This is a genomic window from Stieleria sp. JC731 (assembly GCF_020966635.1).
Taxonomy (GTDB): domain Bacteria; phylum Planctomycetota; class Planctomycetia; order Pirellulales; family Pirellulaceae; genus Stieleria.
Genome location: NZ_JAJKFQ010000005.1, coordinates 1,214,537 through 1,445,222 on the forward strand (window position 1 = coordinate 1,214,537; position 230,686 = coordinate 1,445,222).

Here is a 230,686-nt window from a genome sequence, read left to right on the forward strand (position 1 = left end):
ATGATGATGAGTTTGAATAGGATCAGGCAACCTTGCGGTGTATTCAGGCAATTGTCCTGCAAGTGAAGTTGCTAAAGTCTGGGCGGCATTTAATTCCGCGTTGGCGTGTCGAATAGCCGAGATCTTATTGTGTTTCGTAGTGCGGGTTCAATTGCCCGATGGTGATTGAAAACGCTTTTAATCGACGAGGGCGGAGAATTAGGCAATGTCTCAGGAGGATCGTTCTACTGCCTGCGAGGCGTAGATGCCTACAGTGTTGGAAATGAAACGCAAAGTGGGATCTGAAGATGAATGCCGGTGAGAACGTCGAAATGCAGAAGACGATTCAGAAGCAAATCACGCGATTGGGAATACGCAAAACGAATCGAGATGCGGTCCGGTCCAGATTCTTGCTTGGTCGCAGGCAATTCGCCCGCGGTATTGGTGTTGCCATTGCGGCGGCACTGACGGTTCGCCCGATCAGCGCGTTTGAAACAAGAGAAAAACCAAAGGAAAGATCAATGGAGATTAAACGAAACGGGCAGCAGGCTTCCGTGGCAGGACCATCTGATTGGTTCACCGGTAAAACGAGGATTGACCCACTGTTTGATCCGCAAGGTGCCAGACGAGCGGGTGGCGCTTGTGTCACGTTTGAGCCTGGCGCAAGAACAGCATGGCATACCCACCCTCTCGGGCAAACATTGATTGTTACTTCGGGAGTTGGGCGCGTTCAGGTTTGGGGCGAAGCGATTCAAGAGATCGGCCCCGGCGATGTCGTGTGGTTCCCACCCGGAGAAAAACATTGGCACGGTGCGTCACCCAACAATGCGATGACGCACATCGCAATTCAAGAAGCCCAAGACGGAAAAGTCGTCGAATGGCTAGAGCATGTCACGGATGATCAATACGAAGGCTAGTCATCGCATGGCAACCACGATGCCGTGGTGTTTGAAGGCATGTCACATTAGAAAACTGAGAGCAAAAAATGAACACATCTACGAACAGCAACATCAAAGATAAAGTCGTCGTCATCACAGGTGCCAGCAGCGGTTTGGGAGCCACCACCGCGAAGCACTTATCAGCAGCGGGGGCAATCGTTGTACTTGGTGCGCGACGTGAAGACCGAATTGCGAAGCTGGCCCAAGAGTTGACCAAACAAGACGCAAAAGCGTTGGCGATCAAGACGGATGTCACGGACGTCGCACAAGTGAAGCGTCTTGTCGACACCGCGGTGGAACGATTCGGACGAGTCGATGTGATGCTTAACAACGCGGGGCTGATGCAGCAGTCGCCGCTCGAAGCGTTCAAGATTGACGAATGGGACAATATGATTGACGTCAATATCAAAGGCGTCCTTTATGGGATTGCTGGAGCCTTGCCGCATATGAAGCGTCAGGAGTCGGGGCAGATCATCAATGTCTCATCTGTCGCAGGCCACAAGGTGACTCCGTCGGGAGCGGTCTATTGTGCAACCAAGCATGCGGTGCGAGCGATCTCGGAAGGCCTTCGTACGGAGGTGAAGCCATATAACATTCGGACAACGGTGATCTCACCCGGCGCAGTCGCTACCAAATTGCCAACACATATCACCCACGAAGAATCTCACGAGGGGATCAACGACTATTACGCCCAAGTAGCCGTCCCACCGGAGTCATTCGCGCGTGCAGTTGCGTTCGCTATCGAGCAACCTGAAGAGATCGATATCAATGAGATCCTCTATCGTCCGACACGACAAGAGCTCTAGTGGCATTGGTTTAAAGTGCCAATGATCGGTCTCTTGAATGGCCCTCGGACCATTTAGCGGGGATTAGGCGGTCGATTTTTTTCGCACCGTCTTCATCCCATTCGATCAATAGGGTGAATGGGAGATCGCCATCGATATCGTATTCCCAGACTCGGAAGTGGATATAGTCGGGAGTGCCGATCATGGAGACGATCGTGTCGGGAGTTAATCCCTGAGTGATTTCATCGATTTTAGATTCACGAGGGTGTGGCAGTGGATCGGTGGGGCACCAATACTCTTGTCTTTCGAGGAAGACTTTGGTGGATTGGTGGTGTGAGGGAAGTACACCGATTCGTCGTAGTGATAGCTGAGCTCGCTGACGCACGGGAAGGCTTTGATACGCATATGGATTAATCTTCCCGACTTCAGGTTGATAAGAGCCGCTGGAACCTGTTGTGGATCCGATGTATGGACACGACTGCAACTTTTCTAGGTATGGAACCGCACGAGTCAATTTCATTGTGCCTGCCATTTGAATCGCTCGCATGCCCTCGATCAAACTTGGTTGCAATGGCTTTTGGATCAATTTGTAGCTGTCGTCTTCTTGTTCCCACTGCCAGTTTGATGCACGAGCGAGGTTCTGGAGGACCCACTGGGATTCAATCGCGGTGAGATGTTGATCAGCATCCGTTCCGATCTCGACCGATTGACCGTTTTCCAGATTGATGACGAGTCGTACGCCCCACCAGGTTCTCAAGCAGAAGCAGGGGGCGTCATCGAGCGTCGTGAAATAGAAATGGCAGAATGCGGATCCCCATCGAATGCCGGCCGTTGAGATGGAGGTATAGTTGAATTGGTCTTCGCCTTCTTTGAATAGCGTCTCGAAAAGTTCGATTCGAGCTGTTTCTTTACCGTCTCGATCAATCGCAAAGATTTCGATGGGGCCACTGACATCGGCTGTCCGAACGACGGTCCAGCCATCATTGCTGACATGGATTGCGACGGGGGGCCCTTCAGTTGCGGAGAGACGCTGGACGCGACCGTTCCTGATTTTGACTGGCTGCTTTCGTGTCCAACGCTTTAGATTCTCGCTGCGGTCAGTCAATTGATATTTGAAACTCGACTGAAATGATCTCCGCCATGGTCCGTCCGCGTTATCCGGAGAAATTGCTTCGACGACATATCGTCGGTTGGCGGACGTTGCCGTGATGTTGCGAAAGAAGCGTTCTGTTGCGAGACAATCTGGCGTGAGTGAGATCCCAAGGAAGATTGCGATGACCGGAAGTTGTAACGTGGCAACCATATAACGACCATTCATGAACTTTTCCTTCGAAGGGCGGTATGCTCATTGGCTTAACAACTAAGGGTACCATCATCAGGCCTAAAAGTGATGGTCGGTCGAAAATGTTGCGTAGAACTTGAGTGTCGAAAAAATCGCTATGCTTTCATTGCTTCGCTGGAGGATGGCAGGCTCGTGTTCGTCAGATGCGTTGACGCCACTGATTTTGCATGATCGGCTTTCACTCCATTGAAAACGTGTGCTCTGCAGACCATGGTGCGGCCCTAAAGGGGACTGCGGAAGGGAGCAAAGCCGTGAGTCATCACATCTCTAGGCTTGTTGCTTTCAGTCTTAGTGCATTCGCGATGACCGAAACGCTGCTGAAGCTCATTGCCGCGGCCGCAATCATGGGGCTTAGTAGAACGCCAAAGATTGGATAGAGCAGTCCGGCGGCGATCGGGATCCCAAGTGCGTTGTAGATAAACGCAAAGAAGAGGTTCTGCCGAATGTTGCTCATCGTTTTTCGGCTGAGTATCGCGGCTGCAGCAATGCCACGAAGGTCGCCTCCGACGAGTGTAATACCCGCTGATTCGATCGCGACTCCGGTACCCGTTCCCATCGCGATTCCGACGTCGGCCGCGGCAAGTGCCGGGGCGTCGTTGATGCCATCACCAGCCATGGCGACCGATTTGTGTTGTTCTTTTAGGGACTTGACGAAGTCGTGTTTGTCTTGTGGCGATACGCCAGCATGGAACTCATCGAGTCCAAGTTCTTTGGCAACAGCTGCGGCCGTTGCTTTTGCATCACCGGTCAGCATGATGACCTTCAGGCCCAACTCATGAAGCGTGTGAAGTGCCGACGGAGTACTCTTCTTGATTGGGTCAGAAATTCCCATCGCACCAGCGATTTGATGGTTGATCGCAATGAAGATCACAGTTGCTCCATCGGCTTGCTTTTCATTTGCAGCCGCACTGAGGTGTTCGTCAATTTTGATCGAGTGTTCGGACAAAAGTTCGGTGCTTCCGATCAGCACTTCTTCGCCAGTGACGATTGCTGAGACCCCAATTCCGGTCATTGCATCGAATTGCTCAACGGACTGGAATTCAATGTTTTCGGATTGAGCTTTGCGAATAATCGCTCGAGCCAAAGGATGTTCACTTTGGTTTTCGACTGATGCAGCGGTGGTCAGCAGTTCGTTGCGTGCGAAATTTTCTGTCGTTTCGATCCATGTGACTTCAGGGCGGCCTTCTGTGAGCGTTCCGGTCTTGTCGACGACAACGGTATCAATCTTCTCCATCACTTCGAGCACTTCCGCGTTCTTGATAAGAACACCGTCCTTCGCACCGCGTCCAATGCCAACCATGACAGACATCGGAGTCGCCAATCCCAGTGCACAGGGGCAGGCAATGATCAGTACGGCAACTGCGGCGACGAACGCATGGGCAAGCCTTGGTTCAGGACCCCAAATCGACCAACCTATGAAAGCCAATATTGAACAAGCGATTACCGTCGGAACGAAATACGTGGCAACGGTGTCGGCAAGTTTCTGAATTGGAGCTCGACTTCGCTGCGCATCGGCGACCATCTGTACAATTCGGCTAAGCACTGTGCCATCGCCAACGCTTGTCGCTTCGACAACTAGTGAGCCATTTTGATTGATCGTGCCGCCAGTGACTTCATCACCTTCGCTTTTCGAAATCGGGAGAGGTTCCCCTGTTAGCATCGATTCATCAATCGTCGTCTGCCCGCTGATGACTACGGAATCGACCGGCACCTTTTCACCGGGGCGAATTCTTAGATGGTCACCGCGTTTAACATAAGCTAGCTGCACATCTTCTTCGGTACCGCTAGAAGAGATTCGATGAGCCGTTTCCGGGGTAAGCTGCATCAATTCGCGGATTGCACCGCCTGTCTGTTTCCTTGCACGCAGTTCCAAGACCTGTCCGAGTAATACCAAAGTGATGATGACCGCGGACGCTTCAAAGTACAGCGGCGGCGCTCCGTCCTCATAAAAAGCTTGAGGGATCAGTTCAGGAGCGGCGATGACAATCAGGCTGAAGAAATATGCGGCTAAGCTGCCGACTGCAATCAACGAGAACATGTTTAGATTGAAGCTGGCAAACGATTGCGCGCCGCGAACTAATAATGGCCAGCCGCACCAGAACACCACTGGAGTTGCCAATGCAAGTTGTAACCAGCCTTGCAACTGAGAATTCAGATAAGCATTTACCTTCAGTCCGATCATTGGTCCCATCGCGAGTGCCAACAGAGGAACTGCTAAGGCGAGGGCTACCCAGAAACGCACCTTCATATCCGAGTACGCTCCGTGCTCGGATTCGTCGTCGTTCGAAGCGAACTTTGGCTCCAGGTCCATTCCACAGATGGGGCATGAGCCCGGCCCTATCTGTTCAACTTCGGCATGCATGGGGCAGGTGTAAACTGCACCAGGTTTCGAGCCAGATCGGTGATTGGAAGATTTCCCTGCGGTGTGTTCATGATTTGAACAACACTGGCGGTTTTCTGAATCATCCGCTTGTGCAGGTTTACGAACCGGTCGATTGCTAATCGCAGCGGTCGGATCTCGCTCGAACTTGTCAGCGCAGCTTTCACTGCAAAAGTAATATTCCTCTCCTTCGTAGGAACGCTGGATGCTGTCGCCAGGCGAGACTGTCATGCCACAGACGGGATCAACAGTGGTTTCTTCGACGGTGGTCATCGGTCAATCGTTGACGAGGTAGGAAGTGTCCCGAGCAATACATTGCAGGCCGACACCTGCAGCCGATCGAGACTGGTGGTTGATGTCCATCGCAGTTTCCATGCCATTGCGATTGCCATCGTCTGTTCGCAATGGAGGCCGAGCCGTTTGTAAGGCTGACGCAGCGGCTTAGCTTGATGGTATGGACGTAGATGCGACGCAATTGATCATCAACCCATTGCTAGTCAGGGTGGTTTCGGTGACGGTCATGCTGGTTGCAAGGTTGGCGAAGGTCGCACCAGTTCGATTTGCCGGGTTAAGCTGCTGAAGTAATGTTCTAGGGATTAGGGCAATGCTGATTGCCGATTGGTTTGCTAGGGAAAGTCGGCTCGATTCGTTTTCAGCGGATCGAAGCTTTCGAAGACTCGCAATCAATGTGGCAAGGACGCCAAATGAATGCTCGGACAACCTTACCGATTCGGATGCGTGCACTGATTCGGACAAGCACGCTGATCGCGTTTTGCTTTAGCGTGGGATGCAAAGCGCCAATGCCTTGTAGTCAGCGACCGATAGTCTCTGCTGAGTTGCAAACGCGAGTCGGAACATCATTGGGGTCCAACTGCGGTTTATCGAACGGCGCGATCCCGCCGGGACTAGACCTTTCTGACGGGCTGACGGAAGACGAAGCGGTTGCGATCGCACTTTGGAACAACGCAGCGCTCGGCGAGTTGCTCGCACGGCTTGGGATCTCGCGAGCGCAGCTTTATGAGGCCGGTCTGTTTTCGGATCCGCAATTGGTGCTTCTGCTACCCGTCGGTCCTAAACAATTAGAATTTACCGCCTATCAAGCGATCGACGAAATCTGGTTGCGTCCGATCCGACGCCGGGCAGCCGAGTTGGATTTGTGCCAGTTGGCCAAGCAGATGATTCAGAACGGTCTGAACACGGCGCGGGATGTGAGGCTCGCTCACGCGAACCTGGTCTTGGCTCAGCGACAGATGGCGTTATCTGAAGAAAGTCTATCGCTGCGCGATTCAATTCAGGGTCTCGCCAATCAACGGCTAGATGCCGGCGACATCAGTGAACTTGAAGCCAACACCACTCGGATTGATTCGTTGACTGCAAAGGCGATGGCTGCGAGTGCGGTTCATGATGTTGTTTTAGCTCAAGAGCAGCTAAGAACGCTGCTTGGAGTGGACTTGCCAAATGATCAAATACTTGCGGTTGGTGAATCAGACGAATTGATTCAGTCAACGGACAAGGAAGCGATGGTCCAACTGGCATTGTCGATGAGACCTGACCTGCGAGCCGTCGAGATCCGAAAGGCCGCGGCGTGTCGGCGTTTGGAGCTTGCAAAGAAGCAATTCATGCGACTCGAAGGCGGATACGATGCCAACGGATCGGGCAAAAATGGTTTTGAATCAGGTCCAGCGTTTCGTATGACCTTGCCAATTTTCAACCGAAACCGCGGGCAGGTTGCCATTGCAGAGGCGGCGGTTGAACAAGTTGATAGGCAATACGCGGCGTTACGAGATCAAATTGAACTTGAGGTCCGTACGGCGATGACGCAGCTAGATCAGGCGAATGAACAGGTCAAGCTGTTTGATCAAGAGGTCCTTCCCGCGCTTCGTGAAGCTCAGGAGCTATCACGGCGCAACTATGAAAATGGTGGTGTGCCATATTTCTTGGTTTTGCAGACAACAACTCAATTTGTCGATGCACAGCAAAGACGAGCTTTGGCGATGGCGTCATCGAGCCGAGCCGAAGCCGAATTGGAGCGAGCTGTCGGGCAGCGACTACCGCGACTGAATGTCAGGCCTGATGAGGGAGATGGTGAGATCGCCCAGTTTGCTGACTTAATTCATCGTGAAGCCTCTGGATTTTGATCCGCGTAGCCTCGATTGAAACCAATTCCTGTTACTATCATCTTTAGCCGCGGCGATTAGACTGGTCACGGCAAGGTCGATGACAACTCGAATTGTTCACATCGCAGTGGCGTGGATGAAATCATCTTTTACTGCTCAAATTGTTCTGCTGATCGCGATGGCCGGATGTGCTCCGAGTTCATCGGATCACGCTACCAAAGAGAAGCCTGCGAAGGTCGAGCCGCACCCTTCAGAGCAAGACATCTATCGCGTCAAGCTAACCGAAAAGGCTGAGTCGCGTCTTCAGATATCGACCGTAGCCGTTCGCAAGCAGAGTGTTCCACGCAAGCGAACTCTTGGTGGCGATATCTTGATTCCGGATGGCATGCGGATACCAGTAACTGCACCACTTGCGGGAAAGCTATTAGGTATCGACGAAGGGGTGTCGTTGACGGCAGGACGCTCGGTTAGTTCTGGGCAGCCACTTTTGAAAATCTTGCCGATACTGCGTCCCGAATTGGAAGTCCCGGGCGCGGCCGAGCGGGTGCAGATGGCCAATGCACGCGCATCGTTGGTTACCGCTCAAATTCAGGCGGATGGGGACTTCAAGCAGGCAAAGGCGACCGTCGAGGCGGCTCGGATTGCACTCGATCGTGCGCGGAAACTTTTATCAGACGGAGCCGGAAGCCAAAGGTCGTTTGATGATGCGGAAGCCGCGTACAACATCGCTATCGAGTCACTGAACGCCGCAAAGCAACGAAAGGATCTGTTGGACAAACTGACCCTTGAAGCGGAAGCCGGTTCCGCCGAAGCTGTCGTGATCAGCGCGCCAAGTGATGGGATACTGCAAACCATTACAGCGAGTGCTGGGCAGGTCGTCAGCACGGGTGCACCTTTGATGGAAATCGTTGATCTGAAAAAGTTGTGGGTGCGTGTTCCTGTCTATGCGGGCCAGCTCGATGAATTTGACTTTGGCAAACCGGCAACGCTTCGACCACTTTCTAAACGGGATGTCACGGAAACACCGCTGCATCGGATCGAAGCTCCTCCCACAGCCGACCCGCTGACATCGACGGTCGATATTTACTTTGAACTTCAAAACGCCGAAGGCAGTTACATGCCAGGCCAGCGAGTCACGGTCGACTTGCCAATGAAAACCGACGAAGAGTCGCTTGTGATTCCGCGAGCGGCCGTGCTGCGTGACATACACGGGATCGGTTGGGTCTATATCCGTTCTGGCGAACATCAATTTGAACGCGCACGCGTCAGCGTTCAATTCAACACGGACGAGCTGGCAGTCCTGCGCAGTGGACCCGATGAAGGTAAAGAAGTTGTTGTTGATGGTGCAGCGGAACTGTTCGGAACAGAGTTTGGGGCCGGAAAATGAATTGGCTAGTCGCCGGTGCCCTTCGGTTTCGCATCCTGGTCGTTGCCGCCGTCGTTGTATTGATCGTCGTTGGCGTACGCACGGCAAACGATGTTCCGCTGGATGTATTTCCCGAGTTCGCTCCGCCACGGGTTGAAATTCAAACAGAAGTTCCCGGGTTATCAACCGAAGAAGTCGATTCGTTGGTAACCGTCCCGATCGAGAACTCGCTTGGCGGCATCCCGTATATCGATGAGATACGGTCGAAGTCTGTTTTGGGGCTTTCGTCGATTCAGCTCTATTTCGAACGGGGCACCGACTTGATCACAGCAAGGCAGCTAGTGCAGGAGCGGCTGGCGCTAAGCTCGTCGCGATTGCCACAGGTGGTCAATCCGCCGGTCATCTTGCCGCCATTGTCTTCACTGAGTCGGGCGCTAAAGATCGGGCTTTGGTCCGAGACGCATTCCCAAATGGACCTGACGGTTCTATGCAAATGGACCATTCGCCCTCGTTTGATGGCGATCCCAGGCGTTGCCAATGTCGCGATTTGGGGGGACTATGACAAACAGTTTCAGGTGCTAGTCGATCCCGACGAACTGAAAGCGAACAACGTCACACTAAAGACTGTGATGCAGTCGGTTGGGCAGTCCGTCGCGCCCGTATCGGGCGGTTTCATCGATACGCCGAATCAACGACTTGCGCTGCGGCACGAACTGACAGTGAACTCGCCCGAGACATTGTCCGAAACGATTGTTGCGTTTCGGAATAATGCGCCGTTGATGCTTCAAGACGTTGCCAATGTGCGTGTTGGTTCGCCGCCTCCTATCGGTGACGCGATCATCAACGATGTGCCCGGGATTTTGCTGATCGTCGAGAAACAGCCTTGGGCGAATACTCTTGAGGTGACTCGTCGCGTCGAAGCGGCGATGAAAGAATTGTCACCTGCCATGTCTGGTGTCGAAGTTGATACGACGATCTTTCGACCTGCGACCTTCATCGAAAGGGCTTTGGAAAACCTGACGCATTCGTTGTTGATCGGATGTGTATTGGTGATCGTCGTTCTGGCGTTATTTCTTTTCGACTGGAGAGCGGCTGTCATCAGTTCGCTGGCGATTCCGCTTTCGTTAATCGCTGCGATGTTGGTTCTTTATTATCGTGGTGGCACCATCAATACGATGGTGCTAGCAGGATTGGTGATTGCGTTGGGCGAGGTTGTTGATGACGCGATCATTGATGTCGAGAATATTCTGCGCCGGCTGAAGCTGAACGCTCATGCTGAAAAGCCAGAATCAGCCTTCAAAGTCGTGCTAGCGGCGTCACTGGAGGTTCGGAGCGCGGTCGTCTATGCGACGCTGATCGTTGTGATGACATTGGTTCCTGTGTTCTTTTTAGATGGGCTTGCGGGTTCATTCTTTCGCCCGCTAGCGGCTTCGTACATCTTGGCGATCGCCGCGTCGCTGCTTGTCGCACTAACGGTTACGCCGGCACTATCGCTGATCTTGCTTCCACACACTGCGGACCGCGAACGCAGGGATTCGCCAATCACGAGCCTGCTTAAAGGGGGCTATCGATTGGTATTGCCTCCTTTGATTCGTCATCCGTTCGCTGTCGGACTGGCGATCCTATTGGCATTGGTAGGAACAGTCGCTGCCATCCCGCGGTTGGGTGAAGAACTGATGCCGAAGTTCAAAGAGACAGACTTTTTGATGCACTGGGTTGAGAAACCAGGCATCGGCGTCGAAGCAATGAATCGGATCACAATCGCCGCCAGCAAGGAATTGCGATCGATTGATGGGGTGCTGAACTTTGGGTCACATATCGGTCGTGCTGAAGTCGCTGATGAAGTCTACGGGCCGCACTTCACCGAACTTTGGATCAGCATCGATCCGGACGTGGACTATGACAAAACGGTTGCCACCGTGCAGGAGGCGGTCGATGGCTATCCGGGACTCTACCGAGATTTATTGACCTATCTGACCGAGCGTATCAAAGAAGTTTTGACCGGCGCCAGCGGAGCGATCGTGGTCCGAATCTACGGTCCGGATTTGGATGAACTGCAACGGCACGCTCGGGAAGTTTCGGACGTGATGGGGACTGTCGAAGGCGTCACCAATTTAAAGGTCGAGCCACTCACGATGATTCCGCAAATTGTCGTCTCGCTACGACCTGATGCGGCGACCCAGTTTGGACTGACACCGGGAGACGTACGATCAGCGATTACGACACTGGTCCGGGGCACGCAGGTTGGCGAGATCTATGAAGAGCAAAAGATTTTTCGCGTGATGGTGTGGGGAAAGGATTCGGTCCGTCGCGATATCGATGCGGTTCGCCGCCTAATGATCGATACCCCCAGCGGTGCACAAGTGCCCCTGGAAGATGTGGCCGAGGTGGTTATCCAGCCGGCCCCGAATGCGATCAAACGCATCGATGCGTCAAGGAAGATCGATGTGATTTGCAACGTCGAAGGAAGAGATCTCGGGAGCGTCGCCAGGGAAATTGAAGATCGAGTTCTTCAGGAGGTCAAATTTGAACAGGAGTATCGACCTGCATTCCTGGGGGAATACGAGGAAGCGAAAGCTTCACGAAATCGCTTGTTTGGTCTGACAATTCTGTCTGTTGTCGGAATCGTTTTACTGCTTCATGCAGACTTTCAGTCGATCCGGATCGTCACGATGATTGCGTTGACACTTCCATTTGCTCTAGTGGGAGGCGTGATTGGAGCTTTCCTTTGTGGAGGTGTGATCTCGTTGGGCTCGCTAATCGGATTTGTCACCGTGCTTGGCGTTGCGGCGCGGAACGGGATCATGTTGATGGACCACTACCGGCATCTACAGCTTGAAGAAAGAATCCCATTCGGACGCGAACTAGCGATGAAAGGCGCCGAAGAAAGACTCGCCCCGATTTTGATGACCGCCTTAACGACCGGATTGGCGTTGGTGCCGTTGATCGTCACCGGAAACAAACCTGGCCAGGAAATCGAGTACCCGATGGCCTTTGTCATCCTTGGTGGGTTGGTGACCGCAACTTTGCTAAACCTGTTTGTCTTGCCAGCACTTTATGCTCGCTTCGGACAACCATTGAATGAGCCTCAATAGCGAAGACTACTCATTCAGATCGGCGAGTTCGAATCTGGCAACGTGTCCGTCTTTTCCGGCCAGAAAGCCTGTTCCGGATCCTTTGTCGAATCGCAGTGTGTAGTAGCTATCGGTCGAAATCGTCGTCCATGTTTTTCCGAGGTCGTCTGAGTAAGCGATTCCAGTGCGGCCACAGGTCAGCAAGCGGCCTTTGCCAAGCGACTGAACACAAGCTTTATGAGGCATGCTCGCGTTCGCCACGTTGATCCAGGTCTTGCCACCATCGGATGACGTGGCAACATTTGATTGATCAAGATCAGGTTCGGTATAGTTTCCGCCGATGGCGATCGCGTTATCTTGATCGATGATGTCGATCGAGAATATTCCGGATGACTCATTGCCGCTGCGTATCTTTGTTTCGTTCGCCTGCCAAGTTTCACCTTCATCGTCGGAAAGCCAAACCCTTGCGACCGAGCCTCCTGTTGCGATCCAAACGTGGTTGCCGAGAACGGCAATTCCGGTTCCGCTGGCTGCGAATCCATATTCACCTTCGGCTAGTTTCGGGGATCGCTTGGTGGGCAGACGTTTCCAGCTGAGCCCTGCATCCGATGTCTTGTATAGATCCAGTTGTCCGTCGATGGGATCACCATAAAGCCAACCATCACGGCCGTTTTTGTCGAACGACATGCCGTCAAAGAACCCTTTCGGTTCTGCGTTGACGAGTACCGTCGACCAGGTTTCGCCGTTGTCGTCGGAACGGAAAATCTTGGAAGAGTCTCCGTTTCCGATGCTCATCAACAATACTGTTTTGTCGCCGAGTAATTCGACGTCTCGGAAATCAAGTTCACTGGCGTCTGGAACGACTACCCGTTGCCAAGTTTGCCCGGCATCCACCGTACGTATCACGGTTCCGGCGGTTCCGGTTACCCAAGCTTCTTGGCTATTGCGAACCGCCAGGCCACGAAACGAAGCATCGACACCCGTTACCACTGGAGTGATGCTGATCGGAGGACGCGTTGATTGAGCCAATACCGCGTTGCAAATTGTGGCAAGCAGCAAGAACAGGACTGAGTTGGCTAGGAATCGCATCAGGGGTTCATCAATTGACCGAGTCGTGTAGTAGATCGATCGAAGAATCCTAAGGTGCTGGACTGGGAGCAGTCAACTTGGCTCTGGATCGACCATCCGTTGAGCTGAATTCGATCCCCGTTGTCAGCTGTAGAGTCTGAAAAGCAAACAAAAGCGTCAATGAAGCGATGATCGATCTCAAGTCATTGACGATCGCGAGTTCGCTGTCGTCATTCTTATGTCTCTGACGCTGACCATTGCCACCGAAAACGTGTCTCGCGAAATCGAGTCGGCAGCATGACGGGTTTTAGCACGGAAATCCGGTGCCAAGTGTTGAATTGAAAGTGGGCTCATGATGATGCCGTTCAGTCTAGGTGTCGTCGTTTGGAGTTCGCGGCTTTCGAATTGGTGTGGCTAGACGTCTTCTCCATTGGCCTTCTGTAGCGATATCGCTTGTGGCGGTTCAGCCGAATATTCAAATCGTTTTTGTTTACTTTTCAATAAAAGTTGAAAAGCGTACATCACGGTACAAGTCGTGAATTGGACATCGAGTGGGCCTCCACATTTAGGCATGCCTTCCCCACGTTGGATGAAGCCCTCGCACATTCATGCTCGGTCATTCACGCTCGGTCGAGCAGTTTTGATCTGCCCCAGCTGATCTTGCCCCACGAACTAAAAATCAACATGACAAAGCGGCTGCTTTCTGCCCGAACCAAACGACGAAATTCAATCCGACAAACTCGAAAACGACGCAGCAAAGGTTTGCGGCAGCTTCTGTTCGAAGGTCTCGAAAGGCGAAACTTATTGGCCGCAATCACAGTTGACACTTTGATTGATTCTGTTGACGGATCAGACGGCGTGACGAGCCTTCGAGAAGCGATCATTCAGGCGAACAGTAATGGCGAAGACGACACGATTTCTTTGCCATCGGGCACGTTTTCTCTATCGCTTACCGGCTCAGGAGAAGACGCTGCCGAGACGGGTGACCTGGATCTCACCGAAGCCAATTCGCTAACCATTGCCGGAACCGGAACTACGGTGATCGACGCTTCGGGTCTGCAGGACAGGGTCTTTGATATTCAATCTGGAGCCACGGTTAGTTTGTCCGGTCTGACGATTACCGGTGGTGTGGCGTCGGACACTGCAGGAGCCGCGCAAAGTTCGAGTGGCGATGGGGGAGCGATTTACAACGCTGGGGATCTTTCGCTGACGCAAGTTTTGTTGGATGGGAACACCGCCGCCGGTGCGTCTGGAAGCGGTGGTGCCGTGATGAATGTTGGAACGTTCTCTGCATCCGATTCATCGATCATCAACAATGTTGCCAACCGAGCCGGAGGCGGGATCGAAGACGCGTCCAATCTGTCGGTTAGCTTGACGGACGTGATCCTAGAAGGAAACAACGCGGGCGTCGCACCGAGTGCAACCGCAGCACCGGGCAACGGTGGCGGTTTACACGTCACTGGATCGGCAACCGTGACGATCACAGGTGGATCGGTGAGTGACAACGTTGCTGCACGTGAAGGTGGAGGACTGTGGAACGGTAGCGGATTGATGACGATCGACGGTACGACTATCGCCAACAATGTCGCCAGCGGAGATGGTGCGGATGATGGAGGCGGTGGTGTTTTTAATAATGGCGGCAGCGTCCAGATTCAAAACAGCCTGGTGTTTGACAACGTCGCTGATGGTGTCAGCGGGTCAGGTGGCGGTATCTTGAATCTTGGGGGATCTCTAGCGATCACTTCAACGACGATCAGTGGAAACACAGCCAATCGTGCCGGTGGAGGCATCGAGGTTACCGGTGGCAGTGTGACGACACTCGATGGCGTCACTCTGGGAAGCGACGGCGATGGAAACAACGACTCTGAAGAAGGGAATTCCGTTGCCGAAAATGCTAATCCAGGTAACGGCGGTGGCCTGCATATCGGTGGCGATGGTGTCGTCAACATTACCGGCGGATCTGTCGTCGGGAACGTCGCAGGATCAGAAGGCGGCGGTTTGTGGAATTCCAGTACGGGCACACTGGTTGTTGACGGCACTCTGATCGACAGCAATTCGGCTCCGACGGGCGGCGGAGTATTCAACGACGGTGCAAGTCTGACCTCGCGGACCTTCACGACGACATTTGTTCCACTAAATGACTCGGGAGTATCCGGCACCGCTTCGGTCACCGTGGATACGTCCTCACCGATGAACCCGAGCATTTCGGTCAGCATCGATGCAGCGGGACTGGTTCCCGATCAGCCTCACATTCAACACATTCACGGCCGATTTGCATCGGACCTTGATGACAACGGTGACGTGCCGGGACCATTTTTAGGATCGGGTGGGTCGGCAGTCTCGTCGATGGTTCCTTCCGCCAATCAAGATGTGAACGGCGACGGATTTATTACCGTCGGTGAAGGGTTTGCTGCTTACGGCAATGTGCTTTTGAACTTGTCGGATCCGCAAACCGTTGCTCCTCAGGAAGGCGAATCTCCACTCGCTGCTTTCGACATCGATAGTTTTCCAACAGCGGAAGGCGGCGTCATCGATTTCGAGATGACTTACACGTTCGACTTGAATGATCCCGATCAGGCTCGTCAGTACAACAACTTACTGCCGATGTCGCTTCGTGAGATTGTCCTTCACGGTGTGAACACCGACATCGATGTCGACGGTGACGGTTCGCCTGATGGCTATCGCGTGACCGGTCCAGCCGCAGCGGGCACGCTGGCCGCAACTGGTGGGACGGTGACGATTGCGAACGCGACGATTTCAAATAACAGCGCTAGTGGCGATGGCGGCGGAATCGTTAATGAAAGTGGCGTGATGACGATCACCGACACAACGATTACTGGTAACGTCAGTGGTGGTGACGAGCCGGGCGAAGGTGGCGGTGGGATCGCAAACTTCGGCGGCACGTTGCAGATCAGTGATAGCGATATCACGAACAACATGGCTGTCGAAGGTCTTGGAAATGGCGGCGGTATCGTGAACAACGACGGTGGCGTCCTTGTTGTCAGCGGCGGCACGATATCAGGCAACTCCGCCGCGAGGGCTGGCGGGGGCGTCGAAAACGCAGGCACGGCGACATTTGAGTCTGTCGAATTCGCAGGCAACGACACGGGTATCAACGGTGGTGCTTTGCACACATCCGGACCTTGGAGTGCGACGTTCATCGATTCAAATATTTCGTCCAATACCGCAGGTGCAGAAGGCGGCGGCCTTTGGAACAGTGGTACTGGCACGATGGTGATCACCGACTCGATCATCAACAGTAATACGGCTTCTGGGGACGATGCCGATCAGGGCGGTGGTGGTGTGTTCAATGATGGTGGCACGATGATTATCGGTAACAGCACGATCAGCGATAACGTTGCCGATGGCACCAGCGGCTCTGGTGGTGGCGTGTTGAATCTTGGAGGATCTCTTGCGATCACTTCAACGACGATCAGTGGAAACACAGCCAATCGTGCCGGCGGTGGAATTGAAGTCACTGACGGTAGCGAGAACACGTTGTCACAAGTGGACCTTCTAAACAACCTTGCTGGCCCTGTTGGATTCGCCGCGCCAGGAAATGGAGGAGGCCTTCATATCAGTGGCGGAGGAAATCTAACCATCACCGGCGGTGAAGTCAGTGGCAATACGGCTGCGTCCGAAGGCGGCGGCTTATGGAATGGTAGCGGAGCGATGAACGTCAGCGGTGTGACGTTTGAGATGAATACCGCAAGTGGAACAGCAGATGACAATGGCGGCGGCGCTTTGTTTAACAACGGTGGCACATTGACGGTTCAGGACTCGACATTCGTAGGCAACGTCGCTGACGGTCCGCGCGGCGGTGGTGCGGGGATCATGAATGTTGGGTCTGGCAGTTTGACTGTTGTTGACAGCTCTTTTGAAAACAACAGCGCAGCCGGAGCAATGATGGGCGATGGTGGCGGTGCGATATTAAGCACTGTTGGAAATGTTGCTATCACAGGCAGCAGCTATTCAGGAAACACTGCACTGGGAACTTCAGGTAGCGGTGGTGCGATCCTGGTTCGCACAGGTTCGCTAGACATCGAGGAATCGGTCTTCACTGCCAATCAAGCGAACCGGGCCGGTGGAGCCATCGAGATCGGTGCAGTCACATTGCAATTAACCGACGTCACGCTCGGTGGCGGAACGTCTGCTGAAGGGAATTCGGTTGCAGGTAGCGGAGCAAGCCCAGGAAATGGTGGCGGCTTACATGTGACGTTCGATTCAGATGTTTCAATTGTAGGCGGAACGGTTTCGAACAATTCCGCTGTCGAAGGCGGCGGCCTTTGGAACTCCGCAACCGGAACGATGTCCGTCGACGGTACAGAGATTACCAGCAACATTGCGATTGGCGATGATGCGGACACTGGTGGCGGTGGAGTGTTCAACAATGGGGGGGAGTTGTCGATTCTTAATGCGGACATCAGTAACAATTCGGCAACCGGCACCAGTGGTTCTGGCGGCGGACTGTTCAACCTAGGCGGAGAGATGACTGTTGAGTCGACGGTCATTGCAGGGAATACCGCGAATCGAGCCGGTGGTGGTATCGAAGTGACGTCCGACAGTACAACAGTTCTTACAGACGTTTCACTTGGCGATGTAAGTGCCGGTTCCGGGAATTCGGTTAGCGACAATGCGAATCCTGGTAACGGCGGTGGGTTGCACATCAGCGGCAACGGGTTGGTCACCATCATCGGTGGTCAGGTTTCCGGCAACTCCGCGGTCGAAGGTGGCGGTCTTTGGAATTCGCCTGTGGGAACGTTAACAGTCAACGGGACGACGATCGCAGGTAACACCGCCGTTCGCGGTGGAGGTGTTTTCAATGAGGATTCGACTACCGGTACGTTCACTCTCACGAACGTCCTGATCGACGCAAACACGGCGACAGGGGATGAGACCTCTGACGGCGGCGGTGGGATTCACAACTTGGGAACGATGTCAATCGTCGGTTCGACCATCACCGGAAACGTTGCGAGCGGTTCGTCTGGAAGCGGTGGTGGAATTGCCAATGCTGGTGAACTCTCGCTGACATCGACTGTGTTGAATCAAAATATCGCCAATCGTGCAGGCGGGGCCATTGAAGCTCTCGACGGTTCTAAGACGGCGCTAAACAACGTCGACATGGCCGAAAACATTGTGGGCCCCGATGGTAGTGCGTCGCCAGGAAACGGCGGTGCGATTCACGTAAGTGGTGCCGGAAATGTTTCGTTGATCGGCGGAACCGTCAACAACAACACGGCTGCTCGCGAGGGCGGTGGACTGTGGAATGGATCCGGCTCGATGACCATTGATGGCACCACCATCACGTCGAACGTTGCTGCGGGGGATGCCGCCGATGACGGAGGTGGCGGGGTCTTTAACAATGGCGGAACCGTTTCGATCGTCAATTCATCGATCACTGGCAACTCGGCGACCGGTTCGAGTGGATCTGGTGGTGGCCTTTTCAATTTTGGCGGAACCGCATTGATCGAAGGAAGCACCTTCAGTGGCAACATCTCCAACCGTGCTGGTGGTGGCATTGAAGTCACTGCAGACTCAATCACGACTGTGTTGCTTTCCGATTTAGTGTCGAACACTACAGGCCCCGCCGGTTCGGCGGCACCGGGTAACGGTGGCGGGATTCATATCTCTGGCAGCGGCGTCGTCATCTTGGATCGGACGACCGTTAGCGGGAACATCGCTGCTAACGAAGGTGGCGGGCTTTGGAATAGCGGTCAGGGAACGTTGGATGTCCGATCATCGACAGTCGCGGAAAATCAATCGCCCGACGGTGCTGGGATATTCAGCGACGAAGGTTCCGGGACGACTTTGGTGACCAATTCGACGATCGCAAACAATGTCGCCAGTGGAGGCGGTGGCGGTATCGGTGCAGCTGGTGGATCCGTGAATCTGACCAACGCCACGATCGCTGGCAACACTGCCGTTACCGGGGGTGGTATCGAAGTCGATGCGCAAGCAACACTAACGACGATCAATACAATCATCGCGACGAACACCGCGACAACATCTCCAGACGTTTCGGGCAGCCTTGTCAGTCGAGGTGCGAACCTAATAGGAGATTCGTCTGGGGCGACGTGGGTGCCAATGTCTACCGATCTTGTTAATGTTCAGGCCGGCCTTGGAAACCTCGGCGATAACGGTGGTCCGACCGAAACGATCGCGCTGCTTGAAGGAAGCCCGGCGCTTGCTGCCGGACTTTTGGTTGGCTTGACGACCGATCAACGTGGCGTTGCTCGTCCCCAGGGCAACGGACCTGATATCGGTGCTTTTGAATCCGACCTTGATGGCGCCAATCAAAACGTTGCGATGTTATCGATTTCGGTCGCAGCAACGAATGTTTTAGAAGGAAACATTACGAAGCAGTTCACGTTCACCGTAACGCGGACAGGAAACTTGAATGGATCAACCACAGTGGACTATGCGGTCGCGGGCAGCGGCAGCAATCCGGCTGATGCAAATGATTTTGGCGGTGTGTTCCCTACCGGAACCGTCAGTTTCGCAGATCAAGAGAGCACGAAAGAAGTAACGATTTCGATTGCAGGCGATACGGCGATCGAAGCTGACGAGTCGTTCCAAATCACGCTCTCGAACGCATCTGAGAATGCGTCTATCACTACCGGTTCGGTCACTGTGGTCTTGCGTGACAATGACACGCCCGGCGATGGGACAACGCAGATCATCATTCCTGAGCGATTGTTGGGCCCCAAAGTAATTCCCGGAAATAACCAGCCGAACGCGATCTTGTTCCAAGCAAGCTTGGATGCGACTCTGAGCGTCATGCCGATCGGCCGAGTTGATTTGCGAGAGACAATTACGATTCTTGATGGTGACCTTCAGCAGGTAAGCGAATTCACTCGTGGAACGACGTCTGTCGATGTTCAGGCCGGTGAGTTCTACGCAATCATTTTCGAAGCTCAATCGATGGATCGTTTTTACGTCATCCAGTCGAACCGCGGAGTCAATTCAGTCGCCAATGTGATGCCGACCAACATCCTTTCGGCAACGGATACCGACGGAAACGGTTCGACGACTCCGATGGATGCCTTGCGGGTCATCAATCGATTGGCATTGCAAGGTGAAGGTGAACTGGGGCTGAATGACACGTTCTTAGACGTCAATCGCGACGGGCTCATCTCTCCTTCGGATGCGTTGCAAGTGATCAATCGACTTGCGATACAGGAAGCTGGCATTTCTGGGGGCGAAGGCGAGGCGGTTTCAGCAGCGTCAATGACGCTGTTACCCTCTGGCGTTTTCCCATCGCAGAGCAACGATGTCGAAGAAGAGTCGACTTTGCTTGGAACCACCGCAGTTGACCAAGCTATCTTGGACCGATTGGTGGACGATGCTTCTGTGAATGATGAAGGCGATGCGATTACAGGATTCCTCGATGCGGAAGCCGACAGCACCGTCGATTCAATCGACGAAGCGCTGCTGTCTGACGTTCTAAGCTTTGAAGAATTCGAAGCGTTGTTGTTCTAATCGCGTTGCGATGTGAATCCGATTATTCCGAATCGGATGGCGTGATATCGCGAATAGCATCAGTAGATCTCGGCTCGCCGTATGTGAAGAACTGCGGCAAGCGAAGTCAAATTCGAAAGGTGCGGTTCGCCGGGCGCTTTTAAAAGGCGTGGCGGAGTTCAAGGCGAAGGATATCGCTGTACCAGTTGCTCTCGGTCAAGACTGTTCCGTAGCCGACGTAGAGACTGGTGGGTGACGATTGGCAGCAGGAGTTGATCGAAAGTCTGGTGCCGATCTTTAGATTGACAACAGCATCGTTCACCGCCGAGTTCCTTTGCCCGGTCGAATCGCTGCGCAGGCCGCTGAATACGTGCCAACCGACGACTTCTGCAACCGGCGTCACATTTAGCGAACCGTTTTCGAGTGCCTTATAGCTGGCTCCCAATCCGTACCGCAGTACGTTACCGGCGAAGTCTTTTTGCTGGTTAGATCCATTGCCTAGCGGTGCAGTCGATCCATCGATCGGGATCCAGTAACGGAGTTCCGATTCGATTGTCACGTCGTCGGTGGGGCGAATCAAACTTAACAAGCCTGGCTCTAAACTGACGTGATCGGTACTCAGGCTTTTACTTGCGTCGCCAGTCGGAAAGTAGGCTCGCAATTGAGCCGTCAGAAGAGCACTTTCGGATTCCAGTAATGATGCCTTGAAGCCGGCCTGGACGTCATAGAGTCCACCAGCATTCTCGTTGACGATTGGATCAATCCAGCGGAACGGGACTTCTGCGAACAGGGAAAAATTCTCCCATGCATGCCACTCGAGGTAGGTTGCCAGTTCTTGATGATTATCGATTCCGCGTTCCAGCTGAGGTGCACCCGTAACACCATATTGAGCATAGAGAAACTCAGCGCGGTCGGCAAATCGGCTCGAGTAGGCGGCATCGAATCGAAGTCGAATCTGATTTCCCAGCACTGCAGAGTCGATGTAGCCGACTCCGCTATCACCAACAACGATCTGAGCTTGGACGGAATGAGCTGAGAATGCCGCCAAGTAAATGATGGCGACCCCGAGCAGGCCAAGACGTTTGCTGAGCCAGTTGCTCATTTCCCAGACTACTTTTGGCGAGTTAACGGATTGATGTATCGATCAACGAAATTGCGATTTTCGTCTTTATCGGCAAGATCGATTCAATCATTCAACCTTTCCAGAATCGTCTTGTGAAACGCCAAGTGTTGATTGAGAAAGTCTTCGAACTCGGGATTGCTTGGCTGCCGAACAAGAGCGGATCGCTGGGCTTCGATCGCCTGTTCGACAAAACGTTCAGCTGCAAGCCAATCGCCCGTTCGCGAATGAAGAAAGCCAATTCCGCCAAGCAAACGTCCACGCAAGCTATGGAAACGAGCTTCTTTTTCGGCAAACTCGGGGAATTTCACGGCCATCGATTCTAGCTGCTCAATAGCTCGCTCGAACTGCTCCAAAGATTCATCTTCACGACCTAACATTGCCAACGCACCGGCAACACTGTTGGCCGCATTTGCGGATTCATAGAGGTAAATCGGTATACCGGGAAACTCCTCGTGCAGTTGATTGAGACCCTCAAGTGCTTCGCTCGCGTGGCGAAGGGCTGTTTCCTTATTGCCGTCAGAATCTGTGAGAAGCAGGTTTCCCAAGTCCACTTGGGCGACAGCAACCCGAAACTGGTGATCTCGATTGTCCGGTTCCAGTTCCAGCGTTTGTCGCAGGTTGTCGATCGCTTGTTGATAGAATTCGCGAGCACGATCGACCCGATTGGGAACCTTTCGCAACAATACACCCAGGTTTATTTGAGCTCTGGCGAGGTCGGCGAGGATACGCACCTGTTCTGCCGCCAGCAAGGATGCCTTGTCGGATAGTTCTTGCAGCAATGCGATCGCTTCGGTGAGAGATGTTTCCGCGTTGGGAAAATCTCCCGTTTGTGTGAGCAGCAATCCGAGATTGTTTAGTGTTTGGCTGCGTTGTAGTTTCAGATCTGAGTTGCCAGGGGATTGCTGCTGAAGTTCTTTTTGCAGGGCAAGGGCTTGATCAAAATGCACGCGCGCCGATTCAGGTGCGGTGTCTCGCAATGTTTCGGCCAGCATCGCGTGTGACAAAGCCCACTGAGCTTTTAATTCAAAGTCGTCTGGTGATTCACGAAGCAACGAGTCCAGGACCTCAATCGCATCGTGGAACGCCAGTTCGGCTTCTTCTGTTTCACCCAACAAGCTATGCAGAAGTGCGATTCGGTAGCGTGTTCGAGCGTATTGATTCCACAACTGGGGATTGCTGGGGCGTGATTGCGAGAGCCGTTCATAAAGAGACAACGCCCGATTGAGCAACTCACGCCTAGCGGTTTGCATTTGTGGAACGTGTTCTAGTGAGTCACTTGCATAGCTTGTGACCATGTTGTGAATGACGTTTAACGATACCGAGAAGAACTCTTCGGCTTCCTCCCTAGCGTCACGTTCACGCTGAACATGTTTTCGAAGTTGAATGGTTGAAAGAAGCGAGATGGTTGCGACCATGATCAGTAGCATCGCAATACCGCTGGCCATCGCAGCAACCAAGGGATTCCGTCGGCACCAGCGAATCGTTCGTTCGACACGGTTGACCGGCCGCGCCAGAATTGGTTCTCCGTTCAAATAGCGATTTAAGTCATCGGCGAGGTCAGATGCCGAGGCGTATCGTTTGGACGGATCTTTGGCCAAAGCCTTTAGAGTGATGGTTTGCAGATCCGCATCGATCGCACGATTCAATTCTCGTGGTTCGACCGGTTCTTCATCAATCACTTGACGCAGGGTTTCTATCGCATTGGCCGATCGAAACGGTGGGCGACCGGTGAGACAGAAGTAGAGCGTTGCACCCAATCCATAAATGTCACTCTGTTTGGTACAACGAGATGCATCTTGGGCTTGTTCGGGTGACATGAACGAGGGCGAGCCCATCACCTCGCCGGTGTGTGTGCTGCTGGCGATCTCGTCATCGGTCGCTTTTGCCAAACCGAAATCGGCAACGTAGGGACGTTCTCCAAAGTCGTACTTGCGATCGAGGCTTCGTCGGTCGGTGGTCGCAAGTTTTGTCTGTTCAGGTGTCGTTGCTTCGGTTGGCCCAAGAGTAGCCGAGTTCGATCTTCGGTTTACACGCACAAGAATGTTTTGCGGTTTCAGATCACGGTGAAGAATTCCATTCTGATGTGCGTGATCAATCGCAGAGGCAACTTTGGACATTAGCGCGGCGACGCGTCGGTTTTCGATGGGGCTGTCCTGGACGACTTTTGAAAGACTTGGCCCCTCGATGTATTGCATGGAGTAGTAAAGTGTCCCTTCCACTTCACCGACATCGTAGACCGTGACCACGTGATCGTGATCCAGGCGGGCAGCCGCTTGTGCTTCGACACGGAACCGATTCTTCCATATTTCTGCTCGCTCTGGGGCCAACATCGATAGTTGGTCAGGACGAATCAGTTTTAGAGCGACAATGCGGTGAGCACTTTTTTGTCGAGCTTGGTACACCAATCCCATTCCACCGGAACCAATCTGACGCAACAGTTCATAGTCACCAAACTCGCCGACGAAATGGTGTTGGGGTGCACCTTGGACTGCAATTCCCGAGATTGCCCCTGAGTCCAGCACTTGGGTTTGGGGCAAGGTTGTGTCACTGTTGGGATCAGCTTGCGTGGGTGATGTCGGCCTCGCCGGATTCAGATCCGTTTCGACACTGGTCAGATCCGATGGCCACGATAAATCGATTTCACCGAGCAGTGTGTCAATTTGCTCATCGTCTGGTGTCGACGCATCGGCCAATCGTTCAAGTTTTTGTTGACATAATTCACAGTTACCCACATGGTCAAGCAAAGCATCAAGTGCTTCGTCCTGAGTCGCATCAGCACTGTCGATAAGTTTTCGCAGTGACTCTTCGGTGGGGCAGTCTGTCATTGTTGGCGAGGTGGAAGTTGTTCGGCTTGCTCCAAAATCGCGACCTCTTCCTGAAGCATTTTCTTGACCTTGCTTTTTGCAACCCAGATCGCGCCAACTTTCATCTCAAGAAGCTCGGCAACCTGTTCACCGGAGCGACCGTTGCGGGTGAGTTCTTCGAATGCCTGCCAAGTTTTCGGTTGGACGCGATTGCGAACACGGACCATGGCCTTCTCAAGCAACTCCCGTTTCCATTCGGCCTCCAGTTGCTCTGCGAATTGATCGCCATCACTGTGCTGCTGCAACAACTGATGGACGACGGTGTCGCCGGTGACGATTGCTTGGCGTTTTCGTTTTGACAACAGGTCAGCCCATGTACGTCGGGCGATAGTCCTCAGAAAGCCACGGAATTTTAACCGGTCGTCGTATTCAAATGAGGCGACTTGTCGTGAGAAAGCCATGAGGACTTCTTGCACAACGTCATCTGCATCTGAGGCTTGCATACCCCAACGGCGGCACCATGCCGCAACGAGTGGTGCATATCGCGACTCGAACCGAAGCCATGCTGCCGCATCGTTCGGTTGCGATCGAAGTTGCCCAAGCAGGGTTGGGCTGGTCGAAAGGCCAGATTCTTCGCTCACGACATTCGCCAGAAAACAAATTCTCAGAAAAACAGAGAATCGCCATTAGGATTGCGAGATCTCCAGGAAGTACCTGCCAAGAAGACGGCTGGCACCGGACCTCAGTATAGGAAAAGGGCGAGCAAAGTCGAATCGGGCAATTTCGAATCGAGCAACGCAACTGCGTCCAAAAGGAGATACTCATGCTTTCCAAAGCTGAATTCGTCAGCCAGTTTACATATGAGCTTAAACGTGACTACCTTTGCCACAACGCTTGGTATGCGAAGTACGTGCGGGATTGGACGAAAGAAGATATTCTGACTGTGTTGATCAATGCTGCGTACAAGCTGTATTGTGCGACGGCAACGAACGCCTTGGAGTTAACGATCCTTGGCGGGACCGAAATCCGCACGGACTCGGCCCTGGTTAGAGGATTTGGCGTGACGGCAGCCAACGGCATCCAGGATGCGACTACGCGTAAAATCGTTCTGGACGAACTTGTGCGTCGCGATGTCGCGAACAAAAGCCAATTCATCAATGACGCGAATCCAGCGATTCGCCCGCAAAAGTACAATCGCATCACCAAAATCGGCAGCATCCTTAGCGAAAAGCATTGGAGTCCCATTCTGAATGATACGTTGATCATCGGGGCGACCACCGCTGGACAGCAGTTTAAGTTGGCGTTGACGGCCGAGGAACAAGTGGATTGGCATCACACCAACGGGCGAAAAGTCAATCGCGTTGCGGTTCTGCGAGCGAACTTTGACAAAAACGAATGCAAGAACGCTTGGAAGGCGTTTTTCCGTTCCAACATCCAGATGTTCTTCAGAGACGGAACGCCGCGAGTATTTGCACGGGAGTTGATCGGTCTCTGTGCGTTCGGGTATCAGCCTGATTTTTCGTGGCATGAACTAGGGTTTAGACGGACAAAAGCTGGGAAAAAGATCACACCGACGTTCCGCAAATACCTCAGCGCGTTGGTCGATGCCAAGTTTCAAGACAATGACCGGGAAGAAATTTTGAAAACGTTGGGGACGTTCCTGTTCGGTGACAACAAGGCATTGACTATAACTTCGTCAAATAAACCGAAGGTCGTGGTAACCGCTTGAGCGACTCGCTTTGGTCGCGTTTCGCGCGACCCGCAATTCGTTGAAGCAACGACATCGCGTCTTGCCAAGGTTTGGTTCTGTTGCGACCTGTTTTGAAAAGAGAGATTCATTGCGTTTTGGGATCAAGGATCTTCTGGGAATCACTTTGCTGGTCGCACTTGTGCTATTGCTGGTTCGAGGAAACCAGCAAGTTCAACAGACGACGTTGAAAATCGTCGAGGTTGAAACGCGTCGTGAAAATGCAGAGATTGATCTCGAAAGAGCGAAAAACAATCTCACCGATATTGACGCTGAACTTGACTACTTCAAAGAAATAGCAAGGCTTCACGAGGATGCACTTCCGGCCTTTGAGAAGATCAAGAGTAAATACAATGCCATTGATCCCAAGCCGGAATGGATCGGCTATCGAATACAACCCGTCTTGATCGATCAAGTCGGTCAGATGAGGTGGGCGTTTCGGATTTCGGTACCGAAGGAATTTCCCGTCTTTCTAAGGTCTGCGGTGGTTTCGCTCGATTCCCTACCGAGCCAAACACGTACCGGATTGGATAGCCAGTCGTGGATTCAAGATCCGTCTACTTCTGGCTTCGCTCCACATGAGATTCAGATCACGCCGGGGATCCACGAAATCGCAATGACAACGACGAGTGGAAAGACGACGACGGTCGCTCCGACCATCGAGATTTCTCTTGATGGAAACAGGCTAATGCATGCGACTGTTCAGGACCCAGGGTATCAATTTCGTTCGACAATGAGTACCGCACCGAAAGAGCAACGCAACTTTCAGTTGAAGCCGTATGCGACCTCTCGTGCCCCCTCCACATAGTTTTTAGTTCGCATCGATGTAAAAAATGAAACTCAGAAGTCCGACTCTCTGTTCAAGGATTTTGAGTTTTGGCTGTGGCTGTCAAGTACTCCGATGCCAGACGCCTTCGAGGGCTATTCTCATTTAGACTCAAAAGCGAAAGGGGAGGCCGATGAGTCGTCTCAATGAGAGCCAGCCCAAGGCAGAAAAGAGCTGGAGTTCGTACTTGCGATTCGCAGTGTTCGTGATTCTTTGTTTCGGCCTGCTGCTCGCTTACGCGGCGAAGTGGTCCCAGATGAAGAAACTTGATCAGCAATTGGAAACCCTTCAAGCAAAGATAGATGCGCTGGCTTTAGAAAGAAGTGAGCTAGCCGAGCAAGAGGCTGCGGTAGACCAAGCGAGATCAGATGCTGATTTACACAATCGCCATTTAAAAACGATCGCACGGTACTGCGCCGAACCGAGCGATTTTTGGCAGACCGATTCTGATTTGGGAATCTGCATTGTTCAGCAAAGTCAGCAGATGAACGGAGTCGTTCGCCTATTGGTCCCTGAAGGAGAGCATCAATTCAGTTTCTTGATGGAACGTCATTTGGATAAGGCGGAGTCACCAGATCTGACAGTCAAAGAAGAATTCACGCTCCTTGGTCCGGCTGCCTATGAAATCACGTTGGATCTTCCACGCGACGAAGATGGAAAGCACGGCGATTCGAGAGTTTTGTCGCTACTGATTTCTTCTTCGGATCCGCAGTTCACGCCTGTACGCAAAGTCTTGTTGCCTGATCCAATTCCTGTACCAACAAGTTCAAGCTCTTCACATTTTGAAGGCCCTAGTCCGGCCTTCTTTCCCAATCAACTGACGCTGAACCCGATCGACGAAAAACCAGGCTTCGTGCTGAATAAAATTACTTGGTCGTCGTCTCCAAAAGCACAGCCACGTTTCGATCTGAAATTCGAGATGCGTCTAAAAAGCGAAGGCCCAAGGGTCATACCAGCACCAGATCGCTGGAGCTACGTCTACTGGCCAGATAAAAAAGAGATCAAATACATAGGGAAGGGACGCTTTGAAGTCCTTCCCTGAAATGTGGGATTGCGATTTCGGTATTGCGTACGGTCCGTGTACAACCTTTCCCGCTTTTAGCGGACCGGTCCAATGGACAGTTCCCAAAGATGTGCTCGGCAGAGATCGCACCAAAAAAAATGGTTCATTGGCAAACTAAGATCGTGATCGTCCAGGTCATCGGATTTGATCCGGCAAAAAGCGGGTGATCATTGTTGTGGATGTTTTTCTGGTGTCAGTTCTGCAAAATACTGACATGCGGTATTTCGGCAAGCACTGCGACCATCAGACTTCTACCGATCAGGCGGACTCTATAATCGAAGGACGAGGCGGTCAGCCACACTGAATCGGAGACAGGTATGCCATTTCAAGGCAATTACGCGAATCTGGTTTCTCAGCATAGTGAAGCTCATACTCGACTGATTCGTGACTACGACGGTCCCAGTTCAGACTTCGACTATATCGTGGTCGGCTCGGGAATGGGCGGAGGAATCGTTTCTGACGATCTCGCGGATCGAAACAAAGGTAAGCGAATTCTTACGGTTGATTCCGGCTCGTTTATCTATCCGACCCATGTCTACAACATCAGCAGGATTCCCAATAATTCATTGGCGCCCCATTTCGGTGTCGATAATTTCAGGCAGAACGAAACGCCTCAACATTTCATCGGCGGAAAGCCTCAGCTTGCCTTCGGTGGTCGATCGATTTTTTGGTCTGGATTGATACCAGAAGTTCAGGATTGGGAACTTGAATTTTTTCCTGACAACGTGCGCCGTGATCTTTCGGCGGGCTATCTCAAGCTCGCCGGAGAACGAATGAATGAATCGATTTCGCTTGGTGATAAGGCCAATCAGATTGTCGAACACTTTCGACGAAGCTCACTCAATGAAGACTTTCACATCGTTGAAACGCCACGTGCTCTGCATCAGCCTTATCTAAATCAAGATGGAACACCGAAGGACAAGTATTTTGTTGAGCCCACAGGCGTATTCAACACTGCGGAACTGCTGATCAATCAAGTCGGGTTAACTCACCCACAAGTGAATCTCGATGGAGCCGGGCTATTCATCAAGTTGAACAGCTTTGTCGAAGCGATTAACAGCGTCCCGCATGGCTGGTACGAAGTGAAGACGACAAATACGGTGACAGGGGAGCAGCGAAGTTTCTACAGTCCCAAAGTAGTCATCGCCGCCGGATCCACGGAAAGTCCAAAACTAATCAATCGCTCCTCTGTGTACGGTGAGCTACCGTCAAATGTGAGAGGGCTTGTGGGATTTGGTTTGACAGACCATCCGGTTACCGGTGAATCTCAAGCCTATGTAAAGTCATTCGGGACAGATCAGAAACCAATCTCTCGCTATGACCATGCGAAGATCATTTTCTATTCGCGTGGCAAGCTAGATGGAAACGGGCACGTAAAGTATCCGTTCAATATCGAGATGAATGTCAACCATGAGTATTGGCATCTGCGAAATAACGATCCGTCGGCCGATCCTATTCCCGATGACACCAGCCAATCGCGGGTGGATATCAAATTTAGTTTCGCGAACTGTCTTGATGATCAAAACGGGATTCATTCCCATGCCAACGATGGGTATACGCCGCATATCAGTTTCAAAAGATTTTCGCAGCTCGATGACCTTTTGAATTCACGTTTTCCTGCGGTAGCTGGGTGGCAGAAAAATCACGCCGAATTTATGAACCTCCTGAATCACACACGCAACCGTGTATTCTCCGAGTTCAACGATGTGCAATTCATCACAGCACAATACGGAGGATTTTCGGGTGAGCAGTGGCCATTTGGCTGGGGGACCGTTCATCATGCCTGCGGCACACTGCGAATGCCTTGGAAACCCGACCGTCAATCCGATTTTGAGTACCAGTCGGTGGTCGATGAAAACTTGAAGGTCAATGGCACGGCGGGGATGTATGTCTGCGATATGTCGGTTCTGCCATTGAGTACCGCGGCGAATCCAGTGCGCACGTTGGCGGGGCTAGCTCTGCGGCTTTCAAACCATCTTTCGTAGCCACTGAAACCGCTTGGCTTGGATTCGGTCGCCTCCAGATTGAGGCGAAATTCGCAATGTGGTACCGACCATACGCGTTGGAAAGTCCAGCCGACTTTTAGCTGGCTTGGCCCAAGACCAAGCTCAGCACGACGCAGCTAACTTTCGTTTTCGGTTGCCGACAAGCATTCCGGTCAGGGCTGCGAAAATCGCAAATGCGCCCGGCTCTGGCGTGCTCGAAGGAGGGTTATCGGGTGGAGTTGAGACGACCACACCTGCGTAGTGTCCACTCTTACCATCTGCAGTAACTGCGTTCAGATGTACCGCTGCCACGAATGGAGACACCATTGGTTGATTTCCTCCGCTGAAGTTGAAGGATTGGGCGGTTAACCCAACTCCAGCTATCTCATATACCGACTTCGAGTCAGGTAGAAACGGTGGATCACTACCGGGAGGAGGGAAGTCGAAGTAGACATCTGCTCCCGCCAACCCTCCTGAACCAACACTATTCGCACCCCAGAAAATTGATGGATTACCGTTCTTGGTAGCTTTGACGCCTTCGAGATAGCTAATGCTAGTTATGGACTGTGCTGGGTTCAGGTTAAACACGATGTCGTTTAATTTGGTGTCTTGACGTACTCCAAAACCACCATTGAAGTCGATTGTCATGCGGACCGTACCTGGTGTACCCATGTCATCAAACACGACAACAATAGCGTCCGACGCAATGGTACCTGCCATCGAATTAGTAAGTTCCGCCCCGCCAAGTTCGATTGTTAAGATTCCGGCGTGAAGCGAACTAGCGGAGAGAATACAAAAACCGATAACCAGCGATCTTATGCCACTGAACATCAATGCTACTCCAATTACTTTCAAAAGTGCGGCCTGGGTGCCCCTCTGCTGGATTGTCGCGGTGTAGCTCTGGTGTTCAAGTGGTTATTTCGGATATCCGCCAAGATTTAATTTTGTTTTGGCCGTGATGGCTTCACGGCTTTCAAATAAATCGAAAAGCAATGTGCATGAGTTCACTCTTTAGGTGATGGCTCGTCGCTGGTTTGTCATGTGTATCAACACGATCGGTCCTACTAGATCGTCGGAATAGCCGGTCGGGCGTTAGTCCCGGTTGCTTGTGTGATAACCGCCGCTAGCGCGGTGCGGCTCATGGGGTCTGATTACCGTATTAGCCGATGGGCGTTAGCCCCGGTTGTCCAAGCGATAACCGCCGCTAATGCGGTGCGGCTGATGGGGCCAATGCCTGGTTGGAATTTGGAAGGGCGGATTGGGTGTTGGCCTGGGTTGCTCGTGTGATAACCGCCGCTAACGCGGTGCGGCTCATTGGGTCTGATTATCGTATTAGCCGACGGGCGTTAGCCCCGGTTGTCCAAGCGATAACCGCCGCTAACGCGTTGCGGCTGATAGGGGGCCAATGCCTGGTTGGAATTTGGATTGGCGGATTGGGTGTTGGTGCGGGTTGCTTGTGCGATAACCGCCGCTAGCGCGTTGCGGCTCATGGGGGCTGATTGTCGTATTAGCCGACGGGCGTTAGCCCCGGTTGTCAAGCGAGAACCGCCGCTAATGCGGTGCGGCTGATGGGGGCCAAACCTACTTTTCAGTTGATGGAGCCTCTGCGGCGACTTTGATTAGACCGTACTCACTGCGGAAGTAAAGTGCGTTGCCGCTGACTGCTGGGCTGGCCAGTACGGTTTCTCCCAAATTCGATTCGCCGATGACTTCGCCTTCATCACCACGGTCCGCGACCACGACGACGGTTCCGTCCGACGAGACAACGTAAATTCCGGTTTCGGTCAGCACAGGCGTCGCCCAAACATTTTCCAATCGGCCCAGCCGTTCCTGCCACAGAACGGATCCATCGCTGACCGATCCGGCGATCAACACCGATCCGCGCCCCATGTAAAGACGATCTGAAGATGCAACAGGGCTGCAGCGTTGTGGTCGTAGCTTGCTGCTTTCCCATTGGATTTCGGCGTTTACACCCTTGTTGGATTTGTCGTCAAAGTCGGCTGACGCGACGCGGATCGCGGTGGTGGACTGTCCTGGGACAATCAAATACGGCGCTGCGTATGTTGCTGATGCGGTTCCGTCACCGGAGACATCAAAGTGTTCAACGGTTTTGCCTGTTTTCGGATCAATAAAGTCGATTCCTCGGCCGTTGTGCATCGACACCAACCAACGGCGTTCATCGACATGCACCGGTTGTGGCGAGGACCAGTTGGACGAAGCGGATCGTTTGTTGGTCCAAAGTGTCTTTCCGGTTTCGGCATCAATGCCAGCGGCGAACGAGTCCCCTTGGTTTTCCAGCTGTACGATGACCACGCCATCGACCACCGTTGGTGAACTACTCATGCTGATGTCGTTACCCGTTTTAGGATGGTCGACTGCAAGAGCTCGGTACCATTGCAGGTGGCCATCCAGGTCGTAGCAGATCAGGTCGCAGCTACTGAAGAGAGCAAAGATTCTTTGCCCATCGCTTGCTGGCGTTGGCGATGCGTTTGAACTGGTTGGGTGAGTAAAAGGACGCCCGGTGGCTCGCATCGGACGTGACCAGAGCATCGAGCCATCGCTGGTTGAGTATGACTCAACATAGAGGTCGCGTTCGTCTTCTCCGGCACAGCCCGTCACGATGACTTGATCACCGATGACCAGTGGCCCGCCGATCCCACGACCGGTCGTCGAAACTCGCCATGCGATATTTTCACCGGATTCGGCATCAAACTTTGCAGGTGTCGAAGACTCCGGTGCGAAGGAACGTCCGTCTCCTCGGAATCCTAGCCAGTCATTGGCGATCAGGGACGATGTCGAAAGTCCAACCGATACGGCGAAAACGAGCAGGCGAAGTGTTTTTGCGGGGACTTTCATGGCGATGCAAATGCGGTCTTCGGGTGAGCTGGATGGTGAGCGATTATTGTAGCGGATTGGCGAGAATCCGGGATCTCGCTAGTTTGACGCTTACCCAAACGTCTTGTTTGTTTGTCAGTTGCCCAGCGCCCAATCCCAAAGCGGCTGATTGGCCGTCTCGTTTGATGGATTCCATCGATTTGCATCGCCGGTTTGTCTGGTTGGGTGTTCTTTGACTTTTCCGCTACCTTGAATTGACCACTGAGTCTCGATGTCAAACGTTGACCCACAATTGGTTGATGCTGATGTATCGGAAGCAGATGATTCCGATTCGATCCCTGAGTTCATCGACCGTCTTTATCGAGAGTCATCGCGCCGAGTCTTTGCCTCGCTGGCACGTTGCTTGGGGGATTTGGATCTCGCCGAGGACGCTTTGCAAGATGCCTTTACACAGGCAGCGACTCAGTGGACCCAAGACGGTCTTCCGGACAATCCGATTGCCTGGTTGATATCCACGGGCCGATTCAAAGCGATCGACCGAATCCGCAAGGACTCAAAAATTGGACAAAACGCGGCATCGATTTCGGATCGAATCCAGCGAATCGCGGCGATCAATTCTGAGCGGGGCGATCAATCCATTGAGGATGATCGGTTGCGGTTGATCTTTACCTGTTGCCACCCGGCGATTGACCGAAGCGTGCAAATTCCATTGACGTTGCGAGAGGTTTGTGGGCTGACAACCGAGGAGATCGCGAGTGCATTTTTGACAAAGCCTGCGGCGATGGCTCAGCGGATCGTCCGCGGCAAATCCAAGATCCGAGACGCGAACATTCCGATAACGATTCCGGAACTGACTGAACTGCCTGGCCGACTGGATGTCGTGTTGTCGGTGGTCTATCTGATTTTCAATGAAGGCTACTGCGCATCCAGCGGTGATTCACTAACACGTGTCGAACTTTCATCCGAAGCGATTCGGTTGGGACGACTGCTGGTGGAACTGAGTCCTGATCCGGAAGTCAAAGGATTACTGGCGCTGATGTTGCTGCACGAGTCACGCAGGCAATCTCGCACCGATTCCGAAGGAAATATAATCCTGTTGGAAAAGCAAGATCGTAGCCGTTGGGATTCGGAAATGATTGCGGAGGGACGACGTTTGGTTGAGCAGGCGATCGCGTCTCGTCGAGTCGGTGGCTATACGATTCAGGCAGCCATTTCGGCGGTCCACTCAGAAGCGCAGTCGGCGTCCGACACAGACTGGGCTCAAATTGTGGCTCTTTACGATGTCTTGATGTTGCTGGAAGGCTCGCCGGTGGTCGAGCTAAATCGCGCAGTTGCGGTGGCGATGCGTGACCAGCCGAGTGCCGGTGTTGAGCTAATCGAGCGAATTCATCAACGGGGGCAGTTGCTCGAATACGCTCCGGCATTTTCCGCCTTGGCTGAATTGCAAAGGCGATCTGGTCGTTCTGCGGTAGCCGCCGAATTGTTTCGAAAGGCGCTTGAGCTGACAACGCAGCAATCCGAGCGTCGATTCCTTCAGCAACGAATTGATGAGATGGAAAGTTAGAGACGAATCTTTGAAAACTTAGTCGTATTCTGTCGATCGATCGCCTGACGATTCGACTGACTCTTATTCGCAGTGCTCGCCTACCGGATATTTGAAATTCGCTTGCGCGTCTCGTTCGTGAATCCACGACCGTTCGGCATTCTGCGATCCCCAACGGCATCAACGTTTCTGTGCTCAATAATCAAAGGAATCCAAACATGGGTCACACGGCTAACCTGTCGGCGCCACCAACTGTCACGACCTACTTGTTCTTCGCGGGGCGTTGCGAAGAAGCGATCGATTTTTACCAGCAGGCACTAGGTGCCACCGTGGTTTCGAAGCTACGTTGGAGCGACTCACCAGATCCCCATGCCTGCGCGAGTGTTGCTGATGACTGGAAAGATAAAATCATGCATGTCAGCTTTAACGTTGGCGAAACGCTCGTGATGGGGTCCGATGGTTCGGGCAGTCCTGCGGAGAAGTCCGCGGGGTTCGAGGGCTTTCGATTAACTTTAACCCTCGCGAGCAAGTCCGATTGCAGTGCGGTCTTTGATGCGCTTTCGGCTGAAGGAACTGTTGACGTGCCACTTGCCGAAAGCTTCTTTTCGCCGATGTTCGGAATGGTGACCGACAAGTTTGGTGTTGCTTGGATGGTGATGATGCAGGGTGAGGTCAGCTGAAAAAGCCCATTTGGATTTGCCAACAGGTTAGGTTTGCCAATAGGGAGCAATGTGATGAAGTATATGTTGTTGATCTATGGAGCAGAAAGCGATTGGACCGAGTCCGAACGCACGGAATGTATGCTGGAATCGAAACGGATCAGCGATGAATTGAAAGAGCAGGGAATGTTGATCGATAGTGCTCCGCTGCACAGCGTTTCGAGCGCGACTTGCATTCAGGTTCGCGATGGCAGACGGCTAACGACTGACGGCCCATTCGCCGAAACCGCTGAACAGCTTGGAGGGTACTATCTGATCGACGTCGAAGATCTTGATGAGGCGATCAAGATTGCTGAGCGTTTGCCGCCAGCAAGCAAAGGGACTGTTGAAATTCGACCCCTGTTTCCGATCCCGAGCGCGTAAATCGCTATCATGGCGGTCTCCCCAGAAATTGCTCCGGTCACTTTCGGGCGAATTTTTCCGGGATCGTTGGACCGCGCCTTAGACTTGGTTCGATCGGGCCTACCTTTTGTGGGATAATGTATCGTCGGAACGTGACGCTGGAGCGTCCTTCGCTGTATGTTTGCAGCGTGTGGGACGCGCAGGGTAACGCGTTCATGTTCGATGCCAGCACACTACGATCCTGGTACACGATGAGTGGACCGGAAGGTCTGGCTGATATGGGCACCGATTCACCGATAGAGTTAGGCTGTCAGTTGTCCTTCGGCTGTTTCACTTGTGAACTGCGCTAAGGCCATACCGAACGAAGGGATTGAAGATTTTGTGCTGTTGTCGATGCAAAACCATTTCCCCTGTCTTTCGCATTTGAGATAGATAGGAGATCGTTTGATGAGCATTCGCTCCGACACGAAATCGTGGCAACGCTGGTTTGCCGGTCGCAACGAGGCACTGATGTTCTGCCTTGCGCTTGTGTATTTGATCTGCGTCGCGATCTTGATCGTGGTCTGGGTCGACATGCCCGGGTTGAAACAAAGTGCGGTTGAAACGCTGGGCGAGGGTAATTTAGACGAGCCTTCTCTGTTTCGTTATGCGATCGGCCTTGAACACGTTGTCGTGTTCCTGATGGGATTGGTTTGGATCGTGACGATCGCGGAGTCCATCGTTCACTGGTCCACAAGGCCTTGGGATAGCGAGATGCGGAAGCATCACTTGCAAGGCTTGTTGTTTTGTCTTTGCCCTGCCCTTCGGATGGGAGCGAGCAGCCCAGAGATGCATGGTCGCATTTGGTTGCCGGGGTTTGGCTGGCGGCAAGGCGGGCGTAGGCTTCAACGTCAACTGGAACGCAAATTCAGCGTCCCGATGATGATCGTGGCGCTACTGATCATGCCGATCCTGGTGGTCGAATTCTTCATGAAAGACCAAGTCGCGGCCTATGGATTGCTGCGATTGTTTCTGCATATGGGAACCGGGGTTATTTGGTTCGCATTTGCGGCTGAGTTCATTCTGATGGTTTCGATTGCTGAAAAGAAGATTCAGTATTGCAAAGATCATTGGATCGACTTGGCCATCATCTTAATTCCGTTGGTCTCATTCCTACGGTCGCTCAGTTTGGCCCGCACGACAAAGCTGGCAAACCTGGTTCGGTTTCAGCAATTGTCAAACGCCATGCGTGCATACCGTTTGCGTGGAACCGCGATCAAAGCGTTCCGAGTGTTGGTGTTGTTTGACATTTTTGAACGCTTGTTAAGCCCCAATTGCGAACGTCGCATCGAAAAGATGGAAGCGCAGCTCGAGGAGCTTGAAAAGCAATCACGGTTGCTACGTCAGCGAATTGCCAAACTGAAAATTGAAGCGTCGGAACAGTCAAGCGATGGTGACTCGACGGTCGAGTCTACATCTTCGACATAGAAGGCCTGCTAAGATGCCGTTGCCGTTGAAAGGGATTTCTTTTTGCTGAACCTTTTGACCAAAAGGTAAAACGCGATCGCAGCGAATATGCCACAGCCATCTGCGAACAAGTCCCAAACGTCTGGGTGCCGTCCCGGCGAGAAACGTTGGCTCCATTCGTCAACGCAACCGTAGAGCAGCAGCAGTGTCGCGATTCCACCAAAACGGTAAAGGTTCGGGTATCGGTGTTTCCGGTTGGTGTGTGTGACGTAGCACAGCAAGAGGGATAGCACGAAATAGCCGGCGAAATGTTTCGACTTGTCGTGCAATTCTGGAGTGATCAGTGTCGTCGATGGTAGGTGTGTTCCGGCAAAGAGTACAATCCAGTACGACACCAGCAGGATGACGCCGAGACGTAATCCAAGTATCTTGATTCCAGAGACGGGACGCATCGCTTCCGTTCGTTATTTTGCGTTTGTGAGAATGTGAAATGAAGTGCCGATGGTGTCGGCCTTGATCGCTCGTTGGCTGTTTTTTGCACCCAAACCAGAGAACATCAAACCGGCGATCAATGAATCGGCTAACAATGTGCCGCCAAACAGTACTTAGGACTACCAGTCATGGACAGCTTCGATCGATGCGGCAACCACCGCATTGGGGCAGTTAGCATGCACGTCAACCGAAGTGCAATACAATAGGCCGTAGCGGGCGTAAATTTTACCTGACGAACTTTCTTGGACGAGGATTCTGTTTTGAAACGCTGCCAACCTCTCGCGTCACATATCGCAATTTGCGTCGCCGTAGTGGCGTTGACCACTTTCGGTACCAGCAACCTCATGGCGCAAGAAGCCTCAACTGGTGCCAAACCACCCGCATCCAGTCAATCCAAGGATAGTTCTAAAGACGAGGCGGATTCAAACGCCAAAAAAGATTGGATTTCACTGAATGATCACTGGAAAAAATGCGAATTTGGCGGCGATGGTGAAATCACGATCAAAGACGGGCATATTCGTATGGAATTCGGTCAGCCGCTGACTGGCGTTCGCTGGGGAGGCCCCTTCGAAGGCGAAAAGGATGCCAAACCCAGTGAAAGTCAGACCAGTGATGTCAAAGCTCTGCCACGCAACAACTATGAAGTCCGTTGGGAATGCCGCCGAGATCGCGGTGTCGACTTTGTTTGTGCAATGACGTTTCCGGTCGGCAAAGAGGTCGCCAGTTTGGTGATGGGGGGCTGGGGCGGTGGCGTGACCGGAATCAGCAGCATCGACGGTCATGACGCCAGTGACAACGAAACGACGATGTTCAAAGCCTATGATGACGAGCGTTGGTACAAAGCACGGGTGCGTGTCGAAGATGTCCAGATCACCGTCTGGATCGATGACATCAAAATGTTCGATGTGCCTCGCAAAGATCGCAAGTTCGATATTCGCTTTGAAATGGATCCGTGCACGCCTTTGGGGATTGCCAACTTCGAGTGTGATTCGCAGTTTCGTAATATCGCTATTCGACGTCTAAAGCCCAGTGAATTGGCGAAAGAGGATAGCGACGAATAGGGTCAGTGCATCTTCGGATGCTTTGTCGATTTGATACGTGTAGAACCACGCTTCTGATTGTGCAAGCGTCGTATCGATCCGTGAACTAATAACGTCAAGCCTCTACCGAGTGCGGAGGCGAGCCCTCAATTCGACCAGTGAATGCGATCCGTTGTTCGCCCTTGGCAAACACGCCTGACATTCGCATTCTCACTCTCCAAATGACAATCTTGGCAAGATGCCGAAATGGGAAGTTTGAACCAGCAAGATATCGATGAGCACTTCATGGGCCGCGCTCTTGAGTTGGCGCAGCAAGCCGCGTTGGCGGATGAAGTTCCTGTAGGCGCGATCATCATTCGTGAACATCAAACGATCGCCGCGGCGGCCAATGAAAGGGTTGCGCTGAAGGACCCAACGGCACATGCGGAGATGATTGCGATCACACAAGCCGCGGCGGCGTTGGGAGATTGGCGACTGGAGAAATGCACGCTCTATGTCACGCTGGAACCTTGTCCGATGTGTGCCGGAGCGATTTTGCAGAGCCGCATACCTCGTGTCGTCTTTGGGGCAACGGACCCGAAAGGCGGCGCCGTGGTTAGTCTTTTTCAGCTTTTGTCGGACAATCGATTGAATCACCGATCGGAAATCTGTTCTGGGATCATGGCTGATCGATGCGGTCAAATCTTGACCGATTTCTTTGCCAGCAAGCGAGCGTTGGGCAAGAAGTAGTTGGCTGTTTCACGACGGAGTGTGATGTCGTATTGGAACTGTGGCCGTTTTCTGCTTTTGCCGTGAAAGACGCAGCGATATCACGTTTTTGGTAGCCGTTTGATTGGTCAACGGGAATCAAATTCCTGGCATTTCGCAGTCGTTTTGTTTCACAACTGAGTCGCTGGTCAGTGCAAACGGACGACGTTTCAGGCCGGATGTTAAACTGTGACGATTCCCAAGATTCTCGCACTTTTGCTACATCTGGCGATAAACAGGCTAAGCACTGGCGAGTGTCATGTCCGATAAGACCGTCACGACCGGATCTTTGTGCGAGTAACGCACAAGATTTCATTTTGCACCTTGGCGCGTGCCGTGGGGGGAAGCCATGTCGCTTTCCGAGCGGACGCTACGGACGACTTTAATTAGACGGTGGAACAGCGATGTCGGTACGGAAGCTGACGGCTAGAGTTATTGGATCTCTTGTGTTGCTTTGCGGCATGGCTTCGGCCCAGGCTCAACAGCATCTCCCAATTGCCGATCCATTCGAGTTCGAACCTGATTTTCGTTGGTTTGAACCGATCTATGATGCGGATTTGGCGGACATTAAGCCAAAGAAACGGGCAAACACAGGTTGGTTTGCCACCTACGATCGACTGTACCTTTATGGCAGTCGACCTGAGATTGACACCATTGATTTCGGGGAATTTGACACTCGACTCGACGGTGGTGCAGGTCACCGCTACGAAGTCGGCTTCATGCTTCCCGATGCTGATACAGGATTCCTGTTCAGCTGGGTCAACAATGATGTTGGCGAATTTTATCGGACACGCCATGAGCGTGGAAACCGCATCAACGAAGATGAGTTGGGCGGCACCGCAACCAACCAGGGAAACCCCTTCGGTTTGGAAGCGATTCCAGGTATCTCCAACAATACCGGATTCAACTACCGCTTTGTCGACGAGTTGGATAGCTTGAACGTGATGTCATTTGACAGCTACGAACTGAGCAAGACTTGGCGAATGGAGCCGTATCACTACGGTGGAATCCTGGAGCCATTGGTCGGCGTACGCTGGTTCCGATTGAAGGACACCTACGCGGCGTCAAACTTCGTTAGCTCGAACGATCCGATCCAACTGGCAGCCACACCAAACTTTGAAACGACGTTTGGCAACGCTGCGGAACAGTTGACGATCGACCAAGCGTTCACCGAAAACGAAGCACTGACTGCACAGCTCGGTTTCCGTTACTTCAAGTTCATCGATCGCTTTATCCTGTCAGCTGACTTCCGAGCCTTCGCTGGTGGAAACTGGCAAAGCAGCGTTAGCAACAAATGGATCGAAACCGTCGTTTACGATTCGACCGCACCGATCACGCAAGGTGACGAAGTGGCTCGAATCCTTCGAGAGTCGACCTCACCGGTCCACTCGCGAAACGAAGAGTTCTTCTTGGGCTTCGATGTTCGTGGCGACTTGGCATACCAGATCACCCGTGACATCACTGTCCGAACTGGTTTCCAACTGATCGACATCGAGCGTGGACTGTGGCGAGGCGGAAACGGTACGAATGCATCGGTTCCCGGTGGCGACAATGACCAAGATTACCTGATGGTCGGCTACACCTTCGGTTTGACTTTGAATCGATAAGTCAAACATCCGGTCGATCAAAATTGGTGCAAAAGAAAAGCCACGGCGGAATCATTCCGTCGTGGCTTTTGCTATATGTCTGGTTGGGAAGGTGGCTGAAAACTATTGCTTTGAAGCCATCTCTCGCAACTCTTCCAGCTCCATCGTCAGACGATGACGAAGCGGGCTTTCTGGACGAAGCTCTTCATCCAGCAGATCCTCTGCCTTGTCGAAAACGTCTTCCCCTCGGTTGGGGTCGCTGATCAGGCTGCGGAACATTTCTTCAACGGTAGCTTCGGTTAGCAAAACGGACTCCTCGTTGGGCTACTGCGACTTTTAAACGCGCGGGCGTGTTTGGCCAATCAAACACATTTCGTCGCCAACCACACGTTGCATGCCACTCTTCGATTCTAAGTTCGTTCGTGCGTGTCGCAAGGTGTTGCGGTGGTTTTCACTCCAGAAATCACCGGTACCAACGGTGTAGTTGACGCTCACGGACACCAAGAAAATGGGCCGTCTGGATCCCCCAGTTTCGCAGCGTCTGACGCACAATTCCGCGTTTTTTCCAACGCCTGGCGTCGACATGGACACATGCGTCAATCAACACAGGCCAACTTCGACGGCGCAACGCCTGCGATAAGACGACATCTTCCATCAGTGGATTTGTCTGAAAACCGCCGACACTTTGGTAAAGCTTGCGATCAACAAACATCGCCTGATCGCCAAAGGGAAGACCTCGCAGCCTGATTCGCATCGCATTACCCGATTCAAGCAGCCGGTAAGATATCCCCGCTTCGTCAATGCGCTGCCGAAATCCGCCCCACAGGCTTTGGTCTGTGTGCCCTAAGTTTGTGCAACCGTTTGCATGGCGGCAAAGCTGTTCTACACAGTCGGTCTCCAACCAGTTGTCTGCGTGCAGGAACAGCAGCATCGGGGCATTGCTCAATCTGGCGGCATGGGCCAGCTGTAGACCGCGTCCGGGTTGTGTGTGGACGACAACCGCTTGATGCGACTGAGCAAGCGTGATGGTGTTGTCGGTGCTGCCACCGTCGGCGACGATGACGTTCCTGACACCATTGTCATGTGCCGATCGAATTGCTTTCGCGATATTGGCTTCCTCGTTTAATGCCGGTATCACGACGCAAAAATCCGTTGGCACCACGTTGGTCTTCGCCCTTCAATCGATGTGTATACGTGCAATCGTGCACATTCGGCGCAATGCTGGTTTCGTTGTGAACTCTACGTTCATGCTCGATTCCAAGTCGATCGCCCATCGTTTGGGCAAACTACAACGTTTGGACTTCGCGATAACGCATGAAGGCGATCGGTCCAAGAATCAGCAATGGAATCCACGCAGCCAATGCAGGTGTAAACAAAATCCCAGCGCCACCAAGAGCACTGCCGATTGTTTTGAGTGAAAAGAATAGCAGCACCATGGTCATCGCCGATGCGATGGTGACAAAAAGCTTGCGGTCACGCCGATTGACGACCAGTGGAAGTCCCAGAAGGACTAGTGCGAAGTCGAGTGGTACCCGGATCAGACGCTCGTGAAGTAGCACGGTAACACTGAGCGGGTTGTGAACTGCCGGATTTCGAAGACGCTCGGCCAGATGCATCGTGCTGCATAGTCGCGTGGATGATTGGTCGGTTTGCAGGATTTCAGCATTAACGGTGGTGGTGACAAAGCATTCGCGAGGTCCAATCCAATCGTGCTGTTTGGATGTCATCAAAACCGAACGATTGCCCACACCGGCTGAATCCAGACTGTCAACATCTTTGGGGATCTCGACGATCTGCATCAAGTATCCTTCGCCGTGATTTTCGTTGGCTGGCAACCACTGGGCGGTCTTGGCGATTAGAGCATCGCCGAAGCCTTCGTAGTCACCGTCGAGGCTGAAGCGAGGGTTGATGATTTGACGGCTACGCGGCTTGATCGATTCACCTTGCAGTAAAATTCCGCTGATCTTGTCGTAGCTCGGCAGGATTGGCTGTGGGTTATCGCCAGTGATGTCTCTGTTTTTCATCGATAACACGTCACGCATCGATGGCAGCAACATTTCGCGGCTGGCGAACTGAGCCAATATGATCAGGCCTGAGGCGATCACCATCGCGCGGAATAGTCGTCCGTGGGAAACACCTGCGGCAAGTGTCGAGGTGAGTTCTCCCGTCCGCCGCAACCACCCGACCACGAACAGCAATGACATCAATGCGATGATTGCTCCGGTCCAGTCAAACAGCAGCAGCAAGTATGGACCGTAGAACTCCGCCATCACCATGGCGAGCGACATGCCGCGTTTTTCGGCAAGTTCGGCCAAATCTGTCATGTTTGTAAAAGCATGAAAGACGATGAAGATGCCTGAAAGCGATAAAAACGACACGGTAAACGTGCGTAAGTACAGGTTCAGGATGTAGCGGTCGATTTGCGTCACGGTCGATCAAACGCGGCACGCGTCATAAAAGTTTCAGCTGGTTTCGCAGAGCATCCCAGTCTGCCCAGACCGTCGCAAGATCGATCGCCGAATTCGGTCGCGATGCGTAGTCAGCACCCATCGAAAGTTTAGAAACGCCTTCTCGATAGAGGGGCGCATACAACGCCACAACTGTCGCGAAGATCGATTCACGACGGCAGCGTCAAAATTATGCTGGATGAATGGTGATTACCGCTGTTCGCGGTACGTCGCCCAGCTGAGATAAATCAGCACTCCGCCCAAAATGGCGAACGTCAGGTCCATCATTAGGCTTGCGCCACCTAAAACTTGCAACGCTCCGACGCCAGCCAAAATGGCGACCGAATCAAGCAGGAATAGGCAGACCACCAAGATCGACGCAACAAGGCTGAAGAGACAAAGGGCCTTGGGCATCAATCAAACCTCAGTAGTAGTTGAAAATCTGGAAGCAGAACCAAGTTACTAGTCCAATCGCGGCCACGAAAGGTCAGCAGTATAGTTACCTGACCGTCACTTTCCCAAGCCTACGCTAAATCGCTAGTTTACCGATTTGGACTTCGGGCGGGGGACACAACAATTTTTCTGCAAATTCCGGTTGAAGGGGCAGTCAGAGTGCAAGATTCATTGGGCGCCAGTTCGCAGCCATCTGTTGAGAATCATCCATGGGACTGGTGGCGAATGCAAATGCCGGTGACCAAAAACTGGGCGTATTTGGACCATGCTGCTGTCGGGCCGCTAACAAAACCGGCTGCCAACGCGTTCCGCCGCTATGCCGAAGAAGCCGAGACGCAGGGAGACACCGTCTGGCCCAGTTGGGCCGGGCGAATGGATGAACTACGCCGCGCCGCGGCCGAATTGCTACGGACCCAGCGAGATGAAATTTGCTTGGTGCCGAATACCTCTACCGGCATTAACATCGTTGCTGAAGGGTATCCGTGGAAAAGTGGCGATAGTGTGGTCGTGCCCGAAGGAGAATTTCCCAGCAATCTTTTTCCCTGGGAAAACCAAGCCAGTCGTGGAGTCGAGATTCGCAAAGTCGCACGGCGTGAGAACGGTGTTGTCTCGATCGACGATCTTCTGGCGGCATGTGACCAAAGCACCAAGCTTATCGCACTATCGTGGGTCGGCTACGCCAGTGGCTTTCGGGTCGATGTTCAGGAGCTTGTCGAACGTGCCCATCAACGCGGAATTTTGGTTTTCTTAGATGCGATCCAAGGACTCGGAGTTTTCGATTTAGATCTCGATCAGGTTGATGTCGATTTCCTAGCAGCGGACGGGCACAAGTGGCTGCTAGGGCCCGAAGGGATGGGAATCGCTATGATCCGGCGTCGGCACCTTGATCTGTTGCGATGCGGAAATGTCGGCTGGAATAGCGTGCAGAACGCGTTCAACTATGCGAAGCCCGAATTGGAATTGCGAAACTCAGCAGAGCGTTTCGAACCCGGTTCGGCAAACATGGGAGGCGGCGCCGCGCTTGCGGCCAGTTTGGATTTGTTTTTGACTGTTAGAAATCACCATGGTGTCGATGCAATCTCAGGGCGCGTACTGGGGCTGGCAACAGAATTGATCGGTCAATTGCGTTCACGAGGATTTGTGGTGCGTGCTCAACCGGAGTTGCAGTTTCAATCCGGAATCGTGACATTCGAAGTCCCGGGGATGAATCCGGTCGATGTCCGCAGCAAACTTTTACACGCAGGTTGTGTTGTCAGTTGCCGAGACGGTGGCATTCGGGCGAGCGTGCATGCGTACAACAATTTAGATGATATCTCGCGAATGTTGCGAGCAATCTAGCGGTTGGCGAACACCGTCTTCGTAGTCGTTATGCTGTTGGCGGTACGCTTCTTATCTTGGTCTCGATTTTCTTTTTCCTGTCTACTTCAAGCCGGAACGGGTATGTCCACAGATGGAAAACAAATCGCGGTGTACACCGGATCGTTTGATCCTGTGACACTGGGGCACCTGCACATCATCCATCGCGCAAGCCGTCTGTTCGAAACATTGATCATTGGGATCGGTGTAAACGCGGACAAACGTTCGCTGTTTACTCCCGATCAGCGTCGAGATTTGGTCGAGACTGTGACGAAAGATCTGCCCAACGTTCGGGTCGAATTCTTTGATGGACTGGCGGTCGACTTTGTTCGATCACAACAGTCCCGGGTGATGGTGCGAGGGATTCGCCCACTAACGGATATCGCGGGCGAGTTCACGATGATGATGGCGAACCGGCAATTGGATAGCGATATCGAGACAGTCTTTCTGATGGCTGACGAGCGATTTGCACACGTCAGCAGCTCGCTGCTAAAGCAAATCGCCGGGATCAGCGATGACGACGAGAAGCTGGCCAAGTTTGTGCCGCGAGAAATCATCCGCCCGTTGCGCGAGCGAATGCGTTCGGCCGAATAGGTCAAAACAACAACGAGCGATCATCCGGACGCGTCGAAGTCAGACCGACGCGTCGCGGAGGTTCAATTTCATCCGCCAGGAAGCGAACTCAGGAAAGGATCTTGCTGCGAAGCTCGGTGAGCAGATCGATCGCACCTCCGATTTCAGCCTTTTGGCGTTCGGGGTCTTCTGGAATTTCGCGTTCGATTGTCAAAGACCCGGTGTATCCGATTTCGTGAAGGGCGGTCAGATACTTTTCGATGTCAACGTCGCCCTTGCCGAGCGGAACTTCGCGTCCCCAGGTTTCGCCCGGATGATCGCTCCATGTCCCGTCTTTGCAGTGAACGCTGCGGACGTGAGGGGCAAGCATCCGTAGAGCTTCGATCGGTTCGCCAGTACCGTAAAGAATCATGTTGGCCGGATCGAAGTTAATCTTTAGGTTGTCGCAACCTACAGCGGCGATGAATTGCATCAAACCTTCAGCGGTTTCTTGACCGGTTTCAAGATGCAGAAACTGGCCGTTCTCATTGCAGTGATCACAAAGCTTTGCCGTGACGGCAACGATTTGGTCGTATTGCGGATCATTCGTGTCTTCGGGGATGAATCCCAAATGCAACGCGATCGTGTCACAACCGAGAGCTTTGGCGAAGTCGGAGATTTCGCACATCTCGCGTAATCGCGATTCGCGTGAGGCTTGGGGAACCAAACCGATGGTCTGCTGAACCGTTGGAATGTCCGCATAGCTTTCGCCCTCAAAGCCGCCGAAAACGGCGGTGCATTGGACACCCATTTCGGCAAGCTGCTCTTTGAGCTTCTCCGCATCTTCGGCGCTACGTTGACCTTGGTGCGGTGCATGCAGCTGAATGGTGGGGAGGCCAAGTTCTGAAATCACATCCCACTTGACTCCGAGTCCTGCATCGACCGAGGCAAAAACGCCAATTGCCCAATCTTCCATATCGAAAGGTCCTGTTAATAGCTGTTTTGGTTTGAGGTGGTTGTCAATCTTTACCGGAGAGGCGCGATTGTTCAATCAGACATTTTGCAATCAGACGACGTTCGATCAGACGACGAACATTCGTAGGTAGTTGCTGCTTTGACAAAGCGCACGCAGGCAATCCTCGTGGGAGCCCTCATAAGCACGATCTTCGACTTCCACACAAACCGGGCCGTTGTATCCGGTGTCGACCAGCGCACCGAAGAATTTTCCCCAATCGATATCGCCGAGACCTGGAAGCTTGGGCGAATGCCACAAATTTGGGTTGGCGAATGTGCCGACCTGATTCAGCCGATGTCGATCGATGCGAAGATCTTTGGCGTGAACATGAAACAGCTTGTCTGCAAAATCTGCGAGCGGCTGAACGTAGTCCATGTGCTGTAGGACTAAGTGTGAAGGATCAAAGTTCAGCCCAAAGCAATCGCTGGGGATGTCGTCAAACATCCGCCGCCAAATGTCAGGTGAATGGGCCAAGTTTTTTCCACCGGGCCACTCATCGTTGGTGAAGTACATCGGGCAGTTTTCGATTGCCACTCGTACCTGATGTTTTTCTGCAACGTCGATAATCGGTTTCCATGTCTCAAGAAAACGCGGCCAGTTGTCTTCGACGCTTTTCGTCCAGTCACGACCGATAAACGAGGTCATCGTGTTCACGCCTAGCTTGGCAGATGCCTCGATAACGGCCTTGATATGTTCCACCGCGATCTTGGCTTCATCCAAGTCTGGTGACAACGCATTGGGATAGTAGCCCAGGCCGCTGATGGTGACGTCGTGCTCTTCTTGCAATTCGTTGATCGATTCAATCTGGCTGTCATCTAGCGAAAGCACATCGATATGCGTGACGCCGGCGTAACGGCGGGTCGCTTTGCCAGGCGGCCAACACATAACTTCCATGCAGTCGTAGCCATTTTCTTCGGCAATCTCGAACGCATCTTCCAAACTTGCGTCGGGAACAATCGCTGTCACATATCCAAGTTGCATCGCTGCGTTACTCCTCAAGCAATGAATCCGAAACGGTATCACCGTCACCGTTCCAGGTGGGTGATCGATATTTTGTATTCCCAGGGCGAACCGTGGCTTTATCGGTTAGCAATCGCAGGTGTTCGCTGGCGAAAAGAGTGGGAACGATTCGATCGGCCCGTTTTAGGCGATAGAGGATACAGCCTTTTCGGGCGACGTAGTACATACCCCAAACGGTCGCCACGAAATGTTCGCGATCGAATCCCGTTCCGACCGTTTCAACTTGATCACCGATTTCGATCCCGTCGTGATCGAGTTTCAACCACATTGCCGGACGTAAACGGAATCGCAACGCGCCGTATTCGTAGTGGTAGTACGTCCCGTCAAATCGAAAGCGTTTCAGCACACGTGGGCTGGGGATCAGCTTGGTCGCGATCGCGACATCATCCGGGTGGACGAACGCTTGACCGTTTTCTGGCCAGCGTAAAAAGCATCCGTAGTCAGGGAGCCGTGGGTATTGCATGTCATTGGCGAATGAACATCAGAAAAACAGTGGCGGTTCGGCATTTGTCAAACCGGATTGCAGTGTAGCGGACCGTTGGCATCCGATGGGCGGCATGCGTCGTTGGGCGATTGAAAATCAATCGCTTTGCACATCAACATGAAAGAATTGTTTCGGCAACCCGATTCGGGTGGGATATTCATCTGAACTGCGAACCCGGACAGCGTGCCCGGACAGCGTGCCCGGACAGCGTGCCCGGACAGCGTGCCCGAACTGTGCCGTGGGAAAGGATTTGCGCATTGGCGCAAGCTGGATCCGGGTGAGTACAAAAGGCGGTCGAATTGCGTTCCCTTAACGACACGGGAGGTACACTTCTGTGTCTCTCATCTGTCGCCGCACCCGGAACTCTTTTCTTGATGACTAAACCAGCTAGCCAGCCTGCCGTGGGGATCGACCTTGGCACCACGTTTTCAGCAATTGCGTTTCTCGATCCGACCGGGCGTCCTGAAACGATACGCAATTCCGAAGGTGATCTGACAACGCCGAGCGCAGTATTCTTTGATCACAAGCGTCCGATTGTAGGGATCGAAGCAGCCGAGGCTGGTTTACTGGAACCGGATCGTCTGGCACTGTTCGCTAAACGAGACGTCGGTGAATCGTTCTACGAAAAAGAAATTCGTGGAAAGCATTTGCCCGCCGAAGTGATCGAGGCATTGATCCTACGCAAGCTGAAAGCGGATGCCGAACTGATGCTCGGGCCAATTGAAAAAGCCGTGATCACCGTTCCTGCATTCTTTAATGAACCCTGCCGAAAGGCGACTCAGGATGCGGGACGGCTAGCCGGATTGGATGTCTTGGACATCATCAACGAGCCGACTGCTGCAGCGATTACCTATGGCGTTCAACAGGGGTTTTTGAGTCTCGACGGCGGCAGCCGAGAAGCCGAGACTGTTCTGGTCTACGACCTTGGCGGCGGCACATTCGATGTCACCGTGATGAAGATCGAAAACGGAAACTTCAACACGATCGCGACCGCAGGCGATGTCTATCTGGGAGGTGTTGATTGGGACAAACGCGTTGTCGATTTCATCGCCGAAGCCTTTGAAAAAGAACATGGCGTCGATCCTCGTGATGATCCACAGGCCGAACAAGAGTTGCTTCGCAAAGCAAACCAGACCAAGCATGCGTTGACGCAGCGTGAATCGGTGACCGTTGCGTTTGCGCACGATGGACGGCGGCTACGCACCGAGATTACGCAGCAAGAGTTCTCTGATCGCTGCGCCGATTTGGTCGAGCGAACTTTGATGACCGTGCAACTGGTTTTGGATGACGCCGATGTCGACTGGTCAAAGTTGACTCGTTTGATCTTGGTCGGCGGGTCGACTCGTATGCCGATGATCCGTCAAGAACTGGAGCGACTTAGCGGGATGGAATTGGACCGTTCGCTATCGCCCGATGAAGCGGTCAGTCACGGTGCTGCTCTTTATGCCGGGATGTTGATGGCGGGGCAAAACGACAAGTCCGGCATTTCAGTCAGCAATGTCAACTCGCATGATTTGGGGATCTTGGCAGTGGACCCCAAAACCGGCCAGCCACGCCGACAAATCATGATTCCCCGGAACAGCCATTTGCCAGCGCGAAAGATGGTTCGCTTCCGGACCCATTCGGACAATCAAGCCAACGTCAAAATTGAAATCGTCGAAGGCGGCGATGATCGGGGCACCAATGCGACTCGGATCGGACGATGTATCGTCGAAGATTTACCACGTGGGACTCCCAAGGGGACGCACGTCGATGTGCGATTTGATTATGCACGTGATGGTCGATTGACGGTGCATGCATCGCTTCCTGAAATCGATCGGAAGATCACGATGACGCTAAACCGGGCTGCCGGCTTATCCGATTCTGAAATTCAAATCTGGTCGGAACGTTTAGACCAAGGACTCAGCGACGCGATGTTGGCTTCACTGCCAGCCGATGGTAGCGTGGTTGCAGAGATCGAACTGAATTCGGAAAACGCTGATACTGATCTCGATGTTGTGAAAGAACAGACCGATGCGGAACTGCCCGCAACATCGGATACGTCGTCTCAAACCGCGACCGACATCAACGCCATACTAGGAACGCTTGGCACTACGCCGCAACCAGTCGCCAGCGCTGCCGAGCCTACGCAAATCGAGTCGGCATCGGATAGTGAAGAGGTCGATTTTTCAGAGCTGAAAGCGATCGACGTTTTGGAACCTATCGCGAATGACAGGAAAGCTTCGATCAGTCAGACAGCCCCGGCAAATCTATTTGCACCAACCGAGCCACTTACATCGAAAACGGATGTTGTGAAGGCGGCGAGTAGTGTCCCTGCAAGCAGTGTTCCAGCGGTGAATCCTGCTGAAAAAGCTCCGCAGGTGAAGATCGATCTCGGCGACCAAGTTTCCGAGTCACCGGCTAAAATCAATGCCGATGAACTGCAGAGCTTTGCGAAGGCGTCCGTTGATCCCAAACCCGTGATCAAGGAAAAGCCGAAGATCGATCTGGGGAGTTCCGATTCGGTTGCCAAAGCAGACTCAGGTGACCTCGCAATGTTGGCAGCGCTATCCGGCGGTCAATCGACCCCAAAGGCAGCGTCGGTGGATACGCCGTTTATCGTCACTGATAAATCGCCGAAGACGGATGGAAAACCTGCTGAGAAGCCAAAGAAGTCAGGATTCTTTGGACGCAAAAAGCGGTAGTTGATTTGCGAAACTGAACAGGGCTGGTCTTCACCTACTCTTCTTCGGCTGGCTTGCTAGTATGAAGTCACTTGTTCGACCAACAAGTGTCTGTAGCTTAGGCATGGGTTTTACGCGACTAGTGAGTCTGGATTTTCAGGTGCGAAGAATCCACAGAGGTCTGTTTCGTGATCGAACGCGATTGCTGGTATGGTCCCAGGGTTGAGGTCTGACATTTCTTTTACATTGTTTTGAATCGATTCCGACCAAGAAAAACTGGTTTCAAGGTTTATTGGATACAGAAGCATTCGACCGTTCAAAGGCTGCAGCGGATTTTTGGCGATCATCGATGACGCGACCGCATCCACAGCCTGACCCCGGCCAATTAATGGAGTCACAAAATGTCTGCCTTTTCTTGGATCTGTCCTCCAGCCATGATGATCGCCCTCGTGACGATCGTGGGGCTGCCCGCGCATGAAGACTCTGCGAAAGTAAACATCGCCTCGCAAATTCAGTTAGATGTCGGTGTCTCAAAGCCGACGATGTTGTCCGGCAAAAAAAACCAGGTCAATCACCTGCGGATCTCATTGACCGGTTTCGAGCTGCCAGCTAGCCAAAAGCGTCCACCGGTGAACACTGCGATCGTGATCGATCAAAGTGGGTCGATGAATGGTGAGAAAATTGCTCAAGCTCGGAAAGCGGCGATCACAGCTGTAGAGCGTTTACGGGACGATGACATTGTCTCAATCGTGCTGTATTCCGATTCGGCCAACGTACTGGTGCCGGCAACCAAAGCATCGGATCGTGAAGCGATTATCGAGAAGATTCAATCGATCAAAGCAGGCGGTAGCACGGCTCTGTTTGCCGGGGTCAGCAAAGGAGCCGCTGAGGTTCGAAAGTTCCACGACGGTGGATATGTCAACCGAGTGATCTTGTTGAGTGATGGGAAAGCGAACGTCGGTCCCAAAAGTCCTCGCGAATTAGAACGGCTCGGAATTTCGTTGGTCAAAGAAGGCATCAGCGTTAGCACGTTGGGGCTTGGTCTGGGGTACAACGAAGACCTGATGAGCCGTCTGGCTTCGGCCGGCAGCGGCAACCACATGTTTGTCGAAGAGGCAGACGACTTGGTCGCTGTTTTTCAGAAAGAGTTTAATGACTTGCTAAGTGTCGTGGCGAGCGAGTTTGAAATCCACGCGACCATTGGCGAAGGAATCCGACCAGTACGCGTTCTCAACAATGAAGCCGACATCAGTGGACAGGATATCTATATCCCGTTGACTCAGCTTTACGCGCGTCAGCAACGCTACTTTGTTGTCGAAGTGGAAGTGCCCGAAGGTGAAGATGGACAGAAACGTCCCATGGCTTCCGTCTCGGTCAAGTACAAGAACATGGTCAGTGAAAACACCGACACGCTGTCCAGCCAAGTTGAAATCAGCTACTCCGAGGACGAGAAGGTCGTTGAACAGGACATCGACTACGAGACGTACGCCTTGTGTGCTATCCAAATCGCCAATGATGCGAACATTCGAGCAACGCGATTGCGTGATCAGGGCAATATTGATGAAGCCAAGCAGATCTTGATGCGCAACTGTGCACAGCTCGAAGAGATTGATCTAGCTGTTGGTGGAATGCTTGCCGAACCTTTGGCGAAAGAGGTTAAACGCAATGCCAAGTTAAACGGCATGCAGTCGCAAATGTTAGAGCTTCCTGCGGAGTGGAATCGTTCACGTAAAATGATGATTTACGAACAGAATCGCAACGCGGCACAGCAAGACTATCGCGTTGATGCCCCTTCACCAAAAAGTCCCTAGTGCTTCGTTCTACATCGATTTTAGGATTGGTCGTATGGTGTTGGCCACGGTTCGAGTGCAATAACCGGGGCTAACGCCCGTCGGCTGATGACCTGAACCCGCTCGGATTTAGGATTAGCCGTATGGTGTTGGTCACGGTTCGAGTGCAATAACCGGGGCTAACGTCCGTCAGCTGATGACCCGAAGTCGCTCGATTTAAGGATTAGCCGCATGGCGTTAGCCACGGTTCGAGTGCAACTACCAGGGCTAACGCCCATCGGCTGATGCCCCGAAGCCGTATTTTCATATGGAACGAAACACTGGTCGAGGGATTGGCGCTGACAATTGAACCAAGCAGCGTCTGTTTGGTTGCTGATTCGCCGAAGCTCGCGTGTTAACGATGCGGACAATGGTGGGATTGTTCGTTCTGATTGTGAACTTTGGAATTGAATTAGACGCTTCGATAGACGCTGCTTGCGATAACCCTGTGGTAAACTTTGTTCGCAAGCTTGCCATTGCCAAACGGTTTTCCTGCAACCAGATTTCAATCGAATATCGCGTCTGAAATAATCTGTCCATGCCCCGTCGTCTGTTTCTTGCGCTACTTTTGCTCGTCATCACCCCAATCGTGATGTTGGGTTGGTTGAGTGCGAGTGCGACACGGCAAAGTGAAGTTGCCGCCAAAGAGGCTTTGGCGAATCTATTGTCGACGCAGCTTTACGAAGTTAGCGACAACATCGCCGATGTGTTCGCGACTTATGCAAAGCAGCTCGACGATGCACTTATTGATGCGGATGACTGTCGAGACGTCTTGCGGCAAATGCGTCGAGAAAACCCGATCGTCCGCCAGGGGATTCTAATCAATCGAGAAGGGCAATTGGTCTTTCCACAGCAGGTCGACCTGAGTGGTCGCGAGGGCGCCGAGATCGCAGCGACTTTGTCCAGCATCATTGACGGTCGACCGTTGTTTACACCACAAAATGTGAATTCATCCGGTGCCAAAGGTGGCGCCAAAGGAGGTGGCGACCTCTCGCAAAATGATGATCCGGGAATCGCTCAGCAAATGGCGGTACCAAGTTCCCAAAGTCAACAGAACTATTTGCAGACTCCGATGCGGCAGTCGGTCCAAATCGCGTCTCCTCCACTGCGTATCACCAGAAGTGAATCACCCCAATCGCAATGGCAACGTTGGTATTTGGGAGACGGTGCCCAGGTGATCTATTGGATCGGTGTCCCTGATGGCATTTCGGTCGGAATCATTCTTGATCGCAGCCGTTGGATGGCTGATGTGATTGCGACTTTGCCCGATGATCAGCGTCGTGTTTCGGCCGATGGGGATGACGCGTTTTCAGATCTGAACGGCAAAGCGTCTAATGCGTCGGCATCTATCGGTAGTGTTCGCTTGAATGATGAAGCAGGGCAAAGTATCTACAACTGGGGCGATACAGAGGCGTTTCGTCAGGAACCACTTACGACACACTCGCTTGCTGAGCCGCTCGCAAGTTGGCAGCTTCAGATCTTTGTTGCTCCGGAATTAACGCCACAAGCCACGTTGATGCCGCTTTATATCTCGCTCGGCGGTGTCGGACTGCTGTTGTTGCTCGTTGGTGTCTACGTTCTTACGGCGGTGCGGCGACAGATCATCGAAGCGAGCAGCCGAGTAACGTTTGCAGGGCAAGTGTCACATGAGTTACGAACGCCGCTGACAAACATCAGGCTGTATACGGAACTGGCTGAACTGGATATTGAGAAACTTGAATCCAGTGATCGAAAGGCTTCGCTCTCTTCTCGTTTGCAGGTGATCGATCATGAAAGTCGTCGATTGCAGCGATTGGTTTCGGGGGTGCTCGAGATGATTCGCCCCAGTGGAAAACAGTCGGGCGTCCGCCGTCAAGAAACCGATGTATGTGAATTGCTGCACCAGATTGCACAGCAATTTGAACCGAGTTTTGAATCAGCCGGATTGGCTCTGCAGATCCAGTGTGAACTCAACTGTCATGTTCGGATCGATCCAGATGTGTTCGAATTGGTTATCGTGAACTTGTTAAGCAATGTTGAAAAGTATGTTCAACGCGGAGGCCGGTGTGTGCTCCGTTGCGAAATCGAACGGATCGAAACTCCCGGATCAGAAGCCTCATTTCTAATTGTCGAAGTCAGCGATGATGGCCCGGGAATTAGTCGTCGCGATGCGAAGCGAGTTTTTCAACCTTTTGAACGTTTGGATGATTCGATCAGCGCCCCCAGTGGAACCGGGATCGGGTTGACCATTTCGCGTCGAGCGGCCAGACGACATGGAGGGAACTTAGTGCTAAAACACCAGACGGAACTCGGTGGTGCAGGGTTTCTTTTCTCGCTCGCACTGGACGGATCATTGGGTCGATCAGCAGACGAAACAGTACAGGGGGCGACGTGATGCCACATCGAATCTTGATCGCCGAAGACGACCGAAATACGCGACGGGCGCTCGCCGAAGTTTTGCGAAGTGAAGGGTACGAAGTGACCGAAGCCGCTGATGGCTTGAACGCCAAGTCGCTTTTCGACCAACAGATGCCCGATATGGCGTGCCTGGATGTCATGATGCCGGGAATGAGCGGATATGACGTCTGCAAGTACTTTCGCCAAAAGTCGCCGACGATGCCGATTCTGTTCATCACCGCAAAGGCCGAAGAAATTGACAAAGTTGTCGGTCTAGAGTTGGGGGGCGACGACTACATCGTCAAGCCGTTTGGCACCAAAGAAGTCATCGCCCGGATTCGGGCGGTGGCTCGTCGATGCTTTGTGGACACCGATGTCATCGAACCGGCTACATTCCCAGACAACGTATTCTGGATGGGAGACCTGGAAGTTATTCCACGTGAATTGCGTGCACGACGTGGCGATTCGACCATGACGTTGACTCAGCGTGAACTGCTGATTTTACAAACACTGGCAGCAAAGCCGGGGGAGGTCGTTACACGCCGCGAGCTCTTTCAGCTGGCCTGGGAGGACGATCATGTGCCCAACAGTCGCACGATCGACCAAACGATCAGCCAGCTGCGAAAACGAATCGAAGTTGATCCCAAGCAGCCAAAAATCATTCACACGGTCTACGGTGTCGGTTACCGATTCGAGTAGAATTGAAGGGTCGTCCAATCGTTTCATCCGGAGAAGCGGCTCATCCTGAAAAGGCAATCGCCTGCTGGATTTTGAGACAATTCAATTCCGATGGATACGGCACATCCCCAATTGTCCCACCCCACAATCTAAATCGCTATGACTAATCGACGTCAGTTTCTCGCCTATTCTGCAGCTACTACAGCGGCACTGGGTCTGTCATCAAAGCTTGGGTTCGCCGCCGAAGCGAAGGGCGTTGTCCCCTTTAAAATTTCACTCGCCGAGTGGTCTTTGCACCGAACCTTGTTTGATAAAAGCAAAGGTTTGACCAACATGGACTTTCCACGTTTAGCAAAAGAAGAGTTCGGAATTGACGCCATTGAATACGTCAATCAATTCTTCAAAGACAAAGCCGAAGACCAGAAATACCTTACGGAACTAAAGCAGCGCTGCGAGGATTTGGACGTCAAAAGTCTGATCATCATGTGCGACGGTGAAGGCGCTCTGGGGGACCCCAACAGCGATAAACGCGAACAAGCGGTGAAGAACCATCACAAGTGGGTCGATGCTGCAAAGTTCTTGGGATGTCATTCGATTCGCGTTAACGCGCAAAGCAGCGGCAGCTACGAAGATCAAATGGAGCGTGCCGCTGACGGGCTACGCAAGCTAAGCGAATATGCCAAACCGCACGGCTTGAATGTGATCGTCGAAAATCATGGCGGCCTCAGCAGCAACGGTGCATGGCTTGCCGGAACGATCGCAAAAACCGAAATGGACAACTGCGGCACCCTGCCTGACTTCGGCAACTTCTTCATTCGACGTGGCGATAATCCAGAAGAATACGATCGCTACAAAGGTGTCGAAGAGTTGATGCCGTTTGCGAAAGCGGTCAGCGCGAAGGCTCATGACTTTGATGAGAAAGGCAACGAAACACACACCGATTTCTTCAAGATGATGGGCATCGTCCTAGCACACGGATACAACGGCTACGTCGGCATCGAGTACGAAGGCGGCAAAGATTCCGAATACGACGGGATCAAGAAAACCAAAGCTTTGTTGGAGCGTGTCGCAAGCCGAGTTGTCGAAGGCTAGAGCCGTCGATAGCGAGCCAGCACGTAAACCTGCTCAGCAATTTGCATTCACCGTATCGCCGGACTGTGGGAAAACTTCTATCCCCGGTTCCGGCGATTTTTTTTTTTGCGGTCCACTTGGTTCGCTAAGCGACGTCGCCAAGTTCCAGTTGCTTTTCGTAGCGACGCATCAGTTGCGCACGTAAAGCGGATAACTCTTCCGCTTCTAGCTCTGGGTCTTCGTCGACCATTTCTTGAGCCAAGATGCGCGCCGCTTTTAGCAAGTCGATGTCTTCGACCACATCGGCGATCATCATCGCAGGCATCCCGCTCTGTTTGTTGCTGAAAACTTCACCGGGCCCACGCATTTTAAAATCGGCTTCGGCCAACTCGAAGCCATCGTTTGTCGATTCGAAAACCTGCAGGCGTTCGTACTCTTCGGGTGATTGTTCGCCATCTGTAAATACACATACATGCCCGGTATGGTTTCCACGCGAGACCCGCCCACGCAATTGGTGAAGCTGCGCCAGTCCGAATCGCTCTGCGCCCATGATGGTCATCACGGTCGCGTTGGGAACGTCGATGCCGACTTCGATTACGGTGGTGGTCACAAGCACGTCAATCTCGCCTTCAGCGAATTGCTGCATGATGGCTTGCTTGTCGTCAGCTGATAGACGCCCGTGCAACAAGCCCACGGAAAAATCACTGAACTGACTGGTCCGAAGCTCCTGGTAGATCGATTCGACTGACGAAACATCCTCGCCTCGGCTGTCGTCATTGTCATTGGAGGCTTCGCTTCCCGCGCTGACTCGGGGCGCGACGACGAACGCTTGCCGACCTTCGTTTAGCTGCGTTCGTACGAAATCCCACCATCGCTTTCGCCATTGATCACGACCCAAATACGTCTTCACAGCGCCACGCCCCGGAGGTTTCTCGGTGATCGTGGTTAGATCTGTATCGCCAAAGATCGTCATTGCTACCGAACGTGGGATGGGCGTCGCACTCATGACTAAGTAGTGCGGATCAATGCCACCGCCACGCAGTCTGACTCGCTGTCCGACGCCAAATTTGTGCTGTTCGTCAATCACGCAGAGGCCAAGGCTTTTGAATTCCAGCCCGTGTAGCAGTGCCTGGGTTCCGACAAGCAGGTCGATTTCCCCCGAAGCGGTTTCGGCAAGGACCCGTCGCTTGTCGGCAGCTGGCAAACTGCCACAGAGAAGTCCAACGCGAACACGACTTGATTGCAGAATCCTATTGAGCGTTTCGTAATGTTGGCGGGCAAGCACTTCCGTCGGCGCCATCAAGACGGCTTGGTTGCCGTGGCCGACGGCGAGCATCATCGCGTAGATCGCCACGATTGTCTTACCGCTTCCGACGTCACCTTGCAGCAAACGATTCATCGGAAACTGACGCGACATATCGATAGCGATCTGTTTGATCGCCGCGACCTGATCGCCGGTCAATTCGAACGGAAAGCGGTTTGTGATGCGCGCGTCAAGCAATGCGTCTGCGGGCATCGCGGAGGATCGCAGATCGGTCGTTAATCGCCGCCGACGAATCGCCATCGCCAGTTGCATGACAAGTAGCTCTTGGAAGGCAAGCCGACTTCGAGCCGCCTTCAGGTGATCCTGATCGGGTGGCCAATGGATGTGTTGAACCGCAGTTTCGATCGATGGCAATGGTTCACGAAGATTGACGCCTTGTTCCCGCAGCAGCTCAGTCGCTCGATCACGCAAGCTGACCGGCATCACTTCAGTCAGTTGCGGTGCGAGCTGTTCAACGACGCTTTGGACGATTCGCCGCATTTCGTTCTGTTTGATTCCTTCGGTCAGTGGATAGATCGGAAGAATCTTTGGTGATTGGATTTGGTCGTCTTCATCCAGGTAGGTGACTTTGGGATGTACAAATTCAAACCGAAGTCCATTCAGTTTGGCTTCACCACTGATCATTACTTGGCGATCGATCGTTAGTTGATCGGCGCGAAATGGCTGGTTGAAAAACAGAATCCGTACCGCACCGGTTTCGTTTTGGACCACAGCACCGAAGACACTTTTGCCAGGACTTCGCGAAACCAGTTCGGCGTCCGTCACGGTACCGACAAGAGAAACCGGTTCGCCTTCGCGAATTCGGTCGATGCGTTCCGGCGGGGCGGGGAATTCGTAGCTTCGTGGAAAACAGAACAGCAGATCACCGGCTGTTTTAAGGCCTATCTTCTGCAAGCGCTGGGCGCGCGAGGGACCGACTCCCTGAAGGAACTGCGCTGCCGTCGATCGCGTCGTTTGTGGAGAAGAGTCTTGCATCGTTCGAGCATGAGTAGGGTCGAACGATCATGAAAGATTTTCTCGCCGCCGTCCAGTGTGCGGGAAAAAACGGCATGACGGACTGGAAAGAAAACCGCTAGACCGGCATTGATTCTCACGTCCCGTGCTGGCCATCGCTTCGGTTTCGAATGCGACTTAGTGGTTTGCTTGGCCTTTGATTGTTCGTTGTGCGACGACCCAGGCTTCGTCCAAATGGGTCTGGTAGTCGCTCGGGGAAAGAAGAGCTTCTGGTGGTGAATCTGGTCCAGAATTCTCTGCTTCGATTTCGATCATCCAACCGAGTTCGTACGGTGCCGCGTTAATGATCGCCGGGTCATTGATGACAGCATCGTTGATCGAAACGAGACGACCGGCAATCGGCGAATAAAGATCGCTCTCTGCTTTTTTGCTTTCGATCGCCCCGATCATTTGCCGCTGCTTCACTGGGGAATCAGGCGTGACTTCCCAGTCTAAAAAGTAAACGTCTTGCAGCAAACGCACGGCATACGCCGACAATCCAAAACGCCAGACGGCACCTTCGCGATGCTTCGCCCACATGTGATTCTTGGCGTATTGCCGATCGAGCGGAAACGTGGCTTCGAATTCCCCCATCGCAAAGGAGAAGGATTCGGGGCTACGTGTATCGGACATTCTGGTGTTCTGGTTCAAAGAAGGAAGGCAGCATGGCATCGACACGCAAAATTCCGTAGCGAGTCAACTCGATGCGTTCGTCGTTGATGGTAGCCCAGCCTTCTTGGACATACTTGTCCCATTCAGCTTTCCACTGAGCAACGATATCGACGCCGAACTTTTCTTGGAAGTATGACCGATCCAAGTAACCCTTTTTGAGCAGCAAAATCATCGAACGAATCAACCGTTGGTGTTCGGTCGGTACAAAGCCACGGCCAAGCGGCATTTGACCGGATTCGATCGTGCTAAGGTATTGCTCCAGTTCGGCAAGGTTTTGGTAGTGGACGCCGCTTGCGTGACCGAAGCTGGCGATCCCGGTCGCAAGAAGGTCCGCACCGTGCCAAAGATTGTCACGGTACGAAAAGTTCACTTTGCTAGGGTCTTTAACAACAGTGTAGGCACTGCTAACGCTGTATCCGGCATCCAGGAATTCGTTGAAGGCGTAATCGACCCACGCGCGTTTGGTGGCCCAATCGGCAACGGGGCTTTCACTGTCCTTGGTCAGCATGTCTTTGCTGTAGACCGTATTGAAGGGCAGTTCCATCTGGTAGATCGTGACGCTCTCGGGTGACATCTCGATCGCTTGGCGGATGTTGTCTTTCCAGTTGTCCCAGGTCTCGCCCACCATTCCCGCGATCAGGTCAATGTTAACGTTGGGAAACTCGGCTTCGGCAATCCATTCCCAAGCACGGAATACCTGTTTGGACAGGTGTGCACGGCCATTGTCTTCGAGGACTTTATCAGAAAAGTTTTCGACACCGAGGCTCAGTCGCGTGACGCCCATGACTTCACGCAATGTTTTGACCTTTGTTTCACTCAGCGTCCCTGGCTCGCATTCGAAGGTAACTTCTTCGGCGCCGTCCCAGGTAATGTGTTCATGAAGCCGATCGGCGAGCTTTGTCAATTGTTTGGGCGAAAGGAAGCTCGGCGTGCCGCCACCGAAGTAGACAAACCGAAATGGACGGTCACCCATGATCTCACATTGACTGACCATGGAGATCTCGTTGCATAACGCATCGACATATCGCTGAACTTCAGGAGCCGTTACGTCCGTAAAGACCTTGAAGTAACAGAACTTGCAGCGCTTTCGGCAGAACGGAATGTGAAGGTACAGTCCCAGTGGCGTTGATTCTTGCGGCGGGCTGTGAAGAGCATTGCTTACATCATCCAACGAACCCTTTTTCCACTGGCTGTAGGGCGGATAGTTGGAAATGAAGTAGCTACCGACTTCAGTTTTGGAATCACTGGCTGCTGACGACATAAGTCTTTGTGTGGGAGTCGTGAGTATTCGTCTTCACGTCGCAGTTGGGTGCAACGTGGTTTATTGTAGCCACTTGTCATCCTTTGCTGCGATTGCATTTCAAGCAGGCCTACCAAACGGGGGTATGGCAGGGGGCGACGGCGTTGTTTTCACCTATGGTGATTCTGCCTGGTGGGCCTGGATTTTCACCCCAGACGTTCCCGCCGCAGTTTCGTCGGCCAAGAATTCGGAGGCTATTTCGCCCCAGAGATCACGTCTAAAGTTCGCTGGATATCAGCCGGGACCGGAGCTTCGAAGGTCATCCATTCACCGGACTGAGGGTGACGAAGCTTCAACCGACGGGCGTGTAAGGCTTGGCGATCCAGGATGATCGGGCTTTCCTCGCTGGCGCCTTTGCCTTCCAGCCACCCTTGGTCAGCAACGGCGTGTCCGGCGTAAAGCCGATCGCAGAGGATTGGACATCCCAGATGTGAGAGATGAACCCGGATTTGGTGAGTCCGTCCCGTTTTGGGAAAGCATCGCACGATGGTGAATCGCCCAATACGATCTTCGACTTCGAAAAACGTGCTGGCCGGTTTAGAGGTGGGGTGGTTTTCCCGGATCGCCATTTTGTCCCGTTGATACGGGTGACGTCCGATAGGAGCATCGATGACATCGCGGTCTCGATCGATTTTTCCGATCGCGATCGCCAAGTACTCCTTTTCCACTTTCCGGTCGTGCCACTGTTCGGCCAGTGCCATATGAACCGCGTTTGTTTTCGCGACCACAATGACGCCGCTGGTGTCACGATCCAATCGGTGCACGATTCCGGGGCGTGTTGGACCGCCGACATCCGACAACGATTGGAAACGATAAGCCAGAGCGCTTGTTAGGGTGCCCTTCCAGTTCCCTCTCGCCGGGTGGACGACCATGCCCGGTGGCTTGTTCACAACTACGAAGCCATCGTCTTCGTAGATCAAATCAAGCGGAATGTTTTCTGGGACAACCTCGTCAGAAAACTCCTCGGGCAGCTGGAAGCGGATCTTTTGACCGACACGTATTCGAAAACTCGGTCGGATGATCTTGCCGTCGACTTCGGCTTGATCGTTCTGAACCGCTTGCCGGATTTGGCTGCGGCTATATCCGTCACAGGCAGCCGTTAAAAAAAGATCGATTCGCTGTCCGGCGGCCGATTCCGGGACGCTAAATTCTCGGACGATTGGTGGATCGTCGACAACGGCGTCGTCGGAATCTTCGGGCGGCTTCGCGTCGCTATTGTCCATCGGTCGAAATTACGGTGTGTTCAGCCGACGTGCGGAAGCGACTTGAAAAAAAATCGTAGTTGAAGAAAGCCTTTGACAGCTCGATTGGCTTTACCCAAGCCTACTCTTGCGTTTCCGAAGCAGGCTTGTCTGCTTCAGTGCTTTCTTCGTTGGTTTCGGGCTCGTCGGTCGACGTTTCCTGTGCAGGTTCCTCGGTCATGACTTCTTCGGTCGCAGGCACTTCGGCAGCGCTCGTTTCGGTACCGTCTTCGACCGTCGTATCCTCGGGCAGTTCAATGCCGCCGGTCATTTCCTTGTCCGAGGCTTCGCCTCGCAGCGAGTCAAACCTGCTATCAAGATCACTATCCAGGTCCAAGTTAGGCAATTCCAAATCTGGAAGGTCTGGAAGCGTTGACGCACCCGGCAACTCTGGTGGAAGCGATGGATCCGCCGGAGCGAAGTTCTGCTCGTTGAACCAAGTCAGGAACTGAGTTGCGTTGGAGCTCTTCAAATTCTCGATGCGTTTTTCAGCAGCCTCGACCATGTTTTCAGATTCTTTAGCAGCGATGCATGCTTCGTAAGCTTTGATCGCATCATCGGTTTCACCAAGCGATTCGTGAGCAATCGCCAGGCCATAGTTTGCTCGCGAAATAAGAATCGAATCGCTTGACGAGACGCGTGCGTTGATGAATTCATCCTTCGCCTGCGTCAGCAACGTTTCTGCTTCGGCGCGGTCCTGATACAACGCACTGATACCGTTGGCCAAGTTCTGGTTGGCTTGAAACAATTCTGACCAAGCCGCCGCGGTGGTGTCCGGATACTGCGAAGCGACTTCTGCGTTGTTCATCAACAACTGGAACGTCGCGTCGCTACGCGTGGCGGTTTGGGTGCTGCTGTAAAAGCCGTATCCCAGCATCCCAACGACGACTGCGATAACGCCAACGACGATCAACTTCGAAAACGGCTCGACTTTCTTGTAGAAGCTAGTCAGCTGGTCGGCGACGATGTTATTTTCCAGCTCTTCCTGGCGGGTGTTCATAAATCTTTCGTGCGTGTTTGGCTGCAGTTTTTGCGCGTTTGGTCAAACCGAGAAGTATACGGACGGTAAATTTGAATCGTCAATAGAACTCAAATCACGGATATTCATCCAGAATCGCCCCTCTGAGGTGCTGATCCTGCCGCTTTGGGCAAACAGGGTAAGTTCACTGGTGAACGCAATAGCTGGGCATTATCGTTGATTACCGTCCCGAGACGGGAAATCGGGGGCCAGATTGTCAAATGGGTTTCCGTTTGGTCCTGATAGACGCATGACGTAGCGTGCTTGAAGCGGGGCGGCCGAGGCCGCTCTTGTTAGGAAGTTTGTGTCGTCTGCGACGGTCTGTTCTGGCATCGGCAGACGAAACAAATGCGTTTGCTGCACAAAACGGGCGTGTACAAGACCGTCCAGTGCGGTAGCATTTGCCTCTCTAGGTGGGGTTGGCTGCGGTGCGGACGTTTCCTGGGACCTGGGCGGAATGTTGGTCAGCGATTGAAAGCTTCGAAATGAATTCGACGCGGCAGTAACACAACATGGCGTATCACTCGTGGCGGTAGGTTTGTGAATCGAGATGACATTTTCTGCGGATAATCAAGCCACCGAAAATGACGTCCACGAGGGAGATCTGGATCGCCTTCGCGAACTCCAATTGGAATTGGAACAGACACGAAGTGAAGCTGCTGCTGCGAGACTTGACGCTCGAGCTGCACTATTGGAGCTGCGGATCGAGCGATTAGAACGGCAGATTGTCCAGACGCGTAGCATCGTGGAATCGCGAATCACGGACGCCAATTCCAATCTTCATGCGCCGGCTGTTGGTCCTGAACATGCTTCACGGGCATGTGACGGTGACGATCAGGCCAACCCTGATGAAACAGCCCTGGAAAATTCTTCCAGTGGGCAATTGCAGACGAATCTGAACACTTCTGGGTCCGCAGTGCCACTTCCTGGTCTGCCGCGAATGCGTGGGATCCGATCCGCAGCAGTTTTCATTCGTCAATCGGACGAAGACGTTCGATCCGATCAACATCGCCAAAGCAGCGAAGGTGATGTAACCGAGCAGGCATCTCTGGAAAATGAGTCCGCCGATGAAGCTTTGGCAGCTTCGTCGCTGGAACCTTCAAATCAACCAGCGGTGGGATCTTTCGGTCATTGGGATGATGTCGCCAAGGCCGTCTCGGCTCGCCAAGCGAGCGACCTTGTTGGCGGCCATGCAAGTGAAAGTGATGTTGATGGCTTTGTGAAGCGTTCCAAGTCAAAACGACGTAAAGAAAAGCAACGCTCTGGCGCTCGTGAATCCTCACCGACCGATCCGCAGCGCACGCACACGGATAACTCTTCAGCCGGTACGGCGAGGCCGAAGAAAAACAGCGCGGGCAGAATCGCCGAAGAAACGTTTTCGTTCTTGGACGTCGTGGTTGGCCAGCAGACAGTGCATCCGCCGATCATGTCCGTCTCGATAGCGGATCGTGAGAACGTGCTGGAACCTTCAGAAGCTGAACTTCGTGAACGACGTCGACGAAAGGGACGTGCGTGGTTTGTCAGTTTTGTTGTTCACGTATTAATAATTCTCGGCCTCGGGATCATCACGTTTTCGACTGCCAGACCGAGAGATCAAGAAGCTATCAGTTGTTCGTTTGCCTCCAACGAAGTTGTCGAAATCGAATCAATCAATCTTGAGTCACAAGAAATTGAAACGACTGAGGCGGAACCGCAGCCCAGCGAAGTCGAAACCGAAATTTCAGAAGTCGGCGAGTTTCAAGCAAGTGAACTCGTTGCCGATATCGAGCCCTCGGTTTCGGATTTCGCGCCCGTGATTTCCGAGTCTGTCGCGGCTTCAGCGATGGCGATGTCAATGAGTTCTGATTCCAAAGAGAAGATGCAATTCTGCGGTATCGAAGGTGGAGGCAATCACTTCGTCTACCTTTTGGATAGCAGTAAAAGCATGGGCGATGCGTTTACTGAAGCCCGTGAAGAGCTACTGCAATCGATCAACTTGCTGAAGCCAACCCAGCGATTCTATGTCGTTTTCTTTGACGAAGATCCCGAGTTCATGCGACTGGCTGATCCGAACGTTGATGAACCTCGCAGTGTTTACGCGACCGCTGAAAACAAAGCTTTGTTGCGTCAGTGGGCGATGGGAATCGAGATGGATCGTGGGAAAGCACCCTATGACATTATTCCCTTTGCGATCGACATGCGGCCGGATGTCGTGTTCCTATTGTCCGATGGTGAGTTTCCGAAGCGAATCGAGGAGATCTTTCAGGAGACAAACCGGATGGACAACTTATTCGGTGACGATGGGCCGATCAGTATCGTTCACACGATCGGATATCACAGCCGCAGCGGTGAAACCGGGATGAAGCGTATCGCGGTTAACAACGGCGGGCATTACCGCTACGTGCCAAAGAAGTAACGCGACAGCGAAGTAAAGCGACAGCGCGATCCAATGGCCCGCGCCGGTCGCTATGTTTGCGATTCTATTCGCGTGAGATCCAGGGATTTTCCGAGTCGGAGATTTTGACCTGCTCGGTGATGAACTTCACGATCGAAGGAATGACGGTTGATTGCCCACTGACAAGTGAAGGACCGCCGAGCGGTTCATTGATCTCGATGACTTCAAGGCCTTCTGGATCACGGCCGCTGCTGAGACGTCGTTTGTTGACCTCAAGCAGCTTTTGAATTCGTTGCGAATCGGATTCCTCTTCAGAACCTTTGCCGTAGATAATCAAAGTCGGCAGACGCCCAATGTTGGGATCGTTCAGTGCGGCATCGATCGGAACACCTTGAACTTGACGTTCTGGTGAGATCATCACCAGTGCTTTGACGTCCTGGCCTTGTTTTCGGCTTCCGACGCTGGGGTATCGCCAGTCGACCATCGCCCAGTTGGTTCCGATGACGCAGCCTTCGCGGATACCGATGACGACCAGCGCGTTCATGTTCAGCTTCTCGGCATCGTTTTCGTCCTTGAAAAACTTCTTTGCCGTTTCCAAATCGAAGCGTGCGATATCACCGACCGACTTTCGCCGCATCGTTTCGATCTTGAATTCCTTTTTCTCGCCAGTCCGGGTCGTGTATTCGCGAGATCCGCCGTGACCACGGTAATCAAAGGCCAGCACTGCGCAGCCGGCTCGCTGCAACATCATGCATAGCGATCCGTAGGGAGCCTTTTGCCCTTTCCATTCGTGGATGATGATCACCGGAATGGCTTCTTTGCCTTTGTTGGACCCGAAGTAGACACCGCTCAGTTCGACGCCGTCTTTGGTTGGCAAGTCAACTTTGCGAGGTTTCGGTATTGGCTCAGGTTTTTTGTTTTGGGCTTGGACGCTTGCGGTCATCAAGATCCCAAGAGAAAAGCAGACGGTCAGCATCCAGAGTAAGGATCGCTTGTTGACCGTTGGTTGGGTCAAGATTGAAGGCATTCGGACAGCTCCTGAAGATTAGCGGGGAGGGGGGCATGCGTTTCCTTGCACGCCCGGGCGTTCACACCTTCTATTATGCACAAAAACCAAGCCATCTGATAAACAGCTTGTTGAATTGCATCGTTGGAATCAAAGGATATCCAGAAACGCGCGCATCCAAGCAGGGTGTGCAGGCCATGCCGGTGCGGTCACGAGGTGCCCGTGTGTGTGGGCCGAGTCCATTGAGGCGGCGGGCTCGATGTATTGTCCTCCACCGGCTGCGACTTCGTATTGGACTGCCGGGTAACAGCTGCACTGTTTTCCTACCAGAACGCCGGCCGCAGCCAGGATTTGCGGACCGTGGCAGATCGCGGCGATCGGCTTTTGTGATGAATCGAATTGCTTGACAATTTCGATCACGCGAGCGTTCAACCGAAGGTATTCTGGAGCGCGACCACCCGGTAGGACCAGGGCGTCATAGTCATCGACATTGACCGCGTCGAAGTCCGTCGAGATCGAAAACCGGTGCCCGGGCTTTTCGCTGTAAGTTTGGTGCCCTTCGAAATCGTGGATTGCCGTGGCGACGAAGTCACCCGCCTTTTTATCCGGACACACCGTGTCGACTTGATGGCCGAGGGTCTGCAGGGTCTGTCGAGGCACCATCGCTTCGTAGTCTTCTACAAAGTCGCCCACGATCATCAGGATCTTTTTTGTCATGACGTGATTCCGTTGGTCTTTCGGTGGATTTGTTTGCGGTGAATTTTAAGGATTAGGTCAGCCTCGACGTTAACGCTGACTTAGAGTGTCGCAGTTGAATGTAGCCACGGAGTTAATGTTGTGCGATACGCGACACTTTTGATCTTATCACTGATTCTGTCCGCATCGTTGTCGGCAAAGTCACCGACGGGATGGAGCGCGGTCGTTCTGCCGGCAGGTGAGTACCGCGACGAAATCAAATCGATGCCAATCGAAACGCGGCCCGGTCGATTGTTGCACGTCTATGGAAACACCGTTCGGTTGCTTCACTATTCTGATGCACCGATGCGTGCACGCCCGATGCGACAGATCTTTCTGGGCACCAATAACTTGTTTGCCGAACTGACACGATAACAAGTCAGTTAGCACCTTTGTGCAACGATGCTTTGGAGTACGTGCCGAGTTGCACGCAGTTCCCCATCGCTTCATTCTGAATTTGAGACGCGGCGACTCGCTTGTTTCGGGGCATCGAAGCCCTGCGGATAACCAATGCGAGTACGTCTTTTAAGGAAGCTCTTCGCGTACGTCCCGCGAGAATGATCTCCGAGTGCCGATTCAGGCTGAGTCGGTTGGTTACAGTTTCCGAGCTTTTGCGCGACTGGCTTCGCGGTATCGTCCGGGCGTCTGCTTGACTTCGCGTTTGAAGACGACGCTGAAATACTCGGCGTGTTTGAATCCAGTCAGTCGCGAGATCTTGACGAGGCTTAGCTCGGTATCGCGTAACAGTTGGCACGCCCGCTTGATTTGCACCCTGCGAATTTCGGCTTGGGGCGAACGCCCAAGGTATTGGCGAAAGCGTCGTTCTAGGCTGCTTCGCGCGATCGGGACTTCTTTCAGGATGTCCGAAACCGTCAGACCTTCGCAAGCACGGAAGCGAATCATTTGGATTGCCGCGGCGACGTCTTCGTCATCGATCGCCAGTACATCTGTCGAGAGTCGCTCGGCAATTCCCAATGGCGGAATGCGAAGATGTAGCTCCGACGGCTGTTCACCACGCATCAACTGGTCGAGCATCAATGCGGCTTGATAGCCGATACGCTCAGCCGCCGGAATAATGCTCGAAAGCGGCGGATCGCAGAAGTCGCAGAGGACGTGGTCGTTGTCGACACCTAGAACGGCGATTTCGTCTGGAACGGAGACCTTGGCCGTTTGGCAGGCTTCGAGGATGTGCTGTCCGCGAAAGTCATTGCAGGCGAAGATACCGATCGGGCGCGGCAGCTTGCGAACCCATTCGACGATCTGTTCCTGCTGATCTTGCCAACCGTGCTTGCTGGCGTTTGCCCATTCGGACATGTGCAGATGAATGCTGTCTGATGAGGCAACCTTGCGTTCGGTCAGGCAGGCACGGAAGCCATCGAGTCGAAGCTGCGACCAGAGGTGGTCATCGAAGCCGGCGAACGCAAAGTGTTCCAAGCCTTTGTCGGCTAAGTGGGTCGCTGCCAATCGGCCGATCGCGTCGTGGTCGTTCATGACCGAAGGCAACGAAGTTTCGTTTTGAATGTCCCCGAGGTTGATCGTGGGGACTCCGGTATCCTGGATGAATTCCAGCATCGCCGGCGAAAGCTCGCGGGTGATAATCCCGTCGCCATCCCAGGAATTCAGCCATGCTGGGGGACCCGCCATCAATTCACGCAGGTCGAGCTGTACCGACCATGGCTGTTTTTCGATGCGATAGCGACTGATCCCTTCCAGCACACCCCGCCCGTAGGCCATGGTGGTTTCGACAAGCAGCAAAACTTTCGGGCGCGACGAGCTGGTTGTGGTCGTGGCTGCCGGGGTCGGAATTTGCTGCGTTTCGGTCATATTTGGCGGGGAAGCGTCGAGAAACGCATCCTGTTTGCGAGGGCCGCGGACAGTGAAGCGGCAGAATATATCTCAGTGAAGATCCTTATTCAACAACGCCCGCCGCCAGGTGGTTCCGGACTTTACCCGAAATTCGGCGGCCAGTGCGCTGGAAATATATCTTAGTGTGCAATTTATTGCCGTAGCCGTTATGCCACGGGAATCTAACCAAATTGCGAAAATGTTTTGTCAAATGTGCATGTCGGCGTGGCTGCGTCTGCCACGCAGTGGACCGTTAAGGTCGAACGGCTGCTTCGGTTTTGAGGTCCGCTTCTGGCAGCTGGTTTATGAAAGTGACTTTCTGTGTGTCACACGAAGGGGGCGATTTCGCTTGCTGTTGTGGATGGGCAACGCGACGTTGACTATTGCAGCGGCTGATGTTTCCACATCACGTAGCCCTCGAAGGTCAACCCGATACGGAGGCTGGGGGGATGCGTCAGAAGCCAACGCGGAAAAGCTTACGCGACCCGAGTTTGCGGCGATCGCGTTTTTCTGACCGGAAAACCTCTGGCGCTTTGAAGTAGACCTCCGCAGTCTTGGTCTGTATTTTGCGATCAAATGGCGAGAGTGTTTCTGTCGCGGTCGCAATCCCTGACCGGGCGGAGGCGTCGATTCGCTGGTCCACACAGTGTCATTATCCAGGCAACTCGCCTTTTCATTCGCACCTAGATACATCGCGTCAAAACAGTATGCAAAGCAACCAGCGTAAGAGCGGCCAGGCGGAACCGCCGTTGCTGGAACGCCGAACATTCTTCGGCCTTTCATGGTCGTTGGTGATTCTATTCCTGTTCTTTTTCACAATGCCGTTCGCTTTCCGATCGGCACGGCTGAGCCTGAAGTCCAAAGAGAACGACGTCAAAGACTGGTTGCCGTCTGACTTTGTCGAGACATCGGAACTTGCTTGGTTCGCAAAGCACTTCGTTGGCGAAAGCTTTGTGATCGCAACGTGGCCAGGTTGTACCGAAGACGATCAGCGACTGAAACTTTTGGCGTCAAAGCTACGCCGCGAATGCAGCCAGACCGATCCGGCAGAACACATCGACGATCCTGCATTAGCAGAAGATTACCGTCGTGCGAAAGAATTCGGCGTTCGTCTCGGTTTGTTGCCCGCATCGCGTGAGCTGAATAATTGGGGCGGCAAGAACGAGAAATGGTTGGTCACCTCACATGGCAAGCACTACTACATCACACCCGATGGGCGTTTATTCCGTTGGGACGAAGCGTCCAATGGTCCAGCCGCACTTGGTCGAGAGCTGAAACGAGCTTTTGATAAGTTTGAGCTATCCGGGACATTTGTCGCCGCATTTGGTGGGAAGGCCGATAAAGACCACGCGAATCCTTTTTACAACGACCCGACACTGGTTTGTGCCCCGATGTTTCGATCGGTCGAAACCGGTGTGTCATTGGTCAGTGAGCTGTCCAAAGAAGGTGGCCTTCTGTGGCCGGTTGACTTCACGGATCCGTCACGTCGTCCCGTCATTGCAAGACGACGTGCAATGGAACGCTTGACCGGTTCGCTGTTTGCTCCTGCTGTGCCTGAAGGGTTCACTTGGACGGCGGAAGAGTTCCGTGAAGTCGTTCCGGAAGACAGCAAGTCCCGTATCCCGGACAACTTTGACCTTGTCGTCGACAAGGCTTTGCAGGAGTTCGCGGACCTGCATCTTGAAGGTGACTTCGAGAAGATCACTGAAGCGGAAACCAACACTCAGACCGATGCTTGGTATGCCGTATTCGATGCTGCCGAAATCGATCCACCACCTCGGCAGACCTGTTTGCTGATCACGCTGACCGATGCGGCCCAAGACAACTTGGCATATGCGCTTGGTCGCGGAGTGATGGGAGGTCCACGTGGTCGGTTGCTTCAGCTTGCGGAAGATTCCGGCGTCAAAGCGGCTTCGCCACCGTCGGTCGCGCCTCCACCATTTGATCGCAAAGAAGTGGAGTCCGAAGCGGGGCTTCCTCCGCTGCGTTTGGGCGGTCCGCCAGTTGACAACATCGCGATTGATGAAGAAGGGACTATTACCTTGGTTAGGTTGGTTGGATACAGCGTTCTGTTGGGCGTGATCCTTTCCTACCTATGTTTCACCAGTGTCAAAATCACCATGATGGTTTTCGTCGTCGGTGGTTCTGCGGCGATGCTGAGCATGGCGTTCGTCGGCTGGACCGGCGGTCGAGTCGATGCGGTATTGATGAGCATGCCATCGTTGGTTTACGTGCTGGGTCTATCCGGTGCGATTCACGTTGTGAACTATTACCGTGACGAGGTCCGCAGTGGTGGACGCAGTGGGGCTGCTGGGCGGGCTATCAAGCACGCCGCGTTTCCATGTGCACTTGCCGCGTTAACGACAGCGATCGGTCTGGGGTCTCTTTACACCAGTAATCTCGCACCGATTAGTAACTTCGGGTTCTACGCGGCGATTGGTGTGATCGCGACGTTGGCGATCTTGTTTACTTACCTGCCTGCGGCGCTACAGACCTTTGTCACCGAGTCCAAGGCGAAACCTGCGGCCAAGAAAACAGAAAGTGGCGAGTCATGGTTGTCAGACCAGTGGGCAGCAGCGGGCGCATGGATCTGCAAGCGACATTGGTGGGTAACGGCGGCGTGCCTGTTGGTCTTGGTTGGCGCATCGCTGGGGCTTTCGAAGATCAAGACATCGGTGCAACTGCTAAAACTGTTTGACGAAGACGCACGAATCATTCGTGATTACGCTTGGTTGGAAAAGAATTTTGGCAAGTTGGTTCCGATGGAACTGGTGCTGAGGGTGCCACCATCGCATCAAGTCGCAACTGCATCGACAACCGAAGGTAATTCTGAAAGCGATGAAGAGTCGTCATCAGCTTCGGCGATCCCACTAAACATTTTGGAGCGAGTCGAAGCGGTTGCTCGGATCAACTACGTCGTTCATCAAACCTTGGGCGAGCCAGGTTTGGGGGTTGTCGGTTCCGCTACTGCGGTCAACACGTTCTTGAAGCCGCTTCCGGATGTCACCAATGGTTGGAATCCGGTGCGCTCGCAATACGTCAACGAGTTGACAGCGGGTCGAGAAGAGTTGCTTTCCAACGACTATGTTCGGTTGGAGCAGTATGGCCCCATGAAAGACAGTGAGCTGTGGCGAATCAGCTTGCGAGTCAGTGCGTTATCGGACGTCGACTATGGTCAGTTCATCAGCACCTTGCGTACTTCGGTGGAGCCGGTATTGCGAGCGTATGACACTCGCGATGCGATCTTAGCGGAGTTGGAATCGGCTGAACTGAAAGGAAAGAAGAAACCGGTCGTCGTGATGATGGGGGCTTCAAAGCCAAAGCCGCTTCGTGAGACCAAGCTGATCGATAAGCAAAAGATTGACGGTGATTCCGAAGCCAGTCAGATCCTGACTCACGAGATCTATCTTGCGGTGCTTGAAGAGTTGCTTCGTGGCGAGCGAATCCCTGAACCTCGATGGTTAGATCCCAATTCAGCAGAGAAGCCCATCGAAATCGGTGGAGAGCTTTGGAATAAAGTTGTCGGGATTTCTGACGTGATGGTTTGGGTCGGTGATGATCCAGCGCCCGCTGATAGCCTGGCCGAAGCAAAGGCAGTTGTCGATGGCGAGGGGATTTTCACGAAGTCGATCGTGCATAGCTTGGTCGGCGAACGTATTCCTTCGACCGAAGGTGCCGGAGCACTCGAGGTGATTTATACCGGTGTGGTTCCGGTGGTTTACAAGGCACAGCGAACACTGCTAGGTAGCTTGGTCGAATCAATCGCGATGGCATTCGTCTTGATTGCGTTTGTGATGGTCGTCCTGCTTAACCCCGCTAGCACTCCGTTGCGGTTCATCATGCCAGGTAACTTTGTTACCGGAACGATGTCGGGTGTCATTTCGATGATCCCCAATATGTTCCCGGTGCTGTTGATCTTCGGATTGATGGGACACTTCGGGCGTCTGGTTGATATCGGCACCATGATGACCGCTTCGGTCGCGATGGGGGTCGCAGTTGACGACACGATTCACTTTCTAAGTTGGTTCCGTACCTTCTTAGACAAGGGCTACGATCGCTTGAAAGCGGTGGAAATGACGTATCGGCGTGTCGGACCTGCAATGACTCAGACCACAATTGTCGGCGGGTTGGGCTTGTTCGTGTTCGCGCTTTCGACATTCACGCCGACTCAACGATTCGGCACCCTGATGTTAGTCCTGTTGGCAGCAGCGTTGATTGGTGACTTGGTGTTGCTGCCGGCGCTCCTGGCGGGGCCGTTGGGGCGGTTCTTTAAGCCACGCGTTGGAGCCCCGCTGGTCGATGAAGACGAGCATCCGGTCCCTACCAGCGACGATGAACCACCGCGCACCGAGGCGGACGCGATCGACAAAGATTCGTTGCCGCATTTGAAGATCCACTCGCCCTCCATGCGTGCTGACAAGCCCCATCGAGTCAAAGGGCGATAGGCGTTTAGCTTTGGCAGACGTGCGGTGTCCGCCGGTCTGTTGACACTGTGGATGAAACTGTCTGCTGACTCTGTGTATCAAGCTGGCAGCTTGGCTGTCTCCCCCTGCATCCGGCGGGGGAAGGGCCTCCCGTCCTTCGCATTGCTGTCATCTCGTTCTATAACTTGGACGCAGAAGATTGCCGCAAGCGATCGAATTCGCTCGCATTGCCAGTACGACTACGGGAGATACTGCCGTGAACTTGGTCCATCGAATCGAGCATCCGCTGATTGAGCATCATTTATGCACCATTCGCGACAAGGAGACTCGGCCGAGCGAGTTTCGTGCGGCGATTCAGCGGCTGTCGATGATTCTGGGTGTCTACGCGACGGAAGATCTGGCCACAAAGCCACGACTGATCTCCACCCCGATTTGCGACGCAACTTGCGAAGCGTTGTCGGTTCACGTCGGCATCGTGCCGATCTTACGAGCCGGGTTGGGGATGGTTGACCCGATCCTGGAACTGCTGCCCGAGGCTGCGGTTTGGCATTTGGGGCTTTATCGAAATGAAGAGACAGCTGAGCCGGTCGGTTACTACGACAAGCTTCCGCACGAGAACGCGCCGAATGTGGCATTGGTCGTTGATCCGATGTTGGCGACCGGTGGAAGTATCGATTTGGTCATCCGCCGGCTTCGGCAGTGGGGCGTGAGCGAAATTCGTGTTCTGTCAATCATCGCGTCGCAGCCCGGAATTGACCGTGTTCAAAGAGATTTTCCGGATGTGCGAGTCTATGTGGCGGCGATCGATCCTGAATTAAACGATCAGTCGTACATTGTTCCGGGGCTAGGGGACGCCGGGGATCGAATCTTCGATACACCACAGCACGGATAACCACGATGGAACGATTCATTTGTGTGTTGGGCATCGCGGCCTTTATCGGGCTCGCTTGGTTGGTCAGCAGCGATCGGAAGCGTTTTCCTTTTCGTGTTGTCTTCGGAGGGCTGCTGTTGCAGTTGGCCTTGGCGGTCTTGGTGTTGCGGACCAGGCGCGGGCAAGAATTTTTCACTTGGATTGGCGACGCATTCACGTTGGTGATGGGCAGCGTCAACGCGGGAAGTGGATTTCTGTTTTCATCGCATTTAAGCGAATCGTTCAGCGAATCAATTGTCGCCACGTTCGCGTTCGGTGTGCTTCCCACGGTGATCTTTTTCTCGTCTTTGATGAGCATTCTGTACTACATCGGCGTGATGCAGTGGGTGGTCTACGCGCTCGCTTGGGTGATGCAGTTCACATTGAAAACCAGTGGCCCAGAAACGCTTGCTGCCGCGGCGAACGTTTTTGTTGGACATACCGAGGCGCCTTTGGTTGTGCGGCCGTACCTGGCCAAGATGACTCGCAGCGAGCTGAACGCGATGATGACCGGTGGCTTTGCGACGGTGACCGGGGGGCTGTTGGGGGCGTACGCGGGCATGGGGATTGATGTTGCGCACCTTTTGACCGCGTCGGTCATCAGTGCGCCGGCAGCGCTTCTGATCGCGAAAGTCATGCAGCCCGAAAGCCCCGATGCGGTCGTTTCGACTGAGCTTGCCTTTAAGCCAAAGAAGGAATCGAAGTCTGAATCGAAGGATCCCGCCGAGGCAAAGCAGGAGGACGATTTAGATCAGGGGCCGGTCAATGTCGTCGCTGCTGCAGTGGACGGGGCAAGTGACGGGCTGAAGCTAGCGCTGAATGTCGGCGCGATGCTGATCGCGTTTTTGGCGATCTTGAATCTAGTCGACGTGTTGCTCGGTCAACTGTGTTATCAGTTTGCCTGGTTAAGCGATGGGGGGGGGGCTGTCCTTTCGCTGGGAATCATCTTGGGATATGCGTGTTGGCCGATCGCATGGCTGTTGGGAATTCCAGCGGCAGAATGCATGGAAGCGGGGCGATTGATTGGGCTCAAGACCGTTGCCAACGAGTTTATTGCCTACCAATCGCTCGGGCAGATGATGGAGGCATCGCAACCGGTGATCTCTGAGCGCACTGCAATCATCCTGACATATGCCTTAGCAGGATTCAGCAACTTTGGCGCGATCGGGATTCAAGTGGGGGGCATCGGCGGTCTGGAGCCATCTCGACGGAAAGACCTCGCGCGGCTCGGATTGCGTGCAATGTTTGGCGGGTTATTGGCCTGTTGCATGACTGGCGCGATCGCCGGATTGCTGCTCTAACGTGGCAAGAATTGAACAATCCGAGTACACTGTAAGCTCGAAAATCTCCGGAAATTCCGGGGTTAGCCTTCGAAACATTGCTTACTGAAAATGGACCCATTCTCATTGGAAAACCACACGGTTTAGGTGAGAATACTCCTGTCAGTATTGAATGCTGATCCCCGCCTTTTGCGCCGCATCGTTTTTCCGGAACATCCAACCTCCAGTGCGGCCACAGCTCGACAAAAATCTACACCGAAATGATTTATCGGTTTATGCCTAAACTATTGGTCATTGTCGCCGCATTGACTGGAACATGTTCCATCTTGCACGCGGCCGAGCCCACCATTGATTTCCAAAAGCAGGTCCAGCCAATCTTGGCCAAGAAATGTTTTTCTTGCCACGGGCCTGATGAAGCTGAAAGCAGTCTGAGTTTCGCAAGTCGTGACGAGGCATTCGCGGAAACTGATTCGGGCGAACACGCGATCGTGCCTGGTGACGTTGAAGCAAGCGTCATGATCGCGCGGATGCGTTCGGAAGACGAATGGGAACGCATGCCTCCTGAAGGCGATCCGGTTAGTGACGAAGACATCGCGTTGCTGGAAACTTGGATCAAAGAAGGTGCGACATGGCAAAAGCACTGGGCGTTCGAGCCCGTCAGTCAGCCTGAGATTCCTGAAGTTGACAATGCGGCTTGGCAAGAAAACCCAATCGACGCATTCATCTACGACTCTGTTGCCGAAGCCGGCCTCAAGCCGAACGGCGCCGCCGAAAAGCAAGAGCTGATCAAGCGTCTCAGTTACGACCTGACTGGCTTGCCTCCATCGAAAGCTCAGGTCGACGCATTCGTTGCTGACCAATCGCCAGACGCGTTCAAGAACTTGACCGAGCAGCTTCTTGCCTCACCTCACTACGGTGAACGCTGGGGACGTCACTGGTTGGACTTGGTCCGTTTTGCCGAAACAAACTCGTTCGAACGAGATGGTCCCAAGGCAAACGCTTGGAAGTATCGTGACTACGTGATTCGCTCTTTCAACGAAGACAAGCCTTACGACCAGTTCATCCGCGAGCAACTCGCTGGTGATGAACTGGACAAGGTGACGCCGGAAACGATGACCGCGACCGGTTACTATCGACTGGGCATCTATGACGATGAGCCGGCTGATCCGTTGCAGGCTCGCTTCGATGCATTGGACGACATCATCCTGACAACCGGGCAGGTCTTCCTAGGATTGACCATGAACTGTGCCCGTTGCCACGATCACAAAATCGATCCGATTCCGCAGACCGATTACTACGGGATGCTCTCGTTCTTCGAAGACCTCACGCCATACGCCGAGCGTGGCGACTTGTCGATTTACAGTCAGGTCGATGTCAGCTCGCAAGAACTGAAAGATCAGTACGCGGCTAACGACAAAACACGTCGTGAGCTGGAAAAGCAGATTTACGATCTGGAGCAGACTGGAATCGTCAAAATGTCGGCGCCAGATCAGCGTGCGACGGAAGGTTCGCGTCGAGATCGCAATCGCGTCCTTCGTGCCAAACTTCGTCAGCACCTCAGCGATGAAGCCTGGAAACAATACGAAGATTTGAAGCAGCAGCTTCGCAAGAACAACGAAGAGCTAAAAAGCTTGCCCCAACGCGAAACCGTGATGGGTTTGGCGAAGTACCGGAAGGTCGAAGAGCCTACCTTCGTCTTGTTCCGTGGAAACCCACATTCGCCGAGTGATGAAGTCGAGCCGCAATTTCCATCGTTGTTCGAATCCGAATTGCCAACCGTTCCTGAACTGGAACCGAGTACACAACGCTCTGCAGGCCGACGACGTATCCTGGCAGACTGGATCGCTAGCGAAGACAACATGTTGACCGCCCGCGTGATGGTGAACCGAATCTGGCAGTACCACTTCGGTCGGGGAATCGTTCGCAGCACGAATAACTTCGGGCAGTTGGGAACGCCACCGAGTCACCCGAAACTGTTGGACTATCTTGCCAATCGATTTGTCGAAAGCGGCTGGAGCGTCAAAGACATGCACCGTCTGATTTTGTCCAGCAAGGCTTATCAGATGTCGTCTGAAGGCAATAAGGAAGCTCTTGGTATCGATCCCGACAACGAACTGTTCTGGCGATTCGATCCGCGCCGGTTGAGCGCCGAAGAGATTCGTGATTCGATCCTCGCCGCGACCGGCGAATTGAATTTGAAATCATACGGACCGAGTATCTATCCCGAACTTTCGCCGGAAGTGATGGCGGGCCAATCAAAGCCTGGTGACGGTTGGGGAAAATCCAGCATCCAGGACCAGAATCGACGAAGCGTTTACATCTACGTCAAGCGATCGCTGCTGACGCCGATGTTGTCGGCCTTCGATTTTCCCGATCCTGACCTTACATGTGAAGCTCGGTTCATGACGCTTCAGCCTGCACAAGCCTTGTCATTGCTAAACGGTGACTTTGCCGGTCAACAGGCTCAAAAACTGGCCGAATCGATTGATGCATCTTCCAAGAGCAAAGCCGATGTGGTCAAAGCCGTCATCCCACGTGTCCTATTGCGTGACGCCAATGAGAAAGACGTTGCCGACGGGGTGAAGCTGATGGAAAGCTTGTCGGACAAGCACGGGTTGAGCGATGACGAAGCAAAACGCTTGTATTGCTTGAGCGTTTTGAACTGGAACGAATTTCTGTTCGTGGACTGAATTAGGAGTAACGACGATGACGAAACGAAACTTTTGCGGTCGCACACGACGGGAATTCCTGTGGCAATCCGGTGCCGGATTTGGCGCTGCCGCTTTGACCTCGATGCTCTCACAGGACGGATTTCTGTCTGCATCTGAAAGCATCAATCCATTGGCTGCCAAACCGCCACACTTCGCGCCGAAAGCGAAGAGCGTGATCTTCTTGTTCATGTACGGTGGGCCAAGCCATATCGATACTTTCGATCACAAGCCGAAGATGAAAGGCATGGACGGCAAGACCGTCGACGTGCAGACCTTCGGACGTGGCGGAAAAAAGAGCGGCGGACGAATTGTCGAGCCACGTTGGGACTTCGCGAAATACGGCGAGTGTGGCAAAGAGGTTAGTACTCTTTTCCCAAACGTGGCTAAGCATGTCGATGACATCGCGTTCTTGCATTCGATGACGGCTGATTCGCCAATCCACGGCTCAGCCATGTTGATGATGAATAGCGGAAAGATCCTTTCCGGCAGTCCTGCCATGGGATCGTGGGTGAATTACGGACTGGGCTCGGTTAATGAAAACTTGCCCGGCTATGTCGTCATGCTCGATCCAAAAGCGGGACCGATCAGCGGTGCGAAAAACTGGAGCAGCGGCTACATGCCTGCGACCTACGCAGGGACAGTGTTCCGCAGCAAGGGCGCACCGATTTTGAACCTCAATCGTCCCGAAGGAATGAGCGAAGCGGTTCAACGTGAGATGATCGATTCGATCCAAGCAGCCAATGAGCGTCATTTGGTTGGCCGTCAAGATAACGACGACTTGGCATCACGGATCAGCAGCTACGAACTCGCCTACAAAATGCAATCGGCTGCTCCCGAAGCAGTCGACCTGTCAGACGAAGACGAACGTACCTTGTCGATGTACGGCGTCGATCGCGAAGAGACCAATGACTTCGGAACACGATGCTTGATCGCACGTCGTCTGGTTGATCGTGGTGTCCGCTTCGTTCAGCTATACAGCGGCGGCGCCCACAATGACGACAACTGGGATGCTCACGGCGACTTGGAACTCAATCACAATCGTCACGCCGGTCGTACTGACCTGCCAATCGCAGGCTTGTTGGCTGACCTGAAACAGCGTGGAATGTTGGACGAAACCTTGGTGATCTGGGGCGGCGAATTCGGCCGGCAACCGACCGCGGAATACGCCGAAGGTTCCGGTCGCGATCACAATTCGTTTGGCTTCACCATGTGGATGGCTGGTGGCGGAATTAAGGGCGGCGTGTCCTATGGAACGACCGACGAACTTGGCGCCGCTGCAGTCGAAAACCCACTCGAGGTCAAAAACCTACACGCGACGACATTACATTTGATGGGGCTCGAGCCCAATCAGCTGTCGTACTTCTACGGCGGATTGGATCAGAAGCTGGTTGGTGTCGAGCATGTTGACCCGATCTACGATATCATCGCGTAGCTGATCGTTAATCTATCGAGCCCAATGAAGATTGGGTTCATCAGGCCCGGTCAGAGTGATCGGGCTTTTTTTATGTCTCTGGGATTCGTTTGCTCCCTCCTCACGATCTCACTTTTCCCCTTACCGGCGACACTATGCGGATTCTCTTTAGCTCGATCGCGACATTGATACTGGCTTTCGTATCGATGCCCGCAGTCCAAGCGGCAAAACCAAACATCTTGATCGTCCTTGCTGACGATTGCACTCACAATGACCTTCCGATGTACGGCGGTGTCAATGCGAAGACACCGAACCTCGATCGATTGGCGAAGGAAAGCCTTGTTTTCGATCAGGCTTACTTAGCCGAAGCGATCTGCCAACCGTGTCGAGCTGAACTGTACTCGGGGCTTTACCCGATGAGCAACGGTTGTGCTTGGAATCACTCCGCCAGCCGTCCTGACATCGAAAGCATGCCTCAATATCTTGGGGCCGAGGGATATCGTGTCGGAATCGCTGGTAAAGTTCACGTGTCACCGCGTCAGTCATTCCCGTTCGAAAACGTCGAGGGATTCGATGACAATTGCGTTCGTGACCCAACCAAACCCCATCAAGTCAAATCCATTCGTGAATTCATGACTCGTGATGGCGGGCCATTCTGTTTGGTCGTCGCTTTGGTTGAGCCACACGTGCCTTGGGTCATGGGAGATGCCAGTGCATATCCGCCGCGATCGATCAAACTTCCACCGAATATCGCCGACACGCCGGAAACAAGGCGCGCTTTCGGTCGTTACCTGGCCGAGGTGACCTACATGGATTCACAAGTTGGCCAGATTTTGGAAACACTGGAAACCAGCGGTCATGCTGAAGACACGTTGGTGCTGTTCTCTTCCGAGCAGGGCTCGCAGTTTCCTGGTAACAAGTGGACGAACTACAACACTGGCGTTCATACCGCATTGGTTGCCCGCATGCCGGGAGTCGTTCCCGAGGGCAAACGCACCGATGCCCTGGTTCAGTACGCGGACGTTTTGCCAACGTTGATGGACATGGCTGGGCTGTCGTACGACGCGGATGCGTTCGACGGACAAAGTTTTGCGTCGGTGCTTCGCGGTGAATCCGACAAGCATCGCGAATTTGTCTACGGGATTCACAACAATGTTCCCGAGGGACCTTCGTATCCGATCCGTTCGATTGGCGATGGAAAGTACCACTACATCCGGAACCTGACCAACGAAAACCTCTACATCGAAAAACACTTGATGGGGGTCAAGGGTGACGGCAAGCTGAACAACATGTACTGGCAGACTTGGGTATTCAATTCGTTTGACAACCCAGAGGCGTACCAACTGATCCAACGCTACATGCGTCGTCCGGCTGAAGAAATGTACGACTTGGAAAGCGACCCATTCGAATTGAACAACTTGGCGGGTAGCCAGAGTGTTGCCGACGCTCAAAAGCGGCTTTCTGGTGAGCTGGACCGTTGGATGAAATCGCAAGGCGACCCGGGGCCTGAACAAGACACCGTGGAATCACTGCGGGCGGCCCGAAAGGGCGAGCATCGGTTCAAGCCAGCAAGCCGCTAGCGAACGGGGTAAAATGGCGGGTGCTTCTTCCCACCTTGCACCTGCCTTTTAGACCCCACCATGCAAATTCGCACGCTGTTGCTGTTGTTTTCTCTCGCCGGAATCTCTTGTTTTGCCGGTGAGAATTGGCCGGAATATCGTGGGCCACGCGGCAATGGCATCGCTCAGTCTGGGACGCTTCCCGATCGGATCGACCAATCGGTGGTTCGATGGCAAACGCCGATCCATGGGAAAGGATGGTCGTCACCGGTCGTTTGGGACGATCAGATCTGGTTGACGACAGCGACCGAAGACGGAAAGCAAATGTCGGTCATCTGTGTCGAACGGGCGAGCGGAAAGATTGTCCATGACAAAGTATTGTTGCAAAACGACGAGCCAGCGTTCTGTCATCCGATGAACAGCTATGCTTCGCCGACGCCAGTGATCGAAGATGGGCGTGTTTACGTGCACTTCGGCGCGTACTTGACCGCATGTTTGGACACCGAGACTGCAGACATCATCTGGAAACGCACTGACCTACAGTGTGATCATCACCGTGGCCCCGCGTCCTCACCCATTCTGTATGACAACAAGTTGTTTGTCGCCTATGACGGTTTCGATGTTCAATTCGTGATCGCGTTTGACAAGTCGACCGGAGAGACAGTCTGGGAACACAAGCGTGAAATCGACTACGGGACCGACAATGGGGATTTGAAAAAGGCCTATGGCACAGGACAGGTGATCGAAGTCGACGGTCAGGCCGCGTTGGTTTACCCAAGTGCAATTGCGACGGAGGCATACGATCCAAAAGACGGAACACCGTTATGGACGGTCTACCACGGTGGCATGAACGCCTCGGTTCGTCCGATCCTTGACGACGGACTGTTGTTCTTGACTAACGGGATGGGATCGATGGTCGCCGTGAATCCAAAAGGCCACGGGAATATTACCGATAGCCAAGTCCAGTGGAGTTCACGCAAAGCGGTTGCGAAGAAGTCGTCACCGCTGGTCATCGACGGCATTCTTTATATGACTAGCGATGACGGAATCGTTTCGGCGCGAGAGACCCAAACGGGAGATCTTCTTTGGCAGAAACGCGCGGGCGGTGCATTCGCCGCGTCACCGGTTTTCGCCGATGGCAAGATCTATGCGATGAATACCGACGGGGAGACGTTCGTATTCCTGCCTGGCAAAGATTACCAACTCGTGTCACAAGGCCAACTCGGTGACGGGTACATGGCGTCACCTGCGGTTGTCGGTAGCGAGTTGATCTTGCGCAGCAAGTCAATGCTGTACAGCGTTAGCGAATCGGCTAAGTGAATGCTTAAGCGATATCCACAGTCGGTCGAAAGCGACCGATTGAAAAAACTCGATCCCAGTCAGCTTCTTGGCAACCGGCTGGCAATCACTATGCGGCGCGTCGATAGTTGTTCTGACTTGGTTCGATGTGTTCACCGAGCGAATCAATTTCGAGCCGCAGTAGTGATTGAACAACTTTCGATGCTGTAGGGCGGTGCTCGGGATGCTCCTCAGCCATCTGTTCGACCAGTTCGCAGACAGGACTCAACAAAAGCTCGTTCGCAGTGTCGACGTTTGCAAGCCAGTCCCAAAGGATACGTCCGGCGGCATAGATGTCGCTTGCTTGGCTGGCGGCGGACGGATTGGTTAGCAATTCCGGAGAGGCATAGGCTGGGGTTCCGCGAAATGGCGCAGACTGATCGAGAGTGCCACGGAAAGCGAATCCCAAATCCAATAGTGTTAAATGGCCGTTGGTAGAGAGGATCAGATTGGTCGGTTTCACATCGCCATGGACCCATCCTGATTTGTGCATACATTCCAGTGCTTGGCACATTTGGCGTACAAACCAAAGGGCGACCGGAAGCGGACGACGTGGGCCACGTTGCAGATTGGATTGCATCGAGTCACCGACAATGCGTGGCATCACCAAGTACGCAGTTGCCGAACGAGCATCGCCATCCAAGACAGTGACAAGATTTGGATGCGAAAGTGATGCGGCAGCAATAATGCTGCGAGCGATACCCTGGCGAGCTTCTTCGTTCTTCGCAACTTTAATTGCATAGTCCCAACGAGGACTTCCCGCGGCGTCAATCGGTTGTGCCCGAAAGACAGCGTTTTCGTTGCCTTCATGAATGAGCTGACCTAAACGCCAGATTCCAAGTTGGCTAGGCAACGACTGCTGTAATTGACGATTGGGCATCGGAGTCTCGACAGAGGAGGCAGAAAAATGGAAGCAGACTTCCAAAGATCGTTCATCGGCCAATCGCGACCATCGCTACCGATTGCCATTTACAATCCGAAAACTCGATTTGTCTTGCCTAAACTCTCTCTTTGCCGTTTGACCTTCGATTGGCCGCGATTGAACGCAAATCTGGCTAGCTAGTGAAACGTTGAAGCCTTTGACGATGCGGTAAATGCATGGGGTTTGGCGACAGAGCGCCTTTTGTTTCCAAGTTCAATCGTGGCACCACATTGGGTAGAATGGGCTGAAGCACATCGGTTTTCTTCGATGTCTCCTACCTCTGGCGCAATTCTCACCATGCCAAAACAAAGATCTTCGCAAGCGAGTCGACGTTCCATTCTTCGTGCCGCAGGGATCACGGTTGCGCTGCCGGCCTTCGATTCGCTTCGAAAGCCAGCTTCGGCGACTGAGAACTTGAATGCTCCTGACGATCAGTCAGCTGCGAGAAACATGGTTTGCATTGGCAACATGCTCGGTTTTTATCCCGGTGCGTTTTGGCCCAGTGAGAACAGCGATGGAAAAACGGGCGGACATAAACTGTCGCCGACGTTGCAGTCACTTCAGTCGCATTTGTCCGACGTGACCATCATCGGTGGACTTGATCATGGACTCAAAGGTGGGCACTTTGCGATTCATGGGTTCCTAAGTGGGATCAAGCATGCCGATGCGAAAACAATGCCCGACGGCAATATCTCGGTTGATCAATTTGCGGCTGAACGAGTGGCTGGCCAAACTCGATTTTCATCGTTGACCGTCGGAAGTGATTCGGGGATCCATGGCGGTTGCCAGATGTCATGGAGTCGTGCGGGGACGCGGGTGCCACCGATTACCGGACCGCGTGAATTGTTTGAAAAGCTTTTCGTAGGAATCAAAGCATCTGACAAGCAACAGGCAGACGACCGCTACCGATTGAAGCAATCGATTTTGGACAGCGTCAATGGCGACGCAAAATCAGTCGCGAAAGATTTGAACGCTCGTGATCGGCAAAAGTTGGATGAGTATTTCACTTCGATTCGAGAAGTTGAAAAGCGATTGAGCAACCAACAGAGTTGGGTGGATGTGCCAAAGCCCGATGCTCCATTCGACGCGCCACGCAATACGAATATGGTCGACGATTTGCCAATGTTGTATGACTTGATCGCGATGGCACTGCAGACCAGGTCTACTCGGATTGCGACCTTGGAGATTGGCGGTGATTTTGAAGCTCGGGACTTCGGCTTCAAGTCCGGTTATCACGCGCTTTCGCATCACGGTCAACGCGAAGACGCCATTGCGGCGTTGAAAGTGATTGATGCTTATCAAGTCGAGCAGTTTTCGAAATTCTTAGACAAGCTGAAATCCTTCGAGACGGAGCATTCAAATCTGCTGGATCAGACAACGGTTCTGTTCGGTAGTGGAATGGGGAACGCGAACTCCCATACCAATTCGAACTTGCCGATCGTGCTCGCCGGTGGCGGATTCCGCCATCAAAGTTTCCTGACGTTTGATGAGAAGAATCAGCATCGCCCGCCATTGACCAATTTGTTCGTTTCGATGTTACAACGATTCGGTATTGAAACCGAAAGCTTTGCAACCAGCACGGGAACCTTGACCGGATTGGAGTTGGTTTGATGAAGAACCAACCAACCAGAGCTAGCCTGCTTCTCGCGTCGATCGTCTGCTTGATGGTTTCGGGGCAGGTTTTCGCGGAATCGAAATCGGATATCGAATCGGCTGGCAGATTCTTGACGACTTATTGTGTCGATTGCCATACCGGCGATGACGCCAGCGGTGAACGTGATCTCGAATCGCTTTCATTGAATTCCGATAGCGAAGACTCGTTGATACTAACTCAAGAAATCATCGATCAACTGACGCTCGGTGCGATGCCTCCGCCGGATGCGGACCAACCAGATTCTGCGCAGATACAACGGGCAATCGAACAGCTCACCGCTAACCTGAGAACACATCGCGTTGCGAAGTCCAGTACTGGAGGGCAAACCGTTCTGCGCCGGCTATCGCAGCGTGAGTACTTGGAAACGATTGGAGACTTGTTTGACATGGACATGTCCATGTTCGACCCGACGACAAAGTTTCCGCGTGATAGTACGGTCGAGCATCTGGACAACATCGGTGATTCCTTGGTTATGTCCAGCTACCTGCTGGAGCAATACCTTGATGCTGCGGATGCCATTGTGGAAAAAGCCTTCCGCGAACGGGCCAAACCTGCCGAGCAATCCTGGCATTTCAAAGGTCGCTTCCCGACTCAGCCAGAATTGTCAATCGCGCATCGAAGGGCATTCAACTATCGGTACATGTGTTTGTACGACTGCCCGTTGGCAGATAAGCCAGAAGGCGCGTACGGTTCGATCAAGGAATTTGAACACGGGGTGCCCTATGATGGGATCTACGAAATTAAAGTGCTCGCCCAAGCGTTGCACCACGACAGCCCCTATGACCCGGAACAGTTAAAAATTGATTTGTCGGAACCATTCCGAATGGGGATCCGTCCAGGCAATCACGAAGTTGGTGAGCTACACGTCGTCCAACCGATCCAGCCTTTGTTGGCCGAAACGATTATCGATGAAGGTGATCCACAGTGGTATACGCTTCGCGTTTTTCTTGATCGCGGATTCACACCACGATTCACTTTCGAAAATGGCATGAACGGGATGCGAAATCTACACACCCGTTTTCACCGCATTTACAACAACACGCTGCCAAAAGAAGCTCGTGGCGGAGCCGGTATTGTCGTTGGTCGAAATGCGATGCTGAAACATGGCAAGATGCCGCAAATTCGAATTCATGAAATCGCCATCCGCGGGCCGTTAATCGATCAATGGCCGCAGCAGACTCGAGACCAATTGCTTCCGTCAGGCGAAATTTCTGAAGCGGAAGTCGAGTCAGTGATTCGGCGTTTTGCCGGACGCGCGTTTCGTCGGCCGGTGCGAGATGATGAGGTTGATCGCCTGCTGGCAATTTATCAGTCACGCCGAGATCAAGGACGATCCTTGGTCGATGCGATTAAGGACAGCTACAAAGCCGCGTTGTGCTCTCCTTCGTTTCTGTATTTCCATCCGGAGTGTGAACCGGGAACTGACCGTTTGCAGCAACACGCTCTCGCGGAACGCTTGGCTTACTTTTTGACCAGCTCGATGCCGGATGAACGTTTGCGATCATTGGCCGATGACGGAAAGCTTGATTCAGAAACACTGCTCGCCGAAACTAGGCGTCTTATGGCTGGCGAAAAGTTTTCGCGTATGATTGAAGGCTTTACCGATTCTTGGCTCGGTTTGCGAGCGTTGGGAGAGATGCCTCCGGATCGAGGGAAGTTCTGGGAATACTATGCCCGCGGATTGGAAGTCGAGATGAAGCGGGAATCACAGCTGTTCCTAGCCAATCTGATCGAGCATGATCTTCCGCTGACAGATTGTTTGGATGCCGACTATTCGTTTGTAAACCGTGACTTGGCCAAGCTCTACGGTGTCGAATCCCAAGTCAAACCGGACGACGCGGTTCGATTTCGGCAAGTCAATTTCGAAGACGCGAAGCGAGGCGGAATTCTTGGTCATGCGAGTGTGCTGACTGTCTCGGCCAATGGGATCGAGACCTCGCCAGTGATTCGCGGGGTTTGGATGCTTGAGAACGTTCTCGGCACGCCCCCGCCCCCACCCCCGGATGACGTGCCGGCGATCGATCCGGATGTCCGTGGGGCGAAGGGAATCAAGGATCTGTTGGAAAAACACCGGACACTGGACACCTGCAATCAGTGTCATCGCAAAATCGATCCTCTCGGGTTCGCCTTGGAATGCTTCGATCCGATCGGACAGGTCCGCTATCGCTATCCGAACCGGACCGACATTGATACGTCCGGGCAACTACCTGGGGGCAAGTCCTTTGAAGGTCCCGCAGGGCTAAAAGAATCGCTGTTGGAACGCAAAGAATTCTTTGCAAGGGCGTTTACCAACAAGCTATTTGCGTATGCGATTGGCCGCCGAATGGAGCCCTCGGATCGTTGGGCGATCGACCAGCTGCTGTCGGATCTCGAAGATCAAAATTATCCGACGAGAACGTTGGTTGAGCGTGTTGTTGCCAGCGAACTGTTTACTCGCCGATGATTCATCACCACTGCCCTGACGAAGCACTAGCGACGGTTATTTGATCACGATGTCATAATTTCCGTCATTCCGCTTCCTATTTCGCGTCTCGCGACGACGGGTTAGGTTGACTTTGACGGCGATCAGCGGACTACCTGAAGCGATTGCGTCAAGTTTCCCGACGAAGATTGGTGACGACTTATGTCCACACCAATCCTAGCCCAGTCGCGACGGTGAATGGTGTGGCATCACACCGGAAGAATGATGAAACGGATTTCATTGCTCGCATTCATCGCGGCCCAGGCAATACACCCCTTTGCTTTCGCGGATGAACCGCTGCCCCCCTATCGTACGCCAGTCACGCTCGCTTCTGCACTACAGCAAGACCCAACCACATTGCCCGAGGTCGAAGTACGTCCCGGCGAACTGGAGTCGAACGCAGATGACTCGGTTGATTCCTCATCCGACAGTTCCGCTTCGATCGGTAACTTTCCGGCGGAGTCCGGACAATTCTCATCCGCCTCGGGAAGCTTCAATAGCGATGCACCGTTCAGCGAATCGTTTGATTCGTTGACCGATCAGGTGTTCGGGCGTTCGATGAGCAATCCGACAGGCCTGAACAGTATCGCCCGCAATGAAGCGAGCCTGTTCGAATCGACTCGGATGGGATCGATCGTCGATCGCGATGCGTTGGATCGACGGCAAGCGACAACGATGTATCGAGCGCTGCAAAACGAAGTCGGCGTGATGTTGCAGCAAACGGGCAACGGACAATTGTCGCCCTTCATCCGAGGGCTCACCGGGCAGCAGGTGCTGATCCTGGTTGACGGCATTCGAATGAATACCAGCATCCTTCGTCCGGGGCCCAACCAATACGCCGCGACAATCGATCCCGGATCCATTGATCATATCGAAGTGATCCGTGGTGCGGAGTCCGCCTTATGGGGAAGCGACGCGATCGGTGGTGTGATCAACGTCGTCACTCGATCTGCGGATCCGCTGCGTGGCAACTACCTCAGCCCGCTCTTCACCCAGACCTACAGCACTGCTGAAGCATCATCGTACACGAGGACCGGTTTTGGTGGCTGGTATGGCGCGACTGGGATTACCGGCGGTATCTCGTATTTGGATGTCGGCGAGCTTGACCGAGGAGGTGACCTCGGTCGCCAGCCCGGGACGGACTACAAACAATTCTCTGGAGACTTGAAGATCCAGCGCATGCTGACAGAGAACCACCTTTTCACGTTCGCGATGCAACACTTCGAGCAATACGATTTGGGGCGCAGTGATCGGTTCTTACCATTCGTGCTTGGCCCGGCTAGCAACGGAAGTGTGCCGACACAGCGTCCGACGTACTTCGATCCGCAACAGCGTGATTTGATTTACGGGCGTTTGGAAGGTCTTCTTCCTGACGATGTGCCCCTCGCCGATACCTACTCGGTCACCCTGTCCGGTTCGCGCACCAAGGAAGCTTCGATCGTCGATCGCTACACGGGAAACGATCCCAGCGACACGATCAGTCGACGTGAAATCGGCGAGTTTGATGACTTGGGTTGGGGCACGACCGTGTCGTTTGGCAAGGATCTAAATGACTATGGAAAGTTGACCTACGGGATGGACTATTACAACGAGTCCATCAATGCCGAACGTGTTCGCATCGATAACCCGCTATCCCCAGGTGCAACGCCGACACCGACCGATCCCCAGTATCCCGACGATTCGAAGGCCGACCGCGTTGGTGTTTATAGTTCCTGGTTCGTTCCCTTGACAGATCGCTTGGACGCGACGACCTCGGTTCGATACGAGAATATCAATGTGTCGGGAACACCAGATTTCGATACGATTGGCCCAACCTACTTTCAGCGCACCTACCAGGATTGGATTGCCAGTATCGGTTTGGGGTACAACCTGACTGACGACGTGCGACTGGTGGGCGGGTACTATGAAGGATTCCGTGCCCCGACAATCGACGATCTGACCGCGAACAAGACCTTCTTGCAAAATGGTCAGTCGGTGCCATTGGTCGGCAACTTGAATGTCGAACCAGAACATACCAAGACATACGAAGTCGGCTTGAAGTTCAACTATGATCGGCTGCGGTTGCAGGTGACTGAGTTCTGGACGGACTTCGATAGTTTCATCTCGCGAGAAGTGATCGGCGGATCACGATTCCTCACCAACCAAGAAGCCTACCTAAACGGGACGGAACTGGCGGGGCAGTACTTGCTTCACGACAACCTCGCGCTCTATGGGAACTTCTACTATACCTATGGAACGGTAACGACGACGGGCGATTTCATCTCTCGCGTGCCACCGACTCAAGGTGTTTTGGGGCTGCGGATGACTGAGCCTTCGAACAATTCGTACATCGACGTCTTTACCTGGATGGTCGATCGTGCGGATCGATATAGCGATTCGAATTTGGGTGACGTTCGCTTTATTGCTGGTGGTACACCTGGCTACGCGACGCTAAACCTGCGAACCGGACGCAGCTTCGGGGCATGCAACCAGCACCAAGTTTCACTGTCGCTTGAAAACATCACTGACAAGTATTTTCGCGTACTCGGAAGCGGTGTCGATGGGCCCGGATTTAACGCCGTGTTCGGATACCAGTACTCACTGTAGGCCCAATGGGATTCCATCTTGATGATGGGATCCCGGATACATACGCGGCGGCCCTCCATGGGCCGCCGGTTAGCGAGGTTTGCTCATCATCAAACGATAGCAGCCTGATCCCAGTAAGTCGTCGACTCGGGTACGCATTTCTGGCGTGACGTGAACTTTCATGCTTGATTTCAAGTGAACGGTTTCACCTTCGATCAGTCGCATACTAAAGAGTAATTCTTGATTGCCGGGGTAGCCTCGCAGGATCTCACGAAGCAGCTTTAAGGTTTGCGCTTCGTGCTTTTCTTCGTCGAGGCGGATCCGCATTCCGTGCGTATAGCGATTGTCCAGATCATCGATCGGGATCAGTTCATCGATGATCAGGTTGGCTTCGTCACCACCGCCACGCCGGTCAAGCTTTCCTTTGGCTAAGACGACGCCATCGGGAATGACTTTCTCACCATGGTCAGCAAAACCACGCGGCCATAGGATGCAGCGAATCGCTCCGTTCATGTCTTCCAAGTCGAAGTTCGCATACTTGGACGGTTGACCGGGTTTGGGATTCTTGGTGTGCGCGATTTTGACGGAACTGATCATGCCACCCAAGATGACTTCGCCACGATCCTGGATGTCGCCAAGACCGTCGGTTTGATGAGTCCGGAAGGTTGCCAGTCGAGGTTCGAATTCGGCCAGCGGGTGTGAGTCGAGGTAGTAACCGAGAACCTCTTTTTCGTTGATCAGCTTTTCACGATCGGGCCATTCGTCCATCTCTGGCAGCGTCGGAGCGACTTGCTCAGCCTCCTGGTCTTCAAATGCACCAAACAAGCTTGCTTGGCCGCTTCGTTTATCCGCTTGGACGGCGATACCGGCTTGGATCGCTTTCTCGATCACCGAGAAAAGCTGGCTTCGTTTGGCACCAAAGCAGTCCATCGCACCTGCTTTGACCAACGTTTCGATCGCGGACTTGTTACAAGCTTGGGGATCGACACGTTCGCAGAAATCAAAGATGTCTTTGTAAGGGCCGTTCCGTTTGCGTTCTTGTTCAATCGAAATCGCGGTTGAACCGCCGCAAGATTTGATCGCCGAGAGTGCAAAGTGGATTCGCCCGTCGGCAACGCTAAAGTCGGCATCGGAATGATTGATACACGCCGGAACGACTTCGATGCCCATCCGGTCACAGTCTTCCATGTGTTCGATGAGAGCGTCTTTTCGCTTGAAGTTACGCCCATCGATATCGCTGCACAGCAGCGACGCCATGAACTCCACCGGATAGTGTGTTTTGAGGTAAGCCGTTTGATAGGCGACAAGTGCGTACGCGGTACTGTGCGACTTGTTAAAGCCATAGCCGGCGAACTTGACGATCAGATTCCAAATGTCTTCGGCGTCTTTTTGCGCCAGGCCGCTTTCGACCGCGCCTTTGAGAAAGACCTCTTGGTTCTGGTTGATCAGGGCTTCTTTCTTTTTACTGATCGCCTTGATACAGGTATACGCTTTAGCGAGCGGTACTCCACCCAAGCGGTTTAGAATCCGCATCACCTGTTCCTGGTAAACCATCACACTGTTGGTTTCCGACAGGATGTCTTCCAGAACCGGGTGTTTGTATTCGGCTTCCTGACGACCGTGTTTAATGTTGACGTAGTCATCAACCATCCCGCCTTCAAGCGGACCGGGACGATACAACGCGGCGGTCGCGATAATGTCGTGGAAGCAGTCAGGCTTCATCCGGGTCAGCAGGTCTCGAATGCCTCCCGATTCCAGCTGGAATACACCTTTCGTTTCGCCACGTTGCAGCAACGCATAGGTTTCTTTGTCGTCGAGCGGGAACTTCAAAGGGTCGATCGTTTTGCCGGTGGTTTGCTTGACCAAAATCACCGACCGGCTGAGCATCGTCAGGTTACGAAGCCCCAAGAAGTCCATCTTCAACAGACCACTCGCTTCGACGTCACCCATCGACCACTGGGTGATCACGTCTTGCTTTCCGGGGACACGTGTCAAAGGCACGTATTCAGATAGTGCTTTGTCAGCGATCACAACCGCAGCGGCGTGTGTTCCGACGTTTCTGGCAAGACCTTCGATCTTCATCGCGAGGTCCAGCAACTCGCGGATTTCAGGATCGCCGTCGTAGGTCTGTTTTAGGTCCGCACTCTTTTCCAGCGACTTCGCAATCGTGATTTTTAGCTCGTCGGGAACCATTTCGGTGATCTGGTTCACGCGTGCGAGCGGAATGCCTAAGGCTCGACCGGTATCCTTGATCGCCGCACGTGCGGCCAAGGTACCGAACGTTCCGATCTGGCAGACGTTGTCGCTACCGTATCGCTGCTTGACGTATTCGATGACTTCGCCGCGACGCTCCTTTTCAAAGTCGATATCGATATCGGGCGGCTCGGTTCGACTTTCATCAAGAAACCGCTCAAACAGCAAGTCGTATCGCAACGGGCAGACGTGCGACATGTAGAGCGCATAACACACCAACGCGCCCACACCGCTACCCCGAGCCGTCGCGGAGATACCGTTGTTACGAGCGTGGATCACGAAGTCCCAGACGATCAAAAAGTACGTCGGGTAATTCAGTTTCTCGATGACGCCCAATTCGCGATTCAGTCGCGCGATGACTTCTTCGGAAAGCTCGCCATTGACGATTCGTTCGTCATCGCCTTCATAACGTTCCATCAAGCCTTCGATGCAAAGCTTTCGCAGATAATCGATCGGCTTCAGTTCGTCGGGGCATTCAAAGTTCGGGAAGTAGTACTTGCCCAACTGAAGGTCGATATCGACCGTGTCAGCGATCTCTTGGCTACGAGCAACCGCGTCTTCCATCTTGGGGAAGTGCTCGTACATTTGATCGGGACTACGAAGGAAGAACTGATCGTTCTCCATTTTCATCCGCGACGTATCGGTACGGAAACGACCCGTGTTGATGCACAACATGATGTCTTGTGCTTCCGCGTCTTCCTGATTGACGTAGTGGCAATCGCTGGTCGCGACGAGCGGTAAACCCATCTTGTTTGCGATGTCGACAGCGCCTTCCAACTGCATGCGTTGGATGTCCAGACCGTTGTTCATCACTTCGATGAAATAGCGGTCATCGAAGACGCCTTTGAACCAACTGGCGATGCCCATCGCCTCTTGTATGGCTTCTTCCGTGTCGGTGCCTTTCATGACCGCACGGCTGAATTCGCTACTAACGCACCCGGAAAGACAGATCAGCCCCTCGTTGTACGTTTCTAGGATCTCTTTATCGATCCGCGGTTTGAAGTAGAAACCTTCCAGCGAAGCGGCACTTGCCAGCTTGATCAGGTTCTTAAAACCGGTGCGGTTTTTGGCGAGCAGTGTTAGGTGGTAGCTCGCATCTTTACTGCTGCCGGCGCCGCCTTTGTCAAAACGGCTTCCCGGAGCGATGTAGGCTTCGTACCCAATGATCGGGTTGATGCCCGCCCCTTTACACGTTCGGTAGAACTCAAGCGCACCGTGAAGGTTCCCGTGGTCGGTCAGCGCCAGTGCGTTCATGCCATGGTCGACGGCGCGATTGACCAATCGCTTAATGTCACTGGCACCGTCAAGCAAGCTGTAGTGGCTATGGCAGTGAAGGTGAACGAATGGTCGAACGTTCGCTGATTCCGTGACAAGATCCGACATGGTGAAGGCGGTCCTCCTTGCAGGTGATTCCGTGCGGTTGAAGCGGTCTCACCATCGTATCACAGCGACGGGAATGATAGCAGTGATACTGTGACGAATTCGGAGCGTCACCAACTGCGATAGCTGCGTTCTGGAGAATCTGTGCGGGGCGTGAATCTTCGACCAAACGTAGAAGCAACGGTTCTTATCGAAGGCCGCTAATACGTCGCGACAGATGCAGCACCCGATCGAATGCCACGGTAGGTTTCGCACCCACCGGGGCATCTCGATGCGGTTTGAAGCCGACTTTTAGTATCGGCTAGTGCTTCGTTCCAACTCGATTTTAGGATTAGCGTATGGCGTTAGCCACGGTTGCAAGTGTGAGAACCGCGGCTAACGCCGTGCGGCTGATAGGGCGACAAGCCTACTCGATTTTAGGATTCGCCGAATGGCGTTAGCCACGGTTTCATTGCAATAACCGGGGATAACGCCGTCGGCTGATGACCCGAACCCGTATTTTCATACGGAACGAAGCACTAGTTGAGGCTTTCGCTGATCACTTCGCCGGAAGCACGTGTGCCTAAAGCTCCCCACAAACCATAGGGGCTTTGAGAGCCCACCGATGAGTGTCCCGTTCCGCCGCTCCAGACGTTGGTGTCGTGGATGTCACCAGCCTCGATGGAGTCGGTCAGAAATGTGATCGAGCCGTCACCTAGCATCACATGCACGCCACCAATATGGCGGCTACTCGGTGGGGCAACACCCATCGACGAGGCGTCGCCGTTGGCATCACCACCAAGGCAAAGCTCTTTGTTGGGTGGCAAGATCGTGTTCATCCCGGTGAAGGATGTGCCGCCGGAAGCCCAGCGGAATCCACGGCCCGCATCAAGCGAAGCCAGGGTGGGGGCCGTCCCATAGGAACCGTCTGACCAAAACGATGGTCGCTCTGGGTTCAAGTAGTTTTGGTGTTGGCAATGATCGGGTTCGTCACGGATTTCTTCGGATTCGTTTTGAATCGCTGCGATCGTTCGCTTGTCGTGGTCGCCAAGGTCGGTCGTGATTTCACCGGCGAAGATCGTGTTTGACAATCCATCCAGGATATCCCGGAAACGCATCGTTCGGCGGGCGACGAATGGCCCACGACAACTGGAAATCGTTTCGGTCGCGACGGCATTTGAAATCGGAACCAGGACAAAGTTGTTTTGCTGAAAGTTGCCCTGGTCCATCATCCATGCCGAATCGCCCAAGCAAGTTGCATAGTTTGTTCGCCCGAAGGCTGGAATTCCCACACCAGGATCACTGGGGCATCGCATGGTCGGGATCTCGGTCCGCCAAGGTGGATAGCTTGCTTGCGATGTTCGCGGGCCCATCGGAGGCCATGCTGGTGAGCGGCGAACATCCGAGTCATAGAGCTTCGTGTTGGGATTGGAGATCTGGTCCCACAAGCCTTGTTGTTCCATGAACGGTGTGATGCCGACCCACACCGACAGGTCCATTCGGTTGTCACGGTCATTGGTTCCGTCGGATCCGTTGGACCAAGTACCGCCCTTGTAAACGGGCAGCTTTTTGTAGGCCGAGTGGTAGTTGTGCAGGGCCAATCCGAGTTGCTTGAAGTTGTTGCTGCAACTCATTCGGCGGGCGGCTTCGCGAGCAGCCTGAACGGCTGGCAAAAGCAGTCCGACCAAGATTCCAATAATCGCGATGACCACCAGCAATTCAACGAGGGTGAACGCTTGGCGGGACAAACGCGAATTGGGGCTGGGAAATTGAGATGATGCTGAGAGTGGATAATTGCGGCGCATGATGAATGGATTTTGGCGAATTGATTTAGGAAGGCTGCAAGAATTCGCCGCAGAGCGAGAGTTGACCAGGCTCGTTCGCACGAAAGGAAATGCAGCAGAAGGATGCCAAACGCGTTCCGACGGACCCGAAAGGTCAGGCCTGGATCAGCGTTCACATCAATGGGCTTAGAAATCAACTACGCTGCAGGAGGTCCGCGTGCATTCGGGACAGACGCGAATTCCTTCTGATGAAGACAATCACTAACCAACTGGATCGATTCGAACGCATGGATCGTTTCGACATTCGCCGGGGGGAAATCAACTGATCCGCTCGCAAACGCCATGGTTTGGCAAATCGAACATCGATCGCCGTGATGGTGCTTGGAGCCCTCTGGCGACTGCCTATTGTCGGTTTGTTGTGGACTCGCTTTTGATCGCTGGGTGTCCGCTATCAGTCGCTTACCCCCCAGCCTGTTGTCCTTTTGGGCTGCGGAATCCGCGTATTCCTCGGATGAGGCAATCGACCGTCGTTCAAATGGGCAGTCGGACAGCCTCTGTGATGCCGAGTCGCATTCGAGCTGGCACAGACAATCGTCGAAATGGTCCGCCTGATCCACGCAATTCAGGTGGTGGCAGCTGCTCACATGCACCCATCCGATGCACTGTCCCAGTAGGAACAGAACACATAACGAAAATGAAATCGTTGATGTGGTGCGAGGTTTCAAATCGATCGGTCCGGTGTCACGTTGACAGGAATTGGTAGCAATCCTTTGCGATCACAGAAAGTAAACGCCGTTCTTTATACGGTTGCGAAAGCGGCTCGGATCGTCAATACAAATCTAGATTTCTTCACTCTTTGCTCAAATCCTACCGCTTTACCCGTCTGTTAATTTTCCATTGTCGCCCTTCACTCCGTGAAGGTAGCGCTCGTCCCCTCTGGCCCGCTGGTTTTACGGAATCGAAATCAACGTTCCCGGAGATCAAATCTGAAAATCAACAGGTCGTTAGGCGTGGTCAGCTTTGGGAGCTTCCCTGGCGGGGTGCTCAACGAATGACCCGGGCATCGTCCCGCTGCTGACTGGCGTACTAGCTGCGCGGCAAGATCCCGAAGTGCCAGAACGTCGGCGCGATGAAACAGCGGTACTTATTTAGAGACGGTTTGTGGATCAAACCTCGCCTCGGGGGCAACAAATGCCGCGTTTGGCGATTCGTGGCTGGCGTGATCATGTCCCGGAAGGTTTTCGATGATGACGGCTGTTGCGATTCCGATCAAAAACATTGCCGTCAACTTGCCACGGTCGTGGTCATGAAAGGCGACTTCGGGAAGAATGTCCGCCAGCGCGATTCCGATGAAAAAGCCAGCCGAAACGGTCAGGCCCCAGCCCAGTAATCGGGGGTCTTCGGTTAAGTAATCGAATCCGACGTAGAAGGCCGCCGCGCCGATTGGGCAGGCGAGTGAAAAGAGGATGCTCGCAATATCCTGGGCGTGGATGGACCATTTTTGTTTGCTCATCACGGACGTAATGGCAAACGCGTCGAGCGGTTTGTGCAACACGATCGCAAGGAACGTCCCAAGTCCGGCAAGGCCGAGCCACGCCCCGTGAGATGTGTCCGCAAGAACACTGCTCGAGAGCGCGACTCCATCAACCAGGGTGTGAAGGGCCATTCCGACGAACAGTCCGGCCCAGCCCAGACCCTTGTGGTGGTGATGGTGGCTGTGCTGATGGACGCAGCCGCTGTGACCATGATCGTGCGAATGACCATGATTGGGCGAATGATCGTGGTGATGCTCATGTGCACTGTGATGATCATGCTGATGATCGTCTGCCGCGTCATCCTCGGAATCCGCTTCTTCGGAATCCGCTGTGGTCAGCGGCAATTCGTGGTCATGCGTATGGAAAAGCCGAATCAGCAGAAACATGCCGGCCATCCCGACCAAGGCGCCGATTCCTGCGTCGCTATGCGAATTTAGGATCTTGCCGCCATGGGGCAGCAAATGCAGCATCGCGATCCCAAGCATCAATCCGCCAACGCCGCTCATCAGCATCTGAGTTCTTAGGTGAGTCATCCGCAGCAGCGAAGCCAGACGCCCTCCAAAGAGCGACGCTAGCGTGATGAGCACGCAGTAAATGATCAACAGGATCGCGGGGGGCATTTATTTGTCCCGAAGGAATTGGCTACACAAACCGCGAACCATAACTTAATGCAACTGTTATGCAAACAGCCCGCGTCGATCTGACAGGCTGCCCAGACAGCGGTCTGATAGGCAGTGGTTTCCGCTCCTAGCGGTGACATCCTTCGCCGAACAACGTCGCTGGATAAAACTGCTTCGCAGCGCAGAAACACTCCAGACGGCTGCATGCAATGAAGAGGCATCCACTCGCCAGCCCTTCGTAAATCGTCGGCGCTTCAAACTGGGGTGAGATTTGAAGGAGGGTTGGCTCTCTGCTAGTTTGGGGGCGGGCGGTTCAAAACGCCCTGTCTAGTTTTTCTCCCCGAACGGATCCCGCCTCAGGGATCAGTAAGCGAGCCAAAGATGCGCAGCAAATTTCCTTTCGCGATTCTAATGCTTTCGACACTCTCGATCACCTCGATCGGTTGTGGACATAGCGAAGCCGTTGTCGAAGCCCCAGCTACTGAAGAAGTCCAAGAAGACATTCCGGCGATGGAGGGGATGACGGATGAGGAATACACCAAAGCGATGGAAGCGGACGAATAGGGCGGCAGGTCATTGCTCCGCCGCTGAAACGCGATTTCAAATTGCGTGGTTTAGGGTGACTATGGCGTGGGATATGTTCGCCATTCGCAGGCGAAAAACCCACAGTTGTCACTGAAGTTTCGCGAGAATTGAGAAAATTTCCCAGATGGCGGAGATTTTTACCTCTTTCTACTCCAACGGGGCTTTCGGATTCGTTAGGTTCGGGGGTGCGGTATTCATCCCTCCCTCGAACTTCCTGGAGTCAACTATGGTCCTAGAGCGCCGTAGGGTATCCGGTTTCACGCTTGTGGAACTGTTGGTCGTCATTGCTATTATCGGGATTTTGGTCGGGCTGCTGCTTCCGGCGGTGCAAGCAGCTCGCGAAGCAGCTCGTCGAATGAGTTGCAGCAACAACTTCAAGCAGATTGGGTTGGCCTTGCACAACTATCACTCTGCGTACAAACAGTTGCCGACGCACGGCAACGGAACTGGGATTGGCAAACAGAACAACCGTTGGTGGCAAACGGGGAACGATGCCAGTCATGAATGCAACAGTGCGTTGGTTCCACTGACTGCGTTCTTTGAACAGCAAGGGATTTGGGACCATGTCTCCAATCCATCGACGAAATCGGTAACGGGGGCTCCTCCTCCAGCCACGACGGGCATCACCAATCCGGCACGCTGGCCTGCGATGGGGCCGAACCCCAGAAACTTCTCTCGCAACCCCGGCTATGTGCCATGGGCTACAGAGATTCCGACGCTACGTTGCCCTAGCGATCCAGGTGTTGGCTTGCCTGCACTTGGTCGAACCAACTACGCGATGTGCTTGGGTGATTCGCCACACGGTTGGCACACCAGTTTGAAAACCGGTGAATTGAACCCGGCCGGAAACGGCGCGGTATTGAACTACAACTCGGTCAGCCGAGGTGTGTTCATGATTCGGCGTGCGGCGAAGTACCGTGACATTCTTGACGGTTTGTCGAACACCATTGCGATGGGTGAAATCATCACGGACATCGGTGATCGCGATATTCGCGCCGCAGCGTCTTGGCTTCAGCAGGGCGGGCACCTGGTCAACGACAATCCGAAGTATTGCGAAGACCAAGGTGAGATCGATCCTGAACGTCCGCGATTCTGGTGCAACGATTCGGCGAACTGCACCGTGCCTCCTTTCTTGCGTCAGCGAGTTTGGGATTCACGCGGGTGTGCGTGGGCTAACTTCCGACCACACTGCACGCAGGTCTTTACCGTGCTGCCACCAAACTCCGAAGTCTGTGTCGGACGATGGATTGACGGTCCCGGTACGATGCCACCGAGTAGCAATCACCAAGGTGGTGCACACATCTTGATGACTGACGGTGCTGTCGTGTTTATGACCGATTCGGTCGAAGCCGGTAATCCACGAAACGGTGCGGTTCGTCGCAATGCCGGCGGTGGTCCACGCGAACCGGGCCAATTCAGCCCCTACGGATTGTGGGGAGCTTTGGGTACCAAAGCATCGCACGAAATCATTGACGAACCATTGAATCAGTAGTTTGATCTCAAGCGATCTCTGATTCTTGATTCATAGACAATCCTCGCTGCTCTTTTAAGACGGCGAGGATTTTTTAATGCGGATGAGCTAGTGAAGGATATCTGAAACCTTCGATCATTTCTGTCCGATGTTTGTCACGGCGAGGGAAGCGACGTCCTTTGCAGGGTCACCAAAGAACGGTGCAGTGGCTGCACCACTAGTTTCCCGCTTTCTCTTCCATTAGCCGTTTGAATTCATCGCGGTAAACTTGTTCTTCGCTAGGGAAGATCCGATTGAAGCTCTCTTTATCGGCGGCGCCATGTTGGAATCGGCGTTTCTCGAACACCGGCATGTCGACTCCGGTGACATGTTTGATTCCCGCAGCAACGATTTGGCCCTTCAGGTCATACAGTTTCTTGTGGTCCCAGTCGGTTAAGGCCACAAATGGAACCGCTTCGGCAATTTCGATCACATCGGGAACTGCGTAGGGGCTGAAACCCATGAATCCAAACTGGGCTGCCGGCATACTGGTTCGACTATGGCCACGACTTTGGCCACCGCTGTAGACCAACGAGTGTTTAACCGCATCGACGCCCCAGCCTTCCTGGTACAGCATTCGGTTTCCCAAAACACTGCGGATGGTCAACTCGGGATTCTCTTCGATCGGATAGTCTTTCAGGTTTTCGTCGCCGCCGTCCCCGTCGATCAGGTATTTCCAATCCGGGTATCGCTTTCGCAATTCGCGAAGCATGGCAAAACCCATTGTCGCGGATTGAACATCCAGCGGCTTGTAGTCTTCCATGGATGCGATCGCATCCTGCCAACGAACCTGTTCAGCTGGAACCTCAATCGGTTCCAGCATCATTTCCAGGTTCATCGCTTTGAGGAACTCCCGCGCCTGAGCGATGTCACCTGGGTGCCCTTCGATCGCAAGTGTGAACGCTTTGACGCGTGAAGGAGACTTGCCCCGACGACGCATCAAGTAGTCGACCAGAACAAGCACGGATCCACTATCAATGCCCCCGCTGAACATGACTCCAATGGGTTGGTCATCTTCGATCGAAACGAGGAACTGATCGATAACTTCTGCCAACCGTTCGATATAGGCAGCGCCGATGGCTTGGATATCGGCAGGCAAACGGTTGCGTTCGGGCGCGAAGTATCGCGATAGTTTAGGGTTCGGATCGGGGCAACCGACCAATTGCAGTTCCAGCAAGTAATGTGCGGGCACCATCCGTGTGTAGGATGCGTGGAACTGATCTGCCAAGCCTTCCTTTTTTAATTGATCGATGATATCGCTGATCCGTTCAGCGATGATCAACGCGGGGCCTTCGGCGCGTTTAGCCAGGAAGTATCGCATAGGGCGGCCGATCGATCGGGCCATGCGAATGGTCTTGCCGTCTTGTTGGCAGATCGCGAACTGGCCGCGGATGTTTCTGACCGCTTCGGGATCACCGCTGCGAACCGCATTCTCAGCTTCTTCGTTGCTCATGTTCAGCAGGATGTTGCCTGCCGGATCCATCAAGTTCACAACGCGTTCGATCAGAGCGGGAGCTTGACCATCAAATGCCAAATCGGAAGGCCGCGTAGATTTTTCTGACATGGAACCATGGATAAAGGCGTGGCGGTTCGGCGAATCCCATCGATTCGACTGAGGTCAGTTTACCGATTTTTTCTCTGACCGCGAAGCCTGTCCCCACTCCGGAAAGGACGGGCGTGAAATTCAGCGATGGCGTTTGACTAAAGCCGATCCGCCGTTCGCTGCTGCCGCGAAATCGGTTGGCTACTGAGCAGATTCGCCGAGATCCAATGGCGGCAGTTCCGGCATGTTTGCCACTGGTGCCGATGCCCCGGCCGTGGGATCGACGTAGTTGACCTCGGGCAATTGCTCGGGACGGTTGATCACGGTCGCTTGGATGATCCGGTCAGGCGGAAACGCGATCTCGTTTTTCTTCTTTGGCTTTGATGGGTCAACCCGTTGAAACGAACCGATGACGTCGAAACCTTCGATGACGCGTCCAAAGATGGTTTGCGAGCGTGCGATGTGTGGCAGCGGACTGAACAGGATCGCGAACTGAGTTCCTGCCGAGTTGGGAATGAAGTCACGGCTGTCTGGAACAGGAAGCTTCGCCGCGACCAACGATCCGTACAAAGGCATCCGAATTGTTGGGCGTCCTTCTTCGTCGGCGATGAATTTGTCTGGAATTGAGCTTCCGTCGCCGAGCGGATCGCCCGTGATGGCCAACACATCATCGACGACTTGGAAAAAGTCCAAGCCATCGTAAAAGCCGTCTTCAACCAAACGGATGAAGTTGGAGGCAGTCGATGGTGCTTCGTTGATGTACAGCTCGATCAAGATGTCGCCGCGAGTCGTTTCCAAGCGAACTTTGGGTAGGTCAGCCGGATCGGAATCGAGCAAGATCTGTTCGGCCTCGTATTGTTCTTTCAGTTCGGCCATCGTCGCGGCAAAGCGTCGGTCCAGATCTTCCATCTCCTTTTCTGGGTCGAGCTTTTCGTAAATGCGTTCGGCGGTTGCGAAGTCACCGGTCATCGTTGCGGATCTGGCGGCAGCCTGAGCCAAGTGAACGTAGGTCGCGTGATAATCCAGCAGTTTGGCGGCGCCTTCTTTGGTTTCGGCGTCGTAGACACCGTGTTTCATCCGGTTCTGAATCATCGTGTTGACGAACTGCATCGCGTTGCCATAGGGCATGTATTCCAACACGTCCAATGCCGCACGGTAGGACGCACGGATTTCCTGGCGAGCGGCATTGCGAAGGTCGCTGTACTGCGATTCGTCATCCAACAGTCCGTTGCGGATCTTGGTGTGAGCGAGTCGCATTTCGGTGACCGTCTTGCGCAGCGATTCTGTTTTCTCTTTGTAGGTTTCCAGTGCTTTGACGCCGCGCTCGTAGACATCCTGCCCAAACTGAGCCTTCATCGCTTCCAATAGCTCCGCTTCGGTCATCTTGGATGGGTCGAAGGTTTCCGGCGATTCGCCGTGATCGTGGCCCTCATGGTCATGGCCAGCGTGATCGTGATCATGCTCGCCATTGGCGGGCATCGCTGATCCGGCCGACGCACTATTCGTGGGGGGGGCTTCCTGGCTGTACGCGTCTTGCGCCGAACAGCAACCGATGATGATGAATGTGGTTAGCGTCAGGTGTTTCAGCATCGGGATGTTGAAAATTGAAGGCCGTAGGGAAAACTAAAGACGGGTGGGCCGAACGAGAACAACCGGCGTGGTAACGTACGCACCATGGGGCGGGCTGGTTTGGAAAAAAGGGTCGCCGAATCGAATAAGTTGCGTTCGGTGATATTCCCGACCGATGGTTGCTTGGCGATTATCTCGCTAAAACATCGTTGGCAAGAGTGGTTAGGGGAGGGGGGCGTCGTTTGGTCGGATGTCCTTTTGCGTCTGTTCGCTCCTCTGTCCAAATCAAGCTGCCGCTTTATACTCTCGGGATGAATCGACGCAAAAAAAATAGCTCCGGCAAATCACGTAGTTTCGGAAAGAAACCTTCTAGCAGAAATGCTGCTTCAGGTGGCAATTTTGCAGCTGCCAATTCGGATTCGCAATCCGATGGACGCACCCGTCCGGCAAAGCCAGCGAAGCGTCGCCCGATTAAACTGCGGATTATCGGCGGCAAAATGCGCGGCAGAACAGTGGTTTACCACGGTGCGGATTTTACCCGCCCGATGAAGGACAGCGTTCGAGAGAACCTGTTTAACATTCTCGGCCAGCGTGTCCGTGGCAGCGATGTGATTGACTTGTTCGCAGGGACCGGCGCGGTGACGTTTGAATCGATCAGTCGTGGTGCCAGTTCGGCGATCGCGATAGAGCGCAGTCGTCATGCCTGTACGTTTCTAAAGACGACCGCGGAAACATTGGAAGTCAGCGATCAGCTTCGAGTCATCAACGGAGATACTTTTCGGATCGCAAGCGGATTGCTGGGCCCACCGCCTACCGATGCACCGCTGAATGACACCGCGCGAGTGATCTTTTTCTGTCCACCCTATGAAATGTGGGAATCCAGAAACGAAGAACTCGTCAATCTCGTTCGCTTGGCGATCGCCCATTCACCGCCATGTAGCGTCATTGTTGCCGAAACGGACAAGCACCAAGAAGAGAGCTTGCTGCCGGAAGCCAATTGGGACCACCGATGCTACGGTGGCACCCGGTTGTCGGTGCTGGAACCAGAATTGGTTTGTGGGTTGCAGTAGCCAACCTGAAGCTGGCTAAGAGCCGTTGCAAGCAGGCAACGCCAAAGCCTGGCTAGATTGCCGATCGCATCTTGTTGACAAAGTTCAGGATTTCGGCGACAGCTTGATACAGTTCGAACGGAATCATTTTGCCGATCTCTACGTTCTTATACAGGAATCGCGCTACGGGTTTCCTTTCGACAACCGCGACTCCGTTTTCTTTTGCGATCTGGATGATCTTCTTGGCTAGGTGGTCGGCACCTTTCGCGACGACGATCGGCGCGTCCATCGTTTTACGGTCATATTTAAGCGCGACTGCAAAGTGGGTCGGGTTGGTGACGACAACGTCAGCTTTGGGGACATCGGCCAGCATTCGTTTGCGGCCCATTTCGGCTTGCAGTTGCTTAATCCGAGCGCGGACCATCGGGTCACCTTCGGTCATCTTTTGCTCGTCTTTGAGATCCTGGCGGCTCATCTTCATGTCTTGCAAGTGTTTCCACTTTTGAAAGCCCAGGTCAGCAAGCGATATGACGGCGATGGTGGCCGCAATCGCCAAAGACGTGTGAATCAGCAAAGCTCCAAGGTAGTGAAGCATTTCGTCGGACGAGCTTAAACCGGCCGAAGTGATCTCGCCGATTCGCCCCCAGCCAACAAAAATCGAGATCGCCACAATGACGGCGGCCTTCGCAATCGACAGTGCGCCTCGGACCGCGCTGCGACTGGAGAACATTTTCTTAAAACCTTCAATAACACTCAGTTTGTCGAGCTTCAATTCCAGCGGCTTGGTGCTGAGGTTAAAGTTGGTTTGAAGCAAGCCGGATGCGGCTGCGATCGCCGCCACCGGAAGGATCAACGCCAGCACCGCGGTACCGATGGTCAGTGTCTCTTCGATGATGACACGAATCAGCATTCGTGGATCGGTCAGGACAAGTTCGAACGATGTCAGGCGGCGCGAGATCACACCGGTAATCGTTTCGATGAACCACGCACCGGCGAACCAAAAGAAGCCTGTTGCCATGGCAAGCATGACGCCGCTGACCAGTTCAGAGCTAAAGCCGATTTGGCCATCCTCGCGCGCCTTTTGCAGACGCTGCGGGGTTGCGTCTTCTGTTTTCTGATCTTTCTCCTGCCCCTGTTCGGCCATCGCTGGTGCTCCTTAGCTGGCAAGTAGGACCAGGATCGACTCGATATCTTCTTGAACGCGATACAGGTACATCTCCATCGCGCCAAAAATCACCGGGCTGAAAATAAACAACAGCAAAACACCGAATCCAACGCGCAGCGGCATGCCCACTGAAAACAGGTTCAGCGATGGTGCAGCTCGGTTTAGAAACGCCAGCACCAGGGTCACCATCATCAGCATCACTAAGACCGGTGCGATGATCAGCAAGCCATAGTCATCCGAATTTCCGATCGCTTTGACAAAAGCGTCAGTCGGCACGGTCATGACACCGACTCGGGTCATGACGTAGTGAAACGAGAAGTGCAGGGTGAGGATGATAAAGTGGTGCAGGTTGAGTGCGAAAAACACCATGATCGAAAACGACTCGAAGATTCGCGAAACGAGTGTCGACGAATCTTGGCTGCTGGGATCGCTGATTGACGCCAGTGAAAGCCCCAGCTCTTGCGCGATATACGATCCGGCAATCCGCGCGGGCCAGAAAAACAAACCCAGTAAAAGGCTTAGCAAGATTCCCGTAAAAATCTCTTTGAACAGCAATAGCGTGAACACCACTCCGCCGGTTCCGGAAAGCTCTGGCGTTGGAATGACCGCTTTTGCATCGGCAAGCCAAAAGACTGACAGTGATGCCGCTAAGCCGACTTTGACGTGAGACGGCAGTTGACGCTTTGTGAAAAGCGGAAAGAACGCGACGAAAACGGAGACGCGTGCGAGCACCAGTAGGAAAAGCACGACATCGTCGGTCATTTCACAAGCTCGACCATCTGGGTCATCAGGCCGATCGTGTAGTTCTGCAGCGTCTGCAGATACCAAGTTGCCAAGCCCATCAGCACGAATACGACCGAGATAATCCGCGGGGCGAATGAAAGCGTCTGTTCTTGGACGCTGGTGACCGTTTGCCCGATACTGATCAGCAAACCGACAATCAAGCTGACTGCGACCACCGGTGTGGTCAAAAGCAAGGCCAACGCAAAGAATTCGCGCCCGATGAAAACTGCGTCTTCGATGTGCATGACAATGGCCTTCCGTGGTGGTTGTCAGGATCTATGCTTGTTCGCTGTTCGATTCTGCCGGTCCGGGGCATATCAGTCCGGCCTAACTCGGTCCAGGCCATATCGCTCCAGTCGGTGCAAAGACAGCGAGATCAGCCGAGCATACAAAGTTTTTCCCGCGTATCGCAAATCGAGTTTCTGAAATCATCCGATCTCAGAATTTCGATTGGGAAGTACTGCCGCAGGACATTGCTGCACCCTGAAACCCATGCAGCTTGCATTGGCAAACCGAATGGCGCATTGCTGAAGATGGTGAGTCTAAACGGTCGGCTATTTGCCCAACGCTTCGATCAATTGGTCAACCAAAACTGGGTCGTTCATCGCAGCCAGAATCTTGGATTTTTGGCGATCGGGCATCTTCTGGAGCAACGTCGCGGCGAGATCGATCTTTCCGTTGTTGGCAAACTCACGCAAATAGTCCGATGCTTGTTCGGGTGCGAGGTTGGCAAACCAGCTTTTGACATTTTCGACACGTTCATCGAGCGGTGTTTCGCCTGCTTCCTCCGCGGTGTCCATCTTGGCTTTGGCTTTATCTAGTTCTGCTTTGCGTTCATCCAAAGATGCGAGCGAACCGGCAACTTCGTTCTTGAGTTGTTCCAAGACAGCGATCTTGGTCTCAATTCCGTCGCTATAAGCCTTCAGCTCATCCTGTTCCGTCGATAGGTCGTCAAACATCAGCTTGATTCGCATCTCGTCGCGTTTGACTTTCTTTTCACGTTCGGCAAGCTCTTGTTCCATTCGTTTAATCGAATCGCTCATCTGCATCACGGCTTCGACCGAGATGTTGGCGTCGGGGCGGAACGAGACTGGCATCTGTTCGACGTTGGCGGCCTGGGCGCTGTCACCTTCTTCGGGTTGCCCATCGGTCTCGCCAAGTTCCTCTGGCGGTTCCGCCGGTGGTGATTGCATCAGCATATGTGTCGCCCCGGCGGACAATCCAAAGATGATGACGCAGGTTAGCATCGCTGCAATGATCGCTTTCATGGATTACCCCTCTGCAAAGTCGCGTATGGCTTGTTCGTCTGCCAACGTGAATTGTTGTGTTTGTTGTTCGGTGTTGACCGCGATGCGGAGTTGGTCAACCAGAATTTCCAGGCCTCGCAAACGTGTCCGTTGTGCAAGCACTTCGGCCTGCATTTGTTCGCGTTTCTGGTTGAGTTCTTCGCCCTTGGATCTTTGGTTGCTGATTTTTTCGTCCAACCCTTCGATCCAAACATGAGACTGTGTCAATTGCTCGATCGTCGGGCGACAGCCTTCGCCGAAGGTTTGTTGATCACGCTGATCAATCAGTTCGGCGATCAGTTTTTGGATCTCGTTGATCTGATGGTCAATCAGATTTCGTTTTCCGATCAGTGCGTTCAGTCGATTGACTTCGACTTTGCAAATCCTTTCGGTTCTTTTTAGTCGTTGCTGCGTGCTCATTGCGTGGGTCTCACAATCAGCTGATTCAATTTGGCAAGCTCAGCCGTTGTCTGTTGCAAATCGCTGGGCTGATTCATCCCTTGACGCAGGAAACGGTTCAGTTCGGGCTGGACTTCGATCGCTCGATCTGATTCCAGCATTGAACCCTTTTGATAGGCACCGATTTGGATTAAGTCTTCCACTTCGACGTATTTTGCAAGCGCTCGACGGACCGAGCCTGCATGATCTCGGTGCAGGGGCGTCGTGACTTCTCCGAATAATCGGCTCGCACTGCTGAGGATATTGATTGCTGGGTAGTGGTTTTGGTGTGCCAGTTTTCGGTCAAGGACAATGTGGCCATCCAGAATGGAACGCGCCGCATCGGCAACCGGTTCGTTCATGTCGTCACCATCAACCAGAACAGTCAGCAACCCGGTGATAACACCACGGTCGCTTGTACCAAGTTGCTCTAGCAGCCTGGCCATTTTTTGGAACACGCTGGGGGTGTATCCACGTGACGTCGGTGGTTCGCCGAGCAGCAAGCCCAGTTCACGCTGTGCGTGCGCCAGACGGGTTAGCGAGTCCAGCATGAACAGTACATTCATGCCTTGCATTCGGAACCAGTTGGCAATTGCGACGGCCGATTCGCTCGCACGGATCCGGGCCAAAGGCGGCTGGTCGGAAGTGGAGACGATGACAATGGATCGCTTGAGGCCTTCCGGTCCCAGTGTGTCTTCGATGAACGGCCGCACCTCGCGACCACGTTCGCCAATCATTGCCACGATGTTGATATCGCATAACGCGTGTTTGGCAATTTCGCCAAGTAGCGTACTTTTGCCAACACCACTACCGGCAAACAGCCCGACACGTTGTCCTTGCCCCATCGTCAGTAGGCCGTCGATAGACCGCATTCCCGTAACAAAGGGCTCGCGGATCAGTGGGCGTGTCAGTGGGTCGGGGGATTCGAAGTGCAAGTCGGCGAAATCTTCGCAGTGGATCGGGCCTCGCGAATCGATCGGTCGACCAAGCGCATCGATGACACGACCGAGCAGCTCACGTCCGACCGGGATTTCGAGTCGTCGCCTTGTCGAGACGACCACGTTGCCGCGTTGGAAGTTCACGCCGGAGTTGTACGGCATGAGCTGAGCTTTGTCGTCATTGAAGCCGATGACCTCGGCGAGGACGCGTTTATTGTCCGATGTCAAAATTTCGACCATTTCACCAACGGCCGCATCGATCGTCGCGCACATGCGTCCTTCGACGCTTTGCAATCGACCCGTGGTGCGGATCCAGTCGGTGGTATCAAGCAACGATGATGTCATCGCGTTCCCCCTGCTTCTTGACGTAGACGCAAGCTGGCAGCATCGAGATAGGCATCCAAAGATGCGAGCAATCCTTTGCCTTCGATTTCGACTCGGCAGTCACCGGGGGCGACGGTGGTGTCCGGAAGGATTTCGATCGAACCCTTTTGGATAATGGCTTCGTGTTGCGAAAGTGTTTCGACGAGTGTCGGGTGCACGAAAATGATCGCGTCTTTGGATTCTTGCAATTCGTCCAAAAGGACTTTGGTGAAGTGATTGACGCGCTGCTCGATAAGCTCGTTTTCACTTCCCAAGGCGTCTCGTGCGATCTGGCAAGCCGTCGCGATTAGCTTCGCACTGATCTCGCCGAATTGTTCTTGCCGCTGTTGCTGCAACAGATCAATCGCCGCTGCGATCCCTCCGATCGCTTCGAGCACGTCATTTTGCGGTTCTTCCTCGGGGACGACCTGCAGATTTTTGACATGACCTCGCGTCGTCGAAACCGATGAAAGCTTTTTCGGAAATGGAATCTGAATGACAGCCATATCAGTCGATGCTCACCTCGCCAGATTCGCACAGGGTGCCCAGTGTCTTGGCGACAGCCTTACGCGCTTCTTCGATTTCATCGTCAGCCGCATTGGCTTTGAATTCGATTTCTTCTTGCAACGCTTCCTTCGCACGCTTGGACATATTGCCCAGGACTTTTTCCAACAGTTCTGGTTCGACCTGCTGTAGTGCCAGGACAAGTTGGTCGGTTTGGCATTGGCCAAGCAGTTTCTGCATGTCGCGGTCTTCGAGGCGATTGAGGTCTTCGAAGCGGTACAGCAGGCTACGAACGGATTCGGATAATGCTTTGTCGCGTTTAGCCAATTCATCCAGCATCGGTCCACGTAGTGCACGCGGCAGCGAACGCATCATGTTGGACATCTTTTGCGAGCAGTCGACTTCGATTTCTCGTTCTTCGACCTTCAAAGCCATCTCGAGTGTCTTGTTGAAAATCCGCTGCTGGATCATCAAGGTGACTTTGGAGGGTTTGGCCAGTTCCAGGAAAACCTTGGGACGCAAAAAGTCCGGCATCAGCTCCAGCGTTTTCGCGGCGTGTTCGTTCGCAAGCTTTCGCAGCACGATGGCGGACGCGGCAGGCAGCTCTGCTTTGAGAGCTTGAGCGACTTGGTAGGGGTGCATGCGATTTAAGTCGCTGATGACATCCCCGGTCAGCTTTGGCTGTTCGAACTTTTTGATTGGTTCCAGTTCGACATCAAACGCTTCTTCGGCGATTTGGAAGATGCGAGGGCCGTCTTCGTCGTCATAGTCACCATCGGCGCCGGACTGTTCTTTGTTCTGAAGTGCCAGTCGAAAATAGTGCTCGAAGTCATCGATCACGAGATCGATCTCTTCGGGGCTTGGAGGGTAATCCCTAAAGTCGTCGAGCGCTTGATCCAGTTCAACGCGCGCAGGACCTGTGATGCCTTCCCGAGCCATGTCGGTGGCTTCGTCGCCCATCAGGTATAGCAGAAGCGCTAAGCGTTCCTGTCGCGTTAACATTGTTTTCATCGCGGCAACCTCGCTCCGCTATCAGGCGGCATTCTGCTTACCAGAATCTTTTGCCCCACTATCGCCGGACCACGCTTTGACGACCTGCGCGAAGACCTCCGGATTGTCTTTGATCAATCGAGACAACTCACTGACGCTTTCGCTGCGAGCGGCACCGAGTTGGCCCTCCCCGCCCGCCTGGCGAGAATTGCTGCTTGGACCAAACTTACGCAGCAACATAAGACCTAGCACAAAGGCCAAAAGGGCGGCAATCGCAAGCGAGGCCTTTTCGACGATTGAGGTAATCTTCGTCCAGTCAAACGAACTGACCGGTTCAGCCGGAGTCAGCAAAGTGTCAGAGAATGGCACCAGTTTGACGGAAATCATGTCGGTGTCGTCACGGAACCCGACGGCGGTTTTAACCGTCTCGGTGACCGTTTGTGCCAAGTCCGGCAGGATCGTGCCGTCTTCTTGTTTGACACCGGTTGCTTCCGAGTTGACCACGACGCTGACGGTCAGGAAATTTCGAACGGGGGTGGAGTTAGCTGAGGTTTCCTCCGTGATGGGGACCAGGTAAGTCGTTTTGATGTTTTCCGTTTTGCTTTCCATCCCGTTTTTAGCATTGCTGCCCGCCGAAGCGTTCAGGTTGGAGGCAACGCCGGCTGCCCCGACGGGGGCCGGTTGAACGTTGGTAGTGGTTTCCGAAACCAAGTCTTCCTGGCTAGGAACGGCACCTTTGCTATCGTATTTCGTGATCTTTCGAGAGCCCTGGGTGAAGGTCATGTCCATGCTGACTTGGACGTTGGCGTTGCCATAGCCAAGGAACTTGAACAGCTGGTCTTCGGCCTTTTCGGCGAGCTTTTGCTCTAGGTGAGCGGTGTATTCGACTTGGCTAGCAATCTGGCCGGCCTCTTCATCGGGCACGGTGTAGCTGCGTCCGTCGCGGTCGGTGATTTGAACCGCTTCGGGGGCAAGGTCTTCCACCGCGTACGCGACGAATGAAGCGATCGACGTTGCTTGTTGTTTTGACAATTGGCTTCCGTCACGCAACGTTAGAAGAACGCTGGCGGTAGGGGCTGATGTTTTACGTTCAAATGGTCCGCGATCGGGGACGTTTAAGTGCACGTCCGCGTGCTCGACGATTTCGATCTTTTCGATCGTCGCTGCCAAGCTGTTTTGCTTCTGAATGCGAGCCTGAATTGCGCGCTCTTTGGGGCTGCTAAGTGCGCCACCGAGCATCGATCCGCCGCCTTGGCTGCTATCGGAAACGCCATGCGTGCGTGCCAGGAGCCTTGCTTTGGCAAAGTTTCGTTTATCAACCATCAGGTTGCCGCCAGCACCTGAGAGTTGATATTCGATTCCGGCTTTGTCGAGGGCGTCAATAACACGGTCCATTTTGTCACTATCCTCTTGACTGACCAGCGTGACATAGCTTGGCTGGACAGACCAATAGCCGACGCCACCGATGGTGACGAGGCATAAGACAGCGAGCAACAAGATTCCCACGCGACCTGCGGGGGAACTCTGGTGCCAGATGGACAGCAGTGAATCGATGTAAGGTTGGATAACGTTCAATGTTCGTCAAATGTTCGCGTGGGGAGAACAGCTGTGACGCTTAGAATTGCATACGCATCAATTCGTTGTACGAATCGATGATTTGATTACGGACTTCCATGAAAACTTGGAAGGACATTTCGGCTTTGACGACTTCCATGACAACCTGTTGGACGTCTTCGGTTTTACCGCTGACAAGGTTGTTGATGGCTTGTTCGCTACGAAGTTGGTCTTCGTTGGCTTGAGCCATAAGATCGAGGAAGACGTTGCGATCGGTTGTTTGTTCCGAGGGCGAAAGTGCTCCCGCGGCTTGAGCAGGATTGCTGAACCCGGGCGACTGAACATTAACCGATGCGACAGGCGGCAAAGCAGACATCACTGGCCTCCTTGAAGAAGCGTTAGGGTTTGTTCGACCATCTCTTTAAAGACACTGATCGCCTTGGTGTTCGCTTCGTACGAACGACTTGCGGTGATCAAGTCCACCATTTCCTCGGGGATTTTTACGTTCGACAGTCGGACAAACCCATCGGCGTCGGCATGTGGATGCGAGGGGTTGTAGACGGTCGGAAATTCGCTGGCGTCGGGCTGGACACCAACGACTTGGACACCGTGCAAGGCGGCGGCTGACTTCGGATCCGTAAGGGGATCGGCGGCCGCTGAAAACACCACTGCTTGGCGTCGGTAGGGATCGCCGTTTTCGGTCATCGTTGTCGACGCATTGGCCAAGTTGTTCGCAGTTACTTCCATGCGGAAGCGTTCTGCGGCAAGACCGGATGCTGCGATATCGATTGTTGGAAAGTTGACCATGACGGTTAGCCCTTAGCCGGATATTGCTCGTCGCATCGTCGCGACTCGGGACGCAAGTAACTGGTTGAACGATTGAAACGCAAGCGCATTCTTTTTCAGTTCTGCGACTTCCTGTTCCAAGTTGACGTTGTTGCCGTCAAGACGTTCTTCCAAACCTTCAGGCATCTCAATGGGAAGTTCCGTTGAGTTGCTACTCGTTTCACTGCTTGAGTCACCTTGGGAGAGCTCGAGCATTTTTTGAAAATCTAAACGCTTGGTTTGATATCCAGGCGTATTCACATTCGCGATGTTCTGGCTGACCACGCGATGTGTCTTCTCGCTCGCGTTGACCGCGGAGCTGAGTAAATCGATTTGGTAAAATATTCCGCTCATGCCAGTTGTATCGGCCTGTGAAGCTATAAGCGTTAAGGACATCTTGCGGGGAAAACCCGCCAATCGCTGTGATTCAGCGATCTAGGCCTGAGGGTGTTCCCTCAATTGCCTCATCACGACCTGCCTTTGAAGGGATCTTCAAGTCGATCCCTATGGATGAACTAAGAATCGAATGAGGGCTTGTTGCAAGAGTGTGTTGCTGCCCCGCGTGTGAAGCTGTTTTGAAAGCTTCATCCCGGCCGGTCACAACGCATCCTCCCGGTCAATCTTGCAGCATTGTGAATTCGCACGGGTGGGTGCGTTTTCTTGCGCGCCCTCTGACTTGGCAACTCCCAATTTCGCGGCGACGGCCGCCCGCAAGAAACGATTCAGTAAATATGGATATAGCGACAATCATTGGGTTGATCATGGGCGCAGGTTTGATCCTCGCCTCGATCGCGATGGGTGGAGGTGGTCTCGGCCCCTTTATCGATATCCCCAGCGGTATGATCGTCTTTGGTGGAGCGATCGCGGCGTCATTGATCAACTTCCCATTGAAGATGAACTTGGGCGCCTTCTCTGTGATTTTGAAGACGTTCTTGTTCAAGCTGCCTTCACCTCAAGACACCATCGCCCAATTCAAAAAGTTTGCCGAGGTGGTTCGTAAAGACGGCCTGTTGGCTCTCGAAGACCAAGCGTCACAAGTCACCGATGACTATATGAAACGAGGCTTGGAATCGTTGATCAGCGGTGTCGCTGCGGAGGACGTCGCGCGGTCGCTGGAAATCGAATTGTCGTACATCGAACAGCGTCACGCCGCTGGTAAAAAAATCATTGACGCGGCCGGTGCGGCTGCCCCTGCGTTCGGGATGATCGGAACGCTTATCGGTCTGGTTCAGATGCTTCGTTCTTTGGACGACCCCAGTAAGATCGGTGGTGGTATGGCGGTCGCGTTGCTGACGACGCTTTACGGTGCGTTGGTGGCTAACGTTGTCTGTATTCCCTTGGGCGGAAAGCTGGAAGCACGCAACGCCGAAGAATCCATGATTCGCGAACTGATGATCTGCGGAATCACATTGCTCGGCGAAGGTGAAAGCCCACGTGTGGTCGAAGAAAAATTGCTCAGCTTCCTCGCCCCGAAAGCTCGACGCTCGATAGCGAAGGCATAGGTTCATGGGTAAGGATAAACCGCCAGATCCGCCAGAAGACATCCCAGCGTGGTTTATGACGTACAGCGACGTGATCACGTTGCTGATGACGTTCTTTATTTTGCTGCTAACCTTCGCGACGACCGAACCGGAACGGTTTGAAAAAGTAACCGTCAGTGTTTTTGGACGCGCCGGTGCGACAGGCGTTGCAGGACACAAGCATGATCAGCTTGATAAAAACACATGGACCACTCGTATTCGTTCACGAGTCGCCCGTATCGCAATGCAGGGCAGCGAGATGCCGCCGATCGAAAAGGAGATCGCGACGGCAGCGATCGGTAAAGGACTGGAGGGACCATCGGAGGATGCAGCGAAACGCGACGTGATGAAAACCTTCGCCTTCGAGCTTCCGCTTAAAAAGATGGTGGGCGACGACTTGAAGGTGAACCGTCAAGGTGCGCAGGCAGCCGCGAAGCTGGCAAAGCAACTCGAGTCGCTTAGCATCCACTGTGTTCTAGAAATCTCCGATCGCAATCTCGAAGATCATGTCTGCGCCTTCGCCGACTATCTTTATCACACCGAAAAAGCTCGACCCGGTCAGATCGGGACCGCCATCTCGGACAAGGTAACAACCGGGATGGTGCGAGTGGTACTCGAGCAGTATCAGAGTGGACGATGAGCAAGAAAAAGAAAGCTCCACCGAGTGCACCTAGTAAGGCCTACTTGGTTTCATTCGGCGATACGATGACGGCGCTCTTGGCGTTCTTTATCGTTCTCAACTCGCTCGCCAAGGAACAAACCGGTGCGAACCTTTATTCTGGAACCGGTTCGTTTGTAAACGCATTCACCAGTTCCGGCACACCAGGGCATCTTGGTGGGAACCGATCAGCCGATGTCATTCAGAAAGAGTCTCAGGCACCAATCTACGCACTCGCTGAAAACTTAGATAAAAACGAAAAGCAAGATAACTTTGGGCCAGATGAAAACAACAACCACGAGCGGGTGATTGACCGGGATCGCGAGCAGTTTCAAAAGTTTCTGACCGATCTTGAACAGAAGATCGATCTGAAGACGCTGCCGCAAATCGAAGATCAGGTCGTTTTTGATTCGTTCCAGCCACCGGACCCGCAGACGGGAAAGCTCAGCTTGCAAGCGACGCAACTGATTTCCGAGGCTCTTTCAAAGATGCGTGATGAACGCATGGTGATGGAAATAGTCTTGTGGGCAAACATGCCAAAGGCATCAAGCTTGAAGCGGACGCTTGATAAGTCGGTCGAGATGAGAACGGAAGTCGAATCCACGTTTTGGATGGACCAATCCACTCGGTCGCGGATCAAGTATCGCGTCAAGCCATGGCTGTTTGCCGACGCCAAGCGACCTTACCTTTCGGTGATCTTAGGTCGCAAAGGCGCGGAGACTGCAATTTCCAATGCCTCAACATCTCAGTGACCGAGTTTCGGCTAGTGCTTCATTCCATATGGAAACACGGGTTCGGGTCATCAGCCGACCGAACGTTCGCCGCGGTTATTGCACTGAAGCCGTGGCTAACGCCATACGGCCAATCCTAAAATCGAGTTGCAACGAAGCACTAGGACGGTTGAATAAAACTTGTGCCGCGCTGAAGCTGATGTCCTCGCAGCCACTGTTCGCCACTCATTTGATTCTTGCCAGCGGGGCGCAGCTGGTCGATCTGTAAAAAGCCGTCACCACAGCGCACGATCAATTGTCCTTCGCCGGTGACTTGACCCGCGGCCAGGTCGGTTGCGTCGTTTTCAACGGAGCTGACTTTTAGGATGGCGATCCGTTGCGGCGGTTTGTTCTCGCGAAGTTGGACTTCGGTATAGGCAATCGGCCAGGGCTGCATACCGCGGACGTGGCAATCGATTTTGGATTGTGACCATGCCCAATCGATCTGAGCTTCTTGTTTATTCAGCCGCGGAGCCTTGGTGGCTTTGGCTGGGTCCTGGATCTCGCCGATAGTTTCTTCGCCATTCCACTGGCGAAGCTTTTCGATGGATTCCATCACGAGATCGACGCCAAGACTTGAAAGACGTTCTTCTAATTGACCTGACGTTTCTTCCGCCAAGATATCCGTGGTCGCGCTCGCCAAGATCGGGCCGCCATCCAGCCTGGGCGTCATGTGGATCACACTGACACCGGTTTGAGGGTCACCGCTCAGCAACGCACGCTGAACCGGCGCCGCGCCCCGGTAAGCTGGCAGCAACGAACCGTGCAGATTGATACCGCCAAGCTTCGCCGATCCCAGTGCTGCAGGTTTCAGGATTTGTCCGTAGTCACAGACAACCATTAGATCAGCACCCAGTTGCTGCAATCGCGCTACAGCCTCTTCATCGTTGATCAACATCGGGTCCATGATCGGCAGACCATGTTCGGTTGCCCAGGTGCGGACCGGTGCCGGAGGCGGACCTTTGCGGCTCTTGACTGGAGGTTCCGGTTTGGTGACGACCGCGATGATCTCGTTTTCGGATTGGCGGATCGCTTCAAAGCTAGGAACCGCGAACGGGCCCGTGCCCATCAAGATAATTTTCAAAACGTGGAGGCTCCGTCAGATGCACGCTGGCGAAATGTTGACCGTCAAATCTTCTGACCCGACTGAAATGTTCACGCGACCGATCAGCAATACTTCTCGGTCCAATGGCTCAGACGTTGGATTAACTCTTCGTCCGACGGGATCGCGCCGGTCGCCTGTTTCGAACGGAAGTCTGTCTCGAATTCGTCCAGTTCGTACTGCAGCTCCTGCGCGGCTTGGTCGTTCATCCGGTCGAAAAACATTGTCCCGTCGAGGTGATCGATTTCGTGCAAGAACACACGGGCTAGGAATCCGTCGACCGTCGCGTCGATCGCGTTGCCGGAAATGTCGTATGCACTGATGCGGATCGACTTCGGACGGATCACTTCACCGGTCAAACCTGGTACGCTCAGGCACCCTTCGCTGGAAGCGACATTGCCTTTGGGGCGTTGGACTTCCGGATTCAAAATGACGAATTCCTCGCCCTCGCCCCGTTCACCGGTTGGATTGGCGACAAACATTCGCAGCGGCAGGTCGACTTGATTGGCGGCCAACCCGACGCCCTTGTGTTCGTACATCAAGTCCAGCATCTCCTGGGCAATCTGCTTTAATTCGGCATCGACCTTGCGGATCGGCTTGCTGACATAGCGGAGCGTCGGGTGCGGATAATGAATGACTTCGAGCGGCATGACGGTCAAAATGAAAAAAGAGTTGGCGTTTCAAGATCGACTATAATGACGGATCGATTCGGTCTTGTCATTCGGGTTGACTAAATATCGTCGACCAAGTCCCTTCGATGGTCCTCGCCCCCTCGACACCCTCTTTCTGGTTTGCGAACATCGGGACCGCTTCGGAATCCCCGTAACTGGCGGTGTTTTCGCTTTGATGGGATATCGAAACCGATGTGATCTGTGTTGGGAAAGTGATGGTGGACCGCCAAAACTTGCCTACTGGGTCTCATCGCGCATTTGTCTATTCTGCCCGACTCGCCCGATCGGTCTGGCGGCTTGGCAAAGTTAATTTGCCGATTCAGCTTGCTTCTCCTGACGTGCCCACATCTCTGCCTCGCCGAACCCAGATTGAAATGAAGTTGTCACCGAACCAGCTGGCAATCCACGTGATCGAAGGATTGGAGGCGAACTTTCAGAGTAAAGTCGCGATTCGAACGATCGCCGGAGCACGCGTTTTCGATTTTGGTATCGAAGTTCCTGGCGGTTTGTCGGACGGGTTGGCGCTCGCGTCGGTTAGCATGGGGGGCTTGGGCAATGTCTCGCTGTCCCCCTGTGATCGCGAGCGTTACATCGCCAGCCACCAAGTTCTCGTCGCAACCGACTTTCCCAAATTAGCTTGCTTGGGTTGCCAGTACGCGGGCTGGCCCGTTCAGACCGATGACTTCTTCGCGATGGGAAGCGGACCGATAAGGCTGAAACGAGGCCGCGAAGCAATGCTGCAAAAGTATGAGCTTCGCGACGAAGCTTCCGAAAAAGTGGTTGTGGTTTTGGAGGCCGAATCGTTTCCTACCGAATCGACCATCGGTTTGCTGTGTGAACAAGCCGGGGTTTCGCCCGACCAGCTAAGCATCTGTATCGCGCCGAGCACCTCCATCGCAGGAAGCGTCCAAGTGGTTGCCAGAAGCATCGAAACGGCGCTACACAAGATTGATGAACTTGGGTTCAACGTTTCGAATGTCATCAGCGGTGTGGGGGCTGCTCCGTTGCCTCCACCCGCAAAACGCGGTGACGTGATTGGTGGGATCGGTCGGACGAACGATGCGATGCTGTATGGTGCCGAAGTCACACTGTATGTCGACTGTGACGATTCAGACGTCGAGTCGATTTATCAACGTTTGCCCAGCTGTTCGTCGAACGATTTTGGCCGTCCGTTCGCAAAGATCTTTGCCGACTACGATCACGATTTTTACAAGGTCGACCCTTCGCTATTTAGTCCGGCTGTGGCCACCATTTGCAATCTGCGAAGCGGTCGCAGTTTCAGCGCCGGCAATCTTATGCCGCAGGTTTTACAGGAATCGTTCGGGGCATGAGCGTGGGACGCTTGCCGGTAAGGTTTCTGGTTCTTGGCCCCGATCAAGGCTGGCATGCGAACCAGTTGCGAACGGCTTGCCGGCATCGTGGAATCGATGTCGATTTCGCCGCATATGAGTCGCTGCGTTCGACTGTCGACCAGTGTCCACGCAACGAGTGCACCGCAGGCTCGCTCGAGTCGTTCGACGCAATCTTGACTCGGACAATGCCAGCGGCATCCATGGAGCAACTGACATATCGTTTGGCTGTGCTGCATTCGATTGCGGACAACTTGGGTGCAACGCAAACACCGATTGTGAATTCGCCTCGTGGCTTGGAATGGGCGATCGATAAGTTTGCGACATCGATCCGGCTAGCAAGTTTAGGGTACCCAGTACCGGAAACTCATGTTGTCCAGAATCGGAATGACGCTTTGGCAGCGTTCGATTCATTGGGGGGCGACTGCGTCATCAAGCCAATCTTCGGTGGTGAAGGTCGGGGGGTGATGAGAGTTCAGGATCGCGAGTTGGCATGGACATGCTTTTCGACCCTGGAACAGCTGCAAGCGTCCATCGTTGTGCAGCGTTTCGTCTCGCCTGGCGGTCGCGACACGCGCTTGCTGGTGATCGGTGATCGCGTGCTTGGGTTTCGCCGAACTAATGAAAAATCATTCCGGACAAACGTAGCCGGTGGTGCGACATGTGACATGATCGCAGTGGATTCAAAGCTTTCCGAAGACGCTTTGCGGATCACTGGTGCGTTGAAGCTCGAATTTGCTTCCGTCGATATCATCGACAACGACAACGGTCCCCCGTTATTCTTGGAGGTCAACGCGATTCCCGGATGGAAAGGGGCTCAAACCGTGTGTGGCGATTCAATTGCTGAAATGATTATCGAAAGACTTTGGAACTTATCGGATAAAACGAGTCAATGACCAGCCAAGTTCGAGATGGGAATGTCGCTTCACGACTTGAAGTCATCGCTTCGTTGACCCCCGGTGCGATCGCGACTGCCGAGCCGAGAGGTCCTAGGACCGCCGACGGGACTCGCAGTTATTCACTGACCACGTTTGAGAATCTTGATCGTCAAAGTGATGCGATCGCGTGTGGTTTGGTGCGTTGGGGTCTGCGCCCGGGAATGCGCGTTGCCATGTTAGTGCCGTTCGGGGCAAAGTTCATCGAACTGGTTTTTGCGCTGCTGAAATCCGGTGTCACGGTGATCTTGATTGATCCGGGAATCGGCCGAAAACACTTGGTGCAGTGCTTGTCAGATGCCAAGCCCGACGGATTCATCGGGATCCCCAAGGCGATGGCGATTCGCACTTTGCTGAAGAGGAAGTTTCCGGCTGCGAAATGGAATGTGACCGTCGGACGGCGACTGTTTTGGGGCGGCAAAACCCTGGAACAAATCAAAGCGATGGGCATGCCACAATCCGGCGAGAACATCAAGGACGTTTTGCCGAGGATCGAGCGCTCGGATCCGGCCGCGATCATCTTCACCACCGGTAGCACAGGGCCACCCAAAGGCGTCTTGTATACACACGGAACGTTTCACTCGCAGATCGATCGAATCCGCGAACGCTACGACATCCATCGTGGTTCGCGTGACCTGGCTTGTTTTCCGTTGTTTGGGTTGTTCGACGCCGTCATGGGAGTGACCACGATCATCCCGGATATGGACCCGACGCGGCCGGCTGATGTCGATCCCCAGCGTTTGATCGAAGCAGCCGAACAATGGGAGGTCGACCAGTCATTCGGTTCACCCGCGCTGTGGAATACGGTCGTCCGTTGGTGTGAAAACAATGGCGTTGCGGATCCGTTTCCGACGATGCGACGAATCCTAAGTGCAGGTGCTCCCGTTCCGGCATCCACGATGATCCGGTTGCGGCGGCTGTTGTGCGAAGACGCAGAGATCTACACGCCCTACGGCGCGACGGAAGCATTGCCGTTGGCATCGATCGAGTCACGACAAATCATCGAAGAAACCGGGCCGGCTTCAGAACGTGGAAAAGGCGTCTGTGTCGGAACACGATTTGACGATGTCCATTGGAAAGTAATCCAAATCAATGACGGCCCAATCGAATCGATGGACGACGTCGTCGAGCTACCTCGCGGTAAAACTGGCGAACTGATGGTGACTGGCCCAATGGTCACAAGGCAATACGTCGTTCGCGAGGATCAAAATGCGATGCACAAAGTCGCGGACGGAGATCGAGTTTGGCATCGAATGGGCGACGTCGGATATCTCGACGATCAGGACCGTTTCTGGTTCTGTGGACGCAAAGCTCATCGCGTGACCAACGGAAAGAAAACTTGGTACACGGTGCCTTGCGAAGCGATCTTTAACGCTCATCCGAAAGTCTACCGTTGTGCGTTGGTTGGCAGAGGCAAGGCGGGTGAGCAGTCGCCGGTCATCCTTGTCGAACCGATTCCGGAAGCTTGGCCAAAAACTGAGGCAGAAAAGAGTCGGCTGGTTGAAGAGCTGCGCACGCTCGGTTCGCTGAATCCACTGACCTGCCGCATTGAAGAAATCGTCGTTCGCGATCAACCCTTGCCAACGGACATTCGTCACAACAGCAAAATCTTTCGCGAGCGGCTCAAAGCTGAGCTTGAAGCACAGCGGTGACCGTTGGTGGCACCGCAATGACATTGGTTCCATTCGAATTGGAAATTGAAAACGCGCCCTGATACGGCCGGTTGTTGGCCAACTAGATCAATCGGGGGCCTTCTATTTAATCCGCAGCGGTGGATCGAGTATGCTGTAGCGGTTTGTCGCCCCCTCGGGTGTCCGGTTGAATGTTACCGTCGATTGATCGAGCTGCTTCATGATCATCCCCTACAGCACCGACGCGCCGCTTTATCATTGGCCCGTCGTGACGGCCGGATTGATTGCGACCAATGTGGTCGTCTTCATCGCGCTGGTCATCCAGTTCTTTTCCAGTGGGATGGATTTCGAGCAGTTTGAATGGTTGGTCTTGATGCCCGATCAGATCAATCCGTTGCAGTGGCTGACAAGTTTGTTCATGCACGCAAATCCGTTTCACCTGCTCAGCAACATGTTCTTCTTGTTTGTGTTCGGCGTGATCGTCGAAGGCAAAATTGGTTCGGTCAAATTTGCATCGATCTATTTCGCGATCGGCGTTGGCGTCGCCGCGATTACTCAGGTCGGAATGTTCGTCTTAGGCAGCGAACTTCCCGCGATGGGGGCCTCCGCAGCGATCGCTGGGTTAATGCTGATCGCGATCCTTTGGGCGCCCGACAACGATGTGCACTGGTTTTTCTTTGTGTGGCGACTGGAGACACCGGTCGCGGTCTTTGCGTTGTACTTCATTATGGCCGACATCCTAGCGGTGTTGCTTAGCGGTTTTACGATGTCGGGTGCACTCAGTCATGTGATCGGAACGGTTTTGGGGTTCTTTGTCGGCGGCTATTGTTTGCGGCACGACATCGTCGACTGTGAAGGTTGGGACGCCGTTTCCCGAAACGATTGGCTAAAAAAGTATCCAATGCTGTACGGTGAGAAGCAGCGGCAGCGAGATGCACTGAGAGTCCAGGATGATTTTGACCCTGTCACCAGTGCCTTGCAGATGGAAGGTGGTGACGTCGACAATGCGGCACGCTATGGCGCGACTCGCTTGCCTGATTTCTGTAAGTCGAATTTACAAGAGCGGAAACAGCGTCAGGAAAAACGCAAACAGGAAGGCGGTCGGCAAAAGCGACGGTTTAAGCGAGTGCATAAAACCGAAGGTGAGGAACTGACCGAAAAGTGCCAATCCCATCCGGAGTTCAATCGCTTGGCGTTCGTGCTTCGTGACAGTGTTAAGAGCGGTAATCTTGTCGAAGCGATGAGAACATTCCGAACGATGGACCAGCTGAAGATCTCACCGGGTTTGGCAGAGGTCACATTGATGGGCTTCGCAAAAGCCTTGGGCCAAGCAAAGCAATGGATTGATGCGATTCGCCCTTTGGTGGTCTTAATCGAAAAACGCGGACCGCAAGCCGACGAAGGACGATTGTTGATGGCACAGATCCAAACCAAGGTGATGAAGCGGAAGGATCTAGCAATCAAAACATTGGAAGAGATTCAAACACCGGTACTAGAAGAAGGTGCTGAGCTAGATCCGACAACCGCATCGCGATTGAAGCGGCGTGACGAACTTTTGGAGCGTCTACGCCAAGTTGTCTGAGAGCTGATCGGGCATGACCCGAAACAAGCCGGTGCAAATAAAAAACGCTCGCCATAAAAGCGAGCGTTTTTCGAATGATCATTTGATCGCGGTCGACAGCAAGTCTTACTTGCGGCGACGACGACGAACTGCGGTGAAGGCACCCAGCACACCCAAAGCAACCAAGGAGCTAGGCTCGGGGATTGCGGTGATCAAGGTGGGGTTGAGTGCACCAAAGGTAGCAAGCAATGGATCACCACCGGTGAAGTCATCCGAAGTGTATGCATCACCTGTTGCGCTGAAAATTTCGTCAACGGCTGGATCGTTCACAGCAAACCATTGGCCGGTCGAAAGATCACGAAACGTCAGCGATGGCTCGGCACCGGAGTACTGAAAGTTGGTGCCACCCAGTTGTGCACCATACTCGGCATCGCCTGTCTCCCTATCGACGATGCTCAGGGCGTCTTCGACAGTGTTCCAGAACGATGTATCGTCAACGACACCGTCATTGTCGGCGTCCACGTCCGATGTACCAACGGTGCCTGTGAAGGTATCTGTTAGCAAGACGGTGAACGATGGGTTTTCAAGGTCAGGAATCGTAACGACAGCCAGCCCCAGCGCATCAAACGTTCCCGTAACATTTGCCGCTCGGTCAACAAGGCCCACTGAGGCTCCCGAATCGGTTTCGATCGACAAGATCCAGTAATCGAACGACTCAAATGCGGTTCCGGAAAGCTCGAAATTTACACTGGCGGGATCATCGCCATCCGGATTCGGCTCAAATTCGCTAATCAATGCTGCTGGCGCTTGTGCGGCGAACAGCAATGCTGCGAATACAGCTGAGGATAGTTTGCGTAGCATGACTTCTCACACGATGTGAACGTTAGTAAAGCGTCAGTTTCATGCGCGATGATAAAATTCTCGCTATCAATTGCAATCATCTGGTTTGGTTAAGTTTTCCTATTCTGCGAATCTTAACACCACCTTAGCCGTTGGGGTCCTGCCTCTTCCATTAGCATTCGACAGTCTTGTTGTTGGCTATGGCCGATCCCCTCTGTGGAATTCGAGCTTGGTAATCGCTTTGAGGCTCAAGTTACCAGCCATCCAATCAGACTTCTGGCTCCCCTCGCCCCACGTGTGGGGAGAGGGGCTGGGGGTGAGGGGCTGGTTGTTGGCGTCCGGGAGTTTTCAAGTACGAGTACGAGTACCGGTGGAGCACCTGAGTACGAATCGAGACCAGCGATTTTGTCAACTTGCCAATGCATCCAGTCGGTTGGCAAGTCTTACTCTTCGCTTAGCCCAACCGAACCTAGGATGATGTGGTAGAGCTTCAAGTACAGCGAATAGAACACCGGGACCAAGAACAGCAACAACGTTGTTCCGACCGCGAGTCCAAACGCCAGCGAAGCAGCCATGGGGATCAGCAGCTGCGCTTGAAATGACCGTTCCAACATCAACGGAATCAATCCCGCGACCGTTGTCAGGCTGGTCAGCATGATCGGACGGAATCGACGGTGCCCCGATTCGGCCAGGGCTTCCATTGGTGGATCACCGGCGCGGACTCGCGAGTTGATGAAGTCGATCAAGACAATCGAGTCATTGATCACAACTCCGGAAAGCGCCACCAATCCGAACATGCTGAAGAACGTCAGTGGCAGCCCTAGGATCGCGTGTCCCCAAACTGCACCGATCATTCCAAAGGGCACGATCATCAAGATCAAGATCGGCTGGATGTAGGAGCGAAACTGAATGACAAGCAAGACGTACATTGCCACAACGGCGACCATGAAACCTTGCATCAAGCTACCAACCGATTCGCGACTCTGTTCGGCTTGGCCTTCCCAACGGACTTCGACTGCGGGGAATTCCTTCGCCATCTCCGGCATATAGTTGTCTTGCAAATCCGCAATGATCAGATTCGCATTGGCTCGCTGCCAATCCAAGTCGGCTGTGATCGTGATCGAACGCAATTGGTCAACTCGGTTGATTTCGCTGAACCCACGTTTAAGTTCGACGTGGGCCAATTCCTCGATCGGGTGCTCGTTGCCCATCGGATCGGGAACGCGAATTTCACGGAAATTGACGAGCGATCGTCGTTCATCTTCCGGATAGCGAACCATCAATTTGACTTCGTGTCGTCCGCGTTGCAGTCGCATCGCTTCGGCACCGAAGTATGTGTTGCGGACGGTGTTGCCTAGATCGGAAGCGGTAATGCCTGTCGCGATCGCGTTGTCCTTGACGCGGAATTGGTATTCCCACTTTCCGGGCGTGTTGTCGTCGGAGATATCAAACACACCATCGTAGGTTGCCAGCTTTTCTTTGACGGCTTCGGTCGCTGCTAGCAAGCTCTTTTCGTCGTCGCTGGGGGCGAGCAGTTTGAATTCGATCGCTTTACCACCCGGTCCGACACCGACGCTTCCGTAGGAAACGCTATCGGCACCGGCAAATTCGCCCGCTTCTTCACGCCACATGGCCAACAGGGTCTTGCTGTGGATGTCGCGCACTTCGGTGTCGTACAGTTCGGCAAAGATCTGTCCAACATTGCTGCTGGAAGATCCGCCACCGCCGACAGGATTCTGCGTGTTGGTTTTGTTTCCGACCTCGCGAAACGTCAAGCGGACTGGCCCGGCGATAACGTCGCTGCTTTTCGGATAGATCTCCCCAATGGATTTGCCTTCCGCTTTCGCGCGTTCCATTCCGACTCGGCGGCTGACACGACGAATCGCTTCTTCCATCCGTTTCGTCGCGCGATCGGTTTCGATTCCTGGTGTTCCGTCGGGAAACGTGATCACCGCCTGCAAGAAGTTGTTGTCCGTTTCGGGGAACAAGATCGATGGGACGATACCGCTACGCACTAGCCCTGCGCTGGCGATCGCAAGAGTCGTCGCAGCCGCGATCGGAACGATTGGGTGCCGAAGACTGAATTTCAGTGCCGGAACATAAACCGACTCACAAACCCACTCCAGTCCGGCGGTGAATCGTTCACTGAGCCAACCCAATAGCAGTCCCAGAGGACGCAGCGGGTAGACAAGTATCGATAGGAATCGGAAGAATCCCGTGTGGGTATGCGACAGGTGGCTGGGCAAAACAAACATGCTTTCCCATAGCGAGATCAACAGCATTGCGATCACCGCCATCGGAATGACCGCCATGAATTTACCCATCACACCGGAGACGAAAAACATCGGTGCGAATGCGATGATGGTTGTCGAAACCGATGCGGTCACCGATGGGAAAACTTCCAGCGTTCCATCGAGTGCCGCTTGTTTGAGTGGCTTGCCCATGCCCTTATGAGCATGGATGTTCTCGCCGACGACGATCGCGTCATCGACCACGATCCCCAGTGCCATCAGGAAGCTGAACAGCGAAAGCATGTTGAGGGTTTGATCGCCCAACGCAAGGACGGCACCCGATCCTAGAATCGATACCGGGATTCCGAGTGCGACCCAAAAAGCCAACCGCATTTCCAGGAATAGCGTCAGCACAAGAAAGACTAACGCGAGACCCTGTAGTCCGTTTCGTTTTAACAAGTCCAATCGACCACGAACTTCGGTACTGGTGTCATTCCAGACTTCGAAACGATACCCGGTCGGCAGTTCTTTTTGCGCAACGTAGGCATAGACGTCATCGACCATTGCCAAGAGGTCTTCGGTTTTTGATCGTTCCACATTGACGACCATGGCGGGTTCACCATTGATTTCGCCGACCTTTGTAGAGTCTTCGAATTCATCGCGGACTTCACCCAGATCACCAATCGTCAGGACCACACCATCATTGCGTGTCACGACGGGGATCTTGCGAATTTCATCGCCAACACGACCTTTGCTCTTCGCGCGCAGCAAGATCTCCTGTCCTTCGGTTTTCATTTGACCGCCGGGCAGTTCGACATTCCGTTGGCGGATAATGTCTGCGACGCGGTTCAGCGTCAGGTCATGGCTGCGTAGGGTTGCTTCGGGGATCTCGACATCGATTTGGTAGGGACGGGTTCCCATGATCGACGCGGTCGATACCGTCGGTAGCATCAGCACATCGTCGCGGACGTCTTCGGCAATTTCACGCAGTCGCAATTCGGCTTCGCGGCTACGGACGTTGGGACCGATCACACCGACACGAATGGCCGCATCACGGAATGTGATTTGTTGGACTTGAGGATCTTCGGCGAGATCGGGAAAGCTGGGGATTCGATCGACTTCGCGGTCGATTTCCGACATCACTTTTTGAACGTTGCGGACGTCTGATCGCAGTTCTGCCAAGACGTAGGCACCGCCTTCGCGCGCGATCGAAGTGACCTTTTTGACTCCGTTGATCGGACGAATCGCTTCTTCGATCTTTTGGCAGATTGCTTCTTCGCTGTCTTTCGGAGTTGCGCCCGGGTAGGGAACGGAAACCATGACGACTTCCAGTTCAAACTCCGGGAACATCTCGCGGCGCATACGATACAGGCATGCGCCACCGATCAGCATGAGTGCGACCATCAAGACGTTCATGCCGGGCGCATTGCTGATCGCCCATTTTACTGCTGTCTTCATTTCTTCAGTTCCGCCCTCGCTGGCAGCCCGGCTGGCGGGATGGAATCTAGCGGCGAGACAACAACGAAGTCTCCGTTTGCCAAGTCCGATCGTTCCGCTTCGCAGACCCAATAGCGTTCTGCTGTCTGCAGTGAGGGGGCGAGATTCGGATCGGATTCTTTCTTGTCAGATAACCGCAACGATTCGATAGGGAAAACGGTTTGCGAATAGGCTACCAAGCCTGCAGTCCATTTTGCTGGGTCAAAGGGTTCAGAGTCGACTTCCGATTCTTCTGCATCTGAATCGACCTCTTCGCTAGCCGAAGGTGGCTCGGTGGTGCCTTCGGCGGATTCGTTTGCTTTTTCGGCGGCCTTCTTGGCTTGTTCGATCGCGTCAGCCAAGACCTGTGGGTCGGGGCGGAATTTCCATACCCGGTTTCCGGGGCGTAGGGCACGAGCCGGAATGACGACCAAGTCGGCTTTCGGTTGAAGCTGCAAGCGAACGCTGACAAACATGCCGCGAAGCAACGAAGTCGTGTGATTGGCGGTGTGTTGTTGGCCGTCTTGATCGATATAGCGAGTTGGATCTTCGACGACGATTCGAACCGGAACCGTTCGAGTGTTGGGGTCGATTCCGACACCATCGTAAGAAACCAACTTGCCCTGCCAACGCTGTGTCGACCCTTCGCGACCGGCGACGGAGTACTCGATGATCGCGTCGGTATCGGGCAAGTCATATGCGCTAAGCGATGAATCCGTTTCTTCGGCCTCTGCGTTTTTTTGATCGATCACCCAGTGCAGTTGATCCATCCGCATGTTCGCGATGACTTCGGACTTGGACACGTTCTCGATCGTTACCAACGGTGTCCCGCGGTTGACGAAGTTGTTGACGTCGGCCTGTTCACTGACGATCACACCGTCGATCGGTGCAGAGACATTGCAGCGCTGCAGATTGACTTCGGCGACTTTTAATTGGGTGGCCGCAAGCTGTTCGCTGGCTTCCAACTTTGAACGCCGGCGGCGAAGTGTTTCGACTGAGTTCTCATAAGTTAGCAGCTGCTGGGTTGCCGAAAGCAATGCGCTTTTAGCGCGGTCCAATTCGCTTTGGCTTCCGAACTGACTGAGGCGTTTTTGTCGTTCGACTTCCTGTTGTTGCAAGCGGACTTCCTGTCGCGCTACGTCCATCGACTTCTGCGTGTTGATGATTTCCTGGTCGACTTCGCCAAGGGCGCGATATTCTTGTTCGCGTTGTCGTGTAAGCCGTTCGACATCCAACTGGTAGTCAGTCGAATCGATCCGCATCAACAAGTCACCTTTGCGAACCCTTTGACCGGCTTCACAAGTCTCACTTTTAAACAGGATGCGTCCGGCAACTTCGGCAGAAATTTGAGCTTCTTGGAACGGAACGACGGTGCCATCAATCACCAGTTCCAGCTGTTGGCCTGTCGCTTCGAGAGATTCGATCGGCTCTGTTACTACCACTGGCAAGCTTTCTAGAACCGCCGCTTCGGTGGTCTCTGGTGGCGGCAGTGGTTTGGCTTTCGCTACGCCGAGCATCTTGAAGATAAAAACGCCGACCAGTAGCAGCAGTACAGGAATGGCAACATTAAATAGCAGCCATTGGTCAAACCGAGTTGATTTGGACCGACCGGAAGACTCGGCAGGGGCCTGTTCAGTCTCGGACACCGATGGTGTCGTTTGACTGTCTTCTCGGTCACGCGATGGTGATGAGTAGCCTTCGTCGGAATCGTTCGTCGGTGGATTTGGTGGACGGTCCATCCGGATATCGCTGAAGTTCGTCAATAGGAAAAGAATTAGGGTTTCGATGATCGAGGATGCGGGCCGGCATTCATTGCCTACCCTTGTGAAACCCCGTTGATTGTTTGCATTGCTTTTAACGTTTAGCAGTCATCAATCGTATCAGCATGCATTTTGGCTGTATGTATGATGGCTGTTGCTTACCAAACTTGGGTGGCAGGCAATGCGTTGCCACTCAATGGATGCGAGGGTTAACGAAACGTTCGCCGTTCTTTCTAGCGAATGCTTTGTTTTGTGGTCAGGTGTAGACGGTTAACCTCTGGAGAAACTTTGTTCTGCCATTTGACGGATTTCTTGGCAACTGATGCCGTTTTCTTCCGCCAAGCGAAAGGCGTCGTCAGCTTCAACCTTCATCCGTTCATTGCCGTCAGGTAGTCGAACGACTTTTGCAGCGACAGGGCCAATTGGCGTCTCGATCGAGACGTTTCGCCTTGGCAGGACATCGCGTTCGCTCAGTCGACGACGAATCCCAATGGCTGAAGTGTGCCGGAAAATAAGCTCTTCGATCAATCCTAACTGATCTGGTTTGGCGATGACGGATAACAAAATGCCGCTGCGACCTTTCTTCATCACACAAGGCGTCTGTGTAACGTCGAGGGCACCGGCATTGAGTAAACGTTGTGAGCAGTTTGAGATCTGTTCACCTGTGGCATCGTCCAAATTGGTTTCGAGGACGACCACATGATCATGGTGAACGGATTGCACCGACGCTTTGGCGGAATCAGTGTGCTGCTCACCAACTAGGACTCGCAGGATGTTCGGTTGTCCTTCCAAATCCATCGTTCCGGCACCATAGCCAATCCCATCAATCGTCATGTTTGGAAGCGGTCCATAAGACTGACAAAGCTCCTTCAGGATCGCAGCTCCCGTAGGCGTTGTTAGTTCTTTGGCGACCGATGATGCGGCGATCGGAATCCCCTTTAATATTTCAGCCGTCGCCGGTGCGGGCACGGACACCAAACCATGGTCGATCGTGATTTTGCCCGTTCCGGTTGGCACCGGTGAAGCCATCGCAGTCTTAATGCCAAGCTGCGTTATGGCAATCGAAACACCCACGATATCGGCGATCGAATCGATCGCGCCGACTTCGTGAAAGTGAACCTTCTGTAGCGTGGTTCCGTGGACCTTCGCTTCAGCCTCGGCGACGTGTCCAAAGATGCGTTTGGCGAGTTCTTTTGCATCTGATTCAATCTCAGTCGAGCCGTCGATCATCGCATGGATGTGATGAAGGTGACGATGAGCCTTTTCGGGTGGATGCTCGATCTTGACCGACTTTGCACGGAAGCCGCATTTCTTGACATCGGTAGCCGAAATCGAAAGCTCCGGTAGCCCCATCGATCGCAGAGACGTCTGTATCTGGTCAACCGATGCTCCTAGGTCGATCAACGCCGCCAATGTCATGTCGCCACTAATACCGCTAAGACAATCGAAGTAAGCAGTCTTGGTCATTGACCGTCCGTCCATCAGGTTGAGCAAGTGAATTCGAATCGGGCGTCAGATTAGAAGCTCTGACCGAAAGGGGAAGCCCCCTCTGCTGGACTGCGTGGGGGCGTGCCGCTTGATTGAATTGGTGTACGCAGAGGGGGAACAACACGACATATCCAGGCCAGAAAATTGGGCCTCGTCCAAGCAATCGGCCTGGTTCGTGACATCGTTCAAGAGCCAGTCGGAATGATCAGGTCCTTTCAAAATTCGGTATCGATATCGAGTAGTCGTGCGCAAGTAGGGCATTTCGACGACGAAAACGACGAAATAACGTTTCGTCACCCCGTTGTTCATTCGCCGGAATGGCTCAATTTTGGGCGGGAATTCACCGACATGAAGATTTGCGTTGACTTTGATAGCGAACCAGGCCGTTTGCCGTTGAACCCCGGTACGAGATCGCTATACTCTGCGACCTTCACAATCAGCCAATTGCTGCGATTTTCACCTCCATGGAAAAAGGTGAAGGTCGAAAATGAAATTCGAAGCGTCCGAATCGATTGCATAGGACGCGATTGACAGGAATTAGACCCATGAAAGTTGTCAGCAGCATCGGAGCTCTTAAGTATCGTCACCCTGACTGCCAAGTTGTAAAACGACGTGGCCGAGTCTACGTGATCTGCAAGAGCAATCCAAAATTCAAAGTCCGCCAAGGTGGCGCGAAGGTCAAAAAGACCCGTCGCTAATCTGAGGAGGATGGTTCGTCACGCTTGTTTTGCGTGACTTATTAACCATCGAGAAATAGCTCAGCCGAATCGTGGTCGATCGCAGTTAAACGATTGGCCATTGTGGTGGATAAAAGCGATTGCATCCACCATCACGAATTCGTCACCTAACACCCACGCAACAATTCGATCGATTTTTGGGTTGTGTGGGTTTTCTGCTGCGCTAATCGTTGGGGAATTGGGGCGTTTGCGCTATCCCAACTAGCACTATAAGATTGCTTAGCATGCTGTCGGTCGAACGCTGTCTTCACGGGGTGAAGGGCTAAAAGGGAAAGCAACGGCCTGTTCAGCGAGAGCTAGTTTTTTGAAGACTTAGCTCATCTGGGAAACCGCTTGCACCAGCATTTGGTCCATTCGTACACGGCGTTTGCTGATCGTTGCCTGCTGGCCTAGCAGTGCGATCAGTGTGCTTTGTGCGGCAGACTCAATTTGGGTTTCCGCTTTCTGATCACGAATGGATGTCAGGAAGGCGTTTTGCTGCGCGAGCGTGTTGGCCTTAGCATTGGAGTGAGCCGAGGACTCCCAAATCAGATCGCCATTTCGGTTGAAAGCTTTGCCAGCCGCTAAATCCAAGATTCCCTTTGTCCCATGAATCGACTCACCGAGTGCATTCCAGCCTTTGGCGACTCGTCGGCATTGTGAGAGTAGCATGACGTCACCAAAGTCGTATTCAACCGTTTGGTGGTCGAAGACTTCGCGGCCCAACTGATCGACTTCATTTTCGGCTGATTCCATCGGCCGCGATTCGGACCAGCCGCCTTGGCCTTGCGCGGCGACCGGCATTTTGCCCAGCGCTAAACGAATCAGGTCCAACCCTGCGACATGCTGTTCGACCAGGAAGTCACCGCCGGTTGCGACGAAGTGGTTCCAATTCTTGATGCGATACTCGTCCGCAGACTCTCCTGAGCGCGTCGATCGCTTTCGCAGAGGGCCGCCATTGCAATAGGCCTTTGCGAACACCGGGTCGCCGATCAAACCGGCTTGAAACTGTTCAATCGAATCGATGACGCGAGGGTCATAACGGCGTTGAAAGCCGGTGTGAATCGTCAGGCGTTGTCGCTGTGCTTCGGAGGCAATCGCGTTCATTGCCAGGACGTCTTCCAAGTCGCTCGAAAGCGGTTTTTCCAAGAAGACGTGCTTTCCTGCGGCGACGATTTTACGGACGACCGCGGCCCGTTCGACCGGAGGCGTGGTGACGTAGATCGCATCGATATCAGCGACCAATAATTGATCGAGTGCGTCTTGGCCGCTTGCACGAATGCACGATTTTTCAATATGGTCCGCATGGCGACCTTTCAGCATGCGAAACATGGACTGGGTCTGTGAACCGAATCGATCTGCCAAGCCTGCAACGGTCACTTTGAAACCAGGTATGCCAATCGCTGCAGAGACGACTTCTTTGGCGCGACGACCGCATCCGAGCACACCGATGCGAATTTCCGTATTCCGATTGGCAACTGCGGCGGACGAGGCCTGTGTTGCGATGGAGCTGCCGATGGCACCACCGGCGATGATCAATCCGCCGTCCTTGATAAAGCTACGCCTCGCGAAGTGGGCCGCATCCTTGTGATTTGCCATCTTGTTCAAGCACCCTCTCGCATCTTTTGTCGCGCGCGGCTTAGCAATGGTCCGATGGAGTTTTCCGAAACACCGGTGACTTGGCTGATTTCGTGATAAGTTTTGCCTTCGAGATGGTACATCCGAACGACATTGGATTCCTGAGGGTCGAGCCGCTCCATCAGCCGCTCGACTTCTTCGCGATTTTCGATCCGCGTTGCTGATTCGGCCGCTTGCAGCTTGGATTCATCAATGTCGACTTGTTGATTGTCCACCAAGGCGGAGAGCCGACGGGCGATCACACGACGTGCGATGACCGTCAGATACGTTGCCAACGAACTGTTGCGTCGAAACCGTCGGAGCACGCCGCGGTCATTGGCGATCAGAACAAGGAACACTTCGGAAACCAAATCGTCACGAAGCGATTCGTCCAGTTTAATGCCGCGTGATTGGGCGGTGTGGTTGGCGACATGAATAACCAAGCCAAGAAATCGCTCAACAAAATCTTGCCAAGCGCGCGGTGCCCCATCGATGCAACGTTGGAGCAGTATTCGATCTATCTCTGAAAGACTCACGGTGCCGGTACCAAAGGAGAGGCTCGTCTAAAGCCGGTGTTGCTGCGTAACTCTCCGGCGAGATCCTTCGCCCAGCAGAACTCCCCTTATCCTAGGTAGACCAAGTGACAATCGCAAGCTTTTGACCATACAGAGTGTCCACCGACGCCACCTTAGATTGGTCGGGGGGGAGCAATTGTAGCGGTTACGTGGTGGTGGAGGGCTGACCCTCAATTCGCAGGCACCGAATCTGTCGTGACCTATGTTTGCTCGATAGGAAATCTTCGTTGCACTGAACTTCTCGCTTTGACCCCGATGACTCAACCGCACAGCCTGCAAAATACCGGCACCACCCAACTAGGCGCACCGACCGGCGGAAGCAGCCCCTCGAATGGTACGCAGGGGACTTCGTCCGTTGGACCGGACATAGCCGCGATGCTTGCAAACCTGCAATTTGCTGCTCAAGCTGTTTCCAACGAAGTCAACTCATCGGGACAAGACGATCCCATTTTGGCAGTCGAAAACCGGCTTGCCGCCGTGCGATTGGGCGTCGCCACGTCGCTCTACTATGCGCTTCGAGCGAAACACGCCGCTACCGCGGCTCACGGATTGCGCGTCGCCCTATTTTGCAGCAGTTGGGCCGAATCGATGGGGCTGCATCCGGATCACCGTGATCGTATCGAAGTCGCCGCATTGCTACATGACATCGGGAAAATCGGTGTCCCTGACCGGATTCTTCGAAAGCCAGGAAAATTAACCATCGACGAGCAGCTCGTCATGGACACTTGCCCTGCGCTGGGCTGTCAAATTCTGCAGGGCTGTACAAGTGATGTCGAATTGCTGGACATCGTCCGATATGGAAACGTCTGGTACGACAGCCGCCGAGACGATGAAGCACCCCGAAAAGACGCGCTGCCACTCGGTTCGCGCATGCTGTCGATCGCGGACGCTTTCGATGCGATGACAACCGAACAGGTCTATCGGGCAGCGATGAGCCGTGACGGTGCTTTGGCCGAGTTGGTTCGAAACGCAGGGACACAGTTTGATCCGTCGCTTGTCAGCGAGTTCAGCCGCCTACTGGAATCGAAGCCTGAAATCCTGCAGGGGACGATCGTGCATCGTTGGCTGCAGCAATTGCGTCCCGAGGATTCAAGCGAATATTGGACCGGTTCAACATCATTTTCAGGTTCGCGTGATTCACAGAAACGAAGCAAGCGTCAAACCGTTCGACGCGAGACGCTCTTCAACACTCAGTTGCATCGATCGCTTAAAGACGGCGTGACGTACACCGATGCCGAAGGCAACATCGAGATTTGGAATTCGGCAATGGAACGGATGACCGGTTTCCCAGCCGAAGCGATGGTTGGAAAACAATGGTCGGCGGCCGCATTGCGCATGCGGGATACGGATGTGAATCGCGACGAAGAGACCGTCTGTCCCTTGCAAGAGTGTTTGCAGACGGGCGAACCGATTCGCCGCAATATGGTGATCGAGACTCCTGGAAGCGAACCGATCTCGGTGCACGTCGAAGTCGCACCAGTTCTGGGTCAACGCCCCGGGTCGATCGGCACTGTGATCGTCATTCATGATTTGTCGGATCGAAAAAACTTAGAACGACGTCTCAGTTCGCTTCACCGAGAAACGCGACTGGATCCATTGACGCGGGTTTCAAACCGTGCCCACTTTGACGAAACGCTGCGAAAGCTTGTCGAGCAAACGGGGAAAGGTGGTGCGACGTTCTCGTTGATGATCTGTGATATCGATCATTTCAAACGCATCAACGATACCTACGGACATCCGGCAGGCGATGACGCGCTGAAAGTATTCGCGGGGATTCTAAAATCACACAGTCGAGATGGTGACTTGGTCGCCCGATACGGTGGCGAAGAATTCCTATTGCTGTCTGCTTCCTGTGATAACGCCACCGGCGCAAAACGGGCCGAAGTGATCCGCCGCGCACTCGAGGAAACGCCCGTCGAATCGCTTGATGGCGAATGCATCACCGCCAGTTTCGGCGTGACAGAGTTCCAGTCAGGCGATAGCCCAGAAACGATTCTTGCGAGAGCCGATCGTGCGTTGCTGAAAGCCAAGGACAACGGACGCAACCGAGTTGTCCAACTGGGGCTTGGAAAGATGTCAGAAGTGGCTGCCGAGCCGCAGAAAACGGGTTGGCTCGATTGGCTGACCGGAGTCGACGACACGACGACCACCAATGTCGACATTCTGATGCCGACCCCAATGGACTTGGCAATCGAAAAGCTGCGTGGCTTCGTGTCCGATCATCAAGCCGAGATCGTCAACGTGGCCGAGAATCAACTCTCGCTGAAGGTTTCTTCGCGACCTAGCCCGGGTGGAAGGCGTCGGGTCGATCACAAAATCAACTTCCATGTCGTGCTGACGCTAAGTGCTGCTCAGCAAGATGAGCTGTTGTCCAAAAATGCAGACCAGGCGAGCTACACGAAAGTCCACATCGAATTGAAACCGATACGGAATCGCGATCGTCGACGTCGAGACCTGAAAGATGCGGCGAAAGAATTGATCGCCAGCTTCCGTTGCTACTTGATGGGTGAATTGCTGCCCAGCGATCGATAGGTCGTTCGTCCAGTATTTTTTTCCAATAAGCCGAATGGGCATTAGCCCCGGTACTGTTCGGATCAGCCGATGGGCGTTAGCCCCGGTTTCCCGTACAAAAACCGCTGCTAACGCGGTGCGGCTGATAGGTCTCCAACCGTACTTGATCGTCGGATTAGCCGATGGGCGTTAGGCCCGGTTTCCCGTACAAGAACCGCCGCTAACGCGGTGCGGCTGATAGGTCTGCATCCGTACTTGATTGTTGGATCAGCCGAATGGGCATTAGCCCCGGTTTCTCGTGCAAGAACCGCCGCTAACGCGGTGCGGCTGATAGGTCTGCATTCGTACTTGATTGTTGGATCAGCCGAATGGGCGTTAGCCCCGGTTTCTCATGCAAAAACCGCCGCTAACGCGGTGCGGCGGATAGCGTTCGTTCCCTCGGGGAACTGGTATGATGGAAACCAGCGTCGAACGCTGGTTCCCATCCCCCTGCATTTCGGTGACGGTTGCTGTGTGTACCTCCACCCGTTTGCTAACGCTTGCGTGCGTTCTGATCGCAAGTCCATTCGCAATTTCCGGTCAACCGGATCCGGTGGAGGTTTCGACCGAGGCGAATGGCAAGCTTTCGGGGAAACTATCGGTTTCCGAATCTGATGTCTCGTTCCGAAACGAAATCGTTCCGCGGCTGACATTGCATGGCTGTAATTCAGGGGCCTGCCATGGTTCAGCTTCGGGACGCGGTGGGCTCGCATTGTCGCTTTATGGAAGTGCTCCCGAACGTGACTACGATTCCATCGTTCGTCAACTTAGCGGACGAAGAATCAATCTCCGTGATCCCTCGCAAAGCCTGATCCTACAAAAGGCCACCGAGTCGATCGAACACGGCGGAAAGCAAATCTTTGCCGACGGAAGCCCGAGTGCCGAAGCGTTTCGCGACTGGGTTGCTGCCGGAGCCCGTTGGGATTCCGCGTCAGAGTTACTTTCTTTAGAAGTCATTCCCACAAAGCTTGTGGTTCAAGGTAATAAGGATGTTTCGCTATCGGCTGTCGCGCACTTTGCCGACGGAAGTCAACGCGATGTGACTCGGTTGACCGTCTTTACGGCTGATGACAAGGCTGCGGTCAAGATCGGCCAAGCAGGCGTGGTAGCGGTCAATCGTCCTGGACGACACATTGTGATCGCAAGGTACCTCAACAAAGTCATCCCAGTTGAACTGTTGCGGCCATTCGATCGCGAGATCGATTCATCAATCTCTGAACCAGAATTGCTGGGATCGATTGATCGGCATGTTCTGCATCTGCAAAACACGCTCGGCTTGCGATCTGGTGATCGTGCGAACGATGCAACGCTGCGACGACGCTTGAGTCTCGATTTGACTGGACGTCTTCCAACGGTCGGTCGAGAAAAACTGGACGTCGATGCATATGTTGATGAACTGATCGGGTCACAAGCGTTCTCGGATTATTGGACGCTTCAGTTTTCTAAGATGATGCGTCTACGTCCGATCAATGGCGATCTTTTGGGGTTCGATGCGTATGAGCGTTGGTTGCGACAAAAGATTGAAGGCGATTTCAATTATCAATCGATGGCTCGCGAGTTGGTGTTGGCTTCAGGCGACAGTCATTCGGTTGGGCAAGCAAATTTCTACCGAACAGTTTCCGGTCCCCGGATGCAAGCAGAATTCTCCAGCGAATTGTTCATGGGGACTCGATTGCGATGCGCGAATTGCCATGACCACCCGTTCGATCACTGGACCCAAGACGATTACCACGGTTTGGCCGCGATCTTTGCCAAAGTAAGTTCAGGACAACAGGTTCAATTGAATCCGCGGGGCCACGTCACACATCCCGTGACTTTAATGCCCGCGGAAATGCGATTGCCCGATGGGCGAAAACTGGCTGATTCAACGCGGGATCCAAGAATCGACTTCGCGAACTGGCTGACAAACGACGACAATCCGTTTTTCGCCAAAGCCTTGGTCAATCGGCTTTGGAAACAATTGATGGGACGCGGCTTGATCGAACCGGTCGACGACATTCGTGACACCAACCCAGCGACGCACCCAGAGTTGCTGACCGAACTGACAAACGACTTCATTCGACATGGCTATGACTTTCGCCGGACGATCAAGTTGATTGCATGTAGTGACACGTATGCTCGGCGAAGTCTGCCGCTCAATCAGATGCAGCAGGCTCAGTTCTACACACATCGAATCGCCAAACCGATGCCGCCGGAAGTGCTGGCAGATGCGATTTCTGATGTCATCGGACTCTCGGAAACCTACGGAGAGTCTGACTTAGACGCTCGTGCGGTAGAAATCATTGACCCAACGATTCAGTCTCGAACACTGGATGTGCTTGGGCGATGTGATCGTACAGCTTCCTGTGAAGACGATGCCGGTCCATCCTCAGGGATCGCTCAGAAGTTGTACTTGATAAACGGAGAGGTGCTGAATGCTCGACTGAAATCCAGTGGTAACCGGATCGCGGAACTGCAAAAGCGGTTTGGGGATAGAAACGTCACGTCGTCTAACTTGGCTATCGTCGATCGGTTCTACGAAATCGCCCTGGGGCGTCAATTGTCTGAATCCGAACAAGACTACTGGACGGAGCAACTAGAGGGCATTGCCAGCGACAAAGACAGGCGGCTTTGGTTTGAAGACTTCGTTTGGGGCCTTTGCAATAGCCGTGAGTTTTTGACGATCAAATGACGACCAAACTGCAAACCTTGTGAGTTCACTGATGAATCGAAAGTACTGTGATGGACTCAGGCGTCGTGATTTCGTACGCATCGGATCGCTGGCAGCCTCAAGTGCGATCCCATTGACGTTCTGCAATCATAGATTATTCGCGGCCAATAAGATTGAACGAGCGGTAACTTCCCGGGCTAAGTCTTGCATCCTTGTCTGGCTCGATGGCGGACCGACTCACCTAGAAACATTCGATCCGAAACCGAACGCACCGAGTGAAATTCGCGGTCCGTTCGATTCCATTTCGACTTCGGTTGCTGGAGTAAGGTTGGGTGATAACCTGCCTCTGATTGCCAAGCAGATGGACAAGATATCGATCATTCGGTCGATGACATCACCGCTGGGAGAACACAATTTCGGTTCACATTATTTATTGACCGGCTACAAACCGTCCGCAGCATTAAAGTATCCGACCATCGGCGCCGCGGTCACTTCACAGCGTTCAAAAGAGAGCGTGTTGCCGGCGAACGTGTTACCGGCAAGCATTGCGGTCCCGAGGTTCACGAACAATGTGACTCCACAGGGTTTTCTTGCCGAAACGTTCGCCCCCTTTGAAGTGCGCGGCAATCTGGATGATCCGAAATTCGCGGTTCGTGATTTGGAAACTTATCCGGAAATCGATTTGGATCGCCTGACGCGTCGTCAACAATTCGTTCGCTCGATCGACCGTTTGTCTGGGGCCGCGGATGTGGACCGTCAACTCGCACGAGCGTACGAACTCGTTTTATCGGCGGATGCAAAGTCTGCATTTTCTCTGGACGAAGAGCCTCAATCGTTACGACGCCGGTACGGTCGTGGGGGTGGGCATGGGATCGGTCAGGGTTGCCTGTTGGCGAGGCGGCTGGTCGAACGCGGTGTTGACTTTGTCACTGTCCACAGCGCGGGCTGGGATTCACATCAGGATCTTACAACGCTTCGTTCTCGATTTCCCGGCGATCGCAATGCGTTACTCCCAAGCCTCGACAGAGCGGTGGGGACATTGATCGAAGACCTGCATGGGCGAGGCCTTCTGGATGAGACTTTAGTCGTCGTGATGGGGGAGTTCGGGCGAACGCCAAAGGTCAATGTTGATGGAGGGCGGGATCATTGGCCCAACGTATTTTCTGTTGTTATCGCCGGTGGAGGCGTTCGAGGCGGACAGGTTATTGGTGCAAGTGATGCGTTGGGTGAAAGCCCGCTTGATCGACCGATTACACCCTCGGATTTGGCCGCATCCATCTATACACAGCTTGGCATTGACCCGAGTGCGACGCTGCAGACCCCCGACGGTCGCACGATTCGTTTAACCCCAGAAGGTTCAAGCCCAGTTCGGGAGTTGGTGTCGACGGTCGGTTGAGAAGAGGCGTGATCGGAATTCGTTCGATAGTTATCAGCCGCAACGCGCCAACGTACGGTTTTCGGTGGTTCGACTGAAGAAACCGCAGGCTGGCGCCACGCGGCTGATGGTGAAACCGAACGTGCACGCCACAGACATCAACCGCGACTCGCCAACGAGCGGTTATGGTTGGGACGGCTGTGGGAACCGCAGGCTGGCGCCATGCGGCTGATGGTGAGATTGAACGTGCACGCCACAGACATCAGCCGCGACGCGCGAGCGTGCGGTTTTGGCTGGGATGGCTGTGGGAACCGCAGGCTGGCGCCACGCGCTGATGGTGAAACTGAACGTGCACGCTACAGACATCAGCCGCAACGCGCCAGCGTGCGGTTCTGGCTGGGACGACTGTGGGAACCGCAGGCTGGCGCCATGCGGCTGATGGTGAGATTGAACGTGCACGCCACAGACATCAGCTGCTACAGGCCAGCGTGCAGTTTTGGTTGAGACGACCGTGGGAACCGCAGGCTGGCGCCACGCGCTGATGGTGAGATTGAACGTGCGTGCCACAGGCATCAGCCGCAACGCGCCAGCGTGCGGTTTGGTTGGGACGACTGTGGAAACCGCAGGCTGGCGCCATGCGGCTAATGGTGAAATCGAACGTGCACGCCACAGACATCAACCGCGACTCGCCAACGAGCGGTTATGGTTGGGACGGCTGTGGGAACCGCAGGCTGGCGCCATGCGGCTGATGGTGAAATCGAAAGAGCACGCCACAGACATCAGCCGCGACGCGCGAGCGTGCGGTTTTGGCTGGGATGGCTGTGGGAACCGCAGGCTGGCGCCATGCGGCTGATGGTGAAACCGAACGTGCGTGCCACAGACATCAGCCGCAACGCGCGAGCGTGCGGTTCTGGTTGGGATGACTGTGGGAACCGCAGGCTGGCGCCATGCGGCTGATGGTGAAACTGAACGTGCACGCTACAGACATCAGCCGCAACGCGCCAGCGTGCGGTTCTGGTTGCGATGGCTGTGGTAACCGCAGGCTGGCGCCACGCGGCTGATGGTGAAACTGAACGTGCACGCTACAGACATCAGCCGCAACGCGCCAGCGTGCGGTTCTGGCTGGGACGACTGTGGGAACCGCAGGCTGGCGCCATGCGGCTGATGGTGAAACCGAACGTTCGTGCCACAGATATCAGCGGCTACGCGTTAGCGTGCGGTTTTGGATGGGACGGCTGTGGGAACCGCAGGCTGGCGCCATGCGGCTGATGGTGAGATTGAACGTGCACGCCACAGACATCAGCTGCTACAGGCCAGCGTGCAGTTTTGGTTGAGACGACCGTGGGAACCGCTGGCTGGCGCCATGCGGCTGATGGTGAGATTGAACGTGCACGCCACAGACATCAGCCGCGACGCGCTAGCGTGCGGTTCTGGCAGGTACGGCTGTGGGAACCGCTGGCTGGCGCCATGCGGCCGATGGTGAAACCGAACGTGCATGCCACAAACATCTTTTCGCGTTTCAGCGGACGACATCCAACAGCAACTGTTCGTATCGATCAACCATCGTTTGCCAACCGAAACGATCGAGAACATCGGGGCCGCGACGCCCCAGTTGCTCACGTTGGTCTGGATTTTCGATCAGCTGCTTGATGGCGTTTGCCAACGAAGTGACATCGTTTTCGATCAGCAATCCGTCATGCTTGTCTTGAATGATCGCTCGTGGCCCACTTTCGCAGTCCACCGAAATGGTTGGAATCGCCATCGCCATCGCTTCCAACAACACAGACGGGAATCCTTCGTACCGACTGGACAAACAAAACATGGTGGCCTGAGCCAAGGCCGGGCCCAAAGGTTGAACCCATCCCGGTAGTTCGACTCGAGCAGAAAGACCGAGCGATTCGATTTGCCGCTGAAGGGTTTCTCGCTGTGAGCCTTCGCCGTAAATGTGCAGTGACCATTCTGGGTGCTGGGCGGTGGCAATCGCAAAGGCGTCGACCAGTCGATCGAAGCCCTTTTCGATCTCTAGTCGGCCTGCGCCGACGATTCGTCTGTTCGCTTGTGCTTCATCGCGACAGGACGAGCTTTCAGGTTGTTTTACAGCCGAAGGAATGACAACCACGTTCTGAGAGAAAGCAGCCAGAAACGCCTTCGCAGCGTCTGTCAACGCGACAACACGAATCGCACGCCGGTAAGTGCGGCTTCGAAGCCACCCCCACACCGAGCCGAGCGACTGAGCCGCGGGATCACTCCGTTCACAGACAACGATCGGCGGGCGATGCAATGGCTTTGCCATCAGCACATCGATATTCATGCGGTCGCAGAACGAAAGAACGGCATCAGGGGTGATCGAGTCGATTGCCGTGGCAATACCTTTCTGACGTTTCAGCACCTGACGCCACTTGGCCAGAGGGCCGCGCGCATTGGACTTGACGTTCAGGCACATCCGTTTGACGGACGGACTTGTCGACCTCCGTTGCGGGCCATCGTCAGATAGCGTGACTAACGTGATTTTGTGACCACGCAATGCCAAATCATCGGCGAGTGCGGCCATGACGCGTTCTGCCCCGCCACCAGATAACGAGTGGATGAAGCATGCGACCTTGAGTGATCTGTTCAACGAATGTCGTTGGGCGTGAATAACTTAACCAGAAAAACGACAGGTCGAGCGAGTGCTTAGATCGGTTCGGCGCCTGCGGGAGTCGGAATCGGTTCCGGTAATAGCTCTTCACCAACCTGCGGAAACTGCTGCTCGGTCGTAGGCGGTTTGGGTTCTGGTGGAACGACATCGAAGTTCGCCCGAGCGGTTTCAGGTGAAGTCGTCACATCCCCACTGGGTATCGGTGCGGTGAACGTTTCGTCGGAATCGACCGGTTCATATGCGACCCACTGGTTTAGCAAGCGATAGGTCGCATCAAATCCGGCTGTCGAACGTAGCCATCGAAGATCAGGATTTTGGGTCACACCTTCAAACCGATCGACCGCTTCAACGAGTTCACGAGTGATGTTACCGGTGTTCGTCGCGCTGATGATGTGATCAAGCTTTAGATAGTCGATCCAGATTTGGCCCTGCTCCCCAAGGGAGGCCAGCTTCGAAAGCAACGTCGAAGACGAAAGGCGAAGGCTGTCAAGCTGAGCAGGTTGATTCGGCTGTGGAAAGCGTGACGCGACGTCAGCGGAATCTTCCAGCAGTCGCTCGCCCGGGACCGGTGTGATGGAGCCAAGTGGGACTTCTGATGAACCGTAATACGGGGTGTTCACCGGAGGGTAGTCACCATAATCGGGGACTCGGTAGTCGGGAGTTCGGTATGCCGGTGCGTACGATGGTGGGACGTGTTCGTATTCGTAGCCGTATCGATAGGCAGGGCGATACGATTGGTAGCTATATCCGTACGAGTATCGAGGTGGCATCGATGAACTTGGTGCCACGTTCAATGAAAAGAACGGTGTCTGTATCCGGACACCACTGGGGGCCGAAGGTATTGGTGGGGCGGGGGCGAGATACCTGCCGGGGATGACTGGCGCGACAATCGGTGCACCATAGCCACGACGGAAACGTTGCGCTTCCGCATTCGAAGGTCCCAAAAGCGAGAGGAACGCGATCACGACGAAAAGTCGTAGCGAGCCGTTTCGCAGAAGTTTGATGATGGAGGACATCGCAACACCTGAGTTGTATTTCACCGGACATGCTCAGTCTGAGCTGCCAAGACCGAAGGCGTAACTTGAAACAAGTAACGGTCCGCCGGCCATCTACCATTGTAGCGTAAGCCCACGAAAGAACAGATGAATTGCCGGGGCACAGAATCGCCGCGACTGGTCGGTTGCTCGCACTTATAACCGTTCTATTCGTTATCCGAGTCCATCTTGGGGCCGACCATCCGGCGTTTGCGGAGGGGGCGGATTGGTTTGCGTGAACCCAATGATTTGGCGCCGGAGGTTCGGTATCTGGCCGGCCAACTCGGAGCTTGGCTAAAGTTTCTCGGTCTGCTTGTCAAACAGAGGCATCGGGAAGTCGGGTTCGATCGTTCGATCATTCAGAAACGCTTGTTCGAGCCGATGAACAATTTCAGGATGCTTCTCAGCCAAATTATTCGACTCGGTGACATCCGTTTCTAGGTCATACAGTTCCCACTCGCCCGGATTTTTACGCAGCACGTTTCGGCGAATTGCTTTCCATTTGCCATCTCGTACCGCGACGATTCCGCCATAGCCATTGAAATTCCAAATCAAAGGTTTCGCCCGCTCGGTTGGCTGGCCTTCAAGAAGGCTAACAAGACTGATTCCATCAAGGGTCTGCGCTGTCGGCAAAGCAGCGCCCGCGACTTCGGCTAATGTGGGGAACCAATCCGGGAAGTAACTCGGGAAACTGTTGGTCGTGCCTGGGTGAACGTAACCCGGCCAGCGAACAATACAGGGGATCCGGATGCCTCCTTCGTCAGCGCTACCCTTGAAGCCCTTTAAGCCACCATTGGAATTGAAAAAGGTGCATGCCGCACCACCGATATGAAACTTTGGATTTCGTCCGCCGTGAGTCGGTCCATTGTCCGATGTAAAGATCACGATCGTGTTGTTAACCAACGCATGTTTCTCAAGTCGGTCGAGGACTTTTCCGACGTGCTCGTCAAGATCGGAGATCATTGCGGCATAGGCGGCACGTGGTCTGGGGTGAGGAAGGTATCCGTTGTCACCTCGGTAAACACCGTTTTCTTCGTCCCAAGATTCAGGGTATTGGTCGATCCATTCTTGCGGCGGTTGCATCGACACGTGTGGTTCAACGAATGGCAAGTACAGAAAGAACGGTGCGTCTTTGTTTTGATCGAGGAACTTCAATGCTTGTTGCAAAATAAGGTCCGGCGCATAGTTGGCAGAGCGATAGTCGTCAGCGCTGACAGGCCCCTCGGGTTTTGAATCGTGTCCTGGGATCGGGTATTTGTTGATTCGTACTTCACGTTCGTCACTATCAAGGAACAGCGGATAGTAACTGTGCGCGTTTCGTTGTCCGTTGTATCCATAGAAACGATCGAAACCCTGTTTGATCGGAGAACCTTCGGTGTTCGATGGTCCCAGCCCCCACTTGCCAAACGCACCTGTTTTATAGCCCGAGCCTTTGAGGACTTCGGCGATGGTGACGATATCGGCGGTGATCGGAAACTGCCCAGGAAAGACTCGACCATTTCCTGAATCTCGATTGCTGCGGATTTCGGCATGGCCCAAGTGTTGGCCGGTCATCAGTGTGCAGCGTGCCGGGGCACAGACTGGCGCTCCGGTGTAGTGATCTAAAAATCGAACACCCTCACTTGCCAAGCGATCGAGGTTCGGAGTTTTGATTTTCTCCTGTCCGTAGCAGCCGAGTTCACCATAGCCCAAGTCATCGGCGAGAATAAATACGATGTTTGGAGGCGCAGCGATCGTGTGATTGGCTGATACAAGGATGCTCGTGATACAGAGCAAACCACCGATCAAACCCCGATTGCTGCGAAGGTTCCTACAGCTTCCGATCGAGATGACTTGTTTAGCAAAGAGACCGAGTTGCTGAATCATGTTGGCCTGCGCTTGATGGCTAATAGCTTTTTGGGAAACGCCCAGACAGTAAACCCCGATCGCTGCCGGATACTGAGTGCGGAGTAGCTGGACTCGTAAAGTCGGTTCCTACAGAGGGAAGTTTCTACTGTGTGAATGCCGATGTCAAATTTCCTGCTGCTGCTAACCATCGGACCTGCGTGAAACGTCGAGAGCTATCGCGGCATGGTTCTAACTGGTGGGGCACTGCGCTGCGTCAAATGATGCGATGGTCAATCACAAATTGCCATTCGCATCTTCATGGTCAGGCATCGCCGTTCTTTCAGTCGGGTGGGTTTGGCGAGCATTGCCGGCCCGGTATATTTTTGCATTGAAATCGCAATTTCGGTATCGAAAGGAACATCCCATGGCTGATTGGTTGGAACCGGGCACGAAAGCCCCTGCATTCACTTTGAAAGATGACGCGGGTAACAAGGTCAAGCTGAGCGATCTTAAAGGCAACCCCGTCGTCCTGTATTTCTACCCCCGCGATGACACGCCGGGCTGTACGAAAGAGGCTTGCGCGTTCCGAGATCGATACGACGAGATGAAAGCACTTGGAGCTCAGCTTTTTGGAGTCAGCGCAGACACCGCCGAGAGCCATGCCGCGTTTCGCGAAAAGTATTCTTTGCCGTTCCCGTTGCTAGTCGATGAAAAGCACGCGATGCTCGAAAAGTACGGAGCGTGGCGTGAGAAAAACATGTACGGCAAAATATCCATGGGCATCCAAAGAAGTACCTACCTGCTGGATGCGGAAGGCAAGGTTGTCAAGGTTTGGAAACGCGTCAAAGTTGACGGTCACGACCAGAAAGTCATCGAGGCGATAACTGAGTTGACTGAAAAGTAGCAGTATCGTCCAGTGATTCGATGGTTGATCTCAGGACAAGTTGGACATGAAATGCAGTTCAGCTAAGAGCTTTGACTGAATTGTTTTAACGACACCTCGGATCGTTTTCCGGCGTTCCGTCCAAGGTCGATCAGTTGTTCGGGTGTCGTAAAGTCGTACCAGGGAAACTCACCCACGTCCGGTCGAATCACAACATCGGCGAGCGCCAGTGCGTGCCGCCGGCAGATCGCTTCGCCCAACTCTTCCATTCGTAGCATCACATCAACGGTGGTGCCAAAGGAGTCGCCGCTTCGCAGGTTGCTGCCGACGTCGATCGCAATCGTTGGCAGGCCGTAGGACTGGGCGACCAAGACAGGGATCGAATCGAGTACCCCAATATCTGTTAGCAGCATTCCGTCCCACTGGATCGGTGGAAAGAACCCCGGAATGGACATTGATGCGAGGATCGCGCGACGTAGCGACCCTGATTCGATCACGACACGATGTCCACTTTTTAAATCCGCCGCAACAATGCTAAGTGGACAGTTGGTCTCGCGAATATCAATATCGGGAATCAGACTCTCGATCGCTTCGTTGAGTAGCGCGTTGGACATCATCGCCGGGCCTGACATGATTTTCGAAAGACGATGGCCGTGGCGCATCATTTTTTCGAGCCGCCGATACCAAGTCGCAAACCAATCCAACGGCGTTGACGATTCCGATTGATCGGCTTTTCGTTTGCTGACCTTTTCGGCGTCATCCATCAATCCGCGACACTTACCAGAAAAGATCGGCGAATGCAGCAGTTCGATCGCTTTGGCCTGCACCCGCTTGATGTCTAGATCGATCGCACAAAGGCTACCCATCAGACTGCCGATGCTGACACCCACGATGCGCTCGGTTCGAACCCCTGCACCGCCGATCGCCTCCATGGCCCCGAGATGAGCGAGTCCCCGCGCCCCTCCGCCCCCCATCGCAACGACAACACCGGGGCTTGGGTCATGATTCAAAATCACGTTTGCATGTTTTGCTCCGGCATTGACGAAGCTTGCTGTACTCATCGCAGCTCCTCCTCAAGGACATTGATACGAGCGAACATGCCAGAATCGATTTCCAGGCACACGTTGCGCCGAAAGGTTGATGGATTTCGATTTACGATTGGTATGACTGCATGATTGGGCCAGGCATTGTGCCATCCAATTCGTTCCAGCCTTCGTCGGCGATCTGTTTACCCAATTGTGTCAATTGCCGAAAATCAGAGTCCGTCGGCAAGCCTCCGTTAATCCGTCTTCTTAGATGGCGGCAAATCGCATCGGCAGCAATGCGCGTGACCTTGTCGTCTTGTCGCGATGCGAACAACGCGGTTACCAATACCGTGACCGCATCTTGCACTTGGGACGACAGCGCTGACATGCGGCATTGGCGGTCGGCAAGCTTTAGCTGGTACTTCCGCATCGCATCACTGATCCGGATTCCACTGCCGGACAAATATTGTTGTGCGAACCGAACATGTTTAAGCAACGACATATCGATGTCACGCAATACGTCTTCGTCTTCCCAATGGGATGAAAGCAGACGTTTGCCGGAGTACCACTGGGTGTAGCTGGTCATCGGACCACGCAATGCCCAAAGGTGTTTCGGGTTGGCCAGGTTTGGCGCACTGACTCCTAAATCATGAAGCGCCCGACCGATCGGTTCAAAGAACTTTTTCCCGTGATCTTTGACAAGCGATTTGAAGAACGCCATTGCCAACATTTCACCTTCGCCTTCGTAGATGCACGGGGCGAGGAAGTCGTGAACGTTGTCGCCGAATAAATGGCCGTGAAGGAACGATCGCCCACCATGAGTCTTCATGAACAGTTCGATCGCGGCTTCTTTCTGAGCTTCACTGCCAAAGATTTTGGCAATGATACATTCCATTTCACCGCGGTAGCCTTCGTCTAGAAGCTCGGCACACCATTGTGTAAGTGCGTCGGCAGCGACGATCAAGCCTGCCAGATAGCCGACCCTCCGTTGCACCAATTCGCGACGGTCGATCGCTTGTCCATAGGTCGATCGAAACGACGCCCAGGGCAGCATCTCGGCCATCATCATTCGCATCGTCCCTGCGGCATTCGCACAAAGCGAGACGCGGCCGAGATTCAAACCGTGATACGCGATCGTTAACCCATCGCCGTGCGTCGGATGAAGTCGGTTTTCGACTGGAATCCGGAAGTTCTTAAATACCAAACCGTTGTTTTCTGCTCGCCGCAAGGCGTAAAGGCCATAGCGATTGAAGTGAAAATGTTCGGTTTCCAGTTGAGGCAGTTCGGCGATGAGGACGCTGGGAACTCCATCGATTTTGCAAACCAGACCGATCGTTCGACCGAAGTCAGAGTTTGTGATGAAAAGCTTTTCGCCGTTGACGACATAGTGATCGCCTTCAAGGCGAGCCGTCGTTTTCAGGGCGGTCAGGTCGCTACCCGCACCCGGTTCGGTTAGCGCGAAAGCAGACAATCGCCTGCCGTCGGCTAGACCTGGCAGAAAGCGGCGTTTCTGTTCGTCCGTACCGAATGAACGTACGGGGTCAACAGCTCCGATGCATCCATGGACTGACGCGAGTCCCGCGACCGTCGGGTCAACCATCGCCATCTTGGTGATCATCCTTGTGAACTGTCTCATGCTGGCGCCACTGCCGCCGTATTCCTTGCCGACTAAAAGGCCCCAGTATCCGGCGGCGCCCAATTGCCCAAACACCTTGGTGCTCAATTTGCCTTTGTCGTTGTAAAGTGTGCCGTCCTCTTTGGCTTTGCAGACGACTTCCAGGGACTTCGTGACGACACGGACGACGTCGTTGTCGTCGGGATCCTTTTGCGAATTAAACAAATTGGTATCGACGTCGTTGTCCCACACGGCGCGATGGACGGGGCTGTTGACCGTTTTGTATTGTTCTGCGAAAAGGTCTTCGACTTGATCATCCGCCGTATCGATGACACCGGTACGTTGGGCTTCGTCTGCAGAAGCTCCGCCCAAACGCAGTGCGACTTCGGCGAAAGATTCTGAGCCGGCGTCGGAACCTTTTTTCCCGGCCTTGCGTGTCTCGGGCACTTTCGAGACCGGTTCCGGTGGTGATGTCGCCGGGAGCGACGTTTCTGTTGCAGGGTTCAATGTCGGTTCGAAATCAAGACTCATGGCTATTCCCCTGACGCAAGAGTGGTGGATTGTCAGCGGCGACGCTGATCGCGCCGTCGATGTCCTCGAATCGTTCGCCTAGCTGTAGGGCAAGGCGGGCAAGGTTGGCTTGGAAATGAGTGCGCCCGATTTGCGAGATCACTTGCATCGGTCCACCCAACTGTGGCGCAAAGCCTGTCCCAAGCACCATTGCCAGATCGATCGCCCATTCCTGATCGACCACACGTTCGGAAAGACATCGCGTTGCTTCTAGAAGCATCGGATAGGCGAGCCGACGTTGTATGTCGGTGAGTCCGTCTTCGATGAAGTCGATTGAGGCGGGCGGTTGAACGAAGTAGCTGACAAGTTTTCGCCCCGATCGTGGGATCGCGCGTTTTCCCTTGTACAAATAGAATCCGCTTCCCGATTTGCTTCCCAAGTCACCTCGACCGACAAGATTCCCTAGGATGTCGGAGACGGTTCCTGCAGCGGACATCGTCGCCGAAAGTGTTCCCGCGACGTGAAGGGCAACGTCCAAGCCAACTTTGTCCAAAAGACGCAGCGGTCCCATCGGCATACCAAACGCTTTCATCTCGGCGTCAATGGTTTTAACATCGAAACCTTGTTGCACCATCAACACAGCTTCGCCAAGGTAAGGGAACAAGATCCGATTGACTAAGAATCCCGGGGAATCCTGAGTCACGATCGGTGTCTTGCCGAGTGCTTTTACAAACGAAACCAGTTTGGCAATGGTCGCATCGCTGGTTTCCTTTCCACGAACGACTTCGACCAATTCCATCCGTTCGACCGGATTGAAAAAGTGCAGACCTGCGAATCGCGAAGGCTGTCGAAGTACCGTGGCCATTTCGGTCACAGACAGGGCTGAAGTATTCGTCGCGATGATGGCGGAGTTGCTGACGTTGTCTTCGATTTCTCGCAGGACGGACTTCTTTACTTCCATCCTTTCGATGATCGCTTCGATAACGCAGTCGGCTTTTGTGGTGTCAGCAATGTTCTCGCTGACCATGATCGACGAACGCAGTTTTTCCGTTTGCAGCGGATCTAACTGTTTGTGTTTTGCATAGCTTTTAACAAGCGAATCGACTCGCGAATTTGCCGCCTCGACCGTACGAGAATTGACTTCTTTGATGACCGAGGGGAAACCACGCATCGCCGCATTGTGTGCAATGCCGGCACCCATCACACCGCCACCGATGACGCCGATGCTGCGAATCGGTTCTTGGTGGATGGCAACAGAATGGTTCGGGGCCCAGGTCTTCAGATGCCGCGCACGTTCTCTTGAAAAGAACAGTCGCAACAGGTTGCGGCACGTCGGCGTGAATAGCAGTTTCTTAAATTCGGCACGTTCGGTTTCGTACCCACGTTGATCCGTTCGATAGGATTCCGAAATGGCCCGGATTGCCGACTGCAGTGCAGGGAAATGCTCAGCCTGTTTCGCAATAGATTGTTCGGTCACCGCAATTATCTGCTTGCGGACGAACTCGTTTCCTTGCAATCGATTGGTGACCGTCCTGCGAATCGCCGTAGTTCCGCCTACTTTGTTTCCGGTCGTCAACTGCGCAATCGTCGCGATCAATTCATCACGCCATTGGTCAGGCTCGACGGCTTTGTCGACCAATCCGATCGAAGCGGCTTCACGAGCGGACAAGTGGAGGCCTTTGAGGATCATCTTCAAAGCGTTTTTTAAACCGACGCAGCGTGGTAAACGCTGTGTTCCGCCCCAGCCCGGAATCAATCCGAGCTTGATTTCTGGCAAGCCGATTTTGGTACTGCTGTTGTCGCGGGCGATTCGGTAGTCACATGCGAGCGCGAGCTCTAATCCGCCTCCCAAACAGGGACCATGGATCTCTGTCAGCGTCGGCACGGGCAGATTCTCGATCCGTGCAAAAAGTCTTTGACCGGTCAGCAGCAACTGTTCCGCGTCGCCTTTGTTCAAAATGCTTTCGATCACGGACACGTCGGCACCGGCAAAGAAACCACTTTCTTTTCCGCTCTTAAAGACGACCAGCTTGATGTCGTCGCGTTGTTCGATTTCTGTGATCGCCGCGTCAAGGTCTCGCATCACATCGGCGTTGATGATATTAATCGGACGTCCGCGAACATCGATGACGATCCGAACGACACCGGCATCATCGCAATTGACAGACAAGGTTTCGTACGTTGGTTTGTTCATGGATCAGCCCTCGAGTTCAGTTTCAACAATCATCGCGACACCTTGTCCACCTCCCACGCAAAGCGTTGCCAAGCCTCGGCGGCCGCCAAGCTTTCGAAGCGAACGCAACAGCGTCAGGATTAAACGGGTCCCTGTCATCCCGACCGGGTGCCCCAATGCGATCGCCCCTCCGTGATAGTTCAGCTTTTCGTCAGCAAAGATCCCGAGGGGCTGACTTCTCCCAAGTTCTTTTTGCGCAAACTCTTTCGACTCAGACGCTTTTTGACATGCCAGAACTTGAGCGGCAAACGCTTCGTTGATCTCGACCAAGTCAAAATCGGATAGCTGAAGCCCGGTTTTTCGAAGCAGCTTGGCTGTCGCATAAACAGGTCCAAGCCCCATCCGGTGCGGATCGCAACCGGCAATGCTGTATGCGGTGACGTATCCGAGCGGTTGATCAAAACGTAGCGACGTTTCCAAGTCGGTGACCAACATTGCCGCCGCACCATCGGTCAATGGACAACTGTTTCCCGCCGTTACGGTGCCCGATTTGTCGAAGAACGGTTTTAGCTTTCCGAGCTGTTCGAGCGACTGTTCGTCACGCGGACCGTTGTCCTTTTCGAATGTCGATGAACCGAGAGGATACGGTGCAATTTCGCCGGAAAGAAAACATTCTTTGCGAGCTGCTGACGCACGTTGATGGCTGCGAAGTGCGAACTCGTCTTGTTCTTGTCGAGTGATCGAAAATTCGCGAGCGAGCAGTTCCGCCGTTTCGCCCATATTCATTCGACTGACCGGATCGGTTAATCCCAGTTGGACTCCGACGACAGGTTTGAAGTGTTTGGGGCGGAACTGACTGAGTACCTTCAAACGATCCAGCGTGGTTTTACACTTTGCCAACCGCATCCACAGTTTCGCGGCTTCCGGCGGAACCAACAGCGGTATCTGCGACATCGATTCGCTACCGCCAGCAATGACGTAGTTTGATCGTCCCAATAAAATAGACTGCCACGCGCTGATGACCGACTCCATGCCCGAGGCGCAGTTGCGATTGACCGTATGAGCGATCTTGTCTTTAGGTATCCCAGCCGAAAGCGCGATCACTCGTCCGATGTTGGCCGCATCGGGTGGTCCGGACACGTTGCCGATGATGACTTCATCGACGGATCGATGATTGAAGTCGTCTGACTTTTGTGAAGCCCGTTTCAGGGTTGCACTCACAACGTGGGTTCCCAAGTCGACCGCCGAGACACTTGCGAGTGAGGTAAACGCTTTGGCCATCGGTGTGCGGACGCCTTCGATGATGGCAAGCGGCATTTGGCTATTCATGGTCGTCACCTCCTTCAAAAAATTCACCCTGTTGATTGGCTTCGTCAGGTTGCCAACGGAGTTGTCGGCGAATGATCTTGCCAAGGAAATTACGCGGAAGCGGTTGCTTGCGATGTGAGATGCGTCGTGGTCGCTTATGTGCCGAAAGTTTGTCGCGGCAATATTGATCCAACTGGTCGAAGTCAGGTGGGGAACCGCTGTCGGTCACAACGATCGCGTGAACGATTTCGCCTCGCCGAATGTCAGGAATGCCAACAACCGCGGCTTCTTTGATGCCTGGATACTCGCACAACACCTCCTCGACTTCGGCGGGGTAGACGTTGTAGCCAGATGTGATGATCAGATCCTTTTTTCGACCGACGATTTCGAAGTAGCCGTCCGGATGGCGAATCGCCAAATCGCCCGTATGCAACCAACCGAACTGAATCGCTTGGTTGGTTCCTTCCGGGTCATTCCAATATCCGAGCATCACTTGGGGCCCGCGAACACACAGTTCGCCAATCATGCCGTCGTCCAGCGGTTCGTTGTCATCGGAAACGATTTGGCATTCTGTCTCGGGAAGTGGAAGCCCGATTCGTCCATAGCGTGCCGGTTCGAACAAGTGTCCAACATGTGTGACCGGTGAGGCCTCGCTAAGTCCGTAACCTTCGACCACGGTTGGCCCGTTTACGGCATCATCCTTCTGGCAGTGCTCCGTGAATTCTTGAGCGATCTCGCAATCCAGAGGGGCACCGCCAGAAATGACCCATCGGATCGAATCGAGCCGATCGCTGGGGAACTTGCGAAGCCTTTCGTTGATCGCGTGCAGCATCGCCGGAACCGCATGAAAGACAGTCGGACGGTGTTGCTCGATCAACTGGATCGTCTTCACCGTTTGAAAACGGTGATGCAGTACAAGCGTGGCACCCATCGCTGCGCCACCCATCACCGTGGCTGACATGCCATAGCTGTGAAAGAAAGGCAATACGCCAAGCATCGTCTCACGCCCAAACGATTGATCCGTCCATGTGTACTGTTGCCAGGCGTTGGCGACCATATTCTGGTGGCTTAGCGTGACAGCTTTGGGGCGACCGGTTGTTCCACCCGTGGGCAGAATGTACGCGGGGTCATAAGCCGGGTCGATCGTGATCGGTTGCCAGCTGCGATCGACTTGGTTGATCTCTTCCCAGAACCAACCGACGCGACTGCCAGGACCGGTGGGGCGTTGCCGCATCCACTGATAGCCGCGTTTTAGCAAATAACCCAGCTGTTGATGCGCTGGCAGGTGCTTGCGAATGGAAACCAACAGGGTCGTCCGGTTGGCCGTTTCCTTGGTGTCGCCGTCGGCAAGCAAGTGTGAGAGCACGTCAAGACAAATGACGTGCTTGCATTTGGTACGTTCCAACAGCGATTGGACTTCGCTGGCGACCATCAATGGACTGATGGCCAAGACGATACCTCCGGCACGCCAGACTGCGTTCGCGCTGATGATGTATTCGGGAACGTTGGGTAGCAAAAGCCCGACCCGGTCGCCCGGTCGTACTCCCAGCCGCTGAACCATCGCCGCGGCACGAATCGCATCCGCGTTTAAGTCTTGATAGGTCCAGCGATCATCGCCGTAAATGATCGCATCACGCCTGGGTAATTGTTCGGCCGCATGCTGCAGCAGACCAAATGCCGGCAAGCCACGGTAATCATTCAGTCCAGTAGCGACGCCAAACTTGACCGGGCAGATATCTCCGAAGCAACGTTGCTCTGCCAAAGAGAACGTTCCACGAACCGAGTCAACCTTGGGTTCGCTGCCTGATTGTCTGGCAAACCGCCACCAACGAGGGCTCTCGCGACGCGAAGGTTGGTTTTCAGCTGGCTGTACCATTGAAGGTCTCCGAGCAGAAAACGAATGCCGTCCGTGGACGAAATCGCGCGGTATCGACCGAGAGGCCGAGACGACCGCTCCATGCATCGTTCAGCGAATCAGCGCCAAAGACGAAGTCCGTAGCGTGAGTGTTCGTTGAACCGTTTAGGCTCGAAGATGAGAGTTTCGTTTCGCCCGCTCCTAGCGGTACCGTGGTCCGGCAAATCGGAACGAAAGACTTCTGGGTAGAGAAGGACATGCACCATGATCGGGTGCACGGCAGCGATTTCAAAGCTGCGACCATGCGATGTCATGGCGAGAATTACCGAGCCGAAACCCTCGCCATTCGATTGCACTCAATCATACCGTTAACAGCCTGGAAGGCAAGTGAAAATCACCTTAAAAAGATCTGAGGGGAGATCGTTCCACCTTAGGGGGTCTGCCGCCACTGAGTTTGATTTCCCTGGATTGCCTATGATCGATACCGCAGGAGAGCTGCTTTTGTCTCATCAAGACGTCCGTTCCCCCTCAACACAGACGCAACACGCGGGGCATCTGTATCTAGCTAAAGCCGCTTTGGCCTGCGGTCGATAGGTGCGAAAACGCCGGCTTCGATCGTCAAACAGAGTCGTACTTTTCTCAATCGCGATCGGAATAGGGATGTAGCGGCGGCCGCGAACGACACCGTAGCAGGTTTTAAGGCGAGACAACAATGGGCAAGCGAATCGGCATCATGCAGCCGTATTTCTTTCCATACGTCGGCTACTATCAATTGATCAGCGCGGTCGATGCCTTCGTCGTGTACGACAATTTGAAATACACCAAGAAGGGCTGGATCAATCGCAATCGCTATCTAGAAGGCGGTCGTGATGTGACGTTCACGATCCCGCTTCAAAAAGGTTCCGATGAGCTGCATATCAATCAACGCTTCGTTGCGGACAACTTTGATCGGTTGAAGTTGGTTCGAAGGGTCGGACAGGCTTATCGAAAGGCACCGAATTACGATTCAACTATTTTGCTTTTCGAAAAGGCCGTCATGAACCGGAAGACCAATCTTTTCGATTTCATCTTCGACTCGCTGCTGCTGCTGGTCGAGCACCTTGATTTGAAAACTGAATTGATTCGGTCGTCAGAGATCGCTATCGATCATCAGCTACGAAGCCAGGACAAGGTGATCGCAATTTGCCGTGCATTGGATGCGACTACTTACATCAATGCGATTGGCGGACAGACTTTGTACGCCAGTGAGACATTCCGACAGCACGGGATGGATTTACGGTTTATCCGATCGGAAGATCTACAGTACAGCCAATTTGGACAGCCGTTCCAAGCTTGGCTGTCAATATTGGATGTCCTGATGTTCAACAGTCTTGATCGAGTCCGCAGTTACATTGCCGATGGTTATGACTTGGTCTGCGGCGAAAAGAATTCGAACGACGTGGTATCGGTTTAATGGATCGGGCCTATCGGTGGAACAAATTGGGAATCGTTTTTGATCCGACGACTTGTCGCTTGCCTTCGGCCGGATGGATCGATGAGTTTGCACAGGCACCGTCGAGCGTTTTGTTCGATGACTTTGTTCGCATCTATTTCTCTTGTCGGCCCAAACCCGATCATCAGGGCCAATACAAAAGCCACTGCGCGTATCTGGATGTTGACCGAGCTGACGTGACGAAAGTCCTTCGCGTTTGTGACGGACCGATCCTGCCTTTGGGAGAATTGGGAACCTTCGATCAATTCGGCACCTACCCTATGTCAGTAATCGCTCACGAAGGTGGTTACCGGGCATATTATGCCGGTTGGACTCGCTGTGAGTCGGTTCCGTTTAACACAGCGATCGGGGTCGCCGAAAGCGACAGTAGGGGCGAGTCATTCGTCAAGCTTGGACCTGGTCCGGTGATACCGTACTCGCTCGATGAACCCTTTGTCATCAGCGGCCCGAAAATACGAAGGTTCATGGGGCGATGGTTCCTGTACTACATTGCGGGTCGAAAATGGATTCTCGACGACGGACGCCCCGAGCCGGTCTACAAGATTCGCTTAGCAACTTCAGATGACGGTTTGAATTGGTCGAAAGTCGGTAGAGACCTAATCGAAAGCAGGATCGAGTCCGACGAGGCTCAGGCAAGTCCGGACGTACTCTATTCCGATGGACGATATCACATGTTCTTCTGTTATCGCCGCAGTCGGAACTATCGTGGCAAAGAAGGCGGATATCGCATCGGATATGCGTTTTCCGAAAATGCGCTCGATTGGATTCGCGATGACGAGCGAGCCGGCATTGCGGTTTCTGAATCCGGATGGGATTCGGAAATGGTTAGCTACCCGCACCTGGCGAAGATCGATGGAACCACTTACATGTTCTATCTTGGCAATCAGGTAGGCCGCCACGGATTCGGAGTTGCGAAGCTGGAGGGCGAGCTATGAAGCCGCCGCGGTGGATCAAGCGAGGAATCATTTTTCGACCACAAGAGCACTCGTTGCCATTTGGTTGTCGCGATTTTGCTCAGTCGCCACAAGCCTTGGTGATGGATGATCGTGTTCGAATCTTTTTTTCCACTCGGTCTGTAGACGACACGACAGGGAAATTCTTTAGCCATGTTTGTTATGCCGATTTTGATACGGAGCTCCGTGAGCTAATCGACGTTTGCGACCATCCGGTTTTGCCGCTCGGAGGCCTTGGTTGCTTCGATGAGCACGGGATCTTTCCGATCAGTCCACTTCGCGTCAGCGATCAAATCTATGGTTATACCTGTGGGTGGAGTCGTCGCAGCGCGGTCAGCGTTGAAACTGGAATTGGGCTAGCGATCAGCGATGACAACGGAAAGAGCTTTCGACGCATCGGCGATGGTCCGGTTTTGTCGGCGACTTTGCACGAGCCATGCTTGGTCGGCGACGGCTTTGTCAGGTTTTATGAAGGTCGGTTTCACATGTGGTACATCTACGGATTGCCTTGGAAACAATACGATGACTCGCCCGATGCCCAACGAATCTACAAAATTGCACACGCTATTTCGGACAACGGAATCGATTGGGACAAAACAGGCGGCGAACAACTGATCGCCGATCAAATCGGCAGCGACGAGTGTCAGGCATTGCCAACGGTGATTGAGCACCAAGGACGCTATCACATGTATTTCTGCTTTCGATATGCCAATGACTTTCGAACCAACCCGAAGCGGGCCTATCGATTGGGATATGCGTATTCCGACAATTTACGCACATGGGTTCGTGATGATCAAATGGTCGGGATCGAGCGATCTGATTTGAAAGACGACTGGGACAGTGAAATGATGTGCTACCCCAATGTTTTCAGCGTCAACGAAAAGTTGTTCCTTTTGTACAACGGCAACAAATTCGGAAGAGAAGGATTTGGAGTCGCTGTTGCCGAGTCAGACGCCTTTGGGTGAGACAGATCGGAAAAACAACAGCTCGGCAAGCACTGCCACTTTCGTCTTCATCGGTTTGACCATTCGATCGACAATGTTCACAAACAGGTTATTCATCAACGGATCGCCTTCGAGTCCGATGTGGTGACTAGCGAAATGACCATTCGATATACACGCGATCAATCTTCTGCGAGCGACTTGGTGGGGCATCTAGAATGCTGCTCCGATCAGTTTATTCCCGCTCTGGCCGATCGGGTCAATGTAGCTGACTATGCGAAGAAGCTTCACTGTAATGCGACACGATTCGAAGCGTGGCATGAAGGTGAACTTGTGGGGTTGGTCGCCGCATATTTTTCGAAGTCGGATGCGAATTCAGAGACACCCCAACCTGAGCACGATGACGTCGGGTTCATTTCCAACGTGAGCGTGCTGCGACAGTTCGGTGGCCGCGGGATTGCAACCAATCTAGTACAGCAAACGATTCAATTTTCAAAGGATCACCGCGTTCTGTTGCTGGAACTGAAGGTCAATCGTGATAACGACGCAGCAGTGTCGCTCTATGGTAAGTTGGGATTTTGTATCGCCGCGACGGAAGGGACTGAACTGAATATGCGATTGGAGATAGGAGTATCCGATGAAGTCTGATTCACAACGTCGAGACTACGACGCAGAGTTGCAGGACAACCAGGATCGTAAATACGCTTATAACTTTGACCTCGATGTGATGCATCGTTTCATGATGCGCTCGTTTCAAGCGTTTTGGAAATCGGGAAGTTGTTTAGAACTAGGTAGCTACAACGGCGACTTTACAAAGCGGTTACTGCAGCAGTTTGAACAGATCACATGTGTCGAAGCATCCGGTGCCGCTGTGGAACAACTTGAAGCTTCGCTGGGAGATCGCGTCCAATGTGTGCAAGCGACTTTCGAAGACGTCCAGCTGAACAGTACTTACGACAACGTCGTGCTGACACACGTACTGGAACATCTCGATGACCCGGTCCTGGTGCTACGCCGAATCAACGAAGAATGGCTGAGTCCTAACGGGAGGTTGATGCTGGTTTGCCCCAACGCAAACGCTCCGTCCCGACAGATCGCAGTCAAAATGGGGCTGATTTCACATCACGCCGCAGTGACGGAGGGTGAGAGCAAACATGGTCATCGGATTACGTACTCACTTGACACCCTTGAACGTGATGCCCGTGCCGCCGGGCTGAACGTTGTTTATCGAACAGGCATCTTCTTCAAGGCACTCGCAAATTTCCAATGGGATCGCCTGTTGGCGACGGACATCATTTCGGATGAGTATTTGGAAGGGTGCTATCAGCTCGGGCAAATCTATCCGGATCTGTGTGCAAGCATCTTTCTTGTTTGCGAAAAAGGCTAGTGCTTCGTTCCAACTCGATTTTAGGATCAGCCGCATGGCGTTAGCCACGGTTTCAGTGCAATAACCGGGGCTAACGCCCATCGGCTGATGACTCGAACCCGCATTTTCATATGGGACGAAGCACTAGAAGCACAGTCAGCGATTTGAAACGCAAACGTGTCGTTGCTGTCAGTTATTCGCCGTTACGAAGTGAAATCACTGAGGGGAAACCCTCGCGGTGATTGGCGATGTCGCAGGACAATCGTCATATTCCTTTCCAGCCTACTTGCGATCGAGGCCGACACAACTAGATGTAGTTCCACTCGCAAGTTGAAAGGTCGGAATGTCTGCCACACGATCGTCGCTTCGGATTGATGCACAGGTCGAACAGTCTCGCGTGCTTCATGTAGGTGCGCCCAATGTGGGTGACCGACGCCAATTCAATCAACTCGTTGACGAAATATTCCAGCGGCGATGGTTTACCAACAATGGTTGTGTGGTCCAGGAACTTGAAAAGCAGCTGCGCGAATATCTAGGCGTCAAACACTGCTTGGTCGTTTGCAACGCGACGGTCGGTTTGCAGCTCGCTTGCCACGCATTGGGGCTTTCCGGTGAAGTCATCGTGCCTTCGTTTACCTTCGCGGCGACCCCACATGCGGCACAGTGGGAAAGATTGACACCGGTTTTCGCGGATATTGATCCTCAATCACATTCGATCGATCCACAGAGCATTCGAGCGTTGGTAACTGAAAAGACCAGCGCGATCATCGGTGTTCACCTGTGGGGCATGCCGTGTGACACTGCGGCAATTGACCAGATCGCGAAAGAGCATCAGTTGGCAGTCATTTATGATGCGGCGCATGCATTTGGCAGCCAAGCCAACGGACGAATGGTTGGAAACTTTGGAAACTGTGAAGTGTTCAGTTTTCACGCGACGAAATTTTTCAACACCTTCGAAGGCGGCGCGATCGCAACGAATGACGACACATTGGCAGAGCGTTTGGAATTGATGCGCAACTTTGGGTTTGCCGGTATGGATGAAGTTGTCCATCTGGGGACAAACGCGAAAATGCCCGAAATCTGCGCAGCGATGGGACTGTCTCTTTTCCCGATGCTTGATGAGATTCAAGCTGCGAACCGGTACAAACACTCGCTCTATCAGGCACACCTAGATTCGGTACCCGGAATTCGCCTTTTGACGTACGACCATTTGGAGAAAACAAATTGGCAGTACGTCGTCATCGAAATCGACGCACAGCAACGCGGCGAATCACGTGATCAGGTGATGCAACGCCTGCACGAAAACAGCATTCGGGCGAGGCGATACTTCTATCCTGGCTGCCACCGAATGGAGCCTTATCGGTCACAGCCGAGAAATCAAAACTTGAATCTTCCATTTACCGATATCGCATGTCAGCGTGTGATTTGTTTGCCAACGGGCAGCGATATCGACGAGCAAGACATCGAGCGGGTTTGCAAGATCATTCGGCAGTACTAGTGCTTCGTTCCAACTCAATTTTTGGATTAGCCGTTTGGCGTTAGCCACGGTTTCAGTGCAGTAACCGGGGCTAACGCCCGTCGGCTGATGACTCCAACCCGTATTTTTATATGGAACGAAGCACTAGCTCTGTTCCGCTGGTGCTCGTGGTCATAGAAGACTTGGTGCGGGATCAAACCGGGAAATCAACAGGTGGATCGTTCAATTAGTGCGGCGCCGATCGCTTCCATAAGCGAGTTAAGACCGCAAGAAACGTTTGCTACGTTCTGATTCGGTTTCTCGTCATGGAAATCTTGTTGGTGAACTGGCCAACCGATAAAGGCCACCGCGTTGCCGCGGTGGCCTTTAGTTGACTTTGAAGATTCGATTGGAATTGCGAGGCTTACATCGCGAGCAATTCGCTATGCGATTGACTGGAACGAGTCCGAATCTGGCATTGCTGGGATTTCACCTTTGCGTTCCATCTCATTGGCTTGTTCGGCGACTTGCGCGAAGCTCTGGCGAATTTGATTGAGAATGGTTTGGCAGGAATCGAATTGCTTTTGGTCGAACGTGAACAAAACGAACTCCAGCAATCGCGCGATGTTGTATGCGACTTCGTCCTCTTCAGGCTTAAGGCCCGACACCAAGGCGACGAAGACTTTGCGAGCTTGAATTTCGTGTTTGATAAAAAGTGCTTGGTCACCAGCTTCGTGCGCAATCTGGCAGGCTTCGACCGAAGCGAGGGCTTTGTCGTAGAGCATCAATAGCATCTCGACTCGCGTCCATCCGCCTTTGATACTCTTTGTGCGATATTGTTCCAGTTGTTGCATCGATTTGCCCCCGCAACTAGCTAGTGGTGAATTACTTGCTTCCGCTGTTCTTGAAAGCGCTCAGGTTCGTAAGCTGAGATGAGATAAAGTTTCCGGTAGTTTGTAGCTCGTTAATAATGCTTTCCAAAGCAGCAAATTCTTCGAGCAGATACTGACGCTTGCTTTCAGTGAGTTCTTCGACCTGTTCAATCGATTTGTCGATAGATTCCAATCGAGTTGTGAACGTATCGTTTACAGTCTTTAGAAGCCCGGTTTCAGCATCCAAAACGTCACGGATGTAGTCGTTTAGTTGTCCGGTGATACCTTTGGTGACGTTGATTTCTGCTTCGACACCGGCAACGATGTCGCCAGACCCCAACGTCACTTCCAGACGCAAGTCGGCTGTGTTCTCATTGTCGGGGTCACCAGTCAGGACACGTCCTGTCCCTTTGGCGATTTCTTCCTTTCCGTTGACGATAAATTTACCGGCAACGTTCAGGCCCGAGTCGGCTTCGGTGCCTGCTAACCCTAATGCGGCTAGTGAGGATCCAGAGAGTCCGGCAAGATTCGCGGAAACACCATAGGCTTCCGTTTGGATGACCAGATGGTTGCTTCCATCAACACTGACTGAAACGTCGTGAACGCCTAGTTCGGTCGAACTGTTGATGACGGTCTGCAAGTGATCGGCCAGCTCTTGCGTTGTATACGTGCCATCGGTCAGTGTTAGCTCTTCGCTGGCGATTCCATCGACACTGATTTGGAATTTGTTGTTCGACGAATCGATCACGATAGATGCCGCGGCCGCATTAGTTGCCGTGATCTGAGCTTGTTCGGCAGCTTGGGTGATGTCGACTTGGTAGGCTGTGCCGTTAGACGGCTGTGTTCGCAAAGTACCGCCTAAATATCGAACTCCGGAACTGGTCGATGTTCCGTTGAGCCCAAACAGCTTTCGTACGTCATTTGCGTCGACGCCTTGAAGTTCGCCCTTTAGCGCCTTGGTCAATTTCTCGTCGTCGACCGACAATCGCCCACGCGCGTCAAGGTCGATACCGACCTGGCTCAGTCGCGCAAGGTTTGATCCCTGGACGTTTCCGGAAACGATCGTCAGCAGTTGATTTTTGATCGTGCTAACCGATCGATCGCCAAGTAGCGGGCTGGCTTCCTGGGTGTCGGGGTTGTACCGAGTTTGGTCTTCGATGAACTGAACGATCGTATTGAAATCATCAACGAAACCACTGACGGCTTCTTTTGCGGATTCGATATCCTCGTCGATGTTGACGGTGACCGTATTGCCGGGATCCGCTTTATGCAGTTCCAAGGTGACGTCCTCGATCAGTCCGTCAACCGTGTTTGATTGGTACTGAGCTTGGATCGCACCGGGACCGGAACCGAGTGTCACGATGGCGTTCAACGGCGGTTGAACAGCCGGACCTGTGAAGTCTGGCAGGATGCCGGCGAGAGGATTCAGGTTGTTGGTGACCGTGATCACGTTGTCAGCGCCGGTATGTTCGGAACTGATCAGAATCCGGTGCGAGTTTGTCGCCTGGTCGAAAACGAGACTGGCATTGAGATCGTCGACTTGTTCGTTGATCGTATTGACAAACCCTTGCAGGGTGTTGTTGCTGCCGTCGATCGTGACCGTTTGTTCCGGACGGGTTCCGACGCGGAACGTGATGTCGCCGGTGGCGATCTGGTCCGATGTCGACGAGAAGCCTTGCGAAGCGATTTGGTGCGCGGTCGCAAGCTGGTCGACGCTCAGTTGGTAGTTGGTCGCGATCGCACCGCTGCTGGCGGTTGCCGTGACGAGGTCTTCGTTGGTTGACGTCGCGGTGCGGGCGTCGAAGACCGAACTGGTCGCTCGGTTCAAACGGCTAAGGGAGCTCTGCAGGGTGACCAGCTGAGCTTCAACGCCTTTGAAAGATGTTTGCTTGGTGGTTACCTCGGCTTTGCGCGAATTGAATGTATCAATTTGCCGCTGTTGGAAACCAAGAAGGCTTTCGATAATGCTGGACGTATCGAACCCAGATACGAGCCCGTCGATACTAAACATGTGCTTTGCCCTATCTGAAGAATATGCCTATGTTTCGCCATCCAAACCTCGCCAATGAAGACTCTACAATTTTCACTTTGTAGGCGTCTAATCGATCACATCTTAAAGTCGGTAAACCCTCACCGGACTTTCACGTCATCACTTCAAACTTTGAGGTAGCAGGATGACCTAGGCAAAATGACTCGGCATCGTCGATACCGATTCTTCGGGGCAAGCATCGAATTCGTTACGATTACTTCGCATGGGCTTTTAGTCTCGTCAAGCCGATGCGAAGAAAGCGGCGGATGCGTTTGCGGCCGAAGTTTCTTTCACAAAACGTTGTCTAGTCACGACCAAAGGAGAAGGCGAGATAGTCTCTCGCCTTCTCCCGGCCTGATGACTATCGCGGTGATTACTGCAACAAGGACAGAATCGACTGCGTGGTTTGGTTGGCACTTGACAGTACCGAAGTACCGGCTTGGACCAAGATCTGGTTATTGGTGAACTTCGAGATTTCTTCGGCGAAGTCCGTGTCACGAATGACAGACTCGGCGTTCACGGTGTTTTCCAGAGTCGAACGCATGTTGCTTCCGATCGATTCCAGTGTGTTCGCTTGGAACGCACCAAGTTCACCACGGATGTTGGAAAGCTCGTCGATTGCCGCGTCGATGACCTTCAAAGCGTCTTGAGCGTTATCGAACGAGGTGACGTCGATTTCGTCAAGGCTGTTGAACTTCGTTCCGGTGACAGCGACACCCAGAGCGTCAGCGTTGATGCTTTGGATCGCGATTTGAGCGGTCTGGTTCTGGTTGGCACCGATTTGGAAGACCAGAGCGTTGTTCTGGATCGAAACGTTACCTTGAGCACCGGTGACCGACAGAGCGGCGTTGGTGGCGTCTTCTCCTAGGCGAACAACTGTTCCCTTCGAGCTGCCAGAAATACTCGACAGCGTGTTGCCCTTACCAGAAGCGACGTCACCGTCGATGGTACCAGCAATGTTCAGGCCAGAGTCCGTGACCAATGTTGTGCCGAAGCCTGATGATGTGCCTGAAGCGGCAGTGTCGGAAACGACTTCGATTTCAGCTTCCGAACCGAATTCGATGGAGCGTAGACGCGTTCCACCAGAAACGTTTTCTGCAACAACACCGGTTTGGTCGGTGTATTCGTTGATCCGTGCGATTACGCCAGCTTGGCTTAGGCCCGAGTTTAGCGTGATGCTAACACCGTTGACCGAAAGGACTTCGTCAGCTGCCAAGGCACCCGTCTGCGAAGTACCACCGGTGACGTTGGCTCGTTCTGCGGCGGTCGTGACGACCACAGCATAGGTTCCGTCGCTGGTGTTGCTGCCGCCTTTTAGGAAGGTGACGTCAGCGTCGCTGGTTGTGCCAGAAACACCAGCCGAACCGTCCAAGAGGGTCTTTTCGCCGAACTGGGTGTTGGCCGAAATTCGGTTGATCGTATCGAGTGCGTTGTCGATTTCAGCTTGGTTGGCGGCAAAAGCGTCGGCGTCGTTGACGCCCGAGTTAGCCGAATCCAGCGCCAAAGAACGAACTTTGATCAAGATGCTGTTGATTTCGTTCAAAGCACCTTCAGCAGTTTGCACAACTGAAACAGCTTTTTCAGTGTTGGCAATCGCGGTACGCAGACCAGAAATCTGTGCGCGTTGCTTTTCTGAAATGACCAATGCAGCTGGGCCGTCAGCACCGCGGTTGACTTTGAAACCGGTCGACAATCGCTCGATCGACTTATTCAAAGCGTTGCTAGACTTGTTGAGATTGTTGCGGGCGTTCAATGCACCGACATTGTTTTGTATAGTTAAGCTCATCTCTTGCTAACTCAGTATTAGGGGATCAACGGAACTTCCATGTCAATCAGTGCATCCGTGGCGCCTCGGGCGAAAACTGGAGATCACACGAGCACTACAAATCGAGAATTGACCTGGCCGTACTGACGGCTGCCTCTCGGGTCAGGTATTCACCGCTTTGTATTTTCAGTTTGACATCCTCTACCACGGACTCTCGCACATCAGCTGCTTGTTCGAGGACCTGTGACAGTTCGCGAATAGAATCCAATTGAATCGAATCCGTCGAAGTCGAAACATTCGCGACGGACGCTTCGGCACGCGACGCCGATTGTCCATTTGGACCTTTAGGGTCGAGCCGCTTGATGTCTGACGGCAACGAGTTGTTAGTAGGATTGATTCTCATTTGGATTTCTCCGCAGGTGAGTGACTGCAAGTGGTTGTCGAGAGGTCCAGTACCAACTTGCGTACAAAATCTTCAAGCCCCAAAGCTTTTTCAGTCGATACACCGGTAGCGATTGCAGGGACCAGGAAAGATATTCCGGTTACAACGGTCCGGCGACAATCCTAGAGTTCGTGAACTGTGAAACGAACATCCATCAAACGGGGCTTTTACTGGTGTTTCGAGCGGAAATCGTCTGGATTACCGTGTTTCTCGCGGTCGGTGCGATCGGCGGGCTGGTCTACAATTGGCCGGAATCCGTGGACGATTCCGTCGTGCAATCGGTCGATGCTAGCGCCGATGCGTCTTCCGAATTGGCCGCCGAAGACACTGAAATCGATGACACATGGCCATTTGAAGACGATGTGAGGGAGAACCCTCAGTCGCAAGCTGACCCGGTTTCTGAAGCCGAAGCACCGCTTCCAACAGATCCATCAAACGAAGCGGTTGATGATGTCTTTAGTCAGATCAGTCCTCCGATGAAACGCAATCAATCAGTTGACTGGACCGTCGTCGATCTGGGCGACCGTCTGTTGATGGGTGGAAACTTCGATGGTGCGTATACGCAGTATGAACGACTTTGGAAAGCATCGAACGTTCCGACAGACAAAGTCGTCTTGATGCGGTTGGCACTTGCCGCCGAACTAGCACAACGACACGATGATGCGATCAAGCACTATCGCAGTGCGATTCGCGTCGCGGAGAAAGGTTCGATCGCCCAAGCGAATTGCTTATTAGGCATCGCACGCGTTTGGGAAAACCGTGGATCGTTCGAAGACTCGAATTCATTGCTAAGCGAACTGTTTCTGCTTTATACCAGCGATCAGTTTCCAAAGCTGCTTCGAGGACAACTGATGGCACAGCTTTCGGATTGTCTGCAAAAGCGGTTGCTGTCAAATGATTTGGTTATCGATGCATTGCAGAAGGATCCCATGGAATACTTCTGGCCAGCACTAGTGATCGAAGACATCTTGCAGTTGATCGATAGTGATATGCCAGCCGATGGGAGCGCCACGTCGCCTAGCCAATTGCAAATTTTGCAAGCTCCGCAGTTGGACGCCTCGGTCATCATCGTTGCCGCAAACGTTCGTGGGCTAAGTGTTCTCGGATTACTGGGTGAGGTAGAAAAGCGTGTCGAAGCCCAGCAGGGAGGCGGATCGGCGAGTGATCTGACTGGTGAGCTGGACGATCAGGCGAACAAGCTGCGATTCACCCTGACCGAACGTGCGAAGTCCGACTTGGTCGGTCGTATGACGAACATTCAGACCGGTTCGATGCCATTGACGTATTTGCTGGATTGTGTCCTCGAACCAATGCAGCTCAGCTGGAGCCAAGCGGGTTCAGAAATCACGATCATGCACCGCGACGAAATGGCACCGCGCGATCTCGCCTCGTTCGATCTAGCTCGGACGCAGCGGATGCTACGTCAGTTGCAGTTTGAAAATCTGGAAGGGCCTCGCCAAACTGCCGCGATCATGAACGAAGGCAACAACGCCCGTTTGTCTGGTGGGTGGGATGTCGCACGCGATCAATACAAGAAGGCTCGTGAAAAGGCGCCCTCGAATGAATTGAGTGCGAAGCTGTATTTCAATGAAGCATCTTTGCAGCTCGCCGACGGGCAGAAGCTAGACGCACTGAACGCTTGCTACATGGCTTTGGATCAGACCTTAACGGCATCGCTGCAGGGGGATGCCTACGCGATGATCGCGGAATTAGAACTCGAATTGGGGCAAACGGAAAAATCGATTACTGCTGGTGCACGCGGTCTGCGTCGAGCAACGGAACCTGAAGTGCTTAGTCGGTGTGCGATGATCTTATCACGCGCTTACCTGCTAAACGATGACCCAGATTCAGCGAACCAGGTGCTCTTCAATCAATCGCAACACATCATCGGTGAATCACAGCGCCGGGTCGCGAGCGTATTCTCGACCTTCGCGCGATTCCAACGCAATCCCTCACGCGGTGGCTTGCAGGATGAGGGACAACGATTGGTGCGAGCCTTGGCAACTTTGAAACCGGGTGATCCCGACGGTTTCGCCGATGCCCTGATCGTATCTCAAGCGTATGCTTCGGTTGGGATCAGAAATCGAGCGATCGAGAGTTTACGTGAGGCTGTCGCATCAGCTCCACAAGGATTCTGGGCTGAGCGAATCCGTTTAGAATTGGCGAAGACGCTTTATGAAGCGGGTTCGCTGCAAGAAGCGGACGAGGCGATCAACGGTTTTGGGCAAGTTTCCATCGATCTGCTGCCACAGGTTTTGCTACTTCATGCGAAAGTGAAGTTCGATTCCAATCAGCTAGATCAATGTGAATCGATCTGTCGGCGAATCATACGGATGAACGTCGACAAGGCGATCCAAACCGAAGCGCTCAACAAGCTTGGTATGGTCCTCAACGAGAAAGGGCAGCACTACGCGGCAACACTTTGCTTCGCCGGCTACCTGCCCGAAAGTGTTGACAACCAACCAGCGACAGACACCCAGGGAGTTGTGATTCCATGAGTATTACCCGATATATAAAGCCTGGCTCCTGGCGCATGTGTCCCTATCGGTCAATTGTTCTCGGTGGTGTGGCTTCGATGCTTACCATCGGAGCTTGCGGGAGCCTTCATGCACAAGAAACTGAGTCACCATCGGTCGCACCAGCCGCCTCGCCAACGGTCGAGCTGGAAAGTCGATTAAAAAATCTGATGAACGCGACCGAGCGGTTGCGACGGATGCGTGAATTGGAAGCTTCCGAGCAAGCGGCCGGAACGACCAATCCCAGTTCCGGTTTGAAACCTATTAACGGTTCGACTGCGCCAACGCTCGCTCCTGCGAATGAAATTCTTGACGCGTTTCAGTCTCAGCAGCCAGATCCATCCACTGAGATGAAAGAGATTCGCGAACGGATTCGCGTGCTGCAGAAACTGCGTCGCGATTCAAAGTTGGATAGTCGAAATGGCAGTCCGCTGGATCCACAAATCCTACCGATGCCTTCCAGTGAGTCTGTCGCAACTCCACCTGCCGTTCATCCGGTCGTTGCGGACGCCTTATCAGCTGCCGCAGAAGCATCCGAAAACGCGGACGAATCAAGCGCCGCCCCGGATGCCAATGCACCGAATCTCAGCGGCCAGCAGGTCGTTCCCACACCGATCAATTCGTTAGCGCTTGGCGAAAGCTTGTATCGACTGGGGAACTATCCATCCGCCTTAAAGGCCCTGAAAGAAGTCGATACCGAGGGATTGCCACAGTCGGATCGAATGTGGTTGGAACTGATGATCGCGATGTGTCAACGAAAGAGTGAAAAGTTCGAGAGTTCGATCGGTACTCTCCGCGACTTGGCCAACGACAAATCACCTGACTATCCCGTCCAAGCGGCGAAGTGGTACCTGAAGTACGCCGAGTCCGAGCAGAAGCGAACGGAAGCGTTGAATCAATTGACGGACGAAATTGAGTTGATCGTAAAGAGGGTCGAGGATTATGACGGAAACGAATGATTCACTGTTACTCGCCTATACCGATGAATTGAAAGGCCATTACGTACGTCTTGCCGAAATCATCGATCAATATGCGGAGGATTCGCACGGAGCGGTCGAGCCGATTCGGGCACAGATGACCCTGGTCAAACAGACCGAGGAAAAGCTGCGTCCCCTGCGTGAATCGTATATCGGTTCCGAGTCGGAGCCATCCGGTCAAGTGAAAGCGATCACTGACGAGACGATCGAGTTAGTCAAATCGTTGATGCCAAAACTAGCGCAACTCGAAAAGACATCGGTCGATTCATTGCGAAGGTTGTTCCCCAGGATTCAGGGCAGTGTTCGTGGAATCCAAATGCAGAACGCTTATCGCACGAACAATCACAGCTAGGTATATCGTCGAATGGCAGTGGCGTAGAAATAAAGCGTTGGGCAATCGCTTGCGTTCGGCATGTTGTGATGGCAAAAACAACGTCCGAAATGTGATCGAAATTGGGTTAAGCAAAATCTTTACTCTTACAAATTGCTAGACGTCAGTCTGCAAGCGTATTTGAATTCGTTTGTTAGCATCCTTGGGGCAATAAGGGATGATCATCACTCAATCACCGAAGGTCGAACAGTTAATTCAGTTCGCCAAGAGGGCTGCACGGTCGAAGGCACCCGTGTTGTTAACCGGCGAAAGCGGTACCGGGAAGGAACTGTTTGCGCAGCTGATTCACCAATCGAGTCCAAGATCAGATCAGCCCTTCATCCCGGTCAACTGCGCCGCGATCGCAGAAAACTTGTTTGAGAGTGAACTGTTCGGTCACGAAAAAGGCGCGTTCTCGGGCGCAATCGGAACGCGAGAGGGCCGATTCGAGATCGCTCGCGGTGGGACATTGTTTCTTGATGAAGTCGGCGAAATTCCGCTGCCTTTACAATCGAAGTTGCTGCGTGTGTTGGAATCGAAACGCTTTGAACGCGTCGGAAGCAGCCTTTCGCTGGAGCACGATGTTCGCATTGTTGCTGCGACCAATCGGGATCTTAAACAGGCTGTCGAACAGGGCGAGTTTCGACTTGATTTGCTGCATCGGATCAATGTTCTGAACATTGATATTCCACCGCTTCGGAAACGGATCGCTGATATCCCGACATTGGCACTTCATTTCGTCGAGATGTTTCGTTCCGAAAGTGAATTGAAGATCGAAGGCTTTGATTCGTCCGCCATGAAGGCCCTTGCACATTACGACTGGCCAGGCAATATCCGTGAACTTCGCAACGTGATTCATCGCGCATGTGTGCTTACCGATAGTCCGCGAATCACGAAGGAATATTTGGGTTTGGAGGAATCCGAGCCTGAGAAAAAGGAGGAGCCAAGTTTGCCCAATCAATGGCTCCATACCAATCTGGAAGAAGTTGAACGGCAAATCATCATCGCCGCAATCAAGGCGTTTGGAAATCGGCAGGTCGTTGCCGAGAAGCTCGGGATCTCTCCACGAACACTGACCAACAAGATTCGCCGTTATCGTGAATGCAATGAACCCAACGGCACAGCAGCATCAAACGCCGCAACAGGGAATGAAGCCGCTTAGGTTTTTGAAGCGTTTATTCAACCGTGGCTAGCGCCATAACGGCTCATTGGGAATGGATCTGAGCCGCAATCGTCTTAGCAACGGTTTGGTGTGTTGTTTTTGATGCGTCATCTAACCGTGGCTAACGCCATATCGGCTCATTGGGAATGCACCTGAGCCGCATTCGCACTAGCGACGGTTGAGTGTATTGTTGCTGATGCGTCATCCAACCGTGGCTAGCGCCAAAACGGCTCAGTGGGAATGCATCTGAGCCGCATTCGCGCTAGCGACGGTTGAGTGCGTTTTTTTTGATGCGTCATTTAACCGTGGCTAGCGCCATATCGGCTCATTGAAGATGCATCTGAGCCGCATTCGCGCTAGCGACGGTTTGGTGTGTTGTTGTTGATGCTTCCATTCAACCGTGGCTAGCGCCATAACGGCTCATTGGGAATGCATCTGAGCCGCGATCGCGCTAGCGACGGTTGAGTGTGTTGTTTTTGATGCGTCCATCTAACCGTGGCTAACGCCACAGCGGCTCATTGGAAATGCATCTGAGCCGCGGTCGCGCTAGCGACGGTTGAGTTCGTTGTTGACGATGCGTCATACAACCGTGGCTAACGCCATATCGGCTCATTGGGAATGCATCTGAGCCGCGATCGCGCTAGCGAGGGTTGAGTGAATTGTTGTTGAGGCGTCATTCAACCGTGGCTAGCGCCATAACGGCTCATTGGAAATGCATCTGAGCCGCGGTCGCGCTAGCGACGGTTGAGTTCGTTGTTGTCGATGCGTTATACAACCGTGGCTTGCGCCAATACGGCTCATTGAGATTGCATCTTTGAATTATCCACTTCGAAGGAAAATCTTGCTTCGCTTGCAAAGCAAACTTTGCGCTCGGTTTGCTTTAACAATTTTCTAAAAGTCCGATTGCCGCAACTGTGAGATTAGTCCGGCTGATAACAGGCAAAAACGTGAAGTTGAAGCGTTTGGCACGGTGTTTGCCAATGTGCTCCGAACACGTTTTTCCGGAGCCGAGTTCTTCAAAGTCTCACGATGTCGAATCCTTTCACGTTATTGCTGAACGCATCCGCGGGAGCTGGCATTGCCCCGTCGGCATCTCCCTCCAAGCCAGGTGCATCATCCGATCTTATGGGTGATGGTTCTGAATCGTTTGAATTTCATATCGCTCAAGCCGAGGCTGCAACGAGCGGCGATGCCGATGCGGTAGCTACTGATGCGACGAATTCGATCCTCGAGTCGTTGCTATCGGACGAATTGATCAGCGCAGAAACACTGGGGGATCTGTCAAAACTTCCCAAGCATCTTCTGGCGAAGCTGAACGCAGAAGCCCTCGCATCGACGAGCGAGCTGCAGATGGAAGCAAGTCTGAACGAAGACGGGACGATCGCCAACAGTGGTGCCTTGCTACCGCATTTGACCGATACGGTTAGCATCGTTGATGGCAGGGGAGGGATCGCTGATGGGGCAGCAAATCCGACCGATCCACTAAGGGTTTGGTTCGGAAATCAGCAGCTGGTTTCGAGCAACGCGGGACCGGCGAACGATCCCTCGCTTCTCGGTGGCGTCGAACTGGCTGCGGAGCAGACCGACTTGGTCGCGGTGACCGACCCCAGCAGCGGAACGATCTCAGCAACAACGATCAATGATGCACCGCTCGTGGATTTCGATGGCGAATCGGATTCGGACGCTGCGGGCTCTATTGTAGATACTGAGACGGAAGTTCAGGCGTCTGAGGCTACTGGGAATCTTCAGGATACAGAGGTTCTCGCGTCGACATCGGCTACTGTTGAGCAGCCGCGTTTGGATTCAGAAGGCAATGTCCGTCAGTTACCGTTGCAGCAATCGACGAACCAAACGGCGCAGCAGCTGCAACAGAATCCGACGCAAAATGCTGATCAGTCAAGGCCTGTCCTTGAGGGCGATGATAGCGACACAAGCATCGCGGCAACTTCCCAGCTCACATCCGAGGGTGCGGCATCGAGCGTTGATGTTGAGGTCGTTGACCGGCAACCCATCGAAGCGGTAAGCGTTCCGGAGCATGAGAACGTTGGGCTCCCAGAGGCAAATCCCAATGGCCAAATTGTCAACTCTTTGCAAGCCCAAGCGGGCTCGATCCAGCAAACCTTGGCTGAAGAAAGTGTTGTTGATCAGTCGCAGCTTGATGAAGTCGCGGCAGAGATCGAGAGCGTTTCGGTTGAAAGTCATCTCGATTCCAATGTCGTTGCTGGGGAAGCTCTAGAAGATTCAGCCACCATCGAATTGGATCAAACGCCACAAGCGAGCGCCGCTGCCATCAATGACGAAGCGGATCGCTATAAACGAGATTATGAAGCGGCGATGGAAGAACAAGCGGTTGCTGAGTCGCTTAGCTCCGATTCAACCGAGTCCACCAGTCGGCGTGAATCGAACGATCAAGGCGATCAGTCAAATGATTCACCATTTGGGAACGCTTTTGCATTCCAAAACTGGCAGCCCCGCGAGCGGCAAAGCTTTGATGCGAGTGGATACGGTTTTGATATCCGCACAGAACGATCCGGGGGTGATTCCGAAGCAGTTGCGTCAATGAACGCGACAGGGAGCACCTTGGTTTCTGCGGAATCACCGACGGAGTACGAGGGAGTCGTACCGTTGGATGAGTTTCTAAACGGGACTCCAGACGCGGCCGCGTTTGATCAAGTGAGTGATTCGATCGGAGACGCGATCGAGTCGGCGGTGACTGACAACAAGTCGGTGTACCTGGAAGTCAGTCCGAAAGAACTCGGGTTTTTAACGATCGAAGTTTCGCAGCTCGAAGATTCTGTCGAAGCAAGAATCGTCGCGAGTGAAATGGTCACCAGCGAAATCTTGCTGCACCATCGTGAACAACTTGTCGAAAGCCTCAATCAGCTTGGCTATGAATCGTTCGACGTCAACATTTCTTACGACGAACGTCAGTCAAGTGACGCAAGCGAACAACAAACCAATCAGCGATCGCCGTTTCAACAGCAGCGATCATCTAACCGAACCATCCCCATGGCTAGTGTCCGTTCGGAACGACCGAGCGGCCTGGATATCGTAGCGTAAAGGAGAGAATTGTGGACGGAATCTCATCATCGTCGGCCAGGACTGACTACCTACAGTTGTTGACCGTTTCGTTGAAGCACCAGGACCCGATGGATCCCGTTGATCAAGAAAAAATGGTCAACGATTTGACGCAATTTTCAATTCTCGAAGGCATCGAAAACCTGAACGGATCGTTCGGGCAATTCATGCAGATGCAGCAACTGAGCAACAGTGTTGACATGATCGGAAAGACGGTTCAGTACCGTCATCCTGTCTCTAGTGAGTTGCAGTCTGGGGTCGTATCGGATGTCTTCTCGTCGGGCGACGAAGTCAAGTTGATCGTTGACGGTACGACTGTCGGACTCGATGCGGTCAACAAAGTCAGCGAAACGGCTGCCTAATATCGATCAATCATCAACCTAATTAAATAACAACCTCTCTATTCTGAGATTTACATAAGGGGCGAGTTTTATGTCACGTGCTTTGATGACCGGGATTACCGGACTTCGGACTCACCAACAAAAGCTAGACGTTGTGGCCAACAACTTGGCCAACATGAATACGATCGGCTTTAAATCGCAGGCGGCAATCTTTAGTGACTTGGTTTACAACGTGGACCGAGGCGGATCGGCATCGTCGGATACGGCCGGTGGTATCAACCCGCAAGCGATTGGTACTGGTGTCCAGACCGCTCAGATCACTCGTAACTTCAGTCCTGGTACACTGGAAACCACCAGTGGCGAGTTTGATTTTGCGATTCAAGGTGATGGCTTCTTCACCGTCATGTCACCGACAGGCGAGCCGCACTACACTCGTGCGGGTGCGTTCGCGCTGGATGACCGAGGGCGACTCGTCGACCCAGCGACTGGTTATCTAGTCCAACGGATCGGTAACTTGGGCGAAGCGGCCGACGGCGGTGTGAGATTCCAAACCGAAGGCGACGACACGATCTTTATCCCGATCGGATCAGCCATTCCCGGAACGCAGACGGCAAATATTGATTTTACCGGCAACCTTCCCTCGACGTCTTCACCACCTCAAGCCGAAATCCTTTCGTCATTTCGCGGTTTCGAGGATTCGGGTGGTGCGGCAACGGGTGCGACGTTGTTGAACGATTTGACGATCAACACGACGCCGTACGTTCCGGGCGATATGTTCGAATTGGTTGGTACCAATCCGGACGGTTCGACCTTTACCGTTGCATTGCCTGCGGATACGTCGACGATGCAAGATATCGTCGATACATTGAATGCGAACTTGGTTGATGCTGTCGCGTCGCTACAGGCCGATGGGACTTTGGTCGTCACAGCGGATGATACAGGGGAAGCCTTCCTGAGTCTGACGTTGCGAGACGTTGCCGGGAACACCGGTGAAACGAACTTCTCTGGTAACTCGATGTTCATCAGCACCGAAGGTACCGATGGGGATTCTTTTGACGTGTCGATGGACATGTTCGACGAACGCGGTGAAAGTCACCGGATGACGTTTACCTTCACAAAAGATACGATCAACAACTGGTCTGTCAGTGCCAGTATCCCAAGTTCATCCGGAACGATGATCGACGATTCGGTGTTGAACCTGACGTTCAACGAAAACGGTAGTTACGCGATTGCCGGTATCAATGGTATCGGGGATGCGAATATCGAAGTTCAAATCAACGGTATTACGAACCCACAAACGATCGAGCTGGATTTCAGCAAGATTAGTCACTTGGCGAGTGACTTTCTGATGACGCAAACGCAAGACGGTATCCCACCAGGGGCATTGTCATCGGTTGCGGTGTCGACTTCGGGAGAATTGACTGGCTTGGCATCGAACGGACGTGCGTTGCCGCTGGCACAACTTGCGATCGCGAGTTTTCCGAACTCCAGCGCTCTTGAAGCGGTCGGTGCGAACTATTTCCAACAGTCGATCAGTAGTGGTGATGCGGCATTGGGACTTGGTGCAACCGGCAGCCGTGGTCAAATCATGGGCGGACAATTGGAGCGTTCCAACGTCGACATTGCTCTCGAATTCACGCAGTTGATCGTTGCCCAGCGAGGCTTCAGTGCAAACGCACGAACGATTACCGTTTCCGATGAAATGCTCGAAGAACTGACCAACATCATTCGGTAGTCGTCTTTTGAGCTTTAAGTAGCAGCCTGTTTGCACCGGATCTGATCGGTGAATTCCGATCGGAGAACAGGCGAGCTACTTGGCGGACGAGCCGTTTTTCATTTCCAAGTTGGCTCTAAAATCGAAGACACGCACAAGCCAAAGTTGACTGTGCGCCGTCGTGTAGCGAGCCAAAGGAAACGCGTGACCGGTCGCGATAGAAACCTATCGCCGATGACGCTTGGTGCGACTCGGTATCTGGATTGGGTAATTGGTGCAAATCCGCAAGCGGGCAAAACAATCTTCGCCCGCTTTCGTTTTGCCTTGATTACATGATGCCGCCGTGAGTCCGGATCGGAGTCATGTGGCTGGGCGAATCGAGAAACCAGAATCGCTCCCACTCGTCCAGAATCGAACGCATGTCTTCAGAGGTGTAAAGCAACTGCTGAACGCGACGTTCGGGCTTTGGTGAATAGATCGGCAGCATGCAACCGACGGTGCTACCGACGCAAGCCGCGAGCAAAGTAATTTGGAACAGACGACGCATGGGACGTTCCTCCGTGAACGTTTCTCGTTATTGCAGTGCCGGTTGTCGGACGCTGTTCAATCCTCGTCCCAGCGACCGGAAATCTTGTTGGCGTTATCGTTGGCTGCGAGGTGCGTTTTCGCGATCTCATCGGCTGAGCTCAGTGGCTCCTGGCCTTCAAGATCTGCTTCTTGCACACGGGCCTCCATGTACTTTCCAGGTTTAAAGGTAACAACATGCTTCTCTGGCACGATCACCTCATCCCCTGTTCGCGGATTTCTCGCTCTGCGAGATGCCCGCGGTTTGACTTCGAAGACGCCAAAGTTCCGTAGCTCGATTCTGCCATCACGCACAAGCGTGTCGATGATCGAGTCAAACGTCCGTTGGACAATCTTCTTTGTCTGTTGTTGTGTGAGGCCTACCTCGTCAGAAATCGTTCGAACGATATCTTTCTTGGTCACTCCCGACTCCCGTAAACGCTACACCTGAGTCCCAAAGGACGCCGGGTAAACGATGTAACCCTTTGCCGCTCTTGAGGTTAAGGATGAAAGCATAGGTTGAGGGCAGGCGGTCGTCAAGTCGGCGCCAAGATGTTGCCCGGCACGACCGAATCGACGATTCGGACCTCTCACGGTTGATTCATCGACGTTTGCACCGCCAATCTTGATACATTCGGCAGAACCCGCAGAATTTGTCGAACCGGCGGGATCGTACGTCTTAGACGTTATTGGTGCAGGGAACCCGGTAAATCCGTTCCAGAATACGAAAACAGCCAGCGACGCGTTTGGTTGCGTCACTGGCCGTTTGTTGGCTTCGCATCGGTCAATGGTGATGCGATAGATGTCGACTTCTGTGTTTAGTCGCTTGTTTGATCAATCGAGCCGACAGTTCGAGGTTAGCGAAGCGCGCTGTAGAGGCTGCGCTTGCTTGCTTTGGGAACTGCGATCGGTGCCGGTTGCACATCGAACGGGATCATCGCGACGTGGTTAGCCATAAATGCTTGACCGCCATTGATCGATCGCGAGTTTTGCGAATTCAGGGCGCTGAACTCATTCATCACTCGGCGGATCTCTGGTGCGTATTCAAATTGTCCGTTGGGCAATTCTCGGCCGAGAGATTCAAAGCTGCCGATGGTCACAACCGAGCTATCGCGGTCGTGATACTGGTATGCTTCGTGTCCTTGTTTGCGTAGAGCTTTGACCATCTTGTCAGCCTGGCGAGCGAATTGATCCATTCGTTCAGCGCTGGGTTTGAACTTGTCAGAATTCTTCGCACCTTCGATGGTTCCGCAAGCGCCAAAGGTTCGGACGACGACGGTGAATTTGCCATCGTTTTCCAGAAGGCTGTATTTCATGCCTTCGTTCAGTTCTTGGACAAAGGAATCAACTTCGGGTTGTTGAAAAAAGTCTTCCGGGAGCAGCGGGTTGCGTGTCAGGAAGGCCGTAGACATCGGATTGCGAGAGCGGCCTTTGGCCGATTTGAACAACTTTTGCCCGAACGATTTGATCATGGATGCAGGGTTGGCCGCATCGCTTTCGTCACTTTCGAGGGCTTCCTTCTGGAACACGTCCAGCTGAGCAGTTTTCAGTTTCTCTAGGTCGGTGTCGATGCTTTCGTGATTGACAGTGTCGTATTCGCCAACCAGGACGGCATAGGCTTCGTATTGGTGTGGGTTCGCGTAACGCATACGGCGTCCGGTGGATGCGTCGCGGTCAACGGTGCCCGTAAAGTTGAAGTCTTCTTTGTAGATGAAAGCCGGCAACCGCAGCTTGCTGCGAATCTCAATTGCGGCGGCTTGGGCGTCTTCTTTGGCGTCTTCGCCTATGAAAGTTGTTGCCAATAGCAGCCAGGGGCCGTCTTCTTCGGTAAGCACGTACGAGTCAGCTTTGTCGATTGGCTTTGCTTTGCCAAACAAACGCATCAGGCTTGGAGGTGCGGCGACGGCGGCTGGACCCACAACGATTGCCGAAAGGCAGACGGTGCAGAGGAGGGAAAGCGTTCGTCGTGAGGGACGTAACATCGGAGGATCCCCGGAAACGAGTTGGTGGATTGACAACTCGTCAGGCAGTACCAAATCGACAACCAGTCGCGAAAGACCGGTCGACGATTTTCGTACAATTCGATCCTACGTTTTGCAGAAAGACGCCTCGTCCGACATTCACTAATGCGAGGAGTCTAAACCGAATCGCTGTTTAGGTTTACAGCTTAGGGATTGGACGCTGCGGAGCCTGTTTTTGGATCATCCGCTTCTGATCGTCACTTGGAGGGCGGGGGTTATTGTTGTTATTACCTGGATTCCGCGGAGCGGGAGGCGAAAGGTCGGTGAACTTTTCCGTCCATTTCCAACCAATTGGGACTTCCAGTTCCTTTGAGGCCAACAATGCCCATGGAGTGTTAGGGTGGTCGCTGATGACCGATTCGAGAAGCATTTTTGCAGTTTCGGCTTCGCGTTTCCAACGGCTACCGACACTGACTTCGTCACTGGGTTGAAGCAACCACGTATTGTTTTTGTCGTCTTCAAAAGCCATACCTAGCTTGGCTTTCGCCAGCATCGCGTTATAGGTTTCGGTTCGTACTTTTTGGGCGAGTACACGTCCCATCGCTAAGTCATAGCCGGCTTTCCAGCGTGGGCTGTCTTCTTTCTCGCGGTGGTCCATGCCAGGCTGTAGGGCAAACGCCATTTGTACCAACGGTTGTTCCAGGCGTGCCGCTTGCTGTTGAGCTTGGGTCAGTTCTGTTGATAGGCGGGCTTGGTCGACGCCCAAGAATTCCAAGCGTGGCTTTGTAATACCGGTCGCTGGCTTCATTTGGGCGGTTGTTACCAGAGCTTTGCGCAGCGGGCTGGTTTGAACCTTCGTCATGTAGTCACGGGGTGACAGGTAGTCCGGCCGATACCGTGACATCGCGACTGGATCGAAGAAGTATTCCATGTCAGACGCATAGGCAGCGACCTCGCGGCGTCGGACTTGGCGAGCAACGTTTCTGTTGGGGTGAACGTTGAAGTAGATCCCGCCGGTTTCATAACTCAGCCGAGTCAACGCGTAGGGACCGAAGCCACTATCGATAGTCGGTTCTTGCGAGAAATCTGCGGTGAATGGCAGCTGAACACGTTCCGGCATGTAGGATTCCGGGCCTTGATCGACGGCAGCCCAACGAGGTGTCTGGTCAAATTCGGGGTCGGGATCGACATACTTAACCAATGTCTCGGCACGGCCGAAGGGGGCGGGAACGCCGATTACGTGAACCGGCATTCCGTATTTGCGGCACATCGAAATCGCGTCTTCGACTTGCATGTCGTCGTCGCCTTTTTCATCGGTAACAACGATAAGAAGCACGTTTCGCTGTGGTCCGTTGCCACCACGACTGACACGCAGTGACTTGTACTCGTCAGCGGCCCGTCGAACCGCGGAAAAGACTCGTTCGACCCCGGACGTATCGGTTTCGATGTTGTCGACAACGGCTTTGATTTCGTCGATATCTTCGGTCGGCGTTTCGGTGTAAAGCGTGATGTTGTCACCGAATCCGATCACCGAATTTAGTAGCGGCGCGTCATGATTCATCCCGCGTTTTTTGGACGCCAACTTTTCTTCCTCGCTTTTCTTGCCAAGGATTCCAAGTTCGTCGTAGATGCGGTCAAAGCGATCTCGGATCTCACGGCGTTGTCGGTGCAGAGAGCCACTTTGGTCGAAAAGCCAGACGATAAGTGTCGGACGTTCTTCCATCGACTGCAAGATTTCGTACGTCAGGCGGTCGACAGCGCCCGATGCTCCGGTTTCACCTTCGCCCACGGTGCCTTTCCGATTGACCAGCCGGTCCATTGGAGCCATCGGCTGCGAGAAGATCCGATTGACTTCGATGTCGCCCATATCAGACATTTCGAGTTCGACTGGGCTAGGGATTTCCGCCATCTCGGCGAACATTTCCGCTGAAGCTTCGGCCATGTCGGACTCAGCGGATGCGTTGGCTCCCGGAGCCATTTCAGGGATTTCGCTGTAGACGACTTCTTCGATGATCGGCTCGGATTCGGTTTCGACCGGTGGCGAAACGATGACGACCGGATCGTCTTCTTCAAAGATTTGGGTGGGCATGATCGCCAACGCGGCGATGATCAGGATATGGACAGCCATGCTGCCGAAGAGAGCCGCTGATTCATCGGTTTGCAGAACCGCTTCCTCCTCAAGCTCCTCCTCGCTCCAGGCATCGACTTCGCCCGAATCCACGTCATCATCGTGCGCCATCGCATCATCAGCATGACGAAGGTCTTCTGGGTCGGGTGATTCCGATTTGCTAAGTCCCATGGTTATTCCGACCTCTTCCGTCCTTAATTCATTCGAATCAGATGAATCTCTGACCACAAAGCTCTGACCGCAGTGCGAATGCAACAACAGTCCAAAATCGGCGCCGAACGATTTTGGGACCGCCGTGGATCCACTTCATTCTAACTGAGACCGTGAAAATGTACGAGCGAAGCTTTGCCCCCTCGATTGATTGCTCGATCGAGACAAGGGCTGATGACCGGTCAGATAAGTGCCTAGGGCCAGCTCCGGCAGCTGGCAAATCGGCGAAATCCGGTCATTTGCCCAATTCCTAGGGTCTCTGCGGGCTAGCTACGGGGACTCGTCCCTTTAAACGTCTATTCCAAAAACGCGCCGAACCGTTCAATTGTACACAAATGGTGGTTTTACTTTTGGAAGTTTGTCAGGTTGTGCGTGTCTGGCAGAAGCTGACACGAAATACGCCGAATCGATGCCTGAAATCGCTGTCGAGGCAACGGTCGATTGGTACAGAAGGGGGGTGGTTATCAACCTTGTCACAGCAACGCTACATACACAGTGACGCTACATACACAGTGGCGCCGCTGAGACAGTGACGCTACAGAGACAGTGACCCAACAGCCAGCCGGCGTAGGCGAAGCAACCCGTCACTGAAGGCAGGTCTGAGTTTGGAGGTCCCCCCTGGGGAGCTGCCGGCTGGTCCGGTTGATTTAACCCCCTCAAGTTATCGGGGGATTCGGACTAAACTTTAATTGCCGTCCAAGGACTGTGAATGCAGCGTTTGCGTACGGCTCGTGAAACGGCGTGCTCGTGCAGTGGCGTGCGTGCTCAAGCAGTAGCGCGTACTTGCGGCAGCTAATAGGCCGCCGTTGCCGAAGAGACGCGATCCGTTCGCGAACTTTGTGCGTGTCGATGTGGCATCGAACTAAGTTAAAAACAGCAAGACATCACTTCATTGGCTAGGTCAGATTTGTGAGTGAAAGGCTCATCGCGATTGGTGACATCCATGGTTGTCGATTGGCATTGGAACGATTGATCGACGAAATCCAGCCTCAGCCAAACGACACGATTGTGACACTTGGCGATTACATCGATCGTGGTGAAGACTCCAAGGGAGTGTTGGATGTTTTGATTCGCTTGGCAGAGCGAACGAAAGTCGTCGGCATCCTCGGTAATCATGAAGAGATGATGTTAGAGGTGCTTAACCATGGCGCGGCCCATCATGCTTGGTTGCGTTACGGCGGCGTCGAAACACTTGAAAGCTATGGCTTCGACGGCGACTTGGATTTCCTGCCTGATTCACACAAGGACTTTCTCGGTTCATTGGGTGACTTTTACGTGCACGGAGAATTCTTCTTCACCCATGCTGCGTATGATCCCGAGGTTGATTTTGAGCAGCAGGAAATCGAGATGCTGCGTTGGTATTCATTGACCGGTGGTATTCCGGCTAAACACAAAAGTGACAAAGTCGCAGTCGTCGGACACACGGCGAACCGAGATGGTGAAATCTTGGACGCAGGTCACTTGGTCTGTATCGATACGTATTGCTACGGCGGTGGCTGGCTGACCGCGATGGAGATGAATACCCGTCAGATCTGGCAGGCGGATAAAAAGGGGCGGCTTAACAGCCAAATCACTTCGTAGCTTGCGTTCGATGCTGGTGACCCGATCGGTGCGGTCTTTCGCCGAGTCGACGCGTGGATTGCCAGCGAACTTCTGGTTGCGTCTAGTTGAAGTTAACGACGCCTTCGAATCGTCATCCCGCAGCAAATCAATCCCAGTAGTGCAAGTGAACTCGGTTCGGGAATCGCTGTCGCGGTGATCGTGACGGTTCCTGCTTGGGAGTTCACTTCGTCCAAGAACGATGCTTCGCCAAATGAATTGGTGAAGACTGTTGCGAAGGGATCGATCGAGACTTCATACATGTCGCCAAGTGTTGCACCCGCTGACGTAGTACCGAGCGCATGTTGTAACTCGATCCGAGCGATCAAGGTTCCTGGTGCGGCAACCTCGTCTTCAAAATCGGCAGTCAGGTCGACGATGAAGATCAATTCGCCTGATGGATCAACGTCAGTAGCATTCCCGCCAATGCCCGACACAACGTCACTGTTTTCAAAGAACACGTAGTCCGCGTCTTCTAAGTAGGCTTCGGATTGCGAATTGACAAACGTGAGCGACGAGTCACCTGATTGGGTGATTGGCAGAATTTCGATAACCAGTTCGATTTCTGCTATCGATTCCGTTGCCGAAGATTCGTTGACAAAGACGTCCAGTGACAATGTTCCTTCTGGACTTATCGAACCATTGCCTACTGACAGTGCGAGGTCTGCGAAAGCGGGGGATGCGAATGTAAAAGTGGCCCACAGCAATGCCGCTGCCATCCCATACGTTTTTGTTTCTTTCATCAAACCAACCACCACAGCAATACGGAAAACTTGATAAGGAGCGTGCCACATCGGTCTCGGTGCGGACCGCGGAGTGTCTCGGCAATTTTGTTCACGCATGGATTCATCAGGCTCACGCGTTTTAGGCCAGAACCCATCGGAGCAAACTGCGGTGTCTGTTGTTTTCAAACAGGACTCACCGGCCCCAGTGTGACAGGCAAAATCTGCACTGGTCTCTAAGGTGTCCGTTGGACTGGCCGCTACACTGCCGGAGTGGACGCTGCCTGATAGAATAGTTGCAACGACAGTGACAGTGTTCGAATTTTGTGGATCGCCGATTCGCAAATTTTTACCCCACCGTCATCTGAGCGTTGGTTGGGTTCGGCAGGGCCTTCCAACGGGTGAACTCAGCCAGACTCCGAAGCAACATGAAGCAGATAGCGATGCAGCCTGATCTTTCACATTCACAGACCGGCCTTGCGAACCGATGGGTTGACGCTGGCACGCCGCATCTGTTCCGAGCATGTTGGCTCGTTGCCATTGTGTTTTTCGCCACCGGATGGCAGGTTTCCGCGTTCGGCGGAATGAGCAGCGAAAATGTAATCGTCGTGGTTAATGGTGATTCGACGATCTCGCGAACGATTGCCAATCACTATGTGTATCTCAGGCAAATTCCTGAGCCCAATATCATTGTGCTCGATGACGTGCCTAAGGGGACAGTGATCGAACTGGATGACTTTCGCGACAAGATCCTAAAGCCTGTTTTGGCAGAGATCGATAAACGCAAGCTCGCACCGTTGGCGAGGACGATTGCCTACTCCGCCGGTTTGCCATACGGGGTGAAGGTTAAGTCGCACACGGACAAGCTTCCCGAAGGTACCGAAAAGAAGTTCCAGCGTCCGATCGCTTCGATTACGGGGCTGACCTACTTCTATCGGTTCGTTCTGACCGATAGTCCCAGCTATCTGAGTTTCGGATCGAACCTCTACGCCCGTGGTAAATTCGAGCGAAACTTCGCCAACCCGTTCGCTGGTGAACTGAAGGAAAAGTTCGAAGAGGCGATCAAGCTAGATAGCGAGGAAAAGTACTCCGAGTCAGCAACGCTCTGGGATGAACTACACCAAAAGCATCCGGAGATGCCGGCGATCGCATTGAAGGCCGCGGAGGCTTTTTCAAAGTCGGATGATTCGGCCAAAGCGATTGAACTGATCAGTGCGGCGCTCAAGGCCGGTTGGTGGTCGGCAAACTATTTGCAAGATACACCGGCATTGGAAAAGCATCTGAGCGATCCGCAAATTGCGGCCGCGATGCCACTGCTTGATGCAAGTCCAATTGCGTGGCAGGGGCCGATTGGATTCTCTGGTGCGGTTGGCTGGGCGGTCACCGGGCGACGTGTCGCGATCCAGCAGGGTGGCACTCCCTACATGATGTCATGCATGCTGGCGGTGATTCATCCGAACGGTTCCAACACCAGTGACGCGGTGCGAATTCTCGAAAGGGCAAGCAAGAGCGATCGAACGTTTCCTAAGGCGCGGTTTGCCTTTGGTGTCGGTGCGGGAGTTCGTGCTAAAACCCGCTTTGGCGGGGTCGCCGATGCTGCGGTCTATCTTCAAGAGTTGGGATATGAAACCGAGATGTTTCGAGGGGCTTTGCCTAGCAAGCCTGGCAAGGTTGCCGGATTGATGGTCGGCTCATCAAACGCCCCCCTGGCATCGACGCCACTGAACCTTGTGCCCGGTTCGATCGCCGAGAATTTAACCAGCTATGGTGCTAAGTTTGATACCGAAAGCCAGACAAAGTTGACTGAGTTTTTAAGTGTCGGGGCGGCGATGAGTAGCGGTACGGTTGATGAACCCTATTCGCTGCAGTTCAAGTTTCCCACGCCAATGCTTTACGGGTACTACGCGCGCGGGGCGACCGCGATGGAAGCATTCTATCAATCGGTGATGTCGCCTTATCAACTGTTGATCGTCGGGGATCCGTTGGCACAACCTTACGCTCTGGCGCCCGACGAGATCGTCGACATCTCCATGGTGAAGGCCAAAGGAGATGACAGCCAAAAGCTTCGGTTGCATCGACGCACAATGAATCTCAATGCCCCGAAGTCTCGAACAGCCGTCATTGAAATCTTTATCAATGGTGTGCCTGTTCGCAATGTGCCTGCGGTACCTACGGTCGATATCAATTGGCCCGAAGCCGCATCGGGAGTCTATAGCATTCGTGCAACGTTGGTGGGGCTCGATCGTACCGAACCACGAATCAGCTTTGTCGCCGAAATCGATTGCAAAGGATTGTATCCAACACCGACAGCGGAACTCTTGGAAGCTCGCGAGAACATCGATGGCCTCGCCAATGACGGTTCACTTGCAACGCCGATTAAAATCAAAGTCGCGTGCGAAGGTGCCGATCGAATCGACATCGAGCACTGGGGGAAGGTTGTTGCAACAACTGATCAAGCTGAAGCGGTATTGGAAATCGAAGCTAAAAAGTTGGGCGGCGGACCACTATCGTTTCGTCCGGTAGCGCACTTTGGTGAGCAACGCGTTCAAGCCATGCCCGTGATTGATCAGCCCGAATAGGTTCCAGGGCTTAAACTCTCGTCGGGCAAGGACAAAATTCTAACGCTATGACTCTCGGTTGATCGCCGAAAGCACTGCTGACTTAAGGTCCTTGGAAACGTTAGCTACGTTTTGATCGGCGTTGATGATCGCCGTGGTGGGACTCGCATTTGGAAGTTGGTCTAGGAACGATTGCCGGACTCGTTCCATGTAGGCTTCACCTCGCGATTCCATGCGATCACGTGGGCCATCGATACGCCGCATCGCAGCGGCTGCAGGCATGTCCAACAAGATTGTCAGATCCGGTTTCAGTCCCCCGTTGGCCAAGTCGCCCATTTGCCATAGCAGTTCTGGTGTGACATCGCAGGTGCTGTCGCTGTCGCCGACACTCTGATAAACAACGTTGGCGAGCAAGAAGCGATCCGAGATCACGCTGATCCCATTTTGCAGTGATGGCAAAATCGTCGATTCGATCATTTCACAGCGGCTTGCCATGAAAAGCATCGCTTCGGTTCGACGATGCATCGTCAGTTCGCTTTCGAGCAAAAGGGCACGAAGCCGTTGCCCAATTTCAGAAGTTCCCGGATCTCGCGTTAATAAGCAGCGGTATCCGAGCTCGGTTAGCAACTTATCTAAATAGGCGATCTGAGTTGATTTGCCGACTCCGTCGATGCCGTCGATGGAGACAAAAATCGGCTTGGGATTCGTCATGGAGATGTCGCTGTGGGAAAATTCCCGCAAATTTCTGGAGGAACCTGAGGGCATTTCTACCCCGGAAATCACGTGTTTTCACTTTGCTGCTATGAGCAAGCGTATAGCCCGGATTCTGAGGCGTGGTAATTTTAAGCTTGATAAGCGGCTCTTATAGGGGTAGATTTTTCCCCTAGCAGCCTGCAAGTCGATGGATACTTTTTCAGGAGTGGCTGATGCAATCCAACAGTCTCATTCGGTTCACACGATCATGTCCCACTTGTGGACGCCGAATTCAAATTCGTGGAACGCTACTTGGACGTGAGGTTGCTTGTCCGCACTGTAACGCGAAATTCACTGCGATGGCAACGGATGATGCCCCCGGCCGAATCGACGATGCCCAGCGATTGCTGGATCGGGTGGACACGATGCTTTCGAAAGTCGAAACGCCTCCGGTCGTTTCGTAGGCAACGAGATCGTGTAGACGGTTGCTCTCTTAACATCCTTTGATTGTCGGATGCGTCCTTTCACCCCCTGGAAGTAACGCTCTTCGCCGCTGATTCAGCGGGAACGCCAGCGACGTCGTGAAAGACCGAACGTAACGATCCGTCAGATCTTTACGCGGCTTCTCCTTCGCTGATCTCTCCATCTTCACTGACGTCTTCAAATCGAATCGAGACGCGCTTGCTGACGCCGGACTCTTGCATCGTCACTCCGTAAAGAGTCGTCGCCGCTGTCATCGTTTTTTTGCTGTGGGTGACGATCACAAATTTGCTGTGGTCAAGGAACTCATTGAGCACCATGACGAATCGGCCAATGTTTGCTTCATCAAACGGCGCGTCAACTTCGTCGAGCACGCAGAATGGGCTTGGCCGATATTGGAAAATCGACATCAGTAGCGCTACCGCGGTCAAAGCCTTTTCACCACCCGACAAAAGCGAGTTACTGAAACTGGGTTTGCCGGGAGGCGTTGCGACGATTTCAACACCGGCTTCCAGCGGATCTTCGGATTCTTCGAGGACGAGATCCGCGTGGCCACCACCAAACGACTTGCGATAGAGCTTCTGAAAGTTTTGCCGAATCGCTTCGAGGGTGTCTAGGAAAAGTCGACGACTGTCTGCATTGATACGACCAATGATCCGTTGCAGCGAATCCTTCGCCGCAGCAAGGTCTTCGTATTGACCGCTTAGGTGATCGTATCGTTCTTGCAGCCCTTCGAGCTCTGCGAGTGCTTCCATGTTGACGTTGCTCGTTCGCTGCAACTGTTCACGCAGGCGGTTGATCTCCTCATCCATCTTTGCGCGGTCTTCGATCTCGGCCAGTTCCTCCGGCGGGTCATCGTTTTCAAGATCGATCTGATAGTCTTCGGCAATGCGTTCGGTAAGCGTCCCCAGTCGCATTTTTGCGGCGTCACGCCTGTTGGTGATGCTGTGAACCTGTTCGCTTGCTTCGGCAACATTTTTCAGGACGGCTTCGCCCGCTTCCGCAATCGCACGATTGGTTTGCCGAAGCGATTGAGCTTTCTCGGCCAGTTCACGGAGCTGTTTATCGAATTCGTCTGTCTGTGATTTCAGCTGATCAAGTTGGCCAACGGTTTCGGTGATCCGTTGTTTCAGTTCGGACTGACGGGTGTAGCCAGACTGTGCGGTGACGCTTGCGTTTTCGACGGACGAACGTCGTTCGTCTTGCTCGCGTTTTTGGGATTCGATCTGATTGGCCAACGCTTCCTGACGTTGTTCGGCACGAGCGAGTTCGACCGAGGCTGTCATGACGGCGCTCGATGCGGATTGCAGCGCTTGCTGTGTTTCCGAAAGCATCTCTTCGACTTCGGCGGCTTCGCTTTCAAGCTTCTCGATCGACTGTCGAGATTCGACGATCGAAGCCGACAATTCACTCGCTTCTGACTTCGCTTCGTCGCGTTCTATACGCGTCGACGTGACGTCTGATTGGATTTGGTCGTGTGCGGTCTGGCGGACTTTGGCTCGTTCCTTGGCATGTCGAAGGTCCGCGTCGGCGGCCGCCTTTTCTGTCACCAAGTTTCGATGCTGAATCTCCAGTCGGCCGAGCGCGTTTGAGTATTCGTCGACAAGGGCGGCAAGCTCCCGAATCGCTTCGTCGTTTTCGGAGATTTCAAACGTGTAGTGTTCGATTTCTTCAGCAGCGGCATTCATCTCGCTGCGTCGACTGACCAAAGCGGTCGTTGCACCGGCAGGGCCAACGATCATACTGCCGTCACCCATCAGGACTTCGCCGTGTCGGGTAACGATTTGTTGATCGGGACCGCAAAGTGGACGAACACGGATCGCCGTTTCCAGATCTTCCACGAGCCAAGTCGAACTCAACAGGTGCGCGATCAACTTTTGGCCTTCGCCATCGGATGTGATCACTCGGTCGGCTCGGCCGATGACACCTTGGAATCCTTCCAGCTGGATTCGGTTTTCGCGTGGCGGTTCGGGAAGGTGGTCCATCCGGATGATGCCGACACGGCTATCGATCTGGATTTCGCCGCTGACGATGGCTTCGGCCAGTTGTCCATCACGTGTCACGACGAACTGTGCACGATCACGCAGTGCCGCATCGATCAATGGGGCGGTTTCGACATCCACATTCACTAGCGTCGCTACCATTCCCAGAACGCTAGAAGCCAAGGGGTGGGCAGCGTCAGCGACGTGTTCAAGGACGGCGCGAACGCCACCGGAGACCCCTTCGTGTCGTTTGACCAAGTCTTCCAGTACGAGATAACGTTGCCGAACGCCTTCAAGCCGGGTGCGTAGTTCGGCCGTTTCGCCACTGCGTCGGTCGAGCACGTTGCGGTGCTGGTCCGTTTTGGCCTGTTGGACTTGTAGGTCGCCTTCGGATGACTGAATGCGTGCCTCAAGTTCTTGCAACCGGTCGGCGGCAACCTGTGTGTCCGCATTTGCCTTGTCGAGCAGTGCGATCGAATCGGTCAGACGTTGTTCGAGGCTGACGAGTTGGCGATCCGATTCAGAAAGACGTGTTTCGGATCGCTGTAGGCGGACTTCCATTTCCGAAACGCGGCGGATCGCGTCGAGGTGCTGTTTGGAAATATCCTCGCGGCGTTTAAGTATCCCGTCGGTTTCGGTTTGGATTTGATCGCGTTTGGCAACCAGTTCGTCGTTGTTAAGGCGAACCCGTTGCAGTTCTTCATCGCCGGTGCTGTGATCAGCGATTGCTTGTTGAAGATCGTCGTCTGCTTTGCGAGCTTGTCGCATCAGTTTGCGACTTCGGCGAAGTGCGTCAGCAATCGACATGCGGACTTCTGCGACCGAGCTTTCGTCGGCATCTTTGCGGCCACCGAGTGTTGCCGACTGTGCGAGCAGTTCATGGCGTTGCTGTTCAAGCTGTCTCGCTTGGTCAGCAACGGATTGCAGTTCCATGTCTGCAGATTGACGCTTCGTCGCGATTTCTTCTCGCTCGTTTTCAAGCTCACGTAGGCGAGTGTTCGCGTTTGTGAGGTCTTTCTCGCAGGTGTCCAGCTCTTGATTCAGGTTCGTCCAATCGTTCCAGGCGATAACCGTTCGCAATTCCTTGAGCCGTTCGGATGCTTGACGGTATCGTTCGGCCTTAGCGGCTTGACTGCGAACACTGCGAAGGCGGGTGCCGACTTCTTCGACGATATCACTTAGACGCGTCAGGTTTGTTTGGACGCGCGCCAGCCTTCGTTCGGCTTCTAGCTTTTTAGCCTTAAAGCGACTGATACCGGCAGCTTCTTCAAAGATTGCGCGGCGGTCTTTCGCGTTTGCCTGCAGCATCCGATCGACCTTGCCCTGCTCGATCAAACTGTAGGCATCGATCCCGATCCCGGTCCCGCGAATCAAGTCACGCACGTCTTTAAGCCGCACGGATTCTTTGTTGATCAGGAATTCACTTTCGCCGCTTCGGTAGACGCGCCGGGTCACATGGACTTCCGGTGCATCGATCGGCAAGTTGCCTTGCGAGTTGTCGAACACGATGGTGGCTTCGGCTGCACCAGCTGGTGGGCGCGTTTGTGATCCTTTGAAGATCACGTCCGACATCTCTTTTCCGCGGAGGCCCTTGGGGCTTTGTGACCCCAGCACCCATTTCATCGCATCAACAATGTTGGACTTGCCACTTCCGTTGGGGCCGACGACCACCGTGATGCCGTCGGGAAAATCGAATCGAGTCCGATCCGCAAAGCTTTTAAAGCCGGCCAGTTCGAGAGCTTTCAGCATGCGAGCGATCGGGTCAGGAAACGAGGTGCAGAATCAGAGGAGGTGAACTGGTTGGTCGATTGACGAATGGTAACGGCATCAATGGGGGGGTGCCGCCGATTTGGACGAGCTTCCCGAAGCGAATCTTTTCTCGATCAACCGCACTCGGCAAGTCACGTCAGCCGAGAAAAATGATTCGATAGCAACACCCCTTAGCCTAAATGAAACCGGGAACAGCGGGTAGTTGCTTTTATTGCTAAACAGCCGGATCTGGCAGCGTATTTTGGGCGTTTTTGCTGGAATTCGCTTTCGATCGCTGGTGTCCAGTTCGGGAGGCTCGTCTTGCACCGCAAGCGACTTTTCCGGTAATTGGGGATATTCCGATTATCCCGGACTGTCATGCGCCAGCACCGTAACTACCGCTTCCCCCGAACGATGCTTGTCAGGACGCTCTCATCGCTGCCCCTCCATTTGGCTGGGGCGGTCTGCCGGCGTCTTGCTTCGCGCTGCGCATCCATAGTTACTGGGCCCCGGCGCGCCAGCGATTGTAATGCTCGATTGTTGGGGCTTAAGTTGAGCTGGCGGACTGGCCGTCGTGAACGATTTATGCAGCAGAGCCGATTCGTATTGCAGATCGGCATGGCTTCGATGATTTGCTGGTCCCTGCTGGCAAGTCCTTTGATTGTCGCTGCAGAGTCGATTGGCGTTGAAGCGGTTGATGTTGCCGCATCGCTTGTCGAGGTTCGAAAGCTTCGTGATGCCGGTGAGTTCGCTTCCGCTGTTGGTGAGTTGCAGAAGCTTGCGAGCTACCTCATCGAGGAATCGCGTTCTGATGTTCAGCTCGCAGCCGATTTTGTGCTGCTTGCCAGGGCTGCGCAAAGTGACATCTCGCCGGAGCAGGTGGACGAGCTTTATGTGGCAGCTGAGCAGTGGTTGCAGCGGAATGACGTTTCGTCGGTGTCGCTCAAGCAACACGTGGTTCTGACCACGGCAATCGCAACGCATCATGCATCGCGGCAAAGGGCTGGCCAGGCTCAGCAGCAATTGTTGCGGCTCTTTGACGAAATTGATCGATCAAATGATGAAGCTGAAGGTGCATTGGCCGCTTCGATTGCCGATCCGCTGTTAGCTTTGTCTATGAAGTCAGCTTGGCAGGCAATGTCCGGCGGAGACGCCGAGGGTGCGGAGAAGCTGTATCTGGCGATGCAAGGTTCCGATTCACGAGGCAGTGTGCAGCTAGGGGATGCCAGGCGTTCTCTCTGTCAGTTGGGGCTCGGTTGGGCAACAGCCCTGCAGCCCGACAGGCATGTTGATGCTGCGGAGCGTCTTGGGGTCTTTATCGATCAAAACCCCGATCATTCCGATGCTGCCAAGGCATCAGCTTTAAGGGTGCGATGCGCGATTAAGGCCGATCAAAATGCTGAGCTTCTAGACGCGATTGATCTGCACTTCAAAGAGTATGGAGATACTTCAGGAACAGCCGATTTGGTGGCAGAAGTCCTGCGTCAGGTCGATCCGATTCCGGAGATTGTGAAGGAGTGGCTGCTGCAGGAACAGTCTTATCAGCAATGGCCATTGAGCTTGGTTTCCGAGTCGTTGGTGCAGTTTGGCAGTGATTTTTCGCCACGTGACTTTGACGCTCTGGTGACCCGCTTGACCGTGAATGACAAGGCTGGGGCGTGGACGGCGCAAACACTGGAAGGCTGCGACGCGATCGATCACTCAGCAATTTCGGAATTGATCGCGGCGGCTGTGATCGGGGGCCGAATCGGTGGTGCGACGATGTTGTCAGTTGAGGCAGCGACGCGTTGGGCCGGTCGAACGGGACGCTGGTCAATGTTGATGCACGCCGCCGAGGATGTCGACTTCGAAAGCGATCCTGAAGGTCGCAGTGTGCATGTCGATCGGTTATTTGCCGAAGCTGTTTTTCGATCCGGGCAGCGTGCGAAAGCGCTTCGCTATTGGAAGCACGTCGTCGATGTGCGAAAAGCAGACGACTTTGGCACGTTGCTTCGATGTGCCGAGTGTTCGGTGCTGGTTGATGATGTCGAGCAGGCCGAAGTGCGATTGCGGCGACTGCGGGAAATCTTGGATTCCGCGGAGACTGCACCCATCAGCCAGAAACCGTTGGTGGAATTGCTTGAAGCCGATCTGGCGATCCGCAAACTTAAATTTGATCATTCACGTTCGTTGTTGGAGTCGGTGGTGCGCTCGCCCGAGTCGCCGGCGCCAATACGAGCACGTGCTCAGTGGATGATCGGTGAAACCTATCTGTTGCAGCAAAACTATGCCGAAGCGATCGATGCGTACCGGCTGGTCGAAGGCATTGATCCCGGGGGGCCGTATGCAGCAGCGGCGCTGGTTCAAGCGGGCAAAGCTTTTGAACAATTGGGGCGGACACGTGAGGCGAGTGTTTGTTACGGAACTCTATTAGAGAAGTTCGCGGACAGCTCGTATGCATCGGAAGCTCGCCATCGGATGTCCGCGTTACCAACACATTCCCCATCGAACACCCGTCGCTAAGGCGTCGTGGTGATCTGGCAATCCTTCGAACCACGAAACGATGACGAAAGAGAAGCCTCCGGTCCGCTCCTCGGTAAAACTTCGCAAACGTCGACCAAGCCGTCATATCGCTGGTTTGATGTCGCGTCTGCTGCCCGCTTGCATCCTAGGAATTGGGATGTTGGTTCTGATGAGTGTGCTCGATCAAGCGCAGGCACAGTATCCAGGCCAGACCGTGAATTCATCGCAGGGTTATCCCAACGGATTTCCGCAGCAGTTTTCCGCGGCACCGTCGACGCGTGGGAACGGACAAGGTTCCGGTATGGCCGCTGCACAGCCGATGTACCGGACCGCTGATGCGAGTGGATCTAACGGTGCCGATTCGTATCAAGGTGGTATCCCACAGGTGCCGCAAGAGCAAGCCGCGACGGCGACCGAGCAAATCGGTGGCGAGATCAGTGAAGATGCAGAATCCGAAAGTTGGCTGCAAACGCCGGACTTCATTCGCAAGATCATGTCCGGCGGATGGCTGATGATTCCACTGGCTATTTGTTCGCTGGTCGTGCTTTCACTTTCCTTGGAACGGTTGATTGCACTTCGACGAAGCCGCGTGATTCCCAAGCCATTCGTGCTTCGTTTCACCGAATGTGTCGAGGATGGTGTGCTTAGCTATGACGAAGCGACCGAGCTTTGCAAAGAATTTGACTGTCCGGTGAGTGAGGTTTTTCGGGCAGCGCTGCGTCGCTGGGGACGTCCAATGTTCGAGATCGAACAGGCCGTGATGGATGCCGGTGACCGAGTCGCTGACGGATTAAAAAAGTACCTGCGAGTGTTTCATGCGATCAGTAATGTTGCACCATTAATCGGGCTTTTAGGCACCGTGATCGGGATGATCGACGCCTTCGAAATCATCAGTGATCAGGCATCGCTAGGCCGGCCCGAGTTGCTTGCCAGTGGCATCAGTATGGCTTTGATGACGACTGCCGGAGGGCTATCCGTCGCAATTCCTGCCTACCTGGCCTATATGTACTTCAGCAGTAAATCCGATCGATACCTAGTGGAGATCGAAAAACTGTGCCAACGCGTGATCGATTGTATCTCGGCCGAAGGGTTGGAGACGACAAGTGCATCGCGTAGCAAGAGGCGAAAGGCAGCGTGATGGGAAAACGCAATCGATCCAACGAAGACGTCACGATCAATCTGACACCGATGATCGATGTGGTGTTCCTGCTGGTGATCTTTTTTATGGTCGGCAGCAAGTTCAGCGAATCGGAAAGTTCGATCGACGTCTCGGTTCCCGCCGTCGGTGCGGCGAGTCCGATGTCGCGTGTTCCCGATGATCGCATCGTTTCGCTGACCCGCGAAGGGCAACTGCTGCTTAATGATCAGCCTGTGACTAAAGAGCAACTGGTCGAGCAGTTGTCAAACGAGTTTGCACAGTACCCGGCGCTGAACGTGATCGTTCGCGCTGATAGTGATACCTCAATTCAGGATTACGCTTCGATCGCCTTACTTGTCCGCCAAACTGGAGTCAAAAAGATTGCCATGGCTGTCAAAGTCGATCAAAGCGGAGGCCTGCGCCGTTGATCCTTGCTACAAGCATTGACACGATTTGGTCTGATCCAAGAGTCGTCTATGCGGTCGCGGTTGCTGCGGTCGTATTGCTTGTCGTTACGATTTGGTTGTTCCGCCGCGCTAAACGCGAAGGCCGTGCCGCGGGTACGATCTGCCTAATCTTGTCGGTGGTTTTACACGGCGTCTTGATTTGGCTGGTTCCCTACAAACAGCAGCCCCCAGGCGGCGGAAAGACTGCTAGTGATCGGGAAGAAACGCTTGGCATCGATTCGATCGAAATGTCAACGTTTGATCCGAAGTTGCAATTCGAAGACAATTCAGGTGATGCAGACCAAACGCCGTTCATGCCGCTTCCCGTCGATGACTTGACGGATCTTGCGAGCGATTCGGTTCCCGCACCGGGAGATGATACGCCGCCAGAGGCCGATTCATTGCTGTCTGAAAGCAGCCTTGAAAACTCCGACGTCCCACAGTCTTTGGAATCTGAAGTTCAAGAGCTGGCGAGCGAAGCGTTCGCAGAAATTGAGCAAGCCTTGGATGCATCGCTGGACGAGTTAATTGAAGCCACGATGCCGGTCGATGAAGCGGAAATGGCTGCTCCGGAAAGTGTTGTCAGTGATGTGCCCGACATCCCTGCGATGGTCGATCCCTTGTTGGAGCCACCGCCGCTCGATGAACAGCCGATGCAAATGCCAACGGCCCAAACCGTCAGTTCCAAGTCGGTTCCAGTCGGAACATCTGGACCGATGAATCCTGCTGACTCATTCGATACCACTCCGCATAGTGCGGCGAATGCACCGTCGGCGAACATCGCGGCAGATCGTACCGCTGATTTCTCAAGCAGAACAGGAACTGCCAAGCAGATCGCGATCGAGCAGACCGGGGGCGATGCACAAACCGAAGCCGCTGTCCGCGCCGCACTTCGATTCCTTGCCGATGCACAACAGGCCAATGGCAGTTGGGATCCACAGGCAACGGGTGCTGGTGAGGAGCGTCGTCCGCTTGGTGAGAATAGGTTCGGCGCCGGAAAACGATGCACCACGGCACTGACCGGTCTTTCTTTGTTGGCGATGATGGGTGCCGGAAACACTCATCAGCGCGGTGAGTATTCAGAGAACGTGTACCAAGGGCTGTCGTATCTCATTCAGCACCAGCAACCCAATGGCTCACTTGAAGGCGGCGCGACTCTGTACGCGGCCAGCTACTGTCACTCGATGGCCACGCTAGCTGTTTGCGAAGACGCGTTGATGACTGGCGATGCATCGGCAGTCGAATGCGCCCGTCGTGCGATCGCGCATACCAAACGAATGCAGCATCCGGTGACTGGCGGTTGGCGATATACACGCGGTGATCCTGGGGATCTAAGTCAGCTCGGTTGGCAAGCGATGGCATTGCATTCTGGGTACCGGGCCGGGGTTGCCGTTGGCGACGAAACCTTCGCAGGGGTGCAGCGTTTTTTGCGCAGCGTTCAAGTCGGTGGTGGCGGATTGGCTTGCTATCGCCCTGGTGAAAAGGTCAGCCGCACCATGACGGCAGAAGCGATGGCGATACGCTTGTTGCTAGGCGAGCGGATGTCTGCCAGAGAAGTCGCCGAAGCGGAGCGATACATCCTGCAGCAACGTCCCGGTGTGGGACAGGACAACTATTACTTTTGGTACTACGCGACGCTCGCGCTGCATCAACTGCAAGATGATGCATGGCAGGAATGGAACTTAGCACTCAAACAACGTCTGTTGGCAACGCAACGAGCCGACGGCAGTTGGCCAAACACATCTCTGTGGGGTGGCTACGGCGGGCCGGTGTATACAACGGCCATGGCGACGTTATGTTTGGAAACGTATTACCGGCATACCGTTCAGTGATAGGGATGCCAGGAACAATTGATTGGTGTCAGTAAGACTGTGGCGACTCGGCCGCATGATTTAGCCGCACGAGTTAGCCGCACGGGGCGTTGCGGCGATGATCGGTCAGTCCATTTGACGAAGCGTTTGCTGAAGAACTACAGCAAGCCTTCTTTTTCTAGGATCTCGCGATATTGGTCACGCTCACGACGAGTCGCTTCCAAGTCGAAGACCAAGTATTTCATGTCCAGACGCAATTGTGACAGAGCTTCTTGGACGAGGTTCAAAATCCGTCGGCGACGGGTGCTGCATTCGATCGCACGAGTCAGTGCTGGAGCAACGGTGTCGCGGTAGCGGGCTGGGAGTGCGTCGATCGCGCTGCTTAGCTCACGCAATTCTTGAGGAATTTCGTCGTGCTGCTTGTTCGATCCGATCGTCGTCTTTTGCATGCGCCAGGGCTCCGAAGAGTGAAACTTGGGGTGATTTGCTTGATGGCCCTCCATTGCATTCACGATGCCAGATCCTCGTGGCTCGTCTCAAATCGACAACGTAAGTGTTTGCTGCCAATCGACTTAGGTTGATCTAAATGCCGGCGATGTCAAAACAAAACGTTGCAAAAAAACAACATCATTTCGACTAGCCAGCCAACGCTAAATCTTGATATAGCAACAGCTTACGGTTCGAGTTGCGGGTTGCGACATGGCGTTGATTTTTTTACACATCGTCGCGTCAACCGCACACTCTATTGACGAGTTTCCGGCAGGCCATCGGTCTAAATCGCAGACGACACCTACACACTCCCCGTTGCTGAGCAGATTGTTCTGGCTGAACGGTATTGGGTCAATCATTGATGAGACAGATCAGGAACGCACGACAGCTTTTCACGTCAGTCGTTCGGACTCGGCAAACCTTTCCGACGCGGTTGTCAGCCAAGCTGCGGCCCCGGTTTTTCACGCTCCGATCTGCGTCTCAGCTGCCCATCGTGGTCCTGTTTTTACTGCTGGGAAACCTTTCCGCGTGGGGCGAATTCTATGATCGCCTGGATGCCTTTCCGCCGCGTTGGCAATTGGACACTTCTGATTGCGATGCTCGCGTTATCGAACAGAAGGTATTGCCAGCAAGCGGGTTCGATGGCAACGGTTGCGAGACACTGACGTTCCAAGCCGCCTTGGGCAGTGAAGCGGTGATCACGTATCGGATCGAACCGGTTCATGCGATCGATGACCTTAACGCGAACCTTTATGTGCTCAGTGCGAGACGCGGTGCACGGGTTGGCTTTCGAGTCCGCTTCCCTTACGTGCGTGACCCCGAGACACGTCGTCCGCTCGCGACCGTCCTGTACGGCGCGACTTACGAACGCCCCGGAAAGTTTCAGCAGCTTGGCGTTGGTAATATTGAAAGTGACTTGCGCGTCCGGATCGCCAAGCTTCGGCGACAACTCGGTACGGAAGCGAACCTATCCGACCCATACATCGATGCGGTTGCCATCAATGCCTATAGCGGGCCTGGTCTGACGACTTTGCGATTCGACGATATCTCGATTAACGGGATGGTCAATGTGGGAGACCACGGTCGCGTCGAAAACGTTCCGCCGGCCGAATCGGTCGGACAGACCGAATCCAAGGCGATGCGTCCCTTCAAATCGTACAGCATGCTATCGTCCAACGGCTTAGTTGGTACAGCAGACGAGGTGACGATAGACTCGCTGCAGGCAAATTCATTGGCGCTGCCTGCTCCCTTCCCACGATCATCGATCATTCGAATTCTTGAACACCGCGGTGAACCACTTGCGTGGGTGCGTTCGCTTGGTTTTGACGCTGTGCTGTTGTCACGTCCACCGACTGCCGAGGTCTTGCGCGAAGCGATTCGGACAGGACTGATGATCTATTCACCGCCACCGATGGCTCCGGATCCTGAACTACAGACGTTGTTGGATCCGGTCATGGCATGGTATCTGGGCGGCGGTGTGGCGCTTGATCAGAAGCGAATCGAACAGACCGATAGGACTGTCACACGGCTTCGCAGCTTTCCAAGTGTTTGGCAGCGACCGATCGTGATTGCTCCTGTCGAATCTTTGAATCAATACGCTTCGCTAGCGGACGCGATCGTCTACGACGCTGCGCTTCGATCGCGAGGTTTGACATCGGACGACCAAGTCCAGTCTTACTGGAATGCTTGTTCGAGAATCGTTGATCGAATCGATGTGGCCGTTTCGATCGAGTCTTCCGCACCACAGCGGTTGCACGAAATGAACGCGGCCATTGCAGAGAAGACCGGCGCACCGGCAGACGGTTTGTTCCGTTGGCATAGCATGTTGACTCAAGTCACGCATTTGTTGGAACACTCGCCGTCAGCAATCGTATTCCATTCGCACGCGTCGCTTACCTCTGGAAAGCCAACGGCACACCAACGCTCGTCCGCGCTAAGCTACGTCAATCGATTCATTGCGATGATGGCGCCATGGATGGCATGGGCAGACCGGTCGGTCCCATTTCCTGTGACCGGTGCCGCATACCATTGTGGTGTGTTGCGTACCGATCAAGCGCACGTACTGCTTCTGTCCAGTGACGCGGGTGTTCGCGATCAGATACTTGCGGGCGATGGTTCGGCAGTGCAAATTCGCTTGCCGCCCGAGATGGCAAAATACACCGCGTGGCGGATGACGGATTTTGCTGCGGAGCGAATTCCGATTCAGACCAATGCCGGCATCACACAGCTGCAGATCGTTTCACCCGATGTTGCGGAGATCATCGTGATCAGCCCCGATGCAAAGCTGGGGACTGACCTTGATCGATCCGCTCGTCAATTTGCCAAACGAGCCGCTTCGGATCGATGGCAGCTATCCGGCGAACAGGTTCGACATGCACAGATAGATTGGCAAAACGCGGTCAGCTCAGGCGCAACCGAAGCGATCATGCCAGTTGCGTTGGTCAATGCTGCTGTCGATACCCACGCACGTGCCGAAGATGCGTACCGAAGCAATGACTTTATCAATGCACTGCGTTTGTCTCGTCGTGCCGACGCGTGGGCGACACGAGCCAACATTCAGTTGGGACAAAGCCTTGTGCCGATCGCCGATCAAGATGACGTTCGTTATCTCAGTGTTCCTCCACTGGATGAAGGCAACTTGGCTTTGCAAGCGGTGTGGCGTCCGCTGATGGACGACAAGGGCTGGAGCAACAACTTGATCGCACTCGGTGGACTTGATCAGGCAAACGCGATCGGGCCTGAAAATTGGTCCTTCGGGCAACGGAAGATCAACCGTGCTGCCAGCGATATCGCATGGATCTCTCGGGGGTTCTTTAGCGGAGCCGGTGCGTTGCGGCTTTCCGCATCATCAACGACCAGTGAACCACTTGGCGGCGGGTATGCCGGAACAATCGCGATGCTTTCCAGCCCAGCGGTCAATATTGAGCCGAATCAAACCATCCGTATCGACGTGATGGTTCGAACACTTGGCTTCGGTCAACCACATCAAGGTCTGTTGGTCTACGACAGCATCGGTGGCCAAGAGATGGGAATTCTTGTCAACGGAGCCGACCAGTGGAAACGAGTGCGGCTATATCGGCAAAGCACCGACGAACGTGAGATCAAGGCGATGTTCGAGATCATCGGTGACGGCGAGGCGGTGATCGATGAGGTTTCGATTCAGGTTTGGCGACCGGGACCGCTGGCAAATTTGCCGCAAGTTGAGCGTCGGTAGATGCCAATCGAGTTTGGCTGTTTGCCTCTTTGAATTGCCTCTCGAGATGCCGCTGCGTCTGCAGCTTTTTGACATGGCGTTGATCGAATCTGCTAGGATGCTCCGTTGGAAAGAGCTATCACCGGAGTGAATGCGCAGGTGTGCCAGACTGTCGTCATATTGGGTTTGGCTGACACGCAGTTCCTTCTTTGAAGGTTCTTTCTTCTAGCAGCCTGTTGGTTTTCTATCGAAGCCTTTCGCTTCGTTAATGATTTGTCATTTCCTACTGCCTTCGCACCGCATAGGGCAACTTTGGGGTCGACTGAAGGCGGAAATGAACAGGCTGTAATGGCGATGAGACGAATTGTCCTTTGGGATTGATTGGCAAGTTGCCAACCAAGATTCGGTTCCGTAGACCCATCCTTCCTTCCCCACCGATCCTGCCATGGTTAATCGACGAACTGTTGTAAAAACAGCTTTAGCAGCTTCCGCCTCGGCTCTTGCTGTTCATTCTGGTCTTTCACCACAACGAGTTTCTGCGGCTGCAAACGAACGAATTCGTTTGGGTGTCATCGGCATTGGTCCGCGTTGCCGCTACGTGCTCGGCGGAATGTTAAAACATGCGGATGTCCAATGTGCCGTGATCGCAGACGTCCAAGCCTCACGACGTGAGGAAGGCAAAAAGCTGGTCGATTCGATGGCCGGCAATTCCGGATGCGAAACGACCATTGATTTTCGTAGTGTCTTGGATCGAAAAGATATTGATGCGGTCTTGATCGCGACCGGCGACCGTTGGCACGCAAATGCCTCGATGTTGGCTGCCGAAGCCGGCAAAGACGTCTACAGCGAGAAGCCTTGTGGGATCACGATCGACCTCTGCCGCCGCTTGTCAGACACAATCAAGAAGACAGGTCGCGTCTTCCAAGCCGGTACTCAGCGGCGGACCGTGACTAATTTTCAGCAGGCCGTCAGCTTGGTTCATGATGGAAAACTTGGGAAGTTAAAGCAGCTGCATGCGACCGTCTATGTACCGGAAATGAGTACCGAATGGCTGCCTGGTCAGCCGACCCCCGATCCGCGCCAATGCGATTGGAACCTCTGGCTTGGCCCCGCCCCGTGGCGTCCTTACAACGAAGCGTATGTAAATGGGCGTTGGCGTGGATACCACGACTTTGACTCCGGCGCGCGGCTACTTGATTGGGGAGCCCATACGGTCGATTTGTGCCAATGGGCGAAGCAAGCCGACGACACGATGCCTGTGGAATACACCGCCGATGAAACGGGAATCACTTGCAAGTACGACGACGGGATTCCACTGCGGATTCACTTCCTGGAAACGCCTTTCGGCCAGCGTCCCGGTTGGATTCAAGAACTGGGGACCTGCCCAGTTCGATTCGAAGGCACTGCTGGTTCGGTTGAAGTCGGTGATAGCGGCGGTCTTGTAACCAAACCGGAATCTCTCGCGGCAGGACTTCCTGAGTTGCCTAAGAAAGAACGGGGACTCGATGTCGAAGCCCACTCACGCAATTTCTTGGACTGTGTCAAGTCACGCGAATTACCCAACGCGAATCACGAAGTCATGCGTCGGTCGCACACCGCTGCCCACGCTGCCGCACTTTCATGGATTCTGGGACGGACTTTACGTATCGATCCGAAAACCGAAATGTTCGTCGATGATGATGAAGCGAATCGCTTACGCGAGCGTCCCGAACGCAATTGGGCATAGCAGGCTTCATTGTCGTCCATCATTCCGTGATGCAAACGTTCTCCTCCGCCGGCTTGGCGGAGTAATAGTCGATCTCATGAAACGCGATTCACAAATGGGCCGCTGATTCCCTCGGTTGTCATGGATGTAAAGTGCTACTCCGTACTCTACACAGGAGAACCACATGAAGACTGAATCATCTGCCCATTGGGAAGGTGGACTTAAAGACGGCCATGGCAAACTAAATACCGAAAGTGGCGTTTTAAAAGAGACGCCATATGAGTTTAAGACTCGATTTGAAGATGCCGTCGGTACCAATCCTGAAGAGTTGATTGGTGCCGCACACGCCGGATGCTTTTCCATGGCTTTGTCCAATATCCTAGGGCAAAGTGATATGACCGCAGACAGCATCGATACCAAGGCAAGCGTAACCCTGGAGAAAGGTGACGATGGGCCGGCGATCACGAAGGTGCATCTCGAAGTGAGCGCGAAGATTCCGGGCGCGAGCGAAGAAGCGTTTTTAGAATGCGCCAACAAGGCGAAAACCGGTTGCCCGGTTTCCAGGTTGTTGAACGCGGAAATCACGATGGATGCGAAACTGGTTTCATAATCCGGCTTCGTCCGTAGCAAAGTCGCCTACCGCTCCGCAAAGCTCACGAAAGAACGCTACCTTCGCGGAGTGTCGGGCGACAATTAAAAATCAACCATTCACCGTGCTGAATCTTTCGACGTCTTTGGCAAGACGCGATGGATGTGGACATCTTGTTGCGGATAGGGAATCGAGATGCCTGCTTCGTCAAAGCGTTTCTTGACAGCTCTCGTGACGTCGGTCTTAACAGTCCACCAATCGCTTGTCTTTGCCCATGGACGGCAAACGATGTTGACCGATGAGTCCGCCAATGCATGTGTCACGACGGCTGGTTCTGGATCACTGAGCACAAGCTCATGGTTCTTGACGACATCTTTGATGATGTCTTCGGCCAGTTCGAAATCATCGTCATAGCCAATACCGAATTCCATATCGACGCGGCGGTTTTCATTGGCGGTGATATTGGTGATGACATTGTTCCAGATCTCATTGTTTGGAACGTAGATCGTTTGGTTGTCGAATGTTCGAAACCGAGTCGACACCAAGTTCATTTGGTCGATCGTTCCGGTGATGCCACCTGCGGAAACGACATGGCCAACGTCAAAGGGACGGTTGATCAAGATCATCAGCCCCGACGCAAAATTGCTGAGCGTCCCTTGCAGGGCCAATCCAATCACGAGACCTGTCGCACCGATCGCGGCGACAATGGGCGTGATGTCAATTTCCAAAGCCGTCAAGGCGACCGCAAATCCGATCGCGAGCACGGCGTTCTTGACCGTTTGTGAAATCAGGCGTTCGGCTAACTGTGACAAACGAATCTTTCGGTCAAGCAGCCAGTTCACGATCCTGGCGACAATCTTCGCGATCAACCAAGTGACTAGCAGGATCACGATGAACCGGACGAAGTTCCAAGCCCAACGCTGTCCGCCTTCTTTCGATCTGAGCCATCCGATCATTCCGCTCCAGGCCGATTTAACGTCCGATGTATCCAGCTCGATTCCCGAGATTGCGTTGACATAGTCTCGATATTCCTGTGCGTCGCCGCCTTTAAGTTCCAGCGAATCGAGAATGACTTCGAGTCGATCGCCGAGAGCGGTCCGTTCGTCTTGTAGAACCGAAACGTTGTCCAGAAGGTTGTCCCGTACCGTCGCCGCAACGGCATCAGCAGAATTGGAGGTAGTCGAACTTTCTTCAGTGGAGTTTGCTTCCGATGTGGAGTCTTCGTCATTGGACTCATTTGAGCCCGAAGATTGAGAAGGATCCACGATCGACGTTTCGTCTTCGGCCGAAGCGGTGGAACTTGGCGCGGTGGAATCTGAAACCGCGGCTGCCTCGATCGTTTCGGAAGTAGTCACATCGTCCGAAAGATCTGGCGGGTCGCTGGGATCAGCGATTTCACCAGTTTCGGCGGCGGCTTCTTCGGTGATTTCCTGCTCCGTTTGTTCCGCCTTTTCAGAAGCCTTTTCGACAATGCTCTCCGCTTCTCGGATCGTGTTGGCCGCTTCGGTTTCGTTGTTCGTCGATAACGCCGCCGTTGCCTTTTTGGCGCCCAACCGTACCGCAGCCACCTGTGCCGCTTTCGCGCGCAGCAGCTTGAACCACGCGTCGGCTTCGACTTGCAATTCAGATTTGGTCAACGGCCGGGCCATGATCTGCAATTGATCAATGGGAACATCCGGATTCGCTGTCGTTACAGCAATGTATTCGTCTAACGAGCCTGAGACAGAAGAATTTGATTCCGCCTCTTGGCCGTAAGACGCAAGAGGGAACAGCAAGTAGGTAAATAGAAGTGCCGCTATTGGAAGTCTACGCGGTCGCGTCATGCTTTGAATGGTCTGGTCGATGGGGATACGGTCGGATAATGAATGTCTCTGACATTTTAGCGCGCCGTGTACCCTCTGGCACGTGTACCCCCACGAATGCCGTTTCACTCCTTTTGATGATTCTTTTCGTCGCAATCGAAGAAGTAGTTGCGCGGTACGTTAATCATTGGATGGATTCGATTTCCACCAGGCATCCGATGTGTAGGCTTCGGGGAGGTCGGCACCTATCGGATACTTGATCCCAAGTTCACGTAGTTCGTCAAACCATCGGGATCGCTTTGACTCGGGGACGCGAACTCCACACCAAGGGCAGTGTTTGATCGCGATGTACGAAGGGCCGCCGTCACGAACAGGTAGGACATACTCGTCGAACGTCGCGATATAAGCGACCAAGATATCGGGACACTCTAGAGGCTGGGGGTGTTGTTCGCAGGTCATCGTCGCATAGTTGGCCAGATGCACGCATGAAAAGTCATCCGGGTCGAATCCACGCTGACGAATTTTCTTTGCAAGTGCCCAGTCCCCACACTCGGTGCAACTGTTTTGGTGGCTCACCCATTCGGAAATCTCTTCAGAAATATCTTTCGCGTCAATACGTTCGGAAAGGGCGCGGAATTTTTCGCAGTTCATCAAGGCGGTCAAAGTTGCTTAGGAGAGGGACAAATCCTGTACGGAATTATTCATCCTATTTAAGCGACCGCAACGCGGTAGTTCGATCGGTGCATCCATCTCTGCCTGCCTTCAGTGATTCCAGGCTTGCGGTCGCTATCGCTGGTGTGCCTGCGGAACCGACTGGCAATTGAACAGTCGTCAAGTGCGATGGCTCCACGATTGATTGCTTAGTCAAAGCAATGCGTTGATTCACGACAAATGCGATCTCGGAACAAGGCTTCGATCGACCTGGGGGAGGATCGTTCATCAAACAGGGTGATGCGGTTGACCCTCAAGCTTGCAACGGAAGCTTCGAAAACGTGCGTGTACGCCTTGTTAAACCGTGGTGATGTGGCAGCACGTGTCGACCTGGCGATGCTTTAGCAATTCGTCAAGTTGTTTCAATGCAACATCGAGGCCCGTTTACCCTCATCAGCCTCAATATCACCGTCACCGTCAGTTCTGGCAAATGCTTGAAAGGTAGGCTCCCTGTACATCACATCACCACTCTAGGGAACTGTGATGCCTCTTCTAAATAAAAACTCTTTTCTATATAGGTCGATACCACTATGACTCGCAAACTCTCGTTTGAGTCGATGGAAGCGCGACGTCTCCTCGCAGCCGACGTCGCCTCCCATCAGGAGGAAACGACGATTGAAGTAGCAAGCGACTTTAGTGCGAATGCTTTTGCAGAAGTCGGAAATCTGGACGGTACTGTCAATGTCTCAAGCTCATTAGGGTATTTCAATTACTACGACCGAATCGGATTTTCGGTTGAACGAGAAGCCGACGTTTCGATCCGTTTGGACGGATTCTGGACCGACGTCGATCTTTACCTGACGGATTCACGTGGATACGTGATTGACTATTCCGTCAACTGGGGAAGGACAGCCGAATCGATCGACGTGACGATCGAACCCGGCAACTACTATGTCTGGTCACTGGCAACGTCTTGGTACACCACCGGGTACCACATGGAATTGACTGCCGATCAAGTTCCTGAGCCACTGCCCGAACCCGAACCGGTCCCCGAAACTGGTGTGCCTTCCGATGGCGTTTCACCACTGACCGACGTTGCCTACTTTGGCGGTTCGAATGAGTGGGGACTCAATGAAGTCGGCGCCCCCGAAGCCTGGGCTGCTGGTTATACCGGGCAAGGCATCACGGTCGCTGTGATCGATACCGGCGTCGATTTGGATCACCCTGATCTTTACAGCAATATCTATGTCAACGCCGGCGAAATCGCGGGTAACGGCATCGACGACGACGGCAACGGATACGTTGACGATGTCCACGGATTCGACTTCGCTGATTGGGATGCTGATGCAAACGATGTTCATGGACACGGAACTCACGTGGCCGGAACGATCGCAGCACTTGATAACGGATGGGGCGCAACCGGAGTCGCTCCTGACGCGACGATCCTGCCAGTGAAAGTTCTCGGCGACAATGGCTCGGGAAGCTCAACCAGTGTTGCCGCGGGCATTCGTTATGCTGCAGACCAAGGTGCGGACATCATTAACCTGAGCCTGGGCGGAGGCTACAGCTACGACATTGAGTCGGCTATCGAGTACGCCCGCTCGCTCGGTTCGTTTGTCATCGCTGCGGCTGGCAACGAATACGCTTCGATGCCTGGCTTCCCAGCTCGATTCAGTGCGTCTCTTGACAATGTCTTGTCTGTCGGGGCGTTCGATTCCAGCGGCAACATCGCGGCATTCAGCAATGACGTCGGCGGCAGCGGTGCGGTGCAGATCGATGCTCCTGGCGTTGGAGTGTATAGCACCTACGTCGGTGGCGGATTTGCAAGAATGTCTGGCACAAGTATGGCTACGCCACACGTTGTCGGTGTCGCCGCATTGACCCTTTCGGCAAACCCATCTTTGGCTCCATCGGCATTGCGAGATTTGTTGGTTTCCGGCGTTGTCGGAAACGCCAATGGATCTGACGGACTCGGAAAGGTCAGCACGCTGTATTCGGTCGCATGGGCAGCTGCCGGGGTTTCGGGCGGCACAGCCAGCGGAGGTGGCGCAGCGTCGGGAACGGACGGCAGCGGCGGTGTCGGCGCATCAAGTTTTGCTGCGGCATCGGATCTGCTGGACGAGCCTGATGCGGCAGACGTCGACGTCGTATTCGAAGACGCTTCGAATCTTGGACCAAACGACAGCTTGGTCAAAGCTCGTCAAGCTTCCGAAAATTCACGAACCGAAGACACCGACGCTGTCTTTGAAGACTATTTCGCAAGCGACGATTCCGATGATCAATGGAGCGTCGAGAACGATTCCGATTTGGAATTGCTTGCGATCGCGTAACGCGTTCGACTTCTGCTTTCAGGTGGCGACGCACTGTAGCGTCGCAGCTGGATTAAAAAGCTTGTGCGAATATCGGGTGACGGCTGGTCTGGTTTAGCGATCGAAGCCAGCCGTCGCCCACCGGACAACTAAAAAACTCGACCTGCGTCACAGCGGGCCGAGTTTTTTTAGTTCAACTCGAGGTGGCAGTCGGCAACAGGTCCCATAAACGCGGGTCGGTCAATGAGTCGGCGATCAACGCTGCACCGCTAAAGTCCTGGTCCTTCGTGTGTGGACTGGGGACAGAAACGACGACCGCCCCTGCGGCCACGCCTGCTTTGGTTCCGTTGCCACTATCCTCGAGCACTAGCATCTGTTCTGGTGACACCGCGAACCGTTCAGCAGCGGTTAAATACATCTCGGGATGTGGCTTTCCCTTGGAAACGTCGTCGCCGGTCAGGACAAACGCCAGTTCGCTCTTCCAGGGTTGGGATTCAAAAATCACGTCGACCCATCGACGACGACTGCTCGTTGTCAGCGCGAAAGGCAGTCCGCTTTGGCGAAGCCGATCGACCCAGGCGTCCAGGCCGGGCATTGGCCGGATTTGATTTGGAAGCAATTCACCGTAAACTTCATCGCTTTCAGCCAGCAAGTCTTCCGCGTCATCATCGAGATCGTGAAAATCGATCATTTGTTGAACCGCCGCGGTTCCGATTCGCCCCATCATGCGAGATTGCAACTCAGTGGTGTAGTGGAAGCCTCGGCGTTGTAAAATGGTCTCGCCGACTTGCCAATAAATTCGTTCGGTGTCAAACAACAGCCCATCCATGTCCAACGCGATGGCCTTGATTGACGATCGAATGATTGTTTCGGAGATGGCAGGGGCATCCGGATGATTCGGCTTCGTCGCCATTGCTTCCTCACTGTGTAGTTCTTACGTGTCAAAGTCGGTCGAACGCATTCTTACCACTTGGTCCCTAGACGGAACAGGGCCACTGACACGCTCGATCGCAGAAGTCAGCACCACCGGGTGGATTGAACCCGACGCCAGTCATTGGTCGATCGAGTCATTCGTCCCGATCGAAACGAGTGCCTTGCTGAATCACTTGCGCGAGGTAGACACGGAGCTGTCCACAGACGGTCCGCGAAAAATCATTTTTGATTCGGCAGTGAGGCATATCACGCACGATGTCGATGAGCTATCGGCTAGGCGGCAAACCCAGTTCTCGGATCAGTATCAAGAACTCGATCCAGATAGTGATTGCATCACACCACAGTCAGCCGGTGATGACGAAGCGGATCCACCGATCGATAACTTGATTGACTTGATTGAATCGACAATCAAAGATGCCGGCTATTCGAAACTGACTCAGGAAGATATTGAAAAGTGTGTCGGCGTTGCCAGCCATTGGGGCGTACCGATGAGCGCCAACTTCGATCTCTTTCGGCACCTTTCCGTCTACGCGCGAGGGGACATCGTCGGACAACGATGCCATCGAAACCTTTTCCATCTCTACCGCTTGGAAATGGTCGATGTTGCGATCTATCAACGATTGGTGGTGATCTTTCAGTTGACCGAAGATCACGAGCGTGGGGAGTTGCTACCTGCCAACAAGGTACACCTTCGCATCTTTAAGAACATCCCAAAGCAAGATGTCGACATGTTGCTGCCGGGAACCAAGATCAAGCTAAGCGGTATCGATCACGCCAAGGTGATCGTGCCGAGTTTGAGTGGCTGGATCTTCTCGCTGCAAAAGATCTCGCGTTTTGTACTCGTCACATTGGCATTGGCTGCCTATTACAGCACCGCTTTGATAATCGGCTTGGTGCTCGCAGGGATCGGCTACGGGGTAAAAAGCTTCTTCGGTTATTTTCAGACGAAGAATCGTTATCTGTTGAACCTGACCAGGAACCTTTACTTCCAAAAGCTGGACACCAACGCGGGTGCCGGCTTGCAACTAGTCGGTCAAGCACGTCGGCAACGAATGAACGAAGCTATCTTGGCCTTCTACGCAGTCCTAAGTGAGGAAGAGCCGATTAGCCTTCGTCGACTACGTCGTAAATGTGAACGCCTCGTCCGCGAAGCAGTCGATGTAGAAATCGATTTCCCCGCAGAACGTGTCGTGGACTACCTATTGCACCTGCAGCTGATCGAAGGCGATAACGAGGGCAGATATGAGGTCATCGATCCAGTTGGAAATGATGTTGGCGATTCGGCCGGATGAGATTCTTGCTCGCTCTACCGTACGTCTATAGGAATGCCTCGCACGATGGATTTGCAAAAGGTAGACCAAGCGTGGATCGGATAGCAATTCGGTTTAGGCGGCTTCGTGAACGATATGTTCTTTCGTGACACCGAGGTCAAGTAAGATCGCCTCCATGTCTTCAACCATGTGTGGAGGACCGCAGATATAAAACGGCTGATCGAATGTTTCGACTCTTGCACGTAGCCAGTCAGTATTGATTTCGCCGAACTCGTAGTCCCGATGCTGTTCCTCGGTGAGCGTGCACGTAATGCTTCTTCCCAGCATCCGAAACAGTTCACCCTGCAGGAAGATGTCTTCGGCGCATTGGTTGCTGAAGAAGACCCGGTTCCCGTCCAATTGCTGTTGTTGATGAAGGTATCGCAGGATGGAAATGAATGGCGTCATCCCCGCCCCACCCGCGATGAACAACCCCGGCCCCTGATACTTGATTGCACCCCACGCGTCACTGAAAATTAGTCTGTCGCCAACGCTCGCGTTCTTAGCGAGGTGCTCGGTCATTCCGTCGTGGTTTGGGTACTCATCCGTTGGATAAGACTTGATGATGAATTCTAGCCTTGGATCGCTTGGGACACTCGTGATCGTGAAGGGGCGTTTTTCTTCGCGCCAACCTTCCTGGTCGAGGGCCAAGTCGACGGCTTGCCCGGGGGTGAATTCGAAGCCGTCTGGCTTTTCGACAACGTACAGATGCACGTTTCTTGCCAGTTTTTCACGATGCAGTATCCGTCCCCGGTGCTTTCCAAATTCGCTCCAGTCGCGGGTGCCGCTATGAGGTTGGTTTTCCAGATTGATTGACATGTGATGATCTCCAGTTGAATGAACGTTGGGTAATGCCAGAGCGACTGGCTGCGGTCGTGGACTACTGACCGTGACGTGCTAACGAAACGCATGAGACGGTTTTCAAAACCCGATGTGCCTTTTGTAGTCGGACAGGGTCACCGCAAATCACAATCAAGCTGTCGCCGTTTGCGATCGCTTCGTGGTAATCAGCTGCGTCGTCGTCGGACGCACCAACGGTTTGAAAGATATTGACCGTTCCGCCTGCTGCTGCTCCCGCGGCCATACCGACGAGTGGTCCAGCGACAAGCATTGGTCCGATCATTGTTGCGGCCCCCATAGCCGCTCCGATCGTGCCTCCCATAAGCGACGCGCTCGTGGTAGTAGGACCATTTGGCAAACTTGTTTGTTTCGACAATGGCTTCGTTGCGAAGCATGGGAGTCCCTGGTCAACATCATCGCGGTTTCGGACCAAGGAAACTTCCTCGGGGGAAAACCCTGCCTTTTCAAGCACCTCGATCGCTGTGTTGAAGTTTTCTGGATCGCTGTATCTTGCGACAACACACTGGTCGGTCATCGTTCATTTCTCCCATTGAAAAGGTCATCCACAAGTTTTCATATGCGATGAGGCGAACACCTTGGGTGACGACTCACGCGGCTAGTCTGATCGTGAATGGGCGACGAAATCGGCAACGTGGTGAATACTTTTCCGGACATTGATTGCCGACTCGCCCTACTTCAGCTGGCTTGTTTGGGTGTCAAGACGCAAGCGATGTGCCAACTTCGGCTGTGGCTTACCAGCAAGCGGATAAAGTCAAGCCGAGCAACGCGGCAAGTGTTTCAGCGATGGATTGAATGAAGTCGATCGAATTGCGATCAAGACTTGGCCATCGAGAAGGAATGCGCGAAGTCGAATACGCGGTAATTCGTATTGCGCAAAGAGAACCCCCGGTCGTCTAGAATCCGGAGACGACCGGGGTTTGTTTGATGAAAGACATCCGAGTCTTTGCCTGGTTCCTTCCACTCGCATCATGCGATGGTCTTGTGATCGCCTCTTGCGACCAACCATGGGCGGAATTTAAGTGGAATTCGCAGACGCGAAAAGACCAGTTGGGATACTTTTGTTTATAAACATTTTGCTAGTACCGAGATGATCGTTTCGCATCGAACGGAATGACCGTTTCGCGTATTTGCAGCACCGCTAAACGTTCAAATCGATCTTTACTTTCGCCCCAGACATCGGATCAATTGATCCAGATCACAAGGTTGCGGCGGATCGGTGTTGTTGCCTTCGGCCAATCGGTTGATCACGGTAAATAACTCGGCGCGTTCGGATTCCAGCTTTGTCAATTTCATTGTTGGCTCTCCGCCCCGTGCCAAGATTCTTGATTGGACTTCGATGACACGCGCCAAGTTGGACAAGTCTTCGCTCTGTCGTTTGGCTTCACTGCGTTTCATCAGCGACGCTAAGTAGGCAAAATACTCCCGGCGATGCGGATCAAGCAGGAAATCATCCAATGCCGCCAACGTGCTGACAGTCATTTCACGCACATCGACACGATTCGGATTTTTGGTCGCGACGATGAGATCGTAGCTGCCCGATTCCAATTCCCCTTGCCCCGGTTTGGAATCGCCTTTGGTGAACGATTCGTGGATCGTCTCGGCGCTAGGGGCGTTAGTTGCGTTGTCACCGCGTGCATTCAATCGCCATAGCGAACCGTCGACCGGTTCAAATCGAAATTCGATGTCGTCCTCTGATTCTTCGACTTTGATCGTGATAGGTCGACGAATGATACGACAGGTGTCCAGCAGCGTTCCGGCAATCTTTTGCACCACATGTTTGTCATCGCCCTGTTCCGGCTTGGATTGAATCAACACGGGTACGGCCCGCGACTGGGGCCATCGCGCGTCGACAATGACGACCACTTCTTTCCCCGTTGATAAGGTCGCGTTTTCCAGCAGCCCCGGTCCGGTTGCGTCCAGGCGGATCGCACCGCTGGGTAATGCAAACTTGCTACCGTGTAAACGCAGCAGTGGGTCTTGAATGCCTTTTTGCAAATCAAATCGCACCAACCACTGTTGTTTTAAATCCGTACCCGGCAACGGGAACGCAGCGCTGGTCTGGTCATCGACAGCCGTATCCAACAGCCGGGTGCTGATGTTAGTCGGTTGATCTCTATCTTTGTATTGAAAATTCACCTCGGTTCCTGCCGGCCAATCAAACAATGAAGTGTTGACCAGACTGACCTGTAGTTGAACTGAGAATTTACCTTCGTTGTTGATCAAACGGTAGGAATGTGCCACGGCATCTCCGGGCAGCGGGTAGGACACTTCCAAGTCAGAGTCGGAATCAGCGACCAGCCTGCGAGCGATCAGTTTAGGCTGCATCGTCGCCGGAGTTCGGACGGGAGTGATGGTGTTCACATTGGTCAGGTTGTGAACCGAAACGGAATTCGTTTTGGAATTTCGCAACACCAAACGAGTTCGATCGACGGCCTCGATGTGCCCCGTTTCCTCACGATCGTCGGAACCCTTTAAGACAACCTCAATTCCCTCGAATCGCGTTTGCAATGCGGCGGAAATGTCGGTTCGACTGTTGTTGATGACCACAGCGGGAACTTTTTGTGATGTTAATATCCATTCGTCCGCGGGGCCGACATTGACAGTCCCGGAATTCAGCTCGGAAGAGTCAGTCGTCGGCAACGGAAAGCTTGTTCTATTTCCGTCCGTGTTTTTGCCTGGCGAAATTCGGTGGTGAACCATGGCGGAGAACGATTCGCCGTTTATCAGTAACTCGATGCGAGTCTCTATCGACGCGGCTGGTTGTTTGACGAGCACGTCTTGTCCGACAACAGCGATCGGAGATAGCAAACAGGCCGCCCATGCAAAGGAGACAACCCAAAATCCGAGGCAGTTCTCGGCTTTGATATGTGAGGATCGATACATTGCTATTTCCAGGTGAGTCCGATGTCGATGGGAAGCGCTGTCGTGATTGGATGGGATGTCGCACCGGCAGTCAGATTGCCGCTGACTAGAATCATCATCCGGGGTGGACGCGCGGTTACATTCGCTTTTGCAAAGGCCAGCACCAATGCATCCAATTGTGCTTTCAGGGTGCCGAAGCCTGCAGCACTTAACATTCGGTTGGATGATGCGTCAAAGGTAACGTCCAGTTCAACCGCAGAAGACACCGTCGGCGGTGTGGTAGCCGAAGCGGTTAATGCCGTCAGCTTCAGTTTCCCGGTAGCGCTGCGGACCGAAGTCGGCACTCGCACCCCAAGCGACAACAAAGTGTCGTCCATTGCAATGGTTGGATCCCCGGTCGAGGGCACGGTAATCGTTGCCTCGCCAGCGACGAATTCAGGATCGAAACTGATCGCAGTTGTAGCCGACGGATCGGGACGGCGAATCTGGGGAATCAGTAGGTGACTGGAGACACCGTACGGTGTTGCGATATGAACGTCGACACTGTCGGGATTGCTGGTAGGTTGTCCCAGCGTTTGCGTATTCGGCGGAATCACCACTTCCATGATTTCCCTGCTTAGCAATCGGTACTCCGCCGCCCGCCCGCCGACGATCACCCGGGTCTCGTGAACACTGAATCCTTTGCCAACTAAGAACAATGTGGTCACACCGGTGGGATCGATCCCCGGTGCCCCATACCATCCGATTAGGTCGGGTGACAAATCGCTGTTGCCCGTATGAAACATTTCAAACCCGCCGAGTGCGTTTTCGTGCGGAATTTGAACCGTGGTACTTTGCAATGGCAATCGTTTATCAAGCCTATCGATGACGTCATGCATTTGAGCGACATCGCCGGGGCGATAGCAGCCGCAATCTTTGGTGCACGATGCGAACTTCTGAATCGCTTGATGGGCCGAACTCAGTTTCATCGTGTCGTTCATCGTCAACTCCTTGTCCGCAGGGTTGGTCAGATGAAACCAGTTACCGCGGCTGGATAGGGTCAGGTAGGGGACGAAGCTGGGCATCAGCACAACCGCTGTGCACTCGCGAATTCCTGGTTCCATCTGTCGCGAGCGAACCAGTGCATCGCGTCCGGGACCACCGAGCAGCGACTCGGCGAACGCCCCGATAGTCGACGGTGTCCCCGGGGTTTGGATGCGAGGGTAGAATCGCCAACCGAAGCTATCATCGCCGTGTCCGTAGGCAACCTGAGTCCGATTGATACCGATGGTTTGCAAATCGATTTCAAGGCGTCGCACGAATTGTCCCGCGGCCTGGGGACTTAATTCTCCGTTGGCGACACCGATCGCAGCAGCGAGCTGCAACTCGCGACGACTGCTGAATGAATCTGCCACGTTTTGTTCATTCGAAACCGGATCGAGTGCGAATACTTGAATCGGCCAACGGCACTGGACGTAAGAGTTGAAGGCTTGGCAAGATTCAGGCGGCGGCGTCGGTCCCCAGAAACACATGCCGGTAACATCCCCGCAAAGGCATCCCTTTTCCGATGCCAGTGTGTTCATGTCTTCGATCAATCGAGCGTTCAGCAGACTCGATTCGACCATCAGGCACCAACCCAAGGCGCCGATCGGATCGGTACGGAGACCGCGCGGCAATGTGTCCATGTATTGCTCACGGAAACAACGGACGCCGACCATATCGTTGCTGCGTATTGCCTCGGCCAGTCCTTCGCACGCGAATCGCCACATCTGTGTGTGTTCCCGACTGAGGAAATCGTAGGCCGCAGACAATTCATCATGCAGGACTCTTCGAACATCAATCAGCAATCGTTCCCGTCCCGTATTGGGATGAGAGCTTCGCAACGTATTGTCGATAGTCGACGCAATGACCAATAAGTTTTCGGCACCGTAGACTTCGGCAAATTGGCTAGGAGGAATCGGCTGAATGCTTCGTCTGCCTCGCTGCGGTGCCGCGGGACCCGGCATCGTCGCTCGGAACAACGGCCGCTTCAGAGCAAAGCGGTCGACGCTGTCGGAGACTTCACCGCGATAGCTTGTTTGGAGGTCGGGCTGATAGTTGCTGTCGTTTTTACCGGCGGTCACTTGGCCGTTTGACTTGTCGATCTCGGCATTCCATTGCTCCTTAGAGTTCTGTGAGGACGTTTGGCCCAAGTATGAATTCACGACTGAATTGCTAAGCTGCTGGGCTATCCCGCTCATGTTTGTCTGTGTCGATTGCGACGCATTTCGAGACTTCGGAAGACTGGAAAAACGTTGATACAGAAGGTCCAACAACTCGAAATCCACCAGTATCGGCATGCGACTACGTGGCCCAATGAATGACATCAGTGTCTGGGGTATTCCCGGTGAAGAAGCCGTACTGAATCGAGCAATGAAGCTGGCGCCAGTTGCAATTGGCTGCAGCGCCCGAAGGTTTTCTTGGCCTGCTCCCGATATTTGTTCGACAACCAGCTTTTGAGCCTCGATTAATCCTTGGTCCGCAAGAGCCTTGAGCACGGACACCAACTGAGGATCGATCGTTGATGTATTAGCGAACACTTCGACCTTCCCCAGTGGCCATGCCAATCGATAGGGTAAGTCCCCTGGCTGGATCGGGTCATCAATCGATTGCTCATAGACAACGACCTGGATGGTCACGTCGACAAAAGGCTTTTGCGTCTTCACGCCCCCGACTACATCAAACATTTGAATCTGCATGGGAACGACGGCGACTCTGTATTTAAACAGATCTTCCAGTTGCGGCGTCGTCGTGTCCAAGTCCAATTTGGCGGCAATATGAATGTGCTGCCCTCCGACTTGATAGGTGTCTTCTGACAATGCGACGATCGTAGGGTCAGGAGTCGCAGGACGCTGATCATTGATCACCGTTACAGTGAAGATCTCATTGATGCGCTGTCGGAAGTACTCGCGATAGTCGTCGACGAAATCGAAATACGCGCGCTGCTGTTCAGTACGAAAGAGCTCGCCTTGAAGAACATCCAACCGTTGTTCCATGGCCGCAATCGTTGGAGCCGCAAGTCGCTGCCCCCTGACGATTGCTTTGAGATCCAATAGAGGGTCTTCGTCCAACGGTTTGTCAGGGTAACGCTCCAGAGTTCGCACCATGGGCAAAGCCAATTGATCCACCTGATCGTTGATGGCCAACTGACGAAATGTTTGCGGCAGCAAATCGTCACCCAACACGGGACGCAGGGTAAAACCAACTTCCGCGCCGTAGCCTTCGCGGGTACGTTTGCCAGGCAATAACGATACCGGGACCCTCATCAGGTTCATCGAATACCCGGGCGCATCGGCGGTATCGTCACCTTCATTGATTCTGCGCAGTTCATTGAGGGCGTTCAGGTAACGGAACATCTGGTCATTGTGCACGACCGGTTCCAATGAGATTGACAGCGCCTCGCCGTCGTAATTTGAAAACTGCGTTGCGGTCGGTTGCGCAGGGTCGTTGCGATTGACGACGGATCCATCGGCCGGCGCATTGGCTACGCCGAACACATTGGTAATTGACTTGTCACCTGAGAGTTCGGCATTGCCCAATGCGATCGCCATCGCCAATGCTGCTTGATCGGTGCGGCGAAGTGATGCTTGCAGGGTCGGTCTGAACGAAGAGAGTTGTTTGCGAAGTTCCAACTCCACATCTTGGCGATGCCGTGTCAGTCTCGCCTCGCCCCAGACGTCGGGATGCTTGGGTACGACCGACCCATAGATCTCCAGATGGTGCTCCAACCAATCAATTTGGTCGGCCAATTCCTCGACGTCTTGATGCTCACAGCGATTGGGCGCTTGCTGCTCAATCGCTTTTTCCGTAACGCCTCTTCCTAGTCGTCGCAGTCCACGAAACAGACCCGAAAAAGGCTGGTCCGCCGCAGCAGGCAAGGCACAAACGATGATCATGACCAAAGCAATTGCCCGAGAAGATGCTTTGGATGATTGACGCATTAAGGGAATCCGTCCCATTCCAACTGTCATCGGAATCCTTCCTTGTGACGTACGATGAACATGAATTGGCTTCGCCGGTCTACCGGAATCTGTCAGGGTGGCTGTAAACCTCCCCGTCTAGTGCCGTCCTATCGGCAAAACCGGCAGACTACGATCCCCTCTGCGGGACGGAAAACACTAACCCAAGACGCTGGCGGTTCCTATTCCAACGGTTGCATCAAGTCTGCGGATTGGGCAAGAGAATTCTTCTCATCCCATCAGCCGCAACGCGCCAGCGTGCGGTTCCTTCGGTGACCGCCGTGGCGAAACCTTTTCATCGACAACCCGCAACCGCGGCACGACGATCGACCGTACGCACAAGGAACTGACCGAGACCGACATCGCCAACACATATCACTCTTGGTGTGGTGAATGAACGTCGCTCGACTTTCCGAGTCGAAAACGCGCTCGACTCGAAGAGTCGATGAATACTGGCTACCCGGCCGTTCCCGGCTTTTGCAAAGCTTGATGTTGGCAGACGACGGTATTCCGTTCGAGACCAAGTTCCATTAGCCGCAACGCGCCAGCGTGCGGTTCCTTCGGCAACTGCCATGGCGACACGTTGCTTATCGACGCCCGAATCCGACACCACGATGGTCAACCGCACGCACAAGGAACTGACCGCGACCGACATCGCCAATACGTATCACGCTTGGCGTGGTGAATTAACGTCGCTCGACTCTCCGAGTCGGAATCGCCCTCGACTCGGAGAGTCGAGGGACACTGGCTACCGGTCCGTTTCCGGCTTTTGCAAAAGCTAGACGCTGGCGGACGACGGTATTCCGTTGGAGACCAAGTCCTATCAGCCGCAACGCGCCAGCGTGCGGTTCCTTCCATGACCGACCAGATCGACGACGCGAAGATCGCACGCAGAAAGGCGTGTAGGAACTGCACGCTAACACGTCGCGGCCGATTGAGAATAGGACGCAGGAACCGCAGGCTGGCGCCAAGCGGCTGATGGAGGATGAACGAAACGACGAACGCAGCGAAGTGCTCGATGACTTCTCTGAAGAGATTATCGATCTGATTCACCTGCTCAAAGCCGAGCGAGCTTCATTCGGTGATCTCGGCATCCGATTCGAACAACAAGCCACTTACGATATCAAAGCCGAGAAGAAGGTTGGTGTTGTTCTCGTCCTTGCCGGCCATGGCTATCCCCGTCGACCGCGACGATGTTTACACCCATGCCGAGAACTGCAAGAAGCATCGCAGGGGAGCTCCACAGGCTTAACAGCCGACCCAAGCGATAAGTCTGCGACAAAAGGATCGCCTGTCTCATCGCTATAAATATGGCGACAACCAAAGTCTCAAAGGTCAGCGTCCCACGTCCAGCAAATCCTACTGGAGCATTGCAGAAACCCAACGAAAAAAGCCTCCAGCATAATACAGAAGGCTTTTAAGCTACCCCGCTAGGACTTGAACCTAGAATGACTGAACCAAAATCAGTAGTGTTGCCAATTACACCACGGGGTAGTGCTGCTGGTTGAGCAGTCCGCGAAGTGTAGCAAATGCTTCGCGGTTGCCAAATAGGACTCGGTCACTTCTTGGCAGGTTCGGGAGAAATTTTTCCACTACCATTGTCCCGCCTGTTTGATTCGCACTCCCAACGCGAAAAATCCGAATGGCCGGACCCACACCCTAGGTATTTGAATTGCCATAGGTTGTGGCCATCTGACGAACCGACTCCGCAATCGTCGTCCGAAACTCTTCCGGCCCGATGACTTCTGCGTCCGCTCCCAGCGAAAGTACACGCGGAAGAATCTCACGCGGATGCGATGCCGGTACGGTCAGCATTGTTGTGTCTTCGTCGATGTCTTCTAAGATCTGATCTGGGTGCCAAGGATCCTCGCGGACATAGGCAGCACTTCGTTTTCCAAGCTTGATCTGCACCATCGTGGGAGAGTCTCCCGAGAAGATGCCAATGCTGCTGCCCAGGTACTTGGCAAGATCGATATCCGGATCCGGTTTAAAGTATTCGTCCAACAAGCGTGCTTGGCGGAATCGGTCGAGTTTCCAGTTGCGCAGGCGAGCGTTCTTTTCCAGGTCGCCGGCTTCTTGGTCGGTGCTTTGTCTGTCTTTTTCCCGCGGCGATGCGGCAACGATGTAGATGCTGCTTTGATAAACCGCCAAGCCATACGGTTCGATTTTTCGCGTCGAGACCGGTTTGCCGATCGCTTGATACTCGATTTCAACCAAGCGATGCTCAAGGATCGCTCGGTTGATTGTCTTGAGCATGCCTTCTTGGCGTTCATACGATTTGTAAGGCGAGCCAAAGACATGCAGCGCAGCTCGGTACCGTGCGTAATGGTCGAAAACGCCATTGGGGACCGCTTCTTGAACTTTGTTCCAGAAGGTCTCGATCCCGCGCCAGTACTGGGTTCCCATCAGGGGATAAAGCAGCTCGCGGCCGATTGACAGGGCAATCAGTTCGGTCGACGAAATCCCAATCTCGTGGACGTCTTTGGTGTTTTGTCCAAGCTTGAAAACACGTCCACGCTGAAGCGTTTCGGACTGGATGTCAAAGCCCGCCGCTTGCAGGGCCTCGATGTCGCGACGGACCGTTCGTTCGTGAAGTGTGGTCAGTCCAAGGTCGGCGACCAAGTCACCACGCAATTCATCGAGGGTGCGGCCAAACCGCGATAATTCTAGAAGTTGCAGGAGCTTGTGCTGTCGGATGAGCTGTTCGTTTCTTGCCATCTGGAACTCGTTTTCCCCGAGTCGATTGCGAGAGTGGCCAGCTTTGGGCCGGCCGGTGTGATCCATCAAAGCGATCATTCTAGGCTGGTAAAGCAGTCTAGCAAACCGTCACCCGGTAGGTCCGGACGCTCGGGCAGCGTGTTTCTTTGAGCGGAAACAGCGAATTTAGATGCACGGCAGAGACTTCGGACGCCACGATTGGTGAAAGCGAGACACCTGGGGCAGCGACTTTTCGGTTCCTCCAATGAGGGGCGGTGGTCTCTTGGGGGAACCCCCGGGCGATCTTTGCGGGAACTTCGTCTATTGCAGGCTGTTCCCAAATTCTGATTTGTCGTTCATGATGCTCATTGCAGAACATTTATTTCCCCTTTATCCACCGCCGATGTCTATCGTTCCTGAATTCGCCGCCGCTCTCGCCAATCACAACATCGAGCTCGAAGAAGAGTTGGTGTTGCGATTGCAGGCCTATGCTACGGAGATGTGGGAATGGAACGAACAGCTGAACCTGACTCGCCATACGACCTGGGATCTATTTGTCGGGCGTGACCTTCGTGACTGCATCCAAGTCTCCAAGGTGATCATGCCTGGAGAAGAGGTTCTGGACCTGGGCAGCGGGAACGGGGTTCCGGGGATTCCCCTGGCAATCCTGCGACCGGACATCGAAGTTTCGCTAGCCGAATCGGTTGCCAAGCGAGCCAACGTGCTGGGCGAAATGGTTGCGGAGTTGGAGTTGCCAGTCCCAGTCTACGCCTCGCGTGGCGAAGAGTTGCTGGACGATTTTCGTTTCAGCACGCTGATGTGCCGAGCCGTCGGGAGTATTGCCAAGCTATGTCGTTGGGTGGAGCCCTATTGGACCAACATCGATCGGATGCTTTTGATCAAAGGCCCAAAGTGGATCGAAGAACGCAAAGAGGCTCGTCACCTAGGGTTGATGAACGAGTTGGAGTTGCGTCGAATCGTGGCTTACCCACTTGGCGATGACGCGGAGCAAAGTGAAGGAGCGATTTTGCAGATCTGGCCTCGTAACCGCAAGTTGCAGCACAGCTTTCCAGAGCAGTGATCGATTGCTGGTGGCAACCGTCGCTATTTCGATGACGGATCAGTTTGATTGGTACCCATGAGCCGTAAAGACGTTCGCCTCGGTTGAGTGTTTCGGCAGCCGGAGGCTGCGATGCAGTGCGTCGCAAGGCGGGAGCCTAGCGACGAGTGCCTCATGCGAGGCTCCTCCCTCGCATGCAATGTCTTCCAGGCTCCGCCTGCTGGTTTGAGAGTACTGGCGAAATCAACCGTCGCTAGCGCGATAGCGGCTCAGTTTGATTGGTGCCCCTGAGCCGTAAAGACGTTCGCCTCGGTTGAGTGTTTTGGCAGCCAGAGGCTGCGATGCAGTGCGTCGCTAGGCGGGAGCCTAGCGACGAGTGCCTCGTGCGAGGCTCTTGCCTCGTATGCGATGTCTTCCAGGCTCCGCCTGTCGATTTGAGAGTACTGGCGAAAGTAACCGTCGCTAGCGCGATAGCGGCTCAGTTTGATCGGTGTCCTTGAGCCGCAAAGGCGCTAGCCTCGGTTGAGTGAACACGAGGCTTAACTGTTTACATGCACCCGTCGCCAGCGTGATGACGGCGCAGATGGGGCCAGTGCACTAACTGTAGTTTGGCGTTGGCGGGCGATAGTCACCAAGGTCGATCGACTTGAACCATTCAATCGTGCGCTGCAAACCTTCGGCAAGTTTGATCTTGGGTTCCCAACCCAGTTTCTCTTTCGCCAGCGAGATGTCTGGGCGGCGACGAGTCGGGTCGTCCGATGGGAGTGGACGCTGTACCAGTTTGCTTGACGAGCCTGAGATCTCGATTACCAGTTCAGCCAATTCTTTGATGGTGAACTCATCGGGGTTGCCAATGTTGACTGGGCCGATGAAATCAGGCGTGTTCATCATGCCGATGATCGCATCAACCAAGTCGTCTCGGAAACAGAACGAACGGGTTTGTGAGCCATCGCCGAAGATCGTGATGTCTTCGCCGGCAAGTGCTTGACGGATAAAGTTCGAAACAACTCGTCCGTCAAATGGGTGCATTCGAGGACCGTAGGTGTTGAAGATCCGTACGATGCGAACGTCAACATTATTGCTGCGGTTGTAATCCATGAACAAGGTTTCGGCGGCCCGTTTGCCTTCGTCGTAGCACGCGCGGATACCGATGGGGTTGACGCTGCCTCGATAACTTTCGGTCTGCGGGTGAATTTCCGGGTCGCCGTAAACTTCGCTGGTGCTGGCTTGCAGAATTCGAGCTCCGCATCGCTTTGCTACACCAAGCATGTTGATCGATCCCATGACGCTCGTCTTCATGGTCTTGATCGGGTTGAACTGATAATGGCCGGGGGCTGCGGGGCAGGCCATGTTGTAGATGCGGTCAACTTCCAAAAAAATTGGAAGTGTGATGTCGTGCCGAACGAGTTCGAAGTTGGGCCGATCGAGGAGGTGTGCGACGTTGGATTTTTGGCTTGTGAAAAAGTTATCCAAGCAAATAACGTCGTGACCTTCGTTTACGAGACGTTCGCAGATATACGATCCGAGAAAGCCCGCGCCGCCGGTGACTAAAATTCGTTCGATCATGAGTCAGTTGATTCGTATTAAATCCCAGTTCGTTTATTCGAACCGCAAAATGCAGTTATCAATTAATCGTGTGGTGCCGACATGAGCGGCAAGGAGGGTGACAGCGCTCGACTCAATTCGCTCGATCGGTTTGAGGCTCTGGCTGTCAACGATCACGGCATAGTCTACCCGATCGACCGTGTTCGTATTCGCTGCCGGCGGCAGGTGACGATGGAGAATCTCTGTTAGGGTTTTCACCTCACGTTGTCCGCCCTTAAAGGCCGCTTCAACTTCCGCCAATGCTTGGGATAGGCACAGCGAACGTTGACGCTCGTCGACGTTTAAATACCGATTCCGACTGCTCATCGCCAGCCCATCCGCTTCGCGGACGATCGGACAGGAAACGATCTCAATCGGGACGTTCAGATCATCGACCATCGTTTCGATGACACGCAGCTGCTGAAAGTCTTTTTGCCCGAAGAAGGCGTGGCTTGCCGGCAAAATTTGAAACAGTTTTAAAACGACCGTCGCGACGCCGCGAAAATGTTCTGGGCGGAACTTTCCCTCCAGCGGCAATGCGACTTTGGGCGGCACCACCATCGTGCTCGATCCCGGGGGATACATTTCGTCGGTGCTGGGAATGAAGACCGCGTCGCAACCGGCATTGGTCAATTTTTCGAGGTCACGTTCGAGTGTTCGCGGGTATTTGTCGAGATCCTCTCCCGGAGCGAACTGTGTTGGATTCACGAAAATTGTTGCGATCGAATCGTCGCAGCGTGAGCGGCTCATCGCGACCAACGATAGGTGGCCATCATGAAGCGCCCCCATCGTGGGAACCAAGCCAACGGTATGGGATTGCATCCGTCGTTGGAGTACGTATTCCTGGGCCTGACGGACGGTGTTCAGGATTTTCATACGGACTGGTGCAAAGCGAATGGTGCAGACGAGCTGTGAAGTCAGCACGATAGCGGACCGCCGGGATTGTGGCTATCCGCGGTGCGCGATAACGGTTCAGGTGGTTGATTCCTGGCTGTCGCGTTTTTAATCGCGGTCGGTTTTATGAGCCGCTTTGGCATTAGCCACGGTTGTGTGCATTGGGCAGCCTGGAGGCTGCATCCAGTGCGTGGCAAGGCGGTAGCCCTGCCACGAGAAACAAGCAACCGTCGCTAGCGCGATAACGGCTCAGGTGGTTGATTCCTGAGTGTCGCATTTTGAATTGCGGTCAGTTTTGTGAGCCGCGTTGGCGCTAGCCGCGGTTGTGTGCATTGGTCAGCCTGGAGGCTGCGTCCAGTGCGTGGCAAGGCGGGAGCCTTGCTGCGAGAAACAAGCAACCGTCGCTAGTGCGATAACGGCTCATGTGGGGTTCCGTTTAACGATGCGATACACGTCGCTACGGCAGACTCGACGTTGCTTCGTCCAAAACATGTTCTGCGACATAGATCGGCAAGGGAGGTGAGAACGTCACCGCGACTGCGATCGCATCGCTGGGGCGGGAATCGATTTCGACGATGTCTCCATCCTCCGTTTCCAAACGCAATTGCGCGAAATACGTTTGGTTGCTCAAGTCACTGATCACAACGCTATGGATTTGTGCCCCCAAGGCCTCGGCAGTTTGCACGACAAGGTCATGCGTCAACGGTCGTGGCGGAGTGTACCCGTCCTCTTTGACACGACGATCGATATTGGTCGCTTCAAAAATGCCGATCAGGATTGGGAATTCACGTTCGCCATCGACCTCGCGGAGATAGATGACTTGGCTTTCGGTAAGCTCGGAAATGATAATCCGAGCGAGTTGCATTTCGACGGGCATGGTTTGACGAGCCTGAAGTGAGGTCACCACCAAAAATAAGGGACTCGCGGCAAGCGGGGGATCAAGATGATTGGATGCCGCAAGGTCCATCGTCGCGATCGGCGACATACTTCATCATATCAGTTTGACGCTAACTGTATTGCCATAATGCGTGCGCCGACTTAGCAGAATCGACGACGTTTTCTATCCCTTGCGGCGGGCTGCCCTGCGAGCAACCCGCGTGCGATTTGGCAGAATCAGAAATACAAGCTGGTCGAAATGATCCTTGGTACCGCTACACTTCCCGACGGAAGATGGTTACACCCAATGGTGGTAGCGTTACTTCGATGCTGTCTTTGCGTCCGTGGTGACCGTTCCCTGTTGTTTTGCTACCGGGATAGTTGCCAACGTTCGATCCGCCGTATCGATCACTATCGCTGTTGAAGATTTCTTTCCAGAAACCACTCTTGTCCACACCGACTTTATAGTTGTGGCGGACTACCGGAGTGAAGTTGCAGCAGATCAAAACGGGTTCGGTGCCTTCGAGTCCCTTGCGTAGGTAGACCAACGTGCTTTCTTCCCAGTTCATGCAGTCGACCCATTCGAAGCCTTCGGAGCTGAAGTCCAGTTCGTGCAACGCTGGGTTTTCCAGGACGACGCGGTTCAGGTCGGAAATCAATTCCTGGATGCCGCGATGGGATTCGAAGTCTAGCAGCAGCCAATCGGGGCCATCGTCATGGTTCCACTCGTTCCACTGCCCAAGCTCGCCACCCATGAACAGCAGCTTCTTGCCAGGGTGCGTCCACATGTAGCTGTAGAGCAAACGCAGGTTGGCAAACTTTTGCCACATGTCGCCGGTCATCTGGCTCAGCAATGCGCCTTTGCCGTGAACGACTTCGTCATGCGAAAGCGGAAGCATGAAGTTCTCGGTGAACGCATAAATCATGCTGAACGTCAAATCGTTTTGATGGTGACCACGGTGCACCGGTTCACGATGCATGTAGGTCAGCGTGTCGTTCATCCAGCCCATGTTCCACTTGTAGGTGAAACCGAGACCTCCATCGAACACCGGACGCGAAACACCAGGCCAAGCGGTTGATTCTTCGGCGATTGTGACCGCACCAGGATGATGCTCGTGGACCGCAACGTTGAACTCACGCAAGAACTCGATCGCTTCGAGGTTTTCGCGTCCGCCGTATTGGTTGGGGATCCACTCGCCAGCTTCGCGGCTGTAATCGAGGTATAGCATTGACGCGACCGCATCGACTCGCAAACCATCGATGTGGTATTTCTCTAGCCAGAACAGCGCGTTGGCGACCAAGAAGTTGCGAACTTCGTTACGTCCGAAGTTGAAGATCATCGTTCCCCAGTCAGGGTGCTCGCCCTGACGTGGATCTGCGTGTTCGTACAGAGCGGACCCGTCAAAGCGTCGCAAGCCATGAGCATCTTTAGGGAAGTGGGCCGGGACCCAATCCACGATGATGCCGATGTCGTGCTGGTGAAGGTAATCGACGAAGTACATGAAGTCGTCGGGGCTTCCGTGACGGGAAGTCGGGGCGAAGTAACCGACGGTTTGATATCCCCAAGATCCTGTGAAGGGGTGCTCGGTGATGGGCAACAATTCCACGTGGGTGAAATTCATGCGATGGCAGTAATCTGCCAAGCGATGCGCAAGATCACGATAGTCGAGCCATCCGTGGGTTCGGCCCGGGCCTTTTTGCCAGCTACCGAGGTGGCACTCGTAGACATTCATTGGGACGTGCATCGGGTCCATACCCGATCGTCGTTCCATCCACTCGCTGTCGCTCCACTGATAACTGTTCAGATCGCATACGATCGAAGCTGTAAGCGGAGGCAGTTCCGCTGCAAAACCGACAGGGTCAGTCTTGTCGACCCACTGGCCGTGCTGATCGAGGATGCGGAATTTGTATTTCTGGCCGACAGTTACACCGGGGACGAACAGTTCCCAGATACCAACCGATTGATCTAGTTTGGCGACGTGAGCCCGACCGTCCCATCCGTTGAAGTCGCCGACGATTTGCACGACGCGGGCGTTTGGCGCCCAGACGGCGAAATTGACACCGTCGTCATCTCCCACGGTACGTAGTTGCGCTCCCAGGGAGTCGTACAAACGATAGTGCTTGCCTTCGCCGAGGAGGTATCTGTCGTAATCAGAAATGATCGACGGGATCGCGTAGGGATCGGCAATATCGATCACTTTTCCGTTCTTATCAGCCATTTGAATTCGATAGGTTGCGTGGTCAATGGATGTGGCTGCATCATTATGGCTTAGTCGCCCGACGTCGACCGCCCCCTCGCAAATGGCTTCATAAAAGCCCGCAGGGTGCAGTTTACGCATCTGTCGGCGCACTCCGCTAACGCGGTCGATGACCCAAGCCGCTTGCGCGTCAGGCAAAAAGCTGCGAACAGCGATAGCCTTGCCGCCACGATAATCAACCGGATGCGGTCCCAGGATGGAAGAAGGATTTTCCAGGTGACCGTCAATCAGTCGTCCTAACTCTGAAAGGTTGACCTGTGTTTGCATGTCCCTAAATACTGTCAGTCAGTGGAAAGAAAACGCTCTGGTTGGTCAAATAGCGACCGATTTATTCTGCATTAAGATCTTCGGCGGTGAATCGACCGCGACGCTTCGCCGTAACATGGCGGCGCGCCGTCGGACCGTCGAAAGTCAATGTTCCCGAGTCAGACTGGACAGCATCTTGGGCCAGCAAGCGACGCAGCCGTGAGCTGGGTGCTGGCACGATGCTTGGTCGGTGACTCGGCGTTGGCGGACTGTCAATCCGCAATTGTGGTTCATTGAACGCTTGCCGAGTCTCCGGACGATTCGTGATGGCTGCATCTTTTGTACCAGCGTCATTTGAACCACGGCCCACCAAGCAAGAACTGACCAGGCATGCCTGGACTGTATGGATGTCGAGAGCACGATCGATCCGTCGCCATAGGTCCGCATGTTGGACAGCGACACGACGACCGAAGTGATCCCAAACGAAGTTGTTTTGTCGCCAGCGTGGTAGCGACTTTGAAAGCGAACGAATCAAGTACCGATTGGTGCTCAATAGTGTGACTGTCGATGGTCCATCGATCGCTTCAAGGCCGCGTACGGCGGCGAGCAATGTCAACCGATTGAGGTCGCCAAAGTCATTGTCGTCCGCATCAAGAATCAGCTGCCCGCTGTTGTCTTCGAGTGCGAATCGCCAGTGACCGTCGGTCAATGTGGTCGATCTCGCTTCACAGACCAACAAGAACTGCGTCTGAATTGTTTGTCCACAATGAGAGGGCATTCCAAAACTTGGTACGGCAAGGGGAAGGTTTTGTAAGGCTCGGTTGCTCTCGATCACTGACGGATCGGATGCTTCAGTCGGGTCTGATAGCTTCACGATTCGCGGCTCCGTAGGTATTGGACCAACATCGGTTGAGTCATCGTTGTTAAGTCCAGTGCTTCAATTGGAGAGACGACAAACGGACGGCATCTGGCGGCCGGCTTCAGCGGAGGTCGAAGCATCGGCCGCCAGATACCGACACCAAGCTGGCCCGCAAGATTGGGAGGGGCGAGCTCGCTTGGTGTCGCAATGATGGACTCGTCAAACTCCGCCATGTCGCCAAAGTTTGTCTAGTAGAATTCGTTTCCCTCAATTCACCGCTGACGACACGACGTTCCCATTCGGTACAATCGGTACGGTTTCCGATCGCCTCGGATGCTGATCATCGAAACGTGAAGCCAATCGCCGATACGAATGCCTTTCGACGAGTTGGCATCAATGCGCTCGAGTTACCGCCGAACATGGTTGTTTCAAGAACGCTTGATGGGGGCCGAGGTATGGCGACTAAAAACATGGTCGCCCCCGCCTGATCGTGTATGCCTGAGGGCAAGCGCATTGCGACGCAGTGGCGGGATTGAAAAAGCAATCGCTTTGGGCAACGATTTGTGTTTCCAATCCGAACCAGTTTGAATACGTCTATCCAATGTCGGCCGAGAAAAAGCCTTCCCGAAAATCTGCAAAGAAGCGAACAACAAAGCTTCCTTGGTACAGCGAAGGGCTGAGTTTCGAATGTACCCAATGCGGATTGTGTTGTAGCGGTGAACCCGGGTACGTCTGGGTTGATGACAGTGAAATCGCTGCCATGGCAAAGCAAATGCAGATGGAATTGGATGACTTTGAATCCAAGTTCATTCGCAAGGTCGGAGCCGACAAAAGCTTGCGGGAGTATCCCGATGGCGACTGCATTCTGCTGGATCCAGAAAAAAGGACGTGCTTGGTCTATCAGGCAAGGCCGATCCAGTGTCGCACTTGGCCGTTTTGGGATTCCAATCTGAGTTCAAAAAAAGACTGGAAGGAAACCTGCGAAGCCTGCCCGGGTGCCGGTAAAGGTAAGCTTTACACATTCGAGCAGATTGAAGTTCAACGCAAAGAGAAAAGCGTTTAGCGGTTCGATGCGTAGACGCGAAAAGCGTTTTCCCGTGAACGCAAGTCAAAGCGAACAGTCGGTAAGATCGAATCGACACTCTGAAACTCTGTTATCATGCGCTGAATAAATATTCCAGCGTAGGCGACACTCTTGTCACGGCGGTAATCAATGAGTTTCATCGTTGCTTTAGATCAAGGCACCACCAGTTGCAGGGCCATTGCGGTCGACGAAGCCGGCAACATTCTGGGGATCAAGCAGAAAGAGTTCACGCAGCACTTTCCCAAGTCTGGTTGGGTGGAGCACGATGCCAACGAGATTTGGGAGACTCAGCTGGAGGTCACCAGGACGCTGTTGGCCGCATTGAATCTTTCCGCTTCAGAAATCGAAGGAATCGGAATTACTAACCAGCGAGAGACGACGGTGATCTGGGATCGCCAGACCGGTGTTCCGATCCACAACGCAATCGTCTGGCAAGATCGACGAACATCAGCGGAATGTCAGCGATTGATTTCAGAAGGTGCAAACCAAACCGTTCAAGATAAAACGGGGTTGCTGATCGACCCGTATTTCTGTGCCACAAAGATCGGTTGGATTCTCGACCACGTCAGTGGTGCTAGGCAGCGAGCCGAACGTGGCGAGCTTGCGTTCGGAACGATCGATAGCTGGCTCATTTGGAATCTTACCGGAGGGCAATTGCACATCGCTGATGTGACCAATGCGTCTCGAACGATGTTGATGAATTTGCACACCGGCCAGTGGGACGACGGTCTGTTGCGGCTATTTAATGTCCCACATTCTCTGTTGCCCACGATCCAGCCCGCGTGTGCGATCTATGGCGAAACCAAAGAATCACTCTTTGGCGGTCCCATCAAAGTTGCCGGATCAGCTGGTGACCAGCAAGCAGCTTTATTCGGACAGAATTGCTCGAAGCCCGGGATGGCAAAAAACACCTACGGAACCGGTTGTTTCATGCTGATGAAT

166 protein-coding genes and 1 tRNA gene (1 of these 167 only partly in view) are annotated in these 230,686 nt (G+C 53.6%); 81 read left to right on the forward strand and 86 right to left on the reverse strand.

The features are described 5' to 3' along the window. Positions 1-287 precede the first annotated feature (287 nt). The gene (locus tag LOC67_RS15320; protein ID WP_230263485.1) at positions 288-896 is read left to right on the forward strand and encodes a cupin domain-containing protein; all 609 of its coding nucleotides are present in this window, start codon (positions 288-290) and stop codon (positions 894-896) included. Positions 897-964: 68 nt separating this feature from the next. Next, positions 965-1,723: an SDR family oxidoreductase gene (locus LOC67_RS15325; RefSeq protein WP_230263486.1), complete on the forward strand. Its 759-nt coding sequence runs from the start codon at positions 965-967 to the stop codon at positions 1,721-1,723. A gap of 10 nt (positions 1,724-1,733) precedes the next feature. Here the strand turns inward: LOC67_RS15325 and LOC67_RS15330 are convergent, their stop codons facing one another. Further along, positions 1,734-3,020: a hypothetical protein gene (locus tag LOC67_RS15330; RefSeq protein WP_230263487.1), complete on the reverse strand. Its 1,287-nt coding sequence runs from the start codon at positions 3,018-3,020 to the stop codon at positions 1,734-1,736. Positions 3,021-3,303: 283 nt separating this feature from the next. Further along, on the reverse strand, positions 3,304-5,697 hold the full coding sequence (locus LOC67_RS15335) for a heavy metal translocating P-type ATPase (RefSeq protein WP_230263488.1): 2,394 nt from the start codon (positions 5,695-5,697) through the stop codon (positions 3,304-3,306). Positions 5,698-6,224: 527 nt separating this feature from the next. Between LOC67_RS15335 and LOC67_RS15340 the strand changes: the two genes are divergently transcribed. The 3 genes from LOC67_RS15340 (at position 6,225) to LOC67_RS15350 (ending at position 12,002) form a co-directional block, all read left to right on the forward strand. After that, positions 6,225-7,562, forward strand: coding sequence for a TolC family protein (locus LOC67_RS15340; protein WP_230263489.1), 1,338 nt, complete (start codon positions 6,225-6,227; stop codon positions 7,560-7,562). A gap of 115 nt (positions 7,563-7,677) precedes the next feature. Continuing rightward, on the forward strand, positions 7,678-8,928 hold the full coding sequence (locus tag LOC67_RS15345; protein ID WP_230263490.1) for an efflux RND transporter periplasmic adaptor subunit: 1,251 nt from the start codon (positions 7,678-7,680) through the stop codon (positions 8,926-8,928). After that, positions 8,925-12,002, forward strand: coding sequence for an efflux RND transporter permease subunit (locus tag LOC67_RS15350; protein ID WP_230263491.1), 3,078 nt, complete (start codon positions 8,925-8,927; stop codon positions 12,000-12,002). Before LOC67_RS15345 ends, LOC67_RS15350 begins: the two co-directional genes overlap by 4 nt. Positions 12,003-12,008: 6 nt before the next feature. Here the strand turns inward: LOC67_RS15350 and LOC67_RS15355 are convergent, their stop codons facing one another. Continuing rightward, positions 12,009-13,070, reverse strand: a complete 1,062-nt coding sequence (locus LOC67_RS15355) for a WD40/YVTN/BNR-like repeat-containing protein (protein WP_230263492.1) — start codon at positions 13,068-13,070, stop codon at positions 12,009-12,011. Positions 13,071-13,907: 837 nt separating this feature from the next. Here LOC67_RS15355 and LOC67_RS15360 point away from each other — a divergent pair. Next, on the forward strand, positions 13,908-20,528 hold the full coding sequence (locus LOC67_RS15360) for a choice-of-anchor Q domain-containing protein (protein WP_230263493.1): 6,621 nt from the start codon (positions 13,908-13,910) through the stop codon (positions 20,526-20,528). 139 nt (positions 20,529-20,667) lie between these two features. Here LOC67_RS15360 and LOC67_RS15365 read toward each other — a convergent pair whose 3' ends face one another. From LOC67_RS15365 to LOC67_RS15375, 3 genes are all read right to left on the reverse strand, one after another. Next, positions 20,668-21,609 carry a hypothetical protein gene (locus tag LOC67_RS15365; RefSeq protein ID WP_230263494.1) on the reverse strand — a complete coding sequence of 314 codons (942 nt, stop codon included), beginning with the start codon at positions 21,607-21,609 and terminating at the stop codon, positions 20,668-20,670. A gap of 83 nt (positions 21,610-21,692) precedes the next feature. Continuing rightward, entirely contained in the window at positions 21,693-24,455 is a 2,763-nt protein-coding gene (locus LOC67_RS15370) for a serine/threonine-protein kinase (RefSeq protein WP_230263495.1), read from the reverse strand. Then, positions 24,452-25,075, reverse strand: coding sequence for an RNA polymerase sigma factor (locus tag LOC67_RS15375; RefSeq protein ID WP_230263496.1), 624 nt, complete (start codon positions 25,073-25,075; stop codon positions 24,452-24,454). The genes LOC67_RS15370 and LOC67_RS15375 overlap by 4 nt, the downstream gene beginning before the upstream one ends. 182 nt (positions 25,076-25,257) lie before the next feature. On the opposite strand from LOC67_RS15375, the gene LOC67_RS15380 reads away from it, so the two are divergent. The 4 genes from LOC67_RS15380 (at position 25,258) to LOC67_RS15395 (ending at position 30,055) form a co-directional block, all read left to right on the forward strand. Further along, a complete protein-coding gene (locus LOC67_RS15380) occupies positions 25,258-26,163 on the forward strand; it encodes a hypothetical protein (RefSeq protein WP_230263497.1) in 906 nt (301 codons plus the stop codon). Positions 26,164-26,272: 109 nt separating this feature from the next. Beyond that, positions 26,273-26,989, forward strand: a complete 717-nt coding sequence (locus LOC67_RS15385) for a hypothetical protein (RefSeq protein WP_230263498.1) — start codon at positions 26,273-26,275, stop codon at positions 26,987-26,989. Positions 26,990-27,140: 151 nt separating this feature from the next. Continuing rightward, positions 27,141-28,049 (forward strand): hypothetical protein, encoded by a 909-nt coding sequence (locus tag LOC67_RS15390; RefSeq protein ID WP_230263499.1) that lies wholly within the window; start codon positions 27,141-27,143, stop codon positions 28,047-28,049. A 338-nt stretch (positions 28,050-28,387) separates the two neighbouring features. Beyond that, entirely contained in the window at positions 28,388-30,055 is a 1,668-nt protein-coding gene (locus LOC67_RS15395) for a GMC oxidoreductase (protein ID WP_230263500.1), read from the forward strand. Positions 30,056-30,178: 123 nt separating this feature from the next. Here the strand turns inward: LOC67_RS15395 and LOC67_RS15400 are convergent, their stop codons facing one another. From LOC67_RS15400 to LOC67_RS15410, 3 genes are all read right to left on the reverse strand, one after another. Further along, complete coding sequence (locus tag LOC67_RS15400; protein WP_230263501.1) at positions 30,179-30,910, reverse strand: hypothetical protein; 732 nt, start codon at positions 30,908-30,910, stop codon at positions 30,179-30,181. A 491-nt stretch (positions 30,911-31,401) separates the two neighbouring features. Further along, entirely contained in the window at positions 31,402-31,545 is a 144-nt protein-coding gene (locus LOC67_RS15405) for a hypothetical protein (protein ID WP_230263502.1), read from the reverse strand. Positions 31,546-31,636: 91 nt separating this feature from the next. After that, complete coding sequence (locus tag LOC67_RS15410; protein ID WP_230263503.1) at positions 31,637-32,911, reverse strand: PQQ-binding-like beta-propeller repeat protein; 1,275 nt, start codon at positions 32,909-32,911, stop codon at positions 31,637-31,639. 250 nt (positions 32,912-33,161) lie between these two features. Here LOC67_RS15410 and LOC67_RS15415 point away from each other — a divergent pair, with 250 nt between their 5' ends. From LOC67_RS15415 to LOC67_RS15430, 4 genes are all read left to right on the forward strand, one after another. Then, positions 33,162-34,454 carry an RNA polymerase sigma factor gene (locus LOC67_RS15415; protein ID WP_230263504.1) on the forward strand — a complete coding sequence of 431 codons (1,293 nt, stop codon included), beginning with the start codon at positions 33,162-33,164 and terminating at the stop codon, positions 34,452-34,454. A gap of 197 nt (positions 34,455-34,651) precedes the next feature. After that, complete coding sequence (locus LOC67_RS15420; protein WP_230263505.1) at positions 34,652-35,113, forward strand: VOC family protein; 462 nt, start codon at positions 34,652-34,654, stop codon at positions 35,111-35,113. 54 nt (positions 35,114-35,167) lie between these two features. After that, the gene (locus LOC67_RS15425; RefSeq protein ID WP_230263506.1) at positions 35,168-35,515 is read left to right on the forward strand and encodes a YciI family protein; all 348 of its coding nucleotides are present in this window, start codon (positions 35,168-35,170) and stop codon (positions 35,513-35,515) included. A gap of 426 nt (positions 35,516-35,941) precedes the next feature. Next, the gene (locus LOC67_RS15430; RefSeq protein WP_230263507.1) at positions 35,942-36,961 is read left to right on the forward strand and encodes a prefoldin subunit; all 1,020 of its coding nucleotides are present in this window, start codon (positions 35,942-35,944) and stop codon (positions 36,959-36,961) included. Positions 36,962-36,969: 8 nt separating this feature from the next. Here LOC67_RS15430 and LOC67_RS15435 read toward each other — a convergent pair whose 3' ends face one another. After that, complete coding sequence (locus LOC67_RS15435; RefSeq protein ID WP_230263508.1) at positions 36,970-37,392, reverse strand: VanZ family protein; 423 nt, start codon at positions 37,390-37,392, stop codon at positions 36,970-36,972. Positions 37,393-37,776: 384 nt separating this feature from the next. Between LOC67_RS15435 and LOC67_RS15440 the strand changes: the two genes are divergently transcribed. From LOC67_RS15440 to LOC67_RS15450, 3 genes are all read left to right on the forward strand, one after another. Further along, on the forward strand, positions 37,777-38,493 hold the full coding sequence (locus tag LOC67_RS15440; RefSeq protein WP_230263509.1) for a DUF1080 domain-containing protein: 717 nt from the start codon (positions 37,777-37,779) through the stop codon (positions 38,491-38,493). Between the two features lie 225 nt (positions 38,494-38,718). Beyond that, positions 38,719-39,201: a tRNA adenosine(34) deaminase TadA gene (gene tadA / locus LOC67_RS15445; protein ID WP_230263510.1), complete on the forward strand. Its 483-nt coding sequence runs from the start codon at positions 38,719-38,721 to the stop codon at positions 39,199-39,201. A 422-nt stretch (positions 39,202-39,623) separates the two neighbouring features. After that, positions 39,624-40,826: a hypothetical protein gene (locus tag LOC67_RS15450; protein WP_230263511.1), complete on the forward strand. Its 1,203-nt coding sequence runs from the start codon at positions 39,624-39,626 to the stop codon at positions 40,824-40,826. A gap of 102 nt (positions 40,827-40,928) precedes the next feature. On the opposite strand, the gene LOC67_RS15455 is transcribed toward LOC67_RS15450, so the two are convergent. The 4 genes from LOC67_RS15455 to LOC67_RS15470 all read right to left on the reverse strand — a co-directional run bounded on the left by LOC67_RS15455 (position 40,929) and on the right by LOC67_RS15470 (position 43,666). Next, positions 40,929-41,084 carry a hypothetical protein gene (locus tag LOC67_RS15455; protein WP_230263512.1) on the reverse strand — a complete coding sequence of 52 codons (156 nt, stop codon included), beginning with the start codon at positions 41,082-41,084 and terminating at the stop codon, positions 40,929-40,931. A 184-nt stretch (positions 41,085-41,268) separates the two neighbouring features. After that, positions 41,269-41,943: a TIGR04283 family arsenosugar biosynthesis glycosyltransferase gene (locus LOC67_RS15460; protein ID WP_230263513.1), complete on the reverse strand. Its 675-nt coding sequence runs from the start codon at positions 41,941-41,943 to the stop codon at positions 41,269-41,271. Positions 41,944-42,091: 148 nt separating this feature from the next. Then, complete coding sequence (locus tag LOC67_RS15465; RefSeq protein WP_230263514.1) at positions 42,092-43,234, reverse strand: LptF/LptG family permease; 1,143 nt, start codon at positions 43,232-43,234, stop codon at positions 42,092-42,094. A 228-nt stretch (positions 43,235-43,462) separates the two neighbouring features. Next, entirely contained in the window at positions 43,463-43,666 is a 204-nt protein-coding gene (locus LOC67_RS15470; RefSeq protein WP_230263515.1) for a hypothetical protein, read from the reverse strand. 270 nt (positions 43,667-43,936) lie between these two features. Here LOC67_RS15470 and LOC67_RS15475 point away from each other — a divergent pair, with 270 nt between their 5' ends. Both LOC67_RS15475 and coaD read left to right on the forward strand, forming a co-directional pair. Continuing rightward, positions 43,937-45,043 (forward strand): aminotransferase class V-fold PLP-dependent enzyme, encoded by a 1,107-nt coding sequence (locus LOC67_RS15475; protein ID WP_230263516.1) that lies wholly within the window; start codon positions 43,937-43,939, stop codon positions 45,041-45,043. 102 nt (positions 45,044-45,145) lie between these two features. After that, positions 45,146-45,655 (forward strand): pantetheine-phosphate adenylyltransferase, encoded by a 510-nt coding sequence (gene coaD / locus LOC67_RS15480; protein WP_230263517.1) that lies wholly within the window; start codon positions 45,146-45,148, stop codon positions 45,653-45,655. Positions 45,656-45,743: 88 nt separating this feature from the next. On the opposite strand, the gene LOC67_RS15485 is transcribed toward coaD, so the two are convergent. The 3 genes from LOC67_RS15485 to LOC67_RS15495 form a co-directional block, all read right to left on the reverse strand. Continuing rightward, positions 45,744-46,589 (reverse strand): sugar phosphate isomerase/epimerase family protein, encoded by an 846-nt coding sequence (locus LOC67_RS15485; protein WP_230263518.1) that lies wholly within the window; start codon positions 46,587-46,589, stop codon positions 45,744-45,746. Between the two features lie 105 nt (positions 46,590-46,694). Beyond that, positions 46,695-47,609: a sugar phosphate isomerase/epimerase family protein gene (locus tag LOC67_RS15490; RefSeq protein ID WP_230263519.1), complete on the reverse strand. Its 915-nt coding sequence runs from the start codon at positions 47,607-47,609 to the stop codon at positions 46,695-46,697. A gap of 7 nt (positions 47,610-47,616) precedes the next feature. Then, positions 47,617-48,111, reverse strand: coding sequence for a hypothetical protein (locus LOC67_RS15495; RefSeq protein WP_230263520.1), 495 nt, complete (start codon positions 48,109-48,111; stop codon positions 47,617-47,619). Between the two features lie 395 nt (positions 48,112-48,506). Here LOC67_RS15495 and LOC67_RS15500 point away from each other — a divergent pair, with 395 nt between their 5' ends. The 5 genes from LOC67_RS15500 to LOC67_RS15520 all read left to right on the forward strand — a co-directional run bounded on the left by LOC67_RS15500 (position 48,507) and on the right by LOC67_RS15520 (position 56,770). Further along, the gene (locus LOC67_RS15500) at positions 48,507-50,816 is read left to right on the forward strand and encodes an Hsp70 family protein (protein ID WP_230263521.1); all 2,310 of its coding nucleotides are present in this window, start codon (positions 48,507-48,509) and stop codon (positions 50,814-50,816) included. A gap of 380 nt (positions 50,817-51,196) precedes the next feature. Continuing rightward, positions 51,197-52,606 (forward strand): vWA domain-containing protein, encoded by a 1,410-nt coding sequence (locus LOC67_RS15505; protein ID WP_230263522.1) that lies wholly within the window; start codon positions 51,197-51,199, stop codon positions 52,604-52,606. Between the two features lie 556 nt (positions 52,607-53,162). Next, on the forward strand, positions 53,163-54,998 hold the full coding sequence (locus tag LOC67_RS15510; RefSeq protein WP_230263523.1) for a sensor histidine kinase: 1,836 nt from the start codon (positions 53,163-53,165) through the stop codon (positions 54,996-54,998). Further along, positions 54,998-55,699, forward strand: a complete 702-nt coding sequence (locus LOC67_RS15515) for a response regulator transcription factor (RefSeq protein ID WP_230263524.1) — start codon at positions 54,998-55,000, stop codon at positions 55,697-55,699. The genes LOC67_RS15510 and LOC67_RS15515 overlap by 1 nt, the downstream gene beginning before the upstream one ends. Positions 55,700-55,837: 138 nt before the next feature. Then, positions 55,838-56,770 carry a TIM barrel protein gene (locus LOC67_RS15520; RefSeq protein WP_230263525.1) on the forward strand — a complete coding sequence of 311 codons (933 nt, stop codon included), beginning with the start codon at positions 55,838-55,840 and terminating at the stop codon, positions 56,768-56,770. Positions 56,771-56,894: 124 nt separating this feature from the next. Here LOC67_RS15520 and recG read toward each other — a convergent pair whose 3' ends face one another. The 5 genes from recG to LOC67_RS15545 all read right to left on the reverse strand — a co-directional run bounded on the left by recG (position 56,895) and on the right by LOC67_RS15545 (position 63,279). Continuing rightward, positions 56,895-59,048: an ATP-dependent DNA helicase RecG gene (gene recG / locus LOC67_RS15525; protein WP_230263526.1), complete on the reverse strand. Its 2,154-nt coding sequence runs from the start codon at positions 59,046-59,048 to the stop codon at positions 56,895-56,897. A gap of 156 nt (positions 59,049-59,204) precedes the next feature. Next, positions 59,205-59,699, reverse strand: coding sequence for a glycine cleavage system protein H (locus LOC67_RS15530; RefSeq protein ID WP_230263527.1), 495 nt, complete (start codon positions 59,697-59,699; stop codon positions 59,205-59,207). After that, positions 59,683-60,999: a coproporphyrinogen-III oxidase family protein gene (locus tag LOC67_RS15535; protein ID WP_230263528.1), complete on the reverse strand. Its 1,317-nt coding sequence runs from the start codon at positions 60,997-60,999 to the stop codon at positions 59,683-59,685. The genes LOC67_RS15530 and LOC67_RS15535 overlap by 17 nt, the downstream gene beginning before the upstream one ends. A gap of 233 nt (positions 61,000-61,232) precedes the next feature. Beyond that, entirely contained in the window at positions 61,233-62,198 is a 966-nt protein-coding gene (locus tag LOC67_RS15540) for an RluA family pseudouridine synthase (RefSeq protein ID WP_410001149.1), read from the reverse strand. A gap of 163 nt (positions 62,199-62,361) precedes the next feature. After that, entirely contained in the window at positions 62,362-63,279 is a 918-nt protein-coding gene (locus LOC67_RS15545) for a tetratricopeptide repeat protein (RefSeq protein WP_230263530.1), read from the reverse strand. A 568-nt stretch (positions 63,280-63,847) separates the two neighbouring features. Between LOC67_RS15545 and LOC67_RS15550 the strand changes: the two genes are divergently transcribed. Then, a complete protein-coding gene (locus tag LOC67_RS15550) occupies positions 63,848-65,692 on the forward strand; it encodes a vWA domain-containing protein (protein ID WP_230263531.1) in 1,845 nt (614 codons plus the stop codon). 64 nt (positions 65,693-65,756) lie between these two features. Here the strand turns inward: LOC67_RS15550 and LOC67_RS15555 are convergent, their stop codons facing one another. Then, positions 65,757-66,698: an alpha/beta hydrolase gene (locus LOC67_RS15555; RefSeq protein ID WP_230263532.1), complete on the reverse strand. Its 942-nt coding sequence runs from the start codon at positions 66,696-66,698 to the stop codon at positions 65,757-65,759. Positions 66,699-66,827: 129 nt separating this feature from the next. Continuing rightward, entirely contained in the window at positions 66,828-67,394 is a 567-nt protein-coding gene (locus LOC67_RS15560; RefSeq protein WP_230263533.1) for a DJ-1/PfpI family protein, read from the reverse strand. A 120-nt stretch (positions 67,395-67,514) separates the two neighbouring features. Here LOC67_RS15560 and LOC67_RS15565 point away from each other — a divergent pair, with 120 nt between their 5' ends. Further along, positions 67,515-67,787 carry a hypothetical protein gene (locus tag LOC67_RS15565; protein WP_230263534.1) on the forward strand — a complete coding sequence of 91 codons (273 nt, stop codon included), beginning with the start codon at positions 67,515-67,517 and terminating at the stop codon, positions 67,785-67,787. A 219-nt stretch (positions 67,788-68,006) separates the two neighbouring features. On the opposite strand, the gene LOC67_RS15570 is transcribed toward LOC67_RS15565, so the two are convergent. Continuing rightward, positions 68,007-69,146: a XylR family transcriptional regulator gene (locus tag LOC67_RS15570; RefSeq protein ID WP_230263535.1), complete on the reverse strand. Its 1,140-nt coding sequence runs from the start codon at positions 69,144-69,146 to the stop codon at positions 68,007-68,009. 818 nt (positions 69,147-69,964) lie between these two features. Here LOC67_RS15570 and LOC67_RS15575 point away from each other — a divergent pair. The 7 genes from LOC67_RS15575 (at position 69,965) to LOC67_RS15605 (ending at position 82,872) form a co-directional block, all read left to right on the forward strand. Beyond that, positions 69,965-73,702, forward strand: a complete 3,738-nt coding sequence (locus tag LOC67_RS15575; RefSeq protein ID WP_230263536.1) for an efflux RND transporter permease subunit — start codon at positions 69,965-69,967, stop codon at positions 73,700-73,702. A gap of 235 nt (positions 73,703-73,937) precedes the next feature. Next, on the forward strand, positions 73,938-74,573 hold the full coding sequence (upp, locus tag LOC67_RS15580; RefSeq protein ID WP_230263537.1) for a uracil phosphoribosyltransferase: 636 nt from the start codon (positions 73,938-73,940) through the stop codon (positions 74,571-74,573). 5 nt (positions 74,574-74,578) lie between these two features. Next, positions 74,579-75,892: a NupC/NupG family nucleoside CNT transporter gene (locus LOC67_RS15585; protein ID WP_230263538.1), complete on the forward strand. Its 1,314-nt coding sequence runs from the start codon at positions 74,579-74,581 to the stop codon at positions 75,890-75,892. A 254-nt stretch (positions 75,893-76,146) separates the two neighbouring features. Beyond that, positions 76,147-78,561, forward strand: a complete 2,415-nt coding sequence (locus LOC67_RS15590; RefSeq protein WP_230263539.1) for a DUF1553 domain-containing protein — start codon at positions 76,147-76,149, stop codon at positions 78,559-78,561. 16 nt (positions 78,562-78,577) lie between these two features. Further along, entirely contained in the window at positions 78,578-80,014 is a 1,437-nt protein-coding gene (locus LOC67_RS15595) for a DUF1501 domain-containing protein (RefSeq protein WP_230263540.1), read from the forward strand. Positions 80,015-80,148: 134 nt separating this feature from the next. Then, positions 80,149-81,573: a sulfatase gene (locus LOC67_RS15600; protein WP_230263541.1), complete on the forward strand. Its 1,425-nt coding sequence runs from the start codon at positions 80,149-80,151 to the stop codon at positions 81,571-81,573. Positions 81,574-81,633: 60 nt separating this feature from the next. Continuing rightward, positions 81,634-82,872 carry a PQQ-binding-like beta-propeller repeat protein gene (locus LOC67_RS15605; protein WP_230263542.1) on the forward strand — a complete coding sequence of 413 codons (1,239 nt, stop codon included), beginning with the start codon at positions 81,634-81,636 and terminating at the stop codon, positions 82,870-82,872. An 88-nt stretch (positions 82,873-82,960) separates the two neighbouring features. On the opposite strand, the gene LOC67_RS15610 is transcribed toward LOC67_RS15605, so the two are convergent. Further along, positions 82,961-83,770, reverse strand: a complete 810-nt coding sequence (locus LOC67_RS15610; RefSeq protein ID WP_230263543.1) for a serine/threonine protein kinase — start codon at positions 83,768-83,770, stop codon at positions 82,961-82,963. Between the two features lie 339 nt (positions 83,771-84,109). Here LOC67_RS15610 and LOC67_RS15615 point away from each other — a divergent pair, with 339 nt between their 5' ends. The 3 genes from LOC67_RS15615 to LOC67_RS15625 all read left to right on the forward strand — a co-directional run bounded on the left by LOC67_RS15615 (position 84,110) and on the right by LOC67_RS15625 (position 90,513). After that, positions 84,110-85,423, forward strand: coding sequence for a DUF1552 domain-containing protein (locus tag LOC67_RS15615; RefSeq protein WP_230263544.1), 1,314 nt, complete (start codon positions 84,110-84,112; stop codon positions 85,421-85,423). Continuing rightward, positions 85,423-87,909: a DUF1592 domain-containing protein gene (locus LOC67_RS15620; RefSeq protein WP_230263545.1), complete on the forward strand. Its 2,487-nt coding sequence runs from the start codon at positions 85,423-85,425 to the stop codon at positions 87,907-87,909. The genes LOC67_RS15615 and LOC67_RS15620 overlap by 1 nt, the downstream gene beginning before the upstream one ends. 240 nt (positions 87,910-88,149) lie before the next feature. Next, positions 88,150-90,513 (forward strand): TonB-dependent receptor plug domain-containing protein, encoded by a 2,364-nt coding sequence (locus LOC67_RS15625; protein WP_230263546.1) that lies wholly within the window; start codon positions 88,150-88,152, stop codon positions 90,511-90,513. A 69-nt stretch (positions 90,514-90,582) separates the two neighbouring features. Here LOC67_RS15625 and dnaE read toward each other — a convergent pair whose 3' ends face one another. The 3 genes from dnaE to LOC67_RS15640 form a co-directional block, all read right to left on the reverse strand. Then, positions 90,583-94,128, reverse strand: a complete 3,546-nt coding sequence (gene dnaE / locus LOC67_RS15630) for a DNA polymerase III subunit alpha (protein ID WP_230263547.1) — start codon at positions 94,126-94,128, stop codon at positions 90,583-90,585. A gap of 515 nt (positions 94,129-94,643) precedes the next feature. After that, positions 94,644-95,909 (reverse strand): DUF1559 domain-containing protein, encoded by a 1,266-nt coding sequence (locus tag LOC67_RS15635; protein ID WP_230263548.1) that lies wholly within the window; start codon positions 95,907-95,909, stop codon positions 94,644-94,646. Positions 95,910-97,032: 1,123 nt separating this feature from the next. Further along, on the reverse strand, positions 97,033-98,043 hold the full coding sequence (locus tag LOC67_RS15640; RefSeq protein ID WP_230263549.1) for a ZIP family metal transporter: 1,011 nt from the start codon (positions 98,041-98,043) through the stop codon (positions 97,033-97,035). Positions 98,044-98,424: 381 nt separating this feature from the next. On the opposite strand from LOC67_RS15640, the gene LOC67_RS15645 reads away from it, so the two are divergent. After that, positions 98,425-98,607, forward strand: coding sequence for a hypothetical protein (locus tag LOC67_RS15645; RefSeq protein WP_230263550.1), 183 nt, complete (start codon positions 98,425-98,427; stop codon positions 98,605-98,607). A 247-nt stretch (positions 98,608-98,854) separates the two neighbouring features. Further along, positions 98,855-100,120 carry a DUF1559 domain-containing protein gene (locus LOC67_RS15650; protein ID WP_230263551.1) on the forward strand — a complete coding sequence of 422 codons (1,266 nt, stop codon included), beginning with the start codon at positions 98,855-98,857 and terminating at the stop codon, positions 100,118-100,120. A 196-nt stretch (positions 100,121-100,316) separates the two neighbouring features. Here LOC67_RS15650 and LOC67_RS15655 read toward each other — a convergent pair whose 3' ends face one another. Then, positions 100,317-101,702, reverse strand: coding sequence for an asparagine synthase-related protein (locus LOC67_RS15655; protein WP_230263552.1), 1,386 nt, complete (start codon positions 101,700-101,702; stop codon positions 100,317-100,319). A 180-nt stretch (positions 101,703-101,882) separates the two neighbouring features. Continuing rightward, complete coding sequence (locus LOC67_RS15660) at positions 101,883-103,271, reverse strand: peptidylprolyl isomerase (protein WP_230263553.1); 1,389 nt, start codon at positions 103,269-103,271, stop codon at positions 101,883-101,885. Between the two features lie 290 nt (positions 103,272-103,561). Between LOC67_RS15660 and LOC67_RS15665 the strand changes: the two genes are divergently transcribed. Continuing rightward, positions 103,562-104,320, forward strand: a complete 759-nt coding sequence (locus LOC67_RS15665; protein ID WP_230263554.1) for an RsmD family RNA methyltransferase — start codon at positions 103,562-103,564, stop codon at positions 104,318-104,320. A 52-nt stretch (positions 104,321-104,372) separates the two neighbouring features. On the opposite strand, the gene flhB is transcribed toward LOC67_RS15665, so the two are convergent. From flhB to flgB, 12 genes are all read right to left on the reverse strand, one after another. Beyond that, positions 104,373-105,443 carry a flagellar biosynthesis protein FlhB gene (gene flhB, locus LOC67_RS15670; protein WP_230263555.1) on the reverse strand — a complete coding sequence of 357 codons (1,071 nt, stop codon included), beginning with the start codon at positions 105,441-105,443 and terminating at the stop codon, positions 104,373-104,375. 12 nt (positions 105,444-105,455) lie between these two features. After that, a complete protein-coding gene (locus LOC67_RS15675; protein ID WP_230263556.1) occupies positions 105,456-106,226 on the reverse strand; it encodes a flagellar biosynthetic protein FliR in 771 nt (256 codons plus the stop codon). Beyond that, on the reverse strand, positions 106,223-106,492 hold the full coding sequence (locus LOC67_RS15680) for a flagellar biosynthetic protein FliQ (protein ID WP_230263557.1): 270 nt from the start codon (positions 106,490-106,492) through the stop codon (positions 106,223-106,225). Before LOC67_RS15680 ends, LOC67_RS15675 begins: the two co-directional genes overlap by 4 nt. Before the next feature lie 309 nt (positions 106,493-106,801). Next, positions 106,802-107,515, reverse strand: coding sequence for a hypothetical protein (locus tag LOC67_RS15685; protein WP_230263558.1), 714 nt, complete (start codon positions 107,513-107,515; stop codon positions 106,802-106,804). Between the two features lie 3 nt (positions 107,516-107,518). Then, on the reverse strand, positions 107,519-107,953 hold the full coding sequence (locus LOC67_RS15690) for a flagellar FliJ family protein (RefSeq protein WP_230263559.1): 435 nt from the start codon (positions 107,951-107,953) through the stop codon (positions 107,519-107,521). Further along, positions 107,950-109,254 (reverse strand): FliI/YscN family ATPase, encoded by a 1,305-nt coding sequence (locus LOC67_RS15695; protein ID WP_230263560.1) that lies wholly within the window; start codon positions 109,252-109,254, stop codon positions 107,950-107,952. The genes LOC67_RS15690 and LOC67_RS15695 overlap by 4 nt, the downstream gene beginning before the upstream one ends. Next, a complete protein-coding gene (locus LOC67_RS15700) occupies positions 109,251-109,778 on the reverse strand; it encodes a FliH/SctL family protein (RefSeq protein WP_230263561.1) in 528 nt (175 codons plus the stop codon). The genes LOC67_RS15695 and LOC67_RS15700 overlap by 4 nt, the downstream gene beginning before the upstream one ends. 1 nt (position 109,779) lies before the next feature. Next, positions 109,780-110,787 (reverse strand): FliG C-terminal domain-containing protein, encoded by a 1,008-nt coding sequence (locus LOC67_RS15705; RefSeq protein WP_230263562.1) that lies wholly within the window; start codon positions 110,785-110,787, stop codon positions 109,780-109,782. A 21-nt stretch (positions 110,788-110,808) separates the two neighbouring features. Next, the gene (locus LOC67_RS15710; protein ID WP_230263563.1) at positions 110,809-112,341 is read right to left on the reverse strand and encodes a flagellar M-ring protein FliF C-terminal domain-containing protein; all 1,533 of its coding nucleotides are present in this window, start codon (positions 112,339-112,341) and stop codon (positions 110,809-110,811) included. A gap of 40 nt (positions 112,342-112,381) precedes the next feature. Continuing rightward, positions 112,382-112,696 (reverse strand): flagellar hook-basal body complex protein FliE, encoded by a 315-nt coding sequence (gene fliE, locus LOC67_RS15715; RefSeq protein WP_230263564.1) that lies wholly within the window; start codon positions 112,694-112,696, stop codon positions 112,382-112,384. Next, on the reverse strand, positions 112,696-113,127 hold the full coding sequence (flgC, locus tag LOC67_RS15720) for a flagellar basal body rod protein FlgC (RefSeq protein WP_230263565.1): 432 nt from the start codon (positions 113,125-113,127) through the stop codon (positions 112,696-112,698). The genes fliE and flgC overlap by 1 nt, the downstream gene beginning before the upstream one ends. Positions 113,128-113,139: 12 nt before the next feature. Continuing rightward, positions 113,140-113,499 (reverse strand): flagellar basal body rod protein FlgB, encoded by a 360-nt coding sequence (flgB, locus tag LOC67_RS15725; protein ID WP_230263566.1) that lies wholly within the window; start codon positions 113,497-113,499, stop codon positions 113,140-113,142. 377 nt (positions 113,500-113,876) lie between these two features. Between flgB and LOC67_RS15730 the strand changes: the two genes are divergently transcribed. From LOC67_RS15730 to LOC67_RS15740, 3 genes are read left to right on the forward strand one after another with little or no spacing between them, the layout of a single operon-like run. Continuing rightward, positions 113,877-114,647: a motility protein A gene (locus LOC67_RS15730; protein ID WP_230263567.1), complete on the forward strand. Its 771-nt coding sequence runs from the start codon at positions 113,877-113,879 to the stop codon at positions 114,645-114,647. Between the two features lie 4 nt (positions 114,648-114,651). Further along, entirely contained in the window at positions 114,652-115,305 is a 654-nt protein-coding gene (locus tag LOC67_RS15735; protein ID WP_230263568.1) for a flagellar motor protein MotB, read from the forward strand. Then, positions 115,302-116,075, forward strand: coding sequence for a flagellar motor protein MotB (locus tag LOC67_RS15740; protein ID WP_230263569.1), 774 nt, complete (start codon positions 115,302-115,304; stop codon positions 116,073-116,075). The genes LOC67_RS15735 and LOC67_RS15740 overlap by 4 nt, the downstream gene beginning before the upstream one ends. A gap of 139 nt (positions 116,076-116,214) precedes the next feature. On the opposite strand, the gene fmt is transcribed toward LOC67_RS15740, so the two are convergent. After that, positions 116,215-117,177, reverse strand: coding sequence for a methionyl-tRNA formyltransferase (gene fmt / locus LOC67_RS15745; RefSeq protein ID WP_261366905.1), 963 nt, complete (start codon positions 117,175-117,177; stop codon positions 116,215-116,217). Positions 117,178-117,260: 83 nt separating this feature from the next. Then, positions 117,261-117,845 (reverse strand): peptide deformylase, encoded by a 585-nt coding sequence (def, locus tag LOC67_RS15750; RefSeq protein ID WP_230263570.1) that lies wholly within the window; start codon positions 117,843-117,845, stop codon positions 117,261-117,263. Between the two features lie 395 nt (positions 117,846-118,240). Here def and mch point away from each other — a divergent pair, with 395 nt between their 5' ends. The 4 genes from mch (at position 118,241) to LOC67_RS15770 (ending at position 123,363) form a co-directional block, all read left to right on the forward strand. Beyond that, entirely contained in the window at positions 118,241-119,197 is a 957-nt protein-coding gene (gene mch, locus LOC67_RS15755; RefSeq protein WP_230263571.1) for a methenyltetrahydromethanopterin cyclohydrolase, read from the forward strand. Next, complete coding sequence (locus LOC67_RS15760) at positions 119,194-120,111, forward strand: RimK family alpha-L-glutamate ligase (RefSeq protein WP_230263572.1); 918 nt, start codon at positions 119,194-119,196, stop codon at positions 120,109-120,111. Before mch ends, LOC67_RS15760 begins: the two co-directional genes overlap by 4 nt. Beyond that, on the forward strand, positions 120,108-121,802 hold the full coding sequence (locus LOC67_RS15765) for a fatty acid CoA ligase family protein (protein ID WP_230263573.1): 1,695 nt from the start codon (positions 120,108-120,110) through the stop codon (positions 121,800-121,802). The genes LOC67_RS15760 and LOC67_RS15765 overlap by 4 nt, the downstream gene beginning before the upstream one ends. A gap of 199 nt (positions 121,803-122,001) precedes the next feature. Continuing rightward, a complete protein-coding gene (locus tag LOC67_RS15770; RefSeq protein WP_230263574.1) occupies positions 122,002-123,363 on the forward strand; it encodes a rhomboid family intramembrane serine protease in 1,362 nt (453 codons plus the stop codon). 105 nt (positions 123,364-123,468) lie between these two features. On the opposite strand, the gene LOC67_RS15775 is transcribed toward LOC67_RS15770, so the two are convergent. The 4 genes from LOC67_RS15775 to larC form a co-directional block, all read right to left on the reverse strand. Further along, a complete protein-coding gene (locus tag LOC67_RS15775; protein WP_230263575.1) occupies positions 123,469-124,203 on the reverse strand; it encodes a PEP-CTERM sorting domain-containing protein in 735 nt (244 codons plus the stop codon). 422 nt (positions 124,204-124,625) lie between these two features. Continuing rightward, positions 124,626-127,871 carry an efflux RND transporter permease subunit gene (locus LOC67_RS15780; RefSeq protein ID WP_230263576.1) on the reverse strand — a complete coding sequence of 1,082 codons (3,246 nt, stop codon included), beginning with the start codon at positions 127,869-127,871 and terminating at the stop codon, positions 124,626-124,628. Continuing rightward, a complete protein-coding gene (locus LOC67_RS15785) occupies positions 127,868-129,628 on the reverse strand; it encodes an efflux RND transporter periplasmic adaptor subunit (protein WP_230263577.1) in 1,761 nt (586 codons plus the stop codon). The genes LOC67_RS15780 and LOC67_RS15785 overlap by 4 nt, the downstream gene beginning before the upstream one ends. 291 nt (positions 129,629-129,919) lie before the next feature. Next, positions 129,920-131,116, reverse strand: coding sequence for a nickel pincer cofactor biosynthesis protein LarC (gene larC, locus LOC67_RS15790; RefSeq protein ID WP_230263578.1), 1,197 nt, complete (start codon positions 131,114-131,116; stop codon positions 129,920-129,922). A gap of 566 nt (positions 131,117-131,682) precedes the next feature. Between larC and ykgO the strand changes: the two genes are divergently transcribed. Next, positions 131,683-131,835 (forward strand): type B 50S ribosomal protein L36, encoded by a 153-nt coding sequence (gene ykgO / locus LOC67_RS15795; protein ID WP_094417406.1) that lies wholly within the window; start codon positions 131,683-131,685, stop codon positions 131,833-131,835. Positions 131,836-132,186: 351 nt separating this feature from the next. Here ykgO and LOC67_RS15800 read toward each other — a convergent pair whose 3' ends face one another. Together LOC67_RS15800 and LOC67_RS15805 are read right to left on the reverse strand one after the other, a co-directional pair. Beyond that, positions 132,187-133,452: a Gfo/Idh/MocA family protein gene (locus LOC67_RS15800; protein WP_230263579.1), complete on the reverse strand. Its 1,266-nt coding sequence runs from the start codon at positions 133,450-133,452 to the stop codon at positions 132,187-132,189. A gap of 5 nt (positions 133,453-133,457) precedes the next feature. Further along, positions 133,458-133,913, reverse strand: coding sequence for a sigma-70 family RNA polymerase sigma factor (locus LOC67_RS15805; RefSeq protein WP_230263580.1), 456 nt, complete (start codon positions 133,911-133,913; stop codon positions 133,458-133,460). Positions 133,914-134,300: 387 nt separating this feature from the next. Between LOC67_RS15805 and LOC67_RS15810 the strand changes: the two genes are divergently transcribed. The 3 genes from LOC67_RS15810 to LOC67_RS15820 all read left to right on the forward strand — a co-directional run bounded on the left by LOC67_RS15810 (position 134,301) and on the right by LOC67_RS15820 (position 140,641). After that, positions 134,301-136,577 carry a diguanylate cyclase domain-containing protein gene (locus tag LOC67_RS15810; protein ID WP_230263581.1) on the forward strand — a complete coding sequence of 759 codons (2,277 nt, stop codon included), beginning with the start codon at positions 134,301-134,303 and terminating at the stop codon, positions 136,575-136,577. A gap of 430 nt (positions 136,578-137,007) precedes the next feature. After that, entirely contained in the window at positions 137,008-139,266 is a 2,259-nt protein-coding gene (locus LOC67_RS15815) for a DUF1553 domain-containing protein (protein WP_230263582.1), read from the forward strand. A 31-nt stretch (positions 139,267-139,297) separates the two neighbouring features. Continuing rightward, complete coding sequence (locus LOC67_RS15820; RefSeq protein ID WP_230263583.1) at positions 139,298-140,641, forward strand: DUF1501 domain-containing protein; 1,344 nt, start codon at positions 139,298-139,300, stop codon at positions 140,639-140,641. 1,498 nt (positions 140,642-142,139) lie between these two features. Here LOC67_RS15820 and LOC67_RS15825 read toward each other — a convergent pair. The 3 genes from LOC67_RS15825 to LOC67_RS15835 all read right to left on the reverse strand — a co-directional run bounded on the left by LOC67_RS15825 (position 142,140) and on the right by LOC67_RS15835 (position 146,158). Further along, positions 142,140-143,237: a glycosyltransferase family 4 protein gene (locus LOC67_RS15825; protein ID WP_230263584.1), complete on the reverse strand. Its 1,098-nt coding sequence runs from the start codon at positions 143,235-143,237 to the stop codon at positions 142,140-142,142. A 56-nt stretch (positions 143,238-143,293) separates the two neighbouring features. After that, a complete protein-coding gene (locus LOC67_RS15830) occupies positions 143,294-144,298 on the reverse strand; it encodes a hypothetical protein (protein WP_230263585.1) in 1,005 nt (334 codons plus the stop codon). Positions 144,299-144,586: 288 nt separating this feature from the next. After that, a complete protein-coding gene (locus LOC67_RS15835; RefSeq protein ID WP_230263586.1) occupies positions 144,587-146,158 on the reverse strand; it encodes an arylsulfatase in 1,572 nt (523 codons plus the stop codon). A gap of 385 nt (positions 146,159-146,543) precedes the next feature. On the opposite strand from LOC67_RS15835, the gene bcp reads away from it, so the two are divergent. Further along, complete coding sequence (gene bcp, locus LOC67_RS15840) at positions 146,544-147,023, forward strand: thioredoxin-dependent thiol peroxidase (RefSeq protein ID WP_230263587.1); 480 nt, start codon at positions 146,544-146,546, stop codon at positions 147,021-147,023. Between the two features lie 62 nt (positions 147,024-147,085). Here the strand turns inward: bcp and LOC67_RS15845 are convergent, their stop codons facing one another. The 5 genes from LOC67_RS15845 to LOC67_RS15865 all read right to left on the reverse strand — a co-directional run bounded on the left by LOC67_RS15845 (position 147,086) and on the right by LOC67_RS15865 (position 155,509). Continuing rightward, positions 147,086-148,063, reverse strand: a complete 978-nt coding sequence (locus LOC67_RS15845) for a patatin-like phospholipase family protein (protein ID WP_230263588.1) — start codon at positions 148,061-148,063, stop codon at positions 147,086-147,088. 91 nt (positions 148,064-148,154) lie between these two features. Further along, the gene (locus tag LOC67_RS15850; protein WP_230263589.1) at positions 148,155-150,173 is read right to left on the reverse strand and encodes an acyl-CoA dehydrogenase family protein; all 2,019 of its coding nucleotides are present in this window, start codon (positions 150,171-150,173) and stop codon (positions 148,155-148,157) included. After that, positions 150,163-152,346 (reverse strand): 3-hydroxyacyl-CoA dehydrogenase NAD-binding domain-containing protein, encoded by a 2,184-nt coding sequence (locus LOC67_RS15855; RefSeq protein ID WP_230263590.1) that lies wholly within the window; start codon positions 152,344-152,346, stop codon positions 150,163-150,165. Before LOC67_RS15855 ends, LOC67_RS15850 begins: the two co-directional genes overlap by 11 nt. 3 nt (positions 152,347-152,349) lie before the next feature. Then, positions 152,350-153,654, reverse strand: coding sequence for a thiolase family protein (locus LOC67_RS15860; RefSeq protein WP_230263591.1), 1,305 nt, complete (start codon positions 153,652-153,654; stop codon positions 152,350-152,352). Beyond that, positions 153,647-155,509, reverse strand: coding sequence for an AMP-binding protein (locus tag LOC67_RS15865; protein ID WP_230263592.1), 1,863 nt, complete (start codon positions 155,507-155,509; stop codon positions 153,647-153,649). Before LOC67_RS15865 ends, LOC67_RS15860 begins: the two co-directional genes overlap by 8 nt. Before the next feature lie 691 nt (positions 155,510-156,200). Here LOC67_RS15865 and LOC67_RS15870 point away from each other — a divergent pair. The 6 genes from LOC67_RS15870 (at position 156,201) to LOC67_RS15895 (ending at position 161,738) form a co-directional block, all read left to right on the forward strand. After that, a complete protein-coding gene (locus LOC67_RS15870; protein ID WP_230263593.1) occupies positions 156,201-156,941 on the forward strand; it encodes a WbqC family protein in 741 nt (246 codons plus the stop codon). Between the two features lie 26 nt (positions 156,942-156,967). After that, positions 156,968-157,915, forward strand: coding sequence for a hypothetical protein (locus LOC67_RS15875; protein WP_230263594.1), 948 nt, complete (start codon positions 156,968-156,970; stop codon positions 157,913-157,915). Continuing rightward, positions 157,912-158,898, forward strand: coding sequence for a hypothetical protein (locus tag LOC67_RS15880; protein ID WP_230263595.1), 987 nt, complete (start codon positions 157,912-157,914; stop codon positions 158,896-158,898). The genes LOC67_RS15875 and LOC67_RS15880 overlap by 4 nt, the downstream gene beginning before the upstream one ends. Positions 158,899-159,033: 135 nt before the next feature. Further along, positions 159,034-159,522, forward strand: coding sequence for a GNAT family N-acetyltransferase (locus tag LOC67_RS15885; RefSeq protein WP_230263596.1), 489 nt, complete (start codon positions 159,034-159,036; stop codon positions 159,520-159,522). After that, complete coding sequence (locus tag LOC67_RS15890; protein ID WP_230263597.1) at positions 159,512-160,261, forward strand: class I SAM-dependent methyltransferase; 750 nt, start codon at positions 159,512-159,514, stop codon at positions 160,259-160,261. The genes LOC67_RS15885 and LOC67_RS15890 overlap by 11 nt, the downstream gene beginning before the upstream one ends. A gap of 322 nt (positions 160,262-160,583) precedes the next feature. Then, entirely contained in the window at positions 160,584-161,738 is a 1,155-nt protein-coding gene (locus LOC67_RS15895) for a DegT/DnrJ/EryC1/StrS family aminotransferase (RefSeq protein ID WP_230263598.1), read from the forward strand. A 401-nt stretch (positions 161,739-162,139) separates the two neighbouring features. Here the strand turns inward: LOC67_RS15895 and LOC67_RS15900 are convergent, their stop codons facing one another. The 4 genes from LOC67_RS15900 to LOC67_RS15915 all read right to left on the reverse strand — a co-directional run bounded on the left by LOC67_RS15900 (position 162,140) and on the right by LOC67_RS15915 (position 166,765). Beyond that, positions 162,140-162,550 carry a flagellar protein FliS gene (locus tag LOC67_RS15900; RefSeq protein WP_230263599.1) on the reverse strand — a complete coding sequence of 137 codons (411 nt, stop codon included), beginning with the start codon at positions 162,548-162,550 and terminating at the stop codon, positions 162,140-162,142. Between the two features lie 31 nt (positions 162,551-162,581). Beyond that, positions 162,582-164,579 carry a flagellar filament capping protein FliD gene (gene fliD, locus LOC67_RS15905; protein WP_230263600.1) on the reverse strand — a complete coding sequence of 666 codons (1,998 nt, stop codon included), beginning with the start codon at positions 164,577-164,579 and terminating at the stop codon, positions 162,582-162,584. A 391-nt stretch (positions 164,580-164,970) separates the two neighbouring features. Next, positions 164,971-166,383 carry a flagellin gene (locus LOC67_RS15910; protein ID WP_230263601.1) on the reverse strand — a complete coding sequence of 471 codons (1,413 nt, stop codon included), beginning with the start codon at positions 166,381-166,383 and terminating at the stop codon, positions 164,971-164,973. Positions 166,384-166,477: 94 nt separating this feature from the next. Beyond that, the gene (locus LOC67_RS15915; RefSeq protein WP_230263602.1) at positions 166,478-166,765 is read right to left on the reverse strand and encodes a flagellar biosynthesis anti-sigma factor FlgM; all 288 of its coding nucleotides are present in this window, start codon (positions 166,763-166,765) and stop codon (positions 166,478-166,480) included. Positions 166,766-166,935: 170 nt separating this feature from the next. Here LOC67_RS15915 and LOC67_RS15920 point away from each other — a divergent pair, with 170 nt between their 5' ends. The 7 genes from LOC67_RS15920 (at position 166,936) to LOC67_RS15950 (ending at position 176,983) form a co-directional block, all read left to right on the forward strand. Next, positions 166,936-169,302 (forward strand): tetratricopeptide repeat protein, encoded by a 2,367-nt coding sequence (locus tag LOC67_RS15920; RefSeq protein ID WP_230263603.1) that lies wholly within the window; start codon positions 166,936-166,938, stop codon positions 169,300-169,302. Continuing rightward, positions 169,299-170,279 carry a tetratricopeptide repeat protein gene (locus LOC67_RS15925; protein ID WP_230263604.1) on the forward strand — a complete coding sequence of 327 codons (981 nt, stop codon included), beginning with the start codon at positions 169,299-169,301 and terminating at the stop codon, positions 170,277-170,279. Before LOC67_RS15920 ends, LOC67_RS15925 begins: the two co-directional genes overlap by 4 nt. After that, positions 170,263-170,649 carry a hypothetical protein gene (locus LOC67_RS15930; protein WP_230263605.1) on the forward strand — a complete coding sequence of 129 codons (387 nt, stop codon included), beginning with the start codon at positions 170,263-170,265 and terminating at the stop codon, positions 170,647-170,649. Before LOC67_RS15925 ends, LOC67_RS15930 begins: the two co-directional genes overlap by 17 nt. 196 nt (positions 170,650-170,845) lie before the next feature. Beyond that, positions 170,846-171,829: a sigma-54 interaction domain-containing protein gene (locus LOC67_RS15935; protein ID WP_230263606.1), complete on the forward strand. Its 984-nt coding sequence runs from the start codon at positions 170,846-170,848 to the stop codon at positions 171,827-171,829. A gap of 1,029 nt (positions 171,830-172,858) precedes the next feature. Next, positions 172,859-174,889 carry a flagellar hook-length control protein FliK gene (locus LOC67_RS15940; RefSeq protein ID WP_230263607.1) on the forward strand — a complete coding sequence of 677 codons (2,031 nt, stop codon included), beginning with the start codon at positions 172,859-172,861 and terminating at the stop codon, positions 174,887-174,889. An 11-nt stretch (positions 174,890-174,900) separates the two neighbouring features. Next, positions 174,901-175,269, forward strand: a complete 369-nt coding sequence (locus LOC67_RS15945; protein ID WP_230263608.1) for a flagellar hook capping FlgD N-terminal domain-containing protein — start codon at positions 174,901-174,903, stop codon at positions 175,267-175,269. A 70-nt stretch (positions 175,270-175,339) separates the two neighbouring features. Beyond that, positions 175,340-176,983 (forward strand): flagellar hook protein FlgE, encoded by a 1,644-nt coding sequence (locus LOC67_RS15950; protein WP_230263609.1) that lies wholly within the window; start codon positions 175,340-175,342, stop codon positions 176,981-176,983. A gap of 307 nt (positions 176,984-177,290) precedes the next feature. On the opposite strand, the gene LOC67_RS15955 is transcribed toward LOC67_RS15950, so the two are convergent. From LOC67_RS15955 to LOC67_RS15970, 4 genes are all read right to left on the reverse strand, one after another. Beyond that, positions 177,291-177,509 (reverse strand): hypothetical protein, encoded by a 219-nt coding sequence (locus tag LOC67_RS15955; RefSeq protein ID WP_230263610.1) that lies wholly within the window; start codon positions 177,507-177,509, stop codon positions 177,291-177,293. Between the two features lie 56 nt (positions 177,510-177,565). Further along, a complete protein-coding gene (locus LOC67_RS15960) occupies positions 177,566-177,949 on the reverse strand; it encodes an HU family DNA-binding protein (RefSeq protein ID WP_230263611.1) in 384 nt (127 codons plus the stop codon). Positions 177,950-178,383: 434 nt separating this feature from the next. Further along, the gene (locus LOC67_RS15965) at positions 178,384-179,508 is read right to left on the reverse strand and encodes a hypothetical protein (RefSeq protein ID WP_230263612.1); all 1,125 of its coding nucleotides are present in this window, start codon (positions 179,506-179,508) and stop codon (positions 178,384-178,386) included. Positions 179,509-179,686: 178 nt separating this feature from the next. Beyond that, positions 179,687-181,786 carry a vWA domain-containing protein gene (locus tag LOC67_RS15970; RefSeq protein WP_230263613.1) on the reverse strand — a complete coding sequence of 700 codons (2,100 nt, stop codon included), beginning with the start codon at positions 181,784-181,786 and terminating at the stop codon, positions 179,687-179,689. A gap of 948 nt (positions 181,787-182,734) precedes the next feature. On the opposite strand from LOC67_RS15970, the gene LOC67_RS15975 reads away from it, so the two are divergent. After that, positions 182,735-183,406 (forward strand): metallophosphoesterase family protein, encoded by a 672-nt coding sequence (locus LOC67_RS15975; RefSeq protein ID WP_230263614.1) that lies wholly within the window; start codon positions 182,735-182,737, stop codon positions 183,404-183,406. A gap of 92 nt (positions 183,407-183,498) precedes the next feature. On the opposite strand, the gene LOC67_RS15980 is transcribed toward LOC67_RS15975, so the two are convergent. After that, positions 183,499-184,167, reverse strand: a complete 669-nt coding sequence (locus LOC67_RS15980; protein ID WP_230263615.1) for a PEP-CTERM sorting domain-containing protein — start codon at positions 184,165-184,167, stop codon at positions 183,499-183,501. A gap of 407 nt (positions 184,168-184,574) precedes the next feature. Between LOC67_RS15980 and LOC67_RS15985 the strand changes: the two genes are divergently transcribed. Continuing rightward, on the forward strand, positions 184,575-186,725 hold the full coding sequence (locus LOC67_RS15985; protein ID WP_230263616.1) for a hypothetical protein: 2,151 nt from the start codon (positions 184,575-184,577) through the stop codon (positions 186,723-186,725). 45 nt (positions 186,726-186,770) lie between these two features. On the opposite strand, the gene tmk is transcribed toward LOC67_RS15985, so the two are convergent. After that, a complete protein-coding gene (gene tmk, locus LOC67_RS15990; protein WP_230263617.1) occupies positions 186,771-187,415 on the reverse strand; it encodes a dTMP kinase in 645 nt (214 codons plus the stop codon). Between the two features lie 215 nt (positions 187,416-187,630). Between tmk and LOC67_RS15995 the strand changes: the two genes are divergently transcribed. Then, on the forward strand, positions 187,631-187,861 hold the full coding sequence (locus tag LOC67_RS15995) for a response regulator (RefSeq protein WP_230263618.1): 231 nt from the start codon (positions 187,631-187,633) through the stop codon (positions 187,859-187,861). A gap of 150 nt (positions 187,862-188,011) precedes the next feature. On the opposite strand, the gene smc is transcribed toward LOC67_RS15995, so the two are convergent. Then, the gene (gene smc / locus LOC67_RS16000) at positions 188,012-191,608 is read right to left on the reverse strand and encodes a chromosome segregation protein SMC (RefSeq protein ID WP_230263619.1); all 3,597 of its coding nucleotides are present in this window, start codon (positions 191,606-191,608) and stop codon (positions 188,012-188,014) included. Positions 191,609-192,193: 585 nt separating this feature from the next. On the opposite strand from smc, the gene LOC67_RS16005 reads away from it, so the two are divergent. Genes LOC67_RS16005 through LOC67_RS16020 form a run of 4 tightly spaced genes read left to right on the forward strand, consistent with a single transcriptional unit; the run spans position 192,194 to position 197,526 of the window. After that, positions 192,194-194,110 carry a tetratricopeptide repeat protein gene (locus tag LOC67_RS16005; RefSeq protein WP_230263620.1) on the forward strand — a complete coding sequence of 639 codons (1,917 nt, stop codon included), beginning with the start codon at positions 192,194-192,196 and terminating at the stop codon, positions 194,108-194,110. A gap of 40 nt (positions 194,111-194,150) precedes the next feature. Then, complete coding sequence (locus LOC67_RS16010) at positions 194,151-195,248, forward strand: MotA/TolQ/ExbB proton channel family protein (protein WP_230263621.1); 1,098 nt, start codon at positions 194,151-194,153, stop codon at positions 195,246-195,248. Beyond that, positions 195,248-195,676, forward strand: coding sequence for an ExbD/TolR family protein (locus LOC67_RS16015; protein ID WP_230263622.1), 429 nt, complete (start codon positions 195,248-195,250; stop codon positions 195,674-195,676). Before LOC67_RS16010 ends, LOC67_RS16015 begins: the two co-directional genes overlap by 1 nt. Further along, complete coding sequence (locus LOC67_RS16020; protein ID WP_230263623.1) at positions 195,673-197,526, forward strand: squalene--hopene cyclase; 1,854 nt, start codon at positions 195,673-195,675, stop codon at positions 197,524-197,526. Before LOC67_RS16015 ends, LOC67_RS16020 begins: the two co-directional genes overlap by 4 nt. A 137-nt stretch (positions 197,527-197,663) precedes the next feature. On the opposite strand, the gene LOC67_RS16025 is transcribed toward LOC67_RS16020, so the two are convergent. Continuing rightward, positions 197,664-197,954 (reverse strand): transcriptional regulator, encoded by a 291-nt coding sequence (locus tag LOC67_RS16025; RefSeq protein ID WP_230263624.1) that lies wholly within the window; start codon positions 197,952-197,954, stop codon positions 197,664-197,666. Positions 197,955-198,355: 401 nt separating this feature from the next. Here LOC67_RS16025 and LOC67_RS16030 point away from each other — a divergent pair, with 401 nt between their 5' ends. The 3 genes from LOC67_RS16030 (at position 198,356) to LOC67_RS16040 (ending at position 203,502) form a co-directional block, all read left to right on the forward strand. Further along, positions 198,356-201,208 (forward strand): hypothetical protein, encoded by a 2,853-nt coding sequence (locus tag LOC67_RS16030; RefSeq protein ID WP_230263625.1) that lies wholly within the window; start codon positions 198,356-198,358, stop codon positions 201,206-201,208. 424 nt (positions 201,209-201,632) lie between these two features. After that, a complete protein-coding gene (locus LOC67_RS16035; RefSeq protein ID WP_230263626.1) occupies positions 201,633-202,913 on the forward strand; it encodes a Gfo/Idh/MocA family protein in 1,281 nt (426 codons plus the stop codon). 163 nt (positions 202,914-203,076) lie between these two features. After that, positions 203,077-203,502: an OsmC family protein gene (locus LOC67_RS16040; protein ID WP_230263627.1), complete on the forward strand. Its 426-nt coding sequence runs from the start codon at positions 203,077-203,079 to the stop codon at positions 203,500-203,502. A gap of 98 nt (positions 203,503-203,600) precedes the next feature. Here the strand turns inward: LOC67_RS16040 and LOC67_RS16045 are convergent, their stop codons facing one another. Together LOC67_RS16045 and LOC67_RS16050 are read right to left on the reverse strand one after the other, a co-directional pair. Continuing rightward, positions 203,601-205,304 (reverse strand): mechanosensitive ion channel family protein, encoded by a 1,704-nt coding sequence (locus LOC67_RS16045; RefSeq protein ID WP_230263628.1) that lies wholly within the window; start codon positions 205,302-205,304, stop codon positions 203,601-203,603. 159 nt (positions 205,305-205,463) lie between these two features. Further along, on the reverse strand, positions 205,464-205,934 hold the full coding sequence (locus tag LOC67_RS16050) for a DUF6980 family protein (RefSeq protein WP_230263629.1): 471 nt from the start codon (positions 205,932-205,934) through the stop codon (positions 205,464-205,466). Positions 205,935-206,524: 590 nt separating this feature from the next. On the opposite strand from LOC67_RS16050, the gene LOC67_RS16055 reads away from it, so the two are divergent. Then, entirely contained in the window at positions 206,525-208,264 is a 1,740-nt protein-coding gene (locus LOC67_RS16055; protein ID WP_230263630.1) for a S8 family serine peptidase, read from the forward strand. 172 nt (positions 208,265-208,436) lie between these two features. On the opposite strand, the gene LOC67_RS16060 is transcribed toward LOC67_RS16055, so the two are convergent. After that, complete coding sequence (locus LOC67_RS16060) at positions 208,437-209,156, reverse strand: HAD family hydrolase (RefSeq protein ID WP_261366906.1); 720 nt, start codon at positions 209,154-209,156, stop codon at positions 208,437-208,439. A gap of 25 nt (positions 209,157-209,181) precedes the next feature. Here LOC67_RS16060 and LOC67_RS27610 point away from each other — a divergent pair, with 25 nt between their 5' ends. Then, complete coding sequence (locus LOC67_RS27610) at positions 209,182-210,468, forward strand: DUF3754 domain-containing protein (RefSeq protein ID WP_230263631.1); 1,287 nt, start codon at positions 209,182-209,184, stop codon at positions 210,466-210,468. 93 nt (positions 210,469-210,561) lie between these two features. Here LOC67_RS27610 and LOC67_RS16070 read toward each other — a convergent pair whose 3' ends face one another. The 4 genes from LOC67_RS16070 to LOC67_RS16085 all read right to left on the reverse strand — a co-directional run bounded on the left by LOC67_RS16070 (position 210,562) and on the right by LOC67_RS16085 (position 218,168). Next, positions 210,562-211,305 carry an FAD-binding oxidoreductase gene (locus LOC67_RS16070; protein WP_230263632.1) on the reverse strand — a complete coding sequence of 248 codons (744 nt, stop codon included), beginning with the start codon at positions 211,303-211,305 and terminating at the stop codon, positions 210,562-210,564. Between the two features lie 61 nt (positions 211,306-211,366). After that, positions 211,367-211,861 carry a DUF1269 domain-containing protein gene (locus tag LOC67_RS16075; protein WP_230263633.1) on the reverse strand — a complete coding sequence of 165 codons (495 nt, stop codon included), beginning with the start codon at positions 211,859-211,861 and terminating at the stop codon, positions 211,367-211,369. A gap of 644 nt (positions 211,862-212,505) precedes the next feature. Then, positions 212,506-214,230, reverse strand: a complete 1,725-nt coding sequence (locus LOC67_RS16080; RefSeq protein ID WP_230263634.1) for a hypothetical protein — start codon at positions 214,228-214,230, stop codon at positions 212,506-212,508. Positions 214,231-214,232: 2 nt separating this feature from the next. Then, entirely contained in the window at positions 214,233-218,168 is a 3,936-nt protein-coding gene (locus LOC67_RS16085) for a hypothetical protein (RefSeq protein ID WP_230263635.1), read from the reverse strand. 996 nt (positions 218,169-219,164) lie between these two features. Here LOC67_RS16085 and LOC67_RS16090 point away from each other — a divergent pair. Continuing rightward, entirely contained in the window at positions 219,165-219,494 is a 330-nt protein-coding gene (locus LOC67_RS16090) for a DUF3387 domain-containing protein (RefSeq protein WP_230263636.1), read from the forward strand. Positions 219,495-219,608: 114 nt separating this feature from the next. Here the strand turns inward: LOC67_RS16090 and LOC67_RS16095 are convergent. Both LOC67_RS16095 and LOC67_RS16100 read right to left on the reverse strand, forming a co-directional pair. After that, positions 219,609-219,680 (reverse strand) — tRNA-Gln (locus tag LOC67_RS16095). Between the two features lie 165 nt (positions 219,681-219,845). Continuing rightward, the gene (locus LOC67_RS16100; protein WP_230263637.1) at positions 219,846-220,904 is read right to left on the reverse strand and encodes a helix-turn-helix transcriptional regulator; all 1,059 of its coding nucleotides are present in this window, start codon (positions 220,902-220,904) and stop codon (positions 219,846-219,848) included. A 382-nt stretch (positions 220,905-221,286) separates the two neighbouring features. Here LOC67_RS16100 and rsmG point away from each other — a divergent pair, with 382 nt between their 5' ends. After that, positions 221,287-221,964: a 16S rRNA (guanine(527)-N(7))-methyltransferase RsmG gene (gene rsmG / locus LOC67_RS16105; RefSeq protein WP_230263638.1), complete on the forward strand. Its 678-nt coding sequence runs from the start codon at positions 221,287-221,289 to the stop codon at positions 221,962-221,964. Positions 221,965-222,540: 576 nt separating this feature from the next. Here rsmG and LOC67_RS16110 read toward each other — a convergent pair. Continuing rightward, positions 222,541-223,509, reverse strand: coding sequence for a UDP-glucuronic acid decarboxylase family protein (locus LOC67_RS16110; RefSeq protein ID WP_230263639.1), 969 nt, complete (start codon positions 223,507-223,509; stop codon positions 222,541-222,543). Between the two features lie 33 nt (positions 223,510-223,542). Next, complete coding sequence (panC, locus tag LOC67_RS16115; RefSeq protein ID WP_230263764.1) at positions 223,543-224,349, reverse strand: pantoate--beta-alanine ligase; 807 nt, start codon at positions 224,347-224,349, stop codon at positions 223,543-223,545. Here panC and LOC67_RS16120 point away from each other — a divergent pair. Beyond that, positions 224,302-224,442 (forward strand): hypothetical protein, encoded by a 141-nt coding sequence (locus LOC67_RS16120; RefSeq protein ID WP_230263768.1) that lies wholly within the window; start codon positions 224,302-224,304, stop codon positions 224,440-224,442. The genes panC and LOC67_RS16120 overlap by 48 nt on opposite strands. Before the next feature lie 436 nt (positions 224,443-224,878). On the opposite strand, the gene LOC67_RS16125 is transcribed toward LOC67_RS16120, so the two are convergent. From LOC67_RS16125 to LOC67_RS16140, 4 genes are all read right to left on the reverse strand, one after another. Then, entirely contained in the window at positions 224,879-225,406 is a 528-nt protein-coding gene (locus LOC67_RS16125) for a bifunctional nuclease family protein (RefSeq protein WP_230263640.1), read from the reverse strand. A gap of 166 nt (positions 225,407-225,572) precedes the next feature. Further along, on the reverse strand, positions 225,573-227,822 hold the full coding sequence (gene glgB, locus LOC67_RS16130; protein WP_230263641.1) for a 1,4-alpha-glucan branching protein GlgB: 2,250 nt from the start codon (positions 227,820-227,822) through the stop codon (positions 225,573-225,575). A 61-nt stretch (positions 227,823-227,883) separates the two neighbouring features. Beyond that, the gene (locus LOC67_RS16135; protein WP_230263642.1) at positions 227,884-228,675 is read right to left on the reverse strand and encodes a ribonuclease HI; all 792 of its coding nucleotides are present in this window, start codon (positions 228,673-228,675) and stop codon (positions 227,884-227,886) included. Beyond that, the gene (locus LOC67_RS16140) at positions 228,672-228,893 is read right to left on the reverse strand and encodes a hypothetical protein (RefSeq protein WP_230263643.1); all 222 of its coding nucleotides are present in this window, start codon (positions 228,891-228,893) and stop codon (positions 228,672-228,674) included. The genes LOC67_RS16135 and LOC67_RS16140 overlap by 4 nt, the downstream gene beginning before the upstream one ends. Before the next feature lie 299 nt (positions 228,894-229,192). Here LOC67_RS16140 and LOC67_RS16145 point away from each other — a divergent pair, with 299 nt between their 5' ends. Together LOC67_RS16145 and glpK are read left to right on the forward strand one after the other, a co-directional pair. Then, a complete protein-coding gene (locus LOC67_RS16145) occupies positions 229,193-229,723 on the forward strand; it encodes a YkgJ family cysteine cluster protein (RefSeq protein ID WP_230263644.1) in 531 nt (176 codons plus the stop codon). A gap of 150 nt (positions 229,724-229,873) precedes the next feature. Further along, positions 229,874-230,686 carry the 5' portion of a glycerol kinase GlpK gene (gene glpK / locus LOC67_RS16150; protein ID WP_230263645.1) on the forward strand. Its footprint extends 684 nt past the window's final position, so the window shows 813 of its 1,497 coding nt (coding positions 1-813); the start codon lies at positions 229,874-229,876; its stop codon lies off the right edge, out of view.

Coding starts and splice junctions, on each gene's coding strand:
- LOC67_RS15320 (WP_230263485.1), top strand. CDS start 288: ATGAATGCCGGTGAGAACGTCGAAATGCAGAAGACGATTCAGAAGCAA.
- LOC67_RS15325 (WP_230263486.1), top strand. CDS start 965: ATGAACACATCTACGAACAGCAACATCAAAGATAAAGTCGTCGTCATC.
- LOC67_RS15330 (WP_230263487.1), bottom strand. CDS start 3,020: ATGAATGGTCGTTATATGGTTGCCACGTTACAACTTCCGGTCATCGCA.
- LOC67_RS15335 (WP_230263488.1), bottom strand. CDS start 5,697: ATGACCACCGTCGAAGAAACCACTGTTGATCCCGTCTGTGGCATGACA.
- LOC67_RS15340 (WP_230263489.1), top strand. CDS start 6,225: ATGCCTTGTAGTCAGCGACCGATAGTCTCTGCTGAGTTGCAAACGCGA.
- LOC67_RS15345 (WP_230263490.1), top strand. CDS start 7,678: ATGAAATCATCTTTTACTGCTCAAATTGTTCTGCTGATCGCGATGGCC.
- LOC67_RS15350 (WP_230263491.1), top strand. CDS start 8,925: ATGAATTGGCTAGTCGCCGGTGCCCTTCGGTTTCGCATCCTGGTCGTT.
- LOC67_RS15355 (WP_230263492.1), bottom strand. CDS start 13,070: ATGCGATTCCTAGCCAACTCAGTCCTGTTCTTGCTGCTTGCCACAATT.
- LOC67_RS15365 (WP_230263494.1), bottom strand. CDS start 21,609: ATGAGCAACTGGCTCAGCAAACGTCTTGGCCTGCTCGGGGTCGCCATC.
- LOC67_RS15370 (WP_230263495.1), bottom strand. CDS start 24,455: ATGACAGACTGCCCCACCGAAGAGTCACTGCGAAAACTTATCGACAGT.
- LOC67_RS15380 (WP_230263497.1), top strand. CDS start 25,258: ATGCTTTCCAAAGCTGAATTCGTCAGCCAGTTTACATATGAGCTTAAA.
- LOC67_RS15390 (WP_230263499.1), top strand. CDS start 27,141: ATGAGTCGTCTCAATGAGAGCCAGCCCAAGGCAGAAAAGAGCTGGAGT.
- LOC67_RS15395 (WP_230263500.1), top strand. CDS start 28,388: ATGCCATTTCAAGGCAATTACGCGAATCTGGTTTCTCAGCATAGTGAA.
- LOC67_RS15405 (WP_230263502.1), bottom strand. CDS start 31,545: ATGAGCCGCAACGCGCTAGCGGCGGTTATCGCACAAGCAACCCGCACC.
- LOC67_RS15410 (WP_230263503.1), bottom strand. CDS start 32,911: ATGAAAGTCCCCGCAAAAACACTTCGCCTGCTCGTTTTCGCCGTATCG.
- LOC67_RS15415 (WP_230263504.1), top strand. CDS start 33,162: ATGTCAAACGTTGACCCACAATTGGTTGATGCTGATGTATCGGAAGCA.
- LOC67_RS15420 (WP_230263505.1), top strand. CDS start 34,652: ATGGGTCACACGGCTAACCTGTCGGCGCCACCAACTGTCACGACCTAC.
- LOC67_RS15425 (WP_230263506.1), top strand. CDS start 35,168: ATGAAGTATATGTTGTTGATCTATGGAGCAGAAAGCGATTGGACCGAG.
- LOC67_RS15430 (WP_230263507.1), top strand. CDS start 35,942: ATGAGCATTCGCTCCGACACGAAATCGTGGCAACGCTGGTTTGCCGGT.
- LOC67_RS15435 (WP_230263508.1), bottom strand. CDS start 37,392: ATGCGTCCCGTCTCTGGAATCAAGATACTTGGATTACGTCTCGGCGTC.
- LOC67_RS15440 (WP_230263509.1), top strand. CDS start 37,777: ATGGCGCAAGAAGCCTCAACTGGTGCCAAACCACCCGCATCCAGTCAA.
- tadA (WP_230263510.1), top strand. CDS start 38,719: ATGGGAAGTTTGAACCAGCAAGATATCGATGAGCACTTCATGGGCCGC.
- LOC67_RS15450 (WP_230263511.1), top strand. CDS start 39,624: ATGTCGGTACGGAAGCTGACGGCTAGAGTTATTGGATCTCTTGTGTTG.
- LOC67_RS15455 (WP_230263512.1), bottom strand. CDS start 41,084: ATGTTCCGCAGCCTGATCAGCGACCCCAACCGAGGGGAAGACGTTTTC.
- LOC67_RS15470 (WP_230263515.1), bottom strand. CDS start 43,666: ATGCCCAAGGCCCTTTGTCTCTTCAGCCTTGTTGCGTCGATCTTGGTG.
- LOC67_RS15475 (WP_230263516.1), top strand. CDS start 43,937: ATGCCGGTGACCAAAAACTGGGCGTATTTGGACCATGCTGCTGTCGGG.
- coaD (WP_230263517.1), top strand. CDS start 45,146: ATGTCCACAGATGGAAAACAAATCGCGGTGTACACCGGATCGTTTGAT.
- LOC67_RS15485 (WP_230263518.1), bottom strand. CDS start 46,589: ATGGAAGATTGGGCAATTGGCGTTTTTGCCTCGGTCGATGCAGGACTC.
- LOC67_RS15490 (WP_230263519.1), bottom strand. CDS start 47,609: ATGCAACTTGGATATGTGACAGCGATTGTTCCCGACGCAAGTTTGGAA.
- LOC67_RS15495 (WP_230263520.1), bottom strand. CDS start 48,111: ATGCAATACCCACGGCTCCCTGACTACGGATGCTTTTTACGCTGGCCA.
- LOC67_RS15500 (WP_230263521.1), top strand. CDS start 48,507: ATGACTAAACCAGCTAGCCAGCCTGCCGTGGGGATCGACCTTGGCACC.
- LOC67_RS15505 (WP_230263522.1), top strand. CDS start 51,197: ATGTCTGCCTTTTCTTGGATCTGTCCTCCAGCCATGATGATCGCCCTC.
- LOC67_RS15510 (WP_230263523.1), top strand. CDS start 53,163: ATGCCCCGTCGTCTGTTTCTTGCGCTACTTTTGCTCGTCATCACCCCA.
- LOC67_RS15515 (WP_230263524.1), top strand. CDS start 54,998: ATGCCACATCGAATCTTGATCGCCGAAGACGACCGAAATACGCGACGG.
- LOC67_RS15520 (WP_230263525.1), top strand. CDS start 55,838: ATGACTAATCGACGTCAGTTTCTCGCCTATTCTGCAGCTACTACAGCG.
- recG (WP_230263526.1), bottom strand. CDS start 59,048: ATGCAAGACTCTTCTCCACAAACGACGCGATCGACGGCAGCGCAGTTC.
- LOC67_RS15530 (WP_230263527.1), bottom strand. CDS start 59,699: ATGTCCGATACACGTAGCCCCGAATCCTTCTCCTTTGCGATGGGGGAA.
- LOC67_RS15535 (WP_230263528.1), bottom strand. CDS start 60,999: ATGTCGTCAGCAGCCAGTGATTCCAAAACTGAAGTCGGTAGCTACTTC.
- LOC67_RS15545 (WP_230263530.1), bottom strand. CDS start 63,279: ATGAACACCCGCCAGGAAGAGCTGGAAAATAACATCGTCGCCGACCAG.
- LOC67_RS15550 (WP_230263531.1), top strand. CDS start 63,848: ATGACATTTTCTGCGGATAATCAAGCCACCGAAAATGACGTCCACGAG.
- LOC67_RS15555 (WP_230263532.1), bottom strand. CDS start 66,698: ATGCCTTCAATCTTGACCCAACCAACGGTCAACAAGCGATCCTTACTC.
- LOC67_RS15560 (WP_230263533.1), bottom strand. CDS start 67,394: ATGACAAAAAAGATCCTGATGATCGTGGGCGACTTTGTAGAAGACTAC.
- LOC67_RS15570 (WP_230263535.1), bottom strand. CDS start 69,146: ATGGCCTACGGGCGGGGTGTGCTGGAAGGGATCAGTCGCTATCGCATC.
- LOC67_RS15575 (WP_230263536.1), top strand. CDS start 69,965: ATGCAAAGCAACCAGCGTAAGAGCGGCCAGGCGGAACCGCCGTTGCTG.
- LOC67_RS15585 (WP_230263538.1), top strand. CDS start 74,579: ATGGAACGATTCATTTGTGTGTTGGGCATCGCGGCCTTTATCGGGCTC.
- LOC67_RS15590 (WP_230263539.1), top strand. CDS start 76,147: ATGCCTAAACTATTGGTCATTGTCGCCGCATTGACTGGAACATGTTCC.
- LOC67_RS15595 (WP_230263540.1), top strand. CDS start 78,578: ATGACGAAACGAAACTTTTGCGGTCGCACACGACGGGAATTCCTGTGG.
- LOC67_RS15600 (WP_230263541.1), top strand. CDS start 80,149: ATGCGGATTCTCTTTAGCTCGATCGCGACATTGATACTGGCTTTCGTA.
- LOC67_RS15605 (WP_230263542.1), top strand. CDS start 81,634: ATGCAAATTCGCACGCTGTTGCTGTTGTTTTCTCTCGCCGGAATCTCT.
- LOC67_RS15610 (WP_230263543.1), bottom strand. CDS start 83,770: ATGCCCAATCGTCAATTACAGCAGTCGTTGCCTAGCCAACTTGGAATC.
- LOC67_RS15615 (WP_230263544.1), top strand. CDS start 84,110: ATGCCAAAACAAAGATCTTCGCAAGCGAGTCGACGTTCCATTCTTCGT.
- LOC67_RS15620 (WP_230263545.1), top strand. CDS start 85,423: ATGAAGAACCAACCAACCAGAGCTAGCCTGCTTCTCGCGTCGATCGTC.
- LOC67_RS15625 (WP_230263546.1), top strand. CDS start 88,150: ATGATGAAACGGATTTCATTGCTCGCATTCATCGCGGCCCAGGCAATA.
- dnaE (WP_230263547.1), bottom strand. CDS start 94,128: ATGTCGGATCTTGTCACGGAATCAGCGAACGTTCGACCATTCGTTCAC.
- LOC67_RS15635 (WP_230263548.1), bottom strand. CDS start 95,909: ATGCGCCGCAATTATCCACTCTCAGCATCATCTCAATTTCCCAGCCCC.
- LOC67_RS15640 (WP_230263549.1), bottom strand. CDS start 98,043: ATGCCCCCCGCGATCCTGTTGATCATTTACTGCGTGCTCATCACGCTA.
- LOC67_RS15645 (WP_230263550.1), top strand. CDS start 98,425: ATGCGCAGCAAATTTCCTTTCGCGATTCTAATGCTTTCGACACTCTCG.
- LOC67_RS15650 (WP_230263551.1), top strand. CDS start 98,855: ATGGTCCTAGAGCGCCGTAGGGTATCCGGTTTCACGCTTGTGGAACTG.
- LOC67_RS15655 (WP_230263552.1), bottom strand. CDS start 101,702: ATGTCAGAAAAATCTACGCGGCCTTCCGATTTGGCATTTGATGGTCAA.
- LOC67_RS15660 (WP_230263553.1), bottom strand. CDS start 103,271: ATGCTGAAACACCTGACGCTAACCACATTCATCATCATCGGTTGCTGT.
- LOC67_RS15665 (WP_230263554.1), top strand. CDS start 103,562: ATGAATCGACGCAAAAAAAATAGCTCCGGCAAATCACGTAGTTTCGGA.
- flhB (WP_230263555.1), bottom strand. CDS start 105,443: ATGGCCGAACAGGGGCAGGAGAAAGATCAGAAAACAGAAGACGCAACC.
- LOC67_RS15675 (WP_230263556.1), bottom strand. CDS start 106,226: ATGACCGACGATGTCGTGCTTTTCCTACTGGTGCTCGCACGCGTCTCC.
- LOC67_RS15680 (WP_230263557.1), bottom strand. CDS start 106,492: ATGCACATCGAAGACGCAGTTTTCATCGGGCGCGAATTCTTTGCGTTG.
- LOC67_RS15685 (WP_230263558.1), bottom strand. CDS start 107,515: ATGAAAGCGATCATTGCAGCGATGCTAACCTGCGTCATCATCTTTGGA.
- LOC67_RS15690 (WP_230263559.1), bottom strand. CDS start 107,953: ATGAGCACGCAGCAACGACTAAAAAGAACCGAAAGGATTTGCAAAGTC.
- LOC67_RS15695 (WP_230263560.1), bottom strand. CDS start 109,254: ATGACATCATCGTTGCTTGATACCACCGACTGGATCCGCACCACGGGT.
- LOC67_RS15700 (WP_230263561.1), bottom strand. CDS start 109,778: ATGGCTGTCATTCAGATTCCATTTCCGAAAAAGCTTTCATCGGTTTCG.
- LOC67_RS15705 (WP_230263562.1), bottom strand. CDS start 110,787: ATGAAAACAATGTTAACGCGACAGGAACGCTTAGCGCTTCTGCTATAC.
- fliE (WP_230263564.1), bottom strand. CDS start 112,696: ATGTCTGCTTTGCCGCCTGTCGCATCGGTTAATGTTCAGTCGCCCGGG.
- flgC (WP_230263565.1), bottom strand. CDS start 113,127: ATGGTCAACTTTCCAACAATCGATATCGCAGCATCCGGTCTTGCCGCA.
- flgB (WP_230263566.1), bottom strand. CDS start 113,499: ATGAGCGGAATATTTTACCAAATCGATTTACTCAGCTCCGCGGTCAAC.
- LOC67_RS15730 (WP_230263567.1), top strand. CDS start 113,877: ATGGATATAGCGACAATCATTGGGTTGATCATGGGCGCAGGTTTGATC.
- LOC67_RS15735 (WP_230263568.1), top strand. CDS start 114,652: ATGGGTAAGGATAAACCGCCAGATCCGCCAGAAGACATCCCAGCGTGG.
- LOC67_RS15740 (WP_230263569.1), top strand. CDS start 115,302: ATGAGCAAGAAAAAGAAAGCTCCACCGAGTGCACCTAGTAAGGCCTAC.
- def (WP_230263570.1), bottom strand. CDS start 117,845: ATGCCGCTCGAAGTCATTCATTATCCGCACCCGACGCTCCGCTATGTC.
- mch (WP_230263571.1), top strand. CDS start 118,241: ATGAAGTTGTCACCGAACCAGCTGGCAATCCACGTGATCGAAGGATTG.
- LOC67_RS15760 (WP_230263572.1), top strand. CDS start 119,194: ATGAGCGTGGGACGCTTGCCGGTAAGGTTTCTGGTTCTTGGCCCCGAT.
- LOC67_RS15765 (WP_230263573.1), top strand. CDS start 120,108: ATGACCAGCCAAGTTCGAGATGGGAATGTCGCTTCACGACTTGAAGTC.
- LOC67_RS15770 (WP_230263574.1), top strand. CDS start 122,002: ATGATCATCCCCTACAGCACCGACGCGCCGCTTTATCATTGGCCCGTC.
- LOC67_RS15775 (WP_230263575.1), bottom strand. CDS start 124,203: ATGCTACGCAAACTATCCTCAGCTGTATTCGCAGCATTGCTGTTCGCC.
- LOC67_RS15780 (WP_230263576.1), bottom strand. CDS start 127,871: ATGAAGACAGCAGTAAAATGGGCGATCAGCAATGCGCCCGGCATGAAC.
- LOC67_RS15785 (WP_230263577.1), bottom strand. CDS start 129,628: ATGGACCGTCCACCAAATCCACCGACGAACGATTCCGACGAAGGCTAC.
- larC (WP_230263578.1), bottom strand. CDS start 131,116: ATGACCAAGACTGCTTACTTCGATTGTCTTAGCGGTATTAGTGGCGAC.
- ykgO (WP_094417406.1), top strand. CDS start 131,683: ATGAAAGTTGTCAGCAGCATCGGAGCTCTTAAGTATCGTCACCCTGAC.
- LOC67_RS15800 (WP_230263579.1), bottom strand. CDS start 133,452: ATGGCAAATCACAAGGATGCGGCCCACTTCGCGAGGCGTAGCTTTATC.
- LOC67_RS15810 (WP_230263581.1), top strand. CDS start 134,301: ATGACTCAACCGCACAGCCTGCAAAATACCGGCACCACCCAACTAGGC.
- LOC67_RS15815 (WP_230263582.1), top strand. CDS start 137,008: ATGATGGAAACCAGCGTCGAACGCTGGTTCCCATCCCCCTGCATTTCG.
- LOC67_RS15820 (WP_230263583.1), top strand. CDS start 139,298: ATGAATCGAAAGTACTGTGATGGACTCAGGCGTCGTGATTTCGTACGC.
- LOC67_RS15835 (WP_230263586.1), bottom strand. CDS start 146,158: ATGATTCAGCAACTCGGTCTCTTTGCTAAACAAGTCATCTCGATCGGA.
- bcp (WP_230263587.1), top strand. CDS start 146,544: ATGGCTGATTGGTTGGAACCGGGCACGAAAGCCCCTGCATTCACTTTG.
- LOC67_RS15845 (WP_230263588.1), bottom strand. CDS start 148,063: ATGAGTACAGCAAGCTTCGTCAATGCCGGAGCAAAACATGCAAACGTG.
- LOC67_RS15850 (WP_230263589.1), bottom strand. CDS start 150,173: ATGAGTCTTGATTTCGAACCGACATTGAACCCTGCAACAGAAACGTCG.
- LOC67_RS15855 (WP_230263590.1), bottom strand. CDS start 152,346: ATGAACAAACCAACGTACGAAACCTTGTCTGTCAATTGCGATGATGCC.
- LOC67_RS15860 (WP_230263591.1), bottom strand. CDS start 153,654: ATGAATAGCCAAATGCCGCTTGCCATCATCGAAGGCGTCCGCACACCG.
- LOC67_RS15865 (WP_230263592.1), bottom strand. CDS start 155,509: ATGGTACAGCCAGCTGAAAACCAACCTTCGCGTCGCGAGAGCCCTCGT.
- LOC67_RS15870 (WP_230263593.1), top strand. CDS start 156,201: ATGGGCAAGCGAATCGGCATCATGCAGCCGTATTTCTTTCCATACGTC.
- LOC67_RS15880 (WP_230263595.1), top strand. CDS start 157,912: ATGAAGCCGCCGCGGTGGATCAAGCGAGGAATCATTTTTCGACCACAA.
- LOC67_RS15885 (WP_230263596.1), top strand. CDS start 159,034: ATGACCATTCGATATACACGCGATCAATCTTCTGCGAGCGACTTGGTG.
- LOC67_RS15890 (WP_230263597.1), top strand. CDS start 159,512: ATGAAGTCTGATTCACAACGTCGAGACTACGACGCAGAGTTGCAGGAC.
- LOC67_RS15895 (WP_230263598.1), top strand. CDS start 160,584: ATGTCTGCCACACGATCGTCGCTTCGGATTGATGCACAGGTCGAACAG.
- LOC67_RS15900 (WP_230263599.1), bottom strand. CDS start 162,550: ATGCAACAACTGGAACAATATCGCACAAAGAGTATCAAAGGCGGATGG.
- fliD (WP_230263600.1), bottom strand. CDS start 164,579: ATGTTTAGTATCGACGGGCTCGTATCTGGGTTCGATACGTCCAGCATT.
- LOC67_RS15910 (WP_230263601.1), bottom strand. CDS start 166,383: ATGAGCTTAACTATACAAAACAATGTCGGTGCATTGAACGCCCGCAAC.
- LOC67_RS15915 (WP_230263602.1), bottom strand. CDS start 166,765: ATGAGAATCAATCCTACTAACAACTCGTTGCCGTCAGACATCAAGCGG.
- LOC67_RS15925 (WP_230263604.1), top strand. CDS start 169,299: ATGAGTATTACCCGATATATAAAGCCTGGCTCCTGGCGCATGTGTCCC.
- LOC67_RS15930 (WP_230263605.1), top strand. CDS start 170,263: ATGACGGAAACGAATGATTCACTGTTACTCGCCTATACCGATGAATTG.
- LOC67_RS15935 (WP_230263606.1), top strand. CDS start 170,846: ATGATCATCACTCAATCACCGAAGGTCGAACAGTTAATTCAGTTCGCC.
- LOC67_RS15940 (WP_230263607.1), top strand. CDS start 172,859: ATGTCGAATCCTTTCACGTTATTGCTGAACGCATCCGCGGGAGCTGGC.
- LOC67_RS15950 (WP_230263609.1), top strand. CDS start 175,340: ATGTCACGTGCTTTGATGACCGGGATTACCGGACTTCGGACTCACCAA.
- LOC67_RS15955 (WP_230263610.1), bottom strand. CDS start 177,509: ATGCGTCGTCTGTTCCAAATTACTTTGCTCGCGGCTTGCGTCGGTAGC.
- LOC67_RS15965 (WP_230263612.1), bottom strand. CDS start 179,508: ATGTTACGTCCCTCACGACGAACGCTTTCCCTCCTCTGCACCGTCTGC.
- LOC67_RS15970 (WP_230263613.1), bottom strand. CDS start 181,786: ATGGGACTTAGCAAATCGGAATCACCCGACCCAGAAGACCTTCGTCAT.
- LOC67_RS15980 (WP_230263615.1), bottom strand. CDS start 184,167: ATGAAAGAAACAAAAACGTATGGGATGGCAGCGGCATTGCTGTGGGCC.
- LOC67_RS15985 (WP_230263616.1), top strand. CDS start 184,575: ATGAAGCAGATAGCGATGCAGCCTGATCTTTCACATTCACAGACCGGC.
- tmk (WP_230263617.1), bottom strand. CDS start 187,415: ATGACGAATCCCAAGCCGATTTTTGTCTCCATCGACGGCATCGACGGA.
- LOC67_RS15995 (WP_230263618.1), top strand. CDS start 187,631: ATGCAATCCAACAGTCTCATTCGGTTCACACGATCATGTCCCACTTGT.
- smc (WP_230263619.1), bottom strand. CDS start 191,608: ATGCTGAAAGCTCTCGAACTGGCCGGCTTTAAAAGCTTTGCGGATCGG.
- LOC67_RS16005 (WP_230263620.1), top strand. CDS start 192,194: ATGCAGCAGAGCCGATTCGTATTGCAGATCGGCATGGCTTCGATGATT.
- LOC67_RS16010 (WP_230263621.1), top strand. CDS start 194,151: ATGACGAAAGAGAAGCCTCCGGTCCGCTCCTCGGTAAAACTTCGCAAA.
- LOC67_RS16015 (WP_230263622.1), top strand. CDS start 195,248: ATGGGAAAACGCAATCGATCCAACGAAGACGTCACGATCAATCTGACA.
- LOC67_RS16025 (WP_230263624.1), bottom strand. CDS start 197,954: ATGCAAAAGACGACGATCGGATCGAACAAGCAGCACGACGAAATTCCT.
- LOC67_RS16030 (WP_230263625.1), top strand. CDS start 198,356: ATGAGACAGATCAGGAACGCACGACAGCTTTTCACGTCAGTCGTTCGG.
- LOC67_RS16035 (WP_230263626.1), top strand. CDS start 201,633: ATGGTTAATCGACGAACTGTTGTAAAAACAGCTTTAGCAGCTTCCGCC.
- LOC67_RS16040 (WP_230263627.1), top strand. CDS start 203,077: ATGAAGACTGAATCATCTGCCCATTGGGAAGGTGGACTTAAAGACGGC.
- LOC67_RS16045 (WP_230263628.1), bottom strand. CDS start 205,304: ATGACGCGACCGCGTAGACTTCCAATAGCGGCACTTCTATTTACCTAC.
- LOC67_RS16050 (WP_230263629.1), bottom strand. CDS start 205,934: ATGAACTGCGAAAAATTCCGCGCCCTTTCCGAACGTATTGACGCGAAA.
- LOC67_RS16055 (WP_230263630.1), top strand. CDS start 206,525: ATGACTCGCAAACTCTCGTTTGAGTCGATGGAAGCGCGACGTCTCCTC.
- LOC67_RS16060 (WP_261366906.1), bottom strand. CDS start 209,156: ATGGCGACGAAGCCGAATCATCCGGATGCCCCTGCCATCTCCGAAACA.
- LOC67_RS16070 (WP_230263632.1), bottom strand. CDS start 211,305: ATGTCAATCAATCTGGAAAACCAACCTCATAGCGGCACCCGCGACTGG.
- LOC67_RS16075 (WP_230263633.1), bottom strand. CDS start 211,861: ATGACCGACCAGTGTGTTGTCGCAAGATACAGCGATCCAGAAAACTTC.
- LOC67_RS16080 (WP_230263634.1), bottom strand. CDS start 214,230: ATGTATCGATCCTCACATATCAAAGCCGAGAACTGCCTCGGATTTTGG.
- LOC67_RS16085 (WP_230263635.1), bottom strand. CDS start 218,168: ATGCGTCAATCATCCAAAGCATCTTCTCGGGCAATTGCTTTGGTCATG.
- LOC67_RS16090 (WP_230263636.1), top strand. CDS start 219,165: ATGGAGGATGAACGAAACGACGAACGCAGCGAAGTGCTCGATGACTTC.
- LOC67_RS16100 (WP_230263637.1), bottom strand. CDS start 220,904: ATGGCAAGAAACGAACAGCTCATCCGACAGCACAAGCTCCTGCAACTT.
- rsmG (WP_230263638.1), top strand. CDS start 221,287: ATGTCTATCGTTCCTGAATTCGCCGCCGCTCTCGCCAATCACAACATC.
- LOC67_RS16110 (WP_230263639.1), bottom strand. CDS start 223,509: ATGATCGAACGAATTTTAGTCACCGGCGGCGCGGGCTTTCTCGGATCG.
- LOC67_RS16120 (WP_230263768.1), top strand. CDS start 224,302: ATGAAGCGCCCCCATCGTGGGAACCAAGCCAACGGTATGGGATTGCAT.
- panC (WP_230263764.1), bottom strand. CDS start 224,349: ATGCAATCCCATACCGTTGGCTTGGTTCCCACGATGGGGGCGCTTCAT.
- LOC67_RS16125 (WP_230263640.1), bottom strand. CDS start 225,406: ATGTCGCCGATCGCGACGATGGACCTTGCGGCATCCAATCATCTTGAT.
- glgB (WP_230263641.1), bottom strand. CDS start 227,822: ATGCAAACACAGGTCAACCTTTCAGAGTTAGGACGACTGATTGACGGT.
- LOC67_RS16140 (WP_230263643.1), bottom strand. CDS start 228,893: ATGGCGGAGTTTGACGAGTCCATCATTGCGACACCAAGCGAGCTCGCC.